We start from the raw sequence: 226,586 nt of genomic DNA, 5'->3' as shown, positions 1-226,586 counted from the left end.
GCGCCAAAACGGTCATTGAGCGCCAGCACCATTTCCAACGCAGCAAGAGAGTTGACACCAACATCACCAAGGTGTGTGTCATCGGTGACCGTCACATTGGCGCGCAAATAAGGTTGGATCACGTCGATGACGTTTTCGATCGAGATAGGGCCATCGGCAGCCATCTGTGGGTCTGGCACTGACTGCGCACTGGTGCGTTCGCGCAAAACTGGACCGTCCTTACCCAATTCGTAAGTCTCCAACTGCCCCGCTTCCGCAGGTGCGCATACAGCATTCAGTTGCTGTGATAGCCGCATTCTAAGCGGCTTACCTGCCGCGGACATCGGGAGCTCTTGGACGTAAACAAGAGTTTGCGGAAGCATGTTGAGCGGCAGCTGCTTCGCTGCCCACGCATTCAATGTTTTGAGATCGACATCGCCGAAGTCGTCCGTCACCGCGAGCGCCACATCTTCGCCCAGCAGACTGTGTGCCCTCGGAAATACCATAAGCGAAGAAGAGGCGTTCATATCTGCCCAATCCGGAAAACGCCGCAATGTGGCTTCGATTTCCAACGGAGATATTGTTTTCCCACCCCTGTTTATGGCTTCCTTGAGCCGCCCTTTTACGCTCAGCCAACCTGAGCCATCCGCGGCGAGCTCCCCAAGATCGCCGGTGCGGAAAAAGCCCCTCTCGGTAAAAGGGTGGTCTTGCGCCTGATCCTCATTTTCGTAACCGTCGATCACGTTCGGCCCACGCACTGTAATCTCACCGATTTCACCAGGTTCAAGAACGGTGTCCGGCGCGCCAGCGGTGGTATCTACGATTTCGACTTCCATATCGGGCAGGACCGGGCCAACGGTGCCCGGTTTCTCAAGTCGGTAACTCGGCGGCGGGGCGGCAATCGGCATTGCCTCGGTCATTCCGTAGGTGGGTAGGACGTGCACGTTGTCACCAAAAAGAGCTGAAAGGTCTTCGGCCATCTCATGGGGCAAATCTGCCCCTGCATTACGGAGCGCACGCAACTTTGGCCATGGTTTGTTTTGTGACAGCTCTGGATGTTCAGACGCATAGGCCAAAACCTGGTTCCACAGCGTTGGGACCATATAAACCCAACTGATGCCATCCGGATCGTCGAGTTCTTCGAAAAAGCGGCGAGGATCAAAGCCAGTCATAAACCGCATCGAGGCACCAGACAAAAGCGGCGCCACTAGATTGCAGGAAATTCCACCGACATGGTGCAGCGGCAAAACGGACAACCCTGTTTCATGCGGCGCAAGATCCAGAGACTGGGCGATCAATGCGCCCGCACGCATGAGTTTTTCCAGGCTGAACGTAACGGTCTTCTGCGCCCCGCTGGTTCCCGAAGTCAACAGCAACAGGACGGGCTCTGACGCCAAGCGCAACGGTGCCGGCGCGCTCAGATCCTCACTTGGTTTGCCACTAGGCACAGGCAAAGCCACACCAGGCTGATTTCCCAGCTCAATGATAAGAAGGTGCGGGATTTGCTTGGCCACGAGTCGCAACTGAGCAGCCTCGTCCGTATCCGCAAGCACTAGAGCCGCCTCAACCTCCATGTTGGCAAGCTGGGTCGCAAGGAACTCCGCTGGCGCATCGGCCCCCAGCGGGACAGCAACATACCGGTTCATCACGGCCAGCAGCGCACCGGCAAGTGTGGTTCCATTCGGAAGCACCAAGGCCACACGCGCACCGGCGGCGACCCCCCAAGGTGTCAGGTCAAACTTGTCCACATAGTCTCTGAGGTCGGTGAAACTGATGTTGTCGCCCTTGGCCCAAAGCCACCGATCAGTATCGGGCAAAAACGCTGACACACCTAGGGGCTGGTCTGGCGCGCCATTCAGAACCGCCTTGGTTCGACCCACCACCGCATCGCCATATGCGGTTTCAGGCGCAACACCATCAGGTTCCTGCCAAAGGCGACGCACCCGATAATTGGCCCATGCCGTGTAGAATGTCCGCGGCTGGAGCATATGCGGGAAGGTGGTGATTTCACCCATCAAGGGGCCACGCCTTGCATCCGCATACCAATCCAACCGCACAAATATTCTCATACGATCTGCAAGGCGTCTGGACTCGACCAAGATGTCATCCAAACATTCCGGACGGCGCGCATCCGCCATTTTCTGATCCATACAAACCAGGGCACGATGCGTCCGCCAACATGTACGCGGATCCCACGCAGGTTCAGCCAATAGCTGGAAGTTCTCATCCAGAAACGCCACCCAAGTGTGACCACCTTGTTTGAAGTGCAACTGGATCCACAAAAGCTCGGACCCGATCATAAAGATTTTGTAGTCCGTTGGAGTATCGAACCCGCAGGCGTCTTCCACCAGTTCCTCGATCAGGAAGGCTGAGAAGTTGAACGGGTAAACCTTGCCCTCGTGGGTACAGCTTCCCTGCGCGGCCATCGCAGACAGTTCGGCAGTCACACGCTGCACATCAAATGGAGAGCCATTTCGCGTTAAATCCAGACCATCACGCACCACGGTTACGCCAAACGAATGGCCCGCACCGACGGGTTTCAGAACGAACCGGCACGGCAGCTCCGGCGCAATACGTGGCAGCGTTTCAGCAAGATCAGCCTTTGGAAGAACGTGCAATAGGTTTGGCAGTGGAACGCCGAGTGACTCAAGATATGAGCGCTCTTTCAACTTATCGAGTTGCGTAAAGGGAAACGGGTTGGCAGCGGTTCCCACAAATCGATTGTCCTGATCCCGCACGAGCCTCAGCTTGTCATCATGAACGTACCATCGCCGTTGCCGCGCGATAAGTTTCTCGTAAATGAACGGCTGGTGCGTTGGTGCATCGGCAACCAAAGCCGCAGCCTTTGCGACTTGCTGCGATGCAAATCTGGCGTTCTCGACGACACGTTCGACAAGCTCGTGAACACTCAGCTGTTCCAGTTCAGAGGGCGTAAGCGCGATAAGGGATCGCAGGCACTGCGTCAGGCAATAATGCGCCGCAATGGCCTGATCACGATCTTCGGAAAAGGCGCTGAGACGCAGCCCCGTTTCCTGAACTGTTTCAGAATACAAGCTTGCGCCATACTTTTCTGAGGGCGGTAGTTCAGCCCGAAGCAAAAGCCCCCAGCGTGGCTTTTGTGCGCGACGCACCGTATGCTCTCTCACATCAAGGGCTGCCATATCCGGGCTCTCAGTCCGTGGGCGACGCACGATATTGATATGTGGAACCCTTTCGATAAGCGCAGGTCCCTTGGGCACCCCGTCCTGCGCATTCAACCAAGATCCCCGTGGAAGATCAGGTATCAATTTTGTTGCTTCGGTGAACGCGTGACGCGTGCTTGCGCAATAGGCCTTCAGCGTGTCCCTAACACCCAGAAACGGTGCGACAGGTACCGAGGTATCAAGGCATCCGACAATGTTTTTGAGCTGCGGAACCTGATGTCGATTGGAAATGACATGGCAAAGCAACGGATGGCGGTCTTGGCTGTGCTCCGCACCCGTGGTCAGTCGCGTGATCAGAGCACTGGAAAGCGCGTGCAGCAAAAGTGGCACTGTGGTTTCCAACCTTTGCGCACAGGCTTCTACTGCATGAGTCTCTGCACCGTGCAGGACGCCAGTTGTCGGCAAGTCTCCAAGCGACAATCCAAGAGAGTTGGACAGCTTCGGCGCTGGCCGTTCGGCGCGAATATCTGCGCCATCTAGCAGATGCTCTAACTTGTCTCGGTTTGCGGCGGCTTTCGGACCACTCTCCAATTCGGCGCGTGCGTTTGCATAGGTGGTAAAGCTGTCATCGCCGCCTGAGTCAGCTTTCAGTCGACCTTCAAGCAGCATCTGCTTGAACTGCTTCTCGAGGCTTTGCATGCTGATCCGGTCTGAGAACACGTGGTGCATGCTTAAGCAGATCCAATGGCGATCCTGCCCTTCGGACGAATGCAAAATCAGTGCGCGTGCCGAGGGCCCATAGGGCGAGACAAGGGTTCCTTCAAAAGCTTCAATTTCGCGTGTGACCGACTGATCAGGAACGGGGGCGGCACGCATTTCAACAGGGATTTGAAACTCGGGCAAAGCAATCTGGCGTGGCGGATCGTTCGGCTGTTCGGGTCGGAGAAGCACCATGCGAAGCGCTTCGTTCCGATCCGCTAATGCCTGGACCATTGCAGGAAGCCAGGTGGCAGGGACAAGCTTCTCAGGGATAGAGAGGCAAAGGCTGATATTTGCCCAGTCCTTCCAGCCCTCTTTTTCCAGCTCAGCCCAGATGGATTGTGTGCCTGTCAACGGCACGGGTCCCTCTTGTGGCGTTGCCATCGGTACTGGATCAGGATCAGCCCTGTCGGAAACGGTCAGTCTCTCCAGCAGGCTTTCGAATGTCGCGTCGCCGAGCAGGAACTCATACTCGATGTCGAATCCTAGCTCCTGAAGCGATTCAAGCAAATTCTCTGCATCAACGGAATCCATGCCCTGCGCGACCAAGGTTTCGGTTTCGCTTGGTGATGCCTGTAAGATCTCCGCCAAAATTTGATGGAGCGTGTCCCGAATTTCTTCAGGCACCACCTTTACATCGGTCATCGCATCATTCCCCAACGATACTACCTCATCAAAGTGAATTTGCCGGGCTCTTACGACTGAATCTGTTGTTTTTTGGCTCTTTCGCAGAAGTTAGGCTGTCAAAGCTCTAAATGGCAACCTACCGATATTCCAAACCTGGCACAGGTGATGCGAAAAAACCGAAGAAGATGAAAAACCCGAAGCAAGATGGCCGCCAATGAAACTTGAATTTCACCATATCAACTTGGTGGCCGACGATGTTGATCGGATGCATGACTTCTACACTGATGTGCTTGGCCTCGCGGACATCCCACAAGAGAATTTCCCACGCACCCAGTCGAATGAAAAGGCTGGCTATAGCGGCAAGATCAGGTTTGCTACGGAAGGCAGCATGCAAATGCATCTTGCCGAACGGGATTTTGGCGGCGCGTTCAAGAATAAGCGTGTCATAAACCCGGTCGAACGCGGGCACATTGCCTTCCGTACAGATGATCTTGATACCTTTCTCAGCATTCTGGATCGGCGCAACATCCCCTACTCAGACTATGGAACCACTTTCGCGAAAGAGTGGCGCCAAGTGTTCTTTCACGATCCCGAAGGCAATGTGATTGAGGTTCATCAACAAGTCTTTGCCAAAGATTAAAAATCGCTTCTGAGCTGAAAACCCATTCCCAGAGACGCGAGATCGGATTCTGGCCACCGAGCTCTTCTGCCAGTGATGTCGTCCTTTTCTGAATAACATCTTCGCTGCGGCAGAAATCATGGTTAGAGCACTGAAACTCAATGATCTTTCTACATCCACCGGAAGGTGCCCAGATCGTGCCTTTATTTTCGTTCTGCCACCGCACAATAATCGGTTTGAGACCAATCCATCGGCTCGAGAAAGGACAGATCTTCTGACTGCGTTAATTGCCTGTAAATTCTATTAATTTGGTGAGTAGTTAGTAAACACACTGTGTCGGAGAGTAGCAAATCAACACCCCCTTTAAGGTTTGCAATCGATTGGAGTTGTATTAATTCTTCTGAGATACTAGTGCTAAATCGTAGGGACCAGTGTGCGCGAACGCCTTTTGCTTTTTGGAATGTTTGGCGGCGGCCTTGCAGTGTTTATCACAGTAATACTGGTTTCGCAGGCTCGTGAACAGCGAGCTGCGGAAGCCACACCCTACTTGGTACCCGGCTCCCCTGCCATGACGATAAACATGGCACAGGAGCTTTATTCCACTTTGACGCCAGCACTCTTGCTTGTGATTTACGATGCGTTCGACAAAAAACAGGAAGACGAAATTTACGACACGCTTGCGCGCGTGACACACGGTGATGCCCTCGAATATCTGTATCTTGAAAGAGTTGGCGCAATGGCCGGTGGCGGCATCGAAGAACAAGACCAAACGATCCACGAAATCAACCTCTTGGATACAAGAGTTGACCGCGTCGAAACTGCGTTACTTATAAGCTCGACCTGGCAGGTGATTGGAACAGTTGGGCACTCAGAGCATCTTCATGTTCGTGGGAACACTTATAGCGCCGACCTTACAATATCGCCTGTCGAGGGCGCATGGCGCATAACAGATTTTGAGTTGTTGGACGTCGATCGTGATACAGCAGGTGAAATCTTTCCTGCATCTGATGAGCACTAATGGTTAGGGTCGAGAACCTTACGTTTGGTTACAGCGCCGATGGGTTCCGGCTGCGGATCCCGGAATTTTCGCTAGCAAATGGTGAGCGTCTGGCGGTTGTCGGTCCAAGTGGCAGCGGTAAGACGACACTGCTGAACCTGATAGCCGGGATCTTGTCGCCGGAAAGTGGAACAATCGAAGTCGCGGGAACGGTGGTGTCAAGACTGTCGGACGCCAAACGCCGCCGTTTTCGGGCAAGCCAGATTGGATTTGTATTTCAGGACTTTGCGCTTCTGGACTACCTTTCTGCTCGACAGAATATCTTCTACCCTTATCGGGTAACGCCCGCACTGACGCTGGACGTAGCAGCAAAAGACAGGGCAGAGAAACTTGCGACCGCTTGCGGGATCGGTGACAAACTTGATCGTCATCCTTCGGCGTTAAGCCAAGGCGAGCAGCAGCGGGTTGCGATCTGCAGAGCGCTGGTAACACAACCCAAGCTGATCTTGTCAGATGAGGCCACTGGCAATCTTGACCCAGAAAGCAAGGGGCGCATTCTTGATCTTCTTTTCGAACAGGCCGCCGAAGCGGGTGCCGCTGTCCTTGCTGTGACCCACGATCACGAGTTGCTGCCACGCTTCGAGCGCGTCCTAGATTTTGCGCAGTTTCGCGAGGGGATACAGGTATGAACGCGCTGTATCTGGCCTTTTCCTACCTTCGCTACAACTGGGCGCGCAGCCTTGTATTGGTTCTTGTGGCCGCGCTCATCATGTTTGTCCCTATTGCGACGCAGACGCTGTTATCAACCAGTGAACGCGCATTGCTTGCGCGCGGCGAAGCAACGCCTCTGCTGCTGGGCAGTCGCGGCTCGCAACTCGACCTGACGATGGCGGCGCTCTATTTCTCGGAAGAACGCCCCGACCCTGTTGCGATGCGTGAGGTGGAAACTGTTTGGGATAGCGGTCTTGGGGTTCCGATCCCGGTACATACAGCATTCTCTTCGGGCGGGTTTCGGATCGTGGGCACCACTCTCGACTATTTCGATTTCCGCAATCTCGATACGGCTTCAGGTCGCGGGCTGTCGGTTTTGGGAGATGCGGTCATCGGATCAGATGTTGCGGAAACCTTAGGCAAGGGTGTTGGCGACACACTTGTCTCTGCGCCTGAAAACCTGTTCGATCTTGACGGTGTCTATCCTCTCGAAATGCCAATTGTCGGGGTTCTTGCGCCGACCAATACACCTGACGACCAAGCGATCTTTGTCGACATAAAAACCGCCTGGGTCATACAAGGTATAGGTCACGGTCATGAAAACGTCGTGACCGCTGATGAAGTCGCAGCAGGATCGTCGGTGCTGGCCAACGCGGCCGTAGTTCAATACCAGCGGATCACCGAAGACAATATTGAGAGCTTTCACTTCCACGGCAGTCAGGACGACTTTCCGGCGTCCGCTGTTATCGTTGTGCCGAATGACACGCGCTCAAGCACAGTCCTAAAAGGTCGTTACCTCGACAGCGAACTTCCGACCCAACTGATCGAGCCCGCAGGCGTTATCCAGGGTCTTGTGGATCGAATTTTTCGCATCAAATCGCTTTTGGATGTGGTCACCGCAATTATCGCCATCGCTGCGGCCGCTGCCGTCGGTCTGGCGGTATTCTTGAGTTACCGCTTGCGTGCCCGTGAAATAGCAACTGCCGTAAAACTGGGCGCGCAAAAAGGTATGGTTCTGCGCCTCTTGGCAGCCGAGACCTTTACACTATTGTTAGTCGCAGGAAGTATTGCTGCTATTGGCGCAACTATTGTTTCGCGCAACGCTGAGGCCTGGGTTGGCTGGCTGCTTGCGCTTGGTACTTAGTGGACAGGAGTTTTCTTGAAACAACTTCGAATTAAGGCTTCGCTTGCTACGCTGATTGCTGCCACGCCCGCGCTGGCACATTACGGAATGATTATTCCGAGCGACCCGATGATCAGCCAGGAAGACGGGCGTAACGTTTCGTTCTCGGTCGGATTTGCCCACCCGTTCGAGTTGGAAGGCTTGTTCCTGGATACACCGGTGTCTTTCAACGTGACGCACAAAGGCAAAACAACCGATTTGCTCGGCACCTTACAAGACGCAACTGTGATGGATGAGCAAGGTTATACCTTTGACTATCGCTTGGAACGCCCCGGAACCTATGTGTTTGCAATGGAGCCGCAGCCCTATTGGGAACCTGCCGAAGACGCCTTCATCATCCACTACACAAAAACCTATGTGACGGCCTATGGCGATGACGAAGGCTGGGACACTGAGCTTGGTTTGAAAACCGAGATCGTGCCGCTTTCCAAACCTTTTGGCCTTTGGGAACACAATGTCTTTCAGGGGATCGTCAAACTGAATGGCGAAGCGGTGCCCTATGCCGAAGTTGAAGTAGAGTTCTTCAATGACGGCGCTGGTGCGACGGTTCCGGATGAGCTGATGATCACACAAACGGTTAAGTCAGACGCAAACGGTGTCTTTACCTACGCACCACCGTCAGATGGCTGGTGGGGTTTTGCGGCCCTTAATACTGCTGATTACACATTGACCGAAGAAGGTTCGGGTGAGGAAAAAGCGGTTGAGCTTGGCGCTGTGATTTGGGTTCACTTCGAAGAGTGGACAGGGCAGTGATCCGGGCGCTCGCTTTTGCAAGTCTGGTGGTCGCCGCTCCCGTCGGAGCAGCAGCACATCAGCTAGTAGTCTTTGCCTCGGTCGATTGCGAAGCGGTAACCATCGAAGCGAAATTCTCCAACGGGCGCGTGACCCAAAAGGGCGATGTGCGCGTCCTTGATGGCGAAAACAATTTGCTGAAAACGCTTCAACTGGAAAGTGACGGAACAGCGTTGGTTCCGCTCGACAGCGTCGATCATTCCGGGGGTTTGTTAATCGAAGTTGATACGGGCCACCATGACAATTACTGGATCGTGACCCCCGAAGACATCGCGCGGAAATGCGGGAGCTGAGTTCGGTGCGGAGTTTGAAGAGGTTTCTCGCGTTTGCGATGATCATGATTTCAGTGAATGCGGCGTTGGCACAAGACCGCCCGCGGGTCATCGTGGTCAATCAAGCGCTGCAATATTTCGCCGAGCGCCTGCTGGATGGTACGGCAGACGTGGCCTTTCCTGTGCCGGAAAACGTTGATCCGTCGTTCTGGCGACCTTCGATAACCGACATCAGCAAGATCCAGTCAGCAGATCTGATCCTCTTGAACGGAGCTGGCTTTGCAACCTGGATCGACCGGGTGTCACTACCTCGATCACGCGTGGTAAACACCACTGCAGCGATCGAAGACCAGTTCATTGTGACCGAGAGCATTACGCACAGTCACGGGAGCGGGGATGAACACTCGCATGAGGGGCTGGCTTCCTACACTTGGCTTGATCCCACGCTGGCCATCGCGCAGGCGGAAGCGATTGCGGCCGCTGTTGTCGCGCGTGATCTTGCTTCTGCAGAAGATGTTGAACCTAGGCTTGCAGAATTACGCTCTGAACTGATGGCAATGGACCAAATGGCTCAAATTGCTTTAGGCGAACTAGATGGCATCGAGATGATTGCGACGCATCCGCGGTATCAATATCTCGCCCGACGCTATTCCTTGCCCGTCACGTCTCTGGAGTGGGAGGCCGGTGCGATGCCAACTGCGGAGGAGTTGGCAGACCTCGAAAATCTTATCGCCGAAACCGGCGCCAAGCTGATGATCTGGGAGGCGACACCCCCAGAAGCAGCCCTTGCCGCAACACAGTCATTGGGATTGCAGAACGTTGTCTTTGCTCCGCTCGCGCGGAACTCTGGTCAGTCAGCATTTGTTACATCGATGGACGCGTCGATCAAGAGCCTTGCTGACGCGGTCGAGACCGTTCAAGGCGACTAGCTCGCAGCCAGAGAAGCCTTAGCATTTCAGGCGTTATTGACTGAGGTTTACATGTCCAATTCTTCTGCCAACGACGCTGTCCATTTCCGCAAAATGTCTTCATTGCGATGGAAATCATGGTGGGAGCATTGAAACTCGATTATCTTTTTGGATTTGTCAGTTGGTGCCCAGATCGTGCCAGCATTTCCATTCTTCCGCCGCACAACAATAGGTTCGACCCCAATCCGAGGTATTTCATATTTGGATGCAGCCCAAAAATAGTTAGCCCTTATGTAGCGCGCGCGAAGTGACTTTGGAACGTTCACGCCCAGCATTCGACAAAAGCGACCAACCGAAAGCACGCCTATCCAGGTGATCCATTTCGAAGTGGTGATCCTTTCATCCAGAGCGGGTGTAAAACCATCGTTCTTGCTGAGCGTTGACAGGAACAATGCCGGGTTTTCGGGTGGGTCAATCAGTACCAAATCGTCTACTTCGTGGCCCATCGCCATCAATTGTCTGGCGACTTCATGTGCGGTGACGGCTCCCATCGAAAACCCACCGATGGAATATGGGCCTTGTGGTTGTTCTTGCATAATGACCGAAAGGAACTCTTCCCCGATGCTTTCGATCCGCTTGTTCAATTCGCTGCCCAGAGCATCCCAATGAAGCGTTATCAACTTTAGATCACGCGGCGTTTGGAGACTTTCGTTCAACAAATCCAGCATTCGCCGGTTCGCATTCAACAAGAAAGTCTTCCGCCCTGCCTGTTGAGACTGCGAAGCGAGGATGGTGCCATTTGTCACCTCTGAGTCCGCCCCATCTGAAAGATCAGATACACGTGCCGCAAGTGCCTTTAGCTGTGGAAAATCAAAAAGGTCTGACGGGATGAGGCTTAGGCCACTGGAGCGCGCCTTTGAAACCACGCTGATCGACAAAAGGCTGTCGCCGCCGAGCTCAAAGAAATCATCGTCATCAAATATCTCTTCTATCCCAAGTATTTCCGACCATATCCCTCGTAGCGTCTCCAGGCTTTCGCAAGGCGCGGTTGCAGGAGGTGCTTTACGATCCGATACAGTGGCCTTCAGCTGAGCACGGTCGGTTTTCCCGTTCGGCAATTTGGGCAACGCATCCCAGATCTCGATGCGATCTGGCACCATATGAGCAGGTAGCGTTTCCCGAGCTTGACTCAGAATTTCTTCCGACGGCCTGTTGCTTTCCACATGCGCGACTATTGAAAGAGGCACATTTAGGTGGCCGGCATTTTTCAACGCCAGAACCAATTTGTTCCGTTCCTTTGGGCTAAGTGATTGAATTTGATCTTCTATTTTCATCTTCCAATCGCCGTTACCATGACCATGGAATTACCCCAATGTGCATCCCGCGTGTCTTCGGGAATTTCCAGATCGTTGATTTTGGACACATGAAACTCGGCAAAGTGCTCCAGCAACGCACGCTGATGAGCACGCGATAGGCTGTCTTCTTCCATTGTGAGATAGGTAAAACGCCCGCCGGAATTCAGGTGTTTTGCCGCGTGTTCAAAGAAATGCGCGGCGAAGGTGACCGACCGCTGCACGCGCTCAACATATTCGTCTTCGGTTAGTGGGTAGGTGTGAAAAAGGATGCCATCGAACAGCGGCAGACTGTCCAGCGTATCCTCCCAAAACCCCTCAACCAACTTAATATCACGCCCGTCATATTGCGAACGCCATGGATGAAAAAAATCCTCGATGACAGCGCCATTGCACTCGATCAAGGTGTGCGATTTGGGTGTATGAGACTGCACAAAGTCTGCTGCCACGCCGCGACCAAAGCCAATTTCCAAAACATCTCCGCTACCTGCCGACACAGAACGTGCCATTTCAGCCATGATCGGAGTTTGCCAATCTTCCATGATATCCTGGGCAGCGATATGAGATTGACTGCGATCATAAATTTTGGCGAACGACCCACCATGCACATAGTTCGAGACCGTACGATCCAATGTGTCCAGTTCTTGAGCCAGTTCCCCTAGTCGAGTTGTCACCAAGCGCGCGCGATGGGCCGGATTTGGGCTGGCAATGAAATTGTCATTGGTCAGCTCAACCGTGATCTGGAAATTCGAAGTGCGGTTTACCCGTTTCATTTACTTAGCCTTTAAGTGCAGTCTTCAAGTATTGCTCAGCCATTCCACGTGGCATGCGCTCCAATGCGCTGCTCAATTCGTCATCGCTGACGGTGCGTGCAGGGCCAACCACAACGGCGGCGTTTCCAACAGATGACAGCGATGCCAGAACATTTTCCACCTCGTGTACTTCTATGCGGTGCCCCCTGATTTTTATCTGATCGTCGCCGCGCCCTAGATACTCGAACCGACCGTCAGGCCCGCACCGCGCCTGATCGCCGGTCCGATAAACACGCATGGTGTCGCCATCAATTTTCAGGTGTTGAAACGCCCTGTCAGTTTCGTCACGTCTTCCAAGATAGCCGCGTGCAAGACTGGGGCCGGCAACGCAAATTTCACCTATTTCATTTGCTTTGACGGGCCTGTCGTTTTCGTCCAGCAACAGCACCTGGGTTCCAGGGATTGGCGTTCCGATCGTCATCGCGCGATCCTCAGCCGGAGTGATCAAATCCGCCAAAGCCCAGACAGTCGTCTCAGTCGGACCATATTCATTGGCCAAGATACAGTCAGGCAGGATTGAGACATGAGAATGGTGCAGCGTCTCTGGCACGGCCTCACCCGCTAGAATAACCGTTCTGAGGCAGGACAGGGTTTTTGCGTCAGCTCCTTCAAGCAAGGCTTTGTAAAGCCCAGGCAGCATGAGCGTATGCGACACTTGTTGTTCGGCAATCAAGTTCGCAAGCCCCGCAATGTCCTGCTCATCACGCTCTTTCGTTACGACCAAAGAACCGCCCGATGTCAGTGCCCAATACAGACCAACGACCGAGCTGTCGAACGCGAAGGGCGAGATCAAGAGAAAGGCCTCAGGGGCAGAAGGATAAAACTGATCGCGCGCCGCCTGACTGAAAGACAGGTTCCCCCGCGAAATACAGACACCTTTGGGCGCCCCTGTTGAGCCTGAGGTATATATCACATACGCGAGATCATCTTCTTCTGTTTCGACGGGTTCAAACCCATCGCTCGACGGAACGTCTTCTATGCAAATCGCGTTTTCGATTTCGGATTCGGTGTCGCTCAACACAGCTTTCGCAGCGCAATCGGAAAGAACGTAGTCAATACGTTGACGGGGATAATTGCGATCGACAGGAACATACGCGGCGCCTGTCAGTAGTGTTCCCAGCATTGCACTGATTATGTCCGGCCCGCGCGGCAAAACAATGGCGACGCAGTCTCCTCGACCGATACCTCTGCTAGACAGGAAGGCTGCGATGTCGGACGCTCGGTCTAGCAAAGCAGCGTAACTGGTTGCCTCACCATCGTAAATCACGGCTGGCAGATCAGGATGCGTGTGTGCCTGATGCAATATTCGGCTGACGATATCCACGGGTTCGCCGCGCAAATCAGGCCCGAAAAACCCAATACGGCGTCTCAGCTCTGCTTGGTGTTGTAGTTCTGCCTTTCTAAAGCTGCGAAACAATTCGTCCACATCATGCTGGGAATAATGCGCGGTGTTGAATAACGCTGACAACGTGCCATCCGCAGGATCATACTCGACGACAAGAGAAAAGTTTGACGGCGTGCGAAAGTGTAAATCATCAATTGCTACGCCATGAACACTCTGAACTTCCGGCAATGCTCGTATCGTCAAAACAACGTCGGTCAATGGCTGACCGGGGGCTAAACCACCCAGTCGAGCGGCCGTTCCAAGCGGCGTAAACTCTCTTTCACGCAACGCGTTTAGGTTTTCCTGAACACGCTCAAACAAATTGTCGGATGTCAGGTCAACTCGCATCGGCAGATTGTTCACAAACATGCCTACGCAGGCTTCTACGCCTGCCATCGGACTACTGCGTCCCGAGACGGCGAGCCCAAAAACGATGTCGTCGCTGTTTAGTAGCCCCCCTAGCGCCCTTGAAAATGCCGCCTGGGCCGCGACCGGCACCGTAACACCCGCGGATTGTGCCGCGGCAGTCAAGCGGGATTGTTCTTCAGAGGTAAGCGTTATCGAGCTCTCGGCGAACCCCGATTTGTCATCAGTCTTTGGGTGCGTTTTAGGCTGATAGCCTGACAGATACTCTTTCCAGAAATCGTCATCATGTGACTTGCCGGCAAGCCACCTTGCGTGATCGGCAAAAACAGGCGCCGGTTCAAGCTCAATCAATTCTCCATTGATACGTTGCGCAATGCTGCGCACAAATTCATCAAGGATAAGTGTAGCGGACCATCCGTCAATGATCAGATGATGGATTGACCATTCAAATCTGGTCTTACCTTCGCTCTGAGGCCACATACGCACCTTCCACAATGGCGCATTTGCCAAATCAGCAGCAGTCGGAGCGTCACCGATCCCAACGTCACCGGGTGCGTCTTCAAGCCATTCAAAATCCACCGACTGTTCCGAAACAACCACCTGAAGTGGTTGCTCTAACCCATCCCACACAAAGGCAGTACGCAATGCCTCATGGCGGTTCATGATTGATTGCCATGCCTCCAGTGCGATTTCCTGGGTTAATGCCCCTGCGAGAACACCAGTAACACGGGCGAAATAATGCGCCTGATGGGGTTCATTAAGAATGTGGACCAGCATACCGGACTGGGTCGGCGTTAAAGGATACGCATCAATCACTTCGGGTTGTGGTGACGGCGTGATCATATCCGCGATTTCCCGATGGCCAGCTCAATCGCTTTTCGGTCCGCAGCAGATATTCCCGCAAATCGTTCTCTCGGTTCAGGATTTTCTGCTAAATGCAGCGGTGTCACCAGTTCCGCAAGCCGCTCAATGGTTTGAGCCCTGAACAAGTCGGCGATCTCAAAATCAAGGTTTTCCTTTCGGGCGCTGCTTAGAATTCGTATCGCCGCCAGTGAGTCACCACCAAGCTCGCTGAAGGCCTGATCCACGAAGATCGGGCGATGATCCAAAACATCTGCCCAAATCTTAGAGAGGTGGGTCTCAATACTTGTCCGTGGTAACACACCTGAGGTCGATCTCTGCAAAGCGTCAGCACCGATCCGAGGAAGATCTTTGCGAGAAATCTTGCCATTTGCCGACATTGGAATTGCGTCGATCTGAAGCGCAAAATCAACATGAACTTGCGCGGGAAGGCTTCGGTTCACGATGTTTTTGACATCTTCGGCCGAAGCGCCGCCCACAAAATGCAACGCAAGGATTTGTCGGCTATTTATGGTTTGCACCGAAGCGACCGCCTGCGAAACATCGGGATGCGTCTGCGCAATATGCTCGATCTCGCCAAGTTCGATACGAACGCCGTTGATCTTTACCTGATCATCCAACCGACCAAGATAAACTAACGCGCCTTCCTTGGACCATGCGCCCGCATCGCCAGTCAGATACCAACGCTGATCATCGCCTTTTAACCCGTCAACAAAACGCTGGTCGGTCAGATCATGTCGTCCCAGGTACCCGGATGCCAGCCGACCACTGATTGCAATCTCACCAACAACTCCAAAAGGTTGATCGCGGCCAGCCTCATTTACCACTGAAACGGCCATTCCCGGCGCAGGCCGCCCCAGCGAAACACTGTATTCCGGTGGATCGTCTGGCTGAAAGTGGTGCATCATAGCCCCAACAACAGCTTCTGTCGGCCCGTATTCGTTTATCAGATTGATCCGTTTCCCCAATTGCTCAAGCGCGCGGTCTGCAAGCTCTCGTGGGAAGGCTTCGCCACTCAATGGCATACATTTGATGCGATCAACCGGCCCGATATCGGCATCCAATACAAGGTTCAGATGAGACGGTGTTGGGCGCGCAAAGTCCACTTTGTCATCTCGAAACACATCCAAGACAGCCAAGTCCGGACCTTCTGCGGGTTCAGCATATGTGACTATCTGACCACCTGTCACGAGCGGCAGGAAGATACTGTTGATTGTCAGATCAAATCCAATCGCAGAGAAAAGAGCATAGCTCCAACCATCTTCCACCGGGTAAGATTGCCGGATGGTTGCGATGTATTCGGCAAGTTCTCGATGTCTTACGACCACCCCTTTCGGGGTGCCAGTCGAGCCAGATGTGTAGATGACATAGGCAGGTGTTTCTGGAAGAACATCGCAGTTTGTTGCGGTCAACGGCATGTCAGAGGCCTGGGTCGTTAAGACTACCCCGTCAAAGTCATTTTGACGTTCCTCTGTAGTTATGATCGCTGCGGCTTGTACATCGGCCAGAATGGCAGAACGTCGTTCTACCGGCATATTATAGTCTACCGGAACAAACGCAGCTCCAGCAAAGAGTGTCGCCAGAATGGCCACTATTGCGTCCGGAGAGCGAGGGAGGTGAACAACAACGCGATCGCCAACACCCACTCCTGATGCCACGAGGCTATGCGCAAGCTGATTTGAGCGATCTATCAGCGCGCCATAATTCAGAAGCTCCTGGTCTGAATGAGACCGAACCGCGGGTAAGTCTCGATCTGTGGCCAGCAGCGGCTCGAGAACCGTAGGTGTTTGAGTACTTGCTGCTGCGGTTGTATTGAAAGCCCGGATGGAGTCACGCTCGGGCTTTGTCAAAATGTCGATCTGTGAAAGCTTTTGGTCCGGCTCTTGCAGCGAAGCATCCAGCATCCGGCGAAAATGCTGAGCCGCCAATTCTCGTTCTACCTCAGAAAACTGTTTTGCGTCGAACACGATGCGAGCTGTAAACTCACCTGTCGCATTCAAGTCTGCGAACTCAATGTTCAGATCTTGAAACGGGTCGGAGCGTTCGACAGGCAAAATCTTCGCTACGCAATCTGCACCTTTGAACTTGGCGGGTACACCTGAAAAAACGTTGAGTACCACGTTTAAGTTCCGAACCAGCGACGGTTTTGTCGTGCCGCTCCCACCCTTTAGAATAAGGCCTCGCGTTGCGTCCAGAACTTTGGCGTGCAAGGTCGTTAACGTGTCTTCTTTGTTCACTTCAACGGAAAGCGGCAGCATTTCCATCACAAGACCAACCACTCGGCGCAGTTCTGGCGTAGTTCGATTATGTTGCGGTACCGAAAGCGCTATTCGCTCGGAGCCGGTGATCCGTGACAGCCATGCAAAGACAACAGTTGTGAGCAGAATTTGCGTGGACATCAGAGAGGTAAGCAACTGAAACGGAGCCTTTGAAACCGCCTGCTCGAAGCTTTTCAACTGGTTCGTATCAAGCTCAAGGAAATGGCTGATCTTTTCATGGCCGCCTTGCCCTCCTTCCTTACCGTAGAGAGACAAAGGCGGATTATCAGCGTTATCAAGGGAAGCTGCAGTTTCGCTTTTGCTTTGAAATAGAGTATTGCAGTCAAGAAAGGCCGGCTGTAAGCTTAACTCCTCGCCATTAAATCGGTCAGCCACACGTTGCATAAACAGTGAAACAGATGCGCCGTCACAAACCATATGATGTTGCACCAAATAAAATATGTGGCGCCCATCCGCTAGCGAAATGAACGCCATTCTGGATGTTCCATTTTCCAGATCAAACGGCACACGTGCGTCGGTCTGCATCCACATCATCGCTGCATCAAGATCGGTTACCCCGATCCTTTGGCATACTGGAGCGCGCGCCGTCGCATGCTGGCGAACGGTGTCGTCGCTCTCTTCGAATGTCAGACGGAAACTGTCACATTCCGCGGCTGTCTCATGAATGGCTGAAACCAACCTGTTGGCGTCCTCAACATCTGAAAACACAGCGTATATCGCTTGGTTCAAATGCCCGGCTTTCGGTGCGGTCTTATGGCCGACCCAGAACAAGTTTTGTGCGTTTGTAAGGTTACGCATCTCTAATCAATCAATCCTTTGAGGTAATTCGCAATAGCGTTTACGGATTGAAAGTTCTCATAGGTCACCTCGACAGCAGGTATCTTGACCTCAAAAGCTTCCTCAAGCGCAGCGATGGCCCTTACGGCTGACATACTGTCAATCGCGCCAGTTTCCAGAACGTCTTCATCATCCTGAAACGCATGTTTGATGCCCGCCGAGACTGTCAGGATTTCACGAATTTTACTGTGCATTGTTGAAGCCTTGATGGTTTTGGAAAATCTCTTCCAGGCCGCGCCTGGAAATTTTTTGAGAAGCGGTTCTTGGCAGCTCGGGCAAGATTTCAATCAGCGACGGTCTCGCGTAGGATGGCAGCACGTCAGACATCGCCCTGTGCAGATCATCGGCACATGTTTCGGACCCCGGTGACAACAAGACCGCCGCGCCAATTGTCAGCGTGTTGTCAGCTGTGCAGAAACTAATCGCCGCAGCCTCAGCCACATCGTCTTGTGCGTTCAAAGCCGCTTCCACCTCGTCAAGCTCAACACGATATCCACGTATTTTCACAAGTCGGTCCGTTCGTCCCAAATAGTACAGAGTTCCGCTTTCGTTTATGCGGACCTGATCACCGGTTCGATAATATGTTTCCTTTACGCCTCCGGGGCCATAGCGCTCGAGGAAAACGATATCCTTACTTTCAGTCTTGCCCCAATACCCCATCATCACGGACGCGGCTTGCACACACAACTCTCCTGTTTCACCCACTGGGACGGAAACATCGTTTTCGTCAATGATCAACGCGCGCGAGTTCCGCCCCATCCGTCCAATCGGGATAGAGGAAATATTATCCGAGTTTTCTCGCGTAATGACTTCAACCGAACACGAATTTGTTTCAGTGGGTCCATACAGGTTGCCATACTGTGCATTCGGCATCGCATCGAGCGCGCTGCGCAAGTGTTTGGCCGCCAAAGGTTCCCCGCCAGTCAACACCCAACGTATCGCAGAAAGATCCGCGTTTTCCGGGGACCCGCGCTCAAGAAAACTGACAAGCAACGAAGGCACGGAACAATAAATGCTGACGCCATGCTTTTCAAACAGTGGTCCCAGTGAGGCAGGCAGCTTGACTTGCCCATCAGCCGCAATGACCACGCTCGCTCCGCAAACCGGACCACCAAAATATTCATTCAACGACATGTCAAAAATCAACGGAGACAACGCGCACATAACGTCGTCGCGACCGATATCAATGCGTTCAAGCAACGTGTCCAAATAACCAAGTGCTGTTCTGTGCGAGTGCATGATACCCTTTGGTTCACCCGTCGAGCCGGACGTAAAAATTATGTAAGCAAGATCAGTATCCACTCGATCTGGCGTAACGTAGCGTTGGGATCCAGCGACCAATTCACTCCAACTGATCGTTTTTTTACAAGTGTCTGCAGCTTCGGTTGGCCCCAAAACCAGACAGTCCACACCGGACTTTTGGATAATCTCTTCCGCTTTTGTGGCAAGGACATCGCTTGTGATGATCGCCGACATATCGGTCGAATTGACAATATGGGCCAACCTCTCCGTTGGCGCGTGCGGGTCGAGCGGAACAAACGTTGTCGCCGCTTTCAGGCTGCCGAAAACCGCAACCGGAACCTCTAAGCTGCGATAAAAGAAAACTCCAATTCTTGCGCCGCGCTCTAGACCCAACGCCCGAAGCTGCGCGGCAAGCGCGTCGGAATGGTCATGCAGTTCGGCGAAAGAAAGTGTTTTGTCTTTGAAGATAAACGCTGGCTTCTCGGGCTGTACAACTGCATGAGCGCCCAGTGTGTCATCAAGAAACGCCATCATATTTGGTCGAGCAGTTCTCAAGGCAACAAATCCGCAATTATATTCCGCTGGATGTCTGAGGTACCCGAGTAAATCAGGCCACCGACCATATCTCTTAGGGCACGTTCAGCTTCATGGCCTTTCAAATAACCAACCCCGCCCGTAATCCGAAGATAGTCTAATGCTGTCTCATAGCACGCCTCAGACAAGTGCAGCTTAGAGATCGAGGATATCATGCTCGCGCTCTGGCCAGCCTCGAGTGCCCGGGCAGCTTCAAGCAAGACAAGACGAGATGTTTCGTAGCGCACGCGCATATCGGCGAGCCGATTTGAAACAGATTGGAACTCGGTGATCGGCTTCCCGAACTGCTCGCGGTTTCTGGCAAATTCCGTGGCTTCCTCGAGTTGTCGCCGCATCGCGCCAACCGAGGATGCAAATATCAACCCGCGCTCCCACTCAAGGGTTCGGCGCAAGATCGCCATTCCAGAGCCGAGGCCGCCCAACATCGACGAATTCATAACCCGAAGTCCATCAAGCTCTACATTTCCCATCGGCAAAGACCGCAGCCCCATTTTCTCAATAGATTTTGAGACCGAAATTCCAGGCTGGTCCGCCCGGGCCAGAAAAGCAGACACCCCCCATGATCCGCGTTCAGGGTGGGTTTTTGCGAAAATCAAAAAACTGTCAGCTACAGGGGCATTTCCTACAAAGCTCTTGATCCCCGAAATTATGAACCCATCACCATCGGCAACAGCTTGGGTTTTCATCGACGCGGCATCTGATCCTGCGTCTGGTTCCGTGATACACACCGAACCCAAAAGCGACCCAGAAATCAAACCCGGCAACAAAGCGTACTTTTGGTCGTCTGTGCCAAACTCCAGGATAGGTTTCTGGAATGCCACTATCTGCCCGGACATACCAAGGCACAGGCCGGTGTCTGGACATGCGTATCCGAGTGCTTCCAATGATTGGGCGAGTGTTTCGGCCGATACAGACTGACCACCAAAACGTTCCGGGTGGTTTTGTCCTAAGATCCCAGATTTCGCAGCTGTCTGCCATTGTTCGCGAAACGCTTGAAGGTTTTCGCCACCCTCATGATCTCGCTCAACAGCGCTGCCACCAAGGTGCTTGCGCGCAAATTCACCTATGTATTGCGGTATCGTGGCGTGCAATGAAGCCGTATCAGGCGCGCGATATTCCATAACCATACTCCAAGCCCAAAACACACACGCGGGCTTTAACCGTTACTGTTCTATTACGATTCTCCGGTGAGTTTGGTTCAAAATTTAATTTACGAGCCGGTTTGTTGCATCTTTCGCCCCAATTACCTGAAGTGCTCTGCCATTCTTCAAATCTGGGTATCAAAACGATATTCTTTTACATAAAGTGATACGGTTTTGTGTTTTCGACGTACAACGTTGCAAGTCAAAGGTGGTGTATCGTGTTAAATCTTCTTAAATCGTACCTGTTTCTGCTGCTATTTTCGTTGCCCGTTTCCGTCGAGGGGCACGAGCTAAACCAGTCGTACGTTTTCTTCGATGTAAAGGACACTAGTCTCTCGGGTCGTTTCGAAGTGACGCTGGAAGATGCAGCACGAACCGTGGATCTGGACGCAGATCAAAACGGCGACATTACCGAAGAAGAATTCCGCGCTCGCGCCGAAGAGGTTTTTCAACAACTTAGCGCGGGGCTAACACTCCAGGTTGGTGACGAACTCCACAAGCCTGTTTTCGCTGATGTCGGCTTTTTGGGTGCGGGTTTTGCAACCTATGGGCAACTCAACTTTGATGTTCCGACGCTTGTTGACGTGCCTGAATCGTTGATGATGAATTTTGTATATCTGTTCGACTATATCGATCCGACACACACAACCTTCGCCGTTATCGAAGCCAATGAACGAACCGGTATAACCCACAACGAGTCATTTACGTCCTTGGTTTTCAAACCAACTGCCGGGTTGCAAGAACTCAGCTTGGTTGGACAAAGCGGCTTCAAGGTATTTTTGGATTTCATCATTTACGGCGTTTGGCACATCTGGACCGGTTATGATCACATAGTGTTTCTCACAGCCTTGCTGCTTCCCGCAGTATTGTCGCTGAGAATGCCTAAGTGGTCTCCGGCCGAGTCGTTCGAGACAGCTTTTTGGCGCGTGTTAAAAAATATTACTTTGTTTACAGTCTCGAACTCACTTACCCTCACAATGGCCGCGCTTGGCATTGTTAGCCTGCCACCCGGCCTTATCGCATTCTTGATCCCACTTTCAATCGCCGTCGTGGCGTTGGACAACATTTATCCTATATTCCAACGCCGAATTTGGGTGGTCGTTCTCGTGTTCGGCCTCGTACATGGTTTTGCGTTTGCAGATATACTCAAGCCCTTGGGCTTTGATCCCCAGCACAAATTTCTGACGCTTTTAGGGTTCAACATAGGGATTGAAATCGGACAGGTAGTGATCGCTGCAATCGTTTTGCCCATCCTCTTCGTGATGCGGCGCTGGAACCTCTATCAGCCTTTGGTTCTCAAGTTCGGTTCAATAATTCTGATTGCTGTGGCGCTGTACTGGGTATCAGAATCTACTCCAGAACTCATCGCAGGCTTTGGACGCATCGCTGAACGGCTGGGTTAAGAAAAACAAGTATCACCATCGAGTGGCAACCAGAGCTTTTAATGTTCGATCCTAACGGGACTCCGACAAATTGTGTCAAAATAACCAGCCTTCGGAGCACCCCGCTTTGGCTAAACTTCGCAGTGTTTAGCTGACCTGCTCCCCTGAAAAGTCCTCGATTTAAGGTTAGCCTGTTCTCCAACTGAGGAGACAGACGATGAAGAGAAGCCGTTTTAGCGAAGAGCAGATCATTGGCATCCTGAAGGAGCACCAGGCCGGGCTGGGTGCGAAGGAGCTCTGCCGCAAACATGGGATCAGCGATGCGACGTTCTACAAGTGGCGGTCGAAGTATGGCGGCATGGAGGTGTCAGATGCGCGGCGTTTGAAGACGCTGGAGTCTGAGAACGCCAAACTGAAGAAGTTGCTGGCCGAGCAGATGATGGACGTGGCGACGCTGAAAGAAATGCTCGGAAAAAACTTCTGAAGCCTGGTTCGAGGAGGAATGCTGTGAACTGGGCGATGAAGACTAAGGGTTACAATCAGCGCCGTGCCTGTTCGCTGGCCGGGATCGATCCGCGCGTGTATCGGCGCAGGTCGAAGCGCCCTGCCGACACGGAACTGCGCACCCGGATGAAGGAACTGGCGTCCGAAAGGCGGCGGTTCGGCTACCGGCGGCCGCACATCCTGCTGAAGCGGGAAGGCTGGGAAGTGAACTGGAAGAAGCTCTACCGGCTCTACCGCGAAGAAGGGTTAACCGTTCGTAAACGGGGCGGACGCAAGCGCGCAGTCGGCGCCAGGACGCCCATGGCGATCCCGCAAGGCCCGAACCAAAGGTGGTCGCTCGACTGAATGTCGGACGCACTGGATGATGGCCGTCGGTTCTGCGTGCTGAACGTCATCGATGACTTCAGCCGGGAATGCTTGGCCGCCGTCGTGGATACATCTATCGGCGGTGCGCGTGTAGCCCGTGAGCTGGATCGGATCGCCCAGCTGCGCGGTTACCCCTGCCTCGTCGTCAGCGACAACGGGACCGAACTGACCAGTAACGCGATGCTCAAGTGGCAAGAGGAGCGCAAAGTCGATTGGCACTACATCGCACCAGGCAAACCCATGCAAAACGGTCTGGTCGAGAGCTTCAACGGCCGGATGCGCGAGGAATGCCTCAACGAACACCTGTTCCCGTCATTGCGCCATGCCTGCCGCACAATTGGGGCATGGCGCGCCGACTACAATCACCACCGCCCACACTCGAGCCTCGACGGGCTCACACCGTGGGAGTATCACCAACGCTCAAGAGAGGACCAAACACTGAACAGAGCTAACTAAGAAACGCGGACTCCAAGGGGAGCAGGTCATAGCTTATGCGCCGTTTCGTTAGCAAATAACTCGCTGAACACCTCTAAGATCTTTCCGAGAACGCATCCCGAGACCTCGGCTAACCTTCGAGAAACCCCCTCAAACTTTTCTGTTTTTCTCCAAATTTTCTTCTGCGAATGATTCGGCCAGACCAACAATCTAAAGGGTGAGCAGATGCTATATTATTCAGAGAAAGCGTTACCGAAATCAGACCGAAAGCTAGCAGAGAGCACCAGGATGTGGCTCGAAATGTTCAACAGTAGCGAATACACCGAATGGGACAGCCCGAGAGAATTCTGCCTTGATCTTAATAACCTTTGCTACGCGTTCGCCGACGCGCGCACCCTACTCGCAAACAAATCTGGTATCGTGCCACTCGAAAACGAACTGATACTCGAATTTGCTCTCGCGAGGCTGAATGTCCTACGAAGATTTCCCTTTCTTCTCAATCCGGAACTTGTGAACCGATCCTTTCTCGAAATGGAGAAACTCTTCAGGCTGACACGCGGGCAAGAAGGCGGAAACGCCGATGTTAGCCAAGGCAACTACATTGACGCGCTGGCCATTACACATTTCTTCCAAAATACTTTGCACAACTTCTACTTGATGCAAACACGCGGGCTAGTGGACTTCAATCGGCTGTTTAGTTATTTGCGCCCAGCTCCGCCGGTATACGCACACTTACCGCCACCCAAGTACATCAATTGAAAGGGGGCGCTGAATGCAACGGTCACGATCCCTATTCAAAGTTTTTTCTTGCTTGCCTAGTGGAAACGCACTTCTTCGCAACCTCGGAGATCGGCAATGAGTTTGCCATTGCTTGCCAAAGAACGAACTGCAGCTAATCTGCTGGACATGACTGCCAAAGAATTCCGCAGCCTAGTTAATGCTGGAGCCCTGCCACCGCCGATGAAGCTGGCTGGAGATATTGAGCGCTGGAACGTTAGAGACTTGCGCGCGATCTTGAACGGAGACGCCGCCAGGCCCCAAGATGACATGGAGGTATAATGCGCCCACCAAAGCCTCGGATTGTAAAACCTCGTCTCGTCTGGAAGTGGAACAGGTCGAAGCAAGCGTGGGAACCATACTACCGCATCACATGGACCGAAGGCGGCAAATCGAGACAGCGAACAATTCTCCTAAAATGGTTGGGTGATCCACAAGAACTGGATGCGCTATATTGGGCCTGTCAATCCGGGTGCCACGAGAAGCAGAAAAGACCGGAGAAGTACACTTGGCAAACACTGGTCGAAACCTGGCGCAAAGACCCACGCATACAATCGAAGCTTAGTGACGGCACGAAACGGTCTTACCGCCGCGCAATGGACGATCTGCTTGAGAATAACTCCGGCAAGGACGTTAGGCGCACTACTAAGCAAGGACTACGGAAAGTACACGATGCGTTGGCAGACACCCCGAGAAAAGCCGACAAGCGTCTCCAGACCGTAAGCTTATTGTGGAACTACGCCGTCAATAAACTTGATTGGCCGCTCGGCTCGAACCCTTCTGTTGGCATCGACCATTTTGGTAAACAGCGCGAGTTCGAACCATGGCCGGATTGGATGGTCAACAAACTAGCCGATGCGCCGACAACCGTTAGAACCGCTGCCGAATTGATCCTTGGCACCGGGCAACGCCCCAACGCAGCTATCAAAATGGAGCGGGATCAATTTCGTGGTGAATGGATGGTCGTTCTGGACGAAAAGTCAGACGAGCTATTGGAGGTGTTTTGCCCTGAGGATCTGCGCGATTACATCGCGACTCTGCCAAGGGCAGGCAAACACGTGCTGGCAAAGAACCTGAGCGAGCCCTTGGGATACAATGCCGTTGAAAAGGCGTTCCGTGCCTGGCGCAAGGATCTAGGCCCAGAGGCTAAGCCTTACGTGCTACACGGATTAAGAAAACTGGCGATCGTCCGGTTGGCCGAAGCAGGTTGTTCAGACGCCCAAATTCAGGCCGTCACCAATCAGAGCGCGGAAATGGTCGCGTACTACCGTAAAAAGGCTGATCGCCGCAGGTTGTCAAAAGCCGCTCACACCCTTCGAATCTGATGCGAGAACAGAACAAGACCAGAACGTGAAAGTGTGAGTAAGCTGTGTGAGTAAAGGTAGTTCTTCAAAAGAAACAACAGCAGGCCGGATTCCCTAACCCACTGTTTTTACTATGGTGCCCAAGGAGAGACTCGAACTCTCACGCCCGTGAAGGCGGGGGATTTTGAATCCCCTGCGTCTACCATTCCGCCACTTGGGCCACTCACAGTGGATTAGCGCCAAGGATCGGGAAGGTCCAGAGGCAAAAAGCGCTCAAATCAAAATCTTGAGCCAACCAATGGTTGACGCCTGCGTGGCCTCGTGATTTGGCTTTCCCGGATTTGAAACGGGATTTGGCGCGGATGCTGAAATCACTTTATGACTGGACCATTCGACTGGCCGACCACCCGCACGCCTTGTGGGCGCTGGCGATTGTGGCCTTTATCGAAAGCTCTTTCTTTCCCATTCCGCCCGATGTCCTGATGATCCCGATGATCCTGGCGCGCCCGTCTCGGGCCTGGCTGATCGCGACTGTGGCACTGGTCGCCTCAGTACTGGGCGGCTTGTTGGGCTATGCAATCGGTGCGTTTTTCTACGACAGCATCGGACAGCCTATTCTTGAAGCGATGGGCAAAGCGGATGCCATGGCCGAGTTCAACACGCGGTTCAACGATTTCGGCTTTTGGGCGGTTCTGACTGCGGGCGTCACGCCTTTCCCGTACAAAGTGATCACGATCATGTCGGGATGGACCGGGATGCCTCTGGGCACGTTCATCGCCACCTCGATCCTGGCGCGCGCCTTGCGGTTTTTCATCGTCGCCGGGCTGCTTTGGAAATACGGTGAACCGATCCGGGATTTCATCGAAAAACGTCTGGGTCTGATGTTCACCCTGTTCATCTTGCTGCTGATCGGCGGGTTTGCGGCGGTGAAACTGCTATGACCGCGCGCAAGACTCTGATCGCACTCGCGACAGCCGGATCAGCGGCGTTGCTGTTGGGAGCATTGGGCTTTCAGTATCTGGGTAGTCTTGCCCCGTGCAAGATGTGCATCTGGCAACGGTTCCCGCATGGTGCAGCGATTCTGATCGGTGTTCTGGCCTTTGCTTTTCCTGGGATCCGCCCCCTGCCCTTGCTGGGCGCACTGGCCGCTGCCACAACCGCCGGGATCGGGATCTTTCACGCTGGTGTTGAAAAGGGCCTGTGGGAAGGCCCCTCCACCTGCACTTCTGGCAGCATCTCGGGACTTTCGCCCGAGGAACTGCTGGATCAGATCATGAATGCGCCCGTCGTCCGCTGCGATGAAATCGCGTGGGAGATGCTGGGCCTGTCGATGGCCGGATGGAACGCGCTTCTGTCCGCCGGGCTGGTCCTGCTGTGGCTTGCCGCCTGGCGGTTGCGCTGAGCCTTATTGCTCGTCCAGTTCCGCATCCCAATAGAGAAAGTCGATCCAGCTGTCGTGCAGATGGTTTGGCGGGAACTTGCGCCCGATATTGCGCAGCGCCTCGGCGTCCGGTTGACGCGGAGGTTTGGTCAGCGACATCCCGGCCTGGCGCAGCGACTTCGACCCTTTGCGCAGGTTACAGGGGCTGCAGGCGGCAACAACGTTTTGCCAACTGGTCACACCACCAGCCGCGCGCGGCACCACATGGTCAAAGGTCAGATTGTCCCGGCTGCCGCAATATTGGCATTTGAATTCGTCACGCAGGAATAAATTAAAGCGCGTGAAGGCCACGCGCTTTCTGGGTTTCACATAGTCCTTCAAAACAACAACCGAGGGTATTCGGATCTCGGTGCTGGGACTGCGGACAACCTCGTCATACTCGGCCACGATATCCACCCTGTCCAGCCAGGCGGCTTTGATGGCCTCTTGCCAGGGCCAGAGCGACAGCGGGTAGTAAGACAAAGGGCGATAATCGGCATTCAGCACCAGCGCCGGATGCTGTTTGAGCATCCCCGGCTCTCTGACAAATTCGGTCCTGAAATCTCCGTCCATCACAGAATCGCTCCTCGCTCTCAGCTGCCCGTTTGTGACGCCAGAGCGGAGAGCACCCGCTCCGGTCTTATGATGACTATATATCGTGTTAAAACTCTGACAAGTCCTGATTTTCCACAATATGTCGCAGACTGGTTAAGCCGAATCGGTAACAGGCTGATGACAGTTATCCACAGGTTGCACGGTGCTGGCTTGCAAGCTATTGCCAAGCACATGTCGTGGTTCATTCGCTTTAACAAACCCTTTGACGTTTTGCCCCAGTTTACCGACCGGGCCAACGCGGATAGCCCGCGCAGAACGTTGTCGGACTATATCGATGTACCGGGTGTCTATCCGGCAGGACGGCTGGATCGCGACAGTGAAGGGCTGATGCTGCTGACAGACAATGGCAGGCTGCAAGCGCAGATTTCGGCCCCCAAACACAAGATGGCCAAAACCTATTGGGTGCAGGTCGAAGGCCTCCCTGATCCGGCGGCACTGAAGGCACTGCGCGACGGGGTCGAGTTGAAGGATGGCGTGACCCGCCCGGCCAAAGTGCGTCAGATCGACGAACCCGACGGGATTTGGCCGCGCACTCCGCCGATCCGAGAACGCAAAACCGTGCCCGACAGCTGGATCGAACTGACCATCCGTGAGGGCAAGAACCGACAGGTGCGTCGTATGACCGCCGCGGTTGGCCTGCCTACCCTGCGCCTGATCCGGTATCGCATTGGCGACTGGACATTGGACGACCTCGCACCCGGGTCGTGGGACAGCCTGCCGATGCCGTCGCTGAACGCGGCCCCCCAGAGCAAACGCGACCGCCGCGCGCGTCGGTGACAATTGCGGGCCTTGTCTGCTAGGCTTGAGCCATGAAAGTGTCACTGGACATACCCACCCCATCGGCGATCTTGGAAGCAGCGCTCTATGCATCGGATCTGGATGCTGCGGAACGATTTTATGGAGAGATTCTGGGACTGGAACAGATCCAGCGGGTCAAGGACCGGCACGTGTTTTACCGTGTCGGCGGATCGGTTTTGTTAGTGTTCAACCCCGCGCAAACCGAACACCCACCACTCAACCCCGACCTGCCTGTGCCGCCACATGGCGCGCGCGGCTCCGGTCACGTCTGTTTGGTGCTGACCCGAGACGAAATCGCCGTCATGCGTAAACATCTTTTGGACTGGAACATCCCTGTTGATGCCGAGTTTGACTGGCCAAATGGCGCGCGATCTTTGTATGTGCGAGACCCTGCAGGAAATTCGGTCGAGTTTGCCGAACCGCATCTGTGGTCGTAGTCTGATCAGCGTAGCGGCTGCTTTTCTCCACCAACCACCCGGTAGATTTCGCTGGAAACAACACCGATTTCGCCAAGCACCCGACCAAACTCTGCCATATGAGGGGTTGCAAAATGCGCCTCAAGCGCGGCCTGATCTTCCCATTCTTCATAGACCCGAAACAGGTTGGCATGGCCCAGAACCTGGCTGAATTCATAGATCAGGCATCCCGGCTCTTTCACCGTTTCCGCAACCATGGTCTGCGCCGCTTGGGTCGCAGTTTCGACGTTGTCGGCAGACACCTCGAAAGTTCCGGTAACGATCAGCATGGGCCTTCCTTTCTCAGGTCAAACCGTTTCGAGATCCTGTTGACCGGCGTGCCATCGCGCAGCTTGACGCCGTATCGCACCGAGTAGTCAACGAACCCCATCTTGTCGTAATAGCTTAACCCAAGAACGTTATCCGCCCGAATGGTCGCGTTCAGAGTGTTGAACCCAAGCGCTCTGGCCCGTGTTGTTGTCTCGGCGAACAACGCCCGACCAGCCCCGCGCAAAACCGGGTTGCGGCGGGTGAAGGTGGCGATATCGGCGCAGTCTTCGGGCAGCGCCTCGTGCACGCCAAGCCATTGAAACCCCGCAACTTCGCCCGTGTCATCCAGCGCCACGTGGCAGCACACCAGATCCGAGCCCTCTAGATAGCTTTGCGCAAACAAGACCTCGGAAAATGGGATCTCAAAGGCAGTGGTACCGCCCGCAGCGATGATATCGTTCAAGATACGACATGCAGCCGACACATCTTCGCGCATCATCGGGCGGACAAGTATCATGGGTCAGAAACTCAACTTGTCGCGCATGAAGGCCAGCGCCACGCTCAGCCCATCGGGCGCGATGCCGTGGCCTGTGCCTTTCATGACATGGGCATAGACCTCTTTGAAATCCGCCGCTTGCAGCGCTTCGGCGGCCTCGGGCAGCGATTGGGGTGGTACAACATCATCCGCATCTCCGTGCACCAGCAGAATGGGCATCCGGCTGACGGTTTCATCCGGCAGCAGGTCCGGCTCCAGCAGCCGACCGGAAAAGGCCACGATGCCCGCCACCGGATCTTCTCGGCGCGGCGCCACATGCAGGCTCATCATCGTGCCCTGGCTGAAACCAAACAGAACCACCTGCTCGGGCAGAACATCTTCGTCTACCATCAGGGCATCGAGGAAAGCGTTGAAATCCTCAACCGCCATTTCCATCCCGCGCCGGGCTTCTTCTTCGGATGACCCATCAATCCAGGGGATCGGGAACCACTGAAATCCGTTGGGCATGCCGGGGATCTGTTCGGGCGCGTCAGGGGCCACAAACAGCGTATCGGGCAGATGTTCGCCCAGCGGATCGGCCAGCCCCAGCAGGTCGGCCCCATTCGCGCCATAGCCATGCACGAACACCACGACCGAGCGCGTGTCGCCCGAAACAGGCTCTTTCCGAAGCGCATTCAAAACCCGAGTCATCTGATCCCTTCTCTTTGCTTTGCCACCCGGTAATAGGCCCACAAAACCCGCGCCGCAACCGAGCGCCAGGGCGACCAGGCCTCTGCCATCTGTCGCAGTTCCTTGTCCGTGGGGCGTTTGGGCAGTTCGTACAGAACTCGCGCAGCCTCTTGCAGGGCTAGATCGCCCGGCGCGATGACATCCGCGCGGCCCAGCGAGAACATGGCATAGATCTCGGCCGTCCAGACACCGATACCCGGCACCTCGGTCAGGATGGCCACAACCTCATCGTCCGGGGCATCGCGTAGCGCTCTATAGTCGATCCGCGCCTCAGCCAGCGCGCGGGCATAGCGGATTTTCTGGCGGCTCAGTCCCGCTGCCCGCAGGTCGCCATCGCTGGCCCACATGATCTTGCGCGGACCGGTCAGCTTGGCATCTTGCAGGCGTTTCCAAATCGCATTGGCCGAGGCCACGCTGACCTGCTGGCTGACAATCGCGCTTAGCAATTGCGCGAACCCGTCAGGCTTGCGGCGCAGAGGCAGCGACCCTGTTTGCTCCATCGCATAGGCCATTCGAGGGCACGCGCTGGCCAGCCAGTCGGCCCCTTCGGTCACGCAGTCCGGCGTTTCGATGATACGGCCAACGGACATGCGCCCCCCTTCAGTCTGGCTGTCCCGCGCACGTTAGGCGCATGTGCCGCAGATGCAACCCGCTTGTGCCGTCGAAGTTTCACCGATACGCATAGGCCCATGACAATGTCGACCGCCACCCCGGACAATTCACTGGCCAAACGCAATGTTGCCGTGCTGGTCGCAGCTCAGGCCATCCTGGGTGCACAGATGCCGATGATGTTCATCGTCGGTGGGCTGGCAGGGCAGTCACTGGCTTCGAATCCCTGTCTGGCGACACTACCCATTTCTTTGATTGTTCTGGGGTCGATGCTGTCGGCCACACCCATTTCGGCGATCATGCAACGCTGGGGCCGACGCGCAGGGTTTCTGATCGGCGCCACGGCTGGCGCATTGGGCGCCTTGATCGGTGCCTATGGCCTGTTTCTGGGCTCGTTTCCTGTGTTTCTGGCCGGCAGCATGCTGACCGGTGTCTATATGAGCGCCCACGGATTCTATCGCTTTGCAGCTGCCGACACGGCGTCGGACGACTTCAAACCCAAGGCGATCTCTTACGTCATGGCAGGTGGCCTTGCCGCCGCGATCATCGGGCCGCAGATCGTCAAACTAACCTCTCAGGCCTATGTGATCCCCTTTCTGGGCACCTATCTGGCGGTCATTGCGCTGAACCTCTTTGGAGCGCTCTTGTTCTTTGCGCTTGATATCCCAACACCCGAACGCCCGGATGAAACCCATCCCAAGGGTCGCAGCCGGTTGGAACTGCTCAGAACCCCCCGCATCGCGGTGGCGGTGATCTGTGGCATGGTCTCTTACGCGCTGATGAACCTTGTGATGACTTCGACCCCTTTGGCCGTGGTCGGCTGTGGCTATACCGAGGGCGATGCCGCCGATATTGTCACCGGCCATGTGCTGGCCATGTTCATTCCCAGCTTTTTCACCGGCCATCTGATCGCGCGCTTCGGCGTTGAAAAGATTGTGGCGATTGGCCTGATGATCCTGGCTGCTGCCGGAGTTGTTGCCTTGCAAGGGGTTGAACTGGGCAATTTCTATCTTGCCCTCTTCCTTTTGGGTATCGGCTGGAACTTTGGCTTTATCGGCGCAACGGCGATGCTGGCTGAAAGCCATACCGAGGCGGAACGCGGCCGGATGCAAGGTCTCAACGACCTGCTGGTCTTTGGTGGTGTCACCTTTGCTTCGGTTGCGTCTGGCGGGCTGATGAACTGTTCGGGGGGTTCGGCAATCGAAGGCTGGACAGCCGTGAACCTGGCGATGATCCCGTTGCTGACGCTGGCAGGTGGCGCGCTGCTTTGGTTGGTTCTGCGCCCCGCCGATCCCGAAACGGCCTGAGGCCTCTACCAACGCCCGGTGCTTGCCACCCGCATCAGGGACAATCTGCGTCTCAACTCACCCTGCGCCAGCTGCCCATTGGCCACGCGTTGAGGCTGCGCCATTGCTTTGCGCAACACCCACCCCGCTTGCCACCCGGCAAAGAGTGCAGGTCGCGATGAAGGCGGCACCTTGGAGCGTTGAGATTGCGCGCGCTCAAGCCGGGTCAAGGCCTTTTCGGCGAGGGCTTGCACACCCTCGGCTGTACCATCCAACAAAGGGATACGCCCCCGGCTTTCCAGTTCCGGGATTGCGCGGAACCAGTTGGCAACGCCCACCGCATAACCAATATCACGCAGGACCTCTTCGTCCGCCGGGCCAAGGGCCTGCGCAGCTGCCACCATCAGGCTGCCAGCGCTGTGATTGATATAGGCGTCAAAATGCGCCTCGTCTTCGAACGGGTCTTTATAGACATCCCAACGTCTTACCGCGACATATTCATCCAGCATAGCAGCCAGATGTGAGGACAGAACAGCCGACAACGGCGTTACCACCTCGTGCCGCCGCACCTCGGGACCTTCGGCAATCTCTTGCAACGCATCCCGCCACCATTGCAAACGCATCTCGGCAATCATCGGCTCTTGCGTGACCCAAGGTGCGCGCGCGACCTCGACATTCAACGCGTAGATCGGAAACAGTACGGCACGCGCCTCAACAGGTGCGGCCATCGCCGCCATGAACCGATCGGGATCCGCGCGATGCACAAGCGCAGCGCAGGCCTTAACGTCTTCGCTGAAACCAGTCGTCATTCCGCCGCCGCCGGTTGCGCCCCGCAATCGCGGACCAGTTTCCACTGGATCGCGTCCAGCAAAGCCTCGAACGAGGCATCAACGATGTTCGCACTCACCCCCACTGTCGACCAACGTCGCCCCTGACCGTCTTCACTGTCGATGATAACGCGCGTGACCGCTTCGGTCCCGCCCTGGGTTATGCGCACTTTGAAATCCACCAGATGCATATCGTCCAGAATCGGGGAATACTGCCCCAAATCCTTGGCCAAGGCGCGCGCCAGCGCGTTCACCGGCCCCCGGTCGCTGCCTGCGTCATCAAGCGATTCACTGACCGAAAGCTTCTTTTCACCGTCCACCTTCACCACAACAACCGCCTCAGAGAGGCTGACCATCTTGTTGTACTTGTTTTTGCGCCGCTCAACCGTGACCTTATATCGCTTTACCTCGAAGAAATCCGGTAGTTGCCCCAGTTCGGCCCGTGCCAACAGCTCGAAACTGGCCTGCGCGGTGTCATACGAATAGCCCTCGGCCTCGCGCATCTTGATCAGATCCAGGATCCGCCCCAAAGCTGGGTCACCCGCTTCGACAGCAAGCCCCGCTTCGGTCAGACGCTTGCGCAGGTTCGATTGCCCGGCCTGGTTCGACATCGGAATGATACGCGCGTTGCCCACCTGCGCGGGATCAATGTGTTCATAGGTCGACGGATCCTTGAGGATCGCGCTGGCATGCAGCCCGGCCTTATGGGCAAAGGCCGATGCCCCCACATAGGCCGATTGCTTGCTGGGCACCCGGTTCAGAATATCATCCAACATGCGGCTGATCCGGGTCAGACCCGCCAGAGCCTCGGCATCCACACCAATCTCAAAGCCCGACGCATAAGGCTCTTTCAACAGCAAGGTCGGGATCAGGGCAGTCAGGTTGGCATTGCCGCAACGCTCCCCCAACCCGTTCAACGTGCCCTGAACCTGCCGAGCGCCCGCGTCCACAGCCGCCAGCGAACAAGCCACCGCGTTTTCAGTGTCGTTATGGGTGTGAATGCCCAAATGATCACCGGGAATGCCTGCTGCAATCACCTCGGACACGATCCGCCCTACCTCGCCCGGCAAAGCGCCGCCATTGGTGTCACACAGCACCACCCAGCGCGCGCCCGCCTCTAACGCGGCACGACAGACCTCAACCGCATAGCCAGGGTTGTCCATATAGCCATCAAAGAAATGCTCGGCATCAAACAGGGCCTCACGCCCCTGCGCCACGATATGCGCAACCGAGGCTCGGACGTTTTCGACATTCTCTTCCAGCGTAATCCCCAGCGCGTGAGAGACATGATAATCATGCGACTTACCCACCAGACAAACCGCCTGTGTGCCTGCATTCATCACGGCGGCCAGAACGTCATCATTCTCAGCCGAACGCCCTGACCGCTTGGTCATGCCAAAGGCCGTCAAACGGGCAGACGTCTTGGGCGCGGCCTCAAAAAACGCACTGTCTGTGGGGTTCGCCCCGGGCCAGCCGCCTTCGATATAGTCCACGCCCAACGCATCCAGCGCCTGTGCGATCTGTACTTTCTCAGCGGTCGAGAACTGCACGCCCTGCGTCTGCTGCCCATCGCGAAGGGTGGTGTCGTAAAGATAAAGCCGTTCTTTGCCCATCACACAGCCTCCAGCTTGGCCGCATCAAACCCAGGACCGGGCACCAGTTCGACACCGTCCTTGCTCATACGCACTTCCAGCCCCGCCGCGAAAAAGGCTGCTTTCAGGCGATCCACTTCCGAGAAATCCTTGTTTTGCATGGCCAAAGCCCGCGCCCCTGCCAAACGATCCGCATGTGCCGTCAGGTCCACCGCATTGATATCAGCCCATTGACCCATCTCGGGTTCCAGCAGACCCAAAACCTGCGCGCTGGCCAGTAAACCCGCCGCATCACCCTCTGATGCCAAACGGTGCAACTCGGTCAGGGCCCCCGCCGTGTTCAGATCATCCGCAAGCGCTTCGATCACCGCAGGGGCCGCGCTGGCGGCGGGTTCGATGCCCGCTGTCAGCGCCCGCCACTTGCGCAGCGTTGCCTCAGCCGCGCGCGCTTTCTCTCGGGTCCAATCCATCGGTTTGCGATAATGGGTCTGCAAAAAGACAAAGCGGATCACTTCGCCCGGAACACCCTGTTCCAACAAGTCATGCACGGTGAAGAAATTGCCCAGCGACTTGGACATCTTCTTACCTTCGACCTGCAACATCTCATTGTGCAGCCAGACCCGCGCAAACTCGCCCTCTGGGTGGGCGCAGCAGCTTTGCGCGATCTCGTTCTCATGATGCGGGAACATCAGGTCATTGCCGCCACCATGGATATCGAAACTCGCTCCCAGCAACTCATAGGCCATGGCCGAGCATTCGATATGCCAGCCCGGACGTCCCCGCCCCCAGGGGCTGTCCCATCCCGGCAAATCATCACTCGATGGCTTCCACAGGACAAAATCCATCGGGTTTCTCTTGTAAGGCGCCACTTCGACCCGCGCCCCGGCGATCATGTCATCCACTGACCGCCCCGAGAGCTTGCCATAGCCTTCCTTCCAACTGTCCACAGCAAACAGCACATGGCCTTCAGCCACATAGGCATGACCCTTGGCAATCAGATCTTCGATCATTTCGACCATCTGGCGAATATATTGCGTCGCCCGCGGCATCGCGTTGGGCTCCAACGCCCCAAGCGCCCCCATGTCGTGCAGATACCAGCCGATGGTCTCATCCGACCTCTCTTGCACCAATTGCTCCAGCGACCCTGCGGCCCCGGCCTCTTTGCGGGTCAGCGCCGTGGCGTTGATCTTGTCATCCACGTCTGTAAAATTGCGCACATAGGTCACGTGATCTGCACCATAGACATGGCGCAGCAAACGGTAGAGTACATCAAACACCACCACCGGGCGCGCATTGCCCAGATGGGCGCGGTCATAGACGGTGGGTCCACAAACATACATCCGCACGTTTTCAGGATCGATCGGAACAAAATCTTCTTTTGTCCGCGTCCGCGTATTGTGCAGTTTGATCGTCGTCATCAGGCCATGCTCCTGGGCTTGCGCGTTGGCGCGGGCTTAGCAATTTGTCTCAGGGATGAAAACGAAAGAAACCGGCCCGCTGGATATATCAGCAGGAAATGCAGCAAATAATGATGCAGGTCATCGGGTTCATGCCGGGACCATAGCAGGTGACATTCTTTGCGCCAAGCCGTTGAAATGGTAAAATGGCCCGTGTTTCTTATTTGTGGTGGCCGTTATGTTGAAAAAATCCGATGCCAAGAACCTGTTTTTTCTAAGTCAAACCAGCAAACGGATCCGGCTGCTGGAACGCAAGATGACGCCCGTGCTGAAGCAGTTGGATTTGATGATCAAGATGTCAGGCCTGCCCGTTTTGGACGCCAGCACCCTGTCACGTGAGGCCACCGCCGCCCTTAAAACCATGGTCGATGTCGACAAAGAACTGCGCAGCATTCTGGCGCTGGCCTCGAAGAATATCAAAATGCTGTCGCGTGCCGAACGAAAGACCGCTGCGGACAATTTCCGAGGGCAAGTACGAACCTTCGAAAAGCGCTATATGGATGCAGCTTTCAAAAAGGCTCAGACGCTTGGGAAAATCTCGAAAAGCAAAGAAACCCATGTCAGTTCCAGCCCCAACAGCCCCTTTGTAGTGATCTTGCGCATTATTCAGATCATCATTTTGATGAACAAATATTACCGCTCTGAAACGAAGAAACTCTGAGATGTCGCGCGCCGCGGTCAACAATATCTGTCAAAAGCTGCCGGGCGCCGAGCTGTCTGATCCCTGGGGCGGCGGCCATGACGCCTGGAAAGTCGGTGGCAAAATGTTCGCCTGTATAGGCGCGGTTCAGGACGGCGTATCGGTCAAGACCCGTGATATCGAAACGGCACAGATGTTGATCGACGCCGGAGTCGGCGTCAAAGCCCCCTATTTCCACCGCAGCTGGATCCGGCTCCCGCTTGATGCAGAACCGACCGAAATGCGCCACCGCTTGCTGAGTTCCTACGATCTGGTACGTGCATCTCTGACCAAAAAATTACAAGCCACGCTACCGCCACGCGACGATTGACATTTCGCGCGCGCTCTGCCCCAAGTTCGGCAACACACTCGTCCTGGAGCAGCCCATGAAATTGTCGCATCACATCACCCATTTGACCGGAGAGAGCGACGGTTGGGATGTATTCTATCGCGCGCGGCGAATGATCCGGGACGGGCACGAGGTCACCGAATTGACCATCGGTGAACATGACATTCGAACAGATCAGTCGATCCTGGCCGCGATGGACGCCTCCGCGCGCGGAGGGCACACCGGATATGCCATGGTCCCTGGCACCGATTCACTGCGTGACACAGTGGCAGCCCGTGTGCAGGCGCGCACCGGCGTATCGACCACGCGCGACAACGTTCTGATCACGCCCGGCGGTCAGGCGGCCCTGTTTGCGGCCCATACAGCTGCGTGTGACCCCGGTGACGTGGGGCTGTTTATGGATCCCTATTACGCCACCTATCCCGGCACGATTCGGGCGGCAGGCGCGCAGGCGCGGGCGATTCAGACCCGAGCCGAAAATTCCTTTCAACCGCGCGCCGAACTGATCGAAGAGCAGGTCGCAGGGGCAGTTTCATTGCTGATCAACTCGCCTAACAACCCGACCGGGGTGGTCTATTCCGCGCAGACGCTGAGCGATATTGCCGGTTTGTGTCAGCGCCGAAATCTCTGGCTGATCTCGGATGAGGTTTACGACACACAGGTCTGGGAAGGTTCGCATATCTCGCCGCGTTCTCTTCCTGGCATGGACCAGCAAACGCTGGTTGTTGGCTCAATGTCCAAGTCTCACGCGATGACAGGATCGCGCTGCGGTTGGATTGTCGGGCCTGAAACCGCAATTGAACATCTGATCAACCTTGCGACCCATACCAACTATGGTGTGCCCGGTTTTATTCAGGACGCGGCAGAGTTTGCCTTGAATGCCGGTACTGCCCTTGAAGACAAAATCTCGGCGCCGTTCATCCGCCGCCGTGCCATTGCCATCGACATCCTGTCGCGCCAGCACGTGATCCATCTGGTTCCGGCGCAAGGGGCCATGTATCTGATGCTGGATATTCGTGCCACCGGTCTGAGCGGTGAGACCTTTGCAAATGCGCTTTTGGACACCCACGCCATCGCCGTCATGCCCGGTGAAAGCTTTGGCAGATCTGCTGCTGGCCACATTCGGGTCGCGATGACGGTTGAGGATGAGAAGTTCTCCGCATCCCTCGGAATTCTATGTGATTTCGCTGCTGGCCTGGCGCAGAAATCCGGAGCGGCCTAGGAGGTCAGAAGCGAAAGGTTGTGCGCAGGTTGAACACGTTGGCGTCAAGTCCTCCGCCCGACTCGGGCAGCCCGTCAAAATCCTGTCGCAACGCCTCACCGCTGATAATGAAACGGTCGCTGATCGGATAGGCAATACCGATTCCATAAACCGCGGCCGTATCGCTATCGCCCGAGGTTTCAGCGCGTGCGGTCCCAACGACCACATATCCCAACGCCGAGCCGAAATCATAACCGCCGCGCAGCTTTAAGCGAGACATGCTGTCCAGGCTTCCCTCAGATTGGCCAAGGTCCAAGTTAAACCGGTTGTACTCAAGCTCGCCGCCCAGAACGATATTGCCGAAATCATAGTCGAAACCGACATGTGGCCCGAAAATACCGGTACTGCCCCCGCTACCTGCGGGCCCATCAACATCCGCATAACCGAAACTGAATCCAGCATAGGCGCCCGTCCAATCCTCGGCCAAAGTCGGACTGGCAAAAGCCGCTATTGCAGAGAACGATATTGCCTGGATCAGTTTCAACAGCTACTCCGAAAACGGAACGAGGTTTGCCCTCTTCACCCCCAACGCGGGGAAAATGGCCTCAATTCCCTTTGATCAACTTATTTCACCAATAACCTAAGGTCAGGTTAACAGATTTCGAAGCTGCAGCGTAAAACTATTCTCACATCCTAGTGTTTGAATTGAGATTGCATCGGATTCGATGCGCCTTTCACACACCCGTTCACCCATACGGAACAAACGTCGCAAACAGAACAGACTGTGTCGCCTCAATCTGCACCAATAAGGCCACTGCCACGAGGTGCCGATGCCGAATGAAAACTGGAAGATTTGCCTGATAAGCCGCACGATTGGTGCGGATCGCGGGCGTGCGGCACGTGGAAGACCATGAGCTGACGAATTTCTTTCCACCAATACATTCGATCTGACTCTGGAATACACCCATGAATGACCAATCCCGCTCAACCACTCGCAGCGGCGGTCGCGCCGCCCGACGCGCTGCGCGTGCCTCGGCCTTGCCCGATCACTTGCGCCCCGTTCGTCCAGGACTGCAAGGCGGCGCGTATCAACCGCTGGCGCAGCGCGACCTTGAGCGTATTCACCAAACCGCGCTCAAAGCGCTGGAAACCATTGGCCTCGCTGATGCACCGCAAAGTGGGATCGACTATTTGACCGATGCGGGCTGCACTTTGGGCGATGACGGTCGCCTGCGCTTTCCGCCCGCGCTGGTCGAAGATACCCTTGCCCGTGCCAATCGCGCCGTTACATTGCACAGCCGGGACGGAAAATCCGACCTCGATCTCAGCGGCACGCGGGTACATTATGGCACCGCCGGTGCTGCGGTGCACATGGTTGATGTCGACGGCCGGGAATACCGCGACTCGACGGTTCAGGATCTGCATGATGCCGCGCGGATTTGCGAGCATTTGGAAAATATCCACTTTGTTCAACGCCCCATGGTCTGTCGCGATATCGAAGACAACCGCGAGATGGATCTGAACACGATCTATGCCTGTTGTTCCGGAACCTACAAACACGTAGGCACGTCGTTCACGGACCCAAGCTATGTCGCGCCGGCGATGGAAATGCTGCACATGATTGCAGGCGGTGAGGACAATTGGCGCGCACGTCCGTTTGTATCGAACACCAACTGTTTTGTGGTGCCTCCGATGAAGTTCGCCACCGAAAGCTGCCTGGTGATGGAGGAATGCATCAAGGCGGGTATGCCCATCCTGCTGTTGTCTGCCGGAATGGCCGGGGCTACCGCGCCGTCAACCATCGCGGGCGCCATTGTTCAGGCCACCGCAGAATGTCTGGCCGGATTGGTTTACGTGAACGCGGTCAAACCCGGCGCGCCTGCGGTCTTTGGCACCTGGCCCTTTGGTCTGGACCTGCGCACAGGCGCGATGTCGGTGGGATCGGGGGAACAAGCGTTGTTGTCAGCGGGCTGCGCTCAGATGCATCGGTTTTATGACCTACCCGGGGGGGCTGCCGCAGGGGCCAGCGATGCCAAGCTGCCAGACATGCAGGCCGGATGGGAGCAGATGTGTTCGAATGTCATGGCCGGGCTGTCGGGACTGAACATGGTCTATGAGGCCGCCGGGATGCATTCGTCGCTACTGGGGTTCTGCCACGAATCGCTGATCCTCAGCGATGATCTGATTGGACAGGCACTGCGCTGCGTGCGCGGCATTGATGTATCTGAGGATACGTTGGCTTTGGATCAGATTGCACAGGTGTGCATGGGTGGGCCCGGCCACTATCTGGGCACGGACGCAACACTCAGCCGTATGCAATCCGATTATGTCTACCCCACTTTGGGAGACCGCACGTCACCCAAGGAATGGGCCGAGTTGGACAAGCCCGATCTGGTCGAGAAGGCCACAGCCCGCAAGCTTGAGATTCTGTCGACACCGTCACCGGCAAGATTCACCCCAGATCTGGATGCCGAATTACGAACCAGGTTCAACATTCATTTGCCGCAGTAACCCGTTGATAACAGGCGGCCCGAGAGGGCTCGGGCCGCCAACACAATCAGCAGGTTAGCCGTTGCTTGGGGGAAGCAAACCAGCCTCTTGTGCGATTGCGACCTCATCCACATCCAGCGCGCCATCGCCGTTTGCGTCCATCAACGCAAAGCTGTCGGCGTCAATATCGGGCAAGATGGCCTGCACTTCTTCGATGGTCAGAACACCATCGCCATTGGTGTCAGCCGAGCTTTGCGCCAGCCCAAGGGTTGGGAGCCCGATCGCGATGGCAGAGATAAGCGTAAGATTTTGCGGTTTCATTGTGGTGCCTCTTGATTGGTTGCTTTGATATGTGAGTCCGGACAGCCGCAAGACATACGGGATCGAGGCATCGCGCCACCCCAACCTGCCGCGTCGCGTGAATTCGCGCCATTCTCTGCTGGATTGTCCGAGTCGCATCTGCAAGCAACCGCTGGGTGAAACGCGATATCCGTGTTTCGGCGAAATTTGCCCGACCACCGCCAGCACATCCGGCGGCCACCTGCCTAAAATGCCAGCGAGGCCTTGAAAGAAAGAAAGGGGGCCGAAGCCCCCTTTGAGTTTCGCCTTCCAGGCTCATATCGTTGACCGCCCGGTGTTTTTTTGCCTGCGGCCTGGACTGCGCATGGGGCGAGCGCACCCGCCCCGTGAAAGAGTGGGAAAGAGCAATATTCCGCCCCACCCTGTTCCCGGCCAACACGGGCATGTCGGCCGAGTGGAACAGGACGCCATGGGTAAGTCTTGGGCTGTGTCCTGTTCCGTATTTCGGCGGGGCCGGAATTCCGAGGGAAATCCTGGCCCCTACGCCCCATTGCCGGGGCGGTCTTTCCTAGCTACACCCGCTTGTCGCGCCGCAGGTGTTGCATTTCATGCAGGTGCCATTGCGCACCAGAGTGTAGTTTCCACATTCGCCGCAAGGATCGCCCTCATAGCCTTGCATCTTGGCTTTGGTACGGGCGTCCATGCTTGTTGCGACAGCGGTTTCAGCCGGGGCCTCAAAGCTGGCGGCGGGTTCGGCCATGCCGGTCACCTCGGCCTGACCTCCGTTGAACACCACAAGGTCTTGCGGCAGGCGTTTGCGCAGATACCCGGTCGAGCTGATTTGTTTCAGCACTTCCAGGGACTTGGACGCAGCGCTGTCGCTGATTTCCGAGACGTTTGACACGCCTTCCTCTTCCCCGCGTCCGATATCGTCGAAAGAGGCGCCTTCGGGTTTGACATGGGCCAGATCGGTGCGATCCAGATAAGACACAGCCAGTTCGCGGAAGATGTAATCGAGGATCGACGTCGCGTTCTTGATCGAGTCGTTGCCCTGCACCATCCCGGCCGGTTCAAACTTGGTGAAGGTAAAGGCGTCGACGAACTCTTCCAGCGGCACGCCATATTGCAGACCGACCGACACGGCGATGGCAAAGTTGTTCATCATCGCCCGGAAGCCCGCGCCTTCCTTGTGCATGTCGATGAAGATCTCGCCCAGCGACCCGTCCGAATATTCGCCGGTCCGCAGGTACACCTTGTGCCCGCCCACGATGGCCTTTTGGGTATAGCCTTTGCGCCGCTCGGGCATTCTTTCCCGATGTGAACGGACCAGTTCCTTGACCACCACCTTCTCGATGACCTTTTCGGCCAGAACGGCGGCCTTTTCAGCGGGTGAGCCGCTTTCCAGCACCTCTGCCGCTTCATCATCATCTTCGACCAGCGCGGCGGCCAGCGGTTGCGACAGTTTCGAGCCATCACGATAAAGCGCGTTGGCCTTCACACCCAGCGACCAGCTGAGCTCATAGGCTTTCTGGCAATCCTCGATGGTCGCGTCATTGGGCATATTGATCGTCTTGCTGATCGCGCCCGAGATGAAGCTTTGCGCCGCAGCCATCATGGTGATGTGGCTGTCCACACCCAGGAAGCGCTTGCCCTTCTTGCCGCAAGGGTTGGCGCAGTCGAAGATGGCGTAGTGCTCTTCCTTCAGATGCGGCGCACCTTCCAGCGTCATGGTCCCGCAGACATGATCGTTGGCTGCGTCGATATCCGCTTTGGTAAAGCCCAGATGGCGCAGCAGGTCGAAGGTCGGGTCATTCAGCTTGGCCGCTGGGATACCCAGAACGCCGGTGCAGAAATCCTCGCCCAAGGTCCACTGGTTAAAGACGAAGCGGATGTCGAAGGCGCTTTCCAGTGCGGCATCCACCTTGGCCAGCTCATTTGGGCCAAAGCCATGACCGGTCAGAGAGGTGTGGTTGATCCCCGGCGCGTTGCCGATGGTGCCGTGACCAACCGCGTAGCCAACGATCTCTTCGATCTGAGCCGAAGAATAGCCCAGCTTTTCCAGCGCCGACGGCACCGAACGGTTGATGATCTTGAAGTATCCGCCGCCTGCCAGCTTCTTGAACTTGACCAGAGCAAAGTCGGGCTCGATCCCGGTGGTGTCGCAATCCATCACCAGACCAATGGTGCCTGTAGGCGCAATCACGGTCGCCTGAGCGTTGCGATAGCCGTGTTTCTCACCCAGGCTCAACGCCTCATCCCACGCCGACATGGCCAGATCGATCAGACGCTTGTCCGGGCAGTTGCCGTGGTCCAAAGGAACTGGTTTCACCGCGAGTTTCTCGTAGCCCTCAGTCACGCCCTGCGCTGCACGACGGTGGTTGCGGATGACGCGCAGCATATGGTCGGCGTTGCGCTCATACCCTTTGAAGGCGCCCAGCTCTCCGGCAATCTCGGCCGAGGTGGCATAGGCCACACCGGTCATGATCGCAGTCAGCGCACCACAGATCGAACGCCCCTCATCCGAGTCGTAGCTATAGCCCATATTCATCAGCAGACCGCCAATATTGGCATAGCCCAGACCGAGGGTTCGAAAATCGTAGGACAGTTTGGCAATTTCCTTGGACGGGAACTGCGCCATGGTCACCGAGATTTCCAGCGTCAGAGTCCACAACCGCGAGGCATGCATGTAGTCTGCTGCCTGGAACTCACCATCCTTGAGGAAGGTCAGCAGATTCATCGAGGCCAGGTTACAGGCCGTGTCATCCAGGAACATATATTCCGAGCACGGGTTCGAGCCGCGAATCTCACCATCTTCCGGGCAGGTGTGCCACTCATTCACGGTGTCGTGGAACTGGATGCCCGGATCGGCACAGGCCCAGGCCGCGTGGCCGACTTTCTCCCACAAATCCCGCGCTTTGACTGTCTTGGCAACCTTGCCATCGGTACGGTTGATCAACTCCCAATCCGCGTCTTTTTCAACGGCTGTCAGGAACGCGTTGGTCACACGGATCGAGTTGTTCGAGTTCTGGCCCGAGACCGAGCTGTAGGCCTCGGAATCCCAGTCGGTGTCATATGTGGGGAATTCGATGCTGTCGTGACCCTGCCGCGCATAGTCCAGCACGCGCTTGATGTAAGTCTCTGGGATCGCGACCTTTTTGGCCTCGCGCACCGCCTTTTTCAGGCTGTCATTCTTGTTGGGATCATAGGCGTCATCTGCCGCGCCGTCCCAAGAGCGGATGGCCTCGAAAATACCGTTCAGCATCTTTTCGTGCATCTTCGATCCGGCAACGATCGAGGCCACCTTCTGTTCTTCGATTACCTTCCATTCGATGAATTGTTCGATGTCGGGGTGATCCGCATCGACAATCACCATCTTCGCTGCTCGACGGGTTGTCCCGCCTGATTTGATTGCGCCGGCCGCGCGATCACCGATTTTGAGAAAGCCCATCAGGCCCGAGGATTTGCCGCCACCCGACAGCGCCTCACCTTCGGCGCGCAGATGGCTGAAGTTTGTCCCGGTGCCCGAGCCGTATTTGAACAGCCGCGCCTCACGCACCCACAGATCCATGATGCCGCCTTCATTCACCAGGTCATCATCGACCGACTGGATAAAGCAGGCATGCGGCTGCGGATGCTCATAGGCGGATTTTGATTTGGTCAGCTTGCCGTTCTTGTAATCGACATAGTGGTGCCCCTGCGCCGGGCCATCGATACCATAGGCCCAATGCAGACCAGTGTTGAACCATTGCGGCGAGTTTGGTGCGGCGCGCTGCGTCGCCAGCATATAGCGCATTTCGTCGAAATAGGCGCGCGCGTCTTCCTCGGTCGAGAAATACCCGCCTTTCCAGCCCCAATACGCCCAGGCGCCGGCCAAACGATCAAACACCTGCTTGGACGAGATTTCACCACCCATTTCCGCGTCGTCGGCGGGTACCGAACGCCACAGGAATTCGGGCACGTCTTTTTCTTTGACCTTCTTCAGCTTGGAGGGAACGCCCGCCTTGCGGAAGTATTTCTGCGCGATGACATCGCTGGCCACTTGCGACCAACTCGACGGCACCTCGATGTCGTCCAGCCGGAAAACAATGGTGCCATCGGGGTTGCGGATTTCCGACGTGGCGGACACGAAATCCAGCTCTGAGTATGCGTCCTGCCCTGCTTTGGTGAATTTTCTCTCAATCTTCATGTCCGCGCCTTATTATTTACAGCCCAACTTCCGGTTCCAGACACCTGATATTGTGGTGCTCGGTGCCGCCCATTACCCACCGGAATCCAGACACAGGGCAATCGGTCGCCGCCAGAGGCAGCGCGCTTCCCGATCCAACGGTTGCACGTATGAATAAAGTGCTTTCCGACCCTCGCCCGTTGCCCACTCTCTGGTTTTCTATACCAGATTTAGTAGCAATCCTTCCGGCTCATACAATTTGGCGTATCTAGCCATATCCAGTCAACGTGCTTTTCCAACTTTTTTGAAATCTTTTTTGTTGACGCCGAAAGCTCTGTCCAACCCATCGGGCGCTTGCCTGATTCCTCCACATCTTTATCCCCAAATCGCGCAGGCAAATGACGCAGTGCTCAAATCGAAATTCTTGTTTTTCCCGGCAAAGTTATTGGAAAATCATCATCCGGCTTCCCATTAACATAGATAACAGAGAATCATCGCAGCAACGGGTTTGCGCATGTGATACTGCCTCTTGTGAGCCGACCAAAAGGAGACGCCAGAACATGTTCAGACACATTCCTGCGCTGCTCGCTGTGTTGGCAATCGTGGCCTGCACACCACAAGATGTGCCAATCGGGTCGCGCAGCGCACAATTTCCAAGCTATCCTGAAAACCTGTTCAGCAGCTTCGAGACTGATTGCGCCGGACCCGGAGAAGACTTTTTCAAAAACGGCCGCAATAGTGCGGAATGTCACGAAGTGCTGCCACCCGAAGCAACCGCGTTTTTGATTCTTCGTTTCGGTGGTTACCCGCAAGACCTGCCAAAAATCGTCACACGACTGGAATCATCCAAGAATTCGGATGGGTACCGCGTTGACGCTGATCTCTACTTCCTGGTCCCGCAACAGAATGGCGATGCGCTGCGAGTCCCGGTTGAAGGTACCGCATTGGATCAGACCTTTTCACAAATCTACCTCGGTTTCGGGGGAGAGCCGGTCTAGCTTGGGCAGTCGGGATCACACAAAACCGCGTAGTTTCCACCATCGCCGAAAACTGCGGGATTGTTTGGGGGTGGTCGAAGCGAGCGCAAACATTGTTGGTATAGGACGCGCAACTCGACAAAGGTCGAAACGAAAGGTCGATGCAAAACAAGGCCTACACCTTTCCGCATTTCGAACGACTGAGCAAAGCGCGCGACACAACCGCTTTTTTCTCTGGCAAGCCGACATTTTGAGGTGTCTTTTATGGAAACAGATCAAAAAATTTGTGCTTGCTGTCGGCTACCAACCCTGAGCGAACGCGGAAATTATGAAATCTGTATGGTGTGCTGGTGGGAAGATAACGGGCAAGATGATCACAACGCAGACGAAGTTCAAGGCGGCCCCAACCAGTTGTACTCACTAAGCGAAGTTCGTGAAAACTATGCCCACCACGGACACATGTATGCAAATGGCGAAGGCATTCCAGAATTAGAAAATCCAACCGAGGCAAGACGGGAACTGTTGGCATACATAGGAACCAAGACGGATCCATGCCAGAAAATTGATCTCGAAAAATTCGAGTTTCTTTTGGACCGGGCAAGCAAACCAACCAACAGGTAGTTTTTGGACCCGATCAATGCATTCGCTGCCGTTTCAAGAAAAAGTGGTCGGGGCGGCAGGATTCGAACCTACGACCCCCTGTACCCAAAACAGGTGCGCTACCAGACTGCGCCACGCCCCGGACCGTGCGCCTTCCTAAACGCGCTGATCTGATTTGAAAAGCCCTAACAGGGCCAAATTGCGGGACCTTGTGAAAAAATTTCGTGCTGCATCTCGGTGCCCGGCACAATCCCATAGCGCGATGACAAACCAGCATTGATTTCCAGCACCGCATAGACCGAATCTCCACCCTCGATCGGGGTCAGATCACCGGGAACCGCGCCTTCATGCACATGTGTCACTGTGCCTTGCCGATCGACAAAGATCATATCCAAGGGGATCAAGGTGTTTTTCATCCAGAACGCAACGCGTTGCGGTGGATCGAACACGAACAGCATACCAGATCTGAGCGGCATTTCTTCGCGGAACATCAGCCCGCGCGATCTTTCTTGCGGCGTCACGGCCAGTTCGATGTCAAAACGGACTTCCGCTGCATCATTTCGCAACGCAACCCGATCTGCGCGGCACTCGGCCGAAGCAACAGAACTTAGCGCCAATGTCATAAAGGCGAGAACCCAGAAGAACCTGATCATGGGGTCCTCATCCGTTCAGAGCGGCCTCCCAAGCCAGCACCTGTGCAGCCATCCGGCCACGCTTGCCGTCGATCACCCGCATGGCAAGCGCCTCACCGGGCTGCAAATCAGCCAGGCCCGAACGGCGCAAGACTTCTATATGCAGGAACACATCTTCACTGCTGCCAAACACATTGGCGAAACCAAAGCCTTTGCCCTTGTCGAACCATTTGACACGCGCGGCCTCAAGCGGAGCGGTTGAAATGGCCGTAGGATCCATCTCGGCAAAATCGGCCAACATCATCATATCGCCACGTTCGGGCGGATCGATGCTCACCACTTCAACGGCCTGCACACCGCGATCCGTGCGATGTGTCATGATCTCGATACCAGCGCCATCCGCAATCGAGCTTTGCCCGAAATTGCGCAGCACATTGACGTGCAACAGAATGTCAGGACCACCTTCGTTGGACACGACAAATCCGTACCCTTTGGCAGGGTCGAACCACTTTACGTGTCCGCGGACGCGGTACATGCTGTTCAGATCTTCTGGCACTGTCTTCTCTTCATGAAAACATTAACGTTTTGGAGTCTTCGGTTCTATGAGATTAACACACAAATTCAAGCCGAAAATCCCTTGTGTTTACAACATCTTGCATTTCACGTGACGTGAAAGTCACGGATTTAGGCGGGTCACCACCCAGCTCTGATCGCCTGAGTCCCGCCTCCACCGGAACCTGTCATGCAGGCGAAACGCCCCATCTGCCCAAAATTCGATCTCTAGCGGCCTTAGTCTATATCCTCCCCAAAACTCTGGCCTGGGTGGGTTTGTCCCGAGCTTTGCAGTGACCTTTGCGACCTCAGCCATCAGCGACGCACGGCTTTCCAGGGGCTGTGACTGGCGCGAGGCCCAAGCCCCCAATCTGCTTTTGAGGGAACGCGACGCATAATATTCATCTGCCTGCGCGCCGTTTTCCTTCGAAATTTCCCCGCGCACCCGAATCTGCCGACGCAGTGATTTCCAGTGCATCACAAAGGCTGCTTTGCCGGCGGAGTCCAATTCTGCGGCTTTAGCGCTTTGATAGTTTGTATAGAAAACAAACCCATCGGACTCGATCTCTTTCAACAATACCATACGGGCATTGGGCAAACCATCATTATCTACGGTCGCCAGGGCAATCGCATTGGGGTCATTTGGCTCGCTTGCTTCGGCCTCGTTCAGCCAGCGCTGCGCAATTTCAAACGGATTAGTCCCAGCAAATATGCCGCTGCGTTCGTCCATTTCCATCCCTCGGAAAGTATTAGGCACGACCCTAGGCCGAGAACCGCCCTACGGCAAGAGCGCACGGCCTTGATGCAGCGCTTTCAATGGCATAAACCAACCGAACGTAACGCGACGACAGGCGGAGATCCGAACATGTCAAATCAGTTGATGGCCGGCAAACGTGGCCTCATCATGGGGCTGGCCAATGACAAGTCAATTGCATGGGGAATCGCCCGCGCCTTGTCCGATGCCGGGGCAGAGCTGGCTTTTTCATACCAAGGGGATGCGCTGAAAAAACGCGTTGATCCGCTGGCCGAGCAATTGGGTAGCGATATCGTCCTGCCATGCGATGTCAGCGACGAGGCCTCGATTGATGCCCTCTTCACCGCACTTCAGGAGAAATTGGGCAAGCTGGATTTCGTTGTCCATGCCATCGGCTTCTCGGACAAGAACGAATTGCGCGGTCGTTACGTCGACACCAGCCGCGCCAATTTCAATCTGACGATGGACGTCTCCGTCTATTCCTTCACCGCGGTGATGCAGCGGGCGGAGAAGATGATGGGCGAAGGCGGCAGCGCCATCACGCTGACCTATTACGGTGCCGAGCAAGTCATGCCCCATTATAATGTGATGGGCGTGGCCAAAGCCGCACTTGAAGCTTCGGTCAAGTATCTGGCCGAGGATCTGGGCAAGGACGGTATCCGCATCAACGCGATCTCGGCAGGTCCGATCAAGACATTGGCCGCCAGCGGTATCGGCGATTTCCGCTACATCATGAAGTGGAACGAGTATAACTCGCCCCTGCGTCGCAACGTGACCATCGACGATGTCGGCAAATCCGCGCTGTATCTGCTGTCAGACCTGTCCAGCGGGGTTACCGGCGAAAACCTGCATGTGGACTCAGGTTATCATATTGTCGGCATGAAAGCCGTCGACGCGCCCGATATCGAAAAGGGATAAGGATCATGAGCGCTAAAGATCGTCTGCCGCACGAAAAAGGCTTTCACATCAGCTGGGATCAGATCCACCGCGATTCCCGTGCTCTGGCATGGCGGCTGGATGGGCAAGGGCCCGATGACGGCAATTGGCGCGCCGTGGTGGCGATCACCCGTGGCGGCATGGCGCCTGCGATGATTGTCAGCCGCGAGTTGGACATTCGCACTGTCGATACAATCAGTGTGCGGTCCTACCATCATCAGGAACAGGGCGAAGCCGAAGTGCTCAAAGCGCCCGATGCCGACCTGATGGGCGACGGAACCGGTATCCTGATCGTGGACGACCTTGTTGACAGCGGCAAAACCCTGGAGCTGGTGCGCGAGATGTACCCCAAGGCCCATTTCGCCACCGTTTACGCCAAACCCAAAGGCCGCCCGATGGTCGACACTTTCATCACCGAGGTCAGTCAGGACACCTGGATATTCTTCCCCTGGGACATGGCCCTGCAATATGTCGAGCCCTATCGCGGCACCGACTGACTTCTTCTGTTCAAAAATACCTCGGAGCGCGAGGCAGAGCCTCGCCCAAAAATATCGGTCCTGCCATGGCTCACACACGCACCAGCGCCACGTTTCCCCCTCCGGTGATGGAGGCGCGCCGCTGGCTTGACGGTGTAACCTTCAGCGACGACACACCATTGATCAATGTCAGCCAGGCCGCTCCGGTGGATCCGCCGCCCTTGGCCCTGCGACAGGCCATGGCCGAGTTTACGCTCTCACAAGACAGCGCCCATCTCTATGGGCCGGTGCTGGGCAACCCGGATCTGCGCGCTGAATTGGCGCAGCAGATCAGCGCTCACTACGCCGCCAAGGTCGAAGCCGATCAGGTGGCCATCACCTCGGGCTGTAACCAGGCGTTTTCCGCGGCGATCTCGGCGCTTACCGATCAGGGGGATGAGGTCATCCTGCCGACCCCGTGGTATTTCAACCATAAAATGTGGCTCGACATGGCGGGCGTGCGCGCGGTCGATCTGCCAACGGGGGACGACCTGTTGCCCGACCCGGAACAGGCCCGTGCACTCATCACCGACAAAACGCGCGCAATTGCGCTGGTGACCCCCAACAACCCCGGCGGCGTTGAATACCCCGCCGAACTGATGCACGCGTTTTATGAACTGGCGCAACAGACTGGTATCCATCTACTGGTCGACGAAACCTATCGCGATTTCGACAGCCGGTCCGGCCCGCCGCACGATCTGTTCCATCAACCGGGCTGGGATCAGACCCTTGTGCATCTCTATTCCTTCTCCAAAGCCTACCGCCTGACCGGGCATCGTGTCGGCGCTCTGGCCACCAGCCCCGCGCTGCTGTCCGAGATCGAGAAATTTCTGGATACCGTCGCCATTTGCCCCGGCCAGTTGGGCCAGTTCGCGGCCCTTTGGGGGATGCAGAACCTGTCACAATGGGTGGCCGGGGAACGGGATGAAATCCTGGATCGCCGCGCCGCCATTGCCGAGGGCATGCCTGCACTCGAAGCCAAAGGATGGAAGCTCTTGGGTCTGGGCGCGTATTTTGCCTATCTCGAACACCCGTTCGACATCGCGTCTGACGATCTGGCGCGCCAGTTGGTGAAGGATGCAGGCATTTTGCTGCTGCCTGGTACAATGTTCATGCCCGACCATGATCCAGCTGGAAAACAACAGTTGCGCGTGGCTTTTGCCAATCTTGACCGCGCCGGTATCACGCAATTGTTTGACCGGTTGCAGGCTCTGACCTTCTAAGCTTGCCCCCCGGCAGTCGGCGTCGTATTCAAAGCCGCACCCACTCGGGTTCAAACCCGCAAACACTGAACATGAGGGCACCATGGCCGCAGGCATGAAAAACCTATCAAAGACATTTGTATGGATCCTCATGGGCCTGCTAATGCTGGGTCTGGCCGGGTTCGGCGCCACCAGCCTGACGGGGACCGTCCGGACCGTGGCGCAGGTCGGCGACGAAAGCATTTCGGTTGATGCCTATGTGCGCGAGCTTCAGAACGAAATCCGTGCGATCGAGGCGCAGACGCGTCAGCCGATGCAGATTTCGCAGGCCTATCAACTGGGTCTGGATCAGCTTGCCCTGTCGCGTCTTGTCGCGCAGGCGGCATTGGACAACGAAGCGGCCCAGCTTGGCGTGTCGGTGGGCGATGAAAACCTGCAAAACGAGATCGTGCAGATCGAAGCGTTTCAAGGCGTGAACGGTACGTTCGACCGTGAAGCCTATCGGTTTCAACTGGAACAGGCCGGGTTGAGCGAATCTGAGTTCGAGGAAGATCTGCGCAAGGATTCTGCGCGCACGCTTGTGCAGGGTGCGGTCACCAGTGGTGTTCAGATGCCCGCAATCTTTACCGAAGCCTTGGCAAATTATGTGCTGGCCCGGCGCAGCTTCACAGTTGCAACTTTGGACGAATCCGCACTGGAGTCTGAGGTCCCTGCCCCCACCGATGCTCAAATCCAGGCGTATTACGATGACAATACTGACCAATTCACCCTGCCCCGCACCAAAAGACTGACCTATGTGGTTCTTTCACCCGACAGCCTGCTGGACTCGATCGAGGTGGATGAAGACGCGATGCGCAATCTCTATGAAGACCGCGCCAGCCAGTACCAACAGCCCGAGCGGCGCCTTGTCGAACGTCTCGTCTTTTCTGACGAGGCCGCGGCAACCGAAGCCTTGGCCCAGTTCGAGGTCGGTGGGGCGACGTTCGAACAATTGGTTCGTGCCCGCGATCTGGAACTGAGCGATGTTGATCTGGGTGATGTGACCCGCGAAGATCTTGGTGACGCTGCAGACGCCGTATTTGGCGCCGAGATCGATGACGTTGTGGGGCCACTGCCTTCTGTCTTTGGCCCAGCCCTGTTTCGCGTGAACGGTGTACTTGCCGAAAGCAATGTCAGCTTTGAAGATGCACAGCCGGAATTGCGCGAAGAACTGGCCGCAGACCGTGCGCGCCGCCAGATCGAGGCGCAAGCCGAAGATCTCAACGACCTGTTGGCCGGGGGCGCGACGCTGGAAGAACTGGCCAGTGAATCCGACTTGGAACTGGGCGCAATCGACTGGACCAGCGAGGGTGGCGAAGGCATAGCCGCCTATAACGAATTCCGGGCAGCGGCGCAGGCCGTGCAAGAGGGTGATTTCCCCGAGATCGATTTCCTTGAGGACGGCTCGATCTTTGCGCTGCGGCTCGAAGAAGAACTGGCACCCCGTCCCGAACCCTTGGACAGCGCGCGCGAGCGCGTGGCTGGTGCCTGGGTTCAGCAGGAAATCGCGAAGGCGCTGCAAGAGCAAGCCAACACCGTGCTGACACAACTGGCCACAGATGGTGACTTTACCGCGACCGGTCTGCCTTTCCGCGTGGAAAATGCGCTGACGCGCACTGCGTTCCTGGATGACGTGCCCGCTGATTTCATGTCTCAGGTCTTTGAGATGGACACCGGTGAACTGCGCGTCATTTCGGGGCCCGGTGCGGCCTATATCGTGCGTCTGGATGAGGAATTGCCCCCGGCAGAAACCGATGAGCAACGCCGTATGCAAGAGGCGCTGGCCGCGCAGATGAATCAGGAGCTGGCCCAGAACATCTTTGAAATCTACGTCCGTGACGCGCAGACACGAGCCCGACCGGTTGTGGATCAGCAAGCGCTGAACGCCGTGCAAGCCGCTTATTGAACGAGACCTGACATGTCCCTGACACCCGAGTACGACAGTTTCGCGCGCGCCTATGAAGCGGGCGAAAACCAAGTCGTGTATACGCGCCTTGCAGCGGATCTGGATACGCCGGTTTCGCTGATGCTCAAGCTGACTGGCGCGCAGAAAGATGCGTTCATGCTGGAATCGGTCACCGGTGGTGAAGTCAGGGGCCGGTATTCGATCATCGGTATGAAACCCGATCTGGTGTGGCGCTGTCACGGCCAAGGCTCGGCCCTGAACCGCTCGGCCCGCTATGATGCCGAGGCCTTTGTTCCGCAGGACGGCAACCCGATGGACAACCTGCGCGCGCTGCTGGCTGAAAGCCGTATTGCACTGCCGGATGACCTGCCGCAAGCGGCGGCCGGGCTGTTCGGGTATCTGGGGTATGACATGGTGCGTCTGGTTGAACATCTACCAGATGTGAACCCCGACCCGTTGGGCCTGCCCGATGCGATCATGTTGCGCCCGTCGGTGATTGCAGTGCTGGACGGTGTCAAAGGCGAGGTGACCGTGGTGTCTCCGGCCTGGGTCAGTGACGGACAGTCGGCAAAGGCAGCTTACGCGCAGGCTGCAGAACGTGTGATGGATGCGGTTCGCGATCTGGAACGCGCGATGCCAAGCGAGACACGCGATCTGGGCGACGCGCTTGAGGCCGGCCCGCCTGTCTCGAACTTTACCAAATCCGGATATATGGAGGCGGTCGAGAAGGCCAAGGAATACATCCGCGCCGGTGACATCTTTCAGGTCGTTCCTGCGCAGCGCTGGACACAGGATTTCCCACAACCGCCTTTTGCGCTCTATCGCTCGTTGCGGCGCACCAACCCGTCGCCCTTCATGTTCTATTTCAACTTCGGCGGCTTTCAGGTCGTGGGGGCCAGCCCCGAGATCCTTGTGCGCGTCTTCGGCAGCGAGGTTACCATCCGCCCCATCGCGGGCACTCGCCCGCGCGGTGCCACGCCGGAAGAGGACAAGGCAAACGAGTTGGATTTGCTGGCGGACAAGAAAGAGCTCGCCGAGCATCTGATGCTTTTGGATCTGGGCCGCAACGATACGGGCCGCGTGTCCAAGATCGGCACCGTGCGCCCGACCGAAGAGTTCATCATCGAGCGCTATAGCCACGTGATGCATATTGTATCGAACGTGGTGGGCGAGCTGGCCGAAGACAAAGACGCGTTGGACGCGTTCTTTGCCGGGATGCCCGCAGGGACCGTCTCGGGCGCACCCAAGGTGCGCGCAATGGAAATCATTGACGAGTTGGAGCCCGAAAAACGGGGCGTCTATGGCGGTGGGGTTGGCTATTTCAGCGCCGGTGGCGATATGGACATGTGCATCGCCTTGCGCACAGCCATCGTGAAAGATCAGAAGCTTTATATCCAGGCCGGTGGCGGCGTTGTTTATGACAGCGACCCCGAAGCGGAGTTCATGGAGACCGTTCACAAATCGAACGCGATCCGTCGGGCAGCTGCGGATGCGGCCCGGTTTACCGGAAACGGGAATTCATAGGCTTATTCCAATCGGGGCTGACCTTTGACAGGCGGCAGAGAGCATTCTGCCGCCTTTGCCCATTACTGGATTTCGTGCAGCATCACGGCGGAGATCGGAGCCATCGCAACCCGGCTGCTGCGATCTTCCAGCCCCCATAGCAAAAGGGCCGAGATCGTTTCGGGGCGCAAACGACCCAGCATCACAACCGCGCCCTCTTGCCCGGCGCGGAAGGCCGCTTGGTCCAGGAACCTCCGCATAACATTTGGATCCTGCCGCGCACCGTCGAAGTCGCGGAAGACAACGCTGGACGGAACGCCATTGCGCGCGGCCAGCTTCTGAACAGTGTTGAGCCCTTTGCCTTGCGTGACCAGGCCACGGCCCGTATCCCCTGCAATCACCGCCACTTGGTCAGCCAGTTTGCGGTTGCCCTGAATACCGGTGTTCACGCCTTCCAGTATGCCCACCGTCTCGGGCAGTTGGTCCAGCCAGACCGAGAACGACACTTCGGCATCCTGCGCGCTGGCGCCAACGGGCAGATCGGCCAGGGCCAGAACTTCAAACCCGGCGGCGCGATAACGCTCCATCTTGGCTGCGGCATCCGGGTCCTCCGGGCTGACAGCAAAGCTGAGCGGATATGGGAAGTCCTGCAACGCCTCGGCCCCAAACGCGCCTTCATCGTCAATCAGGATGATCGACATCAACGGCTTTGCCTCGGGGTTTTCAAACTTGGCGGCATAATCCTGAATCGGCTTGCCCGTTTTCGGATCTGTCACCGCATCCTCAGCCGCAGATGCCTCTTTGTCCTGCGCGGTTTCCCGCTCAGTCAGCGGTACTACACGCTTGCCAACCTGCGTCGGAGCGGGAGCGGTCTGATTTCCCCCGATTTGCGGCAGAGTCGCGATACGAGGTGATTTCTGCTCGGCTGGCTTTTCTTCAGCCTCAACCGGAGTGGCGTTGACCTGAGGCAGATCGGGTGTATCGAACTCGATCAACTGGGGCTTTTGAGCCTGGGGTTCGCTTGGCTGCAGCGGAATGTCTTCCTGACGTGGGATCGCTGCGGGCACTTTTTGGGGTTCGGGTTGAGGTTCTGGTTGCACAATTGCGACCTCAAATTCTTCCTCGTCTTTCGACTCTGGGGCAGTCGCAACGTCTTCCGCGATGTCTTCGACGGGCTGCGACGGGGTCTCGGCAACGACCTCGGGTGCGGGCAGCGGGGCGGCTTCTTCTTCAACCACTGGCTCTGGTGCCGGCGGAGCCGTCGTCACCACTTCGGGTTGCGAATCCTGAGTGGGCGATTGCGGAACAACACCTGGGGCCTGCAGCGCCACCGGAGTCGCCGAGGCCACCACAACGGGCGCAGAATTTCCAACGCCCGGAGTACCTAAGCCCTGATGCGCAGAGTTTGCCTCGGTCACGGGTTGGGTGTCGGCCTCAACCTCCAGCCCGTCCAGATTGACCAAGCTATCAGCTTCTGCCGACGGGCTTTCCGGGCCAACCGGTGGCAGATCAAGAAGATCGGCGCCAGCATCAGCCGCAGCCACGGAGGCGACCTCTTGCACATCGGGAACCACTACCTCTTGCGGTGCCTGCTCGGCCACCTCAGGCTTGCGCGCCAATGGTGATGTCACCGACAGCACCACGCCCAGGATCAGGACAGTCAATGCCCCTATGATCACTCCACCGAAAAAACCGCTCATCGAACTCTCGCCTTTCGCGTTGTTTTCTGCCTCACTCGCCCATGCGCCATCTGCTGCGGCACTTGCCCGCCCGGTGGCCTCAAGGGGAATGTCCTCTTGACGCTGCCGCACAAGCCTGAGCATGTATGTCGCGACATTATACCGTGGCTCGGGCCTGCATCGCCAGCCCGAAATGCCAAAGACAAGATAAGTACCCAAATGCTGCTGCTGATCGACAACTACGATTCGTTTACCTACAACCTGGTTCATTATTTGGGCGAGCTTGGGGCCGAAATGGTCGTGCGCCGCAATGATGCGCTGGATGTGCAAGAAGCAATGGCAATGAACCCTGCCGCCATCCTTCTCAGCCCCGGCCCCTGTGACCCCGATCAGGCGGGTATCTGCCTGGCCCTGACCGAAGCCGCCGCCGAGACGCGGACGCCGCTGATGGGCGTCTGTCTGGGGCATCAGACCATTGGGCAGGCCTTTGGCGGCAAGGTGGTGCGCTGCCACGAGATCGTGCACGGCAAGATGGGCACGATGTCCCATGGTGGCAAAGGCCTTTTTGCCGGCCTGCCATCTCCGTTCGAAGCGACACGCTATCATTCCCTGATCGTGGAACGCGAAACCCTGCCCGAGTGCCTTGAGATCACGGCAGAGCTTGAAGACGGCACGATCATGGGGCTTCAGCACCGCGAACTTCCGATCCATGGCGTTCAGTTCCACCCGGAATCCATCGCTTCAGAGCATGGTCATGCCCTGCTCAAAAACTTCCTGAAAGAGATGAAAGTCCCCGCATGAGCGACGCTCTTAAACCGCTGATCGGCGCTGCGGCTGATCGGCCCCTGACCCGTGCCGAGGCTGAAAAAGCCTTTGAGATCCTGTTCGACGGTGCAGCGACGCCCAGCCAGATTGGCGGGTTGTTGATGGCCATGCGTACCCGGGGTGAAACGGTCGATGAGTATGCCGCAGCCGCCGCCGTGATGCGCGCCAAGTGCAACGCGGTTAAGGCCCCCGCGGGCGCGATGGACATCGTTGGGACGGGTGGCGATGGTAAGGGTACGCTGAACATCTCGACCGCAACGGCCTTTGTCGTGGCGGGCGCAGGTGTCACCGTGGCCAAGCACGGCAACCGCAATCTCAGCTCAAAATCAGGCGCTGCTGACGCGCTGGGACAGATGGGCATCAACGTGATGGTCGGCGCGGAAACCGTTGAGAAAGCGCTGAAAGAGGCCGGGATCGGTTTCATGATGGCGCCGATGCACCACCTGGCCATCGCCCATGTCATGCCCTCCCGGCAGGAGCTTGGGACCCGGACGATTTTTAATATCCTGGGACCGCTGACCAACCCCGCAGGCGTCAAACGCCAGCTCACTGGCGCGTTCAGCCGCGACCTGATCCGCCCCATGGCCGAAACCCTGCGCCTTTTGGGCTCGGATCACGCCTGGCTGGTCCATGGCTCGGACGGTACGGATGAGCTGACAATTACCGGCGTCAGCTGGGTTGCCTCGGTCGAAGATGGCCAGATCAAAGAGGCTGAACTGCATCCCGAAGATGCAGGCCTACCCGTGCATCCGTTCGAGGCCATTCTGGGTGGTACACCCGAAGAAAACGGCAAGGCCTTCCGCGCCTTGCTGGAGGGCGAGCCTTCGGCCTATCGCGACGCGGTGCTGTTGAACTCAGCCGCTGCGCTTGTGGTGGCGGATGCTGCCACGGATCTGCGCGAAGGTGTTGCCAAGGCTGCCGAAAGCATCGACAGCGGCGCCGCCAAAGACAAGATCGCCACCCTGGCCCGTATCACACAGGAAGCCGCATGACCGAGACCGTTCTGGACAGGATCAAAGCCTATAAGCTTGAGGAAGTTGCGGCGGATAAGGCGCAGAAATCGCTTGAGTTTTTGGAATCCGAGGCGCACGAAGCCTCAGAGCCGCGCGGCTTTGCCAAAGCGTTGAACAAGGCCACTCGCACAGGCTATGGCCTGATCGCCGAGGTCAAGAAAGCCAGCCCCTCCAAAGGTCTGATCCGCGCCGATTTTGATCCGCCTTCGCTGGCCCAAGCCTATGAGGCGGGTGGCGCGGCCTGTCTGTCGGTGCTGACTGATACGCCCAGCTTTCAAGGGGCCAAAGAGTTTCTGGTGGCCGCCCGCGAAGCAACCTCTCTGCCCGCGCTGCGCAAGGATTTCATGTATGACCCTTATCAGGTGGTCGAGGCGCGCGCGCTCGGGGCGGATTGCATTCTGATCATCATGGCCTCGGTCAGCGACGCGCAAGCGGCCGAGCTTGAGCAGACCGCGTTTGACTGGGGCATGGATGTTCTGATCGAAGTGCATGACGCCGAAGAACTGGAACGCGCGACCGATCTGAAAAGCCCCTTGTTGGGAATAAACAACCGCAATCTCAAGACTTTCGAGACCACTCTTGATACCACACGGCAATTGTCCAAACTGGTTCCGGTGGACCGGACGATTGTGTGCGAAAGCGGGCTCAGCACGCGCGAGGATCTGGCCGATATCGCTCGCTATGGCGCGCGCTGTTTCCTGATCGGCGAAAGCCTGATGCGGCAGGACGACGTGGAACAAGCAACGCGTGATCTGCTGGCGAACCCTCTGGTTCCCGGGGTGATGTGATGGCACTCAGCCATTTCGACGCGCAAGGTCAGGCCCACATGGTCGATGTCTCGGACAAAGCCGTCACAGACCGCGTAGCCGTTGCGGCGGGTCATATTCGCATGGCGCAGGCCACCTATGAGCTGATCTCCGAAGGGCGAGCGAAAAAGGGCGACGTGCTGGGCGTGGCGCGGCTGGCTGGGATCATGGGTGCCAAGAAAACGCCTGACCTGATCCCATTGTGTCACCCTCTGCCGGTCACCAAAGTGGCTGTGGAACTGACGCTCGACCCGGATCTGCCCGGTGTTCAGATCGAGGCGACCGTCAAAACCTCGGGCCAGACCGGGGTTGAGATGGAGGCGCTGACGGCGGTCTCGACTGCCGCGTTGACCGTCTATGACATGACCAAAGCCGTGGACAAGGCGATGGAGATCGGCGGCATTCGCGTGTTGCTGAAAGATGGCGGCAAATCAGGCCGTTACGAGGCGACATGATCACCGTCAAAGAGGCGCGCGCGCTGCTTTTCGATCTGGTCTCGCAGTTGCCTTCCGAGACTGTGCCGCTGGCGCACTCCGCCGGGCGTGTATTGGCCAAAGACGTGACAGCAACGCGTAATCAACCGCCGTTTGCGGCATCTTCCATGGATGGCTATGCGGTCAACTCGACCGAGGTTGAGCTGCACGCCATGTTTAAGGTTATCGGCGAATCCGCTGCCGGAAACCGTTTCGATGGGTCGGTCAGCGCAGGTCAGGCCGTTCGCATATTTACCGGCGCGCCGATGCCAGATGGCACCGATTTTGTGGTCATTCAGGAAGACATCGACCGGCGGGGCGATCTGATCACCATCTCAGACGATCCGGGGACCAAAACAAATGTGCGGCCTGCGGGCGTGGATTTTACCGCAGGCACGGTGATCTCTGCCCCGCGTCATTTGCGACCCGAAGATGTGGCGCTGATGGCGGCGATGAATATCGCGGACGCACCTGTGACCCGCCGCCCCACGGTAGCGCTGATCTCAACCGGTGATGAATTGGTTATGCCCGGCGAAACCCCGGGCCCTGACCAGATCATCGCGTCAAATACCTTTGGCCTCAAAGCCTTGTTGGAAGGTCTTGGAGCAGAGGTGCGGATGCTGCCCATTGCCCGCGACACGGTGTCATCGCTTGAAATGGCCTTTGAGCTGGCCAAAGGCGCCGATCTTGTTGTGACCATCGGTGGTGCTTCGGTTGGTGATTATGATCTGGTGGCAGATGTCTCGCACAGCCTTGGGATGGAGCGGTCTTTCTACAAAATCCGTATGCGGCCTGGAAAACCCCTGATGGCGGGCCGGATCGGCGATGCGGCCATGGTTGGCCTGCCGGGCAATCCGGTCAGCGCCATGGTCTGCGGCTATCTTTTCTTGGCCCCGATGATCCGCAGGATGCTTGGGGTCGCGCAAACAGTGCCACCGTTCCAGACCGCAAAGCTGGCCGAACCGCTCACGCCAAACGGGCCGCGCGAACATTATATGCGCGCAGTTATTGGCCCGGACGGTATCCGGGCCTGCGCCGATCAGGACAGCTCACTGCTGAGTGTTCTGGCCGAGGCGAATGCCTTGCTGGTCCGCGCGCCCAATGATCCTGCCCGCGCCATTGGCGAAGAGGTCGAATACCTTCCGATCTGACAGAACACCGCTCTATCCGTTGACACAAAACGTGAACATGCGTAGAACAAAAGAAAACGCATAAGCCACGAGGTGCGAGCGATGTTGACCAAGAAACAGTTGGATTTGCTGGAATTCATCCATAAACGCGTGCAAGCGGATGGTGTTCCCCCTAGCTTTGATGAAATGAAGGCGGCTTTGGACCTGAGATCCAAATCCGGCATTCATCGTCTGATCACGGCGCTAGAGGAACGCGGCTTTATCCGCCGTTTGGCGCACCGCGCCCGCGCGATCGAGATCGTGAAGCTGCCCGAAAGCCTGGGCGGAGAGCCCACCGCCGGTTTCAACCCGCGTGTGATCGAAGGCGACCGGCCCTCGGGCCCACGGCCTGCGAATTTTGAACCGGTCACCGTGGACGCGATGGAACTGCCGGTCATGGGCCGCATTGCCGCCGGTGTGCCGATTGAGGCGATCAGCCATGTCTCACACCGCGTCGCGGTTCCGGGCAGCATGGTGTCGGGTCAGGGTGAGCACTACGCGCTGGAAGTGCGCGGCGATTCGATGATCGAGGCGGGTATCAATGACGGTGACGTGGTGGTGATCCGTGAAACCAACGTTGCAGACAATGGCGACATCGTGGTGGCTCTGGTCGAGGATCAGGAAGCCACTCTGAAACGGTTCTTCCGCCGCGGTCAGGCCATCGCGCTTGAGGCTGCAAACCCGGCCTATGAGACGCGCGTTCTGCCGCAGGAAAAGGTCAAGGTTCAAGGGCGGTTGGTCGGCCTGATCCGCAGCTATTGATCCCGTTTGCGGGGCTGCGGTGACCACAGCCGGAACCCCGTGACCGCGCTGGTGGTGGTGATCTTGCCATCTGTGATGGCCAGGCTGCCGGTCTGGCGCAGCATATGGGGATCGATGATCTGGCATGCGCCATCAAGGTGCAGCGCCACCGAGGCGACAACGATTTGATGTCCCAGGCATTCGCTGAACTGCCCGGCGGCACGTTTGCCGGTCAGGTGCACAAGTTCCTTACCGCCCAGTAAATACCTCTGAATACCCGCAGGCTCATGCGGCCAGCGCCCCGCCGCAAGCGGTTGGTCCGCCCCGTCGCCGTCATTTTCAAGCCAGACGGTGGCGATAAAGCCGCTGCCTTTGGCCTTGCTCAAAGCCCTGCCCTCATCCGTCATCACGCCGATCAGCCCGCCGGTATCGGCCACCAGAATCTCGGGCCGGTGCCCCTGCCCCCAGAACGCCATCGCAAACAGCGCAGGCGCAAGACCCAGCCATCGCGCGCGCCCCTGCCACAGGATCACCCACAACAGGCCCAAGGTCAGCACGGGCAGAACCAAGTCAGGTGGGCTGGCAACAAAGCCCTGAGCGCCGTCCAGTCCTGACACGAACTCTGCCACGTCCAAAATCCAGCCCAGGCCAAGGCCCATCACCGCCATCGGAATCCACTCCAGCCCCAAGGGCGCCAGCAAGGCGGCAACCACCGCTGCCGGGACCACAACTGTGCCCATGACCGGAACCGACAAGAGATTGGCCACAAGGCCGTAATGCGACATGGTGTTGAAATGCGCGGCGCCGATGGGCGCCGTCGCCAGGCCCGCAATGCCCGAGGACATCAAGACCCCAAGAACGGGTCGCAACCATTTGGGCCCGGGCAGTTGGTTCTGCCGCCACACACCAAAGATGGCGACCAAGGCGGTGGTGGCCGCAAAAGACATCTGAAATCCGGGGCTAAGCAGCGACTCGGGTCGCAGTATCAAGACGATCAGCGCGGCCACTGCAACTGCGCGCAAGGATATGGCGCGGCGGTCGATCAGTACTGCCCCCAAGAGCACAGTGACCATCACAAAGGCGCGCTCGGTCGCGACGTTGCCACCGGATAACAACAGGTAGATGACCGCAGCAACAAGCGCACCGATCGCGGCCAGCTTGCGCACCGGCCAACGCAAGGCCAGCGTCGGGATAGCCGAAAACCCAATGCGGCAGGAGAGAAAGACAAACCCCGTTAGCAATCCCATATGCAGACCGGAAATCGCCAACAGATGCGCCAGGTTAGAGGCCCGTAATGCCTCAAGACTCTGTTGGCTGATGCCGCTACGATCGCCGGTGGTGACGGCGGCTGCAAAACCGCCCACTTCACCGGGTAAGATCTTGCGAACATGCTGAGAAATCGCGATGCGCCAGGCCGTGATCCTGACGCCGTCCAGCCCGTCCTGCGGGCCGGCAATCGTCAGCACCGGGGACCGGGTATAACCGACCGCTCCCAACCCTTGGAACCAGGCATGGCGACGAAAATCGAACCCTCCGGGTTCGACAGGGCCCTGCGGTGGCGACAGAAGCGCTGTGGTCATGATCCGTTGTCCGGGGGACAGATCAACCGTGTCGCCATGAATGGAAAGCCGGACGCGCGTTGGGCGTTGATCGGCGCTTACATCCCCAAGTCGCACCCGATCCAATGTCACCCGCAGCGCGTCCGACGCAGAGCGGTCCAGCGCCACGACCCGCCCCTCGACCGGGCCGTAGAAACGCCAATCCAGAACCGGCTCTGCAACCATATGGGCCCGCGCCCCGGCCAGCAGAAAACCGCAGCCAACAAGGGTCAGGCCAAACAAGAGCGGTGCCCAGGCCGCAGAGAGGCTGCGTCCCCATACCCAGGCACCGCCGGTCAGGAAGATAACCCAACCGTAATTCTGAGGGCCGGGTTCAAACCGCAGCCCAAAATAGATCCCAATACCAATCGCCAGGCATACTGGCGACCACGGAAACCAATAGCCCCTCTGGTTCAGCAGAGCCGTCTCGATCCCCGTCAGAACACGCATGGTTGCCCCCGTCCTTCGGGCTCGTTAGACAGTCGCCAAACTAAGCCCGCTCCGGTTACCAAAAGGTTAATCCCCACCATGTCCGAACAGGTCGTCACCCGTTTCGCCCCCTCGCCCACTGGCTTTCTGCATATCGGCGGTGCGCGCACTGCGCTGTTCAACTGGCTTTTTGCGCGCGGACGTGGCGGCAAGTTTCTGCTGCGGATCGAGGACACGGATCGTGAACGCTCGACCCCCGAGGCGACAGCCGCGATTCTGCAAGGGATGTCCTGGCTGGGGCTGGACCATGATGGCGATGTGATCAGCCAGTTCGAGGGTGCTGCCCGCCATGCAGAGGTTGCGCATCAGCTTTTGGCAGAAGGCAAAGCGTATAAGTGCTTTTCGACACAGGACGAGATCACCGCGTTCCGTGAACAGGCCCGGGCCGAGGGAAGGTCGACCTTGTTCCGCAGCCCGTGGTGCGACGCTGATCCTTCAACCCACCCGGACGCGCCCTTTGCGATCCGCATCAAGGCACCACAGGATGGCGTGACCGTGATCCGCGATCAGGTGCAAGGCGATGTCAGCATCCGCAATGATCAGTTGGACGACATGATCCTTCTGCGCTCGGACGGCACTCCGGTCTATATGCTGGCCGTGGTTGTCGACGATCACGATATGGGTGTGACCCATGTGATCCGGGGCGATGATCACCTCAACAATGCTGCGCGTCAGATGATGATCTATGAGGCGATGGGCTGGGACGTCCCTGTCTGGGCGCATATCCCGCTGATTCATGGGCCCGATGGCAAGAAACTGTCGAAACGCCATGGCGCTTTGGGGGCGCAGGAATACCAGGCGATGGGGTATCCCGCTGCCGGCATGCGCAACTACCTGGCGCGTCTGGGCTGGAGCCATGGCGACGATGAATTCTTTACCGATGAGCAAGCGCGAGAATGGTTCGATCTGGATGGCATTGGCAAAAGCCCGGCGCGGTTTGATCTGAAGAAACTGGAAAACCTATGCGGTCAGCACATCGCGGTCTCGGACGATGCCGCGCTGCGGCAAGAAGCCGAGGAATACCTGGTCGCGGCCGGTCTTCCGGCGCTGAGCGAGACACAATCTGGTGATCTGGAACGCGCCATGTATTGCCTGAAAGAACGCGCCCGAACTTTCCCGGAACTCCTTGAAAAAGCGCACTTTGCCCTGACGTCACGCCCAATCCAACCCGATGAAAAAGCAGCAAAAGCGCTGGCTTCTGTATCCGATGGTATACTGGATGAATTGACGCCGCAGTTGCAAAGTGTTAGCTGGACGCGGAACGAACTGGAGGAGACCCTGAATTCCTACGCGGAAGCCAAAGGGGTCAAGTTCGGCAAACTGGCGGGTCCGTTGCGCGCGGTTCTGGCCGGACGCGCTGTAACACCTTCGGTCTTCGACATGATGCTGGTGCTGGGACGTGAAGAAACCCTGGCGCGGCTTTCAGATGCAGTGACTTAATCCCGACCTTCACATTCGGGTAACGCAGCTGCGCTAACACCCGGACTGCGCGTCCTTGCGCAGCCGTTGCCCGCAGGCCCGGTTTCGGCGCCGATATGCGAAGAATGAGGAAGGGAAAATATGACCGACAGCAACAAATCAGCCACCCTTACAGTTCATGGCGAAACCTACGAGTTGCCGGTTCACTCGCCCACGGCAGGACCCGACGTAATCGACATTCGCAAGCTGTACGGACAGGCCGGTGTATTCACCTATGATCCGGGTTTCACATCGACTGCCAGCTGTGACAGCACCATCACCTACATCGACGGGGAAAAGGGTGAACTGTTGCACCGCGGGTACCCGATTGATCAGCTGGCTAGCAAATCGCACTTCCTCGAAGTTTGCTATCTGCTGCTCTACGGAGAGCTGCCGACGGCTCCGGTGTTGGAAAAGTTCGAAACAACGATCACACGCCATACGATGCTGCACGAGCAAATGCAGTATTTCTATCGCGGCTTCCGTCGGGATGCGCACCCGATGGCCATCATGGTCGGCGTTGTGGGCGCAATGTCAGCCTTCTACCACGACTCGACCGATATCTCGGACCCGCATCAGCGTGAGGTCGCCTCGCACCGCCTGATCGCCAAGATGCCGACCATCGCGGCCTGGGCCTATAAATACCACACAGGTCAGCCCTTCGTGTATCCGCGCAACGATCTGGACTATGCGTCGAACTTCCTGCGCATGTGTTTCAGCGTTCCGGCCGAAGAGTATGAGGTCAACCCGATCCTCAGCCGCGCGATGGACCGCATCTTTACTCTGCATGCCGATCACGAGCAGAACGCCTCGACCTCGACCGTGCGTCTGGCGTCGTCTTCGGGCGCGAACCCGTTTGCCTGTATCGCTGCCGGTATTGCCTGCCTTTGGGGCCCTGCACATGGTGGTGCGAACCAAGCCTGCCTTGAGATGCTGGAAGAGATCGGGTCGGTGGATCGTATCCCCGAATATATCGCCCGCGCCAAAGACAAGAACGACCCGTTCCGCCTGATGGGCTTTGGCCACAGGGTCTATAAGAACTTCGACCCGCGCGCCAAAGTGATGAAGCAATCGGCCGATGAGGTGCTGGATCTGCTTGGCGTCGAAGACAACCCGAAACTGCAGGTCGCCAAAGAGCTGGAACGCGAGGCTCTGGAAGACTCGTATTTCGCCGAGAAGAAACTGTTCCCGAATGTGGACTTCTATTCCGGTATCATCCTCGAAGCGATGGGTTTCCCGACTTCGATGTTCACACCGATCTTTGCTCTGTCGCGTACGGTTGGCTGGGTCAGCCAGTGGAAAGAGATGATCGCAGATCCTCAGAACAAGATCGGGCGTCCGCGTCAGTTGTACCTGGGCGAGACCGAACGCAACTACGTGGATATCGAAAACCGCTGATCTGTGGTTTCGAACGCCAAGACAAAACCCCGCGTCGCCGCGGGGTTTTTTGCTGGGGTCATGTGTTACCAAAATGAAACCTTGTACTGCGAAGCCATACCATTGGACTGTCAGAACTTTCCCTACAACAAAGGTAGAATTAGGCTGCCTGCTGTCTGAGTGTGGGTAAGTGCCAAGATCATGCGACGTATCGCAGTTTTTCTGTCTTTTCTGATCGCCACCCCGGCCACGGGCCAAACACTTTTGGAAAGAGCCTTCGAGAATCTGCAACGGGAAAACGCAGCCGGTTCTTTGGCGATCCTGGGTCTGGCCGGCATTCCAGATAACTCTGCCAGTACGATATTTTTGGAATCCAATACCGGTGATCGCGATTACGACTTTCGGTCCGCCCAATTGGGCGGTGGCTTTCGCGTTGCCGAAAGGTTTCCGCTCTATCTGGAAGGTTACATCGGATATGCCCGATACGACCCGGTTCTTTTTTTCAGCGGGACCGGCACGACCAACAGCGTACCCTTGAAATGGACCAGTGCTGCCGTGACCGGCGGGATCGGCTATCAATTCGATATCGGCGAGGCGTGGACGGTCACGCCCATGGCTCATATCTCGATCGGGCGCACGCAATCTGACGCTTCGATCGGAGCGCAGGTGATCGCGGACCGCCTCGGCCTGGATCGCGATTATCTGGAAAGCGGCGGGCTCTGGGCTGGTGGCGCGGGTGGATCGATGACGCTTGCCTACGAACGCCCCTTGTCCAACGATCGCGAGTTCGAGGCCAGCCTGCGCTATACCCATATTGAATACCGGCCCATTGGCGATGACGAAGATCTGCTGATCCGGTCCACGGCGGCAAATGCGGTGTTGTGGAGCAGATACCGCTTTCCAACAGGCAAGCGGATGTTCGGGCGCCCGATACGCTGGGTCGGTGATCTGTCACTGTCATACCTGGTCGGAGATCAGTCGCTTGTGCTGGGCACCGATTGGTTGGCCCGGATTGGTGGCGGCATCGAGGTGGATCTTTCGGACACATGGGTGCCGTGGGTGAGCACCACACGGATTATGGTCCGCTATTACGGAAGCGATACGGTCAACGGGTTCAGTGCCGGAATCGGCATCAGTTTCTAAGCATTAGAACAGCGACAACTGGTCCCCCGCCTGTGCCGGTCTTGCGAACAGATCACAGCGCAATGGTGGTGATTTCGTCTTTAACCCCAAGCGTTCGACTGCTGCCTTGAACCGTTGGGCAATCATCTGGGCATAGATCCCTTCTCCGCGCATCCGATGGCCCCAGCGCGGGTCGTAATCCCGCCCTCCATGCATCTCACGCAGGCGCGCCATGACCTTTTCGGCCCGGCCCGGCTCATGTTCGGCCAGCCAATCCTGCCAGAGCTGTGACACCTCACGCGGAAGACGCAGCATGATCCAACTGGCCGCGTCCGCGCCTGCCTGTTGACCGGCCTCCAAAAGGCTTTCCAACTCATGATCGGTTAGTCCGGGAACCACTGGCGACGTCATCACCCGCACCGGAATGCCTGACTGGCTCAGCCGTTCGATCATCCGTAACCGGCGCTTTGGCGACGGCGCCCGAGGCTCCATCCGGCGGCTGAGACCGGCATCAAGCGTGGTCAGAGAGATGCCGACACGCACCAGACCTTGTGCGGCCATTGGGGCCAGAATGTCGATATCTCGTTCGATCAGCGACCCTTTGGTCACGATCCCCAGCGGGTGCTTGAACGCGCTTAAAACCTGCAGGCATTCCCTTGTTATCTCGCGCTTTTTCTCGATGGGCTGATACGGGTCTGTATTGGTTCCAAGCGCCAGCGTCGCCACCTTGTAAGATTTCGCCGACAGCTCGCGCCGCAAGACCTCGGCAGCATTCGGTCGGGCAATTAATCGCGTCTCGAAATCCAACCCGGGCGACAACCCCAGATAGGCATGGCTGGGCCGTGCGAAACAATAGGCGCAGCCATGTTCGCATCCGCGGTACGGGTTGATCGACCGGTCAAAGGGCAGATCCGGAGATCGGTTATAGCTTATCAAGCTGCGCGCAACCTCGTCGCTGACCTCGGTGCGCAATGGCGGCAGGTCTTCCGGCAGGTCCCAATCATCTGAGACTGGCGTGACCGACAGGGGTTCGAACCGACCTGTGGTGTTCGACCCAGCGCCCCGCCCGATCGGTATCGCCGACCCAATATGTTCGCTTTTTGTTCTCATTTCATCTTCTGTTCTACGCGACACCAAAAGGCCTGACAAGCCTTGACCGCGTGCCCCCCCCGCGCGGTGAAAACCCGGCAAAGCCCCGAGCTAAGATGAAATTTCCGCTAGATCATCTTGTAAACTATTCTACTGCAACATCAGCTTAACTGTCATAAAGGTCGGTCTGAGAACGGCCATGGTCGCAATCGACACAGTGTTTCTGCGACGAAATGGCCAAAAACGGAAAATATAGCCACTGTGGGCCGCTTGGCCCCAAAGCTCGGGAATACGCTCCATGTCCGACGAAGAAGATATCGTCCTGTCCGAACTGAACGACGAAGAGCTTGTCGAACAGATGTTCGACGACCTCTATGACGGTCTGAAGGAAGAGATCGAAGAAGGCACCAACATCCTGCTCGAGCGCGGGTGGATGCCTTATGACATCCTGACCAAGGCTCTGGTCGGCGGGATGACCATCGTGGGCCATGATTTCCGGGACGGTATTCTGTTTGTCCCCGAGGTTCTGCTGGCCGCCAACGCGATGAAGGGCGGTATGGCGATCCTCAAGCCGCTTTTGGCCGAAACCGGGGCGCCGCGTGTGGGCAAGATGGTGATTGGCACAGTCAAGGGCGACATCCATGACATCGGCAAGAACCTGGTGTCGATGATGATGGAAGGCGCAGGCTTTGAAGTGGTCGATCTGGGCATCAACAACCCGGTCGAAAACTATCTGGAAGCGCTTGAGACCGAGAAGCCCGACATTCTTGGCATGTCCGCACTGCTGACAACCACAATGCCTTACATGAAGGTCGTGATCGACACGATGGTCGAACAAGGCCTGCGCGATGATTACATCGTTCTGGTGGGTGGTGCGCCCCTGAACGAAGAGTTCGGCAAGGCCATTGGGGCCGATGCCTATTGCCGCGATGCCGCGGTGGCCGTTGAGACTGCGAAGGAATTCGTATCTCGCCGCCACAATCAATTGGCTGGCTAAAACCCCTCACAGTTTCTGCAATGGGCCGTCCGGTTTCGGACGGCTTTTTTTTTGGCCACGAGATGCCTTGCGTCGCCTCGCGCTTAACATCTTTTAAACCGGCCTGCCGTTACACAAGAGCGGAAGCAGCTTTGAGGTTATTGTGCAGACGACATTCACCGTAATTTCGTTGGGTAACCTGTCAGACATTGACACGTTTGAAGGAAACACAACCGCCGAAAACGCCGCCGCGCTGGTGGGGCAAAGCTTTGGCGGCCCGGGGAACGCATTGTTCAACAACGCGGTGACCTGGTCACCGGTTGGCAATCCGAGGGGCGTTTACAACATGAACAACGCCATTTCGAATGATCAGTTCTCAATCGATGGCGGCCCGCCGCAGACCGTTGATGGCACGGCGGTTTATCAGGCAACTCTGACCTATTCCGATGGCTCAACAGATACGTTTTCGGCCGTTATCGTTCAGGACACTACCGGAAACACCTATCTCGCACCCGAACTCTCGGACAATGCGGATCAAGCCGCGCTTGAGGCGAAGCCGATCCAATCCATCTCGCTTGACGGGCTTGCTGGCAACCGGTTCAGCGGGCTGGGTTCTGTGCGTGAAGACTGGGATCTGGTGACCTGCTTTACTACGGGTACACGGATCGAAACCGAAACGGGTATCAGGGCGATCGAAACCATCCGCGTGGGCGACGAGGTTCGGACTTTGGATCATGGGTTTCAACCCGTTCGATGGATTGGGCAGCGCACAGTACGAGCCGAAGGTGCTTTTGCTCCGGTTCTGTTCAAGGCTCACGCCTTGGGAAATACACGCGATCTACGGGTATCGCAGCAACATCGGGTTTTGCTGAACGACTTCAGGGTCGAGCTTTACAGCGGATTTGCCGAAGCGCTGGCTCCGGCCAAACATCTGGTGAATGGCGTTGATATTATGCTGATAGATGGCGGAATGGTCACCTATGTCCACCTGATGTTCGACCAGCATGAATTGATCTGGTCCGAGGGATGTTTGACCGAAAGCTTTCATCCCGGTGCTCAGGGCTGGAACAGTCTGGATCGAAAGGCGCGCTCTGAAATCCTAAGCTTGTTCCCCGAGTTGCAGACGGAAGGGCTTGCCGCCTATGGCCCCACAGCACGGCCTTTGCTGGCCCGGAGCGAAACACAGGCGTCGGTGGGCTAGAAAAAGATGTCGGTGCAGGGCTTGCCTTGGTGCCCCAATCGTCGTTCTGTGGCCCAAGCGCAGCTGAAAGCCCCCCAAAATGCCCAACGACACCCTGCCCGACTCGACTCAACTGACCACCAACACGTTTTCCACCAACACTGGTGGTCGGATCCTGCTGATCGCCTGCGGAGCACTTGCGCGCGAGATCCTTGATCTGAAAAACCGCAACGGCTGGGATCACATCGCGCTGACCTGCCTGCCTGCCATTTTGCACGTGCATCCCGAAAAGATCACGCAAGCGGTTGAAGATGCCATTGCCAAACACCGCGACAGCTATGAACAGGTCTATGTGGTCTATGCAGATTGCGGCACCGGCGGGATGTTGCAGAAGGCTTGCGAAAAGCTGAATGTCGAGATGATCCAGGGGCCACATTGTTATTCCTTCTTCGAAGGCAATGACACCTTCGCGGCCCATGGTGAGGATGAGACCACGGCATTCTACCTGACAGATTTTCTGGCCCGTCAGTTTGACGCCTTTGTCTGGAAACCGTTGGGCCTGGATCGGCATCCCGAACTGCGCGATATGTATTTCGGCAATTACACCAAGCTTGTCTATCAGGCCCAGACAGACGACCCGGAACTGACACGGCGCGCGCAGGACTGCGCACAGCGCATGGGACTGGTGTTCGAGCGTCGCCTGACTGGCTATGGCGATCTGGAAACCACCTTGTCCGACTGGGCCGCCAGGCCGTTGTCCCAGAGTGAGTAATCAGGCGGTTGCCTGTGCAACCTCGCGAATGCGTTCGATCATCGCGCGCAGCCCGTTCGAACGCTGCGCCGACAGGTGATCGTTCAGGCCAAGCCGCGCCAGCTCGGCGGCAGCATCGACACCAGGCACCTCGGCAACCGGCAACCCGTTATAAAGACAACGCAGAACCGCGATAAGCCCGCGCACGATCAAAGCATCACTATCGCCGTCAAACCGGAAAACGCCCCCTTCAACAACGGGATGAAGCCAGACCTGGCTCGCGCAGCCATCCACCTTTGTTGCCGGAACCTTAAGCGCGTCATCCAATGGCTGCATCGCTTTGCCCTGATCGATCACATGGCGATAGCGATCTTCCCAATCGTCCAGAAACTCAAAATCTTCAACGATCTCTTCAAAGGCGGGCGTTGCCATGGTGCGGCTCTTTCTAGCGGTTCGTGTTCACAACTGAGACCTAGGCCCGCCTTTGCCGACTGTCCACCCCTTGCGCGGGTTTTCAAAGCTGTGGAATTAGGCTAATCCGGTGCGGGTGAATTAGTGCTAAATGTTGGGGCCCATGTACAAAAATCTGTCCGCTCTGCTCGTTGCCACGGTTTTGCTTTCAGCCTGTGGAAATTGGGGCAACTCTCGGGCGAACCCCTCGAATTGGTTCGGACGCAGCGACCCTGCCCCGGTCGAGGTCTCGCCTGACGATGCCAACGCCCTGATCCCGCAAGACTCGGACAGTCTCGGATTGTTTTCACGGCCTGAGGCGGAAGATACCACCGTTCCGATTGCGATCATTGATGAGCTTCGCATCGACCCGACCCCACATGGCGCAATCATCTATGCGTCGGGAACCGCGATCCGCCAAGGTGCATTTAACGCCGAGTTGCGGCGCGTGGTCTCGGAAGAGAACACCGCAAACGGTATCATCGAGTATTCTTTCCGCGTAAACTATCCCGACTTCGCAACCCGCCAAGGCAGCGTGCAATCCCGCACGGTGTCGGATGCGGCAAATCTCAGCACGCAGGACTTGCAGGGTATTCGGCTGATCCGAGTGGTCGGGCAACAAAACGCGCTGGAATCACGCAGGCGCTAGCCGCAATCTATAAGCTGACAACCTCGACGGCCGAGCCTTTGGCCGCGAGGGCGATCTTACCTTCGCACAGCTTTAAAGCGTCTTCGCCAAACACTTCGAACCGCCATCCGGTCATCGCGGGCACGTCGCGCTCTCCTGCCGCGATCTGATCCAATTCAGCACTTGAGGCAATCAGCTTGGCCGCAACGCCAGCGCTTTCGGTTTTGGATTTCAGCAAGACGCGCAGCAAATCCGCAAGCGCCGGGTTCACTTTCAGGTTTTCGCGGCTGTTGTCAGGTTTAGGCATTTGATCCGGTGGGCAATCCATACCCCGTTTGACTGCGGCCAGAATACCATCGGCGATCACCCCTTTGCGGGCCTCGCGAAGCAACAGGCGCGACCGCCCCAAATCACCCATGGATTTCGGTTTGGTCGATGCCATCTCGATCAAGGCGTCGTCCTTGAAGACGCGGCTGCGTGGAACGTTGTTTTCCTGCGCGTGGGCCTCTCGGAAATGGGCCAACTCGCGCACCACTGCCAGAAACTTTGCTGAGTTCGTGCGTGTCTTGACCCGGCGCCAAGCATCCTCGGGACGAATATCGTAGGTCGCCGGGTTGGTCAGGATCCGCAACTCTTCCGCCACCCAATGGCTGCGCCGTGACTTGTCCAACTGTGTTGCCAGATGTTCATAGATCTTGCGCAGATGCGTCACGTCGGCCAGTGCATAGATTTTCTGCGCGTCAGTCAGCGGCCTGCGTGACCAGTCGGTAAAGCGCGAGGTCTTGTCGACACCTTCCTTGCAGATCTTACGCACAAGCGTTTCATAGCCAACCTGCTCACCAAACCCACAGACCATGGCCGCGACCTGAGTGTCGAACATCGGTGTGGGAAAGATACCGGCCTCGACCCAGAATATCTCAAGGTCCTGGCGGGCTGCGTGGAACACTTTGACCACCGTGTCGTTCTGAAACAGCTGATACAGCGGGTCTAATGAGATGCCGTCGGCCAGCGGGTCCACAAGAACCGCACTGTCTGGGTCGTCCGAGGGATAGGCCAATTGCACCAAACACAGCTTGGAATAATAGGTCCGTTCACGCAGGAACTCGGTGTCTACGGTAACGTAAGGGTATTGTGCCGCCGTTTCACAGAAATCGGCCAGCTCTTGCGTGGTTGTCAGGGTTTTCATACGCCGTGCTAGTCTTGGTTTTGCTTTAGATAACTGCCCGATTGTCCATCCTCATCCCGAGCGCTGAGGGCGACCATAAGCCGAATATCGGGCGGGTGTAAATCACCCAAGGATCAAGGCAGAAGAACGGGTGTCCTGTCCGCAACGGCAAAGCGGCGCAGCACCGCCGGATAGAGCTTGTGTTCCCAAGTCAAAACACGGGCCGCCAAGCTTTCCGGCGTATCGTCTGGCGCGATCTCAACCCGCGCCTGTCCCAGGATGGGACCGTCGTCCAGCGCCGCTGTGACCTCATGGACGGTGCAGCCATGCTCAGCATCGCCTGCCTCGATCGCCCGGGCATGGGTGTGCAGGCCCTTGTATTTCGGCAGTAGTGAGGGGTGAATGTTCAGCATCCGCCCCTGAAACTGTGAGACGAAATCGCCGGTCAGCACCCGCATGAACCCAGCCAGACAAATGATATCGGGTCGCGCGGCCAGCAGCGGCTTGATCAACTCCGCCTCAAAGGCGGGACGATCACCCTTATAGGGTCGGTGATCCACCGCTGCCGTGGGGATGCCCCTGTCTGCGGCTTTCTTCAGGCCTCCGGCATTGGCGTCATTCGACAGCACCAGACACGGCCGCGCCGGATGATCGCCAACCATGCTGTCGACCAGCGACACCATGTTCGACCCACCACCCGACAGCAGAATGGCGACGCGTTTATGGCTCACAAGAGCTTACCCGCATAGGTCACACCGGGCACATCCGTCACCGCACCAATCCGGGCGACGGTCTCGCCAGCCTCGGTCAGCAACGTGGTCAGGGCATCGGCTTGTTCCGCTTCACAGACGACGATCATCCCGATCCCGCAATTGAAAGTCTTGAGCATCTCGGCTTCGGCAATCCCGCCCACCTGCGCCATCCAGCCAAAGACGGCAGGCAGATCCCAGCTGTCCAGATCGATCTTTGCGCCCAGCACCTCAGGCAAGACCCGCGGCAGGTTCTCGGTCAGTCCACCACCGGTGATATGGGCCAGCGCGTGTACACCCCCGGCCCGGATCGCCGCCAAGGCCGGTTTTACATAAAGCCGCGTAGGCGTCAGCAGCGCGGCCCCCAGAGTGCCATCGCCAAACGGAGATGCGGCATCCCAGCCCAACCCCGAAAGCTCGACCAGTTTGCGCACCAGAGAATACCCGTTCGAATGCACCCCGTTCGAGGCCAGCCCCAGCAGAACGTCCCCCGATGTCACGCCGTCGGGCAATGCGGCCCCACGCTCCATCGCGCCGACCGAGAAACCGGCCAAGTCGAAGTCACCATCGGGATACATGCCCGGCATCTCGGCGGTCTCTCCACCGATCAAAGCGCAGCCGGATTGCGCACAGCCTTCAGCGATCCCTTCGATGATGCGCGCCGCTGTGCCCGTATCCAGTTTGCCGGTGGCAAAATAGTCGAGGAAAAACAGCGGCTCGGCCCCTTGGCAGATCAGATCGTTGACGCACATGGCCACCAGATCGATGCCGACACCGTCGACCACGCCGGTATCGATTGCAATCCGCAGCTTGGTGCCGACACCATCCGTAGCGCCCACAAGAATCGGATCGTCATATCCGGCCGCTTTCAGGTCAAACAGCGCACCAAAGCCTCCCAGGCCGCTCATCACCCCCGGACGGTTGGTGCGTTTGGCCGCAGGCTTGATCCGGTCGACCAGAGCGTTGCCCGCATCAATATCCACACCCGCATCCGCATAGGTGATTCCGTTCTTGCCCGCTGTCATGGCCGACCCCTTGTGACTGTGTTGCGCGCGGGTTAGTCGATTGTGCGCCGTCATGCAACGGTCAGGCTTGACGCGGGGCCTGATCGTGATACCCAAGGCGCTCAGGCGGGCCTGTAGCTCAATTGGTTAGAGCAGAGCGCTCATAACGCTTTGGTTGGGGGTTCGAGTCCCTCCGGGCCTACCACGATCTCACCGCCGGTGACCGAGATTGGGATGACTATGCTCTGCATGCCTTTGATACGTCATCAGTGGTTCTGATCGAAATTTCGGCTGCAGCTGGTGCCGACTTGGCATATAAGGCGCCCAAACCAAAGGTTTTTTCGCCAATGAAACGAGCATTAGGATGCTGATTTCCCACACAAAGAAGTTCATTTTCATCAAGACGACCAAGACTGCCGGTACATCTGTCGAGGTGTTGCTGCAAAAATACTGTGTGCCGCAGGGTTTCAGCTTTCCGCCCGATCCTTTTGACCAGATTGTCACCGACGCCGGTGTCGTTGGCGGTCGCGGTCCCAATCCCGAAACGCGCAATACCTGGTTTGCGCATATGACAGCATCCGAAATCAAGGCACTTGTTTCTCCAGAGATCTGGGATGGCTACACCAAGATCTGCAATATTCGGAACCCTTGGGACAAAACCGTATCCTTCTTTCACTTCAACAACCGCTCTGTTTCGTCCCTGCCGAAAGCCGAGATCATTGCCAAATTCCGGGACTTCATGCGCAATTCGAATCGCAATGGTCGCGATACCCACATCTATTTTATCGATGGTGCGCCGGTTGCCGACGTGTACCTGCGCCATGAAAGACTGACGGATGATTTCAATCAACTTTGCGAGAAACTCGACTTGCAAACCGAAGAATTACCCCGCCTGAAAGGCCAATTCCGCGACAAGGAAAAGCTGCACTATCGTGACTATTACGATGATGAGCTACGCGATATGGTTGCGACGGTTTACGCCAGTGAGATCAAAGCCTTCGGCTGGGAATTCTAGATTCGCACACCGTTACGGCACTTTACCGAGCAATCACAATATCCGCACACAGCCCGCCCAGTTTCTGGCTTGCTCCCAAGCGCAAGGTGCCGCCATGGGCGCGGGCGATGTCGGCCACGATGGCCAACCCCAAACCAACACCGCTGCCTTGGTTCTGGTTGCGTGACGCGTCCAGACGGGTGAATGGTTTCACCGCTTCGGTGCGCTGTTCCAACGGTATGCCCGGTCCGTCATCTTCGACCCGTATACGCATGGACTTGTTGGTCACCATCAGGCTGATCTCGGCCCGATCTCCGTACCGGACCGCATTGCCGATCAGGTTCTCAACCGCCCGTCGCATCGCTGTGGGGCGCAGCATCACGTTGCCCTGCCCTTCGACCGAGACAAGCTCTGCCTTGTGACCCGCCCGCTGGGCGTCATCGATGATCTGGCCCAACCATTCGACCGGATCAACCTCTTGCGGTGCGACCTCCGAGGCCCCGCGCGAAAACTCCAGAAACGCATCCAGAAGCGACTGCATCTCGTCAACGTCTTTCAGCATCGGCTTGGCCTCGTCTTCCGGCAAGAGCGACAGCCCCAGTTTCAACCGCGTCAACGGTGTGCGTAAATCATGGCTGACGCCGGACAGAATCAATGTGCGCTGTTCGATTTGCCGTTCGATCCTCGCGCGCATGTCCAGAAAAGCGTTGCCCGCTGCGCGCACCTCCAGCGCGCCACTGGGCGCATAAGGAACGGTTCTGCCGCGTCCAAAAGCCTGCGCCGCATCCGCCAAACGGGTAATCGGGCGCAGTTGGTTGCGCATGTAGAGAAACGAGATCGAGGTCATTAGAATCCCAAAGGCAACCACCGTCACGATCAACTGATGCGGAGCTACAGGGGACAAGCGACGTCGGTCAAAGCTGAGTTCCAATATCCCCAATGAGGTTTCGAAATACAGATGTGCCTCTCGGCCATTTGGCAATGCCAGCGCAACAAGCTGCGGGTATCGTGCCGTCAAATCCGCATCGACCTGCGGGGCGATAAAGTCGTACCAACGCCTCCGCCCCTGATCGGGCACCTCATTCAGGCCCAGAAAACGGGCGCTCATCTGCAACGCGGCCAGATCGGCCCGCGCTGCGGCGAGCGCTTGCTGCTGGGTTTCGACATCGGCCATCGCATCGAGAACAAGGTCAATCTCACGCGAGGTGCTATCAGTCATCTGCCCGGTCACATCCTCAAGATGTTTCTGCACAAAGGCGATCGAAACCACCAGCAGCACAACCACCACCGGCAGAACCAAAATCAAGGCGGCACGCGCGTAAAGGCTGCGCGGCATATAACGTTTGAGCCATTGCGTCCACATGAGCTAAACCCTAGCGAGCCACCCGGACAAGAGGAAGAGGTGACGATGCAGGCCCCCGATGATTTCAACCCTGTCCCGGGCCAGCCCGAGACGCTGTCGCCGGGGCTGCAAAGGATCCTGGCGCCCAACCCCTCGCCGATGACTTATCGGGGCACCAACACGTATTTGCTGGGTACCGGCGACGTGATTGTCATCGATCCCGGCCCACAGAGCGCGCCGCATTTGCAAGCCATTCTGGATGCGTTACAGCCGCATCAGCGCATCAGCCACATCATTGTCACCCATACCCACCTGGATCATTCTCCTCTGGCCGCCCCGCTTGCGGCCGAGACCGGTGCTCCGATTCTGGCCTTTGGCGCAGCGGGATCCGGGCGCAGCGCGGTGATGACGGAACTGGCTCATAACGGCTTGGTCGGTGGCGGTGAGGGCATCGACCATGCGTTTCGCCCCGATATCGAACTGGACGATGGTGCAAAAATCCAAGGCGACGGGATCACGCTTGAGGTGATTCACACGCCCGGGCATCTGGGCAATCATATTGCACTGGCCTGGGACGATATCTGTTTTACCGCAGATCATGTGATGGGCTGGGCCAGTTCTCTGGTCTCGCCACCAGACGGAGATCTGACCGACTTCATGGCAGCCTGCCACCGGCTGCGCTCCCGGGACTGGGCGTTGTTTCATCCAGGTCACGGAGCACCGATCACTGACCCTGCCGGCCGCTTGGACTGGCTGATTGCCCATCGCCAGGAACGGGAACGCCAGATCCTGACAGCACTGGAGGATGGCCCAGCAGATGTTGGCCAATTGGCGCGGCGCATCTACAACGACACGCCTACGTCGCTTCTACCAGCCGCCGAGCGCAATGTTCTGGCCCATCTTGTTGATCTGACGGGAAAATCCACCGTGGCACCGGTTGGCATTCTGTCTGCGCAAGCGCGGTTCAAACGCCTGAGCTGATGCAAGATTTTTTGCGCGCCATCGCGTTTTATGCTCTGGACGCCGAAAATCCCTGTTGCTATACGCGCTGAAAGTTCCGGCGTAGCTCAGCGGTAGAGCAGTTGACTGTTAATCAATTGGTCGTAGGTTCGATCCCTACCGCCGGAGCCAATTTCCAGTATCATCTGTCACAAGACTCCGTCAAACCTGCGGTCGCATTGCGCCGTTTGCCTGGTGGTGAAAAAAACTGAAATCCCCCTCTGGACGGCGTGAAAACAGGTTGCTATACGGCGCGAACCGTTCCGGCGTAGCTCAGCGGTAGAGCAGTTGACTGTTAATCAATTGGTCGTAGGTTCGATCCCTACCGCCGGAGCCAATTTCCCAAGTTTCACGACCCCAAAAGGGCATCTTTGAAGTCGTCCCGCAGGTTACGTTTGAGGACCTTGCCGGTTGCGTTCAGGGGCAACGCATCCACAAAGACCACTTTGTCGGGCACCTGCCATTTGGCGATCTTGCCGTCAAAAAAGCCGAGCAATTCCTGTTCGGACGGGTCCTCACCGTCGGCCTTCACGGCCACCAGCAAAGGACGCTCATCCCATTTCGGATGGGGCACGCCGACCACAGCAGCGGTGGCCAGTTTCGGGTGCGCAACAGCGATGTTTTCCAACTCGACCGAGCTGATCCATTCTCCCCCCGATTTGATGATGTCCTTCGACCGGTCGCGGATCGTCATATAGCCATCTGGGTCCAGCGTCGCCACATCACCGGTGGCAAACCAGCCGTCCTGCAGCAGATCCTGATCCTGCATCAGGAAATAGCTGTCCAGAACCCAATGCCCGCGCACCATCAGATCGCCTTGGGTTTCGCCATCATGCGGCAGATCATTGCCATCATCATCGACGATTTTCAGCTCAACCCCGAACGGCGGGCGACCCTGGTTTTCCCGCAGTCGGTGCTGCTCGTCCAAAGGCAGGTTGAGATGTTTGGCCAGAGGCGTATTGGCGCTGCCCAATGGGCTCATTTCGCTCATGCCCCAGGCGTGGACGGTATCGACCCCATAGGTCTCTCGGAAGGTTTCGATCATTGATGGCGGGCATGCAGCGCCTCCGATCACAGTGCTTTGCAAGCTTTCGAGTTTCGAGCCCGACTTGGCCGCCGAGGCCAGAAGGCCCTGCCAGATCGTCGGCACCCCCATGGCCAGCGTTACACCATAAGTATCGATCAGGTTGACCAGCGCATCGCCTTGCAGCCCCGGCCCCGGCAGCACCATGCGCGAGCCCGACATGGCGCAGGCATAGGGCGACCCCCAGGCATTGACGTGGAACATCGGCACAACGGGCATGACCACGTCGCGGGCGGAATAACCGATCACATCCTTGGTATTCGATGCGAAACTGTGCAGCACGGTTGATCGATGCGAATAGAGCACGCCCTTGGGGTTCCCGGTCGTGCCCGAGGTGTAACAGAGGCTGGATGCGGTGTTTTCGTCAAAGCTGGGCCATTGGAAATCATCGCTGCCCGTCTCGATTAACTCGTCATAGAACTTGACGTCCTTGACCTGCGCGGTGGCCTCTTCACTGCGCGGCCCCATCAAAACAAAGTGCCGAACCTCGGTCAGATGCTCTTGCAACGCGGCGACAAGCGGCAGGAAGGTTGCGTCAAAGAACAGGACCCGATCCTGAGCGTGGTTGATGATATAGGTCAGTTGTTCGGGGAACAGTCGCGGATTGACGGTGTGGCAGACATAACCTGCCCCCGACACCGCATAGTAGATTTCAAGATGACGACGATTGTTCCAGGCCAGGGTTCCGATCCTGTCCTGTGGTTCCAAGCCCAACGCGCCAAGCGCCGAGGCCAGACGTCGCGCGTTTTGCGCGATCTCGGCCCAGTTGGTTTGCGTCACGGTACCATCGGTTTCGACCGAGATGATCTCGGTGCCTCCGTGATAGCGTTCGGCGTGATCGATCAGTGACGAAATCAGCAAAGGCTGCGTCATCATCTGTCCCAGCATGGACATCCTCCCATAGTCAGCGCCGCCCTGGGGCGGTTGTGCCTTCGCAGCCTGCCAAGGTTTCAATTGTCTGACAATAAAAGAATGCGCCCTGCCCTTAAGGCAAGGCTTAGTCGGTGCTTATTCTTCGCGGTGACGCAGGGCGTAATCGACCAAAGCCGCAGTCGAGCCGTCCTTGCCTTCGGTTCCAACCTCGCCATCGACAACCGGTCCAAGCGAGGTGGCCAACTCCTTGCCCAACTCGACGCCCCATTGATCAAAAGAGTTGATGCCCAACAGCACCCCTTCGACAAAGACACGGTGTTCATAAAGCGCAATGATCTGACCCAGCACAAACGGCGTGAGCTTGGGATAGATCAACGTGGTCGAGGGCCGGTTGCCCGGGAACACACGGTGGCGCGCCTGACGGTCGAGTTCAGCCCCGTCCAGACCTTTGGCCGCCATGAGCGCGCGCGCCTCGTCCAAAGACCGACCGCGCATCAAAGCTTCGGACTGGGCCAGGCAATTGGCCAGCAGCAGCCGGTGATGATGGGCCAGTTCGGGCTCGTGCCCCTCTGCAGCGACCATGAAGTCACATGGGATCACATCGGTGCCTTGGTGGATCAGCTGGTAGAACGCGTGCTGGCCGTTCGTGCCCGGCTCGCCCCAGACCACAGGTCCCGACGGCAGGGTCAACGCTGTGCCGTCCATGGCAACCGATTTGCCGTTCGATTCCATCTCCAGCTGCTGGAAATAGGCCGGAAGGCGCAGCAGACGTTGGTCATAAGGCAGAACCGCGCGGCTGGTATAGCCCAGAACCTGACGATGCCAGATGCCGACCAGCGCCAGCATCACCGGCATGTTCTCGTGCCATTCTGCGGCTTGAAAATGCAGGTCCATCGCCTGCCCGCCGCGCAAGAACCCGTCAAACGCGTTCGAGCCCACCGCGATCATCACAGGCAGGCCCACAGGCCCCCAGACCGAATATCGCCCGCCCACCCAGTCGGCAAAGCCAAATACCCGGTCCGCAGGGATGCCAAAGCTTTCGGTTTTGTCCAACGCACTGGAGACGGCTGCAAATTGCCGGGACGGATCGCCACCACCTTCGGTCATCCACGCCCGCGCGGTGCGCGCGTTGGTCATAGTTTCGATCGTGGTAAAGGTTTTCGAGGCGACGATCACCAAGGTGGTTTTCGGATCCAGCGCGCGCAACGTGTCAGCGATATGCGCCCCGTCCACATTCGAGACGTAATGCACGCGCGGGCCATCATGATAAGGGGCCAATGCATGTGTCGCCATTACCGGGCCCAGATCAGAGCCGCCGATCCCGATGTTGACGACATCGGTGAAATTGCCTCCGACGCCCTGTATCGCTCCGCCACGCACCTCTTCGGCAAAGACGCGCATGCGGTGCAGCGTATCCAGAACCGCAGGCATGACATCCTGTCCGTCCACATGGACCGCACCGCCATCCAGATTGCGCAGCGCGGTGTGCAAGACCGCACGGCCTTCGGTTTCGTTGATCTTTTCGCCACCAAACATCGCCGCCCGCCGCCCGGCCAGATCCGCCGCATCACAAAGCTGGATCAGCGCGTCGCGGACCTCTGCGTCGATCAGCGTCTTGGAATAGTCAAACAGCAGATCCTGAGTCGAGGCCGCAAAACCTGAGGCACGGTCTTTGTCTGCTTTGAACAGATCGAGGATTGATGTTTCAGCGCGCACGGCGGCCAGAGGTTTGAGTGTGTCCAGTTGCATATCGCCTACTCCGCCCAATGGACTGTCATACCGCGTAGCACCGCCGAGATTGGGGCCTCTTCCGGTGGCAGTGTCATCGCGCGTTCCAGCGCCTCGCGTTTAGAGGCACCAAAGATCACCAGATGCTTTGACAAAGCCCCGTCCAGCACGGGCCCGGTCAGGGTGATACGCGGCTCGGGCTGCGCATCGGTGCGGGCCACGGCCAGGGTTGGCGCGTGACTGTCCAGCGCGTCCAGCAATCCGGCCATACCGGGAAACAGCGACGCGGTGTGCATGTCTTCACCCATGCCCAATACCAGGACTGACAGCGGCAGCACGGGCGCCAGCAGGGTCTCAACCTCGGCCAAAGCGGCCTCGGGTTCGCGCCCGGGCACGTAAAGTGGCACATATTGCGCCACTGATGCTCGGTTGGTCAGCAGCCGTTCACGGATCAGCTTTTCGTTCGAACGGGCGTCATCGCTGGGCACGCAACGTTCGTCCGTGGGCAGAACACGCACCCTATCCCATTCCAGGTCAGCCGCGCAGAGACCATCAAAGATCGGCCCCGGCGTGGTGCCCCCCGGCACCGCAAGCGAGATCATGTCATGGTGCAAAAGCGCCGCTTCGATATCGCCGGCCAGCACGTTGGCCACATCAATGGCCAGCATGTCACGGTCGGCATAGTCCTGAAAATTCATGGGTTTATTCCCTGCCAGTGGCGACCATCACGTTTCATCAGCAGCTCGGCGTCGCCGGGACCGGTGCTGCCACTGTCATAGGGTTTGGGCACGTCGCCACGCGCGTGCCAACCTGCGATAATCGGATCTGTCCAGGCCCAGGCGGCCTCAACCTCATCACCGCGCATAAAGAGCGTCTGGTTGCCGCGGATGACATCCATGATCAGACGCTCATAGGCGCCGGGCGGGTTCTGGTTTTCCGGGCCCAATGCCTCGGCAAAGCTCATATCCAGCGGCACGTCGATCAGACGCATACCACCCTGCCCCGGTTCCTTGATCGTCACTTTCAGCGTGATCCCCTCATTGGGTTGCAGACGGATTGAGAGCATATTGGCATGCCGCCCTGCTGCTGCGCCAAAGATCGAATGCGGCGCGTCCTTGAACATCACGTTGATCACTGAAGACCGCGCCACCAATCGCTTGCCCGTGCGCAGATAGAACGGTGTGCCCGCCCATCGCCAATTGCTGACATGCGCCCGCAGCGCAACATAGCTTTCGGTCGTGGATCGCGGGTTGCCCACCACCGCGCGGTACCCTGCGCCATCCTGGCCGCCCTCAAACTGCCCGCGCACGATGTGATGCGGCTCGACCGTATCCAGTGCCCGGATCACCTTGAGCTTTTCGTCGCGCACCGCATCGGGATCGAACTTGGCCGGAGGCTCCATGGCGATCAGACAAAGCAGCTGCATCAGATGGTTCTGCACCATATCCCGCATCGCGCCTGCGCGCTCATAATAGTCCTCGCGCCCGTCGATCCCTACGGTTTCGGCCACCGTGATCTGGATGTGATCGACGTACTGGCTGTTCCAGAGCGGCTCGAACAACATATTGCCAAAGCGCACGGCCATCAGGTTCTGAACGGTTTCTTTGCCCAGATAATGATCAATACGATAAATCTGACTTTCGTGGAAATACCGCGCCAACGTCGCGTTCAAGGCTTGCGCGCTGGCCAGATCATGACCAAAGGGCTTTTCAACTACCACGCGGGTTTGAGCATTCGTCAAACCATGTGCCTTGATCCGCTCGGCCAAGGGACCAAAAAGCGACGGACCAACCGAGAAATAAAAGGCCCGAATGCGATCCGCATGCAGCAAAGACGCGAGGTCGCCCCACCCCTGATCCTGGGTCGCATCTAGCGGAAGGTAACGAACGCGCCGCAAAAACTCTGCAACAGACTGCGCATTGGACCGCGCGGTGGGGTCGTGCTCGTGCAACGCCGCCCGTACGACGTCTCGAAAACCTGCGTCATCCTGCACGCGCCGCGCCACGCCGATGATCTGCGTGCCTTCGGGCCATTGCCCGGCGCAAAAACGGCGGAACAGCGCAGGCAAGATCTTACGCTGGGCCAAATCGCCCGTCGCGCCAAAAATCACCAGGTCGAACGGATCAACGGGGATTACACGAGAAACCATGACTTTCCCTTACCTTGCCCTCTGGTTCATGTCCAATGTTAGCGCAATCATGCTCGGTCTTTTCTCGCGCATCATCCGCCTGCACTGATCGTCATCAAATCTCTGTCAGTTTCCCGCCCTACGGCTTTCCCTGCACATAAGAACAGCCTAGATCGATCGAAGAAATACAGGGAACCGGATGCCGGAATGAAAGACAGCGCCTCTCAGATCGCCAATATTGGCAAGTTCGAAGACAAATTGGTGACAGCTCTGGGAGAGACCCGCGCCTCGGTCAAACTCAGCAACCCGCAGACCTTGTGGTTCAACACCGGAACTCTGTGCAATATCGAATGCGTCAACTGCTATATCGAAAGCAGCCCCACCAATGACGCGCTGGTCTATATCACCGCTGAGGAAGTGCGCGACTATCTCGACCAGATCGAAGAGTGCGGCTGGCCCATCCGTGAGATCGGTTTTACCGGTGGTGAGCCGTTCATGAACCCCGATATGATCGAAATGACCCGCGCCGCGCTGGAGCGCGGATACGAGGTTTTGATTCTCACCAATGCCATGGCCCCGATGATGCGCCGAAAGATGCGCGACGGGCTATTGGATCTGCAGAAAAACCACAACGACAGGCTGACCTTGCGCGTGTCGGTCGATCATTTCCGCCCCGAACTGCATGATGAAGAGCGCGGAAGAGGCGGTTTCGACAAGACCCTGACCGGCATGCAATGGCTGCGCGATCATGGGTTCAACATGGCCATCGCCGGGCGCACGCTTTGGGGCGACACTGACGCGGACAGCCGCCAGGGCTATGCGACGTTCTTTGCCGAACACGGGTTTGACATTGATCCCAATGATCCAGGCCAGACCGTGCTGTTTCCCGAAATGGACGAAAACATCGAAGTGCCCGAAATCACCACCGCCTGCTGGGGCATACTGGACAAATCACCCGACGCCGTCATGTGCGCCAGTGCCCGCATGGTGGTCAAACGCAAAGGGGCGGAGAAGCCTGCTGTTTTGGCCTGTACCTTGCTGCCCTATGCACCCGAGTTTGAAATGGGTCACACACTGGCCGAGGCCGAGGCTGACGTGCATCTGAACCACCCCCACTGCGCCAAGTTTTGCGTCTTGGGCGGGGCCAGCTGTTCTGGCTGATCAGTTCAGCTCTGGTGATTTCCAGAACTTCGTGCCTGTCGCAGCGGCAGACACCCGCCAGCCTTTTTTGCCCAGCACAAAGAAAGAGCGGCCATCTGTGAAATGCACAGCCTCGCCGCTGCGCTCCTCTCCGTACATCGCTCCGGTCTCAGCCGTAGCGTCATAGCCATGCGCAATGAAGCTGTCCAAATCGGCTTGTGTTTCAAACAAGATCACGAACTTGGCTTCAAAGCCGCCGATCCCGACCGCAGCCCCGACGCCCCCGGTGCCCATGTTCATATAGGTGTGTTGGCCGGTTTCTTTCGACACGGCCACCCCGCGCCCATAGCCGCCTGACACCGGAAACACCGTGACCTTTCGTGAATCAAAAACGGCATAGCCTGCGCTGAGGTCATACAGCGCACCTGCCTCGGGGTTTTCCGCAAGCAATTGGTCCAGGATGTCACTCGCCATCCCGTCCAATTTGGCCCGCGTTTCCTCTGGCGTAGCCTCATTCGACAAAAGCTCTGTGGTGGAATCTATCGTGTTGTCCACGGCTGCTGCGCCTTTTTGCACAGTGGTTCCAACGACTTCCGCACCTTGACCAATGGCGTCGACCGTTTTCTCGGCACCTTTCTTGATCTTGTCCAAAACGCCTTCAGCCATGAGGGGGGTGCCAATCAACAACCCGATGAAAGCGAAACTGATTGCTTTGGACATAAGAAAACTCCTCCGGGTTGCGCAGTGTTTTATTAGCCGAGGCCGACGGGGCCGAAAACCCACCTATGAAGAAATGCACCAAAGAACAGAAAAGGCCGAACAAAAGCTTAACGTAACCAAATTCACTGATCACGCCCAAAATCAATGATATGAGTGCCAATGTCTTTGAGTTTTTGTGAGACGTGGCAATGAAATGGTTTTGGACGCTTTGCTTGCTGATCAGCGCCTGCCCGGTATGGGCGCAGGAACGGTTGGCTTTGGTCATCGGGAATAACGATTACGATTCGGTCGTCGATCTTCAAAAGGCCGTCGCAGATGCCGAGGCCGTCTCGTCCAAACTGCAAACCCTGGGGTTTGAAACCATCGAAGGGCTCAACCTGGACCGGCGCGGCATGAACCAGCACATCGCCGATTTCACCGCCCGGCTCGACGCCGGGGATACCGCTTTTGTGTTCTTTGCGGGCCATGGTGTTGAAATCGATGGCGAAAATTACCTGCTGCCCACAGACATTGTAACGCCCTCCACTGGCGAAACCGACTTTGTCAAATCCGAATCCATCGCGCTGTCAAACCTGTTGGACCGCGTGCGCGCGACCGGAGCGCATACCTCGATTGCCATCATTGATGCCTGCCGGGACAACCCGTTTGAAACCCATGCCGGGCGATCCATCGGGCGGACGCGCGGACTGGGTCGGATCAACGCGCCGCAGGGCATGTTTGTGATCTTTTCAGCCGGCGCCGGTCAGATGGCGCTGGACCGGCTCAGCGATGATGAGGCCGAGCCCAATTCCGTCTTCACCCGCGCGCTGTTGCCGCGTCTGTCCGAGCCCGGTTTGGAACTGCGCAGCATGGTCGCCGACTTGCGCCGCGACGTTCGCGATCTTTCGCGAACGGTTCAGCACACTCAAATTCCCGCCTATTATGATGAAATGCTTGGAGAGTTTTACTTCTCTCCCGCCGTCGCACGGGATCAGGCGACCGAAGATTTGCCGGTACAAGTCATGCGCGCCGATCTTGAACTGGCGCGCTCGGTTGGAACGGTTTCAGCGCTGGATACATTTCTTGAGAAATATCAGGCGCAATCTGAAAACTATACCTATGAGGTAGCTCTGCAATTGCGCGACGCCCTGGCGCTCAGCAACCCGCCTGCGCCCGAAGAAGATCCGGCACCGCAACACCCCGTATCAGCGCCGACACCCGCTCCGCTGGTTCCGGATTCGCGTGAGGTGATGCGTGCAACGCAACAGGCGCTGAATGCCATAGGCTGCAATGTGGGCGTGGCCGACGGATTGGCAGGCCCGCGCACCAGACGCGCCTTTGCCGAATATCGCGATGTCAGCGGGTCGACCCTCGGCGCGGATGATCTGGGCACGCGTCATGCGTTGGAAGAGTTGCAAAGCGCCAGCGGGACAATCTGTCAGGTCTCGACCCCCGCGCCCGCACCCACGACCGGGTTTTCGATGGCAGGCACGTGGCAATTCAAAGCCACCTGCGCCCTTGTTCTGAACGTTACCGGTTCGGTGCGTTACACGTCGGCAGGCGGAAACAAATATTTCGGTCAATTGAAAGACTCGCTGGGCCAGACAGCCAATACCGAGATTTTTGTGAACGAACAGCAGATCTCGGGCACCGACTATTTCCCGGCCATTACCGTGAAATGGCGCGGGCGGCTTGCCGCAGATGGCCAGAGCTTTACCGCAAGCGGTTCGACCGGTTGTTCCGTCTATGCCTGGAGGGCCTAATTAACCCGAAACTCACCCACCATATTGCGCCATTCCCCCGGCGCGATCATCTTGCGATGGGTATAGCGCACGGAGTGCAGCGGGCCTTCAATCTCGCGCTTCCAGAAATCTATGAATTCGAACAGTTTGGGGTGATCCGGCGCCAGATCGTAATCCTGCCAGATAAAGGTGTTCAACACGTGGATATAATCCGGCATGCGATAGAAGAATTCCGCCGTCGTCAGCCCATATCCTTTAAGCATCAGTTCTGTTTCGCTTTGCTCCATTCAGACCTCCGATTTTCTTGCAAGGTCTACTCAGAGTAACACCGAAACCCTCTAATACTTGGATAACAATATGTTACCACTAGGTTACCGGGGTTTTTGGCAACACTTTCTTTGCTTGCTTGCACCTTATGTGCCGGGTCTGATAAGGTGCATCCACAAGATATAGATCAAAAACAAGACACGGGCAGCTTACGTGAGCGATACGCCAGAAACACCTGAAAACATGGACGAAAACCCGCCTGAGCGCCCCGCATACGACGGCCCGACGGTGTCCATCGAATCCGAGATGCGCACGTCCTATCTGGACTACGCCATGTCGGTCATCGTCAGTCGCGCGATCCCCGATCTGCGCGATGGATTGAAACCGGTGCACCGGCGCATCCTTTATGCGATGCACGAAACCGGCAATACCCATGACAAGGCCTACCGCAAATCGGCCCGCCCGGTGGGTGATGTGATGGGTAAATACCACCCGCATGGCGACAGCGCGATCTATGATGCGCTGGTGCGGATGGCGCAGGATTTCTCGATGTCACTGCCGCTCTTGGATGGTCAGGGCAACTTTGGTTCGATGGATGGCGATAACCCGGCGGCCATGCGCTATACCGAAGTGCGGATGGACAAGCCCGCCGCCGCCCTGCTGGCCGATATCGAAAAAGAGACGGTCGATTTTCAGGACAACTATGACGGTAAGGATCAGGAACCGACGGTCTTGCCCGCGCGTTTCCCGAACATGCTGGTCAACGGCGCGGGCGGTATCGCCGTGGGTATGGCCACTAACATTCCGCCGCACAATCTGGGCGAAGTGGTGGATGCCACGCTGGCGCTGATCGACGACCCGGATCTGACCTCGGAACAGCTGATCGAATACGTGCCCGGCCCCGATTTCCCGACCGGAGGCGTAATGCTGGGCCGGTCTGGTGCGCGCAAGGCCTATCTTGAGGGGCGCGGCAGCGTCATCATCCGCGCCAAAACCCGCGTGGAAGAGATCCGCAAGGATCGTTACGCGATCATCGTCGATGAGATCCCCTATCAAGTTAACAAGGCCTCGATGATCGAAAAGATCGCCGAAGCCGTGCGCGAGAAGCGCATCGAAGGCGTGAGCCACGTTCAGGACGAATCCGATCGCAACGGTGTGCGCGTGGTGGTCGAACTGAAACGCGATGCCACGCCCGAGGTGGTGCTGAACCAGCTCTATCGCTTTTCGCCGATGCAGACCTCGTTCGGTTGTAACATGCTGGCGCTGAACGGTGGACGGCCCGAACAGCTGACGTTGCGCCGTTTCCTGACCTCGTTCATCGACTTCCGCGAGGATGTCGTCGCCCGCCGCACCGCCTATGACCTGCGCAAAGCACGGGAACGTAGCCATATCCTGTGTGGTTTGGCCGTTGCCGTTTCAAACGTGGATGAGGTGGTTGCCACCATCCGCTCATCGGCGGACGCTGCCGAGGCGCGCGAAAAGCTGATGACCCGCCGCTGGCCTGCCGCCGAGATCGAAGGCTATCTGCGTCTGATCGACGACCCTTTGTCCAAGATGAACGACGATGGCACCTATAACCTGACCGAAGTGCAGGCCCGCGCCATCCTCGATTTGCGCCTGCAACGCCTGACCCAGATCGGGGTCAAAGAGGTCACTGACGAGCTGGAAGAACTGGCCGGCAAGATCAAGGAATACCTGGATATTCTGTCCTCGCGCGAACGCATCATGGGCATCATCGCGGATGAGCTGCGCGACGTGCGTGAACAGTTCGCCGTGCCGCGCCGCACCGAGATCGTCGACTGGTCGGGCGACATGGAAGACGAGGACCTGATCGAGCGTGAGGATATGGTCGTTACCGTCACTTCGGGCGGCTATATCAAACGCACCCCGCTGGCCGATTTCCGCGCGCAGAAACGTGGCGGCAAGGGGCTGTCGGGCATGCAGACCAAGGAAGAGGACGTGGTCACCACCCTCTTTGTGGCCAACACACATACGCAGCTGCTGTTCTTCACCACCGAGGGCATGGTCTACAAGCTCAAGACCTGGCGCCTGCCGCAGTCCAGCCGCACCGGCAAGGGCAAGGCGATCGTCAATATCCTGCCGATTCCAACCGGTGTCTCGATTGCTGCGATCATGCCGGTGGATGTGCCGGATGAGGAATGGGAGAACCTTCAGATCGTCTTTGCCACCAGCGCAGGCGACGTGCGCCGCAACCGGCTATCGGATTTCACCAATGTGCGCCGTAACGGCAAGATCGCGATGAAGCTGCCCGAGGATGTGGAACTGGTGAACGCCCGCATCTGCTCGGAAGATGAAGACGTGATGCTGGTCACAAATTCGGGCCGCGCGATCCGCTTCCGCACCACCGATGTACGAGTCTTCAACTCGCGCGAATCCACCGGTGTGCGTGGCATTAAACTGACCAACGGTGACCGCGTGGTCTCGATGTCTGTTATCCGCCATTTCGAGGCAGACCCGGACGAACGCTCCGCCTACCTCAAGATGCGCCGCGCCGTGGCCGGGATTGCCGATGACGGTGAAAGCGATGAGGATGAAGCCGCACCGGGTTCAATCACGCAGGAGCGCTATGCCGAGATGTCGGCGGCCGAAAACCTGATTCTGACCATCACCTCGGGCGGTGCAGGCAAGCTCAGCTCCAGCCACGATTATCCGGTCCGCGGACGCGGCGGTATGGGTGTGGCGGCGATGGACAAAGCCATGCGCGGCGGCGAGCTTGTGGCATCATTCCCGGTAGAGATGGACGACCAGATCATGCTGGCCACCTCCAAGGGTCAATCGATCCGGGTTCCGGTCGACGGCATCTCGTTCCGCTCCCGCTCGGCTGGTGGGGTGAAAGTGTTCAACACCGGCAAGGGCGAGGAAGTCGTCAGTGTCGCCTGGATCGCCGATCAGGGCGACGAAGACGGCGAAGAGTAATTGGACGCCAAAAAGACCGGGTAAATTGAACTCGGTCTTTTTTGATCTAAGCTCCGATTAGTAAGCGTGCTGGTTTTGCTCAATGGCGCTGAATAAAGTTTCATAGTTGAGTGTTAGATTGATGCGTGTCTCGTTTGAAACACGCACGACGGATTTCTGCCAGACGGTCAATGACAGGTACGGATCCTCATTTTCTGGTTCGAAAGATTGGAGGTCAAATTGACGCGTATTCTGATGGTTTTTTTCATGGTCACCGTCCTGTTTGCCGGGCCATCCTCAGCCCATGAACGATTTGCATTGGTGATCGGAAACGCCGGATACACGAATGTCCCTGCGCTCGATAACCCTGTAAATGATGCGCGACTGATGAGCGACGAGCTTCAAGCGGCCGGATTCTCGGTCACCACACTGACAGATGTGGGTCGCGCAGACATGATGCAGGAGGTAGAGGCTTTTGCCAGCAAGGTGCGTGCGGCGGGGTCCGAAGCGCTGGCAGTGTTTTACTTCGCCGGGCATGGCGTTCGCAGCGATGGCTTTAACTATCTTCTTCCGCTGAACGTGAATATCCAGACTGAAGCCGACATTGCTGGTGAAGCCGTTCCTGCCGAGTGGATTTTGGATCGCATTCACACACCCAAAGCTGTCAGCGTGATGATCCTGGACGCCTGTCGCGACAATCCCTTTGGAAGTCAAGCCGACGTGTTTGGGGATGTAGGCGACGGGCTGGCGCGAATGACGGCCCGTACGAACAACCTGATCGCCTATGCCACGGGTCCCGGCGACGTCGCGTTGGATGGGACAGGATCAAACAGCCCATACACCGCAGCGATTGCGCGCGCCATCAGGACCACTGATCTGGGTTTGGAGCAGATGTTCGAACAAGTCCGCTCGGATGTGGTCAGCGAAACCGAAGGTCTGCAATCGCCTTGGGCGCGGTCGTCGTTGAATATCAGGATCGGGTTGAAGGATCCAAACGCGAGTTAACCGGGCGCAGCTTTGAGCGCGACCCGGGCCTTACGAAAGATAATTGTTGAAAAAGGCGATTGTCCGTTTCCAGGCCAGATTGGCCGCAGTTTCGTCATATCGCGGTGTCGTGTCGTTGTGGAACCCGTGATTGACGTCTGGATAGAAATGAACGCTGAACTTTTTCTGATTGTCCTCCAGCGCCTTTGAATAAGCCGGCCAGCCGGCATTGATCCTTTCATCTAGACCCGCGTAATGGATCATCAAAGGCGCCTCAATCGATGGCACATCTTCGGCTGCAGGTTGGCGCCCGTAGAACGGAACGGAGGCGCCAAGGTCGGGATAAGCCACCGCCAACGCGTTACAGACACCGCCGCCATAGCAGAAACCAACAGCGCCGACTTTGCCGGACGAAAGATCATGGTCCCGCAAAAACTCATATGCGGCAAAGAAATCCGCCATCAGTTTTTCCCGGTCCATCGAGCGTTGCATCTCGCGCCCTTCTTCATCGGTGCCGGGATACCCTCCAAGCGGCGACAAACCATCCGGGCCAAAGGCCAGAAATCCAGCCTTGGCCGTGCGCCGAACCACGTCCTCGATATAGGGGTTGAGCCCCCGGTTTTCATGCACCACCAGCACCGCAGGCAACTTGCCTGTGGCATTTGCAGGCATCGCCATCAAACCGCTGGTTTCAGTGTGCCCATCGGGGCTGTCGAACGCGACCACCATGGTTTCGATATCGGGGTCGTCTGGTGCAACCTGCTGCGCCCATGCGTAATTGGGCTGTAGCTGGTCCAGGATCATGGCTCCGGTGACGCCCGCAGCCGCATATTTCCCGGCGCGCGAGATGAACTCGCGCTTCGACATCGTGCCGTGGACATATCCATCAAAGATCTCAAGTATCCGGGGATCGAAATCACTTGCTTTCTTGCGGGCGTTGCCAGTCATCCTTGCCTCCCAAGCAATGCTATCACTGCACCCACCCTAGCCTGTGATCGGCGATCCGGGAAATCAAAGATCGTAGAGCGCGTTGAATTTCGCCTCCAGATACGCCAACAGCGGGTTCGGCCCCGGCTCTACCCCACTGGCACGTGCGATGATCTCACGCGGTGCAAAAAGGCCGCCATGTTGCTGCACGTTTTCACGCAGCCATTCTGTTGCACTGCTGGTCTCGCCTTGGGCAAGCTGCGCATCCAGATCGGGCACTGCGGCACGTAGGGCCTGATACAGGCATCCAGCATAGACATTGCCCAGCGAATAGGTCGGGAAATAGCCAAACAGGCCCACCGACCAATGCACGTCCTGCAAGCACCCGTTCGAGGGCTTGTCGACCGCATATCCGAAATCAGCCTTGAACCGGTCATTCCACGCAGCTTCCAGATCGCTGACCTGCAGATCGCCGGCCATCAGGGCACGTTCCAGATCAAAGCGCAGCATGATGTGCAGGTTATATTGGACCTCATCCGCCTCGGTTCGGATATAGCCGTTATGCACCCGGTTGACGGTGGCATAAAACGCGTCGGCGTCGGCGATCCCGAAGTCGCCGAAGGCGTCTTTCATCTGCTCAAACAGACACCCGGTAAAGGCGCGCGAGCGGCCCAGCTGGTTTTCGTAAATCCGGCTTTGGCTTTCATGAACCCCCATCGACACGCCGCTGCCCAGCGGTGTCAGAAGATAGGCCTTATCGACGCCTTGCTCGTAAGCGGCATGACCGACCTCGTGAATGGTGGAATAGAAACAGTTGAACGGGTCGGTCTCGCTGGTCCGTGTGGTGATGCGCACATCCAGCCCGCTGCCCGAACTGAACGGGTGCACCGCCTTGTCGACCCGCCCGTTGTTGAGGTCATAGCCAAAGGTGGTGGCCAGTTTCTGCGACAGCCGCATCTGGATCCGTTCATCAAACTGGCCCATCAGCGCAGCAGGTTCCGGCCTGTCCAGCACAGCGGCGCGCAACGCGACCAGACGCGGGCGCATCTGGTCGAAAATGGCAGCAATCTGCGCGCCGGTCGTATAGGGCTCGTAATCCTCGACCATCGCGTCATAGACGTTACCACCCTGCGCCAGCGCTTCGCCTTCCTGACGTTTCAGTGCGACAACCTCTTCCAGCACCGGTAGGAAGGCGGCCACATCCTCATCGGCGCGGGCCTGCGCCCAGGTGCCTTGCGCGGCTGAGGTCACGCGCGCGATAGCCGTTGCCAGATCAGCCGGCACTTTAACGGCACGGTCATAGGCCCGGCGGATGTCACGAAGCTGCGCTTTGCCAACCGCGTCCTGTGGTGCGGCTTGGTCCAGCCATTCGGCCACGCGCGGGTCCGAGCGGCGGGCGTGCAGAACAGCCTCAATCGCGGCCATTTCCTCAGCCCGTTGCGGCGCTGCGCCGCGTGGCATCATGGTTTCCTGATCCCAGCCCAACCGCCCGGCAATCTGGCCCAAAGCCGAGGTTTCCCGCTGAAACGCCATCAGGTCATCAAATGCAGTCATGAAATCAAGCTCCGCGCAGTGAGGTTGCAATGGGATAGGCCGTCAGGAACCGCGCCCGCAGGATCAGCGTCCACACGATAACGGCCATAAACTGGTGGAAAATCGCGATCTGCCAGGGGGCGCCATAGACTACTGTGACAATGCCCACCACAACCTGAAGCGACAGCGCCGCAAAGGCTGCGTTAAAGGCAAATCGGGTCTGTGGATGCGCGCTGGTGCCGCCCCGCCGCCAGACGACAAAGGCAAAGATCAGCAGCAAGTAGCCCACGCAACGGTGGATAAACTGCACCAGCCCCGGGCTTTCAAAGAAGTTCCGCCACAGCGGCTCAAGCATCGTCGCATCGGGCGGCAACAGCTGACCGCCGATCAAAGGCCAATCGGTATAGGACCGCCCAGCGTCGATCCCTGCCACAAGCGCCCCAATGAGTATCTGCAAAAAGGTGAAATGCAGCAATCCGGTCGAAAGCGAGAAGAGCTTTGCCTCTTTTGCCCGCCGGGCCTGCATCAGGTCACGCTCACTGCGGCCCAGTTCAAAGATATACCAGGCAAGGAACCCCAGAATGACAAAGGCCAGACCCAGATGGGTGGCCAGGCGATAACTGGCCACAGCCGTCATGCCTTCGCCCTGCGTGACGCCCGAGGCGACCATCCACCAGCCGACAGCGCCCTGGATGCCGCCCAGAACACCGGGGATCAGCAGCTTGCCCGTCCAGCCGGTTGGAATTTTGCGCAGCGCCAGAAAGCCAAAGAACCCAACAGCCCAGACCAGCCCGATCACACGGCCCAACTGGCGATGCCCCCATTCCCACCAATAGATGAACTTGAAATCGCTCAGCTCCATCCACTGGTTCTGGATGCGCCACTGATCGATCTGTTTGTACTTGTCGAATTCGGCCTGCCAGTCAGCCTCGGACAGTGGCGGGATCGCGCCCGTTACGGGCCGCCATTCGGTGATCGACAGGCCGCTATCGGTCAGACGGGTCAGCCCGCCCACGGCGATCATCACCACCACCAGCGCAAACAGGATCATCAACCAGACGCGGATCGCGCCCCGTGCGTCGCTGCGGCCCCTGTCGATCATGCCAGGCTGCACCGCCTGCTGTTTTTCTGTGTCCGAGACCTCTTCGAAGATGCTGCGCTTACCGCTCATGCTGTCCTCATGTGGTGATTTCGTCGCAAGCTAGGGCCAAGGCGGGCCAAGGTCCAGCCTCAGCCCCGCTCCTTCCAGCGGACCATCTGCCGCATGATCCCGTGCAGCATCTGCACATCCGCGCGTGTCATCCGCATCCGCGACCAGAGATTGCGCAGATTGGTCTTCATACCATCGGCTTTTTCGGGCGGATAAAAGAACCCCGCCGCATCCAACCGGTCCTCATAATGTTCAACCAGCTTTTCAACCTCAATACCCGTCGCCCAATCGCCCTTGCCCAGATCAGTGGCTTCGTGGGTGACCTCACCGGTTTGGCGCATCCACTCGTAAGCGGTCAGCAATACGCATTGCCCCAGGTTCAGCGATGCATAATCCGGGTTTACCGGGACCGAGATGATGGCGTTGGCCTTGGCGATATCCTCGTTCTCGAGCCCCGCCCGCTCGGGCCCGAACAGAACAGCCACGTTTTCACCCGCAGCAACCTTCTGGGCCGCGATCTGCATCGCGCGTTCGGGGCTATAGACCGGCTTGGTCAAGCCACGCTGGCGCGCCGTGGTGGCAAAGACAAAGGTGGTGTCTGACAATGATCCCGCCAGATCGTCAAACAGCTGCGCCTCATCCAGCAACCGTCCGGCACCGCTCGACATCGCCACCGCCTTGGGGTTCGGCCACCCGTCCCGAGGCGCCACGATCCGCATCCGGTCCAACCCGAAATTCCACATCGCCCGCGCTGCAGCCCCGATGTTTTCGCCCATCTGCGGGCGTACAAGCACAAAAGATGGCTGGGAATTCTCGCTGGGCATAGTGTACTCCGAAAAACTCTGCCTGCTCTAATCGCGACGCCGGGCAAGGGCAAGCCACCCCTGCTTCTTCTGTTCCCAAATACCTCCGCCGGAGGCATAAAAGATTGCGTCCCACGTCCAATCCGCTAAACCGCCCGGAAGAAGTCAATGCCGAAGGATGCGCCATGGACAGCCCCGAGCAGCCGCAGATCTATCTGATCACACCGCCCACGATCGAATTGAGCCGCTTTCCCGACCAGTTGGCACGCATTCTGGACGGGGCCGAGATCGCCTGTCTGCGCCTGGCGCTTGCAGGCCATGACGAGGATACCATCGCCCGCGCTGCGGATGCCTGCCGCGAAGTTGCCCACGCACGGGATGTAGCGATTGTGCTGTCAAACCACGTGTTGCTGGCACAACGGCTGGGATTGGACGGGGTGCATCTGGATGACGGGGCCCGCTCGGTCCGTGCCGCCCGCAAAGAGTTGGGAGCAGATGCCATCGTTGGCAGTTTCTGCGGGGCCTCCAGTCATGATGGCATGACCGCCGGTGAAAACGGTGCGGATTACGTGGCTTTTGGCCCGGTGGGTGCCGCATCGCTTGGCGATGGAACCCGGGCCGAAAAGGACTTGTTTCAGTGGTGGTCGGAAATGATCGAAGTGCCGGTTGTGGCCGAAGCGGGCTTGACCCCTGAATTGATCGGCCAGCTTGCGCCCTGCACCGATTTCTTTGGCATCGGCGAGGAAATCTGGTCACAGGATGACCCATTGGCGGCATTGCAACAGCTTATCGCCGCAATGGGTTGATCGTGCGGCCCTTTCCGACTTGCACGGGCCTGAGCGCTGCGGCATGACAAAGCCATGAACACACATAGCGACATATTGTGTATCGGCTCGGTCCTTTGGGACGTGATCGGGCGCTCTGCCAGTGCCATGCGACAGGGATCGGACGTGCCCGGTCGGATCACCCGCCTGCCCGGCGGCGTGGCGATGAACATCGCCATGACCCTGGTGCGCTTTGGCATGACCCCCACATTGCTGACCGCCATTGGCCGTGACCCCGAAGGCGACGAGCTGATCAATGCCTGCACCCGGCTGGGTATGGTGACGGACCACATCTACCGCTCGCCAGATCTGGCCACCGACCGCTATATGGCCGTCGAAGGCGCCAATGGGCTGATCGCCGCCATTGCCGACGCGCATTCTCTGGAAGCTGCTGGCGCCAAGATACTGCATCCGCTGGCGCATGGACCTTTGGGGTCAGAGACCGCGCCCTATACCGGCCCAATTGCCCTGGACGGCAATCTGACGGTCGACCTGCTGGAAGAAATTGCCCAAAGCCCCAACTTTGCCCGGGCCGATCTGCGCGTCGCGCCTGCCTCACCAGGCAAGGCCGAGCGTTTGCTGCCTTTCCTCAAACACGCCCGCGCAACGCTTTATGTGAACCTCGAAGAGGCCGGGCTGCTCTGCCAGCGCGAATTCACCGATTCCGAGTCTGCAGCCAAAGGCCTGCTGGACCGCGGCGCGCTGCGGGTGCTGGTCACCGATGGCGGCAATTCGGCCACCGTAGGCAGCGCCGACAGCATTCTGACCCAAACACCCCCGTCTGTTCTGGTCACCCGCGTGACCGGCGCTGGCGACACTTTCATGGCGGCCCATATCGCCTCGGAATCCACCGGCGCGTCCAATGACGAGGCTCTGTCCCGCGCCCTGCGCGCCGCCGCCACTTACGTTTCGGGAGAAACCCCACTGTGATCGACATCCACTATTCCGCCGAGGTACGCGCCGCCAAAGATGCAGGCCACCCCATCGTTGCGCTGGAAAGCACCATCATCACCCACGGTATGCCCTACCCTCAGAATATCGAGGTCGCGGCACAGGTTGAGCAGGATGTCCGCGATGCGGGTGCAGTCCCTGCAACCATGGCGGTTATCGAAGGGGTCCTGCATGTGGGTTTGGAGCCGGATCAGCTCAGGGCACTGGGACAGGCGCAGGGCGTTGCCAAAATCTCACGCGCAGATATGGCCGCCTGTATCTCGACCGGCGGCACCGGAGCCACCACGGTTGCCGCCACGATGATCGCCGCGCAATATGCCGGGATCGAAGTGTTTGCCACAGGTGGCATTGGCGGGGTGCATCAGGGGGCCGAGACCTCTTTTGATATCTCAGCAGATCTGCACGAACTGGCCCAGACCCCTGTGACTGTGGTCGCTGCCGGTGCCAAAGCCATCCTCGATCTGGCCAAAACGCTTGAGGTTCTGGAAACGCTGGGCGTGCCGGTCATCGCTTACGGACAGGATGCCTTTCCCGCCTTCTGGTCGGCGCAATCCCCCTTTACCGCCCCTTTGCGCATGGACAGTGCTGAGGCCATCGCCAAAGCCCACGCAACCCGCCGCGCCTTGGGTCTGCCCGGTGGTCAACTGGTGGCCAACCCGATACCGAACGATGTGCAGATTCCGGCAGAAGAACTGGCCCCGATCATTGCCGCCGCGCAGGCCGATGCCGACACCCACCGGATCACCGGCAAGGATGTTACGCCCTATCTTCTGCAACGGATATTCGAGCTAACCGAGGGTCGCTCACTGACTGCCAATATCGCGCTGGTTCGCAACAATGCGCGGCTGGCGGCGGGTATTGCCCGGGCACTGAAATCTCGCACCTGACGCAAGCCTATTGTACCAACGCCCCCGATTGACTACCTAAACGACGAAACCCACTCGGAACCGCAATGAACACACCCTTTGACGAAGAGCCCCACCGCCGCCCCGGCCTGTTGTCCCGGTTGCGCGCGTCTTTCCTGACGGGCATCGTCGTCATCGCCCCGGTCTGGTTGACCATCTGGTTGATCTGGTCCGTGGTCGGCTGGATCGACAGCGCGGTATTGCCTTTGGTGCCGCAGCGCTTTCAGCCTGAACAATACGTGGGCATCAACCTGCGCGGTGTGGGCGTTATCATCTTCCTGATCTTCACCGTTCTGGTCGGATGGATCGCCAAAGGCATTCTGGGCCGGTCGCTGATCCATTTCGGTGAAAGCGTGGTCGATCGGATGCCGGTTGTGCGCTCGGTCTATTCGGGGATCAAACAGATCTCCGAGACGGTCTTTGCCCAAACCGAACGCTCGTTTGAAAAAGCATGCCTGATCCAATACCCGCGCCGCGGTATCTGGGCCATCGGCTTTGTCTCGACCACCGCCAAAGGCGAGGTTGCCGAACGCGCCGAAACAGGTGGTGAGTTGCTGAGTGTCTTTGTGCCAACCACCCCCAACCCAACATCCGGGTTCCTGCTGTTCTTCCCGCAGGAGGATGTGATCATGCTGGACATGTCCATCGAGGATGCTGCGAAACTGGTGATCTCGGCCGGGCTGGTTTATCCCAACGACAAAGACCCCTCGCAACCACCTGAATAATCAGCCAAACATCGCAGGCAGATCGACCGTGCTGCGCGTACCCAGATCAGATTTGTGGGCCCGCAGGAATGAGTGCGCCGCCGCCTGCCCGGCCTCTTTCAACCGGTTCAAGACCACCGGATTGGGAAGGATCTTGGTGGTGGCAGACAGATCATTCATCAAAGCATCGTCAGCAATCATGTGAACCAGCACCCGGTTCATCTCACCTGCCTTCAGCTTCCCCTCTTTCAACAACCGCTGCACAAAACTGATCGCCCTCAACTCGCGAAACAGAGACGAATTGAAACTGATCTCATTGATCCGGTTCTGGATCTGCTGTGGCGTCTTGGGCACCTCATCGCGCTCCAGCGGGTTGATATTCACGATCACCACATCGTCCGGCAAATCCCCGTGAAACAGCGGATAGAGCGCCGGGTTGCCCGTATAGCCGCCATCCCAATAGGCCTCGGTCCGGCCCGTCTTGGGATCATGAATTTCCACCGCCTGAAACAGGTTCGGCAAACAGGCCGAGGCGAGAATGGCACTGGTCGAAATCTCATCACCCGAAAACACCCGGATCTTGCCGCTGCGCACGCAGGTGGCGCAGATGAACAGGCCCGGCCCATCCTCAGCACAGATTTCGGCAAAGTTGAACTTGTCGACCACCGGTTCCAACGGGTTGCGATAAAATGGACCATAGGCATAGGGCGACACCAGCCGCGACCAGGCATCTGCCATCATCACCGGAACCGAGTACTCGAGGGTACGGGCAATATGTGCGGGTTCTATCCCCCGCATCCAACCGGCTATGCGCGTGTCCTCAACAGCCCCCATACGCTTCCACAGCCTGTTGAGACTGTCGCGCGCGCCCTGCCGGCCGGCATGCACCATCCCCGATTTAAAGGCCGCGCCATTCAGCGCCCCCGCCGAAGTCCCCGTGATCGCGGCAACCTCGACATCCTCTTCATCCAGCAACCGATCCAGCACACCCCAGGTAAACGCTCCGTGCGCCCCGCCGCCTTGCAATGCCAGATTGATGCGTTTCACGACCCTGCCTTTTCTTCTGTTTGCAAATACCTCGGGGGTGCGGGGGCAGAGCCCCCGCTCATTAGGCTAGCGAAAGCGCTCCTCAAATCTCACAACGCGGTCCAGCCGCCATCCACCGAAATCGTCGTCCCGGTGATCTGCGCCGCCGCGTCAGAGCAAAGAAAAATCGCTGTGCCGCCCAATTGTTCGACGGTGGCAAACTCCTTAGACGGCTGACGTTCCAGAAGGATGTTCTTCACCACATCCTCGCGGCTCATATTGTATTCTTTCATCGTGTCGGGGATTTGCGCCTCGACCAGCGGAGTCAGCACATATCCCGGGCAGATCGCATTGCAGGTGATCGGCTCCTGTGCGGTTTCCAAAGCAACCGTCTTGGTCATGCCCACCACGCCATGTTTGGCCGCCACATAGGCTGCCTTGTAGGGCGATGCGGTCAGCCCATGGGCCGAAGCGATATTGATTACCCGACCCCAGCCTGCGCTCCGCATCATCGGCAACGCGGCGGCCGTGGTGTGAAAGGCCGAGTTCATGTTGATCGCGATGATCGCGTCCCATTTTTCTACCGGGAACTGATCGATGGGCGAGACATGCTGAATGCCCGCGTTGTTGACCAGAATATCGCAAGCGCCTGCCTGCTCGACCAGTGCGCGGCATTCGTCACCTTTGGACATATCCGCCTTGATATAGCGCGCCTTGGTGTCCGTCTCTTTGCTGATCTCTTCGGCCAGCGCATGATCCTCATCGCGATCGGTGAACGAGTTCAAAACCACATTGGCCCCCGCCTTCGCCAATTCGCGTGCGACACCCAAACCGATCCCTGAATTCGATCCGGTGATAATGGCGGTTTTTCCCGAAAGGCTCATGGCCGGTCTCCTCATGTGTCTTTTTCAAAGCCACCTTGCCATGCTGCACCTGCAAAGAAAACGGGGAATATCGGGCTGTCCTGCGCCCGAAATTCAGCCAAAAAAAACGCCCGCACGAAGCGGGCGTTAAGTTATTGAGGCAGGTTTCATACAGGCAAGAAACCTATCGAGCAGTGCATCCTTTATAAGCAATTCTACGCCACCATCCAAGCTAAAAGTTTGAAAATATGAAAAATCATCGCTACGATGAACCCCAATAAAATAAGGCCAGAGCAGGATTGTTTCCAAAATGAGCCCCAATCGACTGAGCTACGTTCGTCCACTTATGGCGGGAATCGCATATGTTTTTTCCGCGATGGTAGCGCAAGCAGAATCAGCCCATGGCATAGCTATGTATGGTGAGCCTGCTTTGCCACCGGATTTTGTGTCACTGCCCTATGTCAACCCGGACGCACCCAAAGGTGGCAAAGTGACCTTCGGCAATACCGGTGGCTATGACAGTCTGAACCCGTTTGTGCAGAAAGGCACGGTGCCCTGGCAGCTCAGATTCTGGACCCATGAGAGCCTGATGGGGCGATCCTGGGACGAACCATTCTCGCTTTACGGGCTTTTAGCCGAATCGATTGAGACGGATGACGACCGAACCTGGGTCGAGTTTACGCTGCGCCCCGAGGCCCGATTCTCGGATGGCAGCCCAGTCACGGTCGAGGATGTGATCTGGTCCTATGAAACGTTGGGCACGCAAGGGCATCTGCGGTATCGCGGTTTGTGGGGCAAGATTGACAGCATCGAACAAACCGGCCCGCGCAGCGTGCGGATCACCTTTAACGAGGCGGACCGCGAACTGGCCCTGCTTGCTGGCATGCGCCCGATCCTGCAAAAGGCACAATGGGACGGGAAAGACTTTGCGGACGCACAGCTGCATGACATCCCCGTCGGCAGCGGCCCATATGTGATCGATGATTACGAGGCCGGGCGCTTTGTGAACTTCAAGCGCAACCCGGACTATTGGGGCGCGGATATCCCCTTCCGGCGTGGCACCATGAACCTCGATGACATGCGCATCGAATTCTATGGTGACGGAACCGTTCTGTTCGAGGCCTTCAAAGCCGGAGAGCTGTCCGCCATCCGCGAGTTCAACGCCGACAAATGGGACACGCAGTTTGGCTTTCCTGCCGTTCAGCGCGGTGATGTGGTCAAGACCGAGATCCCCCATGGCAAACCCTCGGGCATGACCGGTTATGTGATGAACACCCGCAAGCCCAAATTCGCCGATTGGCGCGTGCGCGAGGCGCTGACGCTGGCGTTCAATTTCGAGTTTATCAACGACACGATCACCGGCGGTGCGCAGCCGCGGATCACCTCGTATTTCTCGGGCTCGGATCTGGCGATGCAACCCGGCCCAGCGACCGGGCGCGTGGCCGAGCTGCTGCAAGCCTACGCGGATGATCTGCTGCCAGGCACGCTGGAAGGTTATAGCCCTCCGACTGGCGATGGATCGGCCCGCAACCGCGCCAATATTCGCGCAGCGACCGACCTGCTGGCCAAAGCCGGGTGGACCATTCAGGACGGTGTGTTGCGCAATGAACAGGGCGAGGTCTTTGCGATCACCGTTTTGCTGCCCCAAGGCGACAGCGACAATCAAACCGCCATCGACATCTATTCCCGCGCGCTGGAGCGTCTGGGCATTCAGGTCACGACCGACGTGGTCGATCCCGCGCAATTCACCGAGCGCACGTCCGAACTGGATTTCGACATGACGATTTTCCGACGCGCCTTGTCCTTGTCACCAGGGAATGAGCAGCGGCTTTATTGGGGCAGTGAACTGGCAGACGCGCCGGGCACACGCAACCTGATGGGCGTGGCCTCTCCTGCCGTCGACGGGTTGATCGATGCGATGCTGGCCTCGGAAAGTCGTGAGGATTTTGTCGCCGCCACCCGCGCGCTGGATCGTGTGCTGACCGCTGGTCGCTATGTCATCCCGATCTGGAGCTTTGATGTCGGTCGGATTGCCCATGCCAAAGAGCTGCGCTTTCCCGAGACCTTGCCGATCTATGGCGACGGTCCTGAATATATGCCGCAGGTCTGGTGGTATCAGGATTGACGCAGCCCCTCTATTTCCATAATTCGTGAAATATGGAAATAGAGATTTACGACAAGCTCAGTGTATTGGCGCATCCAAAACGGCTGAACCTGTTTCAGCTCTTGATGCGCCGATATCCCGATGCCGTCCCTGCCGGTGAGATCGCTGAGGTGTTGGCACTCAAGCCCAACACCACGTCGACCTATCTGAACGCGCTGAAAGCGGCGGGGTTGATTGCGCAAACCCGCACGAGCACCTTGCTGCACGATCCGGTCTACCTGTCCTCTGTCCGGGGTGTGTTTGATGGCTTGCTGGCATCACCCTTTGAGTCCATGGACAGTACAGCGCTATCCTCCGAACTCAAGCGTATCGGAGACATCCAATGACCGCGCGCCAGTATTTTGCAGAGTTCCTGGGCACCGCCTTTCTTCTGATCGGCGTGGTTGGGTCGGGCATCATGGCGCAAATCCTGTCCGACGGGAACATCGCATTGGCACTGTTGGCCAACGCGATTGCTACCGGCTGCATGCTCTATGCCATCATCACCACCTTGGGTCCGGTTTCCGGTGCGCATTTCAACCCCTCTGTCACTCTGGCCTTTGCGCTGCGCGGCGAACACCCTTGGAGCGCTGTGGCACCTTATGTCCTTGTTCAGGTTGCGGGCGGCATTATCGGGGTTTGGGCCGCGCATTACATGTTTGACCTTCCCATTCTGCAAAGCTCGCAGACGCTGCACCGCACCGGTTCGCATCAATGGTTTTCAGAAATCATCGCCACTTTGGGGCTGCTGTTTGTGATTTTCGGCGGAATTCGGCACAAGCCCGATACGGTACCAGCGCTTGTGGGGCTCTATATCACTGGCGCCTATTGGTACACGTCCTCCACAAGTTTTGCGAACCCCGCGGTGACCATCGCAAGGGGGTTCACGGATACCTTTGCAGGCATCTATCCAGGCCATATCGTGATGTTTATCGCAATGCAGATAATTGCAGTCTTTATCGGACATTTTGTCTTGAACTGGCTGTTCAAACCCGAGACCCAAAGCTCGGTCTGAAACAGAAGACCCATCACCCCAGCACACCCCGCAGCGCCTCATCCGCTGCGGGGTTTTTGTTCTAACGCCAAGATTTTTACCTGCGACATTTTGTCATGTCCGCAGCTTCATCGAACTGTCACTAACCTGTTTCCGGGGGCAGAGCAGTCCAAGGCCACGAAAAGTGATGGGAAAGCTCGATGGTGATGAATTGGACCGATTTGACGCAGGATTGGGATGCGTCTTTCGCGCGCGCAAAGCGCAGGTTCCCGAATCTATGTGACAAGGACATGGCGCGCGCGCCGAAAGACCGCAGCAAGTTCGAGGCCTATCTGGCCGAGCGTCACCAGTTGACGATCACCGAAGCCCACGAAGAGCTTGAGGATTTTCTATATACCGAAGCGCTGAACCGTGAGGCCGGTTTAAGTTAAAGACGTCACCCACAATATTGTCGCATCCTCGTCACTGACCGAAACGACGTTATGGCCCATGCTGCCATCGTAATAAGCGCTGTCGCCGCGGCGCATTTCGACCGGTTCATAGAACTCGGTGTAAAGCCGCACGATCCCTGTGAGCACATACAGAAACTCTTCGCCGTCATGGCGCACCCAGCCGTCAAACTCCTCCATCGACCGGGCCCGAACCCGCGCGCGATAGGGTAGCATCTGCTTTTTGGTCAGCGCCTCACCCAGAAGCTCGTGCTCATAAGTTGCAGTGGCGTGCGCCGTCCCCTCGCCCTGTTTGGTCACGGTCATCCGGCCCACGACCTGATCGCGCTGAGGCGGGGTGAAAAGCTGTGGCACCGAAATCTCAAGCCCTGTGGCCAGTTTCTTGAGCGCATCATAGGTCGGCGACATCTGACCGTTTTCGATCTTGCTGAGCGTCGAACGTGCCAGCCCGGCTTGTGACGCGGCCTGCTCAAGCGTCCAGTTCCGCGCCTTGCGCAACTCGCGCACGCGCGCGCCCAGGTCCAGCGGTTCAACATGCGAATCCTCGCCATTGTCGCGGGCAAGACGGATCAGAGATTTTGGGTCACGTTGTGTCATGGGGTTCTCTATAGGACCGGTGGCCCCTGCTTGCAACGCGGCTGCCATCACGCTAGCCAAACCCTATGCTATCGGTATTCGATCATGGCCCTGCAGATCCCTGCCCTGCACCGTTCAATTTGGCGGCGCATGTCTTGCGTCGGTCCGATCAGAATGCAGGCAAAACCGCCCTGTCCGTCTTGGGGCCCGCAGCGTCCGAGGATTGGAGCTATGCGCAGCTAAAAGCCGCCATCCTGGGCACTGGAACAGGGTTGATGCGCGCCGGTCTGAACCCAGGTGATATCGTGCTGATGCGGCTGGGAAATACGGTGGATTTTCCAATCGCCTATCTGGGGGCCATTGCAGTCGGGATTGTGCCGGTGCCAACCTCGTCGCAACTGACCGAGGCCGAATCGGCCCAGATGATCAGTGATCTTGCGCCAGCGGCCATCCTGCGCGATCCGGTGGTGGCCTGCGCACCGCATCCGAATGAAATCTGCGTCCCAGCGTTGCAGGCCATGCGTGATCTGCCCCCGGCGGCTTTCGATTTGGGTGACCCGGATCGGATGGCATATGTGGTCTATACCTCTGGTACTTCGGGAAAACCCCGTGCGGTGGCCCATGCCCATCGGGCCATCTGGGCGCGGCAGATGATGGTCGACGGGTGGTACGCCCTGCGCCCTGAGGACCGGCTGTGCCATGCGGGTGCGTTCAACTGGACCTACACGCTGGGCACCGGATTGATGGACCCCTGGACCATCGGCGCCACCGCCCTGATCCCCGCACCGGGCACAGAGATCACCACCCTGCCAGACCTGCTGCGCGCGCATCGCGCCACGATCTTTGCCGCCGCGCCGGGTGTTTATCGCAAGATGTTGCAGCGGAGTGATTTCCCTGACCTGCCGGAACTGCGGCATGGGCTCAGCGCTGGTGAAAAGCTGGCGCATAGCCTGCGCGCGGCGTGGCACGACACCACCGGCACCGCGATTTATGAAGCCTATGGCATGTCGGAATGTTCCACCTTCATCTCGTCCAGCCCCGCGCACCCTGCGCGCGGTGACGCCCTTGGCCAACCGCAACCCGGGCGACGCATCGCCATTCTAGGCGAAGATGGACCAGTGCCACAGGGCCAGGAAGGGACAATTGCCATCCACCGCGACGATCCGGGTCTGATGCTGACCTATCTGAACGCCCCGGACGAGGCCGAGGCGCGCCTTATGGGTGACTGGTTTCTGACCGGCGATCAGGGCGCCATGGCTATCGACGGTCAAATCACCTATCTGGGCCGCGACGATGACATGATGAACGCGGGCGGCTATCGCGTCTCACCTGTTGAGGTCGAAAGCGCGCTGTCTCAGCATCCAGGCATCACTCAGGTCGGCGCAGCGGCGGTCGAGGTCAGACCGGACACATTTGTGATAGCAGCCTTCTATACCGGCCCCGAAGAACTGGACGCGGATGCGTTGGACACCTATGTGTCGCAAAAGCTTGCGCGGTACAAACAGCCGCGCGCCTATGTTCATCTGCCGGCCCTGCCCACTGGTGGCAACGGCAAACTCCTGCGCCGCGCATTGCCGGCCTATTTCAAGGCGACGCCCAAATGACCCAGACTGTGAAACTCGACATCATGTCCGACCCGATCTGCCCGTGGTGCTATATCGGCAAGACACATCTGGACAAGGCGCTGGCCGAAATCCCGAACCATCCCTTTGTGATCGAGTGGCATCCGTTCCAATTGAACCCGGACATGCCACAAGGAGGTATGGATCGTCGGGAGTATCTGGAACGCAAGTTTGGCGGCAAAGACGGTGCGGTGCGCGCCTATGCGCCGGTTGTAGAGCATGCCGAGAAAGCCGGTCTGACAATTGACTTCGAAGGGATGAAGCGCACGCCGAACACTCTGGATGCGCACCGATTGATCCATTGGGCGGGGATCGAAGGCAAGCAAACGGCGGTGATCGATGCGCTGTTCAAAGCCTATTTCGTCGATGCGCGCGACATTGGCGATCACGAGGTTCTGGCCGATATCGCCGATAGCATCGGGATGGACGCGGCTGTGGTGTTGAAACTGCTCAGCTCGGACGCGGATCGCGAGGATATCAGCAACCGCGACAGCCATTCCCGGCAGATGGGCATCAGCTCGGTCCCGACCTTCATCGTGGCCAACCAGCATGCCGTTCCCGGCGCACAACCTCCTGAGCTTTGGGCAAAAGTCATCACTGAGCTTATGTCTCAGCTCGAGGCGTCTCCGACAGAATAGCACAGGCCTCTGTGCGCCCATGACCCTATCCCAAGAGGCGCCATCGTGATAGCGCGGTTGGGAAGGAGTTTCCAATGACCGACCGCGTTAACCGTGGTGAATTTATCGCCCTGATCGCGATGATGTTCGCGACGATTGCATTCTCAATCGACTCGATGCTGCCAGCCTTGCCCGAAATCGGTGCTGAACTCAGCCCCGGTGATCCGAACAAGGCGCAGCTGATATTGACGTCGTTTGTGTTGGGCATGGGGATAGGTACGTTCTTCACCGGCCCAATCTCGGACGCGGTTGGGCGGAAACCTGTGATCTATGGCGGCGCGGCGCTTTATATTCTGGCCTCTGCTGTGGCCTGGGCCAGCACCTCACTGGAAGTGCTGCTGGCCGCTCGGATCGTGCAAGGCCTTGGGGCTGCCGGGCCACGCGTGGTGGCCATGGCCGTGATCCGGGATCTTTTTTCAGGCCGCGAAATGGCACGGATCGTGTCCATCGCCATGATGATCTTTACCCTTGTTCCCGCCATCGCCCCCATGATGGGTGCGGGCGTGATCGCTTTGTTCGGATGGCAGGGCATTTTTGTTTCGTTCATCCTGTTTGCGGCGATCATCGTGTTGTGGATGGCCTGGCGCTTGCCGGAATCCCTGGCGCCGGAAAACCGCCGCCCGTTCCGCCTGCCGCTGATGATCAGCGCAGTGCATGAGATGTTTGCCCATCCGACCGTGCGTTTGTCGATCCTGGTGCAGGCGTTGTGCATGGGATTGCTGTTCACCATGTTGACCATGGTTCAACCGATCTTTGACGTGGTTTATGACCGGGCGGAGAGCTTTCCGTTCTGGTTCGGCTTCGTCGCGCTTATGTCAGGCTCTGCCAGCCTGCTGAATGCTGTTGTTGTGGTGCGCTTTGGTATGCGCCGTATCGTAACATGGGCACTTGCTGTTCAGATCATCATCACCACAATTGTGATCCTGCTCAATCGCGCGAACCTGTCGTTGGACGCCTCGTTTGCCGTCTTTGTCGTCTGGCAAACCACCGTCTTCTTCATGGCGGGAGTGACAATGGGCAACCTCAACACCATCGCCATGGAGCCGATGGGCCATATCGCAGGCATGGCGGCCTCGGTCATCGGGTCCATCGCGACCGTACTGGCCGCCGCAATTGCAGCGTTTGTTGGCCAGCTCTTCGACGGTTCGATTGCCCCCCTGACGATCGGCATCCTGACCATGTGCGCGCTGGGTTTTGGCTTGATGCTGCATATGGGCCGGATCGAAAACCGCCTGCTGGCCTAGATCAGGTGAATCACGCTATCCTGCCCCTGCAATCAGTGGGGGGAGGATGCGATGAGCTACGATTATGACTTGGGCACCCATAGCTGCCTTGTAACAACGTCATCACATGAGGCGCAGCTGTGGTTCGATCGCGGACTGGTCTGGACCTATGGCTATAACCATGACGAGGCCGTGGCCTGTTTCCAAAAAGCCGTCGAAGCTGATCCGAATTGCGCCATGGCCCATTGGGGTGTCGCCTATGCGGCTGGCCCCAACTATAACCTGCCGTGGGAATTGCGTGACGAAAACGGACAGACCAATTCCCTGGCCATTGCCTATGACGCAACGCAAAACGCGATGGCACTGTTGGACGGGTGCACACCAGTTGAAAAAGCACTGATCCGTGCCCTGACCGCTCGTTATCCGCAGCGCGAACCAGAGCCTGACATGCACCGTTGGGACTATGATTTCGCAGATGCCATGCGCGCGGCCTTTGCCGAACAACCAAATCATCTGGATTTGCGCACGATCTATGTCGAGGCGCTGATGAACCTGACCCCCTGGCAAATGTGGGACCTCAAGACCGGGCAACCCGCTGAAGGTGCTGCGACGCTTGAGGCGCAGCAGGTTCTGGAAGACGCCATGGCCGAAGATCCCATGGCGATGTCCCATCCCGGCCTCTTGCATCTTTATGTGCATTTGATGGAGATGTCGCCCACGCCCGAAAAAGCGCTGAAGGCCGGAGATATCCTGCGGACCTTGGTGCCCGATGCCGGGCATCTTGTGCATATGCCGACCCATATCGACGTGCTGTGCGGCCACTATCAGAACGTCGCGTTCTGGAACGCCAAAGCCTCAGAGGCCGACTTGAAGTATTACCACCGCGAAGGCGCGTTCAACATCTATACGGGCTATCGCCAGCACAATTATCATTTCGCCATCTATGGCGCCATGTTTCTGGGTCAGATCGAACCGGCTTTGCAGGCCAACCAAGGCATGTGGGAGACCACACCCGAAGACATGTTGCGCGTCGAAAGCCCGCCCATGGCCGACTATTTCGAAAGCTACATGTCCATGGGGCCTCATATTCTGGTGCGCTTTGGTCGATGGGAAGAGGCCAAGGCGCTGGAACTGCCCTCCGATCCTGACCTCTATCGAACCTTGACCGCAACGACCCACTATGCGCGGGGTGTTGCCTTGGCTGCGACCGGCGATGTGACAGCAGCCGAGGCCGAGGAACAGTTGTTCCTGGCCGCCAAGGCCCGGGTGCCGGAAACGCGCCGGCTGCACAATAACCGCGTCATCGATCTGCTTGAAATCGCGACGGAAATGCTGCGCGGTGAGATCGAGTATCGCAAAGGCAACTACGATGCGGCCTTTGCCCATCTGCGCCGTTCAGTCGAGCTGGACGACACGTTACCCTATGATGAACCTTGGGGCTGGATGCAGCCGACACGCCATGCTTTGGGGGCCTTGCTGTTTGAACAGGGCCATCTGGACGAGGCCGAAGCTGTTTATCGTGAGGATCTGGGCCTTGGTGGTACGCTGAGCCGCGCGTCGATCCACCCGGATAATGTCTGGAGCCTCAAGGGCCTTTACGATTGCTTGAAGGCACGCGGGGAAGAGATTGAAATCAAACAGATCAAACAGCGTCTGGATCTGGCTCTGGCCCGCGCCGACCGGGCGGTGGGTGCCTCGTGCTTCTGCGCTCAAGCTGCGATGAGGGCTGCTGAATGAAGCCACTGATCTGGCTGCTGGCCATGTTGATCTGCACCCCGGCCCTGGCCCAGCGTCAAAGCTTCCCCCCCGTGGACGAAGCAGCGAATGACCCCGATTTGGCCGCCTTTCGCGACAGTTTGCGTGCCCTGGTTGATGCGCGCGATGTGGACGGCATCGTGGCTGCAGCCTGCCCGGACATCTATCTGAGCCACAGCACTTTGGGTGGCCCCGACGAATTGCGGGAAAACCTGACAGCCTCCTCGCAGCTGGAACGCGACGCCTTTTGGGCAGCCTTGCAAGATACCCTGTCGCAGCCCGGCTATTTCGACGATCAGGGTGAGTTCTGGATGCCGCATCCCTGGCAGATCACCCTGCCCGCTGCGCTGGATCCGTTCACCGCCTATTTCGTCACCGGTGAGAATGTCTCACTCCGGGCTGGCCCATCGCGCGACGATACGCGCCTGGCGGCGATCAGCCACGAGGTTGTGATCGTGCCAAACTACACCCCGGGTGCCGAATACCAACAGGTTGTGCTGACCGATGGCGGCAATGGTTTCATGCACAGCGATTTCCTGTGGTCCATGGTCGGCTACCGCGCCGCCTTTGTAAAATCCGCTAGCGGGGAATGGCAGTTGTGCACCTTCGTGACCGGGGATTAGTTTTGCAAGATTCTCAAAAGCCGCACAAATTGTTCAACTTTATTTGTCAGAAGGAGCATTCTTATGAACACCACCGAATTCAACCCATCCGTTTGCAGCGAACTAGGGAATTATGTTTACCGTTTGATTGACCCCAGAAACGGTGAGACGTTTTACGTAGGGCAAGGGACGGGTAACCGAGTTTTCAATCATCTACGCGCTGCCCTGCCATATCAAAAGGACGAAGATGCCGTTAGCACGAAAATTTCACGTATTCATGAAATTCACCGCAGCGGCCTTGACGTACAGCACATCATACACCGGCATGCGATCCCCGCATGTGCCGTTGACGAAGTAGAAGCCGCACTGATTGATGCCTATCCCGGCCTTTCCAACGCCCAGCGTGGACATCGCAGCACTGACCATGGACCGATGCATGTAAATCAGATCGTTGATAAATACGATTTACCTGTCATTGATTGGGAGCCGGCTCACAAACTGATCTTGTTGAACATAAACAACTGGCAAGGGTCTGGCCGAGAGGACATGTATCACCAGGTGAGATTTGCCTGGCGTGTAAAAAAAGCCAACGCAGAAGCTGCCGATTTTGTTTTAGCGGTCATGCGTGGAGTTGTAGTGGGAGCTTTCACGGCTTCACGGTGGTTGCCTGCCGTCAAAGGAAATTTCCCAAAACACAACCCAGAGTATCCCGATCGCTATGGATTTGAAGGTGCACCGGCGACACCTGATATCTGGGATCTTTATTGTGGGGAACGCGGGAAACGCATAGCAACAGAACAACTCAAACATGGCCAAAACCCGATAAAATACTGGGGTCTTTAGCCTTTTGCCTTCTTCTTCTCGGCCATCAGCTTTTCCGCAAGATCGCGGGCGATGGCAAAAGCGCCCTTGATCTTGTCGCTGTCTTTCTTCCAGTCACGGCGCACAACGATCTTGTTGTCCTTGACCTTGGCAAGCCCGCGCTGGTTCTGGATGAAGTCGACCAATCCCTGCGGTGAGGCGTATTTGTCATTGTGGAACTGGATCGTCGCACCCTTGGGCCCGCCATCCAGCTTGGCAATCCCGGCCCGCTTGCACATCGCCTTGATGCGCACGACCAGCATCAGGGTGTTGACCTCTTTCGGCAGGGTACCGAACCGGTCTATCAACTCAGCTGCAAAACCCTCTAGCTCGACCTTGGTCGATAGCGAGGACAGGCGGCGATAAAGGCCCAGACGCACGTCCAGATCGGGCACGTAATCTTCGGGGATCAGTACCGGCACACCCAGGTTGATCTGCGGGGCCCATTGGTCGTCAGCATCCGACAGGCCTTCCATCTCACCAGCTTTGATCTTGGCAATCGCCTCTTCCAGCATCGACTGGTAAAGCTCATAGCCCACGTCGCGCATCTGGCCCGATTGTTCCTCGCCCAACAGGTTGCCCGCACCGCGTATGTCCAGATCCTGCGAAGCCAGCGTGAACCCTGCCCCAAGCGTATCGAGTGAGCCCAGAACGCGCAGGCGTTTCTCGGCTGTCGCGGTCAGACGCGCGCGCGGCTTGGTGGTCAGATAGGCATAGGCGCGCGTTTTCGAGCGCCCCACCCGGCCCCGGATCTGATAGAGCTGCGCCAGCCCGAGCATATCGGCCCGGTGCACCACCATCGTGTTGGCCGTCGGGATATCCAGCCCGCTTTCCACAATCGTGGTGGCCAGCAGCACGTCATATTTGCCGTCATAAAAGGCGTTCATCCGGTCGTCGAGTTCCCCCGCCGCCATCTGCCCATGGGCGACCACATAGGTCAGTTCAGGCAGTTGTTCTTTCAGGAATTCCTCGATCTCAGGCAGGTCCGAGATACGCGGGACCACATAGAAACTCTGCCCGCCGCGATAGTGCTCACGCAGCAGCGCTTCGCGGATGGTGACTGCATCGAACTCGCTGACATAGGTGCGGATCGCCAGCCGGTCGATGGGTGGCGTGCCGATGATCGACAGGTCGCGCACCCCGGTCAGGGACAGTTGCAGCGTACGCGGGATCGGCGTGGCGGTCAGGGTCAGCACGTGGATATCGCTGCGCAGCTGTTTCAGGCGTTCTTTGTGGCCAACGCCGAAATGCTGTTCCTCGTCGATGATCAGCAGGCCCAGATTGTTGAACCGGATGCCCTTGGCCAAGAGCGCGTGGGTGCCGACCACAATATCCACCGTACCGCGGGCCAACCCGTCGCGGGTTTGCTGCGCCTCTTTGGCAGAGACAAAGCGCGAAAGCTGCCGGACCTCCAGTGGAAAGCCCCGGAACCGGTCCTTGAAACTGGCCGCGTGCTGGCGCGCCAAAAGCGTTGTCGGCGCGATCACCGCCACTTGCACGCCGGACATGGCCGCAACAAAGGCCGCGCGCATGGCGACTTCGGTCTTACCAAAGCCAACATCACCGCAGATCAAACGATCCATCGGCGCGCCGGATTGCATGTCTTCCATCACGTCCGAGATCGCGCGCAGCTGATCAACGGTTTCCTGATAGGGGAACCGCGCGCTGAACTCCTCCCACGCGTGCGGTGGCGGGTCCATGACCGGCGCTTTGCGCAAGGCACGCTCGGCTGCGATGCGGATGAGCCGATCCGCCATCTCACGGATGCGCTCTTTCAGCTTGGCCTTCTTCGCCTGCCACGCGCCGCCACCCAGCCTGTCCAGCAGACCTTCGTCATGGCCGTATTTCGAGAGCAGTTCAATGTTTTCGACCGGCAGATACAGCTTGGCCTTTTCCGCATATTCCAGCAGCAAGCATTCATGCGCCGCACCCGCAGCGGTCACGACCTCCATACCCAGATAACGCCCGATCCCATGATCCACATGCACCACCAGATCGCCGGGGGACAGCGATTGCGCCTCGGTCAGGAAATTCTCGGCCTTGCGGCGTTTCTTGGGCTGGCGGATCAGGCGGTCGCCCAAAACGTCCTGTTCGGCGATCACTGTGATGTCTGGCGCCTCAAAACCGTGTTCCAGAGCCAACACCGCCAGATGTAGCCCCCGCTTGCCGATGCGGGTGCCGTCGGCGACGGGGATGGCCTCGGCCAGCCCTTCGTCTTCGATCAACCCGCTGAGCCGTTCGCGCGCACCTTCGGAATAAGACGCGATCAGAACCGGGCCTTGTGTCAGCTTGTCACTGATATGGCTGGCCAAAGCTCCAAACAGGCTGACGTTTTCTTGCTGTCGTTCGGGCGCAAAGTTCCGCCCAATCCGACCACCTGCGTCAATGACCCCGGGCCCCGAGGACTGCGGCAGAGGGCTGAACTGCATCACGCGGCGGTTACTTGTCGCGTCCAGCCATGCGGCATCGTCCAGATAGAGCAGCGCAGGCGGTGTCGGCTTGTACACCGTGTCCATACGCGAACGGTTTTCCAACGCAAGACGCCGCGTTTCGTATTGATCGGCAATCGTGTCCCACCGCGCCAGCCGCGCCGGGGTGACCTGATCATCCACCGTGATCGTGGCATCGGGCAGATAGTCGAACAGCGTTTCCAGCTTTTCGTGGAAAAACGGCAGCCAATGCTCGATTCCTTGATGTTTGCGCCCTGCGCTGACCGCCTCATAAAGCGGATCATCGGTGCCCGCCGCGCCAAACTCGATGCGATAGTTTTGCCGGAACCGAGTGATCGCGGCCTCATCCAGAATAACCTCAGAGACCGGCGCCAGTTCCACCACCTCCAGCTTTTCAGTGGTGCGCTGCGACACCGGATCAAAGCGGCGCGCGCCGTCCAGAACGTCACCAAACAGATCCAGCCGCACCGGGCCGGATTCACCCGGAGGGAAGATGTCGATGATGCCGCCGCGGATAGCGTAATCGCCGGGCTCCATCACGGTGGGGCTTTGAGTAAAGCCCATGCGCACCAGAAACTTGCGCAGCGCGTCCTCGTTCACCCGTTGGTCAACCCGCGCGGTAAAGGCAGCCTCGCGCAACACCTCGCGCGCAGGCACGCGTTGGGTGGCAGCATTCAGTGTGGTCAACAGCACGAATTGCGACGGCATTTGATGCACCAAAGCCGCCAGCGTCGCCACACGCGCCGCTGCGATTTCGGCATTGGGCGAGACCCGGTCATAGGGCAGACAATCCCAGCCTGGGAACACAAAAACCGGCAGGTCGGGCGCGAAAAAGGCCAGCGCGGCGCGCATCGCCTCCATCCGCTTGTCATCGCGTGAGATATGGCAGACCGGCCCGCCCGAGCGAGCGATTTCCTTCAGGACAAGCTGCGCGTCATACCCCTCGGGGGCGCCGCCAACCGTCACGTGGTTCGGAGCCTGCATCGCTGTGTCCCTTTTCCTAATCCGTCAGCCCAGAACGCCGATCGAAAGGTTCTGATACATGCCCCACAAAGCGGTGATCAAGATCGAAATCATCCCGATGACCTGCGTAATTATCCGGCAGCGAGTCAGAAATTTGGAAACAATCTGAAGATTTATATCGTTTTGTTTCAGCTTCCGCGCTGTCCACAGGTTCACCAGCCCCACGAAACTCATCGGAAACAGCAACAAAAACACGGCCTGGGCAAATTCCAGATCATAGTAGAACCCAGCTGTCGCCAACCCGGTCAGGAAAAAGCAGGCGATGGCAATGATCGCCAGCCCCGAGACCTCTGAAATATAAAGCAGCCGGTTTCTGTTGATCCGCACGATGTCCAGCAAATCCTGTTCGGACTGCCCACCGACCCGTCTGGCGCGCACGACAAGGTCATATGGAACGCCCATCGCCCAATGGCTTGCGGTCGACCACAGGACCGCCAGCGAAATCCAGTACCACAGGTTCGAAAAACTGCGCATATCGATCAGTTCGAAGATCGAAGAGAAAAAATCCAAGCGCCAACCCTTTATTCATTTACCTTTAGACGTGCTATTGCTCGGCGCGTCTATTGGCACTCTTGAGACTACCGGGAATTCATGCCACCCAATGTCGGATTGTTCAAGGAGCGCGCGCCATGAAACCTACCATTGCCCCCTTCCCGAAAACCCGGTTTCGCCGCGCCCGGCAGTCGGCGGCTATCCGTGGTCTTGTACGTGAAAACACTCTGACACCGGATGATCTGATCTGGCCCGTCTTCGTACGCGATGGTGAGGGCATAGAAGAGCCCGTGCCCTCGATGCCCGGCGTGATGCGGCGTTCGGTTGATCTGATTGCCGAGGTTGCGGTTGAGGCGCAGGCGCTTGGTATCCCCGCGATTTGCCTTTTTCCCTATACCGACGCGTCGCTGAAGACCGAAGACTGTGCCGAAGCCTGGAACCCTGACAACCTGTCGAACCGCGCCATTCGCGCCATCAAACAGGCCGCGCCCGATATCGCGGTGATGACCGACGTGGCGCTGGACCCCTACAATATCAACGGCCATGACGGCTATGTGGTCGAGGGCGAGATCGTCAATGACCAGACCGTCGAAGCTCTGGTCAAGATGACGCTGGCCCAGGCCGAGGCGGGTGCGGATATCATCGGGCCCTCGGACATGATGGATGGCCGGATCGGTGCGATGCGCGACGCGTTGGAATCCGCAGGGCATCAGAATGTAATGATCCTCAGCTATGCCGCGAAATATGCCAGCGCCTTTTACGGCCCGTTCCGCGATGCGGTGGGTGCATCCGGGGCTCTGACCGGTGACAAGAACACCTATCAGATGGATCCGGCAAACTCGGATGAGGCCCTGCGCCTGATCGAGCGGGATCTCACCGAGGGTGCCGATATGGTCATGATCAAACCCGGGCTGCCCTATCTGGACATCTGCCGGCGGGTCAAAGACAGCTTTGGCGCGCCCACCTATGCCTATCAGGTCTCTGGCGAATACGCGATGATCCAGGCTGCGGCCCAGAATGGCTGGATCGACGGCCAGAAGGTGATGCTGGAAAGCCTGATGGCGTTCAAACGCGCGGGCTGTGACGGGGTATTGACCTATTTCGCCCCAGAGGTCGCGAAACTCCTTCAGAGGTAAAACCCACCTCTGTCGCGACTTTTCGCCGATCATAAGGGCCCTAATCGCAGCTTTCCCGTGACAGGGCGGCGCAATCGGCGTATTCTTGCACATAAGATCGGGTGAACCCGACTATCAGGCACATTTACAGAGACATAGAAAACATGAGCAGTTCCAATTCCCCCCGACTGAGCCGTCGCGGCTTTGCCTTTGGCATGGCTGGCATGACCCTCACCGCAGCCTGCGGCAATGGGGTCGGCAACACCAACGCCGCCCAGATCGATGCCCGCGTCGATGCCACGCTGACGGAAATGTACGACAAATATCCAAACACGATCGAGATCGCCAACAAGGCCAACGGTATGCTGGTGATGCCGCTGATATCCGAGGCGGGCTTTATCTTTGGCGGTGGTTTCGGCCAGGGTGCCCTGCGCATCAATGGCGCAACCGTCGACTATTACTCGGCCGTCAAAGGAAGCGCGGGTCTTCAGATCGGTGCACAGCAATACGCCCATGTATTGTTCTTCATGACCGAAGACGCGCTGAACGATTTCCGCCGCTCCAGCGGTTGGACTGCAGGCGCAGACATTGGTTATGTGGTGGATTCCACCGGCAGCACCCTGTCGACCAACACCACAACACTGCTGTCACCGGTTTTGGCCGCAATCTTCGGTCAGGCGGGTCTGCTGTTTGGCGCTACCGTTGAGGGTACGAAATACACCCGGATCATCCCCTGATCCGAACAAACGCAAGTGACCGCCCCCCCTGCGCAGGCGGGGCGTGTACAGCGACGCTACGGTATTGAGCTTGCAGCAGCCAATCCACTTTCGATTCCTCAATGAGACCTGTAGAACTGGCCCGGACAACGGGTCTGTAATGGTGCTTTGATGGTTCACATTTTTCGCTGGTTGATACGGATTGCAACAGGGGTAATCCTGCTGGCGCTGGCGGCCATCGGGCTGGTCTATTTCCTGGCCAGCCAATCCCTTCCCGATTACGATCAAAGCCTTGAGGTCTCAGGCCTTTCCGCCCCGGTCGAGATCGTGCGCGACACTGCAAATGTGCCGCATGTTCTGGGCCAAACCGACCCGGATGTGTTCTTTGGGCTGGGCTATGCCCATGCGCAGGATCGCCTGTGGCAGATGACGGTGTTGCGCCGGACGACACAAGGTCGTTTGTCCGAAGTCTTTGGCGCACGAACGGTCGGCATTGACAAGCTTTTGCGCCGCTTCGATCTCTATGGCCTGGCCCATCGTTCGGTCGAGGTGCAGGACGACTATACCAAAGCAGCCCTTCGGGCCTATGCCGCAGGTGTGAATGCGCGTCTGGATGAAATCAATGAGATGGCGCTGGGACGTGGTGCGCCCGAGATGTTCCTGTTCAACGCGCCTGTCTCACCCTGGCAACCCGGTGACAGCCTCGCGATTATCAAGCTAATGGGGCTCCAGCTTTCAGGCCATCTGCAAGATGAGGTGCTGCGCGCACGCGCCTCGTTGATGCTGAACGACCCGGCGCGGCTTGCTGACATCCTGCCCGATGTACCGGGTCAGAGCATTGCCGCGCTGCCCGAATATGCCGCGCTGTTCCCAACCCTGCCCCGCTTTGCCGAAAGCCAGCCGACCCCGCGCCATCCTTTGTCTCCTGTTCCGGAACAGGGCCTGGCTGGTGCGTCAAATGCCTGGTCAGCAGCACCTGCGCGATCAGCCAGCGGTGGCACGCTGTTGGCCAATGACCCGCATCTGGGTTTCACCGCGCCCGGCATCTGGTATCTGGCGCGGCTCGAGCTGGAAAAAGGTGGTGTGATCGGCGCGTCCATCCCCGGAGTGCCAGCGATCATGACGGGCCGCAGCGACCGGCTGGGATGGGGGCTGACCTCATCCTATCTGGATGACCAAGACCTCCATATCGAAAAGCTGAACCCTGAAAATCCCGAAGAATACCTGACGCCCGAAGGCTACAAGCGGTTCCAAACCCGTCCGTCAATCATCGACATCAAGGATGAGGCTCCGATCACCTTGACCTTGCGATGGACGGAAAACGGCCCAGTGCTGCCGGGTACGGATTACGATCTGGAAACCATCACGCCACCGGGTCATGTGGCGTCGCTGTCCTGGACGGCGCTCAGCGCGCGGGATACCTCAATGACCGCATCGATGGCGCTGATGAATGCCGATACGGTGCGCGAAGCCATCGAGATTGCCGAAGGATTCATCGCGCCCTCGCAAAACCTATCGCTGGTCGACAGGAACATGATCGGCATGAAGCTGATCGGCGCCATGCCCAAGCGAGATCTGAACAATCAAAGCCGTGGCCGCATCCCCACGCCGGGCTGGCTGACCCGCAATCGCTGGGACGGGCGGCTGCCTTATGCAGACAACCCAGAATTTGTGGCCCCAATTGGAGGCATTCTGGGCAACACCAACAACAAGATCATCGACCGGCCCTTCCCCAACCATGTCTCTTATGAATGGGGCGACACGCAACGCATCTATCGCTGGGAACGCCTGATGCAATCGCGCGAGGTGCACACGCGCGACAGCTTTATCGAGGCGCAGCTGGACACCGTCAGCTTTACCGCGCGCTCTTTGTTGCCGCTGATCGGCGCGGATCTGTGGTTCACCGGTGAATCCGCCCCCGAAGGCACGATTGAACGTCAACGACAAACAGCCCTGAACCTTCTGGCGGACTGGAACGGCGAGATGAACGAGCATCTGCCCGAACCGCTGATCTATGCCGCCTGGGTCCGGGCCTTGCAGAACCGCCTAATCGCGGATGAGCTGGGTCCGCTGGCGGCCGAGTTCAAACATGTTGAACCGTTGTTCATCGAACGCGTTTATCGCGACATCGACGGCGCGTCGGTCTGGTGCGACGTCCTTCAAAGCGCTCCGGTCGAGACCTGTACCGACATGGCCCGTCTGGCGCTGGATGATGCGTTGATCTGGATCACCGAACGCTATGGTGGCGCGCTTGAGGCCCTGCGCTGGGGCGATGCGCATCAGGCCACCCATGATCACCCGGTTCTGGGTGAGGTTCCAGTTCTGCGCTATTTCGTCAATATCCGCCAATCGACCAGTGGCGGTGATAACACCCTGCTGCGCGGCCGTACCTCGGGCGAAGGGCCGGATCCGTTCCAGAACGTGCATGGCGCTGGCTATCGTGGGGTCTATGACTTTGCCGATCCTGACAGTTCGGTCTTTATCACCGCAACCGGGCAATCGGGCCACTTCTTGTCGCGCTATTATGACGATCAGGCGCAGCTGTGGCGCCGGGGTGAATATATTCCCATGTCACTGGACATTGATCTGGCCCGTGCGGCGGCTGTTGGCGTGACCCATCTGACCCCTCGCCGCTGACCACGCCCGGTTTTTCGCCGATCCGCCTGGCTTTGACTGCGCGCGGTGGACGGGTGCAGGGTGGCAAGCTAGCATCCAAACGGTAAGGAACGGCAAATGGGGGAATAGCCATGGGCAGCGTGACAGACCGGCTGAACAATCTGGCGCGGGATTATGCCATCGCATGGAGCTCGGGCGACCCGGACGCGGTTGCGGCTTTCTTTGCCGAAGACGGTCAAATCATCATCAACCGGGGCGACGTGCTGAAAGGCCGCGCGGCCATAGTCGAAATGGCCCTTGGTTTCTATGCCGAGTTCCCCGATCTAGAAGTCCGATGCGACATGATGCGATGGGCCGGTAACCACGCCATCTTTGTCTGGACGTTGGAGGGCCATCACGCCCAGACCGGCAATCACGTGGTTACGCGCGGCTGGGAAGAATGGGACCTGACCGAGGATGGCAAGGTGCAATCCTCATTGGGCTGGTTCGACGCGGAAGACTATCAGCGGCAGATTGACGGTGGTTGAAGTTAATCGATCTCACAACCCTGTTCATACTGTGCGATACCGGTGAATTCTGGTAGCCAGCTTTCGCGTCGTGTCGCCCAAAGCTCATAGCTAGGTGAAAATTGATCGGGTGCATCCATCGACCCTAAGTGCAACTCAATCTCTTCTCCACTGCGCGCGAAAACAGAAGATCCGCAACGGGGGCAAAAATGACGCCCTTCGTAGCTATGTGTTTTACCAAAGATTTCCACGTCCTTTTCGGAGAAGACTGCTGCCGCATAAAAGACTGCACCGTGATGCTTGCGACATACTAGACAATGGCAGAGGCCAACCCGAGCCGGACGGCCGCGTGCCGAAAACCGAACGTCACCACAAAGGCATCCGCCAGTTATCTTGTCCATGACGACCCCTCCCTAGAGTTTCGCAAATTGCGCGGCTTGTTTGTCCGTCCAAAGGACGTTCAGAACAAAGCCGTCCTCGGTCTGCTCTTCGGCGCGGACCACGTCTTGGCGAAACAGCCAGGCGCGCTTGTCGCCTTCCGAGAATGCAAGGGTCAGTGTCGCCTCATGCCGCACGCCTTGCAGCTTGATTGCGATCTCGGCCAGCAGCGGGTCAATCCCCTCGCCGGTCACCGCAGAAATCGCAAAGATCGCCGTGTCGCGGTCGGCGCGGGCCAGTGTCGCGTCGCGTTCTTCGGCCTCAAGCAGATCAATCTTGTTCCAAACCTCCAGCCGAGGACGGTCTTCGTCGACGCCCAGCGAGGTCAGGATGGTTTCGACGTCCTGCGCCTGCGCTTCGGTTTCTTCGTGGCTGATGTCGCGCACATGCACGACCAGATCGGCCCCCAGAACCTCTTCCAGCGTGGCGCGGAAGGCAGCGACCAGTTCGGTCGGCAGGTTCGAGATAAAGCCCACTGTGTCTGACAGGATAACCTCGGGGCCATCGGGCAGCACAACGCGCCGCATGGTCGGGTCAAGCGTGGCGAATAACATGTCCTTGGCCATCACCTCGGCCCCGGTCAACCGGTTGAACAGCGTGGATTTTCCAGCGTTTGTATAGCCCACAAGCGCCACAATCGGATAGGGTACCTTGGCGCGCGCCGCGCGGTGCAGCGTGCGGGTCTTGACCACCTTTTGCAATTGTCGCCGCAAACGCACCAATTGTTCGTCAATCGCACGGCGGTCAGCCTCGATCTGGGTTTCGCCGGGACCGCCCACAAATCCCAAGCCCCCACGCTGACGTTCAAGGTGGGTCCAGGCCCGCACCAGCCGCGTGCGCTGATAGCTGAGCGCTGCCATCTCGACCTGCAATACCCCTTCGCGGGTTCGTGCGCGGTCGCTGAAGATCTCGAGGATCAGACCGGTGCGGTCCAGGATCTTGACCTTCCATGCTTTTTCAAGATTACGCTGCTGAACCGGAGTCACCGGACCGTCGATCAGGACCAGTTCGATATCGTTGTCGTGAAACCGCTCTCCCAGCTCTTCGATCTTACCGCTGCCAAACAGCAGGCCCGCCTGAGCACGCGGAAGGCGCACGATCTCGGAACCGACCACGTCCAGATCGGGCAAAGCGGCTGCCAGTGCAACCGCCTCTTCCAGCGCCGGTTCGGAGACACGGCGCTGTTCATCTGATTTGATTTCGGGATGCAGCACCCAGGCCCGGGTGCGCGTCCTGTCATGATCCATCAAGAGGCGTCTTCGCCCTCATACAGGCTGATCGGCTGTGACGGCATGATGGTCGATATCGCGTGTTTATACACCAGCTGCGACTGTCCGTCGCGCCGAAGCAGCACGCAGAAATTGTCGAACCAGGTGATCACACCTTGCAATTTCACACCGTTGATCAGGAAAATCGTGACCGGAACCTTAGCTTTCCGTACATTGTTCAGGAAGGCATCCTGAAGATTCTGTCTGTCCGAAGCCATATTTTTATTATCTCGCCATTGTTCTTGCTACGCGCTGCGGGCCAACGCGCTCCCTTCGGCAGAGTATGGAGCGGTGCGCGCAGATATTCCAGATGAAAAATCAGGCGTTAGCCCAATGGCCTGATGTCTTGTCAATCACGCCACAACGCCGGTGTGATCAATGCAATGATTGCCAGCGTCTCGAGCCGACCGATGACCATCGCGGCGCAGAGCGTCAATTTGGCCCAAGGGGACAGGTCGATCAGCCGGATCGGGACATCTGTGGCCAGCTCGATCAACGGCCCCGTTGTGCTGAGCGCTGCAACGCTGAGAACCATAGCCTGCTCGAACCCAACCCCAGCAGCGGCCAGCAAAAGGTCAAACACCGCCAGCGAAAGTGCAAACATCATCAGGAAGATCCAGGCGATAAAGGCTCCATCGCTCTGGATACGGCGATTGCCGCCGCCTTCACCGCTGATCGAAGACGGAAAGATCAGCCGATCAATCTCGCGCTTGCCATTCAGATAGAGCGCATAGACCCGCAGCAGCTTGACCCCTCCGGCCGTGGTCGCCACACCACCGCCAATCAGAGCTAGCCCCAGCAGGATCAGGCCGGGTGTACCAAGACCTGACAATTGTTGTGCATCATTCCAGTTGGCGCTTTCGAACCCGGCAGTGGTGAGGAAGGCCAGAACGGTAAACAACATACCCCAGATCACCTGAACCGCCTGACCGAAAGTCATCTGCAATCCCAGCTCGGCGACGCCGGCGGCAACACGGAAAAACAGCAGACAAGCCACCGCCAAGACAATCGCCAGACCGATGCGAAACTCGGGGTCTTTGTCCAGCCGGCCATACCCGGTGGTTGCGGTGTCGGCTGAAAAGGTCAGCCGCGACAAAGCAAACAGAAGGAACAGGAACAGGATCATCTCGCCGGTTGTACCTGCTGTCGACCCTTCCAAACCGCCGACCGGCGATATGCCCGAGGTCGCCATGACCGACATCGCATGGCACACAGCGGTCAGGCCTTGTTCGCCGGCGATCAAAAGCAGAATGCAAATCACCGCAGTCAGCCCTGCATAAACCGGCGCAAGGGTACGCGTGACCCGCAACAAACGACCACGCGGATCAACCTTTTCGCTCTGCGCCACACCCGAGACCGGGCGACCAGGCTGCCCCCGCGCCGTCACCTCAAAGCCCCCTAAAGACAGTGGCGCCAGAATCGCCGCCGCTGCGATCCACATCAGCAGACCACCCATCCACCCCACAAGGGCCCGCCAAAGATGCAAAGGTGCCGTCAGCCGTTCGGGATCGGGAAACAGATCGGCGCCGGTGGTTGTGACCGCGCTGATCATATCGAAATAGGCGTTCAGATAGCTGGTATTGCCCAAAGCTTCGAATAAAGGCAGCGCCAGAAACAGGGGCAGAACAGTGAATGAGGCCAGCAAAACTGCCAATTGCCCCAATGTCCCGTGTTTTGGCACTCGGTTCAGAACCGCCAGGGCAATCAGCGACACGGCAAAGAGCCCAATCAGACTGGAATAGAAAAACGCACGCGAGGTCTCGTGATCGTCCAGCACAAGCGCATAGATCGCAGGGATCCACATCGACAGCGACGCCGCCCCCCAGATCAAAAGCAGCAGCGGCAGACGCCGCAATACTCCGATCTGTTGTGCGCGCGCCCTTGCCATCAGAAAAAGTCGATCGAGACCTGCATAAGCCGCTCAACCTCGGGCACATCCTTGGCCATGGCAAAAATGGCCACCACGTCCTTCTCCTCGATCCGCAGACTGCCGGTTGGGCGCAATACCTCGTCACCCTTGCGCACAGCACCCACCAAAACACCTTCGGGGAAATCGATATCGCGCAATTTCTGACCGGCCATGGGCGAGGTCGACATGACCTCGGCCTCGATGACTTCGGCCTCGGCATCGCCAATGGAATAGACCTGCCGTACACGGCCGTGGCGGATATGGCGCAGGATCGAACTGACGGTGGTGGCGCGCGGATTGATATAGGCATCAATTCCCAGCGGCCCCATCAAGGCCACCATGCTTGGGTCATTGATCAGAGCGATGGCCAAGGCACTGCCCGCTTCTTTCGCGCGCACGGCGGCCAGCATGTTCGTGCGGTCGTCATCGGTAACAGCCAGCATTGCGTCGGCGCGCTCGATGCCTGCCTCGCTCAGCAATGCGGCATCCAACCCGTCGCCATGCAGCACGATTGTCCGCTCCAGCGCTTCAGCCGCCGCTTCTGCACATTGACGATCCCGTTCGATGATCTTGGCCCGCACCCGGCTTTCGCGCTCTTCCAGCGTGCGCGCGACCTCCAGCCCCACGTTTCCGCCACCGACGATAACCACGCGGTCCTGTTGTTTCTGCGTCTTCCCGAACACCTCCATCGTGCGGTCGACATCCTTGACGCTGGTGAACACATAGCATTCATCACCCACAAACAGTTGATCTTCGGATTCCGGGGCAAACAAGGACCCCTCGCGCCGCACCCCAACCACAATCGAACTGAGGGTCGAGAACAGGTCGGTCAGTTGTCGCAGGGGTGTGTTGACGATGGGGCAGTCTTCATCGACGCGAATACCAAGCAATTGCGCCTTGCCGTCCATGAAAAGTTCGGTGTCAAAGGCCGCAGGTGCAGACAGGCGGCGCATGGCCGCTGCGGCCACTTCGCGTTCGGGGCTGATCACTACGTCAATCGGCAGGTGATCGCGACGGAACAAGTCTGAATGGATCGCCTGCAAATAGGATTTCGAGCGCAAGCGCGCAATCTTCCGCTGGATCGAAAAAATCGAATGCGCCATCTGGCAGGTGACCATGTTGACCTCATCCGAATGGGTCGCGGCAATGATCATATCGGCGTCGCGCGCGCCTGCCCGCTCCAGCACATCAGGATAGCTGGCAAAGCCAGCAATCCCCTGCACATCCAGCGTTTCGGTGGCTCGGCGCACAAGGTCGGGATTGTTGTCGACAACTGTCACATCATTAAGTTCACCCGACAAATGCCGTGCAATCTGCCAGCCTACCTGTCCGGCGCCGCAAATGATGACCTTCATGTATCTGGCCCTTCTGCCTGAAAGCTTTGAATGACAGATGCCCCCAAAGCGGTCAATTGAATTGTCATATCCCGCAGGCTGAGGCAAGATAAGCATATGAAAACACAGCTGGCCTTGTTGATCCCAATCCTGACGCTCATGTCCTGCGGACCCATGTCGCTCTATTATCGCGAAGGTGAAAGCGTATCGCGGCTTCAGGCCGAAACGACCGCGTGTCAAGTTGCGGCCCTCAAGGACGCGCCAGTAGCTAACCAGATCCGGCAGACTCCACCGACCTATTGGCCGGGGCGGACCTATTGCGACGGCAATGGTCGCTGTCACCGCACCGCAGGCTGGTGGGAGCCGGGACGCATCTATACCGTCGATGTCAACAAAGGCCTGCGCAACACGGTCGAGGCGCAGTGCATGGCCGAAAAAGGCTTTCGTCCGGTCAGTTTGCCACCCTGCAAGTCCGGGGTAAAATCAAGCGTGCCACCTGGCCGAACAACAACCCTGCCACCGCTCAGCCCGCAATCGTGTTTTGTCAAATTCGATGACGGGTCGTTTCAGATCATCACACCGGGTCAGTCAGGCTGATTGCGCGGCGACGCGCCAAAAACCCATGCGCGGTAATTGCCAGACCATAAGACAGGATGATCGCCAGCACCATCGCGGGCTCTCCGCCCACGCCCAGAACCGCCAGCAGGATCGGAGTGCCCAGCAGGTTGCCCGCATTGCCCATCTGCGCCAGAGCCCCATAGCTGGCCGCCTGATCTGCAGCAACTGAGTTCAATTCAGGCACGGCAGCAAAACTGCCCCCCTGCACCAGGCCCAGCACAGCGAACAAGGCGACGCAGATCACCGCCAGCGGCGCACCCATAAGGGATGCAACCAGAACGGCGATGGCCAGCGAGAACCCCAGCATCGTCACCGCCACACATGAGATCACCGACGATAAAGCCGGAACCAGCGCGAAGGAAAAGGCGATGCCAGCCAAAGGCATCAGCCCCGCAACAATTGTACCCTGCCCCTCAGGCAGACGCGAGGGCAAAATGGCCAGCAAGGACACGAAGGTCAGCGTGTAAAAGAACCATCCCACCGCCGGGGCCGAGATAAAGGGTGAGCGATAGATGTTCAGATGAACCCGGGCAATCGCGGTCACGCCAAAGCCAGAGCCCTCATGCGGCCCAAGATCAACCTTAATCCGGCACGCGAGGATCAATACCGCGGTCGAGACCATCAGCGCCGCATGGGTCATGAAATAAGCGGGCAGTCCGAATTGTGAGACAAAGGGCAAGCCAATCCAGGCGTTCAGGGCAAAGGCCACACCGAAAAACGCGCTCCACAAGACCATTGCGACGTTGCGCGCCCGTCCGGTGGTGATCTGAGCGATCAAGGTTGGCGCGGCGACCACGATGGCGAGATGCGAAACGCCCTCGACCACACGGCTGGCCATCATCGCAGCAAAGCCCGGCAGGCTGGCCTGAAACGCAGAAATCGCACCACCCAGAACCAGACCAAAGATCAGCAGACGCGTTGGCCCGACCCGGCCCGCGATGGCGCCGGACAAGGCCCCCAGTACCGCGCCGATCAAGCTGATGATCGACAAGAGCCACCCGGTGTGATCGGGGTACAGCAACGCTACGTCGGCAAAAGGGACGGCGATCTTGGCGAATTGCGTGGCCGCGCCCAATCCTGCCATCCAGAGCAAAAGAACTTTGAAAATCTGTACCATGGCCCGGTTCTAGCCGGGTCTGGCACGTGCTGAAACGCATAAATTATGCGTGGCCGGGGCTTACCAACCGAACCGGCGTTCCATCTGACAGATACAAACGTTCCCACAGGATCTGACCGGCACTGATGCGGATACAGTCATGCACGGCCTCGGAGGTCTGGAACGCTTTGGGCTTGGGCATCTGAAGGTCCCACCAGCCTTCCTCTTCCAGCTCGGCTTCGGCCTTTTGGATCTCTTCTGTGGCAAATTGCCAAAGTGGTACGCCCAGCAAGGCGCTTTGGCTGGTCTTCCAATCGCGCGCACGCCCCGGCGAATACGCCAGACACCTGTGGCTGGCCTCTTCTACGAGATGCAGACATTGCGACGAATGCATCACCAGACGCTTCAACGCGGTATCCTCCATCTGCGTGCCGCCGCAGGCGCGAAAGACGGCGCGTTGCGCTGCGGCCGAAGGGGTCAGAGAGCCACTTTCCCAACGTGACACCGTTGTTTGGTTGACCCCCATCGCCTGCGCCAATGCCGATTGCTTCAACCCGACCGACCGCCGCACCCGCTTCAGGCGTTTGCCAAAGGCGGGATAGCCCGGCAGATCACTCTGCCGGTTCAGGTTCATCGATCTGGGCCACTCGTGCGCCGGATTTGTTCGAAGTCACAACGCCCAGCGATTTCAACTTGCGGTGCAACGCGCTGCGCTCCATGCCAACAAAGCTGGCGGTGCGGCTGATATTGCCACCAAATCGATTGATCTGGGTCAGCAGATACTCGCGCTCGAACGCCTCGCGGGCTTCGCGCAGCGGCAAGGTCGCCAGAGCCCCCGACAGAACGACGCGACCGGATTCGTCGGATTTTTCTTCTTCGCTCGGCAGCTCGCGCGCTTCGATCGGATCAGTGCCATCCCCCAGGATCAGCACCCGCTCGATCAGGTTCTTGAGCTGTCGCACATTGCCCGGCCAGGTCATGGTCTGCAACAAGGCGACGGCCTCATCCGACAATTCCCGCACCGGCAGGCCCTGAGTCTCGTTGCACATTTCGATGAAATGCTGCGCCAGAACCGGAATATCCTCGCGCCGTTCTTCCAGCGAAGGCACGGCAATCGGCACAACGTTCAGACGGTGATAAAGTTCCTCGCGGAACCGCTCGGCTGCGATCTCTGCCTCAAGATCGCGATTGGTCGATGAAATCACCCGCAGATCGACGCGCACTTTGTCACTGCCGCCGACCCGCTGGAATTGCTGATCCACCAGCACCCGCAGAATCTTGGACTGCGTGCCCAATGGCATATCGGCCACCTCATCGAAATAGATGACCCCGCCATGCGCCTCTTCCAACAGGCCCGATTCCACACCGCGCTCGGCCGACTCGCGCCCGAACAGCACCTCTTCGACCCGCTCAGGCTCGATCCCGGCGCAGTTGACGGTCACAAATGGTGCGTTAGCGCGGTTGGAATGAGCGTGGATATACCGCGCGGCAATCTCTTTGCCGGACCCGGCTGGCCCGCTCAGCATCACCCGACCGTTCGATTTGGTCACCTTGTCCAGATGCCCCAGCATGCCTCGGAAGGCCGCCGATTTGCCGATCATGTCCGAGCTGCTGACCTCTTTGCGCTTGAGCGAGGCATTCTCGCGACGCAGGCGCGAGGTTTCCATGGCGCGGCGGATCACCACCATCAGCTGGTCGATGTTAAAGGGCTTTTCGATAAAGTCGTAAGCGCCCTGTTTGATCGCAGCGACCGCGATCTCGATATTGCCGTGGCCCGAGATAATGACCACCGGTACATCCGGGTTGTCCCGTTTCACCGCCTTGAGAATGTCGATCCCGTCCATCCGGCTGTCTTTCAGCCAGATATCAAGGATCAACAGCCCCGGAGGCTCGGCATTGATGGCCGCCATGCAGTCATCGGAATTCCCTGCGAGCCGCGTCGAAAAGCCTTCGTCCTCAAGAATATCGGACACCAGCTCGCGGATGTCGCGTTCGTCGTCTACGATCAGAATATCGCTCATCTTTGGCCTGCTTTCACTATGTTGGTTTTAATCGCCTGTTTTGATGGCGCAGAGATTGGGGCATCGTTGACCCCCGGCAGTCGGATCACAGCCATTGCGCCAAAATGGTCCTGTCCGTCAAAGACGGGCGCATCTTCCAAGCTCAGCGCTCCGCCATGTTCTTCGATGATTTTCTTGACGATCGGCAAGCCAAGGCCCGTGCCCTCGTCCCGCGTCGTCACATAGGGTTCAAACAGCCGCGCTCGATCTTCGGGCAGGCCGATGCCGTTATCGGCAATGGTGATCTGGGTGCCCGCGTCGTCACTGGACACAACCACCTTTATCTGCGGCGCCAGATTTTCGGGCGCACCTTTTTGTTTCAGGGTTTCAATCGCTTCACCCGCGTTCTTGATCAGGTTCGTCAGCGCCTGGCTCAGCATGGTGGCATCAATATCGCCCATGATCGGCTGATCCGGCAGATCGGCTGTGATCTCCACTTCGGGCTGACCGGCCTGCTGCAGCAACACGGCCTCACGCACCATATCCACCACATCCGCCTCATGGCGATCCGGCTCGGGCATCCGGGCGAATTTCGAGAACTCATCGACAATGCGCCGCAAATCATTCGTCTGCCGCACGATCACATCGGTCATCGACACCATCGTATCGCAGTCATCCTCTTCCAGTTTGGGAGAGAATTTGCGTTTGATCCGCTCCGCGCTCAGCTGAATGGGCGTCAGAGGGTTCTTGATCTCGTGCGCAATGCGGCGGGCAACATCGCCCCAGGCCGCCATACGCTGGGCGCTGACCAGATCGGTGACGTCGTCAAAGGCCACCACATAGCCCTCCAAGCCACCATCCTCGCCACGCCGGGTCGCCATCCGCACCAGCAGGTTTTCCAACCGTCCCTTGCGGGTGACCTTGATCTCTTCCTGTACGGCCTCCTGCCCGCTTTCCTTGAGACTTTCGAACAGAGGCATGAATTCGGGCACAGCGATACCAATCGCCAGATGTTCTTCGCCCCGCGACCAGTCCAGCAAGCGTTGGGCTGAGCGGTTCACGAAGGTGACATACCCGTCCGAATCTACCCCCACAACGCCTGATGTGACCGAGCTGAGCACGGAATCGAACAAACGACGGCGGCGTTCGATCTGACGGGTGTTTTCCAGCAGCGTGTCACGCTGTCCTTTGAGCTGGCGGGTCATCTGGTTGAAGTACCGCCCCAGCATCGCGATCTCGTCATCGCTTTTCTCTTCGATCACCTGGACGCTCAAATCCCCTGCCCCGACGCGCTGCGCCGCAGTCGTCAACCGCCCGACCGGGCGCGACAGGCGTTCGGCAAACCACATCCCCAAAGACATGGCCGCCAGGATCAGAATGACCGCAAATCCCAGATAGAGCAGGCCAAATTGAAACAGAACCCGCCCACGGTCGCTTTCAAGCTGGCTGTAGAACTGGGCCGTTTCCTTGGTTTCATCCAACAGCGTGAGCAACTCGCCATCGACTTCGCGACTGACATAAAGATAACGATCCGTGTAGGCCCTGAGCGGCACGAGGGCCCGAAACTCGCTATTGGCCCAATCGGCGATGATCGCGACGCGCGCATCCTGCGCTTCGATCATCTGTTCGGGCGTCGGCTGTTCATAGTCGAACAGGTAGGATCTGTCGCCGCGTGCGCGGATCTCCCCGCTGCCGTCGATCACATAAGCCTCGCGCAGGCCACGTTGGATCTGGCCTTGCCCTTGCGCCAATACCTCGCGTAGTTCGGCATCCGAGATATAGAAATCCAGCGACCGAGCGTTGTCGAGAAACCGCGCCAGGACCACCGCATCCTGAGTCAGGCCCTGCCGGTGTTCTTGTTCATAGGCTTCGGCGGCGCTGAGCGAGGATCCAACCACCCCGCGCACCCGATCCGAAAACCAGCCTTCAAGCCCGATATTCACCGTTAGCCCGGCAAAAATCGCCACGGTCACCGTGGGGACCAGCGCCAGCAGCGTAAACGCGCCGATCAAGCGCAAATGCAGCCGCGAGCCGGCGGATTTTGCACGGCGTGCCGCAATCAGACTGCCAAGCTGGCCCAGCACCAGAGCGGCCACAACCAGCACGTAAACCAGATCGGCAAGAAGAATCAGACGCAGGGTCGGCGCCGCAGCACCCAGATCAAAGGGACCAATAACCAGATAGGTTGCAAACGCCAGAACGGGGCCCAGCATAACCAAGCCCAAGGTGCTGAAATTGCGCAGTTTCCGGGACTTTCGCCACCGGTTAATCGCTGGAATAGGCCCGCTCTGTGCCCGCGTTGCCACCGTCTGCCCTCATCCTGATGTGCCGCTTGCGCGGCTAACCGCCATATCTCGTGGTCTTTCCCAGCTTTGAACCTGGACGCCACAGTTTGTGTGGCGATATTACATCAGTTTGCGACGGCGTGTCACCTGAATATCGAGGTCAGTTATCTTTTTCCGCAGCGTATTCCTGTTGATTCCCAATAAATCGGCACATTTCGCCTGATTTCCGCCGGTTGCGTCCAAGGCAATCTCGATCAAAGGCGCCTCGACCTCGCGCAGAATGCGCTGATACAGACCCGGAGGTGGCAAGATATTGCCGTGCAGGTCGAAATATCGGCGCAAATGGCGCGCGACCGAGGTCGACAGTTTTTCGCGCTCGCCATCCCCCAAAACCGGTTCGGCCTCGGGCTGGCTACCCAGAACCAGCTCGACCTCGGCCTTGGAAATCTCTTTCGCCCGGCTGGTCAGGCTCAGCCTGCGGATCGCGTTTTCCAACTGCCGCACATTGCCGGGCCAGGAATAGCGGCGCACCAGCTCTACCGCTTCGGGGCTGAGCCAACGTTTGATACCTGTCTCGCGCTCTTCCCGCGTGAGGAAATGTTCAGCCAGCAAGGTGATATCATCTACCCGCTCACGCAGCGCTGGCACGTGAATAGTTGCTCCGCACAGGCGATAATATAGATCCTGCCGCAGACGCCCGGTCTCCATCGCTTCGGTCAGATCACCCTGGCTGGTGGCCATGAACCGTGGCACATGATCACCAGGAGTATCCATCATGCGCACGATGCGCGCCTGAATCTCGTCTTCGATATCGGTGATCTCGTCGATCAGCAGAGTGCCCCCACGCACGCGTGCCATCACCCGTGCCGGGCCTTCCAGATCACTCAGGTCAGCTGCCGTGGCCGTTACAAACGGCAGGGTCCTACGATCCGAAAAATCGTGAATAGCACGTGCAATCAGAGACTTACCTGACCCACTTTCACCAGAAATCATCACCGGCAAATCGGTGTTCATCACCCGCGCGACAAGCCGATAAAGTGCCTGCATCAGCGGTGTGCGTCCAACCAGAGGTAACTCATCGGGACGGTCTTCTGCTGCCTCCTGTGCGTCGGGAATGTTGCGTTGCTTCTGCTCAAGCGCGCGCGCGGTGCGCTTCATCAGGTCCGGCAGATCAAAGGGTTTCGGCAAATAGTCATAGGCATCCGCTTCAGCGGCCTGAATCGCCGTCATGATCGTGTTCTGCGCCGAGATGACAATCACCGGCAAACCGGGCCGGTCCTGCGCAATCTTGGGCAGCATCTCAAGCCCGTTGCCATCGGGCATGACTACATCCGAGATCACGACGTCCCCCTTGCCCTCTGCCACCCAGCGCATCAGCGTTGTCAGCGACGAGGTTGCGTGCACCTTGCACCCGGCGCGGGTCAGAGCCTGTGTCAAAACCGTACGAATGGTTCGGTCGTCGTCGGCAACCAGAATAGTGCCATCCATCAGCTGCTCTCCTTTTTGCTTTCTTTGGGCGCCCGCCGCAGGGACAGGCGAAATACGGTGCGTCCGGGGACCGAGTCAGCCGATATCCAGCCGTCATGGTCCGAGACGATTTTGCTAACCAGCGCCAGACCAAGCCCGGTGCCGTTTTCCTTGCCCGACACGAACGGGTCAAAAATATCGCTACGAATTTTCTCGGGCAGGCCAGGGCCATCATCGATAATCTCGATTTGCAAGGGCAGCGAATGGCCCGACCCGTCACTGCGACGCAGGCGGAACGAGTGTTCGAAATAGGTGCGCAGGCGAATGGTTCCGCCCTTGGGGTCAGCAGCTTCCGAGGCGTTCTTGAGAAGGTTCAGAACCACTTGCAGGAACTGATCCGGGTCACCATAGGCCAGAGGCAAGGACGGATCATAATCCTCGATAATGGTCATGTGGGCACCAAAGCCCAGCAGCGCCGACCTGCGCGCACGGTCCAGCACGTCATGGATATTGACCGGCTTGAAATCAGGCACGGACAGGTTCCCGAACTGCTCGACCTGCTCCAACAGCTTCACGATCCTGCGGGTTTCAGCCACGATAAGATCAGTAAGTTCAAGATCTTCCGCCGGTATATTCATGCTCAGCAGTTGCGCCGCGCCGGTGATCCCGGCCAGCGGGTTCTTGATTTCATGCGCCAGCATCTCGGCCATGCCAATGGCCGATTGCGCGGCCGATTTCACCGTATTGCCTCGCGTCATGCGCCCGGCCAGCTCGCGTGGCGAGATGGTCATGATCATCGAGCCCTCATGCCCGACCAGCGGCGCGATCTGAAGCGCGCATTGCAGAGGTGCCCGGTTGCCGGACCCAACATCAACATCATTGACAAAGAGCGGCGTGCTTTGTGCACGGGCGCGCAGGAACGCCTCTTCCAAGGGCGCGTCAACGGCGATCATGTCCCAGACCGGCGTGCCGATCACCGCCTTGCGCGACGCGTTCAGAAACCCTTCGCCCGAAGAATTCACGTCAGCAATCCGGTCTTCGGGGTCAATGATAAAGGCCGGAACGGGCAGCGAGGCCCATATGCTTTTGTCCGAGTTCATGCCGCCACCTGCTCAACCGGAGTTAAAGCATCTGCAAGCAGGCGCATGACTTCTTCGGGATCTCGCGACGTCAGAACCGCACGACGCAGCTGCGGCGGCGTTCCGGCCTCATCCATGTACCATCCCAGATGTTTGCGGGCGACGCGCAGGCCCAGATCCCGGCCATAGAAGCTCAACATCGCCTGATAATGCGCACGCACCATGTCAATCAGATCGTCACCTTCGGGAACCTCGGGTGCGGTCTGTCCAAAAAGATCGTGGCACACCTGCGCCAACAGCCAGGGCTTGCCCTGCGCACCGCGCCCGATCATCACGCCATCTGCACCGGATTGGTCTAACGCGCCGCGCGCGGCGGCGCTGTCCACGATATCACCGTTGGCAATGACAGGGATCGAAACTGCCTCAGACACCGCCCGGATGGCCCGCCAGTCGGCATGGCCCTTGTAAAACTGACAGCGCGTGCGCCCGTGAATGGTGACCATCTGAACCCCAGCATCCTGCGCCCGGCGCGCGACCACGGGCGCGTTCAGCAATGCGTCATCCCAACCCAGCCGGGTTTTCAACGTCACAGGCACGTCCACGGCGGCAACCACAGCCTCAATCAGCGTCAGCGCGTGATCTGGGGTCTTCAACAAGGCTGAACCGGAATAGCCATTGGTCACCTTCTTGGCGGGGCAGCCCATATTGATATCGATTACCCGCGCGCCGCGATCTGCCACTTGTCGCGCAGCTTCGGCCATCCAATGCGCCTCGCGCCCGGCCAGTTGCACAGCGGTGTTTTCCACATCCGCCGACAGTTCGGCCCGCTCCCGGACACCGGGCTTGGCCTGCACCATCTCTTGACTGGCGACCATTTCGCTCACCACCAACCCCGCACCAAAGCGCATCACCAGATCGCGAAACGGGCGATCGGTGATTCCGGCCATGGGGGCCAGCAAAACAGGTGGTGACACGTCTTTGTCAGCGAGGCGCAGTGTCAATGTGCTTAATCCTTAGGCAATTACCGCTTTGATACCGGGTCTTGAGGGGGTGAACAATGAATCGCAAGGCAATAAGCCTGCAAAATCATCACCTGCCTAATTTTTAATCACTCGATCAGAGGTGATTGCCACTGCATTCACCGCCCCCTAAACAAAGCCCAAGACAGGAGCCGATTTGACCATGACCACAGCCGCCATCATCGTCGCCGCAGGACGCGGAATACGCGCCGGTGGCGGTGTTCCAAAGCAGTGGCGCAGCCTGGCCGGGCGACGCGTCGCGGACTGGACGCTGGACCGGTTACGCGGGGCGGTTGATCACGTTGTTCTGGTCCTGTCAGAAGACGACCGGGCACCCTGGGACGAGTTCCGCAAAAGCGACCTGATCCTGGCGCCTGGGGGCGCGGATCGCGCGGGCTCGGTAAGCAATGGATTGCAGGCTTTGACAGGTCTGGGTGTGGAAAAGGTGCTGATCCACGATGTAGCGCGCCCATGCGTGTCTGCGCGCATCATAAAGGACGTGGTCGAGGCCCTGAACACCCACCAAGCTGCAGCGCCGGGCCTTGCAGTAACCGACGCGTTGTGGGTGGGATCAGAGGACACCGTCAAAGGGGTGCAGGATCGCAGCAGCCTGTTTGCCGCGCAGACCCCGCAAGGGTTTCACTATGACGCCATTGTCGCCGCCCATGCGGCACATTCCGGCGGGGCCGCAGATGATGTCGAAGTCGCCCGCGCCGCAGGGCTGGATGTGCATATCGTGCCGGGCGATGCGGATAATCTGAAAATCACCCGACCCGAGGATTTTGCCCGGGCGGAACGGATATTGGGAACGGAAATGGATGTAAGGCTGGGCAACGGATATGACGTGCACCGCTTTGGCGACGGAGATCACGTGATCCTGTGTGGTGTCAAAATACCCCACAGTCGCGGGTTGCAGGGGCATTCGGATGCGGATGTCGGGATGCACGCGGTCACCGATGCGATCTATGGCGCACTGGCGCAGGGCGATATCGGCCAGCATTTTCCGCCCTCTGACCCGCAATGGAAAGGCGCGGCCAGCGAGATCTTTCTGCGCCACGCCGTCGCGCTGGCCAGTGACATGGGCTATGCCATCTCGAACGTCGATTGCACCTTGGTTTGCGAATTTCCCAAAATCGGCCCCCATGCCCAGGCCATGCGGGAAGAAATGTCGAAAATCATGGGCTTGCGGACAGATCAGGTTTCGGTCAAAGCCACCACGTCCGAGCGTTTGGGCTTTACCGGTCGCAGCGAAGGCATCGCTGCCTTGGCCACGGCCTGTCTGGTGGAATCATGACCCTTGCGCGCCTGATTGGCACGGTGGGCGGTGTCGGCTATCTGCGTCCTGCCCCGGGCACCTGGGGCTCGGTTGCGGCGCTGCCTTTGGCCTGGCTGTTGCATGTGATCGGCGGCTTCCCCTTGCTTGTGCTGGCCACACTTGCGGTTTTCGCTGCCGGGCTTTGGGCCACGGGTGTAATGACGGCAGGGCAAGACGATCACGACCCATCCGAGATTGTCGTCGACGAGGTTGCAGGACAGTTCATCGCGATCTGGGCAATCTCCTACCCCAGCTGGGCGCATGGGATCGAGATCACCGCACTCTGGCCCGGTTGGCTGGCCGGATTTCTGCTGTTCCGCCTGTTCGACATCACCAAACCCGGCCCCGTCGGCTGGGCCGACCGCAGGGGCGACCCGATGGGCGTGATGCTGGATGATGTCATCGCCGGCTTCTTTGCCGCGATTGGCGTCATGGCTTTGGCCGGCATCGCGCATGGGGTATTGGGCCTGTGAACGTATCCAAGCTTCTTGATCTGGCCAAAGCGCGCGGTGTCATGATCGCAACTGCCGAAAGCTGCACCGGCGGCATGGTAGCGGCGGCGCTGACGGATATTCCCGGAAGCTCAGCGGTCGTGGATCGTGGCTTTGTGACCTACACCAACGATGCAAAGGAACAGATGTTGGGTGTACGGGCGCAGACTTTGAACACTTACGGCGCTGTTTCAGAGCAGGTTGCGCATGAAATGGCTGAAGGCGCCCTGCAGCACTCAAACGCGCAGTTGGCGGTGTCGATCACCGGAATCGCGGGCCCCGGCGGCTCTGACTACAAGCCCGAGGGCCGCGTTTGCTTTGGTCTGGCCTTCAAAGGCCATGTCACACAGACGGAAACGGTGGAGTTTGGCGCGCTCGGACGCGACAAAGTACGCCAATCCGCGCGCGATCACGCGTTGACGCTGCTGCGCGACGCGCTTTTGCCAACCGACGATACCTGAGCTTGCTCGAACAATCAGGCTCGACTCTGGCCCGAAGGTCAGGCTATCAGCCCGCAACATTCCCTTAGCCCAGAGGTTTGCGCCATGATCCCCAGTTCTTTCCCCGATAGCACCGAAATCGCCCGCCTGACTGCGCGGATGCTGCTGGAGATCAAGGCCGTTCATTTCAATGCGCGCGAGCCGTTCACGCTGTCTTCTGGTCTGCCCAGCCCGACCTATATCGACTGCCGCAAGCTGATCTCATACCCGCGCATCCGTTCGACCCTGATGGATTTCCTGACGGTCACCGTGATGCGGGATGCGGGGTTTGAGGCGTTTGACAACATCGCAGGGGGCGAGACGGCGGGCATCCCCTTCGCCGCCATGGTGGCCGAGCGTATGGCGCTGCCGATGACCTATGTGCGCAAGAAACCCAAAGGCTACGGCCGCAATGCCCGTATCGAAGGCACGATGGGCGAAGGCGATCGGGTGCTGCTGGTCGAGGACCTGACCACCGATGGTGGATCAAAACTGTCTTTTGTCGACGCGATCCGCGAAACAGGGGCCACCTGCGGGCACACGGCGGTGGTTTTCTATTATGGTATTTTCCCAGAGACTGAAAAGACTCTGGGCGATCACGGCATAACCCTGCATTCGCTGTGCACCTGGTGGGATGTTCTGGCCGAGGCCAAAGCGCAAAAGGTCTTTGACGCAGAGACCCTTAGCGGGGTCGAGGCATTTCTGAACGACCCACGTGGCTGGCAAGAGGCTAATAAATCCAGTTAAATCTGTTGTGGATGGATTGGGGATAAGCCCACAAGAATCGGAACTTCGCCTACGATATCTGGTGACTTTCGCTTCAATTCCTACATAATAAGCCAAGCGCATTCAGATATCCAAACTGTCCGGAAAGTTATCCCAAGGCTTTACCCCAACTTAGCCACAGGTATTTCCAGATAGCTTGTGGTGGTGTTTCGCGTGTAGAACCGGCGCACGGGCAGCGGGGACAAGATGAACGAGATAAGCAGTATCGAGCAGGCAGCGGCACAGATTCAGAACGCCGAAACAATGCCGCATTCGATCGAGGCCGAGCAGCAGCTTTTGGGCGCGATCCTGACCAACAACGATCTTTATGATCGTGTGGCATCGATCATCGGGGCCGAGCATTTCTATGACCCGGTCCATGCCCGCATCTATGAGGTGGCAGCCAATCGCATCGCCAAGAATGCGCTGGCTTCCCCCGTAACGCTGAAGTCATTCATGGCCGAAGATGAGGGCCTGAAAGAACTGGGTGGCCCCGCCTATCTGGTCAAGCTGGCCGGGGCCTCGATCAGCGCCTTTGCGGTGCATGATTATGCCCAGATGATCTATGACCTGGCCATCCGGCGCGAGCTGATCCGGTTGGGTCGCGACATCTCGGACAAGGCGGCGCGGGTCGATGTCAGCAGCGAACCAAAAGAACAAATCGTCGAGGCCGAGCAACAGCTCTATCAGCTTTCCGAGCAGGGCCAGACCGAACAAGGATTTCAATCCTTCCTCAAGGCGGTCACAGAAGCCGTCAACGTCACCAACGAGGCCTACCAGCGTGGTGGCGGCATGGCGGGGATTTCCACCGGTCTGGCCGATCTCGATAAACAACTGGGCGGGCTGCACCCGTCCGATCTGATCATTCTGGCGGGGCGGCCCTCGATGGGTAAAACCTCGCTGGCGACCAACGTCGCCTTTAATGTGGCCAAGGCCTATAAGCGCGGTTTGAAGCCGGACGGATCCGAGGGCGCGATTGATGGCGGCGTCGTCGGGTTCTTTTCACTTGAAATGAGCGCCGAGCAGCTTGCGGGCCGGGTTCTGGCCGAAGCCTCGGAAATTTCCAGCCACAAGATCCGTCAAGGCGACATGACCGAGGCCGAATTTCGCCGTTTCGTGGACGCGGCCAAGGAATTGGAAGCCTGCCCCCTCTTCATCGATGACACCCCCGCCCTCCCGATCTCTCAGCTTGCCGCGCGTGCGCGGCGGCTGAAGAGAACCCACGGGCTTGATCTGCTGGTCATCGACTATCTGCAACTGTGCCGCGGCATGTCCGACAACCGCGTGAATGAGATTGCCGAAATCTCGATGGGGATGAAAGCCATCGCCAAAGAGTTGAATATCCCGGTGATCGCTTTGTCTCAGCTCAGCCGTCAGGTCGAAAACCGCGACGACAAGCGCCCGCAATTGTCAGACCTGCGGGAATCGGGCTCGATCGAGCAGGATGCCGACGTGGTGATGTTCGTGTTCCGCGAAGAATACTACAAGGAACGGGAAAAGCCGGGCGATCACGAGTTGGAAAAGATGGAAGAGTGGAAGCAGGCCATGGAGCGTCTGCACGGCAAGGCCGAGGTTATCGTCGGCAAGCAACGCCATGGCCCCATCGGCACGGTCGAGCTGTCGTTCGAAGCGCAATTCACGCGGTTCGGCAATCTGGTCAAGCCTTGGCAGCAAAGCGGTGAGATCGAGGGGTACTGACCCCCTTGTCGTTGCGGGAAAACGGTTCGACCTGGCGGTGGTGGTCAACTCACCAAAGGTTGGGATTGTTCAATGCCGCAACACACCGGGATTGGCCCTGCAAAGGGGCCAACGCCTCGTCTGTCAGCGATTGTCCCAACCACCCATGCGGATAGCTGAGCGGTAAAGGCGGTTGCGCAACCTCTGACGTAATGGGCAGAAAGCCGGATTTGCCATAATACGCCGGGTCGCCATAGGTCAGAACCACATCGACTTTCTGTAAACGCATTTGATCCAATCCGAATCCGATCAGCCTCTGCCCAATGCCTTCCCTTTGCCGCTCGCTGTGAACGGCCACAGGGGACAAGATGAATACCATGCGTGTATCTTCGGCAAACCGCATCCGAGACCAGCAGAGGCAGCCGACCAGCGCATGCTCGTCGTGAGCGGTGCACACCAGCACGTCCTCAGCTGGGGTTGTCGCCAGCAGATCAGTTACGAATTCGCCGATCAACGCGCCTTCGCCGGGCCCCTCTGACGCCGAAAAAACCGACGCGAAAAACGCGACGATCTCGGCCTGGTGATCTTTGTGGCCGGTAGAAAATTCCATTTGTTCTTCCGTTTCCGATTACGATGCCAGACTGCATTCAACTTAGCGCTGAAAAGCGCGAAACGATGCACTCTGGTGTAAGAGATCTAACGGTCATTTGAGCACAATCACAAGAACCTCGACCCTGATCTGCGCATGGGGCGTTTGTAAAAATGTGTTGATATGGCTGGAACTTGCCGGTTCCCTGGGCTTTCTGATGCCGAAAACAATCTTTCCCTCTTGACCTTGGTCGATGCAATGTCATGAACGTTGCCATGAGTACAGCACGCCTTTCCATCAACCTTCTTGCGCTGGCCAGTAACTGGCGCGCGCTCAGCTCTTTGTCGTCCGCCGAAACCGGCGCCGTGGTCAAAGCCGACGCCTATGGGCTGGGTGCAGAACCCGTCGCATTGGCCCTGGCCGAAGAAGGGGTTCGCAGCTTTTTTGTTGCTGCCGCCGAAGAAGGCGTTCCGATCCGCAAAGTCCTGGGCTCCGAGCCGCGCATCTTTGTCTTTTCTGGGCATATGGACGGCGATACCGACCTTCTACGCGACCATGATCTGATCCCGCTGCTGAACGCGCCACAACAGGTGCAACGTCACTTCGACGCCCTGCCCGACCATCCGTTTGGCATTCAGCTGGACACCGGTATGAACCGTCTGGGGCTGGAGCCGTCGGACTGGTCGGCATTGCGCAGCGCCGTGCTGGCGCGCAACCCGGCCTTGGTCATGTCGCATCTGGCCTGCGCGGACGAACCAGACCACCCGATGAACCGACAACAGTTGCAAAGTTTCAAAGACATGACCGGTGGGATCTCGGCACCCCGGTCTTTGGCGGCGACCGGTGGTATCCTCCTGGGGCCGGAATATCATTTCGACCTCTGCCGCCCGGGCGTTGGCCTTTATGGCGGCCTGCCCTTTGCCGCGGCAAAGCCGGTGGTCACCATCGACCTGCCGGTCATTCAGGTGCGTCACGTCGATGTGGGCGAGACTGTGGGATACGGCAATGCCTGGACCGCACGCCGCCCGTCGCGTATCGCGACTGTTGCGGCGGGGTATGCGGACGGTTTGCATCGAGCCATCGGTGGCGGCATCGACGCCTTTGTGGGCGATCAGCCCTGCCCGGTCGTCGGGCGCATTTCCATGGATCTGATCACGATTGACGTCACGGACCTGCCCCAGGACCCCGAACGCCTGCGTATCCTGAACGGGCACCAAACCGTTGACGATCTGGCCGAAGCCGCAGGCACCATCGGGTATGAAATCCTCACCTCGCTCGGCAGCCGCTATTCGCGGGGCTATGTCGAATGAACCCATTGTCACCGCTTGGCGGGCTTGGTCGAGCCATTCTGAACCTGTTTGCGGTCTTTGGCCGCGTGGCGCTGTTCGCGCTGGATGCGGTGTCGCATATCGTGCGCCCGCCCTTTTATCCGCGTGAATTTGCCCTGGCGCTGCTGAATATCGGCTGGTTGTCCCTGCCCGTGGTGGGCCTGACTGCGATTTTCACCGGCGGAGCGCTGGCCTTGCAGATCTATGCTGGTGGCGCGCGCTTCAATGCCGAGGCTGTGGTGCCGCAGATCGTGGCCATCGGCATGGTGCGAGAGCTTGGGCCGGTTCTGGTCGGCCTTATGATCGCGGCACGTGTGACGTCATCCATCGCTGCCGAAATCGCCACGATGAAAGTGACCGAGCAGATTGACGCTCTGGTCACGCTCTCCACGCATCCGATGAAATACCTCACCGCCCCGCGCGTGCTGGCGGCGTTGATCACCGTGCCCGCCCTGGTCGGGGTCGGAGATATCATCGGTATTGCGGGCGGGTACACGGTTGCCACGCAAAATCTGGGCTTCAATCCCGCCGCGTATCTGAAAAACACGGTCGACTTTCTGGAAGCCCGAGACATCGTCTCATCCCTGGTCAAAGGTGCCGCCTTCGGCGTAATCGCGGCGATCATGGGCTGCTATTACGGTATGAACTCGGGCCGCGGCGCGCAGGGTGTGGGCCGGGCCACCAAAGGCTCGGTCGAGGCCGCCGCAGTTTTGATCCTGGCTGCCAACTTCGTTCTCACGGGGGTATTCTTCTCGCTATGATCCGGATGGAGAACGTTCACAAAGCCTTTGGCGAAAACCATGTGCTGCAAGGCATGAATCTTGAGATCCCCAAGGGCACGTCGATGGTTATCATCGGCGGATCGGGCACGGGAAAATCTGTGGCGCTGAAATGTATTCTGGGCCTGATCAAACCCGACAGCGGGATGATCTATGTGGATGGCAAGGATGCCACCAAAGGCGACCGTGATGCGTTTCTGGCTCGGTTCGGAATGCTGTTTCAAGGTGCGGCCCTCTTCGACTCGCTGCCCATTTGGCAAAACGTGGCCTTCCGCCTGCTGCGCGGGCCGTTGAAGCGTCCGGCGGATTATGCCCGTGAAATTGCCATCGACAAACTGCGCCGTGTGGGTCTGAAGGCCAACGTGGCCGACCGCTTTCCCGCCGAGCTGTCGGGCGGCATGCAAAAACGCGTGGGCCTGGCCCGCGCCATCGCCGCCGAGCCCGAGATCATCTTTTTCGACGAACCCACGACCGGTCTCGACCCGATCATGTCGGGCGTCATCAACGACCTGATCCGCGAGATCGTGACCGAGATGGGCGCCACCGCCATGACCATCACCCACGACATGAGCTCGGTCCGCGCGATTGCCGACAACGTAGCGATGCTGCACGGAGGCGTGATCCAATGGACCGGCCCTGTCGAGCAAATGGACGCCTCGGGTGATCCCTATGTCGAACAGTTTATCAGCGGGAGTGCGGAAGGGCCGATTGAGGCGGTGCGGTAGTGAGCGATTTGCAACTCATCCTTTTTTCGATACCCGGAGTTTACTTTAACGCGGTTTTGCTGACTTGGTTTGTTGAGACTTTCCGCAAAAACGGGCTGGTTTTCGCCCCAGCACGCGGATTTAAACTAATGACACCGGTATTCAAAGCATTCTTGTTCGGTGTGGTTCCCGGCGCAGTCATTACCAACTACCTCGCGTTTTATACAGAAAAACCCCATGTATACGTAAGCGTTCCTATGGTGATCGGGATAGTAGTATCTGGTATAGTGCTACATCGCGACCTGATCTCCCATTCCGAGAATTTGCCAAAGACCAACGCTGTCATTGCGGGTATTGGGCTGGCGCTAGCAGTGTTTTGGGGTTTTATTGCATTCATATCCCATTAGATTTGTGCAAAATGCCTCTCCGCCTCGCCACCCTCTCGCTCCTGATCCTCTACCCCATCGCGTGGTTCGCCCCGCTGATGCGTGCCGGCCTCCTCCCCATTTTCGGCCTCAGCGAAATCAGCGTCATCACCGGATTGCAATCGCTGTGGAAATCCGACGTGTTTCTGGCGTTGGTGGTCACCGTGTTTGCCCTCTTCGCACCATACCTGAAAACCATCGGCACCGCGCTGATACAATGGAACCTGCTGGACGCCCGCGTGCAGCCTGCGCTGACCCTGCTGGGCAAGCTTGCCATGGCCGATATCTTCCTCATCGCGCTTTACATCACGCTGGCCAAGGGCATTGCCTATGCCACCATCGAAACCGCATGGGGGCTTTATCTGTTTACCGCCTGTATCCTGGCATCGATTGTGCTGGGATATCTGACCGAGAACACAGTCCGTTCACGAAATCCTCAGAGCTAGTTGATTGCAAACGCCCTTTCGCAGTCTCACATCAATACCACAAGGCGCAAAACTATTGGCTTAACGGGGCTGTTGCGGATGTTCCTGCGCACTTGATTTCTGGTCCGCCTGCACCCGATGAGTATCGGTTGACGAAGGGGATTGACGATCATGGCTACGCTTCACAGCATCACATTGCACCTGCAGAACGCCTTCATGCGCGCCACCTTCGCACTTATCATTGCTTTGGCCGCCGGGGGTGTGATTGCCACCGGCCTGTCGGCTGCGGGCGTGTTGCCCTGGCTGTCGCTGCAGGCCGGGTTCGGGCCTACCGGGGTTGTTGACGCCGGGCTTCATGTTCAGGTCGGTCTGACCGCATTGGCGCTTATGCTGGCCTTCTACCTGCCCTCTAGTGCCCGAATGATGGCGCTGGAAAACACCCACCGTAGATTTGCGATGAACATGCAGGACGTCACGCAGGCCTATCATCTGGCCCATGCCGCCGACCGGTCGGGTTTGTTCCAGACGTCGTCCGAATTTGATGCGGTGAAAGAGCGGCTCAGCTTTCTGCGCGAACATCCCGATCTGCAATCGTTGGAACCCGAAATCCTGGAGCTTGCCGCGCAGATGAGCCAGGTCAGTCAGGAACTTGCCGACACCTATGGCGATGACAAGGTCAACCGCGCTCGCAGCTTCCTACAACAACGCCAGCAAGAGGTCGAGCAGTTCCAGCAGCGGATCGAAGACGCGCAAACAATCCAGCATGAGCTGCGCCAATGGACCCGCCACATCGAGATCGAGGAATCGATCGCCAAATCGCAGCTGGCTCGCTTGCGGGATGAACTGTTCGATCTGCTGCCCGAATTGTCGACCCATCTGCAATCCTCCCCCGAACTGGCGCATCCCAGCAATGCCAGCATCTATCCCATGACCCCCCCTCGAGCAGCCGAGTAGGCGCGACAGCGCCCGCTGCGGGTGACGGCCCAAAGGGCCCGAACCCGCAGCGCGCCCCCGGCGGTGAGGAAAGCCCGCAAGGGCTTGAAGAACCGCCCAAGCTGATGCACCAAGGGCGCCATGGCCAAGACACCTTCTTTCACCTGCTCCGCCTGTGGTGCCGCACATTCCCGATGGTCCGGCCGCTGCGACAGCTGCGGCGAATGGAACACCATCGTTCAGGAAACACCCCTCTCTGCCGGACCCGCCAAGAAATCGCTGGGGGGTAAACGCGGGCAGTCCATCCCGCTTTCCGACTTGTCCACCGAAGAGACACCCCCACCCCGCACCCTCAGCGGTGTGGACGAGCTTGACCGGGTGTTGGGCGGCGGACTTGTGCCTGCCTCGGCCCTTCTGGTCGGCGGCGATCCGGGGATCGGGAAATCCACGCTCTTGCTGCAGGCCGCCGCCCGGTTTGCCCGGGCGGGTGTGAAAACCGTCTATGTTTCGGGCGAAGAAGCCAGTGCTCAGGTCCGGATGCGCGCCCGGCGTTTGGGATTAGAGGACGCACCGGTTCAATTGGCCGCTGAAACCAATCTGCGCGATATTCTGACCACACTTGAGGCGGAAAAACCCGGCCTCGCTATTATCGATTCCATTCAGACCATGTGGGCCGACAATGTGGACAGCGCGCCGGGCTCTGTGTCACAAGTCCGGGCCGCGGCGCATGAATTGACGACGTTTGCAAAACGGCACGGTGTGTCGGTCATCATGGTGGGCCATGTCACCAAAGAAGGCCAGATCGCAGGCCCCCGCGTGGTCGAGCATATGGTCGACACCGTGCTCTATTTCGAAGGCGAACGCGGCCACCAGTTCCGTATCCTGCGCGCGGTCAAGAACCGCTTTGGCCCGGCAGATGAGATCGGTGTGTTTGAGATGACCGGCAAAGGTCTGGCGCAAGTGACCAACCCATCGGCCCTGTTCCTGTCCGAGCGCGGCACGCCCAGCCCCGGATCAGCCGTCTTTGCGGGGATCGAAGGCACCCGGCCTGTGCTGGTTGAATTGCAGGCGCTTGTCGCCCCCTCCCCGCATTCGCAGCCCCGCCGCACCGTTGTGGGCTGGGACAGCGGACGTCTGGCAATGATCCTCGCCGTGCTCGAAGCGCGTTGCGGCATCCCCTTTGCGGGGCTCGATGTGTATCTAAACGTGGCTGGCGGGCTGAAGGTCAGTGAACCTGCAGCTGATCTGGCCGTGGCCGCCGCACTGCTCAGCGCCCGAGAAGACACCGCCCTGCCCGCAGATACGGTGGTTTTCGGAGAAATCTCGCTGTCAGGGGCACTTAGACCGGCCCCGCAGACCGAAAATAGGTTGAAAGAAGCACAGAAACTTGGTTTCACAGCGGCAATTGCTCCGGCGGGTGGCAAAACCGGCACTGTGGCAGGTCTGACACTCACCCGACCCTCTGATTTGGTTGGGTTTGTTGGCGAAACCTTCGGAGCAGGTTAAAGTCGCGCCTTGAGGGGCAGAAATCGAGCAGGCGAGGGCCATGGAAGACTTTACAATTGTTGACGGGGTTGTTGCCCTGATCATCGTCGTTTCAGGCCTTCTGGCCTATTCACGCGGTCTCATACGCGAAGTGCTGGCAATTGCAGGCTGGGCAGCGGCCGCCGTCTTGGCCTTTATCTTTGCGCCGCAGGTCGTTCCGCTGATCAAAGAAATCCCCGTGGTCGGAGAGTTCTTGCGCGACAGTTGCGAATTGTCGGTGATCACAGGTTTTGCTGCCGTATTCGCGCTGGCGCTCATTGTCGTCAGCGTCTTTACCCCGCTGTTTTCATCGCTGGTTCAACGGTCTGCCGTTGGCGGTTTGGATCAGGCGCTTGGCTTCTTCTTCGGCGTCGCGCGCGGCATCCTGCTGGTTGCAATTGCGTTCTTTGTCTATGACAGCGTGGCAACGAGCCAAACTTTCCCGATGGTGGATGACAGCCGCTCGGCCCAAGTGTTCGAGCAGTTCAGCGGCCAGATTGAGGAACAAAACCCGGAGGCTGCTCTGGGCTGGATTACCTCGCAATATGAATCGCTGGTTGGTCACTGCGCCGCACAAGCCGGAAGCGAGCCTGCGACAACGCCGACCGAAACCGAAGCGCAGAACTAAGCCGTTCAGACGAGACGTAACAAAGCCCGGTCTTGGCCGGGCTTTTTTGCACCGGCACCAGGATTTTTTAGACGAACCCTTCACCACCGCAGACGGTGCAGCGAATATTCTTGAGGCCGAAACAGCCGTCGCATCGACTGTATTGCGGTTTGCCGTAGATATCTCGCCCCTTGATAACCTGTCCTGCGCCCTTGCAAATCTCGCAGGGCGCACGACCGGAGCCGCGACAGCGATGACATCTGCGTTTGATCGGTTCTTCTTTCTTTTGATTTCTCTTGTGCTGCCACATGTAACCTCACCAACTCTGAACCAAAGGCTGCGTTACCCTTTGGGTGATATGACAGCACATGGCAGATAAGTTGTCACCTTGTTGCGGCAATTTCGGGCTTTGCTGCCTGCATCAATCCACAAATGTGATCCTTTGATGACAGCAGCGCAATTAGGCATTATGTGAGGGCCAACCGACATGGAATCGGAGCTGCCCGCCTTGCCCATCCTCTTTCGTTCAGTGCGCTGTGCCGTGATCAATCCGGACCCGCACCGTCAGAGTATTCTACGCCCCGACCAGGTGCAGCAGGCGAACAGCTCGATCCATCCAAGCCATCACACCGCCACAGCGTCATAAAGATTGGAGCCCCGTCAATGTGTGGGATTTTGGGAATCGCAAGCCGGACACATGATGTGTTTGCCGAGATTTATGACGGGTTGCTGATGCTGCAACACCGCGGCCAGGATGCTTCGGGCATTGTCACCTATAACGGTGAATTCTTCCGCGAAAAAAAGGCCAACGGTCTGGTCAAGGATGTCTTTAACGCTCAGGACGCAGAGACGCTGATGGGCCGTGTCGGGATTGGTCATGTGCGCTATCCCACCGCCGGGTCCCTCAGCGCCGCCGAGGCCCAGCCTTTCTTTGTGAATGCACCCTATGGGATCTATCTGGTCCATAACGGCAACATCACCAATACCGAAGAGCAGCGCGAGAAGGTCACTGCCAAATACAGCCGCCATCTGCGCACCACGTCGGATTCCGAAGTGTTGCTGAACGTTCTGGCCGACAAGGTGGCGGATGCGATCAAGGTGAATGGCAATGCCGATCCGATCCGCAACATCTTTGCCGGTGTAAAAATGACCATGGAACGCATTCAAGGCGCCTATTCCGTGATCTGTCTGGTCGCAGGAGTCGGCATGCTGGCCTTCCGCGACCCTTACGGCATTCGCCCTCTGTCGGTGGCCAAACGCGAAATCCCGGGTCAAGGCGACGATTTCGCCTTTGCCTCGGAAGATGTGGCTTTTGGGATCAACGGGTTTGAAAAACTGCGCGACCTGCGCGCCGGCGAGGCGATCCTGATCGATCTTGACGGCAATATGCACGAGTTCCAGGCGGTCGAAGGCAAGTTGACGCCGTGTATCTTCGAGTATGTCTATCTGGCCCGGCCCGACTCGTTGCTGGATGGCGTGTCTGTTTACAAAACGCAGATGCGCATGGGGCAGACGCTGGCCAAGCAAATCCAGGATTCAGGTCTTCAGATCGACCGGATCATCCCCGTCCCCGACAGCGCCCGCCCAGTGGCGCTTGAGGCGGCGAAGATCACCGGTATTCCCTATCGCGAAGGTCTGGTGAAAAACCGCTATGTCGGGCGGACCTTCATCATGCCCGGTCAGGCCGAGCGCCAGAAATCGGTGCGGCGCAAACTGAACGCTGTTCCTTTGGAATTTGAGGGGCACAATGTTCTGCTGATCGACGATTCGATTGTGCGCGGCAACACCATCAAGAAAATCGTCCAGATGTGTCGCGAGGCCGGTGCCAAGAAAGTTTACATCGCCAGCGCTTCGCCGCCGGTGAAATATCCCAATGTCTACGGTATCGACATGCCCACCCGGGCCGAGCTGATCGCCAATGGAAAAGACATCGAGGAAATCCGCCAGGAACTGGGTGCCGACGCGCTGTTTTATCAAAACCTGGACGATCTGATCTGGGCCGCCAAGGAAGGCAACCCCGAGATCGAAGCTTTTGACTGCTCCTGCTTTGACGGCAACTACATCACCGGGGTCGAAGAAGATTATCTAAGCACGTTGGAAAAAAGCAGCCGTTCGGATCGCAAGAAACATGACATGGAGGTCGTAGGCGATTCCTGGAACGGTGCCAAACTCGCCTCGGGCTAACCGTAATCTCTTTTGTGAACAAAGACCTGAGCGGGTTTTGGCAACGCCATTCTGTCGCAGTTGTGGATGACTTTTCATTCCCGAATTTCTTTGTTAGACGACCCGCTGCAAACCACTCATGCAAAGGGGTCAGGAATACTTTCTGACCGTAAGACATGCCCAACATTTCCGTTGAAAACGCGGCCACACAGCGGGGCGCGCTCAAGAAGAATGCAACTGCGCTGCTGGGGATTTTTGGCCCTGCCACCAAGATGCGTGCGCTTGTGCGCCTGTCGTCGGGCCGCGTGCGCGAAGTCACACCGGGCAGCCGCGTCGGATCTGGCAAGGTCATCGCCATCGATGCCGAGGGTATTTTGCTGCAGCATGGTGGCGAGACGCGACGAATGGTCATCCCGGGCGCGTGATCCGGGCTTGACGCCCCTCGCGTCGCAGGTCAAACCCCGCCCATGACCGATCAGACCAAAATCGCGCTGGTAACCGGCGCTTCGCGTGGGCTGGGGGCTGCTTTGGCCGAAGCCCTCGCGCCCGACTATCACATCGTGGCCGTTGCCCGAACCACGGGCGGGTTGGAAGAGCTGGACGACCGGATCCAGGCCAAGGGCGGTTCAGCCACATTGGCGCCGATGGACATCACCGATCCCAATGCGATGGCCACCCTGTGCCGAGGCATTCACGACCGCTGGGGCAAGGTGGATTTGTGGCTGCACACGGCGGTGCATACATCTGCCCTGACGCCTGCGCATTTCGTGGATCCCAAGGAATGGGCCAAGGCGCTGAACACCAATGCCACCGCGACCTCGGTGCTGATCCCCTATGTGACGCCCTTGCTGGGCACGGATGGCCATGCGGTGTTCTTTGACGATCCCAAAGCCGGTCAGAAATTCTATGGCATCTATGGTGCCACCAAGGCCGCGCAGATGGCTCTGGCCCGCAGCTGGCAGGCAGAGACCGAACGTACAGGACCGCGGGTTTCGATTGTCGAGCCCGCGCCTATGCCCACAGCCGTGCGTGCCCGGTTCCATCCCGGCGAGGATCGTGATGCGCTGACCCGCCCGGCGGATGAAGCAGCTCGGATCTTAGCATTGCTTTAGAAATGGCCCTGTGGGCCATGCCTCCGGCGGAGGTATTTTTGAACAGAAGAAGGATTGGGTCAGGCGATATGAACGCCTTGGCGCCCGGCCAGATCGACAAAGAACTGCCAGGCGACGCGGCCTGAGCGTGCACCCCGTGTGGCCTGCCATTCGATGGCTTCGGCACGAAGGGTGTCGGCGTTAGCGGTGACTCCGTAAGCAGCGCAATAGCGGTCGATCATGGCCAGGTATTCATCCTGATCGCAAGGATGGAAGCCCAGCCAGAGGCCGAAGCGATCTGACAGAGAGACCTTTTCCTCAACCGCCTCGGACGGGTTGATGGCGCTGGAGCGTTCGTTTTCGATCATGTCCCGTGGCATCAGGTGGCGTCGGTTGGAGGTGGCGTAGAAGACCACATTTTCGGGCCGCCCCTCGATACCGCCATCCAGCACAGCCTTGAGCGATTTGTAGTGCTGGTCATCATGGCTAAACGATAGGTCATCGCAGAACAGGATGAACCGATGGGGTGCTGCGCGCAGGTGGTTCAGAAGGCGCGCGACCGAACCCATATCCTCGCGCTGCAGCTCAACCAGTTTCAGATCAGAATACTCGGGTTGCAGAGTGCCGTGGACGGCTTTGACCAGGCTGGATTTGCCCATCCCACGCGCGCCCCAGAGCAGCGCGTTGTTGGCCTTGAAACCATCTGCAAAGCGGCGCGTGTTGTCCAGCAACGTATCGCGCGAACGGTTGATCCCCACCAAAAGATCCAGATCGACCCGGCTGACCTTTTCGACAGGCTCCAGCCGATCCGGTTCAACATGCCAGACAAAAGCCGGGGCTGCCGCGAAATCCGGCGCTGCCAGCGGGGCCGGAGCCATCCGCTCCAAGGCGTCGGCAATACGGTTCAGGGCCTGATCGTCCATCTGTCTCTCCGCTCTGGTCTGGGCCGGTTCAAACCACGTTCCCTGCCCCGCAACAAGAGCCCGCATCAAAAAAGGCGCGCCTTGGACGGGCGCGCCTGTTTCTCATTGCAGAACAGGTTACTTCTGTTCGTCGTATTCTTCGGCAAGGTCTGCGTCAGCTTCGGCCTCTTCATCGTCGTAATAGCCGTCGGCGCGCAGTTTCTCTTCCCGCTTTTTCTCGACCCGGGCCACGAGGAAGATGGAAATCTCATAGAGCCCATAGACCACTGTGAAAAGGATCACTTGGGTGATGACGTCCGGGGGGGTCACCAAAGCGGCCAGAACCAGAATACCAATCATCGCGTACTTGCGCACCGAGCCCAGCCCTTCGGCGCTGACCAATCCAGCCTTGCCCATCAGCGTCAGCAACACCGGCAATTGGAAACACAGGCCAAAAGCGATGATGAACTTCAAAGTGATGTCGAGCGATTCGTTCACCTTGCCGAAGAACGTCACCCGCACGCCGTCTGCGGTTTCCGGCACGACAACGATTTCCTCGGGGATTTCACCGGCATCCGGTGAAAGGAGATTGGCGAAGATCGAGCTGACATCTGCAAATCCCAAAAAGAACTGCATCGCCAGCGGCGTCACGACGAATTGCGCAAAGGCCGCACCCAGCAGGAACATAAAGGGGGAAGCGATCAGAAAAGGCAGAAAAGCCCCTTTCTCGGACCGATAAAGCCCAGGCGCCACAAAACGCCACAGCTGGTACGAGATTACGGGAAAGGCCAGCGCAAAGCCAAAAACCATCGAGATGCGGAACAGTGTGAACAGATACTCCTGCGGCGAGGTATATTGCAGCGTCGGTGACGGATCACCCAACTCGCGCAGCGTCGCCTCGATGGGCCTCAGCAGAAACTGCAAAATCGGCTCGGCCACAGCAAAAGCCAGCACGATGCCGATCACAAAGGCGATCACCGCCCGGATCAGACGCGTGCGCAGCTCGGCCAGATGCTCGATCAAAGGGGCCGAGGAATCTTCGATCTCGTCGGTCTTGCTCATGTTTCGCTTTCAGTCTTCAAAGCGGCTTCTGCCGCCTCAGCCTTGGCCACGGCATCTGCCGCCTCTTTGGCTTTGCGTTCCGCGGTGGCGCGGGCGGAGGTGGCCTGGATCTTCTTGGCCTGTTCAGCGCGTTCCGCTGCCAGCTTTCCGGTCTCGCTGTCGGGATCAAACTTGGTCGGGTCGATGCTTTTGGCAACATCCCGTGCCGCTTCGTTAACGCTGTCCATCGCTGTACTGACAGGGTTGGTGGCCGCGTTCAGACCCTTTTTGATCTCATTGACCCCGGCCTGATCTGCGGCCTCGTTCATGGCGCTGCTGAACTCGCGCGCCATACCGCGTGCCTTGCCGACAAAACGGCCCACATTGCGGAACAGCACAGGCAGATCCTTGGGCCCGACAACGATCAGGGCCACGACACCAATGACCAGAAGCTCGGTCCAGCCCAGATCAAACATCTAAGGTTACGCCTTGTCTTTGTCGGTCTCGGGTGTGACGTCTTTGGCCAGCTCAGAGGCATCCTGCTCCAGCTCGTCAGCACCTTCTTTGACGCCTTTTTTGAAAGAGGTGATGCCTTTGCCCACTTCGCCCATCAGCGAACTGATCTTGCCGCGACCAAACAGCACCAACACCACAACTGCGATCAGCAGCAGACCGGGAAGGCCGATATTGTTGAGCATGTTTCTTCTCCTGTTTTTCGGCGCATTGGCGCCCAATCGTCGATTTCGGATTGGTTTTTACGCCGATGTCGGGCGTGGCAAAAGTCAAGCTTGCCGAATTCTCGGTCAAATTTGGGCTGTTTGAAAAGAATCCGGGGGCTCGCTTTTTACAACTGACAGGTTTATGTCAGTTGTAACACTGTAGGTCGGGCCTATCGAAACCTGGTCAACGGAGAATGAAATGACCCATGTTGCAGAAATCGTCACCTTCACCCTCGCCAATGGCACCACACCGGAAGAGTTCGTGAAGCTCAGCCAATCGACCGAGGCCTTTGTCCGCGCCGCGCCCGGCTTTACCCATCGCCAGCTGAGCCAGGGAGAGGACGGCCGCTGGACGGATTATGTGATCTGGGCGGATATGAAGGCCGCGAAAGACGCCGCCGCGCAGTTCCCTCAGCAGGATTTTGCCCCGGCCCTGATGGCGGCTATTGATCCCGAGACCATGCAGATGCGGCATGAGAATGTGCTATGGAACATGACTGCCTAAAGGCGGTCCGGCAGGCGTGTCATGCGCCGCACTGACCGCCTGTTTGATATCATCCAGATCCTGCGCGACGGGAAATTGCACCGCGCGCAGGATATTGCGGATCGGCTTGAGGTGTCGGTCCGCACGATCTATCGCGATATGGGTACGCTGGTGGCCTCGGGCGTGCCGGTCGAGGGCGAGCGCGGCGTGGGCTATATGGTTCGCGAGCAGATCACCCTGCCCCCGCTGAACCTGACCCCGGCCGAACTAGAGGCGCTGAACCTTGGCATGGCAATCGTCGCCGAGGCCGCCGACCCCGAGCTCAAGGCTGCCGCCGAAACGCTGGCCGACAAGATCGATGCGGTGCTGCCCACTCAGGTTGTGGCCGAGGCCGACGCGTGGAAGTTTGCGGTCTACCCATTTGCAGACGCGGCGCGCGGGCTGGCCCATATGGCCCCGATCCGCGCCGCCATCAAATCGCGCCAGAAGCTGCAACTGCGCTATCGCCGGATCGACGGGGTTTTGACCAACCGCAGGATCCGCCCGTTGCATATGGAATATTGGGGCCGGGTCTGGACCCTGACAGCCTGGTGCGAGTTGCGCGACGGCTTCCGCGTCTTTCGTGTGGATCTGATCGAAACCGTGCAGCCCCTGCCCGAAATCTTTGCGGACGAGCCCGGAAAGCGATTGGCCGATTACGACCCAACCGCCTGACAGGCTTCATCTTTTCCAAAACACGCCCACCGGAGGCCTGGTCCGGTCAGGGCCGTTTACCTCAGTTCAGGAAAGGCTCGGGATCCACCGATTCAAAGCCCTCACGCACCTCGAAATGCACATAGGCGTTATCACCATCCCGCAAGGCGGCAATGGTTTCGCCACGGCGCACACGGTCGCCTTTTTCAACCTTGATATCGGCGACATTCGCATAGACGGTCAGCAGATCGTCATTGTGTTTGACCACGATGATCGGCACTTGATCCGCATCTGCCGTGATGGCGGCCACGGTTCCGGCCTCAGCCGCCTTGACCGGGGTTCCGGGCGCGGCGGCGATGTCGATACCTTCATTCGTACCCTTGTCATAGGTGCGGATGATCCGCCCGGTGACCGGGAAGCCAAGCGCCGCTGTGCTGGCATTGGTCGGTGCTTCGGCGGTGACATCAGGCGCTTCGGTCGCCGGGGCCACGTCATTTTCAGGCAGCGGCTGTGTCGCACTTGGCGGGGTCGGTGTTGGCGACCCTTCGCCGGGTTGGGTCACATTGGTCGCGACGGGTGCCGCAGCTGCGCTGGCTGCAGACGCAGTTTGCGGTGCGGGTTGGTTTTTCACCGGGATCAACAGAAATTGACCTTCGCGCACAACGAAATCCGGCCCCAATCCGTTCCACTCCGCAAGCGATTCAACAGGCACTTCATACAGTCGCGAAATGGTAAACGCGGTTTCCCCGCGCTTGACCTTGTGGCGAATGGGCTCAGGACCGGACACCACTGGCGCAGGTGCCGCATTCTGCGGTGCTGGTTGCAGAGCCGTTGTCTGAACACCGCCGCTTGATCCGGTTGCGGGCGCTTCATCGATGGCAGAACCCGCTATCGTCGCGATATCCACATTGCCGTTGCTCGCCCCGACGCTGCGTGGCAACGCAATAACTTCGCCTTCGCGCAGCTTGTCATCGGCCTGAAGTCCATTGAACCCGGCCAGTTCCGCGACCGGCAGGCCCACACGCGTCGCGAGATCGGTCACTGTGTCACCGCGCTGCGCGACGGCCACCTGATAATTGGGATAGGTGATCACACCGCGCGCATCTGGCGCTGGCCGGTTGGTCGTGGCACCAAGCGCCGCATCTGCGGTCGAAAACCCGCCGACATTACCGCGAAGGTCATAATCGAAGGGCCCTTCGCACCCGGCCAGAACCACAAGGGCAATGGCTGCCACAGAAGACCGGCACATGGCTGATTTGGAAACTGCTCTCATTTATTTGTCCTCAACACCTGCCCCTGTTTTCCGGGGTTCCGGCGCAAACGCGGATTAAACCTTTAGGCCCCGTCCTTGCCCAAACCTTCCAGCAAAGGCACAAAGCGAACGGGTAACAATTCATCATAGTCCAGACCGGTTTCGGTGCGCGTGACCCGGATCAGGGTCTGCACCGCATCCGACTGTCCTACGGGTAGCACCATGATACCGCCGATTTTAAGCTGCGCCAAGAGCGGTCCGGGCGGATCTTCTGCCGCAGCCGTCACAATAATCCGATCAAAGGGCGCTTGCTCCGGCAATCCGAAGGATCCATCGGTCAGCATGGCGGTGACATTGGTCAGGCCCAGATCCTTGAACAGCTGTCCGGTCTCTGCCACCAGACGCTTGTGCCGCTCAACCGTATAGACCCGGCGCGCCAGTTTCGACAGGATGGCGGCCTGGTAGCCCGAGCCGGTTCCGATCTCCAAAACCGTATCACGCGGCCCCACTTGCAAGGCCTGCGTCATCAGCCCCACAACCGAGGGCTGGCTGATCGTCTGCCCGCAGGCTATCGGCAGCGGCGTATCCTCATAGGCACGTTCGGCGAACAGGCCTTTGACGAATGCCCCGCGATCTATCTGCTCCATCGCCTCAAGTACACGCGCATCCCGCACCCCACGCGACCGCAGCGCAAACAGGAATTGCATCTTGGTTTCAGGGGTCAAACCAGTCATTCGATGGCCTTCAATGCCTCAAGCGTGTCATAGGCGGTCAGATCAGCCCGCATTGGGGTGACCGAGATATAGCCTTCCAGGTTGACCGCCGCATCGGTGCCGGGCGCGGTTGGGTTATGCTGATAACCGCCTTTGATCCACAAGAACTTGCGCCCCGAGGGCGAGCTGTGGGGTTCAACCGAGAAATGCGTATCGCGGCGGAACCCTTGTGGCGCCACTTTGGTGCCCAAAACCTCGACGGCGGGCACTGGTGGAAAATTAACGTTGTAGAACAGGCGGTAATCGCGGTCTTCAACCGGCGTCGCCTCCAGAATACGGCGCACCAAATCGGCGCCATACCGCGCCGCCGCTTCAAACGGGTCCTCGAGACCAAGGTTGCGCGGGCCGAAATACTGCGACAAGGCAATCGCGGGCAGACCCTGCAAAGCGGCCTCCAGCGCACCGCCGATTGTACCGGAATAGAGCGTGTTCTCGGCCGAGTTATTGCCCCGGTTCACCCCGGACAGCACCAGATCGGGCGGTACGTCCTTTAGGACCTCATGCAGCCCTGCCAACACGCAATCAGCGGGTGAGCCCTCGGTCGCAAAGCGCCGCTCGCCCAGCTGCGTCATCATCATCGGGCGGGTATAGCTGATGCAATGGCCAACACCCGATTGCTCGAACGCAGGCGCGACCACCCAGACCTCACCATCAGGGCCCGCCAGATCTGCCGCGATGGCTTCTAGCACCTCAAGCCCTGGCGCGTTTATCCCATCGTCATTTGTCAGAAGAATTCGCATGCATCCGCCTTACACCCAGATTTTGACCTTGATAGACGGGGCTTGGCGATGCGGCAAGCAAGCGACAGGTGCAAAATGCGGCTTTCCCGCACCACTTGCTTGCAAATTGGTGCCCAAAGGCCTCAGAGCGGAAAAACGAAGCACCGGTCGCGGCGGATGGTCAGCCACATAACCCGACCGGGCGCCGGAACAAACACATTCGGAACCGTCGCTTTCAAAAGCGAGCCGTCATAGTCCATGCGGAACTCGATCAGGCTTTCGCTGCCCAGAAACCGGGCGCGTTCAACCACGCCACGGGCTGCTACACCGTCTGAGGGCGTCGGTGACGGACCTTTGCCGTTGCGGTCGAAATCCAGTCGCACATGCTGGGGCCGGAAAACGATCTCGACATCTGTGTTGTCAGGCACGCCGGGGGCCAGAAACTGCCCAAAGGGCGTATTGGCCAAAGCCCCATTCACTCGCGCCTGCAACACGTTGATATCGCTAAAGAAGGCCACCGCAGGTTTATCTGCGGGACGGGTATAGACGTTATAGGGCGCGCCCTGTTGCACGATCTTGCCCCGGCGCATCAGGGCAATCTCATCGGCCATGCGCATCGCCTCTTCTGGTTCATGGGTGACCAGCAGAACGGCGGCGTCTTCCTCTTTCAGAATGGCCAGCGTCTCATCCCGGATGCCGTCGCGCAAGCGATTGTCGAGCCCCGAGAACGGCTCATCCATCAGCATGATCCGAGGGCGCGGTGCAAGCGCGCGGGCCAGTGCCACGCGTTGCTGTTCGCCCCCTGACAGCTGATGCGGAAAGCCGTCGATAAAGCGCATCAGATCCACCTTGGACAGCAATTCCTCGACCCGGGCGCGTTTCTGCTCTTTCGGGGCTTTCAGCCCGAACGCCACATTGTCGGCCACGCTCAGATGCGGGAACAGAGCAAAATCCTGAAACATCAACCCGATCTCGCGCCGTTCGGGTGGTACGCGGAAGATGGTGTCGCAGATCAGTTTGCCATCCACATAGATCTCACCAGCGCTTTGCATCTCGACGCCAGCGATCATCCGCAGGGTCGTCGATTTGCCGCAACCCGACGGGCCCAGCAGACAGGTCACCTGCCCCGCCTGCACCTGGAACGAGATGTTGTCGACCACCGTGCGCCCGTCGAACCGGGCGACAAGATTGCGAACTTCAAGACGCGGAGGCGTTGTCGTGCCAGTCACCGGTGGATCCCACTTGCCTTACCCGATCAATTCCATCGGGCTTAGGCGGGGATAGCAACCCCGCCCGTCCGACGCAAGGCGTCAGCAGCACCCGGCTGAGGCGTCTTCGCCCTGCACAACAAAGGGGCTATCGCCCCCGCAGCCTTCGAAAATCCCGTAATGGGTCGAATAATCACCGATGAAATCGAAATGGCGGGCGAAACGGGTGTTTTTCAACATCATCCAGGTATTGCCACAGACCGGAAAGACCTTGCCTGTCTTGATCAAATGGTGATCGTCCAAGGCAAACTGATGCGGTGCGTGGGGTACCGTGCCTTTGTAGATCACCGCCTGACCGTAATCCTCACAAGCAGGCTCCAGCGCAGGCAGTTTGAACAGGCGGTATGTGGCCGAAATAAAGCTGAGCGGAGCAACACGTTCTTCCAGAACCGGGTTTTCAATGGTCAGCGGGCGATGGGTCACGCGGCGCGGATCCCCAAAGCCTGCATCACGTGACATCGTCAGAAAATCGTTCCAATACAACGCCCCAGACAGGCATTCGCCATACAAAACCTCATCCTCAGCCATCGCCTTGGGCACGCGGCGGTCGGCATAAACGTCCGAGAAATACATCTCGCCACCCTCTTTCAACAGACGATGCGCACCGCGCAAAACCGCAGCCTTATCGGTCGCCAGATTGATCACACAGTTCGAGACGATGATATCAAAGCTCCCGGGTTCCAGATCCAGTTCATCCAGCTTTTCGATGAAGCCGTGGTGAAACTCCACATTGCTGGCAGAGTGACCAAAAGCTTGGGCGTGATAGTCCTGATGAGCGCGCGCCACGTCGAGTTGCTCGGGCGTCATGTCGATACCGACAACCCGGCCCGTTTCACCCACCATCGCGGACAGAGCGTAGACGTCGCGCCCCGCGCCACAGCCCAGATCCAGGATCGACATCCCCTCAAGATCCAGCGGTGCGATCAAGCCGCAGCCATAGTAGCGCGTCAGCACATCATCATGAATTTGCGACAGAATCTTTCTAACATGGTCCGGCATATCATCCGGAGTACAGCAGGCATTGGTCTGAAGATCATCGCTGCCCTTCAGCACCTCACCATAGTAATTCTGCACAACCTCATGCTTCATCCGAGCGTTCCTTTTGCCTGTGTTTGCGCTGAGCTAGTGCAACCACCCCGGTGGCGCAATCAGGCAGGCACAGTTCTGACGAAAGCGTGAGAGCTAGGTTCGGTGATCAGCCCAACAAATCGAAGTCGATCCCGGCCCGGACCCGGCCGTTCACCTGAACCTCAAGCCTGTGCGGCCCCGGCACCAAAGTGAACGTGGTCGCGTTTCCCTTAAGCTTGTGGCGCTTGCTGATCGTAAGCGCATCTGAGCCGATTTTTGCTTGCTTCAGCTTGTGCACTTTAGGTGAGATTTTGCCGCCAGGCCTCTGGAAATGAATGATATAATCGACCAAGACAGGTTGCCCCCTTTGGCCCCCAATCTCAACCGCAAAGCTAAGCTCGGCACCGATACGTGCTTCGCCATCCAGAGTGATCTGAACGTCCAGTTCGGCTTCGGGATCGTAGCCAAGCATCTTCATGGCCTCGGGGTGTCCGGCCTTCACCAGCCCGCGCAACGCATGGGATGTCATCCAAGCCAATTCCTTGCTGTCTTGCGCGCCAGATCGACCCCACCCCTGCAACCGGTCCAGCACAAGATCGGGTGCTTTTTTGGTGATGTCATTCAGGTGGTTGGCCACAGATCGCGTTACATAACGCGTTGGGTCGCTGTGCAACTGATCCAGCAACGGAAGCGGATCGCTCAGATCCAGATCCACACCCAACCCCCAGGGCAGTTTGGGCCGGGTTCCTTCGCTGACCAACCGCCGCACGTGATAGCTGGAATGGTCGCACCAGTCCTGCATCCGCTGCATGACAATATCAGTATGGCGGTTCAGAAAGGGTCGGATCGCCCACTCCATCGAAAACCGTTGTGTGAGTTCCTCCAGCACATCCAGCGCCAGATCGGGATGCTCCATCCCCGTGGCCACGATCCATTCGCCCAATGGCGCAAAGATAAAGTCACCGAAATCGTCATCCGTTTTAGTCGGATCAAGCGGTGGGGGCAGCGCCCGCAACAGCAGGTCCGACACCTGCGGCAAGTCTCCGGGCCGGGCCGCTTGCAGGCATTCGGCAATCCACGTGATGCGTTCTTTCAGCTCCAGCTCCGGCAACCGTGCCATCACTGCAGATTCGAACGCAGCAGCGTCGAATTCTGCATCAGCCTCAGCGAATAAACCCGCAAGATAGCGGGTTTTTTCCGCGTTGAACAACTGATCTTTCAGTGAAAAGCCTTGCGCCATGTCTACATCGTCAAGTTGGTGGCACCGCCATCCAGCAAGATATTCTGCCCGACAATAAAGCCCGCATGTTGAGAACACAGGAAGGCGCAGGCTGCGCCAAACTCCTGTCGCGTGCCATAGCGGCGTGCGGGAATGGTGGCCGCACGTTCGGCACGCGCCTCATCCATGGTGATGCCTTTTTGCGTCGAAACCCCACCGTCCAGCGCATCCGCCCGATCGGTGGCGTGAATGCCCGGCAGAAGGTTATTGATCGTCACCCCATGTGGCGCAACCTGCCGCGATGTGCCTGCGACATACCCGGTAAGCCCAGTGCGCGCCGCGTTCGAAAGGCCCAGAACACCAATGGGCGCCCGCACGGATTGAGAGGTGATGTTGACCACGCGGCCCCAGCCCTTGTCCATCATCCCCGGCAGCAAAGCTTTCATGAAAGCAATCGGTGTCAGCATATTGGCGTCCAGCGCCTTGATGAAATCGTCACGATCCCAGTCCGACCACAGGCCCGGAGGTGGGCCACCCGCGTTTGTGACAAGGATATCAACACCCTGCGCCGCGTCGATCACCTGCGACTGACCCTCGGAAGCGGTTACATCACAGGCCACGGTCTTTACGTCGACACCATATTCCGAACGTAAGCGCGTTGCCTCGGCCTCCAGTGCCTCGGCCCCGCGCGCGTTCATCACCAAATCCACGCCAGCGGCGGCTAAGGCCTCGGCGCAACCCAAGCCCAACCCTTTGCTGCTCGCACAGACCAGCGCGCGCTTGCCTCGAATTCCCAGATCCATGAAGGTCCTCCCTATCCGTCGTCCCAGACGTGTCTAGCACCGGCCAGACAGGGAAGACCAGAAACGGATGATCGGTCAGTAGAAAAACTCTTCCCGGACAATCTTGCCGTCAGCGACGTGGTAAATCGCAACTTCGCGCATATCGAAGCTTTCTCCGCTGTCTTTCATCTTGCCCTGCACTTCGAAAATCACGGCAAACCGATCCTCTCCATGCAGAAAAGGCCCCGCTATGTCGCCGCCTGTCACCTCGGTGGAACTCTCCCACCAATCATGTTTTCCTTTGATGGCGTCCAGCCCATGTGCTTCGCGACCCATGCCTTGCTGGTCCGCCGCCTCTACTGACACTGCATCGGCAGCATAGAGCTTATCCAAATTCGCCTTGGCACGGTTTTCACGACATCCGGCAACCAGTTCCTCTGCAATCTCTTTCAAATTCATCGGTTTTCTCCATTATTTGTTCACTATATGTTCTAACTCTCACATTCGACCGATTCGATCCAGCCCCTATGTCTTGCCTCGGCAGGATTCCCCCCCTATACGCGCGTTTATGCTTGATACCTCGAACCAACCTTCTCTGCCGCCCGAGATCGCCCGGCGCCGGACCTTTGCCATCATCTCGCACCCGGATGCGGGCAAGACGACATTGACGGAAAAGTTCCTGCTGTATGGGGGTGCGATTCAGATGGCCGGTCAGGTGCGCGCCAAGGGTGAGGCGCGGCGCACGCGGTCGGATTTCATGCAGATGGAAAAGGATCGCGGGATCTCGGTCTCGGCCTCGGCCATGTCCTTTGATTACGGGAATTTCCGGTTCAATCTGGTGGACACCCCCGGCCACAGCGATTTCTCGGAAGATACCTATCGCACGCTGACCGCGGTGGACGCGGCAGTGATGGTGATTGATGGTGCGAAGGGTGTGGAAAGCCAGACGCAGAAACTGTTCGAGGTTTGCCGCCTGCGCGATTTGCCGATCCTGACCTTCTGTAACAAGATGGACCGCGAAAGCCGCGATACGTTCGAGATCATCGACGAAATTCAGGAAATGCTGGCCATCGACGTGACCCCCGCCGCCTGGCCTATCGGCGTCGGGCGCGATTTCATCGGCTGCTATGACATGCTGCGCGACCGGCTGGAGCTGATGGACCGCGCTGACCGCAACAAGGTGGCCGAAAGCATCGAAATCAACGGGCTGGACGATCCGAAACTGGCCGAACATGTACCCGAACATCTGCTGGAGAAGTTGCTGGAAGAGGTCGAAATGGCGCGCGAGTTGCTGCCCAAGCTCGATCCGCAAGCCGTGTTAGAGGGGCATATGACCCCGATCTGGTTCGGCTCGGCCATCAATTCCTTTGGTGTAAAAGAGCTGATGGAGGGCATTGGCGCTTACGGACCGCAGCCACAAGTGCAGTCGGCCGAACCGCGTCAGATTGCACCCGATGAGAAGAAAGTGGCCGGGTTCGTCTTCAAAGTTCAGGCCAATATGGACCCAAAACACCGTGACCGTGTGGCCTTTGTGCGCATGGCAAGTGGCCATTTCAAACGCGGCATGAAACTGACACATGTGCGGTCCAAGAAACCGATGGCAATCTCGAACCCGGTGCTGTTTCTGGCCTCCGACCGGGAACTGGCAGATGAGGCCTGGGCTGGTGACATCATCGGCATCCCGAACCACGGGCAATTGCGCATTGGCGATACGCTGACCGAGGGTGAGGCGCTGCGCGTGACCGGCATCCCCTCTTTCGCACCCGAGCTGTTGCAAGGGGTGCGGGCGGGCGATCCGCTCAAGGCCAAACACTTGGAAAAGGCGCTGATGCAATTTGCCGAGGAAGGCGCCGCAAAGGTGTTCAAACCCTCCATCGGGTCGGGCTTTATCGTGGGCGTCGTCGGAGCGCTGCAATTCGAGGTATTGGCCAGCCGGATTGAGATGGAATACGGCCTGCCTGTGCGGTTCGAGGCGTCTCAGTTCACCTCGGCCCGCTGGGTCAGCGGCGACAAGACTGAGGTCGAAGAATTCGTCAACGCCAACAAGCAGCATATCGCCCATGATCACGACGGCGACATCGTCTATCTGACACGGCTGCAATGGGACATCGACCGGGTCGAGCGCGACTATCCGGCTCTGACCCTGACAGCCACCAAAGAGATGATGACCTAACGCCATGCGCGCGCAGGGGCGTCCGAGCTGGGGCATTGTCGCGACGACCCGCGCGCCCCTGCCCGACATCCTGCGCTTTGCTGCCTATCATCTGGATTTGGGCGCGGATCGGGTGCATCTGCTGTTGGACGAGCCCAATCGTCTTGCCGTTCGCATTCTGCGGCAAAACCCCAAGATCGATATCCGGGTCTGCTCGGATGGCTATTGGCAGCGGCGCAAAATTGACCGCCCCGACAAGCATCAGGTGCGCCAGTCCAAAAATGCCGATTTCATATACCGTCAGACCGATGTGGATTGGTTGGCGCATATCGACGTCGATGAATTTTTGTGGCCCAAAACCCCAATCCCTGATCTTCTGCACGACATCCCAGACGACATCCCTGCTGTCCGTATCCGCCCTATTGAGGCTTTGGCGGGTGACGACGACATGTACAAAGCCTTTATCTCCGAAGGACCACGGCGCGCCGCTTTGGTTGAGGCGCTATATCCGAACTATGGCCCTTTTCTGGTGTCAGGGTTCCTGAGCCACACACAAGGCAAGCTATTTGTTCGCACCGGCTTGCCCGAGATCAGCGACCGTATCCATACCGTTTTTCAGTACAAGCAGCTTCTGCCCTGCAATACCGAACTGCCTCAGATCGATCTGTGCCACCGGCATGCCCCAAGCTGGGATCACTGGATGTCGCATTACCGGTATCGGTTGCAACATGGGTCATACAAACCCGGGCTGAAACGCAATACGGCACGTGCGCTTGGCGGGTTGAACAAACATGAATTGCTCAGCTGGATCGAGGCCGAACAGGGCCAACCGGGGCTGCGGGCCTTCTATGATGAGATGAGTGCAGCAAACCCAGACGTGCGTGCGCGGTTGGAAAAACACGGCCTGATCCTGCACCGCCCCCTTGCGCTTGATCAAAAAGTCTTGAAACATTTCCCTGGAACCCGCTGAATTGTTGCGCAAAAACCCGAAAGATCCTTCACCTTTGCCTTGGCTTCACGCTCTTGATTTGACCCTGCCGCACGATTTTGTTATGCCCCGCCAAAGCCGAAATGCGCATGACGCGCATGGCCATCCGGGCCCGGCAGTTTTCAGACGCGCGGGCCAGGTCAAGTGTCCGCATTAACCGGACATACATGACAAAGTTTAACGAACTGAACCTGAACCCGAAGGTCCTCAAAGCCATTGAGGAAGCCGGATACGAAACCCCCACGCCTATCCAGGAAGGTGCGATACCGCCCGCTCTGGAAGGGCGCGACGTTCTGGGCATTGCGCAGACAGGGACAGGCAAAACCGCCAGTTTCACCCTGCCGATGATCACCTTGCTGGCGCGTGGCCGTGCCCGGGCGCGGATGCCGCGCTCGCTGGTCCTGTGCCCGACGCGGGAACTGGCGGCGCAGGTGGCCGAAAACTTCGACACCTATACCAAGCACCTGAAACTGACCAAAGCGCTGCTGATCGGCGGGGTCAGCTTTAAAGAGCAAGAGGCGCTGATTGATCGCGGCGTCGATGTTCTGATTGCCACCCCAGGTCGCCTGCTGGACCACTTTGAGCGCGGCAAACTGCTGCTGACCGGTGTTCAGATCATGGTGGTGGATGAGGCCGACCGGATGTTGGATATGGGCTTTATCCCCGATATCGAACGTATCTTCTCGCTGACACCCTTCACCCGCCAGACCCTGTTCTTCTCGGCCACCATGGCGTCCGAGATCGAGCGGATCACTGACACCTTCCTGTCGGCCCCTGCCCGGATTGAAGTCGCGCGTCAGGCCACCGCGTCCGAGACGATTGAACAGGGCGTTGTCATGTTCAAAGGCGGTCGCCGCGACCGCGAGGCCAGCGCCAAACGCAAGGTTCTGAGGGCGCTGATTGATGCAGAAGGTGAAAAATGCACCAACGCGATCATCTTCTGCAACCGCAAGACCGATGTGGATATCTGCGCGAAATCGCTGAAGAAATATGGCTATAACGCCGCTGCCATCCACGGCGATCTGGACCAGTCGCAGCGGATGAAAACGCTGGACGGCTTCCGTGATGGATCACTGCGCCTGTTGGTCGCCTCGGATGTGGCTGCACGCGGACTGGATATTCCCTCCGTCAGCCATGTGTTCAACTTCGACGTCCCGGGACATGCCGAAGACTATGTGCACCGGATTGGCCGCACCGGTCGTGCCGGACGTGAAGGCAAGGCGGTGACCATTTGTTCGGGTCGTGATGAAAAAGCCTTGGACGCGATTGAAAAGCTGATCCAAAAGGAAATCCCGCGCCTCGATAACCCGGTCAAGGACGAGCCCAAACCCGAGAACGCCAAGCCCGAAAAGCAGGCCGACGCCAAAAAGCCCGAGCGCAAGAAAAGCGACGGCAAGAAGGGCGAAAGCAAAAAGGGACGTGGCCGGCGGGACGACTCTGGCCCGGCTGTGGTTGGGATGGGAGATCACCTGCCCAGCTTCATAGCGCTCAGCTTTGATGAGCGTCGCGCCAGCTAGATCGCCAGCACCAGCGCCAGGATCGAAATCCCCAAAAGTGTCATCCCGGCAATCTCGCGCCGTGTGATCGTCTCGCGGAAAAACAGGATCGAGGCCAGCAGGCTAAGGATCAGTTCAACCTGTCCCAGCGCTTTGACATAGGCAGCATTTTGCAGGGTGAAAGCGAAGAACCAGCAAAATGATCCGCCCAGGCTGGTCAGCCCGACAAAGACGCCGGTGTTCCGGGTCTCCCAAACCGCGCGCAACTCGGCCCGGTCGCGCCACAGCAGCCACAGCGCCATGCTGATGAACTGAAAGCTGACCACAGCCGCCAGAGTAACAAGGGCGCGAAACCAGGCGTCAAAATCGCCCAACTGCAAAGACGCCCCGCGATAGCTGACCGAGGACACTGCAAACAGCACCCCCGACCCCAGACCCAGCTTTGAGGCACGATTGGTCAGGTGCTGCCACCACGCGCCCTGACCCTCAGGGGGTTTGGACAGCAGCAAAACCGCTGCCAGCCCCAGAAGGATCGCCACCAAAGCGCCTGAAGACACCTGATCGCCCAGCACCAGAAAGCCGACAATGGCGGTCTGAATGACCTCGGTCTTTTTGAAGGTGATGCCGACGGCAAAATTGCGCTGTTTGAACAGGGCCACAACACAAATCGTGGCAAGGATTTGCGACGTCCCACCCGCCACAGCAAACAGCCAAAACCCCGCGCTTAGCACCGGCAGGGACAGACCGCTGATTTGCAGAGCCAGAACCAGCGCCACAAGCGCCAGCGGCAGAGAATAGGCAAAGCGCGCGAAGGTGGCCCCTGCTGCGGTCAGTCGCGTCGTGCTCAGCGACTTTTGCAGCATGAAGCGCACGGTCTGAAAACCGGCGGCTGCAAGTGTGATGGGAACCCATAAACTCATGGGCTCCCTTGTGTCGGGAATTTATTGCTTTGGCCAGAGCGGATGCGGCACCGGGTCTTTGGCCTTCAGCAGGTATTTGCGAAACACGTCGCCGTAAGACCGGTAGACATAGGCCTCATTGCAGGCCAGATACCTGTCTTTGCCCTGCGCGTAGAGGGCAGGCAATTGGTACCACGGCGCCCGTGGGTTCATGTGATGAACAACGTGCAGATTGTTGTTGAGAAACAGAAAAGCCAGCGGCCCCCTGTCTTCGATGATCACCGTTCGGGCACGAGATTTTTCGTGCGCACGATGTTCCAGAAACGTGCGGATCTTGACCAGTCCGAGGCCAATATAGGCTGACAGAACAAAGCCCCAGACCGGCATCTGTGAAAGCGAAACGATCCAAAGAACAGCGACGACCCCCGGCAAATGTAGCGCCCAGGCCAGCAGGATCGCTCGGTCGCCACGTCTGATCCCGCGTAATTCGTCGCGTAGAAACAGCACCTGCCCGATGGCGGGACCAATCAACATGCGCCCCAAAAGCGTGTTGTTGATCCCGCAAATCATCTGCACCGCTCGCGGCAACCCGACCCAGATCTTTGGATCCATATAGTTGGATTCGGGATCATCATAGGGATCGGTCAGCGTTGCGTCCTGATGATGCGCCAGATGCAGATCGCGAAAGCGGCCATAGGGAATGAACAGCGTCAAGGGCAGTGCCATGAGCGCCTCGTTGAGCCAGGTCTGCTGAAACGGGTGCCCGTGTAACGCCTCATGCGTCAGCGATGAATGCAGCGCGGCCACAAATGCCATTACCGGTATCGCCAACCAAAGCGGCAGCAGGAAGATGGTGATCAACCATGACGCATAGCAGCCCAGGATCAGTGCAAATGTGCCCCATTCGGGCCCTGCGCGCTCAGGCATGTCTGCCCCATGCAATACCGGCCCAAATCCGTTCATAGGTCACGTACATCGCCAAGCCAATGACGGTGTTCGCCACGGCCAATGTCCCACCCAATGCCAACGACCCGGTAGTGACCAACCCGACACCCGACATGACAATCAGGCCCATCGCATTCCACAGCATTGCTTTCACGACTGATCTGCGTCGTGTTTCCATTCCGTCACCCTAGTTTTTGTTATGTCTTCACAGCTACGTGATCAGCCAACGGGTGGAAATTCTGAATACAATTAACAAAATTCATCAAATGTGATATTTGTCATCGCATGCTGGATAAACTGGACAAACGAGACCGCGCTGCCCAATTTCGTCTGCGCTTGGCCCAGGCGATGGATGAGCGTCAGATCAGCCAAAGCGCGCTGGCGCGTGATATCGGCGTGGACCGTTCGACCGTGTCGCAGCTTTTGACCGACGCGGGCGCGCGCTTGCCCAATGCTCATGTGGTCGGCAGTTGCGCCTCGGCCTTGGGTGTGTCGGCGGATTGGCTGCTGAGCCTTTCAGACCGACCCGAAAGCGCGGCTGAGCTGCTGGCCAGCTCCCTGACCATGACCGAGGCCCCCCGCGCATTGGTGGATGAACGTATTTTCGAGTGGCACAAGATGGCTGCCGGCTACAAAATTCGCTATGTCCCGGCGACCCTGCCCGACATGCTCAAGACGCGCGCGGTGTTGGAATGGGAATACGCGCCGCACCTGGGTCGCACAGCCGATCAGGCGATCGGAGCATCCGAGGATCGGTTGAAGTGGATGAGAGAGGCGCAATCCGACTACGAAATCGCCATGCCGTTATTCGAAATCCGCAGCTGTGCCCTTGGAACGGGGTATTACGAAACGCTACCGCACCAAGCCCGGCTGGAGCAAATCGACCACCTGCTTGCCCTGTGCGATCAACTCTATCCGCGTCTGCGGATCTACCTGTTTGACGCCAAGCGGCTTTATTCCGCGCCGTTCACGCTGTTTGGTCCGCAACTTTGCGTCTTTTATGCCGGCAGCCACTATATGGCCTTTCGCGACCGGGACAGGATCGAGCTGTTTACCCGACATTTCGACCACTTGGTGCGTGAGGCAAGCCTGACCGCCCGAGAGTTTCCTGCGCATCTGCAAGAGCTGCGGTCTCAAAGTGTCGCCTGAAACGTGCGGTGGGTGCCTTTTTGCGCTATACTCGATGTGCGCGAACCACTGACACGTCACTTCACCTTGGAAGGAGGATGGCAATGGACGCTCTCAGAACCGCAGAATACGCCCGGGCCCTTTTTGCAGCACATGGTGACAAGGCCGAAGCAGAAGCTGCCCAAAAAGAACGCGAAAGTCACGACGCTGGAGACACTGATCAGGCGCAGAACTGGCAAGCTGTACGGCGCGCAATTCGGCAGATCCGCGGACCAAATCAAGGATAACTAAAGCTTTGGGTCCGGATTCACCGTGAACCCGTCAACTGCAATCACCTGGCCCGAAACCAGCCGTGCTGCATCCGAGGCCAGAAAAACCGCCATATTTGCGATGTCATGCGCTTCGACAAAGCGCCCCATCGCAGTGCCAGAGGCATAGCCGCGATAGACTTGATCCCGGGTCATCCCTTTTGCCGCTGCTTCACGGGTCAGCACGCCCTCCATCCGTGGGCCTTCGACAGCACCGGGGCAGATCGCGTTGACGCGGATGCCATGCGGTCCAAGCTCCATCGCCAATGTCTTCATCAATCCGATCACCGCCCATTTCGCAGCGGCATAGGGCGCGCGAAAGGGATAGCCATGCTGCCCTGCGGTTGATGAGGTCAATATGATGCTGCCAGACCCGGCGACTTTCATCAGCGGCGTCGCGTGCTTCGCGGCCAGAAATGCTCCGTCCAGATTGACCGACACACAGGTGCGCCACGCGTTCAGATCGATATCTTCAATCGCGTCAGTTGGCCCTGCGATCCCGGCATTGGCGCACAGCACGTCCAGCCCGCCCGCTGCTCTGATCGCATCGAACAGGGTGCGCATCTGGGTTTCGTCACTGACATCGGCATGGTGCGCGTACCAATGACCGGGAACCGCCGCAAGTGCCGCAGGATCGATGTCGCTGACCCAGACGTCATAGCCCGCGCGATCAAAGGCCTCTGCCATGGCCCGGCCAACACCCGAAGCCCCAGCCGTCACCAAAACACGCCCGGTCATGCAGGTTTCCGAATGGCCGCCCCTGCCCCTTCAGGGTAAGGCAGACCGGCCTGAGCCTTGGCGATCCTCGTCAACGCCAACTCAATCTCGGGCGAAGGCGGGCTTGGGCGACGGGTTTTAAGACTGACATGCAGCATGAAACTCTCGGCCGTCGCCAATAGGGTTTCCCCGTGGCACATGCTGTGAAAAACGTGCAGTTTTTTGCCCTGCCCCAGCAGCATCTGCGTTCTTATGTCGATCCGGTCCCCGGCATGTGCCTCTTGCACATAACGGAGATGGTTTTCGGCGGTGAAATAGCTGCCGCCCGACCGGATATAGTCGCTATCGCAGCCAACCACCTCCATGAATCGGTCGCTCGCCGCAGAGAAGGCCTCCAGGTATTTCGCCTCGTTCATATGGCCGTTGTAATCCGCCCAATCCAAAGGAACCGCCCGCGACAGCGTCAGGATCGGCTGGCTCAGATCCGCCTGGTCCAGCGTCGGCAAAGCGCCCGGTTTCAGCGTCGCATCATGCTGGTTCAGCACCGCGCCCGCGCCCCAGTTCTGCGCCTTGAGCGCGCGCATCATCCCGACCAGATTGTTGTCGCGGATGCGTTCAAGTTCGCGGATCGAGTGCATCCCCGATTGTGCGTCCGACTGATCGGCGATCAAGTCAACCAGCTCATCGGTAAACTCGGGCACATCCATCAGCTTGGTCCACGGCCACTTTAGCGCCGGGCCGAATTGAGCCATGAAATGCCGCATCCCGGCTTCGCCCCCGGCCACGCGATAGGTCTCAAACAGCCCCATCTGAGCCCAGCGGATGCCGAACCCCATACGGATCGCCTCGTCAATCTCTTCGGTGGTGGCGATGCCGTCCTTGACCAACCACAAAGCCTCTCGCCAGACGGCCTCAAGAAAGCGGTCGGCGATATGCGCGTCGATCTCTTTCTTCACATGCAGCGGGAAGAAGCCAAGTGATTTCAGCAGCTCCTGCGCGCGCGCAATGATCTCGGGCGGGTTTTGCTCGGTTGGCACCAGTTCGATCAGCGGCAACAGGTAGACCGGGTTGAACGGGTGCGTCACCACGATCTGCGCGGGCCGCAGCGCGCCCTCCTGCAATTCCGATGGCTTGAAGCCACTGGTCGATGACCCGATGATCGCGGCTGGATCACACGCCTCCTGCAACGCTGTGTAAACCTTCAGCTTCAGGTCCAGCCGCTCCGGCACGCTTTCTTGAATCCAGGTGGCACCTTGCACTGCTTCGGCCATATCTTTGTGGAAACTCAGCGCACCCTCAGGCGGCAACGGCACATCGCTCAACCCGGGCAGAGACCGCCGGGCATTGGCCAGAACCTCACCAATCTTGCGCTCCGCCTCGGGGTCTGGGTCAAACACCCGCACATCCCAACCATTGAGCAAAAACCGAGCAGCCCACCCGCCGCCGATTACACCACCGCCGATGATCGCTGCTGTTTTCATGTGATATCCTCAAACTTTCCATGCTCGGTACGCAAAGCGGACCGGGCCGCGCCCGACCCTCTCCCCGGGAGGGCGCATTCGCACCCACCCAGGGTCGGTCGCGGCCCTTATGTTTCGCTTACTTCGCCACCGGCGCGCGTTTCACCAGCCCCAGCTTTTCCCGCACCTCCTGCGGCCCGATCACCCGCGCGCCCATATTCTCGATGATGGTCCCGGCGCGTTCGACCAATTGCCAGTTCTCGGCCAGCACGCCCTTGTCCAGCCACAGATTATCCTCCAGCCCGACGCGCACATTACCCCCCGCCAGCACTGCTGCGGCCACATAGGCCATCTGGCTTCGACCCAGCGAAAACGCACTGAATGTCCAGTCATCGGGAACGTTGTTCACCATCGCCATAAATGTGTTCAGATCATCCGGCGCGCCCCAGGGCACCCCCATGCACAGCTGCACCAAAGCCGGGCTATCCAAAACGCCGTCCTTCACCAATTGCTTGGCGTACCACAGATGGCCGGTATCAAAGGCCTCGATCTCGGGCTTCACACCCAGATCCGTCATCATCCGCCCCATCGCCTGTAACATGCCCGGTGTGTTGGTCATCACGTAATCGGCTTCGGCAAAGTTCATCGTGCCGCAATCCAGCGTGCAGATCTCGGGCAGACACTCGGCCACATGCTCTACCCGCGCCGCTGCCCCGATCATGTCGGTGCCATCCTCACGCAACGGCAGCGGAGCTTCGGTCGGGCCAAACACCATATCTCCGCCCATCCCGGCGGTTAGGTTCAGCACCACATCAACCTCGGCCTCGCGAATCCGGTCCGTCACCTCGCGGTACAGATCCAACCGGCGGCTCGGCGCGCCACTTTCAGGGTCGCGCACATGGCAATGCACCACCGCCGCACCCGCCTTTGCCGCGGCAATTGCGCTTTGGGCAATCTGCGCCGGTGAGCGTGGCACGTGTGGGCTGCGATCCTGTGTTCCGCCCGAGCCGGTGACGGCGCAGGTGATAAAGACCTCACGGTTCATTTCCAGTGGCATGGCGTTTTCCCCAGCTTATACCCGGTTTTGCCTTGGGTTTTCCCCAGGCTTTTCCCCGGCAATCGATTTGCACTTGAATGCGAGTCTGGCGCAGCCTTGGGGAAACACTTGCCAGAATGCGAATCAGACTTGATGAAATCCGCAAAAAACATCCTCCAGCCCGAACATCGCGCCCTGAAAACGGCGGTTTTGGTGCTGGATGACTGCAACACGCTCAGCTTTGCCTCGGCCGTCGATCCGATGCGCGCGGCCAATAGGCTGGCGGATCGCCCGGCGTTTGACTGGGACTACGTGACCGCCACGGGCGCTCCGGCGACGCTGACCAGCGCGCTGACGGTGCCGGGCATCCCGCTGGCACGGCTGCAAAGCTGCGATTTGATGGTGGTGGTGGCCGGGTTTCAACTGGCCCGCCACGCCACGCCCAGCCTGCTGGCGGGCCTGCGCCGCATCGCAGGCACAGGCGCCACATTGGCCGGTATCGACGGCGGCCCCTGGCTGCTGGCCGAGGCGGGTCTGCTGAACGGCCACGCGGCCACAACCCATTGGGAAGACCTCGACAATTTCGCCGCCCGCTTCCCCGAGGTTGACGTGCGCCCCGACCGTTTCACCGTGTCCGACCAGCGCCTGACCTCGGGCGGTGCGATCCCGGCGGTTGAGATGATGCTTCACATCATCGCCGCTCGCCACGGCGCAGGGTTCGCTGCCCGCGTCTCGGGCCTGTTCCTCTATGATGGCGCGCCCGCACCCACCAAACCGCAAAGCCGCACCGGAGCCCCGCATCGCCACACGGCCCTGACCGCCAAAGCCAACGCGTTGATGGAAGCCTCGCTCGACGAGCCCCTGCCTCTGGCCGAAATCGCCGAGACCCTGGGCACCAGCCCGCGCACCCTGCAACAACAGTTCCGCCTGCGCCTGAACACCACACCGCAAGATCATTACCTGCACCTGCGCCTGGCCGAAGCCCGCCGTCTGGTCACCGATACCGACACCCCGCTGATGGAGGTGGCGCTGGCCACCGGCTTTGCCTCACAATCCAGCTTCGCCCGCGCCTTCCGCACCGCCCACGGCCTCTCGGCCCGAGACCTCAGACAAGAATGCGCCACGCCAACCCCGCACTGACCGGGTCAGGCCTCATCGGGCCCTAAATATCCCGAAGGCGAATTGGCCCAACGGACCAAGTGGAGGCAGCGCCCCTTTCGCCTTGAGTTTGCGTGTCGAAGCATCCCCAAAACCTAGGAAGCGGCACCGAACGGGCAACCAACCGCGCCAATTTGATTACCTTCGCTACGCGGTTACGGATAGCTAGAATGCGGACTTTTCTGCCGTATGGCTGTCGAGCACGAAGGTCTACTCCCACGAGATTCCCGGACTTTCAAGATCGGGATATTCAGAAAGCAAGACCGAAGTTTGTAGTGAGCTGCATGCGGTTCAAGGAAACCCAACCCGGCACGCCAGAAGATAAGGAACCTAACGCCGAAGGTATAGTCAAAAGACAGTGCCGGTTCTGTGTCTTAAGATAGCTTTTATGCAAAAGAGAATCACCATTAAGTCAGCAAATCTGAAACGGCTGAGCGCTGCCTCATTGGCGGTCTTTCTCATCTCTTCCCAAAATGTGCACGCTCAAGCCGCTGGTGCGGAAGAATTGGCCAAACAACTGTCGAACCCGGTCGCCGACCTTATCAGTGTGCCGTTTCAATTGAACTACGACGAAAACATCGGCGTGGACGACAGCGGCTCAAGATGGACACTCAACATCCAGCCTGTCGTCCCGATCAGTCTCGGCGGCAACTGGAACTTGATTTCGCGCACGATCTTGCCGGTTATTTCTACGGAGGGCATACTTCCTGGGTCGAGCAGTGAAACGGGTTTAGGGGACACGGTTCAGAGCTTTTTCTTTTCGCCGAAGCAGCCGACATCCGGAGGATGGATTTGGGGCGCCGGACCGGTCTTGCTACTACCGACATCGACGGATGACACTCTGGGTGCAGGTGAGTGGGGGGCGGGTGCGACAGGCGTCGCCCTGCGCCAGCAAGGCCCGTGGACCTATGGCGGACTGGCCAACCATGTATGGGACATTGGCGGCGACATGGATATCAGTCAGACTTTCGTTCAGCCCTTTCTTTCCTACACGACGCCTACAGCGTGGTCGTTCACGATCAATAGCGAGTCCACCTATGACTGGGAGAGCGAGCAATGGTCCGTCCCGGTGAATGTGATTGCGTCCAAGGTTACGCAAATCGGCGGGCAGCTGGTGAGTGTTGGGGGCGGGCTCCGCTACTGGGCCGAAAGTTCGGATGGCGGGCCGGAAGGCTGGGGCGTGCGGCTGCAACTGACATTTTTGTTTCCAAAATAATCGCTTCCAAAAATCGGAATCCTGACGATCAGCGTCGCGACCCCGTCTATCAGCCCAGTTAAATCGAATAAGAAATTTACTCTACACGCACTCGGCATGAAGAAGTGAATAGTCAAAGGGCCGCTTCGCCGCGGATTTCTGCCGTTCATTCAATCCGCAGCAAATTTCACATTGGGCTCATCGATTGATTTCGCCGCGCCACGGCCCAATGGCCGGAAATGGCCCAAAGGCGCGGAATTGACGCGGTTGGGGCCTGTTTCCCTTAGCTCAACACGCCTCAGAACGGCATCGGGAAGGCCTTATGGGCCGCATCTATGTCGTTCATCACCTCTTGTGACAGCTCAAGGTCCAGACCGTTCAGGATATGCGCAAGCTGTGCCTCTGTGGTGGCCCCAAAGATGACCGAGCCCATGAACGGGCGGGTGCGGCACCAGGCCAGGGCCATGTGCACCGGATCCAGACCGTGCCGGTTGGCCACGTCGAGATAGGCGGCAACCGCCTCCAGCACACGGTCCGAGTTGCGCCCGCCCATGCCGGGCACCAGTGACATGCGCGAGCCGTCGGGTACGGCGCCGCCTTGGTACTTGCCCGACAGGAACCCCGCCGCCAGAGGTGAGAAGGCCAGAAGGCCTACATCTTCATAAACGCACAGCTCGGCCAGATCCGTATCGAACAGGCGGCACATCAGCGAATACTCGTTCTGGATCGAGGCCACGCGCGGTGTGCCCGTCTCCTCTGACAGGCGCAGCCATTGCGCTGTGCCCCAGGCGCTTTCGTTTGACAGGCCGAAGGCACGGATATTGCCCTTGTCCACCTGCGCTTGCAGCGCTTCAAGGCAGGCTTGCATATCCGCAATTACCGCCGCGCGATCCCCGCCTGATGGATCATAGCGCCAGTTCTGCCGAAACATGTAACTGCCGCGATTGGGCCAGTGGAATTGATAGAGATCGATGCAATCGGTCTTCAGACGGCGCAAAGAGCCTTCGACCGCCTCAGCAATCGTTTCGTCCGAGATCGGCGCACCATCGCGGACATGCATGAAGCCTTCGCCCGAATGTTTGGTGGCCAGCACATAATCACCGCGCCGTGCCGCATTGGCCGCGTTCCAGTTTCCCAGGATCTCTTCGGTCAGCCCCACCGTCTCTTTTGACACAGGGTTCACCGGATACATCTCGGCCGCGTCAACGAAATTGATGCCAGCATCCAGCGCCATATCCATCTGACGATGAGCTTCAGTCTGGGATGTCTGCGTGCCAAAGGTCATGGTGCCAAGGCACATATCCGACACCGAAATTCCGGTGCGCCCCAAAGGTTTCATTTGCATCTGAAATTCTCCTGCATATCTGCGCGGGCTGCGTTCAGGCCTCGGCCTTCTTTTCCCAGCGCCCTGATTCCTCTGACCAATATTGCGCCGAGCATCCCGCGTCGGTCAGCGCCTTCCACTGTCCGCGTGCGTGCTGCACCGCGCGCTCATCTGTACCGTCAAACAGGATGCAGACGCGCTCCAGCGCCGAGACCTCATCGGCCTCGACCGGCGCGCCATCCACTGCCATCACACAGACCGCGCCGTTAGCAGATTGCGTTTCGGTGGTCAGCAAGATCGGCTGCTCTGCATCATGCGGCCCACCGGCGCGACCATGGGGCAGAAAACCGTCCTCTGCCCCCAGCCACAGCTTTTCGTCCAGCCAGTCCATTCGCGCGGGATCGGTGCCACGTACCGCGATCCGCCACCCGGCCTGCCGCGCCTTGTCCAGCAACACCGGCAAAGTGCGCTCCAGCGGCTGCTGGGTCAGGTGATAGAAATAGACGGCGCCCATGGTGTCTTACTCGAAATTGTCCTGCACAAACCGGCTGAGCGCACGTACGCCCCAACCGGTCGCCCCTTTGGGGGCGTAGGATGTCTCAGCCGCGACCGAGGCAACACCGGCGATGTCCAGATGGATCCAGGGCGTATCCTCTTTTACAAAGCGTTGCAGGAACTGCGCCGCGGTGATCGAGCCTGCGGGACGACCGCCCACGTTTTTCATATCCGCGATACGCGACTTCAGCTGTTCGTCATATTTCGCACCCAAGGGCATCCGCCACGCGCCTTCGTCTTCGGCTTTGGCGGCCTTGAGGAAGGCCTCGCAAAACGTGTCGTTGTTCGAGAAGACGCCCGCGTTTTCATGGCCGAGGCCGATGATGATCGCGCCCGTCAGAGTGGCAAGATCGATCATGCCGACCGGGCTGAAACGTTCCTGCGCGTACCACATCACGTCACACAGAACCAAGCGGCCCTCGGCATCGGTATTGATGATCTCGACCGTGTCACCTTTCATCGAGGTCACAACGTCGCCCGGACGGGTCGCATTGCCCGAGGGCATGTTCTCAACCAGGCCCACCAGCCCCACCACATTTGCCTTGGCCTTGCGCTTGGCCAGCGCGCGCATGGCACCGGCCACAACACCGGCACCGCCCATGTCCATAGTCATGTCTTCCATGCCGCCCGCCGGTTTCAGCGAGATCCCGCCAGTGTCGAACACCACGCCTTTGCCGACCAAAGCCAATGGGGCGTCACCCTTTGCGCCACCGTTCCACTGCATCACCACGACCTTGGACGGGCTGACCGAACCCTGCCCCACGCTCAACAAGGTACGCATGCCCAGTTCAGCCAGTTGATCTTCTTCCAGAACCTCAACCTCAAGGCCAAGCGCTTTCATCTCGGCCAGGCGGTCAGCGAATTCGGTGGTGGTCAGAACGTTGGCAGGCTCATTGGTCAGATCACGTGTCATCCGCACGCCATCGGCGACGGCATAAAGCGGTGCAAAGGCGGCCTCGGCTTCATCGGATTTGTTGTGGCAGATGGTGACAGCACCCAGAGGATCAGCTTGCTTGGTCCTGTGCGCGTCGAAATCATAGCTACGCAAAACAACGCCAAGTGCCAATTCTTCGACCCGGTTCTGACTATCCGCTGACACCAGAACCGGTTTCCCACCTGCAAGCTTGGCCAGCTTGGCCCCGATCTTGCGGGCTTTGATGGGCTCTGGACGCCGCGACAGAACAAGCAGTTGCAATGCCTCGGCTGCCAGCCCGCTGGGCCATGCCATTGTGACCACCTGCCCGGTTTTCACTTTCTCAAACGCCTCGCTTTCCAGCAGCCGGGCCACGGCCCCTCGGGTCAGGCGATTGGCCCGGCGCGCCGCTGGCCCCATTTTCCCGTCTTCGGTCACGATGACAGCCACATGCCCTTCGGCTTTGGCGATCAGGTCCAGATCAACGGGTTGAAAAGTCACGGCGGTCAAAAGGCTCATGAGGTGCTCCTGAGAATTGAATTGCCTAAGACCTAGCTCGCGCGATCACAGTTGACCAGATAGCAGTTTTCCCCGATCAGCATTTGCAGTAAGGTCGCCGGAAAACAAATCGGCAGGTTCGGGGGACATTCTCAGTGCAAGTTTGGGGCAGGCATAAGGCCTTATGCGTGACGCATTTGCCGTCGCAGCCGCCTGAGTGTCGTCTGGCGATATGGATCACGAGGGCCTATTCGTGATCCTCGACCGCTACTTCGCACGCCGCTTTTTGCAAAGCTTCCTGATCATCGGTGCAATATTCCTGACTCTGATCATACTGATCGACCTGATCGAACAAGTCCGTCGTTTCGACGATGCGGATCTGACGTTTGGTCAATTGATCCAGCTAACGTTGTTGAATACCCCCGCAGCGATCAGTGAGATGCTGCCGTTGCTGATGATCCTGTCGACAATAGCCTTGTTTGTTGGCCTTGCACGCAGTTCGGAACTTGTGGTTACGCGCGCAATCGGCAGATCCGGGATTCGGGCTTTGCTTGCACCCGTTTTTCTGGCTCTGGTTATCGGTGGATTGGCGGTGGTCCTGCTGAACCCGATCGCGGCTGCGACTTCGGAAGAGTTTCAACGCCTGTCCGAAAGCTATCGCAGCGATTCGCGTTCGACCTTGTCTATCAGTCGCGAGGGCTTGTGGCTGCGCCAGGGTTCGGCAAACGGCCAATCCGTGATCCATGCGCGGGCCGTAACAAACGAAGAAATGCTGGTACTGCGCAATGTGACCATCACCACCTTCTCGGGCGATGGCACACCGGTAGAACAAATTGTCGCGGATCGTGCGCAGTTGGAGCCGGGGCAATGGGTGCTCAAACGCGCGAAAACCTGGTCATTGGTTGACGACGAGGTAAACCCGGAAGCTACGGCAACCTCATATAAAACGCTCGACATTCCGACCACCCTGACACGTGAGCGAATACTCGACAGGTTGGGCCAGAAAAAGTCTGTATCCATCTACGACCTGCCTCAGCTGATCGAGGATCTGCGCGAGGCCGGGTTTTCGACCAAGCAATACGAGGTCTGGCTGCAAACTCAGCTGGCGCGGCCTTTATTCCTTGTTTCCATGGTCCTGATCGGTGCTGCGTTCACGATGCGCCATGTGCGCTTTGGGGGAACCGGAATCGCTGTACTAACCGCAGTTCTCTTAGGATTTGCCATTTATTTCATTCGCAACTTTGCGCAGATCCTAGGCGAGAACGGGCAACTCCCTATTTTTGTCGCCGCCTGGGCGCCTCCGTTTGCGGCCATACTTCTGTCGATGGGTCTATTGCTTCACGCGGAGGACGGTTGATGCCGCGTTTGCTGCCATGGCTTTTGTCGACCGCGTTGGTGCTGAGCACTTCGATGGTGTCTGTTGCGCAGCCTGTTCAAGACGCTGGAGAAGAGTCTGCAACTGAACAACAAGACGCTCCAGCGCTGCTTGTGGCTGACCAGATCTTTATCACGCCGGACCGAAAGCTTGTTGCAGAGGGGAACGTCGAGGCGTTTCAAGGCGATGTAAAGCTGACAGCCGAGCGCGTGGTCTATGACCGCAGTACGGGTGAGCTTCAACTGGAAGGCCCTATTCGCATTGACCAAGCCGGTCAGTCGACCCTGCTGGCCGACAGCGCCGAATTGGACAATGGTTTGCGCAACGGTTTGTTGACCGGTGCCCGGATGGTGTTTGACCAACAGGTCCAGATTGCGTCGGTGCAAGCCACCCGGGCTGCAGGGCGTTATACGCAGTTCAGCAAAGTGGCTGCCACATCCTGCCGGGTTTGCGATGACGGCAAACCACCGCTGTGGCAGATCCGTGCGCGCAAGGTCACCCATGATCAGCTTGAACGCCAGCTGTATTTCGAGGGTGCTCAGTTTCGCATTCTGGATGTACCCGTCTTCTACTTCCCCGTCCTGCGCCTGCCCGATCCGACCCTGGACCGCGCCACCGGGTTTCTGGTGCCGTCAATCCGCACAACCTCGCAGTTGGGCACGGGTGTTCAGGTCCCCTATTTCATCAAGCTCGGGGATCACAAGGATCTGACTCTGTCGCCATACATCTCATCCAGCACCCGAACGCTGGGTTTCCGCTATCGGCAAAGGTTCAAACGGGGTCGTATCGAGTTCAACGGCGCCCTCACCCGCGATGATCTGCTGCCTGACGAAAATCGCGGCTATCTGTTTGGACGGGGACGTTTCAACCTGAACAATGATTTCAGACTGTCCTTCGACATCCAGACCACGTCAGACAACGCTTATCTTGCCGATTACGGGCTTCCGGATTTCGACCGTCTGCGCAGTGAAGTTGCTCTTGAGCGGATCAAGCGAGACACAGCTTTCAAAACCGGTGTGATCTATTTCGAAACCCTCCGGGATTCAGAAAGCCAAAGTGAGATTCCTTCGTTGGTCTTCGACCTGAACTATCGCAAACGCTTTTTCCCGCGCATGCTGGGGGGCGAGGTCGAACTTGCGTTCCTGACCCATGCTCATGAGCGCACAAGTGATCTGGACGTCACCGGTCGCGACGTCGCACGCGCCACGCTGGATGCTGAATGGCTGCGGTCTTGGACCTATGCCACCGGTTTGCGGGCCGAAGCCCGGGTTGGGGCCTCTGTCGACACGTTTGACATCCGCAATGACAGCCAGTTCCCCGATCAGATCACACGCGCGACCCCCCGCGCCGCGTTCACGCTGCGTTATCCGATGGTTCGCCGCGAACAGTCGGGCGCGTCACAAGTGCTTGAACCCATTGCGCAGATCGGCTGGGCGCATGTGTCGGATACAGATGTTCCAAACGAAGAAAGCACGTTCCAGGAGTTTGATCAGGGCAACCTTTTGTCGCTGTCACGTTTTCCAGCCGAAGATCAGCGCGAAGATGCAGCTACTGCCGCTATTGGCTTGAACTGGTCGCGATATGCGCCGGGCGGCTGGCACGCGCTGGCCACAATTGGTCAGGTCTTTCGGACACAGGCCAATCCCGAATTCACTCTGACATCAGGCCTGCAAGGGACGTCATCTGATCTGCTGCTTGCCGGTCAGTTGAACAATGGCAACGGCCTGACGTTCTCGGCGCGTGGCCTCTTGGACGGAGATTTCAGCTTCAGCAAAGCTGAGTTCCGTACAGCATGGAATAACGGCGACGCTGGTCTGGCTGGCAGCTATGTCTGGCTCGAACCTGATCCCGTCGAAACCGGTGGTGATGAAATATCAGAAATCTTGGTCTCAGGCCGCTACAACGTGAACCAAAGTTGGACCACGACCGCATCTGCCCGATACGATTTCAGTGAATCCGAACCGATCCGCGTCGGTCTGGGCGTCACCTATAGAAACGAGTGCGTTCAAGTAGACTTGACCGCCAGACGTCGTTTCACCTCAAACTCGACTATTGAGCCTTCGACCGAATTCGGGTTTACCGTAGCCCTGACTGGGTATTCCGTTGACGGTGGTGGCAGGAAGTTCAAAAAGGCATGCAGTTGATCTTAGGTACCAACAAGTTTCCTGGCGCGTTTCTGCGCCGCTTTGCTCTGCCCGTGCTGGCATCTGTTTCGCTGACATTGGGGACTCTGCCGTCTGCTGCCCAAAGCCTGTTCTCACCGGCAATAAAAGTGAACCAGGATATCGTCACCTGGTACGAACTGGAACAGCGACAGCTGTTTCTTGAACTCTTGGGCATACCTGAAAGCACTGAAGCTGACGTAAGACGCGCGTTGATCGATGATCGGATCCGCAAACAGGTATTGCGCAATGCCGGCATTCAGGCGAGCCCCGAAGCCGTCCAGAGTGGCATTGACGAATTCGCCGCGCGCGGCGGGTTGGAGCCCGAACAATTCCTGCAATTGCTAAGCGATGCGGGCGTTGACCAGGAAACGGTCCGGGATTTTATCGAAGACCAGGTTGCGTGGAACGATTTTGTGGCCGCGCGTTTCCTGTCCCAATCCCGTCCCACCGAGGATGAGATCAACCGCGCCCTGGGCCAAGGTGGAAGCGGTGGCCTGCAGGTTCTTCTGTCTGAGATCATTATCCCAGTGAACCAGCAGAACCTGGCACAAGTTGATGCTTTGGCGCAGGAAATTTCCGCGCTGTCAGGGCAAGAGGCCTTTTCGTCTGCTGCCGCGCAGTATTCCGCCTCTCAGACCCGGTCCAATGGCGGTCGTCTGGACTGGTTGCCGATCAGCAACCTTCCTCCGACGCTTCAGCCTTTGATCATCAGCCTGCGGCCCGGCGAGATTACCACGCCCCTGTCCCTGCCCAACGCCATAGCCCTGTTTCAAATGCGCGGTCTTCGCGAGGTTGCGGCATCTGCACCCAGTTATTCCAGTATCGATTACGCTGTCTACTATATCCCCGGCGGCCGTAGCTCTGCGGCGCTTTCCGCTGCGGCCCAGCTCAGGGAAGAGATTGACACTTGTGACGACCTATATGGTGTTGCCAAGGATCAACCCAGTGAGGTTCTTGAACGCGTTACCGCCGCGCCCGGTGAGATCCCGAGCGATGTTGCGCTTGAATTGGCCAAGCTCGACCCGAATGAGGTTTCAACGGCGCTCACGCGCAATAACGGTCAAACGCTGATGTTTCTGATGCTGTGTAACCGAACCCGCGATTTGGGAGAGGACACTTCAAGAGCAGATGTTGCCAATGCTCTGACGCAACAGCGCCTGTCGGCCTTTGCTGACAGCTTGCTGTCCCAGCTGCGCGCCGAGGCCGTGATCATCGAAGAATGACCGCCCCAATCGCCCTTAGCTGCGGAGAGCCTGCGGGCATTGGTCCCGAAATCGCCGCCAAAGCCTGGGATGCTCTGCGTGACCGCTGCCCCTTTGTCTATCTAGGCGATGCTTCGCATCTGCCAGCGGGCACGCCAGCGGAACAGATCACCGATCTTGCCCAAGCAAACACCATCAGCGCCCATGCGCTGCCCGTCTGGCAGATCGACTTCCCCGCGCCCAACACCCTCGGACAACCCGATCCGCGCAATGCGGCATCCGTGATCGCGGCGATCGAACAAGGTGTGGCCCTGACCCAAAGCGGTGCGGCCTCGGCCCTGTGTACAGCGCCAATCCACAAAAAGGCCCTGATCGATGGTGCCGGGTTTGCCTATCCCGGCCATACCGAGTTTCTCGCCGCACTTGCCGGATGCGATCGAGTGGTCATGATGTTGGCCTGCGATGCGCTGCGCGTGGTCCCCACCACAATTCATATCGCCTTGTCCGACGTGCCCAAGGCGCTGACCCCGGATCTGCTGCGCGACACGCTCGAGATCACCGCACGCGGCCTCCGGCGGCAGTTTGGCATAAAGCATCCGCGCCTTGCGGTCGCCGGGCTAAACCCCCATGCAGGCGAAGGTGGCAAAATGGGTCAGGAAGAGCTGGGCTGGATTGCACCCTTGCTGGCTGACGTCCACATTGAAAATGCCACCGTCACCGGCCCTCATCCCGCAGACACCATGTTCCACGCCGCTGCGCGAAGCCGCTATGACGCGGCGATTGCCATGTATCACGACCAAGCCCTGATCCCGATCAAAACGCTGGATTTCGACCGAGGCGTGAACATCACCCTGGGCCTGCCCTTCATCCGCACCTCGCCAGATCATGGGACCGCACTGGATATCGCGGGTCAGGGCATCGCCAATCCCACAAGCCTGATCGAAGCGCTTAAGCGCGCGCAACATATGGCACTAAGCTCTTGAACCTTAGTGTGGCTGAAAATATCCCCGCTGGAGGCCTAAAGTTTCCTGGCATAGTCCAACGGGAACGCGTCACGGGAACCCGATCATGAGCGCAATCGACACCCTGCCCCCTCTGCGTGAGGTCATCGCGACCCATCAGCTTTCCGCGCGCAAATCGCTGGGCCAGAACTTTCTACTGGATCTAAACCTGACCGCCAAGATCGCCCGTCAAGCGGGGGATTTGACCCAATGCGACGTGCTGGAAATCGGCCCCGGCCCGGGCGGGTTGACCCGTGGGCTTTTGTCCGAAGGTGCGCGCAAAGTGGTGGCTGTGGAAAAGGACACCCGCTGCATCGCCGCGCTGAACGAGATTGCCGCCGCCTATCCGGGCCGACTTGAGGTGATCAACGGGGACGCATTGGAGATCGACCCGATGGCGCATCTCACGCCACCCATTCGCGTCGCCGCCAACCTGCCATACAACGTTGGCACGGAATTGCTGGTGCGTTGGCTCACGCCACCCGCTTGGCCACCCTTCTGGCAAAGCCTGACCTTGATGTTCCAACGCGAAGTGGCAGACCGCATCGTGGCGCAGCCCGGCAGCAAAGCCTACGGCCGCCTCGCCTTACTGGCGCAATGGCGGGCTGACGCACGCATCGCAATGTCACTGCCGCCCGGAGCCTTTACTCCACCCCCAAAAGTGTCCAGCGCGGTTGTACATCTGACTGCCCTGCCCACGCCACGCTATCCGGCTGACGCCGCTACATTGTCGCGAGTTGTCGCTGCTGCTTTCAATCAGCGCCGCAAGATGCTGCGCGCTTCGCTCAAGGGCCTCGCCCCGGATATCGAAGACCGTCTGCGCACGGCAGGTATCCAACCGACCGACCGTGCCGAACAGATCCCGCTTGAGGCATTCTGTGCGTTAGCCCGAGAACTCAAAAAAGACTGAAGGCAAGAAAAAAGCCCCGGGCCTGACCCTCGGGGCTTTGCTTTCAGGACTATACCTTATTCCGCTGCTTCTGGCGCATCACCGGGATCGGTTGGTGCAGGCTCTTCCGCTGGCGCGGCTTTGGGCTTGCGCGCGCGCGGTTTGCGGGCAGGCTTTTCCTTTTTCTCAGGCACCGCTGTTTCGGCACCTTTGCTTTCGGGTGTTTCCACCAACCCGCTTTCCGGAGCGGCCTCGGCTGCGGCAAAATCCATCACTTCGGGCTGCGGTGTCTCAGCAGGGTCGGCCTGACGGGCGGCAGCTTCGCGCTCCTGACGTTCTGCGCGCTCGCGGTCACGCTCGGCCTGACGCTCGCGGTTCTGGCGCTCCTGCTCTTCGCGGCGCGCTTCCATCTCGCGTTGTGCCTCGCTGAGCAGACGCAGGTAATGCTCGGCGTGTTGCTGGAAATTCTCAGCCGCCACGCGATCGTTCGCCAGTTGAGCATCGCGCGCCAACTGATTGTATTTATCAATAATTTGCTGCGGCGTGCCACGCACTTTGCCTTCGGGGCCCGAGCTGTCGAAAACCCGGTTTACAACGTTACCACCAGAGGGACGATTGCGGTTATTCTTGGCCCGCGAGCGGGATTTGGAAGATCTCATCTACTTTACATCAGCCTTGTCATTCGCTGTCGATCCACCCGTTCTTTACGCTGCTCAAAGGCATGTGCCGTAACGAATGATCGACTTTTGGGCTTGGCGTCAGGGGTGAGCTGGAACAGCATCAACCTCGCCGACTGTTATTGAGTAAGCATGTCCAGCGCGCGCAGACAAGGGGTTTGTCGGTTTTTTCGCAGCTTTTTTACATAAAGCGGCACAATTTGGCCCTTGCCTACCCTATTTTTCTGGCAATTTTGCGCCGACAACCCGATCGCGCCCGTCCAGATCAGGAATGACGCGAATATCGGCCAGCCCTGACGCATCAAACAAGGAAGACACGGCGCGCGCCTGAGTTGGCCCGATCTCGACCAGCAGCCGGCCGCCTTTGGTCAGATAATCCGGCGCTGCAGCCGCAATCTGGCGATAGGCCTCCAGCCCGTCGCTTTCATCGGTCAGGGCGAGGCGCGGTTCGTGATCGCGCACCTCGGGTGCAAGGTCATCCATCTCATCCTGCGCAATGTAGGGTGGGTTCGAAACGATCAGGTCAAATTGCCCCTCAACGCTTTCGAACCAGTTCGATTGCAGGATCTCGGCCCGGTTTTGCACATTGTGCTGCACGGCATTGGCGCTGGCCTGCAAGCAGGCGGCTTCGCTCAGATCCACGCCGACACCCGTGGCGCTGGCGCGTTCTGCCAGCAGCGTGATGAGTATACAGCCCGAGCCGACGCCCAGATCCAATACATGATCGAAGGGTTCGCTCAGCGCCGCTTCGATCAGCGCTTCGGTTTCCGGGCGCGGGTCCAGGACATCGCCGCTGACACGGAACCTGCGGCCATAGAACTCACGTTCGCCCAAAAGATGCGAAACCGGCACACGAATGGCGCGCAGCGAAATCAACTGGTCATAGCGTTCGGCGATATCCGGCGCCAGTTCTTCTGGCGCAATCAGAGTCACGCGGCTGGCCTCAACTTTGGCCGCATGGGCCAACAGCAAGCGGGCATCGCGCGCCGGGTCAGGCACGCCTGCAGCCCGCAGCCGCGCGGTGGCAGCCACCATGGCCTGCGCTGCTGTCAAAGCAGCGATCATAACGCCATCTCAGCCAGCAGCCGCGCCTGATCATCGGCAGTCAGCGCGTCGATCACCTCATCCAGATCGCCCTGCATCACCTGGTCCAGCTTATAAAGCGTCAGGTTTATGCGGTGATCGGTCATGCGGCCCTGCGGGAAGTTATAGGTCCGGATCCGCTCGGACCGGTCACCCGAGCCCACCTGACTGGCCCGATCTGCCGAACGTTCGCTGTCAATCCGTTGGCGTTCCAGATCATAAAGCCGGGTTTTCAGCACCTGCATGGCAATCTCGCGGTTGCGGTGCTGAGATTTCTCAGAGCTGGTCACCACGATCCCACTGGGCAGGTGCGTGATCCGTACCGCCGAGTCGGTGGTGTTGACATGCTGCCCTCCCGCGCCCGAACTGCGCATCGTGTCGATGCGGATGTCATTGGCGTCAATCTGGATGTCCACATCCTCGGCCTCGGGCAGAACGGCCACGGTGGCTGCAGAGGTATGGATGCGCCCACCACTTTCGGTTTCTGGTACACGTTGCACCCGGTGCACGCCGGATTCGTATTTCATCCGGGCAAAGACATTGTCCCCCTTGATATGGGCGACCACCTCTTTGATGCCCCCCAGATCCGAGGCCTGTTCTTCGATGATCTCGAACTGCCAGCCCCGCGCCTCAGCATAGCGCTGATACATGCGCAGCAGATCACCGGCAAACAAGGCGGCCTCGTCCCCACCGGTGCCGGGGCGAATCTCAAGCATCGCGGGGCGCGCGTCAGCTTCATCGCGGGGCAACAGGGCCAGTTGCAACGCATGCTCGGCCTCTGGGATCTGGGCCTGCAGCTGAGGGATCTCTTCCTCGGCCAGTTCCTTCATATCCGGATCGGCCAGCATCGCCTGCGCCTCAGTCAGATCCGACACCAGCTGACGCCATTGGCTGATCTGGTCAACCACCGGCTTGAGGTCGGAATATTCCTTGGCCAAAACCGCAATATCTGCGCCCGAGGCCCCATCGGCCATGGCCGCCTCGAGGTATTGAAACCGCTGTGTGATCTGTTCAAGTCGTTCTTCGGGGATCATCACGGGGGTGTGTCCCATCCGGGGGCTTTGGTCAAGGGCCACATCATGCTAAGCTTGCTGCTATGAAACGAATAATCCTTGCGCTTCTTCTGAGTTCCAGCCCGGCCTTGGCCGACTATATCGGCCCGGATGGCAAGACCCGCGACTGCTATTGCACCGACACATCAGGCACCCGCATCGAATTGGGGGAATTGATCTGCCTGCAGGTCGATGGCCGCATGTTCACCGCCCAATGTCAGATGTCCCTGAACGTGCCCATGTGGCGCGAGGTGCAAGAGGGGTGTTTGTCGTCAGGGCTGCAACAAAGCAAGCCAGCGCTCGACCCGGTCTCGGTTGACGCCGAAATCCCTGCGGCCAAATCGTAGGCGGGCATAGATCCGTAGCGTATCACCATCCTGCTGAACCGTGGTGTAATCGGGAAAGCCGAAGAGTTTGGTGCGGGTGATATAGGTCACCATCCCCTGCTCCACGCTGCCCGCCAAAACCGTTGTGCGTGGTGTGGCCTGCGCGATCCGGTCCAGTTGGGCCAGCCCCTCCGGGCCGGTTTCAGACACACGTAGAACGCCTTTGGGCAAGTCCCGATCGGCCTGGGCCTGCGGTGGAACATGCCAACGCGCGGGATCGGATGGGGCCAGCCGGACAAAGCCCAATACCACGATCACGGCAGCTATGAATATGGCAAGCAACATGGTCCTCATCTCGCGCAAACCCTTTTGGGGCACAGCCTAGTCGTATCGCGTCGCCGGGCAAGACAAGGCGCAGGCTATCGTGACGTCACGCCGGGCAGGATGCACAAAAGTTCAAACAAGAGATTGGCCGCCGTCAGCGCCGTATTGCCCAAGGGATCATAGGGCGGCGAAACCTCGACCAGATCACAGCCCACAAGGTTTATGCCCTTGAGCGCATGGATCAATTGCAATGCCTGCGGCGTGGTCAGGCCCGCAATCTCGGGCGTACCGGTGCCGGGGGCATATGCCGGGTCCAGACTGTCGATGTCATAGGTGACGTAAACCGGGTGATCACCCACGGTTTTGCGAATGCGCGCACCGATCTCGGTCAGGTTCTGTTGCCACAGCTCCCACGCAGGGAATTGCTGGAACCCCCAGCCCTGCGCCTCGGTAAAGTCGCTGGCGGCATAGCCAGAGCCGCGAATGCCGATCTGAAAGGTCTTGTCGGGCACGATCAGCCCTTCCTCATAGGCGCGGCGGAACACGGTGCCATGGGTTTCACGCTCGCCAAACATCTCATCGTTCACATCGGCATGAGCATCCACATGGACCAGAGCCACGGGTCCGTATTTCCCTGCAATCGCCCGCAGGATCGGCAGGGTGATCGAGTGATCGCCGCCCATTGCCACCGGGATCACATTCTGCGCCAGAATGCCGTCATAGCTGTTCTTGATGATCTTCAGACTGTCCGCCAGCGAGAAGGTATTGATCGCCAGATCGCCGATATCCGCGATTTGCAGGCTGTCGAAAGGGGCCGCGAAAGTTGCCATGTTATAGGGCCGGATCATCGCGCTTTCGGCGCGGATTTGCTTGGGCCCGAACCGTGTGCCCGACCGCCACGAGGTGCCGATATCCATCGGTATCCCCAGCACCGCCACATCCAACCCGTCCAAAGCCTGCGCCTGCGGCAAGCGCATGAAAGTATTCGGCCCCGAAAACCGCGCCAGCTCATTGCCGCTGAGAGGTTGATTAAACTCTGTCATATCCTGCGCCTCTTCCACCCGGGCCTGTTACTAAACAAATACTTATCAGAGCTATGGCTAACCAAAGGTTAAGGGCGCACAAGCTTGTCCCAGCCCAACAGGCAGATAATCTGCGTCGCCACATGTGCCCCTGCAATCGCTGTTGCGCCCGATGTGTCGTAGGGTGGCGAAACCTCAACCACGTCGCCGCCTTTGATATTGATCCCGGCAATGTCGCGCAGGATGATTTGCGCCTGGATCGAACTGAGCCCACCCCAAACCGGTGTGCCGGTGCCGGGGGCAAAGGCCGGGTCCAGCCCGTCGATGTCAAAGCTCAGATAAACCGGGCTATCGCCCAGGATGCCTTTGATCTTTTGCGCCACCACCGCCGGGCCGGATTCGTAAACCTTGCGCGCATCGATAATGTTGACGCCCAGCGTGTCTTCGTTGGTGGTGCGAATCCCCACCTGAACCGAGCGCTTCGGGTCCACGATCCCCGACTTCACCGCCTTGTAGAACATCGTCCCGTGATCCACGCGGCTCATATCGTCATCGGCCCAGGTATCGGTATGGGCGTCAAACTGCAGCAGCGACATCGGCCCGTATTTCTCGGCATAGGCTTTCAGGATCGGAAAGCTGATATAGTGATCCCCACCAAGCGCGACAGACGCCACATCGGCGGCCAGGATGGCGCGGATATGGTCGGTCAACGTGTCTGGAAAGGCCGGGATATTGGCGTAATCATAGGCCACATCGCCATAGTCCACGATGGCAAGCTCGCTGAGCGCGTCAAACGGCCAACCATAGGGCGCATCGGGGGATTGCAGGGCGCTGGCCTCTCGGATCGCACGTGGCCCCAGCCGGGTACCGGGTCGGTTCGTGACCGCCTGATCAAAGGGCACGCCGGTTACGGCAATATCTACGCCGTTCAAATTTTTGGTATAAAGACGCCGCAGGAACGAGGTCGCGCCGCCAAAGGTGTTTTCATACGACAGACCTTTGAGGTCGGGATTGGTGAAGGCTTCGTCCACCTGGTTCTTTGCGTCTTCCAATGCCATGCCCGATCCCCTCAGCTCAGTGGCTGCGCGCGCTCAACAATGCGCGCAAAGAACGAGGCCCCCACCGGTGCGACCTCATCATTGAAATTGTACTTTGGGTGGTGCAGCCCGGCGCCATCACCCTGCCCCAAAAACAGATACGCACCGGGGCGCTCTTGCAGCATGTAGGAGAAATCCTCGGCCCCCATTTCACGGCCAGTATTGCCGGTGACGCGGTCCTTGCCTGAAATCTCGCGGGCGACCTCGGCTGCGAAGTCGGCTTTCTCGGCGTCGTTGATCGTGGCCGGGTAGTTGACGTCATAATCCAGACGCGCTTCCACCCCGTAAGCTTTGGCCTGGCCTTCGACGATCTCGGCCATGCGCCGCATGACCATCTTTTGCACCGATGGGTCAAAGCTGCGCACGGTGCCGTTGATATAGGCGGTATCCGGGATCACATTGTTGACCGTGCCGGTGTGGATCTGTGTCACCGAGACCACCAGATCATCCAGCGCGTAATGGTTGCGGCTGACAATGGTCTGGATCGCCTGTGCAATGCCGCAAGCCGCCATCACCGGATCGCAGGTCTCGTGCGGCATGGCACCGTGACCGCCCTTGCCCTGAATATGAATGTCAAACGTATCCACCGCCGCCATGATCGGTCCGGGCGTTGTATAGAATGACCCTTCGACAAAGCCCGGCGCATTGTGCAGCGCATAGACCTGAGAAATATCGCACCGGTCCATGATGCCTTCTTCGACCATGACACCGGCTCCGCCGCCGTCTTCCTCGGCAGGTTGAAAGATCAGGGCCACCCGACCCCGGAAATTCCGGGTCTCGGCCAAATAGCGTGCGGCCCCCAGCAACATCGTGGTATGCCCGTCGTGACCACAGGCGTGCATCTTACCGGGATTGGTCGAGGCGTAGTCGACGCCGGTTTCCTCGGTGATCGGCAGCGCATCCATATCGGCGCGCAGCCCAATGGTTGGCCCCTTGCCCTGCCCGTTGATGATTGCGACCAGACCCGTCTGAGCAATACCCTCGTGCAGCTCATCCACGCCGAATTCGCGCAACCTTTCGGCCACAAAAGCCGCAGTCTGATGGCAATCAAAGGCCAGCTCGGGAACCGTATGCAAATGCCGCCGCCATGCGGTCATATCGGCTGAGAAATCGGCAATTCGGTTGACGACGGGCATCTGGGGTGGACTCCTGATCCAAGCTGCGGAATGGATGCATCTGACACGGGAATGAAAGGCGGCGCAATGGCGGAAAACTCTCTGATCCACGACAGCGATGCAGGTATCGAACGTCTGCTGGAAATCATGCGCCGCCTGCGCGATCCACAGACCGGATGCCCCTGGGATATCGAACAGGATTTCGCCAGTATCGCGCCCTATACGATTGAAGAGGCCTACGAGGTCGCCGATGCCATCGAACGCGAGGCCTATGATGAGCTGAAGGGCGAATTGGGCGATCTGCTGTTCCAATCGGTCTTTCACGCTCAGATGGCCGAAGAGGCCGGGCATTTCACCTTTCAGGATGTGGTGCGCACCATGTCAGACAAGATGGTGGCCCGGCACCCGCATGTCTTCGGCGAGGAATCCCGCGATAAATCCGCCGAACAACAGGTACAGGATTGGGAAACGATCAAGGCCGCCGAACGCGCAGGCAAGGCACAGAAAGGCGCTTTGGACGGGGTTGCCGCCAACCTGCCCGCCCTTCTGCGGGCGCATAAGCTGCAAAAACGTGCAGCCCGCGTGGGGTTTGACTGGCCCGATGCCAGCCATGTGCTGGCCAAGATCACCGAAGAAGCCGCCGAGTTGGAAGAGGCACGCGACCAGATGGATGCGGACGCGTTGGAGGATGAGTTCGGTGATCTTCTGTTCGTCATCGTCAATCTGGGCCGTCATCTGGGCATCGAACCCGAAGCTGCACTACGCCGCACCAACGCCAAATTCGCCCGCCGGTTTGGACAGGTCGAGGCCCGGCTGGCCGAACGGGGCCGAACCCCATCTGAAAGCACACTTGAAGAAATGGACGCACTGTGGGACGCGGTCAAAACCGAAGAACACCGGGCCAATGGCAAACTCTCGCCTGCAACGCCCACTCCTGCGCGCAGCGAGGCGTAAAACAACTGGACAAGATCGGCGGCACTTGCGAGTGTCCGCGCTCTGACAGCCCGGAGGCAAGCCATGGCAGCGCGCAAGATCATCATCGACACCGACCCCGGACAGGACGACGCGGTGGCCATTCTGCTGGCGTTGGCAAGCCCCGATGAGATCGAGGTGCTGGGGCTGACCGCTGTCGCAGGCAATGTCCCTTTGGAGCTGACCGCCAAGAACGCCCGCATCGTCTGCGAGCTGGCCGGTCGCCCCGATATCCCGGTCTATGCTGGCTGCGACCGCCCGATGAACCGCGAACTGGTCACGGCAGAACACGTGCACGGCAAAACCGGGCTGGATGGCCCTGTGCTGCCTGACCCTGAAATGCCACTGACAGATGGGCACGGGGTGGATTTCATCATCGACACCCTGCGCGCGCAGCCGCCCGGCACGGTTACGCTTTGCCCGCTGGGACCGCTGACCAACATCGCCACCGCGTTTGAAAAAGCCCCCGACATTGTCGAGCGCGTACAGCAGATCGTGCTGATGGGTGGCGCTTATTTTGAGGTTGGAAACATCACTCCGGCAGCGGAATTCAACATTTACGTTGATCCACAAGCGGCTGATATCGTGTTCAAATCGGGCGCAGACATTGTGGTGATGCCACTGGATGTGACCCATGACGCGCTGGTCACGCCACATCGCAACGATGCATTCCGCGCGCTGGATTCGAAGGTCGGTCATGCGGTGGCTGAAATGACCGATTTCTTCGAACGCTTCGATAAAGAGAAATACGGCTCGGACGGTGCACCGCTGCATGATCCTTGTGTCACCGCCTACCTGATCCAGCCCGAGTTGTTCTCGGGTCGTTTCGTCAATGTGCAGATCGAAACCACGTCTCCCCTCACTATGGGCATGACGGTGGCCGATTGGTGGGGCGTGACCGACCATGCACCCAATGCGCTGTTTATCAGTGATGTTGACGCCGATGGATTTTTCAAATTGCTCACCGAACGACTGGCCCGGTTATGAGCGCCGCCCTGCGGTTGGCCCGCCCCGAGGATCTTGATCGCCTGATGACCCTTGTGTCGGCCTTTCATGCCGAGGAAGGTATTGATCAGGACGCTGACACGCGCCGCGCGGCGCTGTCCCCTTTGCTGGACGGCATTCCGCATGGCTGCATCTATCTGATCGGTCCGTCGCGCGCGCCGTTGGGCTATCTCATCCTGACCTTTGGCTGGTCGGTCGAGTTTGGCGGCATGGACGGGTTCATCGACGAGATTTACATCCGCCCTGCTGTCCGCGGTCGCGGGATCGCGACCGAAGTTTTACTTGAATTGCCCAAGGCGCTGGCAGGTGCGGGTCTGACCGCCCTGCATCTTGAGGTCGATCGGACCAATGAAAGCGCCAACAAGCTGTATCTGCGGACCGGCTTCAAACCCCGGGATCGCTATATGCTGATGAGCAAGGCGCTTTAGTGTGTCGGGATGCCCATATTCACGCCGGGCATTTCCATATCCATCACCGGATCCGAGGCCGAAGCGGCGATCCCCGTGATCGGATAGGTGCTGGGCCCGGAACAGGCCGCGATAAGCATGACGGAAGAAACTGAGCAAATCAGAAGGAATTTGGATACAGACATCGTGATCTCCTTTCTGCACTGCAGTCAGGTTAGGTCACGTCGATTGATCGTGTTTAGGAACTAGTTCACACAAAACTGAAAAATTGTCGGAATTTTCGAACCAATTGGATTCGCCGGACATCCCGAACACTGTTAATTCGTTGAAAACTATACCTGTTCCGATCTCAAATACATCTCGATAAAAGTAGGGCGAGCTGACGAAAAATTGGAGTTGTCCGAATTTCTATCGCGCTTTTTGAAACCCAGAGGCAAATATTACCGCTCCGATGCAACCAGAGGTTATCCCGCATTCAAAAGGATTCGTTGGGACCCAACGGCTTTGCATTGACCGATCAGCACCAGCCGAAAATCGTGATGTACCCAACACAAACGCCGGACCGCTTCAAGCTGGTCCGGCGTTTAAGGTGTAATAGCTTTGATGGAACGCGATCCCCGAGCCAAGCTTGAGGATCACCGTATCAACTAAAGGCTCAGGTGCGCAGGATCGAACGTCCGGCGTATTCGGCAACCTCGCCCAGCGATTCCTCGATGCGGATCAGCTGGTTGTATTTCGCCAACCGGTCCGACCGCGCCAGCGAGCCGGTTTTGATCTGACCGCAATTGGTGGCGACCGCCAGATCGGCAATGGTCGCATCCTCGGTCTCGCCCGAGCGATGCGACATGACGTTGGTGTAACCCGCGCGGTGGGCCATATCGACGGCGCGCAGAGTTTCTGTCAGCGAACCGATCTGGTTCACTTTGACCAGCATCGAGTTGGCAGAGCCGCGCTTGATACCCTCGGCCAGACGTGCCGGGTTGGTCACAAAAAGATCGTCACCCACCAGCTGTACCTTATCGCCGATGGAGTCGGTCAGCGCTTTCCAGCCGTCCCAGTCATCCTCGGACATACCGTCTTCGATCGAGATGATCGGATAGTCGTTCACCAGCGCAGCCAGATAGGCGGCGTTTTCCTCGGAAGTCAGGGTTTTGCCTTCGCCCGACAGGACGTATTTGCCGTCCTTGTAATATTCGGTCGCAGCGCAATCCAGCGCCAGGTGGATTTCATCACCCGGCTTGTACCCGGCCTTTTCGATGGATTTCAGAATGAAATCCAATGCTTCACGGGTCGAGGCGATGTTGGGAGCAAACCCGCCTTCGTCGCCGACGCCGGTGGCCAGACCCGCTGCCGAAAGCTCTTTCTTCAGCGTGTGGAACACCTCGGATCCCATGCGCACCGCCTCGCGGATATTGCTGGCCGAGACGGGCATGATCATAAATTCCTGAATGTCGATCGGGTTGTCGGCGTGCTCGCCCCCGTTTATGATGTTCATCATCGGCACCGGCAGGATGCGCGCTGAGGTACCCCCGACATAGCGGTATAAGGGCTGCGTGGTGAAATCCGCCGCCGCTTTGGCCGTGGCCAGCGAGACCCCCAGAATGGCGTTCGCACCCAGACGGCCTTTGTTGTCGGTCCCGTCCAGATCGATCATCGCCTGGTCAATTGCCACCTGCTCGGTCGCGTCAAAGCCAACCAGTTCTTCGGCAATTTCACCGTTAACGGCGGCAACTGCTTCCAGAACGCCCTTGCCCATATACCGGGTCTTGTCACCGTCGCGCTTTTCAACCGCCTCATAGGCACCGGTTGAGGCGCCCGAGGGCACGGCCGCGCGGCCCATGGTGCCGTCTTCCAGAATGACGTCGACCTCGACGGTCGGGTTGCCCCGGCTGTCCAGAATTTCTCGTGCATGGATGTCGATAATGGTGCTCATCAGGTCTGTCCCTATGGCTGCAGTCGGTTGCACGCGTCATAGCAGCAACCGGCGGAAAGTAAACCGGTCACGTTATCGCTAACAGGCATATTTTCCTGCCTTTAGGGCTAACACCCGGGGAATTGCATCAAACGGGTCAGGCGATGGCCAGCTGTCTGGCCAAACGGCGTTCGCGGACAAAGGTGTAAAGACCTGAGGCGATAATCAGGCTGGCCCCTGCCAGGGTCAGCGCATCCGGGCGCTCGTTGAACATCAGCATCCCCGCGATCATCGAGAACACAAGCCGCGTATAGCGGAACGGCATCATTGCAGACGCCTCGCCCACCCGCATGGCCGCAACGATACCGTAATAGCCCAACATGCTGGATAGGAACGCAGCCAGATAGGGAAAGACATGCGCCGATTGCAGCGGCGCAACCGGTTGATCTGCCCAGACCATCAGCACCGCACCGGCCAGGGTCGCGCTCAGATAGGCCTGCATCGCCACGACGGTTGAGGGCACTCTTGTATCCAGCCGCCGTGTGATCAGATCCCGCGCTGCGATCAAGACAACGGAAAGGATCACCAGAAGCGTCTCGGGCTGGAATCCCTCCAACCCCGGGCGGATGATCATCAACACGCCGACGAAGCCAACACCGATTGCGCTCCAGCGCCGCCAGCCCACAGTTTCGCCCAGAAACAATGCAGCCCCCATGGTGATGACCAGAGGCAACGCCTGAAACACGGCTGCCACCGTCGACAGGTCAATCGAAGACAGAGCGGTCACAAAAGCAACCGCGGCAACGCCTTCGGTCGACGCTCTGATCAAAGGCACCGCCTTCCACGCCGCCGGTTCAAAGATTCGTTTGCGCGAGGCTGCGGTCAAAAGCGCGAAAGCCACCCCACACACGACGCCGAGCACAACCAGGATCTGCCCGGTCGGCACGCTGACCGACAGGTGTTTGATAAACATATCCTCGATTGCAAAAGCTGCCATCGATCCGACAAGCAGCAAGATGCCGTTTACATTGTTCATGAGCCGTTTCCGTGGCGCGCGGTCAAAGCCGCGTCAGACATCTAACCACAACCGCAATATGAGCGCGGTCGCAAGCTTTATCCCGCCGCGAAATATGAATTAACGTGGCGCTGCCAATCGCGTTTGGTGATCGTCAGTCCTGATCCAGTGGCACGCCGTAAAGCTCCAGCCTGTGGCCCTTGAGGCGATACCCCAGCTTGGCGGCGATTTTTTCCTGAAGCGCCTCGATCTCGGGGTCGACGAACTCGATGACCTGCCCCGATTGCATGTCGATCAGGTGGTCGTGGTGGTCCCGCTCGGCGTCTTCGTACCGGGCACGGCCATCGCCGAATTCCAGCCGTTCCAGAATGCCGGCCTCTTCAAACAGCTTCACCGTGCGATAGACCGTAGCTATGGAAATCCCCTCATCCACAGCCGAAGCGCGGGTATAAAGTTCCTCGACATCCGGGTGATCTGCGCTTTGTTCCAGCACGTGGGCGATGGTGCGGCGCTGACCCGTCATACGCAGACCTTTGGCTTCGCAGCGGGCGATGATCGTATCGGACATGGTGACTCTCGGAACTGTTCGGGTATCTGTCTTAATACGTCTGTGCGCACTGCGCCACAGCGGAAATGCGCCTTAAGCAGCGCGGTGAAGGTCGACCCAGACCGGCAGGTGGTCCGACGCGATATGCGCGGGCCGCGCAGTCTGAACACCATGCGCGGCAGCTTGCAGGCCCGAGCCCAGCGCAATCCGGTCCAACGCGCCCAGCGGCCGGGCCGCTGGGAAGCTGGGAACCGGAGGCAGGAAGCTCATATCGGGAGCCAGATGATCCAGAACCGGTTGGCGGGACCATTCGTTGAAATCTCCGGCCCAGACAGTTGGCATCTGAGACAGGCCTGCATCGCAATGGCGCAGATGGGTAATCTGCTGTCGGCGCGAGGCGGGCAACAAGCCCAAATGCATTCCCATCACACGCAGCGGTCCTATGGGCGTGTCAAACTCGACCCGTACAGCCCCGCGGGGTTCAAGCCCGGGCAAGTCGTGATGACCAGTCTGTCGTACGTTCATCCCGTCGCCCCGCCAGATCACCGCATTTCCGTGCCAGCCCAGACTGCCCGCGCCTCCCAGGTCGACGATCTGCCAGCCTGCCTCGTCCAGCATGAAATGCGGTAAGGCGGCGGGGCGCGGCGGCAGACGTTTGTCGGCCTCTTGCAGCACAACGATATCGGCCTTCATACTGTCGATCACCTGCAGCGTCCGCTGCGGTTGGCGGCGAAAATCCATGCCAAGGCATTTCTGGATATTGTAGCTGGCCAGCCTGACAGTCTTTTCGCGTTTCATCATGTCTCAGATCATCCAAACCCAGCCAAGCATGTCAGGCCCACGCACCATTACAACTCGATTTTTTGCCACAGGCGCGCTATGCAATCACGCAGAACCTGAAGTTTAATTTGAAACACGGATTTTCCTATCCTAGGACTGTAGTCCACGAAAACGCGACTGGTATGATCGTCGATACGGCTGACCCGACCCGAAGAGGACCCCGAAATTGGACGTAGATTCCAAATTCGCAACCATGATCATCGCAGATATCGCTGGCAGCACTCCATTGTACAATGCGGTAGGTGATGATGAGGCGCAGCGCCTGATCCAGCTTAAGATCGACCATCTGCGGCGCGTGCTGCTGTCTTTCGGAGGTGTGCCCGTTGGCCAGAAAGGCGACGATGTCCTAAGCTTTTTCGACGACCCAAACGCCGCGCTCAAAGCCGCCCTAAAACTGGTTGAGCCGGATGAGGAAACGGTTCTGCAAGTGCATGTAGGGATGCATTCAGGCCCCATCGTCATCGGCGAGCGCGGCATCTATGGCGAGGCGGTCAACGTCACCGCGCGCTTTGCCACGGCGGCCAACCCCGGCGAGGCTTGTGTCAGCGAGGCCGCCGCCAAGCTTTTGCACCCGGAACACCGGTCCATGCTCAAGCCCCTTGGGCGGCTCAGCCTGAAAGGCGTGGCCGAGCCCCTGCCCGCATTCTCGCTTGTCGACCCCACTTCGGACATGATTTTCCAGACCCGTCTGCCCACAAATTTTGGACGGTCCGAGACCAACTGGAAGCCCCATGCGGGTCTGACCCTGCATCTGCGCTATAAAGACAGTGTCTGGTGGTGTGGTGACAATGGTGAGCTGACCATCGGCCGCGCGCCCGATTGCGATGTCGTGCTGCAGCAACCCTGGGTGTCACGGATGCATGCGGTGCTGAGCATGAAGGCGGGCAAACTGATCCTGACCGACCGCAGCACCTCGGGCACCTATGTAAAATCCGAAGCGGGCCGCGAAATCAGGCTGAAACGTGAATCTGTCATGCTGGCTGATAGCGGCGTGATTTCCCCGACCATGCCGATAGACGAGTCTGAGGCCTGCCTGAGCTTTGAGATCCGCGGCCGGTCTCAGGTGCCGCAGAACGTGGCCTGAACCACCTCAGTCGCGCTGGGTGGACGGTGCAGATCCTCGTTTTCCGGCTGGTCCAGATAAGGTTGCGCCAAAACCGTATTCAGCCGGTCAAATAGCGTATAATCCCCCTGCACCGCCGCCGAGATCATCTGTTCGATGCGGTGATTGCGCGGGATAAAGGCCGGGTTGGCCGCTGTCATCGTCGCAACGGGATCAGCCTCGCGCGTCAGACGCGCCTGCCAGCCTTCGGCCCAGTTGTCAAAGGCTTCGGGATTGGTGAATTGATCGCGGGCCGCATCCCCAGCCAAAGCCCGGAAGGTGTTGGTGAAATCCGCCTGTTCCTCGGCCATGCGTTTCAGCAGGTCCGAGATAAGCGTCTGATCCCCTTCCTCGGATGTGGTCAACCCGATCTTGGCCCGAAACCGCGCAAGCCATTCCGCTTGCAACAGGTCGGGCATGGCGTGAACGATCTCGGTCGCTTCTTCTACGGCGGCTTCCTTGTCGTCATATTGCTGGATCAGCGCTGTGGCCAGCTGCGCCAGGTTCCACACGGCAATGTCGGGCTGGTTGGAATAGGCGTAGCGCCCAAACTGATCGATTGAGCTGAAAACTGTATTGGGGTGATACTGATCCATGAAGGCGCAAGGCCCATAGTCTATTGTCTCTCCCGCGATCGAGCTGTTGTCGGTGTTCATGACACCGTGAATGAAGCCCACGCTCATCCAGGCCGCGATCAGGCGCGCCTGTGCGTCGCGCACATGGCGCAGCAGGCCCATGGGGCCATCAGCCTGCGGATAGTGACGGTCGATAGCGTATTGGGTCAGTTTGCGCAGATCGTCCAACTGCCCGCGCGCGGCAAAAACCTGAAAGGTGCCCACGCGCAAATGGCTGCGCGCCACGCGAGTCAACACTGCACCGGGCATCGGTCCTTCACGCAGCACGACCTCTCCGGTTTCGACCGCTGCCAGCGCGCGCGTGGTCGGTACGCCCAGCGCATGCATCGCCTCGGACACCACATATTCGCGCAACACCGGCCCCAGCCATGCACGCCCGTCACCATTGCGGGAAAACGGCGTGCGGCCCGATCCTTTGAGCTGAATATCCCGCCGCTCTCCGTCAGTGCCCAAGGTTTCGCCCAGCAACACCGCACGACCATCGCCCAATTGTGGGTTGTAATGCCCAAACTGATGCCCGGAATAGAGCTGAGACAAAGGCTCGGCACCCTCGGGCATGGCGTTACCGGCAAAGGTCTCGGCCATGTCCTGCACGTCACCCGGCGTGATCCCCAACAGGCGTGCAAGATCTGCGTTGAACGCAACCAGGCGCGGGGCTCGCACGGGTTCGGGTTTTTGCCGAGCGTAAAAGCTGTTGGGCAGCTGTGCATAGCTGTTGTCGAAGGGGATCGTCAGTGTCATGAGCCAAACATATGGTCCGCTTTGCCGATTGCCATAGAAGATTGCGCAACCCTGTGCATAATCAGCAGCAAAGGGACGGAACCTATATGAACGCGCAAGAGATCATCGACCAGTTGAACCTGCAACGCCATCCCGAAGGTGGATGGTATGCCGAGACATGGCGCGCCGATAATGCAGGCCGCGCAACGGGCACTTGCATCTATTTCCTGTTGCAACAGGACGAGCGCAGCCATTGGCACCGGGTCGATGCCGACGAGATCTGGCTTTACCACGCAGGCGCGCCTCTGGTCCTGTCGATCAGTGCGACAGATCAAGGGCCTGCGACGGATCATGTGCTGACGCCGGACTTGTCTCAGGGACGCCCGCAAGTGGTTGTCCCGAAACATCACTGGCAAGCCGCACGCAGCACGGGCGCTTATACTTTGGTCAGTTGCACCGTGTCGCCGGGATTCGAGTTTCAGGGGTTTGAACTGGCGGCACCAGAGTTTGACATCCCGCGTGGCTGAACGACCGCTGCGCTCCGGACAAACCTGCCGTACATACAGGAGGGATCTTATGCCCAGCGCATTGTGCCAATTGTTGGATATCGAAAAACCGATCCTGTCGGCCCCGATGGGCGGCGCCGCCGGTCCTGACCTTGTGGCCTCGGTCTGCAATGCCGGTGGCTATGGCGTAATCCCATTATGGGGCAAGCCGGTGGATCAGGTGGTGGAGGGAATTGCCGCCGTCCGCGCGCTGACAGATCGGAACTTTGCAGTCAATCTGAACCTCTCGTTTCCCTATCAAGACCAGCTTGAGGCCTGCATCGACGCTAAGATCCACGCTGTATCCCTGTTCTGGGGGATGGAGCCGTCGGCCTTTGCGACAGCCAAAGCAGCCGGACTTGTGGTTCTGGCCAGCGTGGGCAGTGTCGCCGAAGCCAAGGCGGCTGAGGAGGCAGGCGCCGATGTGATCGTTGCCCAAGGCTGGGAGGCCGGTGGCCATGTCTGGGGGCAGGTTTCGACCCTTGCGCTGATCCCGGCAGTGGCCGATGCGGTCAAGCTACCAGTGGTCGCTGCCGGAGGGATCGCCGATGGTCGCGGGATGGCAGCCGCGCTTTTGCTGGGCGCTGAAGGCGTTTGGGTTGGTACGCGTTTTCTGGGCAGCACCGAGGCAACGATTCACGACACCTATCGCCAGAGCATCCTTGAGGCCTCTGAAACAGAGACGGAATGGTATTATGACCTTTATGACGTGGACTGGCCCGCCGCGCCGCATCGTGCGTTGAAGAACTCGACCTCGGAACATTGGCACACAACCGGGTCTGCAAGCCCGGGCAACCGTCCGGGTGAGCAACAGGTGATCGGACATCGCCCGGATGGCAGGCCGGTGGTGCGCTATCAAAGCTATACGCCTCTGCCAGGTACAGACGGAGATGTTGAGGCGATGTCGATGTGGTCCGGTCAGGGTGTCGCGCTTGTCCGGCAGATCATGCCTGCCGCTGAGATCGTTGAAGAGCTTTACCTGGATGCCAAGGACCATCTGCAAAACCGGCAAGCGATACTCTGAGCGCTAGATCTGGAACGGGGGAAATCCAAATGCTGAAGTTTGACGCGGAAACCACCAAAATTCTGGACATGGCCTATCAGGGCGCTGATGTGATCAAGCGCCGCCGGGCGTCTTTTGATGCGCTTGCGCCATGCCCGGGCGAGACCATCCTGGATATCGGCTGTGGCAACGGGCTGCTGACCGCAGAACTGGCCCGCGCGGTGGGGCCCGAGGGCAAGGTTCTGGGCGTCGATCAAAGCGCCGACATGTTGGCAGCGGCCAAGCAACGCTGCGCCGAGTTCCAGAATGTCGAGTTTCATGTCGGATTGGCCGACGCGTTGCCGCTGGCGGATGGCGTGGCCGACAAAGCCGTTTCCGTGCAGGTGTTCGAATATCTCGAGAACATGGAGCCCGCCCTGTCAGAGGCCTTGCGCTGCCTTAAGCCCAACGGCCGTCTGGTGATCAGCGATCTGCACTTCGACAGCCTTGTCTGGTTCAGCCAAAACGTCGAGCGTATGAACCGGATGCTGGCGTCTTGGGATGCCCATTTTGCGGCGGGTGACGTCCCTGCCCGACTGCCGGGATTGCTCAGAAAGCTGAGGCAAACGGTTGAGGGCGTCGAGACGGTTACGCTCACCGATCACGTGCTGAAACCGGATGGGCTGGCGGTGATGATGATGCATCTGATGCGACGCTTTGCGATCGACAATCAGCATATGCCCGTCGCCGAAGCGGACGCGTGGTTTGACGAGCAACACCAGTTGGCGCGGGAGGGTCGGTTCTTTTTCTCGATCACGCAATTTGTCACGATAGCGCGCAAATCTGGCTGATTTCAAAGCCGTGTGCGTTGCAATAGCGTGCCATAGCCCGGTACCGGATCAGCGATCCCCACCAATTGCAACGCCTGAAACACCATCGCCTGGTTCGAGGTGATGACAGGTTTGCCCACCGCCTGTTCCAGCCTGTCAATCACCTCGACACTGCGCATATCGGTACAGGACAGCACCAAGGCTTCGGCCTCGGGGCTGTCGGCGGCGCGACCCAGGTCAAACACCGCGTCCGGGCCCATCGCGCCCTGCCCGTAATTGTCGAGCGCCTCGCGCACTTCCGAGCGTGCCACGGTCTGAATGCCCGTCTGTTCCAGAAACCCGATGGCCATATCGTTAATTTGCGCCACATAGGGCGACGCAAACCCGATACGCTTCGCCCCCAGCGTCTGCACCGCATGCACCAAAGCCCCTGCCGCCGTCACGGTTGCCGCGCCGCTTTGGGCCTTGATCTGTTGGGCAAGGTTTCGATCGAACTCCGCCCCATGGGTCAGCGTGGCTGATGTGCAGCCATAAAGGATCACATCGGGGCGCACCCCTTGAAGCAGGTGCAGCGGTTCGTCCAGATCTGCCGCACCCAGCCCGTGCATCTGGTCGGCATCCGGGATTTCATCCTGATCATAGCCGCCCATGCGCGCAAAATGCAGAGACACGCCATCCGGGCGCAGCAGCAGCATGTCGGGTTCAAGATTGGTGTTGGTGAAGGGCACAAGAATGCCAAACCGGGCGCGCCCGCGCGATTGCGTCATGATCCCTGCTCCTGACTCAGATGTTCCAGAATAGCTGCGGCTTGATCAAGCTGCGCTTCAGCGGCGATGGTCGCACGCAGGCAGTGCCCCAGACCGACACCGCCTTGCGGACGAAGAAACACGCCTTCCTCGCGCAATGCGGCATCCGCGCGTTGCGCCGCGTCCTTGCTGGCAAACCGGATGAGCGTGAAATTGGTAAAGCTTTCAGGCACATCAAACCCGGACCTTTGCAACCGGGCGCGAAACCCGTCGCGCGCGCGTCTGGTCAAGGCGCAGGTTTCCATCATATAGCGCTGATCTCTTACAGCCGCAGCAGCACCAGCCTGACTTGCGGCAGGGATGTTGTTGGGATTCATGACTTTGCGCATCTGCGCGGCAATGGCAGGCGGGAACAGCCCCCAGCCCACGCGCATCGCCGCAAGCCCATAGGCTTTGGACAGGCTGCGCAGGATCACAGTGTCGCCGCGCGCAACAAGATCAAACATGGGCTCAGCCAGATGGTCTGCGAACTCGCCATAGGCCTCATCGATCACCAACAGCACCGACGCGGGGACCCCGTTGCGCAACCGGATCAAGTCGGATCGCGAAATATGCGTGCCCGTGGGATTGCCCGGGTTGGCCAGAAACAGCAGGCGTGTGTCGGGCCGGATGGCGTCGATCAGAGCATCCACGCAGACATGCCCGTCCCTCTCAGGCGCAGTGTCGAACCGCGCCCGCACCATCTGTGCAGCCGTCCGAAAAAACGGGTACGCATGGGCCGGAGCCAGAACCGCTGCCTGCGGACCGGCGAAACAGCGTGCCAGACAGGCAATCAGGTCCATCGACCCCGCCCCGCAAACGATGCCACCGGCCTCCAAACCATAGGTTTCAGCGAGCGCCACGCGCAGCTCGCCCCAATCGGGATCGGGGTAAAAGTGGCCTTGTCCAATAACCATTGCCACAGCCTTGATCGCCTCCGGGCTGGGCGGGCGCAGGCTTTCGTTTTGTGAAAGTGAAATCAGAGGCTTCCCCGCCGGTGCCTTGAGCTGCGCCAAGGTATAGGGTGACATATCGGCGATATGAGGCACGGGCTGGATCATGGTTCTACCCCATATGTCTTTTGCGCCGCCTCGGGGCTGATCAGATCCTCTTGCAGATCGCGCAGAACCTCGGCCCGATCGCGGATTTTGGGATCGCCAAACCCACCCCCGCCGGGCGTTTCAAAGACCAGAGTGTCTCCTGCGGGGATGCGAACCTCACCTTTGCCGGGCAAATCCTTGCCTTGCAGACGGATGCGCCCGGCGGCCCCGGGCTGGCCGCCAAAGCGGCCCTGCGCCGGGTTCTTTACGCGCTCGACCGACAGAAAAAGCATCAGTTCTTCTTGCTTGGCCGCGCGCAATTCGATCCGTTGCCCCAAGCCGCCGCGCCTCTGCCCCGGCCCGCCGCTGTCTGTCCGCAGCTCTCGCCGCGTGATCAATACAGGGGCAACCGCTTCGGTGGTTTCAACCTGACTGCCCCAGACGCCCGACGGAAACGCTGTGGCCGAAAGCCCGTCCAATCCGGGCCGCGCACCGGTTCCACCGCTGAACACCAGCTCTAACGCAAATTGCGTATCGCCGCGCGAGACAGCTTCGGGCGCGTGGCGCAAGGGCAGATCATACATGCAGGACGCGCCTTCGGCGGGCACCGCGCCCGGCAAAGCTTGGGACAGGCAGCCATACACCAGATCGGGTGTCATCTGCCCCAATGTATGACGCATGGCCACAGGCGCAGGCGGTTGCGCGTTCAAAATACAATCCTTTGGCCCAGAGACAACAAACGGCGCCAAAGATCCTGCGTTATTGGGAATATCCGGCCCGATGATGCAGCGCAGCGCAAAAACCGAATAGGCAGTTGCATAGTTCAGCGGCACGTTAATGCCCTTGTTCGACAGGCCCGATGTGCCGGTAAAGTCCAACGCGACCTGATCACCTGATATCGTCAACGCTGCGTGCAGGTCGATGGGCCGGTCGTATCCATCCACCACCAACTGGCTGCGCCAGGTGCCCTTTGGCAGTTCGGCAATGGCCGCCAAAGTGCCGCGATAGGAGGTGTCGATAATGAAATCGGCCAGCGTATCCAGGTGATCGATCCCAAATTCGGTCATCATATCCGCCAGACGGCGCGCGCCCGTTTCGCAGCAGGCGATCAGCGCATAGATGTCACCTTCATTGGCGATGGGTTCACGCGAATTGGCCTTAACGATCTCGATCAGCAACGTATTGAGCGTACCGCCCTCCACCAGCTTACACGGGGGGATCAGCAAACCTTCGTCATAGATATCCTGCCCTTCCGGCCCCATCCCCAGACCACCCAGATCCACCAGATGCGAGGTGCAGGCGGTGAAGCCTATGACGCGGGTTTTGTAAAACACCGGCATCATCAGCAAAAAGTCATTCAGATGCCCCGAAGCGATCCAGGGATCGTTGGTCAGGTAGATGTCGCCAGGATTCATCTCTTGCACCGAAAAGCGGTTGCGCAGCGCCTTAACTGCTTCTGCCATCGTGTTGATATGCCCCGGCGTTCCGGTGACGGCCTGCGCCAGCATTCGCCCCTGCACGTCAAAGATCCCGGCAGAAATATCCCCGCATTCGCGCACGATGGGGCTGAAGGCGGCGCGGATCAGCGCCTGACCCTGTTCTTCGACAACGGCCAAAAGACGGTTCCACATAACCTGAAGCGCTGTATTCGTCTGGGTCATTGCTCGTCCTTTCTGTCGCGGGTCAACCAGATGTTGCGGCCTCCATCGATCTGCGCCGTGAAATCTGTGCTGACAAAGGTGGTTGTCTGCGGCTCGACGATCAGAGCCGGACCTTCCAGCCAATCTCCGGGCCTCAGCGCGCTGCGGTCGTAAAGGTCGGCCTGACGCCATGAGCCACTGACCTCGCACAGAATGTGCCTGTGCCCGACAGGTAAGGCCCGCTGCGACGTCTCGGGCTTTACTTGCGGGCTCAACACCTCGGCTTTGGTAGACACATCCAGTGCCCAATTCAGGATCTCAATCTGCATCCCCGGCACCGCGCGGCTGAACTGACGGCTGTATTCCGCCTCAAACGCCTGACGCAAAGCGGAAATGTCATCCGACCGCAGCGCCCGATCCGGCAGAGGGATTTCGATCTCATGCCCCTGCCCGTGATAGCGCATAAAGGCCTGGCGTCGGCAAAGCAGGCGACCCTCCGGAGCCCCGGCGCGGACAACGGCTTGCGCCTCATCGATCATCGCGTCGAAGAATTGGTTCAAGTCGTCCAAATCCAAATGATCGAGCTTTGCATAGCGCGACCGGATGATCTGAAACGAGACCGGCGCCAGCAGGAACCCGACAGCCGAGCCCACGCCCGGATCATTGGGGATGACGATGCGATCGACCTGAGACCGGCGCGCCACGCGGGTTGCGTGCAGCGGCCCGTTGCCGCCAAAGGCGATCATGACGCGGCGGCCTAAATCCTTGCCGGACTCGACCGCATGCATACGCCCGGCGGCGGCCATGTTTTCATCCACTATGGTGCTGACCCCATGGGCTGCGTCAGCGGCAGACAGGCCCAAGGGCTTACCAACACCGAAAGTCAGCGCCTGTTCGGCGGCGTCTGTTTCGATGGTCAGGCGTCCTTCGGCAAAGCGATCAGGGTCGATCAAACCTTGCGCTATGTCGGCATCCGTCACCGTTGGCGCCGTACCGCCTTTGGCAAAAGCCGCAGGTCCGGGATCAGAGCCGGCGCTTTCGGGGCCAATCTGCAACCGCCCCAGCCGATCCACATGGGCGATGGATCCGCCACCCGCACCAATCTCGATCATTTCGATCACCGGAATGCGTACCGGCATGCCCGAACCTTTGATGAACCGCGCAGCCCGCGCGATCTCGAACTTGCGGGCGGTTTGGGGGCGAAACTCATCGATCAGGCACAGCTTGGCCGTGGTGCCGCCCATGTCAAAAGACAGAACCTCTGACGCCTCGATCTGGGCGGCAATGCGCGCGGCCAGAATGGCACCGCCCGCTGGGCCAGATTCCACCAACCGGATCGGCAACCGGGCGGCAGTTTCCATCGTCGTCATACCACCGCCAGCGGTCATCATTAGGATCGGGCAGCGCAATCCTTCTGCTTGAAATCGCGATTGGAAATCATGCAGATAACGCGCCATCTGCGGTTGGATATAGGCGTTTGCAACCGTTGTGCAGAGCCGGTCAAACTCACGCGCTTCGGGGCTGACCTCATGACTGAGCGAGATCACCATGTCTGGCAGAGCGGCGCGCAAGAGCTCTTTCAACTGCAATTCATGGTCGGGATTGGCGTAAGCATGCAGCAGGCAGATCGCAACGGCCTGCGCATCACAGGCCTGCAACGCCTGCACCAGCCGCCCCACATCCGCGTGGCCCAGCGGTTCAAGCTCCTGCCCCTGCGCATTCATCCGCCCGCCGATGGTGAAGGCCCGAGACCGTGGCACCAACAGGTTCGGCTTGACCAGATTGATGTCATATTGGCTGTACCGGCGCTCGTACCCGATCTCAAGGATATCGCGGAACCCAGCGGTCGTGATCGTAGCCACCCGCGCCCCGCGTCGTTCGATCAGCGCATTGGTGGCCAAAGTTGTCCCGTGAATGAACCCGGTGATCCCGGCCCAGTTTGCCCTGGCCTGCGTCATCACGCGACGCACGCCGTCCAATGCCCCCAGGCTTGGGTGGTCCGGTGTTGTTGGCGTTTTGGTGGCGCGGATTTTGCCGGTTCCGTCCACCAAAACCGTGTCGGTGAAGGTGCCGCCGATATCGACGGCCAGGCGCAATCCAGTCAGCTCGTGCATCATGTGAACTCGGTCAAGTGAAGATCGAAAAGCCACCGCACCCCAGCGGGCGCGGCCGGTCATCCCTGGAAGTATTCAGGTGACCAGGTCGCATCCGGTTGCCCGGCGTCCCAGATTTTCCGCAGATGCAAGCACGAGTCGCACACCATCTTTGATCATTGCGCTGGTAGGAATGCTGGCGAAGGAACAGGATTTCTGTCAATAGAAATCTCAACCTCACAAGATCAAAGATACCGTCACCTACTGCAAAACCTATTTTTTACAGGCAACTGACTGGCATAATTAAAGTCGGGCCACTGCTATACAAACGGTGTTCTCTTGACCCGGATCGCCACATATCTAACCTGCGGCCATGGATCACCGTGCGCTCATCGCTTCGCTTTCCGCCCAGACCAAAGCCGCGCTGCAACAACGCTCGAACGCTGCTGGGCTGAAACAGCTTGCGCTGCACTTTGCGCTGATCGCTGCATGTGCAGCCGCAATCGCCGCAAAAACTCCACTTTGGCCGCTTCTGATCCTGCCCCAGGGCGTTCTCTTGGTCTTTCTGTTCACGCTCAGCCATGAGTGTACGCACAAAACCCCGTTTCGCAGCGGCTGGTTGAACGAGGGCGTCGGCCATCTGGTCTCAATCCCCATCGCACTGCCTTTCACTTGGTTTCGGTACTACCACCTGGCCCATCACAGATGGACCAATGACCCCGAAAAAGACCCCGAACTTGGTGGCAAGCCCCGGCCCGACAACTGGCCAAGTTTTTTGATCTATCTGAGCGGTTGGCCCTACTGGAGCGGCATGGCAAAGACGTTGGTTTTGAACGCCTTAGGTCGGATCGACGCGCCCTACCTGCCGCCCCGCCAACACCGCGCCATGCGCATGGAGGCGCGCCTACTTTTGGTGCTTTACGCGGCAGCGGGCCTCAGCCTGTTTTTCTCGCCCCTGCTGTTCTGGATCTGGATCCTGCCGGTTCTGGTCGGGCAACCTGCGCTCAGGCTCTACTTGTTGGCTGAGCACGGCCTCTGCCCGCCTGTCGCCAATATGCTCGAGAACTCACGCACAACCTTTACCAACCGGATCATCCGGTTCCTGGCCTGGAACATGCCCTACCACGCCGAGCACCATGCCTTTCCAAACGTCCCTTTTCATCACCTTCCGGCCTTGCACCGACAGGCCGGACCGCATCTGAAATCTACCTCAGAGGGATACTCGGCGTTTACGGCAGAGTATCTTCGAACAATGGAACCGTGAAAAAGCCTGTAAAAGCCGGGCAACCACCTGAAACTGCTTGGCCGAGTGTAATTCGTTTCACTGAACCACACACTGAAACAGCCCTATGACCCCAAAGCATACACCCAATTGCATTTGAAGGACGTGAAAATGAAAACCGAAGAAGCTGAAAAAATCGTAAAAGGGCTCAGAAACAAAAAGGCAAAAACGAAGGCAATCAAAGATGAAATCGTCGGAACCAAGGCGACGAAATTGGACAAAAAGCTGACAGAGAGCCTGGGAGGCGTATTAGGCGCGGATTTGTCGGGGGTGCGGATTCACACGGGTGGCAATGCTGCTGATCTGTGTAAGTCTCTGAGCGCAAAAGCCTTTACAAATGGAAAAGACATCTATTTTGCAAAAAGTTCGGACGCCAAGAACAATAAGCTGATTGCGCATGAGCTGACCCATGTGGTTCAGCAGGCGAATGGTCGAATGCCGAAGCCGATGAAGGGAAAGGTACTGGTGTCCAAGTGATCGGCAGAGCTGTGGGTCAGGTTCATTCTTCGACGACCAGACAGCGCAGATCACGCTAGCCGAGTGCTGCTTACGACACCTCCGCCCACCAACGCGCTCACCCCCGTTGTTCCGGGGCATGAGGTTGGCAAGCCCCGCGCCACTCGGACCGCGAGATAGGCGAAGGCTTGGGCTTCGAGCATGTCTCCGTTCAGGCCCACGGTTTCGACCGGCTCGACCGGGCAGTCCAGTGAGACGCGCAGCATTTCCATCAGCACCGGGTTGTGACGTCCGCCGCCGGTGACCAACACGCGGGTTGGGGGTTTGGGGCAATGTGCCATGCCTTGTGCCACGCCCGCCGCACACATCGCGGTCAGAGTGGCCACCGCGTCAGCATCGGACAGTTCGCTCACCAACCCGACCATGCGGGCAAAGTCGTTTCGGTCCAGTGATTTGGGTGGCATGCGGGCAAAGAAGGGCTCAGCCAGAAACCGTTCGAGCGCACCAGTTTCCACCGCCCCACCTCGCGCGATTTTGCCGTCGCGATCCATGGGTTGCCCCAATCGGGCCTGCACCAGATCATCAATGGGCGCGTTTGCGGGGCCGGTATCAAAGGCCAGAAGCGCACCGAGGGCTTCGGGGCCGTCAAAGCTTGGGTCGATATAGGTCAGGTTCCCGACGCCGCCCAGATTGAGGAAACACAAAGGCCGGGTCGCGCCGATCCACTTGGCACAGGCAAAGTGAAAGAACGGCGCCAGCGGTGCGCCCTCGCCCCCCATCGCCACGTCGTCGCTGCGGAAATCCCAGACAATCGGCACACCCAGCGCCTGGGCCAGCCCGTCGCCATCGCCCACTTGCAACGTCCCGCGCCCGCGCGGCTCATGCGCCAGGGTCTGGCCGTGAAAGCCGATCAGATCGATCTGATCGAACTCGGACAAGGCCTCGGCATGGGCAAAGGTCACCAACTCGGCGGCGGCGTCCACATCGGGACCGTGCCATTGACCCAGAGCTTTACGCAATACGGCGCGTTCGGCGTCGGAATAGGGCCTGTAGCCTGTGTCGCCAAAACCATGGATCTGGTGCCCATCGGTTTGCAGGACAGCCGCATCCACACCATCCAAAGACGTTCCCGACATCGCCCCCAAGGCCGCGACCACACCTGTTTTGCTGATGACCCGGCTCACGCTGCCCTCGCTCTTGCTGCCCCGTTATCCGGGTGTCTTGCACAATGTTTCGCGTCAAGCGACATCCAAGGCAAGCAACATCGCATGCGCGCTGTGTTTTTCTTGCCGAAACTGCCTTTTCCTTGCACCGTCCGCCCCCTATACAGTGCCGCGCAACATATACCCAAAGGGCACGACATGACCTACCACCCCAAATCGGATTTCATCGCCACGATGATCGAGCGCGGCTTTCTGGCCGATTGCACCGATTATCAGGGCCTTGACGACGCGCTGATCTCGGGGGTGCAAACGGCTTATATCGGCTATGACGCCACGGCGCAGTCCCTGCATGTGGGGCACCTGATGAACATCATGGTGCTGCGCTGGTTGCAAAAGACCGGGCACAAGCCGATCACCCTGATGGGTGGCGGCACGACCAAGGTGGGTGATCCGTCGTTTCGCTCGGATGAACGCCCGTTGCTGGGCCCCGAACAGATCGACGCCAATATCGCGGGCATGAAGCAGGTGTTTTCGAAGTACCTGTCCTATGACGACAGCGATACCGGCGCGCTGATGCTGAACAACGCCGAATGGCTGGACAGTCTGAACTATCTCGACTTCCTGCGCGATATCGGGCGGCATTTCTCGGTCAACCGGATGTTATCGTTCGAGTCGGTGAAATCGCGGCTGGATCGGGAACAATCGCTGAGCTTTCTTGAGTTCAACTACATGATCCTGCAGGCCTATGACTTCCTGGAACTGAACCGCCGCTATGGCTGCGTGTTGCAGATGGGTGGCTCGGACCAGTGGGGCAATATCGTCAACGGGATCGACCTGACGCGCCGGGTGCTGGATCATGAGATCTATGGCCTGACCACCCCGCTGCTGACCACCAGCGATGGCCGCAAGATGGGCAAATCGCAGGGCGGTGCGGTCTGGCTGAATGGCGATATGCTAAGCCCCTACGAGTTTTGGCAGTTCTGGCGCAACACCACTGACGCGGATGTGGGCCGGTTCCTGAAGATCTTCACGGAACTGCCGGTCGACGAATGCGACCGGCTTGCCGCCCTGCAAGGGTCCGAGATCAACGAGGCCAAGATCCGTCTGGCCAATGAGGTGACAACGCTGCTGCACGGGGCTGAGGCCGCGTCCACCGCCGAGGCGACTGCACGTGAGGTGTTCGAAAAAGGCGGTGTCGGGGATGATCTGCCGACACTGACACTGACCGAAGCCGATACTCCGATCTCCATCGTGCAGCTGATCGTCAAATCGGGCCTCGCGAAATCGGGCAAAGAGGCCAAGCGCCTGATCGCCGAAAACGGAGCCAAGCTGGACGACGCACCGCTGACCGATGCCGGGCTGATGATCGATGCGGGCGCCCTGTCCTCTCCGATCAAACTGAGCGCAGGCAAGAAGCGGCACGCGCTGGTTCAGATGGGTTAAGGCTCCTTGCGGCTCGGGCGCATCACATCGCGCCCGGGCGTCCTTCGCCGAAAAATTCTGGCCGGGTTCACTTCTGTGCTAAGCTGTCTTTCAGTTTAGCACTTTGAAGTATCGACCATGGCTATTCCCAACAAATTCACCTCATCCCGCCGCAGCGATGTTGTCTTCGAAGGCGAGAAATTCTCGACCGGTGCCGATGAGGTTACCTGTATCCTGACAACCGACAGTCTGAAGCTGAAAGGCAGTTCCCCTGCATCGGGCCATTGCGCAATTGTCGAGCGGTTCAACGCGCGCTGGGACGTGAAGGATCTGATTGATCTGGGGGCGGTGCAAAAGGCACTGTCCAACAAAAGCACATTGCAGAAACTGGCCAGAGCCAATTCGGTGGAAAAGATACTGGAGCTGCTTGCCCTTTCGGAAATCCACATGATGGCCGACTATTCCGAGTTGCAGGCACAAACCTATATCAAAGGCCACATCCTCAGCGAAAAATTGGGCGGTCCGGGGACGAATGCAAACCTGACGCCGATGTCGGCCAGTTCGAATTCGACCTACTACAGTGGTTTTGAATCCAAGCTGATCAAAAAGCTGCAGGAAATCCGAAAGGAAGAAAAAGCATCCGGCTATCGCGCGCGGGTCAGGTTTCACGCCAAGTGCAAAGGGTCCATGAAACCCTGGTGGGGTGGCGCGTCGAAAGAGACTGTGCGAATGCTGAGCAAGCTGCCAAGGACCCTTGAGGCCAGTTGGCGGCTGGACAGTTTCTTTCCTGACGGCAAGCCCAATGAGCGGTTGGCCAAATCCAAGCTTCCGGCAGACGCGTCAAAGAAGATGCCAAAGACCTTGGCCACCAAGGCCGAAAGCTACACGTTGGCTTTGTAACGCCCTGCTGGGGGCTAGCCCACGGTTTCGGCCAAAGACAAATCCGCGCTGCAACGGGTCAAACGGCCACCAGAGCAGGTGGCCGTAAGATATTGAAGGTTATGCGTTTAGGGGGTCAGGTCCGGCCTTTGCCACCGCCCTTACCGCCACCGTTTCCTTCGCCGCCGCCGCCGTTGCCAGCGCCGCCACCTTGGCCGTTATTGCCTCCGCCATTGCCGGTTCCAGGCCCGGATCCGCCGGTGTTTCCGCCGCCATTGCCCGGGTTGCCGTTGTTCCCGTTGCCATTACCGGGGCCTTCACCGGTGCCGCCTTTGCCACCGCCCTTGCCAGGCTTATCGCCGCCTTTGCCGCCACCTTTGCCGGGTTTGTCTCCGCCCTTGCCGGGCTTATCGCCCCCTTTACCGGGCTTGCCGTCGCCACCACCGGGCTTACCCCCGCCGTTGCCGGGTTTACCACCTCCGTCACCGGGGTTTTCGCCGCCATCACCGGGACCACCGCCGTCGCCTGGGTTATCACCGCCACCACCGGGGTTTTCGCCACCATCGCCGGGACTACCGCCATCACCAGGATTGCCGCCACCATTACCTGGTGTTTCACCACCGCTGCCGCCGGAGTTGCCGGTGCCACCACCAGCACCGCCTCCTGCACCACCTGGGGTGTCACCTGCATCCGCAAACGCCTCGCCCCCGCTTAACGGGTCAGAGTTTCGGTCCTCGCCAAACAGATTGCCCAAGACACTTGCGGTCGGCAGGTCAGTCAGCAAAGAGGCCAACCCGGGGCACTGCGCAGATGTCACGCTCAGCGTCGTTTCAAAATCCGCTCGGCGTTGCAGGCGCTCAAGAAAGCTAGGTGTGACCTGAGCGCAGTCACACAGCGCAGCATAGTCACCAGCGTTGGCCAGATCCCGTGCGGTGCGCCAGTTGCACGCCTCGGTTGACGCAGCCGCGTCGCTTACGATGAAAACTCCGACAAATGGTGCCGCGACCAGTGCACCAAGGAGTTTCTGTTTACCTTTTACCATGTTCGGTACCTCCTGACAGCTAAACACGCGTTTGCTGTGATTTCTTCGAACACGACTTGGCGACTGGCCGTGAATTCCGGGTGAAGCCCGCCTGAAGATCTCTTTAGAAACCCAAACCGTTTCGGTCGGCCGCAAATGTGTAGACAAACCAGGGTGGCACCGGTTATTGAACAATTGTTCATATCACAGGGAGGAGACCGACATGCAGCTGTCCACAACCAAAGCTTTGGTGACCGGCGGAGCGTCGGGGCTGGGCGAAGCCACAGCGCGTTTTTTCGCCTCTCAAGGCGCGCAGGTCACCATTCTGGACCGGGACGCCGAGCGTGGCCCAACGGTCGCCAGCGATATCGGAGGGCATTTTGCACAGACGGATGTCACCGATGAAAACTCGGTCAGCTCTGCCATTGCCCAAGCGGTCGACGCCATGGGCGGTGTGAACGTTGCGGTGAACTGCGCCGGGATTGCCTATGGTATCAAAACTGTGGGCCGCGATGGCCCACACCCGCTGGACGCGTTCCAGCGTACCATAGACATCAATCTGGTCGGCACGTTCAACGTCGCGCGTCTGGCCGCAGCCGAGATCGCCAAGGCCGATCCCGAGGCAGATGGCGCGCGCGGCGTGATCATCAACACCGCCTCAATCGCCGCTTTTGACGGCCAGAAAGGCCAAGCGGCTTATGCGGCCTCAAAAGGCGGAGTCGTTGGCATGACCCTGCCCATGGCCCGCGATCTGGCCTCGACCGGTATCCGCGTCATGACAATCGCACCCGGCATCTTCATGACCCCGATGTTGGCAGGCCTGCCTGAAGAGGTACAGCAACAACTGGCCGCCGATGTGCCCAACCCTGCCCGACTGGGTGATCCAAAGGAATACGCCCGCCTGGCCGGTTTTATCGTCGAAATGGGTTACCTTAACGGAGAGGTCATCCGCATCGACGGCGCCCTGCGGATGCGGTAACGCTTGCCCATGACCGAGCGTGAGAAAATGGAAGCGGGCGATTGGTATTGTTGCCTTGATCCCGAGCTGAACGCACTGCGCGAAAACGCGCGGCGGGCTTTGCATGCGCATAATACGAGCCACCCGGACAGTCGCGGTGCCATGTCATCCGAGCTTCGAAACTTGTTGGGCGATGCAGGTCAGGATCACCGGATTGAGGTTCCGTTTCACTGCGTTTACGGCTTCAACATACATCTTGGGAACCGGGTGTATTTCAACACCGGCTGCGTCATCCTGGATACGGCGCGCGTTCAGATCGGTGATGACTGTATGTTTGGCCCCCAAGTGCAGATCTATTGCGCGCAACATGCCAAAGACCCGGCAGAGCGCGCACGTGGTCTGGAATATGCCCGCCCGGTTCGTATCGGAAAAAACGTCTGGGTTGGCGGCGGGGCGATCATCCTTCCCGGCGTTACTATTGGTGATAACGCCATTATTGGTGCAGGCGCCGTGGTCACAAAGCCGGTGGCAGCGAACGAAACTGTTGTCGGGAACCCTGCCCGTCCGATTGCGCAAGGGATTTAGATCAGACCCCTTCGGCCTTTTCTTCCAACAGCAGCCATTCTTCCTCGGCGGCTGAGAGCTTTTGCTGACGCTCCACCAACGCCTCGGTTGCCTTTTGAAACTTGACCGGTTCGCGGGTGAAAAGCTCGGGGTCGGCCATCAGCTCTTCCAGCTTGGCTATCTCGGCCTCAAGCCGGGCGATCTCGGCGGGCAGTTTGTCCAAGCGATGTTTTTCCGAAAAAGACAGGCCCGGTTTCGGCTTGGCCTCGGCCTTAGGCTTTGGTTTGGCGGCTTTGGGCTTGTCTTCCTTCTTGGGGGCAAGCTCGCCGCGTTGGGCCAGATAATCCGACCATCCGCCCGCATAGGCGGTGGCGCGTCCGTCGCCTTCCATCGCAACAGTGGTGGTGGCGACCCGGTCCAGAAAATCACGGTCGTGGCTGACCAGTAGCACCGTGCCGTCATAGTCATCCAGAAGCTCTTGCAGCAGGTCGAGCGTTTCCACATCCAGATCGTTGGTCGGTTCGTCCAACACCAGAAGATTCGAGCTTTTGGCCATCAGCTTGGCCAGAAGCAACCGCGCCTTTTCTCCGCCGGACAGGGATTTGACCGCCGCGCGGGCCTGCCGTTCGTCGAACAAAAACTCCTTGAGGTAGCCCACCACATGTTTGGGCTGGCCGCCCACCATCACTTGATCGGCCTTGCCTGAAACCCGCATTTCGGGGTCGCCTGTCAGGCTGTCCCAGAGGCTCATCTCGGGGTCCAGCTGCGCGCGGGTCTGGTCGAACATGGCGACCTCTAGGTTGGTGCCCAGCGTCACCGTACCTTCATCCGGCTGTTCCTGCCCCAGCAACATCTTCAGCAGCGTTGTCTTGCCCACACCGTTGGGGCCAACAAAGGCCACGCGGTCGCCGCGCTGCACCAGCAGATCGAAATTGCGCAGGATAGCTGTGTCGCCAAAGCTTTTGGTCAGCCCTTTCGCCTCAATCACCTTACGGCCGGATTTCGGCCCAGCCTCCAGCGTCATGGCGGCCGAGCCCTGGCGTTTGATCTGCGCGGCCTTTTCGGCCCGCAAGGCCTGCAAGGCGCGCACCCGGCCCTGATTGCGTTTGCGTCGGGCGCTGATGCCTTCCACAGCCCATTTCGCCTCGGACTTGATCAGCCGGTTCAGCTTGTGGCGCTGCTGGTCTTCTTCCTCCCAGATCTTGTCGCGCCAGGCCTCGAACGCATCAAACCCCTGCTCTTGCCGTCGCACCATGCCGCGATCGATCCACAGCGTCGCGCGGGTCAAAGCGCGCAGAAAGGCACGGTCATGCGAGATCAAGACAAAGGCCGCGCGGGCTGCCCCCAACTCACGCTCAAGCCAGGCAATCGCCTCGATATCCAAGTGGTTGGTCGGCTCGTCCAGCAACATCAGATCGGGCGCTTCGGCCATCAGCTTGGCCAGCGCCGCGCGCCGCCGTTCACCGCCCGAGGCCGTCTCAACCGCGCGCGAGGGATCGAACTTGAGCCCCTCGCCCGCGCGTTCAACCTTGTAGAGTTCACCCGGCTCCAACCCGCTTGCCGCATAATCCCCCAGCGTGGCAAACCCCGCCATGGTGGGATCTTGCTCCATATAGCCCACAGATTTCCCCGGAGGCACAGTAATGTCGCCCTGATCCGCCTCGACCAGGCCTGCCATCACTTTCATCAGGGTGGATTTGCCCGACCCGTTCCGTCCCACAAGCGCGACACGATCACCAGGCTGAACCACCAGATCAAGCTCGGAAAACACCGGATCACCCCCAAAGGTCAGGGAAATGCCGGACATCTGCAACAAAGGAATTCTCGCCATGCCCGCCAGCTAAACCGGTGGGCAGAAGGCGTCAACGCCCCTGTTTCACCTTTTCAGAAATACTCAAATTAACCGACCACCATCCGCAGCAAACGTTTGCGAGTTGCGGGGATCGCGCCGATTTCCAACCCGGTGAAGACGTGCAGCGTGTTCAAGTGCCGATCCACCACCGCATGATCGCTGACCCATCCGCCCATCATCAGATAGGTGCGCAGCAAGGGCGGCATCCGCTGCATCGCCTTTTTGGCATCGGGCTTGCGCCGCAGACGGGTCGCAAAGCGGAACACATCGGGCGCCTTGATCCGGGGCAGCCAGCGCTTTGGCGCCAGGTGTCGGTGTTTCAGCATCGCAAAGGCATCCAGATACTGCGCGGTTTCCGTCCCGGCAAAAGAGGAACAGCCAAACAGCATCTCGATCCCGTTTTGATCCACATAGTCGGTCATTGCCCCCCAGGCGACCCGCAGAATATCCGGGTCAGTTTTGCCGGGATGCACGCAAAAGCGACCCATCTCGACCATGCGCCCCTCAAAGCTGTGCAAGGCCGATAGATCATAGAACTGTGCTGAATAGCTGGCGCCGATCTCGGCCCCGTTTTGCATGGTCAACAGGCGGAAACAGCACACCAGTTGATCCTCGGCACGGCGATCTTCGATCAGGACATGTGCGCAAAGATCGTCAAACCGGTCTTGATCAAGCTGCGCCGTATCAAAGGCACGGGTTCTAAGCCTGCAGGCCGCATCCAGATCCGCGGTCGTCTCTGCCAGACGCGCTCGGTACCGTCCTTTGTTCAGCAACACTGCTCTGGCCATGGCGGCACGTTCCACATTTATCGACTAAGACTTCATCTGCTCCGTAGCACAGAGCATATGACTTTCCGGTGACGGAAACAGCAGATTTGAACTCTTATTGGTTAATGCCCGGGATATTGGCCGGGTTGAAGTTACCGATATTGCCCAGCAATTGACGCAGGAAGCCTTTGTCCTCCACGTTCGAATCCGTCACGCGACGCTCAAGCACGATGACATAGCCATCCTCAAGCCCGAACCGCTCGATATTGCTGACCACACCGCGCTGATCAAAACTGACGGCAACCAACTCGCGCGAGACGACTTTGGGCCGACGCGCGCCCGACTTGCGAACACGGGAGGCCACGTAATAGAACCCGGAATCCCGCAAAACGCCCGAGGAACTAGGCGCGCCGACGGTCTCCAATACGGTTTCGCGGGTGTCGACCCCGACTTTGATTTGCGCCAAATCTTCGGGGGGTGGCACATAGCCGTGATTCTTGAAGACGGGGGAACATGCAACAACGGCCAAGAGCGCGCCGAATGCCAGCGATTTGAACGCCAGGTTCTTGTTGTTCGACACGTTGATCATCTTCACCCTCTTGCCTTGGCACCGTGCGGCTTCTATCCGATTACAGAAACCGGTGCTTTGGTTCAACACAGGAAAGGGTCACGAATGGCCGATCATACAGCTCTGCGCGTCGCGGACCTGCCGCAAAACGTGCCGACGGCGTTCGAACTGCGCCCCAGCGGCGATGCGTTGGACGTTCTCAAAGACGATCTTGGGCTGCTGGGTTTGCGCAAGGTTTCCTTCATCGGCCAAATCGAATCCCAGGGCAAACGCGACTGGAAGCTGACCGGCAAGCTAGGCGCCACTGTCATTCAGCCCTGCGTCGTCACGCTTGACCCCGTGACAACGCGGATCGAAACCTCGGTACGTCGGATTTATTTGGCCGAATGGTCCGATCCGGACGAGCCGGAATTCGAAATGCCCGAAGATGACGAGACCGAAGCTCTTGCGGCCGAGATCGACCCCGCATTGGTGCTGGCCGAGGCCTTGTCGCTGGCCTTACCGCAATATCCGCGCAAACCCGACGCGCAGTTGCAACACAGCAATTACACCGAGCCGGGCAAAGAAGCGATGACAGATGATGATGCCAAACCCTTTGCCGGGTTGGCGGAACTGCGCGATGCGCTGAAAAAAGACGAGTGACAGGGCCATGTTTTCCTGTCATAGCAAGCCGTCAGAAAAATCGCTTGAACATGTCGAGAATCGCAGTATTTTCGCGCGCTCATCCGAATTTGGGTTGGACATTGCGAGGCTTGCGGCCTAAACGCGCGTCACACCACGAGAAAACGAAGAATGTAACCCGGGTCAGCAGCGAATCTGCGGCCCCCAGTCAGACAAAGGTTGAGACCATGGCCGTCCAACAGAACAAAGTTTCCAAGTCGCGTCGCAACAACCGCCGCGCACACGACGCTCTGGTTGCTGCAAACCCGAACGAATGCCCGAACTGTGGCGAGCTGAAACGCCCCCACCACGTTTGCGCATCTTGCGGCCATTATGACGATCGTGAAGTTGTCGCACAGGCCGACGAAATCGATCTGGATGAAGACGCGGCATAAACCTGATCGAACGCAGGCGAACGCATGACGGATCAGCCCACGCCAAGCGACCGGATCATCATCTCGGTTGACGCCATGGGCGGAGATTCAGGCCCCGCCGTAGTGGTTGCGGGTATTGCCAAGTCTGCGGACAAGAATCCCAAGATCGGGTTCATCCTGCACGGTCAGGAGTCCGAGTTGAGAAAACTGGTTGCCAAACGGCGCGTCCTTGAGGGGCGCGTCGTTTTTCGTGATTGCCCTGATGTGGTCACGATGGAGGACCGACCCAGCCAGGTGGTGCGCAACGGCAAGCAGACCTCGATGTGGTCCGCGCTGGAATCGGTGCGCGCAGGTGAAGCGCATGGTGCAGTGTCTTGCGGCAATACCGGCGCATTGATGGCATTGTCGATGATCCGGCTTCGCAAACTGCCGGGGGTGAACCGCCCCGCCATCGCGATTCTGTGGCCCTCGCGCAACCCTCAGGGGTTCAACGTGATGCTCGATGTGGGCGCCGATGTGCGCGCCGACGCAAAGGATCTGCTTCAATATGCTCTGATGGGCGCCTCTTACGCGCGCAATGGGATGGCGCTGAACCGCCCTCGGATCGGTCTGTTGAATGTCGGCACCGAAGAACACAAAGGCCGCGCCGAGCTGAAAGAAGCCCACGCGCTGATCGCCGATTTTGCGGAACAGGCAAACTTCGATTTTGTCGGTTTTGTCGAAGGCAGCGACATCCCCGGCGATACGGCGGATGTCATTGTCACCGATGGGTTTACCGGCAATGTGGCCATCAAAACAGGTGAGGGTACAGCCAGCTTGATTGGCGACCTTCTGCGTCAGGCGTTCAAGTTTTCTCCGCTGTCGCGACTGGCCTCGGTTCTGGCGATCACCTCGCTAAACCGACTGAAAAAGCGTATCGACCCACGCCGCGTGAATGGGGGCGTGTTTCTGGGGCTGAACGGCACGGTCATCAAATCCCACGGCGGTGCCGACGCCACCGGTGTGTCCGCTGCGGTAAAGCTGGCCTTTACCCTGGCCGAATCAGGCTTTTCGGAAAAGTTGGCGGCACGGGTTGCATCTACAGCCGCCCTTGCACAAGATGCCGCGCAAGCTGCGCCGCAGCAATCGCAATAAGAATAAAAGGGCAGTACCCAAAGCATGGCAAGCCGTTCAGTTGTTGTAGGTGTCGGGCATTATCTACCCAAACGCGTCGTCCCAAATGCAGAGTTCGAAAAGACGCTGGATACGACGGATGAATGGATCCGGACCCGCTCGGGTATTGAACGCCGCCATTTTGCTGCCGAAGACGAAACGACCTCTGATCTGGCCACCAACGCCGCCGAAGCGGCTCTGGCAGATGCCAATCTGACCGCAGACGAGATCGACGCGATCATTCTCGCCACGTCAACCGCTGACCTGACGTTCCCCTCAGCTGCAACAATGGTTCAGGCACGGCTGGGCATGACCCGCGGGTTTGCCTTTGACGTGCAGGCGGTTTGCGCGGGATTCGTTTTTGCCTTGGCCAATGCCAATGCTCTGATCCTGTCTGGGCAGGCCAAACGCGTGCTGGTGATCGGGGCCGAGACGTTTTCGCGGATTATGGACTGGTCGGACCGGTCGACCTGCGTTTTGTTCGGCGATGGTGCTGGCGCCCTGATACTGGAACAGCAGGAAGGCACCGGAACCTCGGACGATCGCGGCATTCTGTCAACCGACCTGAACTCGGACGGGCGCTACCGCGAACTGCTTTACGTCGACGGCGGCGTATCGACCAATACAACCGGTCATTTGCGGATGCAGGGCAACCAAGTCTTCCGCCATGCCGTTGAAAAACTTGCGAAAACTGCGGAAACTGCGTTAGAGCGCGCTGGTTTGAACAACGCGGATGTCGATTGGGTTGTGCCCCATCAAGCCAATATTCGCATCATCCAGGGCACCGCCCGCAAGCTGGATCTGCCGATGGATCGAGTGGTCGTCACCGTGCAGGATCACGGCAATACCTCGGCCGCATCGATCCCATTGGCGATGTCAGTGGGCAAGCAGCGCGGTCAGATCAAACCCGGTGATCTGATCGTGACCGAAGCTATTGGCGGTGGTCTGGCCTGGGGCGCTGTTGCGCTGCGGTGGTAACCGGCACAATCCAGCTTACACAGACAGCCGCAATTCATTGATATTGACAGCGAAATTGCCGCCGCCCTATGCTCGGTCATCAACAGGGGATTAGGCATGAGCGACAAAACACTCACTCGTATGGATCTAAGCGAGGCTGTCTTTCGTGAGGTGGGCCTTTCACGCAATGAAAGCGCACAGCTTGTGGAAAGCGTCCTGAACCATATGTCAGATGCGCTGGTTCGTGGGGAACAGGTGAAGATCTCGTCCTTTGGCACGTTCAGCGTTCGGGACAAGACCGCTCGTATCGGCCGCAATCCCAAAACCGGTGAAGAGGTGCCAATCCAGCCCCGCCGCGTTCTGACCTTCCGCCCGTCGCATCTGATGAAAGATCGCGTCGCTGCCGGGAACCGCAAGTAAAACCCGAGGCATCCAAGCATGAGCAAGTCCCCCGACGCGTTCCGCACGATCAGCGAAGTTGCGGATTGGCTCGGGGTTCAGGCCCATGTTCTGCGCTTCTGGGAAAGCAAATTTACCCAGGTCAAACCGGTGAAACGTGCGGGTGGCAGACGATATTACCGCCCCAATGACATGCGCCTGCTGGGCGGTATCAAGAAACTGCTGCACGAGGACGGGATCACCATCAAGGGGGCTCAGCGTATACTGCGCGAACAGGGTGTGGCCCATGTTGCAGCTCTGTCGCCACCGCTTGATGATGGCTCTGAGGGACCAGCAGAGGAGATTGAGGCCAAGGTGGTTCCCATGCCCACGCCACAACCTGTTGCCCCCGTTGAACAATTTAAGATGGACCTGGCCCCCGACGCTGAGCCCGCCCCAGCCCCATTGGCAGAGCCTGCCGCGTCTTCAGAGCCACCGGTTCAATCCCAACAGCCTACATCGCCAGAACCGGCTAAGCCGTCTGTCGACCCCGATATCATGCCCAGCACCGAGATTGACGAAGCGCCCCTGATGGGCGGCATCGCGTCTCAGGCCTGGAATGTGCAAGAGTTTGACCCTCAGCTTTTGCGCAATATCGCCCCGATTGCCAAAGACCTGCGGGCCTGGCTCGACCGGGTCGAAACCCGAATTGCGGGATAAGCAAAAAGGCGATGATTTCCTCTTGCCCCTGTCGGGAAAGTCTTTATGAACACTCCAACGTCGGGCTATGGCGCAGCCTGGTAGCGCGTCCGTCTGGGGGACGGAAGGTCGCAGGTTCGAGTCCTGCTAGCCCGACCAAATCACACCGACGTATATGGCACATTCGCCAGATCCCGCTCTGGCACCAGGGGGGATCGAAATGACAGGTGTTTGCCCGAACCAGCAGATCGAAGCGATGATCGCGCGGGGCGAGATTTCAGCCAGCCCGGACGTACTGCCAGCCCAGGTGCAACCCGCCAGCCTGGATTTGCGCCTTGGAACAGTAGCTTACCGGGTGCGCGCGTCCTTTCTGGCTGGTGAAAACCGCACCGTCGCCGACCGCCTGCAAGAATTCGAGATGCACCAGATCGATATCACGGACGGTGCTGTTCTGGAAAAAGGCTGCGTTTATCTGGTGCCGTTGATGGAATCGCTGGCCCTGCCGCAAGACATGACCGCTGTGGCCAATGCCAAAAGCTCGACCGGGCGGCTGGACCTGCTGACGCGGACAATCACCGATGGCGGCACCGAATTTGACCGCGTTCCCGCAGGCTATACCGGCCCGCTTTATGCCGAGATCTGCCCCCGCTCCTTCTCGGTTCTGGTGCGCCCCGGCATGCGCCTGAACCAGATCCGATTCCGTCAGGGTCAGGCGGTTCTGAGTGACGCAGAGTTGACCGCCCTGCACAATGCCTCACCGCTGGTCGATGGCCCCGCCGTCATTCAAGACGGGCTGGGGTTCTCGGTTGATCTGCAATTGCCCGACACAGATCTGGTCGGCTATCGCGCCAAGCCCCATACCGGGGTGATCGATCTGGACCGGATCGGAGAATACGACCCGCAGGATTATTGGGAAGAGGTGCGCACCAAAGAGGGGCGAATCATCCTCGACCCCGGCGCATTCTACATACTGGTCAGCCGCGAAGCGGTTCATATCCCGCCGCTTTATGCCGCTGAAATGGCCCCTTATCTGGCCATGGTCGGCGAATTCCGCGTGCATTATGCCGGGTTCTTTGATCCCGGCTTTGGTCACGCAGCCGCCGGGGGCGCCGGATCGCGCGGCGTGCTGGAAGTGCGCTGCCATGAGGCACCCTTTGTGCTGGAGCACGGCCAGGTTGTCGGGCGGCTGGTCTATGAGAAAATGGCCGAGATGCCAACGCAGCTTTATGGTGCTGGCATCGCGTCTAATTATCAGGGACAGGGGTTGAAACTGTCCAAGCATTTCAAACCGGCAAACTAGAACTTCATGAACCGACGCATCTGTCGGCTCATGCGCTGCGCCTGTTTCATATTCTGTTTGGTCCGCTGGCTTTTCTGCTGCATCTCGCGTTCAACCTCGGGGCTGGCCGGC

At 58.4% G+C, this 226,586-nt stretch carries 218 protein-coding genes, 6 tRNA genes and 1 pseudogene (2 of these 225 only partly in view); 121 read left to right on the top strand and 104 right to left on the bottom strand.

The window, feature by feature from the left end:
• A protein-coding gene (locus tag GOV38_RS01940; RefSeq protein ID WP_171207427.1) for an AMP-binding protein crosses the window boundary here: on the bottom strand, positions 1-4,526 show its 5' portion. The gene continues 1,786 nt to the left of window position 1, outside the view; the window shows 4,526 of its 6,312 coding nt (coding positions 1-4,526); the start codon lies at positions 4,524-4,526; the stop codon falls past the left edge of the window.
• Positions 4,527-4,722: 196 nt separating this feature from the next.
• On the opposite strand from GOV38_RS01940, the gene GOV38_RS01935 reads away from it, so the two are divergent.
• The 7 genes from GOV38_RS01935 to GOV38_RS01905 all read left to right on the top strand — a co-directional run bounded on the left by GOV38_RS01935 (position 4,723) and on the right by GOV38_RS01905 (position 10,011).
• Positions 4,723-5,148, top strand: coding sequence for a VOC family protein (locus tag GOV38_RS01935; RefSeq protein ID WP_171132921.1), 426 nt, complete (start codon positions 4,723-4,725; stop codon positions 5,146-5,148).
• A 412-nt stretch (positions 5,149-5,560) separates the two neighbouring features.
• A complete protein-coding gene (locus tag GOV38_RS01930) occupies positions 5,561-6,145 on the top strand; it encodes a hypothetical protein (RefSeq protein WP_171099196.1) in 585 nt (194 codons plus the stop codon).
• Positions 6,145-6,813 carry an ABC transporter ATP-binding protein gene (locus GOV38_RS01925; RefSeq protein ID WP_171207426.1) on the top strand — a complete coding sequence of 223 codons (669 nt, stop codon included), beginning with the start codon at positions 6,145-6,147 and terminating at the stop codon, positions 6,811-6,813. The genes GOV38_RS01930 and GOV38_RS01925 overlap by 1 nt, the downstream gene beginning before the upstream one ends.
• Positions 6,810-7,979, top strand: coding sequence for an ABC transporter permease (locus GOV38_RS01920; RefSeq protein ID WP_171099199.1), 1,170 nt, complete (start codon positions 6,810-6,812; stop codon positions 7,977-7,979). Before GOV38_RS01925 ends, GOV38_RS01920 begins: the two co-directional genes overlap by 4 nt.
• A 15-nt stretch (positions 7,980-7,994) precedes the next feature.
• Positions 7,995-8,771: a DUF4198 domain-containing protein gene (locus GOV38_RS01915; RefSeq protein ID WP_171207425.1), complete on the top strand. Its 777-nt coding sequence runs from the start codon at positions 7,995-7,997 to the stop codon at positions 8,769-8,771.
• The gene (locus tag GOV38_RS01910) at positions 8,768-9,103 is read left to right on the top strand and encodes a hypothetical protein (RefSeq protein WP_171132924.1); all 336 of its coding nucleotides are present in this window, start codon (positions 8,768-8,770) and stop codon (positions 9,101-9,103) included. The genes GOV38_RS01915 and GOV38_RS01910 overlap by 4 nt, the downstream gene beginning before the upstream one ends.
• A gap of 14 nt (positions 9,104-9,117) precedes the next feature.
• Positions 9,118-10,011, top strand: a complete 894-nt coding sequence (locus GOV38_RS01905) for a metal ABC transporter solute-binding protein, Zn/Mn family (RefSeq protein WP_171207424.1) — start codon at positions 9,118-9,120, stop codon at positions 10,009-10,011.
• Between the two features lie 47 nt (positions 10,012-10,058).
• On the opposite strand, the gene GOV38_RS01900 is transcribed toward GOV38_RS01905, so the two are convergent.
• From GOV38_RS01900 to GOV38_RS01870, 7 genes are read right to left on the bottom strand one after another with little or no spacing between them, the layout of a single operon-like run.
• A complete protein-coding gene (locus GOV38_RS01900) occupies positions 10,059-11,324 on the bottom strand; it encodes a thioesterase domain-containing protein (protein WP_171207423.1) in 1,266 nt (421 codons plus the stop codon).
• Positions 11,321-12,115, bottom strand: a complete 795-nt coding sequence (locus GOV38_RS01895) for a class I SAM-dependent methyltransferase (protein ID WP_171099209.1) — start codon at positions 12,113-12,115, stop codon at positions 11,321-11,323. The genes GOV38_RS01900 and GOV38_RS01895 overlap by 4 nt, the downstream gene beginning before the upstream one ends.
• A gap of 4 nt (positions 12,116-12,119) precedes the next feature.
• The gene (locus GOV38_RS01890) at positions 12,120-14,747 is read right to left on the bottom strand and encodes an amino acid adenylation domain-containing protein (RefSeq protein ID WP_171207422.1); all 2,628 of its coding nucleotides are present in this window, start codon (positions 14,745-14,747) and stop codon (positions 12,120-12,122) included.
• A complete protein-coding gene (locus GOV38_RS01885; protein WP_171207421.1) occupies positions 14,744-17,842 on the bottom strand; it encodes a non-ribosomal peptide synthetase in 3,099 nt (1,032 codons plus the stop codon). Before GOV38_RS01885 ends, GOV38_RS01890 begins: the two co-directional genes overlap by 4 nt.
• Positions 17,843-17,844: 2 nt before the next feature.
• A complete protein-coding gene (locus GOV38_RS01880; protein ID WP_171099216.1) occupies positions 17,845-18,075 on the bottom strand; it encodes an acyl carrier protein in 231 nt (76 codons plus the stop codon).
• On the bottom strand, positions 18,065-19,657 hold the full coding sequence (locus GOV38_RS01875; RefSeq protein WP_171207420.1) for an amino acid adenylation domain-containing protein: 1,593 nt from the start codon (positions 19,655-19,657) through the stop codon (positions 18,065-18,067). Before GOV38_RS01875 ends, GOV38_RS01880 begins: the two co-directional genes overlap by 11 nt.
• 17 nt (positions 19,658-19,674) lie before the next feature.
• Positions 19,675-20,838 (bottom strand): acyl-CoA dehydrogenase family protein, encoded by a 1,164-nt coding sequence (locus tag GOV38_RS01870; protein WP_171099219.1) that lies wholly within the window; start codon positions 20,836-20,838, stop codon positions 19,675-19,677.
• A gap of 239 nt (positions 20,839-21,077) precedes the next feature.
• On the opposite strand from GOV38_RS01870, the gene GOV38_RS01865 reads away from it, so the two are divergent.
• The 5 genes and pseudogenes from GOV38_RS01865 (at position 21,078) to GOV38_RS01845 (ending at position 25,648) form a co-directional block, all read left to right on the top strand.
• Positions 21,078-22,262 carry a HupE/UreJ family protein gene (locus tag GOV38_RS01865; protein ID WP_171099222.1) on the top strand — a complete coding sequence of 395 codons (1,185 nt, stop codon included), beginning with the start codon at positions 21,078-21,080 and terminating at the stop codon, positions 22,260-22,262.
• Between the two features lie 196 nt (positions 22,263-22,458).
• Positions 22,459-23,567, top strand: a pseudogene (locus GOV38_RS01860) (IS3 family transposase).
• Between the two features lie 279 nt (positions 23,568-23,846).
• A complete protein-coding gene (locus GOV38_RS01855) occupies positions 23,847-24,305 on the top strand; it encodes a hypothetical protein (RefSeq protein WP_171207419.1) in 459 nt (152 codons plus the stop codon).
• A gap of 96 nt (positions 24,306-24,401) precedes the next feature.
• On the top strand, positions 24,402-24,605 hold the full coding sequence (locus tag GOV38_RS01850) for a hypothetical protein (protein WP_171099283.1): 204 nt from the start codon (positions 24,402-24,404) through the stop codon (positions 24,603-24,605).
• A gap of 314 nt (positions 24,606-24,919) precedes the next feature.
• Positions 24,920-25,648 carry a tyrosine-type recombinase/integrase gene (locus GOV38_RS01845; protein WP_217352060.1) on the top strand — a complete coding sequence of 243 codons (729 nt, stop codon included), beginning with the start codon at positions 24,920-24,922 and terminating at the stop codon, positions 25,646-25,648.
• Between the two features lie 113 nt (positions 25,649-25,761).
• Here GOV38_RS01845 and GOV38_RS01840 read toward each other — a convergent pair.
• Positions 25,762-25,847: transfer RNA gene (locus GOV38_RS01840), tRNA-Leu, on the bottom strand.
• A gap of 142 nt (positions 25,848-25,989) precedes the next feature.
• On the opposite strand from GOV38_RS01840, the gene GOV38_RS01835 reads away from it, so the two are divergent.
• Positions 25,990-26,568, top strand: coding sequence for a YqaA family protein (locus tag GOV38_RS01835; RefSeq protein WP_171099288.1), 579 nt, complete (start codon positions 25,990-25,992; stop codon positions 26,566-26,568).
• Complete coding sequence (locus tag GOV38_RS01830) at positions 26,565-27,029, top strand: disulfide bond formation protein B (protein ID WP_171207417.1); 465 nt, start codon at positions 26,565-26,567, stop codon at positions 27,027-27,029. Before GOV38_RS01835 ends, GOV38_RS01830 begins: the two co-directional genes overlap by 4 nt.
• A gap of 3 nt (positions 27,030-27,032) precedes the next feature.
• Here GOV38_RS01830 and GOV38_RS01825 read toward each other — a convergent pair whose 3' ends face one another.
• On the bottom strand, positions 27,033-27,620 hold the full coding sequence (locus GOV38_RS01825; protein WP_171099292.1) for an HNH endonuclease: 588 nt from the start codon (positions 27,618-27,620) through the stop codon (positions 27,033-27,035).
• A 213-nt stretch (positions 27,621-27,833) separates the two neighbouring features.
• Here GOV38_RS01825 and GOV38_RS01820 point away from each other — a divergent pair, with 213 nt between their 5' ends.
• Positions 27,834-28,439 (top strand): rRNA large subunit pseudouridine synthase E, encoded by a 606-nt coding sequence (locus GOV38_RS01820; protein WP_171212973.1) that lies wholly within the window; start codon positions 27,834-27,836, stop codon positions 28,437-28,439.
• A gap of 32 nt (positions 28,440-28,471) precedes the next feature.
• Positions 28,472-28,897: a VOC family protein gene (locus GOV38_RS01815; protein WP_171207416.1), complete on the top strand. Its 426-nt coding sequence runs from the start codon at positions 28,472-28,474 to the stop codon at positions 28,895-28,897.
• Positions 28,898-28,902: 5 nt separating this feature from the next.
• Here the strand turns inward: GOV38_RS01815 and GOV38_RS01810 are convergent, their stop codons facing one another.
• Genes GOV38_RS01810 through GOV38_RS01795 form a run of 4 tightly spaced genes read right to left on the bottom strand, consistent with a single transcriptional unit; the run spans position 28,903 to position 31,000 of the window.
• Positions 28,903-29,205: a putative quinol monooxygenase gene (locus tag GOV38_RS01810; RefSeq protein ID WP_171207415.1), complete on the bottom strand. Its 303-nt coding sequence runs from the start codon at positions 29,203-29,205 to the stop codon at positions 28,903-28,905.
• Positions 29,199-29,702, bottom strand: a complete 504-nt coding sequence (locus GOV38_RS01805; protein ID WP_171129632.1) for a GNAT family N-acetyltransferase — start codon at positions 29,700-29,702, stop codon at positions 29,199-29,201. Before GOV38_RS01805 ends, GOV38_RS01810 begins: the two co-directional genes overlap by 7 nt.
• A 3-nt stretch (positions 29,703-29,705) precedes the next feature.
• On the bottom strand, positions 29,706-30,371 hold the full coding sequence (locus GOV38_RS01800; protein WP_171099299.1) for an alpha/beta hydrolase: 666 nt from the start codon (positions 30,369-30,371) through the stop codon (positions 29,706-29,708).
• Positions 30,368-31,000: a DNA-3-methyladenine glycosylase gene (locus GOV38_RS01795; protein WP_171207414.1), complete on the bottom strand. Its 633-nt coding sequence runs from the start codon at positions 30,998-31,000 to the stop codon at positions 30,368-30,370. The genes GOV38_RS01800 and GOV38_RS01795 overlap by 4 nt, the downstream gene beginning before the upstream one ends.
• Before the next feature lie 99 nt (positions 31,001-31,099).
• On the opposite strand from GOV38_RS01795, the gene GOV38_RS01790 reads away from it, so the two are divergent.
• A complete protein-coding gene (locus tag GOV38_RS01790; RefSeq protein WP_171207413.1) occupies positions 31,100-32,326 on the top strand; it encodes an MFS transporter in 1,227 nt (408 codons plus the stop codon).
• A gap of 5 nt (positions 32,327-32,331) precedes the next feature.
• Here the strand turns inward: GOV38_RS01790 and GOV38_RS01785 are convergent, their stop codons facing one another.
• The 3 genes from GOV38_RS01785 to cysS are packed head-to-tail and all read right to left on the bottom strand — an operon-like array spanning position 32,332 to position 36,142.
• Positions 32,332-33,114, bottom strand: coding sequence for a squalene/phytoene synthase family protein (locus GOV38_RS01785; RefSeq protein ID WP_171207412.1), 783 nt, complete (start codon positions 33,112-33,114; stop codon positions 32,332-32,334).
• A complete protein-coding gene (cimA, locus tag GOV38_RS01780) occupies positions 33,111-34,745 on the bottom strand; it encodes a citramalate synthase (protein ID WP_171207411.1) in 1,635 nt (544 codons plus the stop codon). Before cimA ends, GOV38_RS01785 begins: the two co-directional genes overlap by 4 nt.
• The gene (gene cysS, locus GOV38_RS01775) at positions 34,745-36,142 is read right to left on the bottom strand and encodes a cysteine--tRNA ligase (protein ID WP_171207410.1); all 1,398 of its coding nucleotides are present in this window, start codon (positions 36,140-36,142) and stop codon (positions 34,745-34,747) included. The genes cimA and cysS overlap by 1 nt, the downstream gene beginning before the upstream one ends.
• Before the next feature lie 217 nt (positions 36,143-36,359).
• Between cysS and GOV38_RS01770 the strand changes: the two genes are divergently transcribed.
• Genes GOV38_RS01770 through GOV38_RS01760 form a run of 3 tightly spaced genes read left to right on the top strand, consistent with a single transcriptional unit; the run spans position 36,360 to position 38,431 of the window.
• The gene (locus GOV38_RS01770) at positions 36,360-36,842 is read left to right on the top strand and encodes a hypothetical protein (RefSeq protein WP_171099311.1); all 483 of its coding nucleotides are present in this window, start codon (positions 36,360-36,362) and stop codon (positions 36,840-36,842) included.
• A gap of 1 nt (position 36,843) precedes the next feature.
• The gene (locus GOV38_RS01765; protein WP_171099313.1) at positions 36,844-37,191 is read left to right on the top strand and encodes an MmcQ/YjbR family DNA-binding protein; all 348 of its coding nucleotides are present in this window, start codon (positions 36,844-36,846) and stop codon (positions 37,189-37,191) included.
• A 55-nt stretch (positions 37,192-37,246) separates the two neighbouring features.
• Positions 37,247-38,431 (top strand): pyridoxal phosphate-dependent aminotransferase, encoded by a 1,185-nt coding sequence (locus GOV38_RS01760; RefSeq protein ID WP_171207409.1) that lies wholly within the window; start codon positions 37,247-37,249, stop codon positions 38,429-38,431.
• 4 nt (positions 38,432-38,435) lie between these two features.
• On the opposite strand, the gene GOV38_RS01755 is transcribed toward GOV38_RS01760, so the two are convergent.
• Entirely contained in the window at positions 38,436-38,954 is a 519-nt protein-coding gene (locus GOV38_RS01755) for an outer membrane protein (protein WP_171207408.1), read from the bottom strand.
• A gap of 422 nt (positions 38,955-39,376) precedes the next feature.
• On the opposite strand from GOV38_RS01755, the gene GOV38_RS01750 reads away from it, so the two are divergent.
• Entirely contained in the window at positions 39,377-40,921 is a 1,545-nt protein-coding gene (locus GOV38_RS01750; RefSeq protein WP_171207407.1) for a trimethylamine methyltransferase family protein, read from the top strand.
• 54 nt (positions 40,922-40,975) lie between these two features.
• On the opposite strand, the gene GOV38_RS01745 is transcribed toward GOV38_RS01750, so the two are convergent.
• Complete coding sequence (locus GOV38_RS01745; protein WP_171207406.1) at positions 40,976-41,221, bottom strand: hypothetical protein; 246 nt, start codon at positions 41,219-41,221, stop codon at positions 40,976-40,978.
• Between the two features lie 547 nt (positions 41,222-41,768).
• Positions 41,769-45,386, bottom strand: coding sequence for a vitamin B12-dependent ribonucleotide reductase (locus GOV38_RS01740; protein ID WP_171207405.1), 3,618 nt, complete (start codon positions 45,384-45,386; stop codon positions 41,769-41,771).
• 539 nt (positions 45,387-45,925) lie between these two features.
• On the opposite strand from GOV38_RS01740, the gene GOV38_RS01735 reads away from it, so the two are divergent.
• The gene (locus GOV38_RS01735; RefSeq protein ID WP_171129656.1) at positions 45,926-46,363 is read left to right on the top strand and encodes a hypothetical protein; all 438 of its coding nucleotides are present in this window, start codon (positions 45,926-45,928) and stop codon (positions 46,361-46,363) included.
• Between the two features lie 243 nt (positions 46,364-46,606).
• On the top strand, positions 46,607-46,963 hold the full coding sequence (locus GOV38_RS01730; RefSeq protein WP_171207404.1) for a CPCC family cysteine-rich protein: 357 nt from the start codon (positions 46,607-46,609) through the stop codon (positions 46,961-46,963).
• Positions 46,964-47,007: 44 nt separating this feature from the next.
• Here the strand turns inward: GOV38_RS01730 and GOV38_RS01725 are convergent.
• The 4 genes from GOV38_RS01725 to pdxH all read right to left on the bottom strand — a co-directional run bounded on the left by GOV38_RS01725 (position 47,008) and on the right by pdxH (position 48,856).
• A tRNA-Pro gene (locus GOV38_RS01725) sits at positions 47,008-47,084 on the bottom strand.
• A gap of 43 nt (positions 47,085-47,127) precedes the next feature.
• Positions 47,128-47,595 carry a DUF192 domain-containing protein gene (locus tag GOV38_RS01720; RefSeq protein ID WP_171207403.1) on the bottom strand — a complete coding sequence of 156 codons (468 nt, stop codon included), beginning with the start codon at positions 47,593-47,595 and terminating at the stop codon, positions 47,128-47,130.
• 7 nt (positions 47,596-47,602) lie between these two features.
• Positions 47,603-48,130, bottom strand: a complete 528-nt coding sequence (locus GOV38_RS01715; RefSeq protein WP_171129658.1) for a cold shock domain-containing protein — start codon at positions 48,128-48,130, stop codon at positions 47,603-47,605.
• 120 nt (positions 48,131-48,250) lie between these two features.
• A complete protein-coding gene (gene pdxH / locus GOV38_RS01710) occupies positions 48,251-48,856 on the bottom strand; it encodes a pyridoxamine 5'-phosphate oxidase (RefSeq protein ID WP_171207402.1) in 606 nt (201 codons plus the stop codon).
• A gap of 135 nt (positions 48,857-48,991) precedes the next feature.
• Between pdxH and fabI the strand changes: the two genes are divergently transcribed.
• The 5 genes from fabI (at position 48,992) to trpE (ending at position 55,002) form a co-directional block, all read left to right on the top strand.
• On the top strand, positions 48,992-49,798 hold the full coding sequence (fabI, locus tag GOV38_RS01705) for an enoyl-ACP reductase FabI (RefSeq protein ID WP_171207401.1): 807 nt from the start codon (positions 48,992-48,994) through the stop codon (positions 49,796-49,798).
• Positions 49,799-49,803: 5 nt separating this feature from the next.
• Positions 49,804-50,313, top strand: a complete 510-nt coding sequence (gene gpt, locus GOV38_RS01700; protein ID WP_171099338.1) for a xanthine phosphoribosyltransferase — start codon at positions 49,804-49,806, stop codon at positions 50,311-50,313.
• Positions 50,314-50,378: 65 nt separating this feature from the next.
• Positions 50,379-51,554 carry an aminotransferase gene (locus GOV38_RS01695; RefSeq protein WP_171207400.1) on the top strand — a complete coding sequence of 392 codons (1,176 nt, stop codon included), beginning with the start codon at positions 50,379-50,381 and terminating at the stop codon, positions 51,552-51,554.
• Positions 51,555-51,636: 82 nt separating this feature from the next.
• Positions 51,637-53,478 (top strand): peptidyl-prolyl cis-trans isomerase, encoded by a 1,842-nt coding sequence (locus tag GOV38_RS01690; protein WP_171207399.1) that lies wholly within the window; start codon positions 51,637-51,639, stop codon positions 53,476-53,478.
• A 12-nt stretch (positions 53,479-53,490) separates the two neighbouring features.
• On the top strand, positions 53,491-55,002 hold the full coding sequence (gene trpE / locus GOV38_RS01685; protein ID WP_171207398.1) for an anthranilate synthase component I: 1,512 nt from the start codon (positions 53,491-53,493) through the stop codon (positions 55,000-55,002).
• Between the two features lie 62 nt (positions 55,003-55,064).
• On the opposite strand, the gene GOV38_RS01680 is transcribed toward trpE, so the two are convergent.
• Positions 55,065-56,681, bottom strand: a complete 1,617-nt coding sequence (locus GOV38_RS01680; protein WP_171207924.1) for a divergent polysaccharide deacetylase family protein — start codon at positions 56,679-56,681, stop codon at positions 55,065-55,067.
• 198 nt (positions 56,682-56,879) lie between these two features.
• On the opposite strand from GOV38_RS01680, the gene GOV38_RS01675 reads away from it, so the two are divergent.
• The 6 genes from GOV38_RS01675 to lexA all read left to right on the top strand — a co-directional run bounded on the left by GOV38_RS01675 (position 56,880) and on the right by lexA (position 61,708).
• A complete protein-coding gene (locus tag GOV38_RS01675; RefSeq protein ID WP_171099347.1) occupies positions 56,880-57,461 on the top strand; it encodes an aminodeoxychorismate/anthranilate synthase component II in 582 nt (193 codons plus the stop codon).
• A complete protein-coding gene (trpD, locus tag GOV38_RS01670) occupies positions 57,458-58,477 on the top strand; it encodes an anthranilate phosphoribosyltransferase (RefSeq protein WP_171207397.1) in 1,020 nt (339 codons plus the stop codon). Before GOV38_RS01675 ends, trpD begins: the two co-directional genes overlap by 4 nt.
• A complete protein-coding gene (trpC, locus tag GOV38_RS01665) occupies positions 58,474-59,286 on the top strand; it encodes an indole-3-glycerol phosphate synthase TrpC (RefSeq protein WP_171207396.1) in 813 nt (270 codons plus the stop codon). The genes trpD and trpC overlap by 4 nt, the downstream gene beginning before the upstream one ends.
• Positions 59,286-59,759 (top strand): cyclic pyranopterin monophosphate synthase MoaC, encoded by a 474-nt coding sequence (gene moaC / locus GOV38_RS01660; protein WP_171207395.1) that lies wholly within the window; start codon positions 59,286-59,288, stop codon positions 59,757-59,759. Before trpC ends, moaC begins: the two co-directional genes overlap by 1 nt.
• Complete coding sequence (gene glp / locus GOV38_RS01655) at positions 59,756-60,928, top strand: gephyrin-like molybdotransferase Glp (RefSeq protein ID WP_171207394.1); 1,173 nt, start codon at positions 59,756-59,758, stop codon at positions 60,926-60,928. The genes moaC and glp overlap by 4 nt, the downstream gene beginning before the upstream one ends.
• 81 nt (positions 60,929-61,009) lie before the next feature.
• Positions 61,010-61,708 carry a transcriptional repressor LexA gene (gene lexA, locus GOV38_RS01650; RefSeq protein WP_171099354.1) on the top strand — a complete coding sequence of 233 codons (699 nt, stop codon included), beginning with the start codon at positions 61,010-61,012 and terminating at the stop codon, positions 61,706-61,708.
• Here lexA and GOV38_RS01645 read toward each other — a convergent pair.
• Positions 61,702-63,735 carry a ComEC/Rec2 family competence protein gene (locus GOV38_RS01645; protein ID WP_171207393.1) on the bottom strand — a complete coding sequence of 678 codons (2,034 nt, stop codon included), beginning with the start codon at positions 63,733-63,735 and terminating at the stop codon, positions 61,702-61,704. The genes lexA and GOV38_RS01645 overlap by 7 nt on opposite strands.
• Before the next feature lie 78 nt (positions 63,736-63,813).
• Here GOV38_RS01645 and gltX point away from each other — a divergent pair, with 78 nt between their 5' ends.
• The 3 genes from gltX to GOV38_RS01630 all read left to right on the top strand — a co-directional run bounded on the left by gltX (position 63,814) and on the right by GOV38_RS01630 (position 67,752).
• Positions 63,814-65,214, top strand: a complete 1,401-nt coding sequence (gene gltX / locus GOV38_RS01640; protein WP_171207392.1) for a glutamate--tRNA ligase — start codon at positions 63,814-63,816, stop codon at positions 65,212-65,214.
• A gap of 120 nt (positions 65,215-65,334) precedes the next feature.
• Positions 65,335-66,630, top strand: a complete 1,296-nt coding sequence (gene gltA, locus GOV38_RS01635) for a citrate synthase (RefSeq protein WP_171207391.1) — start codon at positions 65,335-65,337, stop codon at positions 66,628-66,630.
• 180 nt (positions 66,631-66,810) lie between these two features.
• Positions 66,811-67,752 carry an autotransporter domain-containing protein gene (locus tag GOV38_RS01630; protein ID WP_171207390.1) on the top strand — a complete coding sequence of 314 codons (942 nt, stop codon included), beginning with the start codon at positions 66,811-66,813 and terminating at the stop codon, positions 67,750-67,752.
• A gap of 3 nt (positions 67,753-67,755) precedes the next feature.
• Here the strand turns inward: GOV38_RS01630 and GOV38_RS01625 are convergent, their stop codons facing one another.
• Positions 67,756-68,841: a PA0069 family radical SAM protein gene (locus GOV38_RS01625; RefSeq protein WP_171207389.1), complete on the bottom strand. Its 1,086-nt coding sequence runs from the start codon at positions 68,839-68,841 to the stop codon at positions 67,756-67,758.
• A gap of 277 nt (positions 68,842-69,118) precedes the next feature.
• Between GOV38_RS01625 and GOV38_RS01620 the strand changes: the two genes are divergently transcribed.
• The 3 genes from GOV38_RS01620 to GOV38_RS01610 all read left to right on the top strand — a co-directional run bounded on the left by GOV38_RS01620 (position 69,119) and on the right by GOV38_RS01610 (position 71,748).
• Entirely contained in the window at positions 69,119-69,817 is a 699-nt protein-coding gene (locus GOV38_RS01620) for a B12-binding domain-containing protein (protein ID WP_171099365.1), read from the top strand.
• A 142-nt stretch (positions 69,818-69,959) separates the two neighbouring features.
• Positions 69,960-70,997 (top strand): Hint domain-containing protein, encoded by a 1,038-nt coding sequence (locus GOV38_RS01615; RefSeq protein ID WP_171207388.1) that lies wholly within the window; start codon positions 69,960-69,962, stop codon positions 70,995-70,997.
• 79 nt (positions 70,998-71,076) lie between these two features.
• Positions 71,077-71,748, top strand: a complete 672-nt coding sequence (locus tag GOV38_RS01610; RefSeq protein ID WP_171207387.1) for a DUF1638 domain-containing protein — start codon at positions 71,077-71,079, stop codon at positions 71,746-71,748.
• Here the strand turns inward: GOV38_RS01610 and GOV38_RS01605 are convergent, their stop codons facing one another.
• Positions 71,749-72,159 (bottom strand): SufE family protein, encoded by a 411-nt coding sequence (locus tag GOV38_RS01605; protein ID WP_171099369.1) that lies wholly within the window; start codon positions 72,157-72,159, stop codon positions 71,749-71,751.
• 142 nt (positions 72,160-72,301) lie between these two features.
• Between GOV38_RS01605 and GOV38_RS01600 the strand changes: the two genes are divergently transcribed.
• Complete coding sequence (locus tag GOV38_RS01600; protein ID WP_171207386.1) at positions 72,302-72,826, top strand: hypothetical protein; 525 nt, start codon at positions 72,302-72,304, stop codon at positions 72,824-72,826.
• Between the two features lie 7 nt (positions 72,827-72,833).
• Here the strand turns inward: GOV38_RS01600 and rnd are convergent, their stop codons facing one another.
• From rnd to purM, 3 genes are all read right to left on the bottom strand, one after another.
• Positions 72,834-73,991 (bottom strand): ribonuclease D, encoded by a 1,158-nt coding sequence (rnd, locus tag GOV38_RS01595; RefSeq protein ID WP_171207385.1) that lies wholly within the window; start codon positions 73,989-73,991, stop codon positions 72,834-72,836.
• A 113-nt stretch (positions 73,992-74,104) separates the two neighbouring features.
• Entirely contained in the window at positions 74,105-74,701 is a 597-nt protein-coding gene (purN, locus tag GOV38_RS01590; protein ID WP_171207384.1) for a phosphoribosylglycinamide formyltransferase, read from the bottom strand.
• On the bottom strand, positions 74,698-75,744 hold the full coding sequence (gene purM, locus GOV38_RS01585) for a phosphoribosylformylglycinamidine cyclo-ligase (RefSeq protein ID WP_171207383.1): 1,047 nt from the start codon (positions 75,742-75,744) through the stop codon (positions 74,698-74,700). The genes purN and purM overlap by 4 nt, the downstream gene beginning before the upstream one ends.
• Before the next feature lie 107 nt (positions 75,745-75,851).
• On the opposite strand from purM, the gene GOV38_RS01580 reads away from it, so the two are divergent.
• Positions 75,852-75,928, top strand: a tRNA-Ile gene (locus GOV38_RS01580).
• A gap of 159 nt (positions 75,929-76,087) precedes the next feature.
• On the top strand, positions 76,088-76,738 hold the full coding sequence (locus GOV38_RS01575; RefSeq protein WP_171207382.1) for a sulfotransferase family 2 domain-containing protein: 651 nt from the start codon (positions 76,088-76,090) through the stop codon (positions 76,736-76,738).
• Between the two features lie 22 nt (positions 76,739-76,760).
• Here GOV38_RS01575 and GOV38_RS01570 read toward each other — a convergent pair whose 3' ends face one another.
• Positions 76,761-78,080: an ATP-binding protein gene (locus GOV38_RS01570; RefSeq protein WP_171207381.1), complete on the bottom strand. Its 1,320-nt coding sequence runs from the start codon at positions 78,078-78,080 to the stop codon at positions 76,761-76,763.
• A 45-nt stretch (positions 78,081-78,125) separates the two neighbouring features.
• Between GOV38_RS01570 and GOV38_RS01565 the strand changes: the two genes are divergently transcribed.
• The 3 genes from GOV38_RS01565 (at position 78,126) to GOV38_RS01555 (ending at position 79,395) form a co-directional block, all read left to right on the top strand.
• A complete protein-coding gene (locus tag GOV38_RS01565) occupies positions 78,126-79,040 on the top strand; it encodes an MBL fold metallo-hydrolase (protein ID WP_171207380.1) in 915 nt (304 codons plus the stop codon).
• Between the two features lie 75 nt (positions 79,041-79,115).
• Positions 79,116-79,190, top strand: a tRNA-Asn gene (locus GOV38_RS01560).
• Positions 79,191-79,320: 130 nt separating this feature from the next.
• Positions 79,321-79,395: transfer RNA gene (locus GOV38_RS01555), tRNA-Asn, on the top strand.
• Positions 79,396-79,407: 12 nt separating this feature from the next.
• Here the strand turns inward: GOV38_RS01555 and GOV38_RS01550 are convergent.
• The 4 genes from GOV38_RS01550 to zwf all read right to left on the bottom strand — a co-directional run bounded on the left by GOV38_RS01550 (position 79,408) and on the right by zwf (position 84,892).
• Positions 79,408-81,030: a long-chain-fatty-acid--CoA ligase gene (locus GOV38_RS01550; RefSeq protein WP_171207379.1), complete on the bottom strand. Its 1,623-nt coding sequence runs from the start codon at positions 81,028-81,030 to the stop codon at positions 79,408-79,410.
• Between the two features lie 120 nt (positions 81,031-81,150).
• Entirely contained in the window at positions 81,151-82,764 is a 1,614-nt protein-coding gene (gene pgi / locus GOV38_RS01545; protein ID WP_171207378.1) for a glucose-6-phosphate isomerase, read from the bottom strand.
• A gap of 5 nt (positions 82,765-82,769) precedes the next feature.
• Entirely contained in the window at positions 82,770-83,441 is a 672-nt protein-coding gene (gene pgl / locus GOV38_RS01540) for a 6-phosphogluconolactonase (RefSeq protein ID WP_171207377.1), read from the bottom strand.
• On the bottom strand, positions 83,438-84,892 hold the full coding sequence (gene zwf / locus GOV38_RS01535) for a glucose-6-phosphate dehydrogenase (protein WP_171136448.1): 1,455 nt from the start codon (positions 84,890-84,892) through the stop codon (positions 83,438-83,440). The genes pgl and zwf overlap by 4 nt, the downstream gene beginning before the upstream one ends.
• A 186-nt stretch (positions 84,893-85,078) precedes the next feature.
• Here zwf and GOV38_RS01530 point away from each other — a divergent pair, with 186 nt between their 5' ends.
• Complete coding sequence (locus GOV38_RS01530; protein WP_171207376.1) at positions 85,079-86,032, top strand: radical SAM protein; 954 nt, start codon at positions 85,079-85,081, stop codon at positions 86,030-86,032.
• Here the strand turns inward: GOV38_RS01530 and GOV38_RS01525 are convergent, their stop codons facing one another.
• The gene (locus GOV38_RS01525; RefSeq protein WP_171207375.1) at positions 86,033-86,731 is read right to left on the bottom strand and encodes a hypothetical protein; all 699 of its coding nucleotides are present in this window, start codon (positions 86,729-86,731) and stop codon (positions 86,033-86,035) included.
• Positions 86,732-86,919: 188 nt separating this feature from the next.
• On the opposite strand from GOV38_RS01525, the gene GOV38_RS01520 reads away from it, so the two are divergent.
• On the top strand, positions 86,920-88,473 hold the full coding sequence (locus tag GOV38_RS01520; protein WP_171207374.1) for a caspase family protein: 1,554 nt from the start codon (positions 86,920-86,922) through the stop codon (positions 88,471-88,473).
• On the opposite strand, the gene GOV38_RS01515 is transcribed toward GOV38_RS01520, so the two are convergent.
• A complete protein-coding gene (locus GOV38_RS01515) occupies positions 88,470-88,739 on the bottom strand; it encodes an usg protein (RefSeq protein WP_171207373.1) in 270 nt (89 codons plus the stop codon). The two genes, GOV38_RS01520 and GOV38_RS01515, sit on opposite strands and share 4 nt — an antisense overlap.
• A gap of 193 nt (positions 88,740-88,932) precedes the next feature.
• Here GOV38_RS01515 and gyrA point away from each other — a divergent pair, with 193 nt between their 5' ends.
• Positions 88,933-91,656: a DNA gyrase subunit A gene (gene gyrA / locus GOV38_RS01510; protein ID WP_171207372.1), complete on the top strand. Its 2,724-nt coding sequence runs from the start codon at positions 88,933-88,935 to the stop codon at positions 91,654-91,656.
• Between the two features lie 219 nt (positions 91,657-91,875).
• Entirely contained in the window at positions 91,876-92,640 is a 765-nt protein-coding gene (locus GOV38_RS01505; protein ID WP_171207371.1) for a caspase family protein, read from the top strand.
• 30 nt (positions 92,641-92,670) lie between these two features.
• On the opposite strand, the gene yghX is transcribed toward GOV38_RS01505, so the two are convergent.
• The 4 genes from yghX to GOV38_RS01485 form a co-directional block, all read right to left on the bottom strand.
• Entirely contained in the window at positions 92,671-93,567 is an 897-nt protein-coding gene (gene yghX / locus GOV38_RS01500; protein WP_171099392.1) for a YghX family hydrolase, read from the bottom strand.
• A gap of 63 nt (positions 93,568-93,630) precedes the next feature.
• Positions 93,631-95,100 carry a carboxypeptidase M32 gene (locus tag GOV38_RS01495; protein ID WP_171207370.1) on the bottom strand — a complete coding sequence of 490 codons (1,470 nt, stop codon included), beginning with the start codon at positions 95,098-95,100 and terminating at the stop codon, positions 93,631-93,633.
• Positions 95,101-95,104: 4 nt separating this feature from the next.
• Positions 95,105-96,250: a heme A synthase gene (gene ctaA / locus GOV38_RS01490; RefSeq protein WP_171207369.1), complete on the bottom strand. Its 1,146-nt coding sequence runs from the start codon at positions 96,248-96,250 to the stop codon at positions 95,105-95,107.
• Positions 96,251-96,309: 59 nt separating this feature from the next.
• Entirely contained in the window at positions 96,310-97,053 is a 744-nt protein-coding gene (locus GOV38_RS01485) for an RNA methyltransferase (protein WP_171099395.1), read from the bottom strand.
• A gap of 164 nt (positions 97,054-97,217) precedes the next feature.
• On the opposite strand from GOV38_RS01485, the gene GOV38_RS01480 reads away from it, so the two are divergent.
• The 4 genes from GOV38_RS01480 to GOV38_RS01465 all read left to right on the top strand — a co-directional run bounded on the left by GOV38_RS01480 (position 97,218) and on the right by GOV38_RS01465 (position 100,437).
• Positions 97,218-97,838, top strand: a complete 621-nt coding sequence (locus GOV38_RS01480) for a thiamine phosphate synthase (RefSeq protein ID WP_171207923.1) — start codon at positions 97,218-97,220, stop codon at positions 97,836-97,838.
• 54 nt (positions 97,839-97,892) lie between these two features.
• Positions 97,893-98,786 carry a PfkB family carbohydrate kinase gene (locus tag GOV38_RS01475; protein WP_171099398.1) on the top strand — a complete coding sequence of 298 codons (894 nt, stop codon included), beginning with the start codon at positions 97,893-97,895 and terminating at the stop codon, positions 98,784-98,786.
• The gene (locus tag GOV38_RS01470) at positions 98,783-99,694 is read left to right on the top strand and encodes a pseudouridine-5'-phosphate glycosidase (protein WP_171207368.1); all 912 of its coding nucleotides are present in this window, start codon (positions 98,783-98,785) and stop codon (positions 99,692-99,694) included. The genes GOV38_RS01475 and GOV38_RS01470 overlap by 4 nt, the downstream gene beginning before the upstream one ends.
• A 65-nt stretch (positions 99,695-99,759) precedes the next feature.
• On the top strand, positions 99,760-100,437 hold the full coding sequence (locus GOV38_RS01465) for a DUF502 domain-containing protein (RefSeq protein WP_171129736.1): 678 nt from the start codon (positions 99,760-99,762) through the stop codon (positions 100,435-100,437).
• Here GOV38_RS01465 and GOV38_RS01460 read toward each other — a convergent pair whose 3' ends face one another.
• Both GOV38_RS01460 and GOV38_RS01455 read right to left on the bottom strand, forming a co-directional pair.
• The gene (locus tag GOV38_RS01460; RefSeq protein ID WP_171207367.1) at positions 100,438-101,463 is read right to left on the bottom strand and encodes a patatin-like phospholipase family protein; all 1,026 of its coding nucleotides are present in this window, start codon (positions 101,461-101,463) and stop codon (positions 100,438-100,440) included. It lies immediately after the preceding gene.
• Between the two features lie 89 nt (positions 101,464-101,552).
• Positions 101,553-102,326, bottom strand: coding sequence for a 3-hydroxybutyrate dehydrogenase (locus tag GOV38_RS01455; RefSeq protein ID WP_171099402.1), 774 nt, complete (start codon positions 102,324-102,326; stop codon positions 101,553-101,555).
• Positions 102,327-102,615: 289 nt separating this feature from the next.
• On the opposite strand from GOV38_RS01455, the gene GOV38_RS01450 reads away from it, so the two are divergent.
• The 4 genes from GOV38_RS01450 to GOV38_RS01435 all read left to right on the top strand — a co-directional run bounded on the left by GOV38_RS01450 (position 102,616) and on the right by GOV38_RS01435 (position 105,873).
• Complete coding sequence (locus GOV38_RS01450) at positions 102,616-104,430, top strand: extracellular solute-binding protein (RefSeq protein ID WP_171207366.1); 1,815 nt, start codon at positions 102,616-102,618, stop codon at positions 104,428-104,430.
• A gap of 32 nt (positions 104,431-104,462) precedes the next feature.
• Positions 104,463-104,795, top strand: coding sequence for a helix-turn-helix transcriptional regulator (locus tag GOV38_RS01445; RefSeq protein WP_171207365.1), 333 nt, complete (start codon positions 104,463-104,465; stop codon positions 104,793-104,795).
• Positions 104,792-105,463: an MIP/aquaporin family protein gene (locus tag GOV38_RS01440; protein WP_171207364.1), complete on the top strand. Its 672-nt coding sequence runs from the start codon at positions 104,792-104,794 to the stop codon at positions 105,461-105,463. Before GOV38_RS01445 ends, GOV38_RS01440 begins: the two co-directional genes overlap by 4 nt.
• A gap of 179 nt (positions 105,464-105,642) precedes the next feature.
• Positions 105,643-105,873 (top strand): hypothetical protein, encoded by a 231-nt coding sequence (locus GOV38_RS01435; protein ID WP_174838429.1) that lies wholly within the window; start codon positions 105,643-105,645, stop codon positions 105,871-105,873.
• On the opposite strand, the gene GOV38_RS01430 is transcribed toward GOV38_RS01435, so the two are convergent.
• Positions 105,865-106,488 carry a helix-turn-helix domain-containing protein gene (locus GOV38_RS01430; protein ID WP_171099406.1) on the bottom strand — a complete coding sequence of 208 codons (624 nt, stop codon included), beginning with the start codon at positions 106,486-106,488 and terminating at the stop codon, positions 105,865-105,867. The two genes, GOV38_RS01435 and GOV38_RS01430, sit on opposite strands and share 9 nt — an antisense overlap.
• 65 nt (positions 106,489-106,553) lie before the next feature.
• Here GOV38_RS01430 and GOV38_RS01425 point away from each other — a divergent pair, with 65 nt between their 5' ends.
• The 6 genes from GOV38_RS01425 (at position 106,554) to GOV38_RS01400 (ending at position 113,189) form a co-directional block, all read left to right on the top strand.
• Positions 106,554-108,071, top strand: a complete 1,518-nt coding sequence (locus tag GOV38_RS01425; protein WP_171207363.1) for a class I adenylate-forming enzyme family protein — start codon at positions 106,554-106,556, stop codon at positions 108,069-108,071.
• Complete coding sequence (locus tag GOV38_RS01420; protein ID WP_171207362.1) at positions 108,068-108,727, top strand: DsbA family oxidoreductase; 660 nt, start codon at positions 108,068-108,070, stop codon at positions 108,725-108,727. Before GOV38_RS01425 ends, GOV38_RS01420 begins: the two co-directional genes overlap by 4 nt.
• 74 nt (positions 108,728-108,801) lie before the next feature.
• Positions 108,802-110,010 carry a multidrug effflux MFS transporter gene (locus GOV38_RS01415; protein ID WP_171207361.1) on the top strand — a complete coding sequence of 403 codons (1,209 nt, stop codon included), beginning with the start codon at positions 108,802-108,804 and terminating at the stop codon, positions 110,008-110,010.
• A gap of 51 nt (positions 110,011-110,061) precedes the next feature.
• On the top strand, positions 110,062-111,726 hold the full coding sequence (locus GOV38_RS01410; protein WP_171207360.1) for a hypothetical protein: 1,665 nt from the start codon (positions 110,062-110,064) through the stop codon (positions 111,724-111,726).
• Complete coding sequence (locus tag GOV38_RS01405) at positions 111,723-112,367, top strand: SH3 domain-containing protein (protein ID WP_171207359.1); 645 nt, start codon at positions 111,723-111,725, stop codon at positions 112,365-112,367. Before GOV38_RS01410 ends, GOV38_RS01405 begins: the two co-directional genes overlap by 4 nt.
• A gap of 63 nt (positions 112,368-112,430) precedes the next feature.
• On the top strand, positions 112,431-113,189 hold the full coding sequence (locus tag GOV38_RS01400; protein WP_171207358.1) for a hypothetical protein: 759 nt from the start codon (positions 112,431-112,433) through the stop codon (positions 113,187-113,189).
• Here GOV38_RS01400 and mfd read toward each other — a convergent pair.
• Entirely contained in the window at positions 113,186-116,641 is a 3,456-nt protein-coding gene (gene mfd, locus GOV38_RS01395; protein WP_171207357.1) for a transcription-repair coupling factor, read from the bottom strand. The genes GOV38_RS01400 and mfd overlap by 4 nt on opposite strands.
• Before the next feature lie 24 nt (positions 116,642-116,665).
• Positions 116,666-117,190: a component of SufBCD complex gene (locus GOV38_RS01390; protein WP_171099416.1), complete on the bottom strand. Its 525-nt coding sequence runs from the start codon at positions 117,188-117,190 to the stop codon at positions 116,666-116,668.
• 119 nt (positions 117,191-117,309) lie between these two features.
• Here GOV38_RS01390 and hemB point away from each other — a divergent pair, with 119 nt between their 5' ends.
• The 4 genes from hemB to GOV38_RS01370 all read left to right on the top strand — a co-directional run bounded on the left by hemB (position 117,310) and on the right by GOV38_RS01370 (position 122,146).
• Positions 117,310-118,308: a porphobilinogen synthase gene (gene hemB, locus GOV38_RS01385; protein WP_171207356.1), complete on the top strand. Its 999-nt coding sequence runs from the start codon at positions 117,310-117,312 to the stop codon at positions 118,306-118,308.
• Between the two features lie 143 nt (positions 118,309-118,451).
• Positions 118,452-119,024 (top strand): YSC84-related protein, encoded by a 573-nt coding sequence (locus GOV38_RS01380; protein ID WP_171207355.1) that lies wholly within the window; start codon positions 118,452-118,454, stop codon positions 119,022-119,024.
• Positions 119,025-119,174: 150 nt separating this feature from the next.
• Positions 119,175-121,640 (top strand): penicillin acylase family protein, encoded by a 2,466-nt coding sequence (locus GOV38_RS01375; protein WP_171207354.1) that lies wholly within the window; start codon positions 119,175-119,177, stop codon positions 121,638-121,640.
• Between the two features lie 110 nt (positions 121,641-121,750).
• Entirely contained in the window at positions 121,751-122,146 is a 396-nt protein-coding gene (locus tag GOV38_RS01370) for an ester cyclase (protein WP_171207353.1), read from the top strand.
• Between the two features lie 2 nt (positions 122,147-122,148).
• Here GOV38_RS01370 and GOV38_RS01365 read toward each other — a convergent pair whose 3' ends face one another.
• The 5 genes from GOV38_RS01365 to trkA all read right to left on the bottom strand — a co-directional run bounded on the left by GOV38_RS01365 (position 122,149) and on the right by trkA (position 127,095).
• Positions 122,149-122,526, bottom strand: coding sequence for a GFA family protein (locus GOV38_RS01365; protein ID WP_171207352.1), 378 nt, complete (start codon positions 122,524-122,526; stop codon positions 122,149-122,151).
• A gap of 12 nt (positions 122,527-122,538) precedes the next feature.
• Positions 122,539-123,810 (bottom strand): GTPase HflX, encoded by a 1,272-nt coding sequence (hflX, locus tag GOV38_RS01360; protein WP_171207351.1) that lies wholly within the window; start codon positions 123,808-123,810, stop codon positions 122,539-122,541.
• Positions 123,810-124,049 carry an RNA chaperone Hfq gene (gene hfq, locus GOV38_RS01355; protein WP_010440340.1) on the bottom strand — a complete coding sequence of 80 codons (240 nt, stop codon included), beginning with the start codon at positions 124,047-124,049 and terminating at the stop codon, positions 123,810-123,812. Before hfq ends, hflX begins: the two co-directional genes overlap by 1 nt.
• A 131-nt stretch (positions 124,050-124,180) precedes the next feature.
• Complete coding sequence (locus GOV38_RS01350; RefSeq protein WP_171207350.1) at positions 124,181-125,719, bottom strand: potassium transporter TrkG; 1,539 nt, start codon at positions 125,717-125,719, stop codon at positions 124,181-124,183.
• Positions 125,719-127,095, bottom strand: a complete 1,377-nt coding sequence (gene trkA, locus GOV38_RS01345) for a Trk system potassium transporter TrkA (RefSeq protein ID WP_171099430.1) — start codon at positions 127,093-127,095, stop codon at positions 125,719-125,721. The genes GOV38_RS01350 and trkA overlap by 1 nt, the downstream gene beginning before the upstream one ends.
• Positions 127,096-127,191: 96 nt before the next feature.
• On the opposite strand from trkA, the gene GOV38_RS01340 reads away from it, so the two are divergent.
• Positions 127,192-127,671 (top strand): hypothetical protein, encoded by a 480-nt coding sequence (locus GOV38_RS01340; RefSeq protein WP_171129774.1) that lies wholly within the window; start codon positions 127,192-127,194, stop codon positions 127,669-127,671.
• On the opposite strand, the gene GOV38_RS01335 is transcribed toward GOV38_RS01340, so the two are convergent.
• The 7 genes from GOV38_RS01335 to dusB form a co-directional block, all read right to left on the bottom strand.
• Positions 127,649-128,809, bottom strand: a complete 1,161-nt coding sequence (locus GOV38_RS01335; protein ID WP_171207349.1) for an MFS transporter — start codon at positions 128,807-128,809, stop codon at positions 127,649-127,651. The two genes, GOV38_RS01340 and GOV38_RS01335, sit on opposite strands and share 23 nt — an antisense overlap.
• Before the next feature lie 43 nt (positions 128,810-128,852).
• Complete coding sequence (locus tag GOV38_RS01330; RefSeq protein WP_171207348.1) at positions 128,853-129,422, bottom strand: helix-turn-helix domain-containing protein; 570 nt, start codon at positions 129,420-129,422, stop codon at positions 128,853-128,855.
• A complete protein-coding gene (locus GOV38_RS01325) occupies positions 129,400-130,809 on the bottom strand; it encodes a sigma-54 dependent transcriptional regulator (protein ID WP_171099434.1) in 1,410 nt (469 codons plus the stop codon). The genes GOV38_RS01330 and GOV38_RS01325 overlap by 23 nt, the downstream gene beginning before the upstream one ends.
• Positions 130,806-133,001 carry a PAS domain-containing sensor histidine kinase gene (locus GOV38_RS01320; RefSeq protein ID WP_254430424.1) on the bottom strand — a complete coding sequence of 732 codons (2,196 nt, stop codon included), beginning with the start codon at positions 132,999-133,001 and terminating at the stop codon, positions 130,806-130,808. The genes GOV38_RS01325 and GOV38_RS01320 overlap by 4 nt, the downstream gene beginning before the upstream one ends.
• 192 nt (positions 133,002-133,193) lie before the next feature.
• Positions 133,194-134,561: a response regulator gene (locus tag GOV38_RS01315; RefSeq protein ID WP_171129783.1), complete on the bottom strand. Its 1,368-nt coding sequence runs from the start codon at positions 134,559-134,561 to the stop codon at positions 133,194-133,196.
• Positions 134,561-135,640 (bottom strand): nitrogen regulation protein NR(II), encoded by a 1,080-nt coding sequence (locus GOV38_RS01310; protein WP_171099438.1) that lies wholly within the window; start codon positions 135,638-135,640, stop codon positions 134,561-134,563. Before GOV38_RS01310 ends, GOV38_RS01315 begins: the two co-directional genes overlap by 1 nt.
• Positions 135,637-136,620 (bottom strand): tRNA dihydrouridine synthase DusB, encoded by a 984-nt coding sequence (dusB, locus tag GOV38_RS01305; RefSeq protein ID WP_171207346.1) that lies wholly within the window; start codon positions 136,618-136,620, stop codon positions 135,637-135,639. Before dusB ends, GOV38_RS01310 begins: the two co-directional genes overlap by 4 nt.
• Positions 136,621-136,801: 181 nt before the next feature.
• On the opposite strand from dusB, the gene GOV38_RS01300 reads away from it, so the two are divergent.
• The 5 genes from GOV38_RS01300 to GOV38_RS01280 all read left to right on the top strand — a co-directional run bounded on the left by GOV38_RS01300 (position 136,802) and on the right by GOV38_RS01280 (position 141,386).
• Positions 136,802-137,932, top strand: a complete 1,131-nt coding sequence (locus tag GOV38_RS01300; RefSeq protein ID WP_171207345.1) for a bifunctional 2-C-methyl-D-erythritol 4-phosphate cytidylyltransferase/2-C-methyl-D-erythritol 2,4-cyclodiphosphate synthase — start codon at positions 136,802-136,804, stop codon at positions 137,930-137,932.
• Positions 137,929-138,426 (top strand): phosphatidylglycerophosphatase A, encoded by a 498-nt coding sequence (locus GOV38_RS01295; RefSeq protein ID WP_171207344.1) that lies wholly within the window; start codon positions 137,929-137,931, stop codon positions 138,424-138,426. Before GOV38_RS01300 ends, GOV38_RS01295 begins: the two co-directional genes overlap by 4 nt.
• Positions 138,423-138,905 (top strand): CinA family protein, encoded by a 483-nt coding sequence (locus GOV38_RS01290; protein WP_171207343.1) that lies wholly within the window; start codon positions 138,423-138,425, stop codon positions 138,903-138,905. The genes GOV38_RS01295 and GOV38_RS01290 overlap by 4 nt, the downstream gene beginning before the upstream one ends.
• 84 nt (positions 138,906-138,989) lie before the next feature.
• The gene (locus GOV38_RS01285; protein WP_171207342.1) at positions 138,990-139,670 is read left to right on the top strand and encodes an orotate phosphoribosyltransferase; all 681 of its coding nucleotides are present in this window, start codon (positions 138,990-138,992) and stop codon (positions 139,668-139,670) included.
• 225 nt (positions 139,671-139,895) lie between these two features.
• Positions 139,896-141,386, top strand: coding sequence for a replicative DNA helicase (locus GOV38_RS01280; protein ID WP_171099448.1), 1,491 nt, complete (start codon positions 139,896-139,898; stop codon positions 141,384-141,386).
• Between the two features lie 49 nt (positions 141,387-141,435).
• On the opposite strand, the gene GOV38_RS01275 is transcribed toward GOV38_RS01280, so the two are convergent.
• Positions 141,436-141,975: a GNAT family N-acetyltransferase gene (locus GOV38_RS01275; RefSeq protein ID WP_171207341.1), complete on the bottom strand. Its 540-nt coding sequence runs from the start codon at positions 141,973-141,975 to the stop codon at positions 141,436-141,438.
• 254 nt (positions 141,976-142,229) lie between these two features.
• Between GOV38_RS01275 and alr the strand changes: the two genes are divergently transcribed.
• The 11 genes from alr (at position 142,230) to GOV38_RS01220 (ending at position 151,954) form a co-directional block, all read left to right on the top strand.
• Positions 142,230-143,264: an alanine racemase gene (gene alr, locus GOV38_RS01270; protein WP_171207340.1), complete on the top strand. Its 1,035-nt coding sequence runs from the start codon at positions 142,230-142,232 to the stop codon at positions 143,262-143,264.
• Positions 143,261-144,043 carry an ABC transporter permease gene (locus tag GOV38_RS01265; RefSeq protein ID WP_171129800.1) on the top strand — a complete coding sequence of 261 codons (783 nt, stop codon included), beginning with the start codon at positions 143,261-143,263 and terminating at the stop codon, positions 144,041-144,043. Before alr ends, GOV38_RS01265 begins: the two co-directional genes overlap by 4 nt.
• Positions 144,040-144,786 (top strand): ABC transporter ATP-binding protein, encoded by a 747-nt coding sequence (locus tag GOV38_RS01260; RefSeq protein ID WP_171207339.1) that lies wholly within the window; start codon positions 144,040-144,042, stop codon positions 144,784-144,786. Before GOV38_RS01265 ends, GOV38_RS01260 begins: the two co-directional genes overlap by 4 nt.
• Entirely contained in the window at positions 144,786-145,172 is a 387-nt protein-coding gene (locus tag GOV38_RS01255; protein ID WP_171207338.1) for a hypothetical protein, read from the top strand. Before GOV38_RS01260 ends, GOV38_RS01255 begins: the two co-directional genes overlap by 1 nt.
• Before the next feature lie 11 nt (positions 145,173-145,183).
• On the top strand, positions 145,184-145,636 hold the full coding sequence (locus GOV38_RS01250) for a paraquat-inducible protein A (protein WP_171207337.1): 453 nt from the start codon (positions 145,184-145,186) through the stop codon (positions 145,634-145,636).
• A 150-nt stretch (positions 145,637-145,786) separates the two neighbouring features.
• On the top strand, positions 145,787-146,569 hold the full coding sequence (locus GOV38_RS01245) for a DNA repair protein (protein ID WP_171207336.1): 783 nt from the start codon (positions 145,787-145,789) through the stop codon (positions 146,567-146,569).
• A gap of 120 nt (positions 146,570-146,689) precedes the next feature.
• Positions 146,690-148,054, top strand: a complete 1,365-nt coding sequence (gene radA / locus GOV38_RS01240; protein ID WP_171099458.1) for a DNA repair protein RadA — start codon at positions 146,690-146,692, stop codon at positions 148,052-148,054.
• 40 nt (positions 148,055-148,094) lie between these two features.
• The gene (locus GOV38_RS01235) at positions 148,095-148,700 is read left to right on the top strand and encodes a CvpA family protein (RefSeq protein WP_171099459.1); all 606 of its coding nucleotides are present in this window, start codon (positions 148,095-148,097) and stop codon (positions 148,698-148,700) included.
• 642 nt (positions 148,701-149,342) lie between these two features.
• Positions 149,343-150,863, top strand: a complete 1,521-nt coding sequence (gene purF / locus GOV38_RS01230; RefSeq protein ID WP_171129810.1) for an amidophosphoribosyltransferase — start codon at positions 149,343-149,345, stop codon at positions 150,861-150,863.
• A 155-nt stretch (positions 150,864-151,018) separates the two neighbouring features.
• Positions 151,019-151,267, top strand: coding sequence for a hypothetical protein (locus GOV38_RS01225; RefSeq protein WP_171099465.1), 249 nt, complete (start codon positions 151,019-151,021; stop codon positions 151,265-151,267).
• A 42-nt stretch (positions 151,268-151,309) separates the two neighbouring features.
• A complete protein-coding gene (locus tag GOV38_RS01220) occupies positions 151,310-151,954 on the top strand; it encodes an SDR family oxidoreductase (RefSeq protein ID WP_171099467.1) in 645 nt (214 codons plus the stop codon).
• A gap of 59 nt (positions 151,955-152,013) precedes the next feature.
• On the opposite strand, the gene GOV38_RS01215 is transcribed toward GOV38_RS01220, so the two are convergent.
• The 4 genes from GOV38_RS01215 to GOV38_RS01200 all read right to left on the bottom strand — a co-directional run bounded on the left by GOV38_RS01215 (position 152,014) and on the right by GOV38_RS01200 (position 154,574).
• Positions 152,014-152,856: an ATP-binding protein gene (locus tag GOV38_RS01215; RefSeq protein WP_171207335.1), complete on the bottom strand. Its 843-nt coding sequence runs from the start codon at positions 152,854-152,856 to the stop codon at positions 152,014-152,016.
• 117 nt (positions 152,857-152,973) lie between these two features.
• Positions 152,974-153,897: a twin-arginine translocase subunit TatC gene (locus tag GOV38_RS01210; RefSeq protein WP_171129815.1), complete on the bottom strand. Its 924-nt coding sequence runs from the start codon at positions 153,895-153,897 to the stop codon at positions 152,974-152,976.
• Complete coding sequence (gene tatB / locus GOV38_RS01205) at positions 153,894-154,352, bottom strand: Sec-independent protein translocase protein TatB (protein WP_171207334.1); 459 nt, start codon at positions 154,350-154,352, stop codon at positions 153,894-153,896. The genes GOV38_RS01210 and tatB overlap by 4 nt, the downstream gene beginning before the upstream one ends.
• 6 nt (positions 154,353-154,358) lie before the next feature.
• Positions 154,359-154,574 carry a twin-arginine translocase TatA/TatE family subunit gene (locus GOV38_RS01200; protein ID WP_039531114.1) on the bottom strand — a complete coding sequence of 72 codons (216 nt, stop codon included), beginning with the start codon at positions 154,572-154,574 and terminating at the stop codon, positions 154,359-154,361.
• 220 nt (positions 154,575-154,794) lie between these two features.
• Between GOV38_RS01200 and GOV38_RS01195 the strand changes: the two genes are divergently transcribed.
• Together GOV38_RS01195 and GOV38_RS01190 are read left to right on the top strand one after the other, a co-directional pair.
• Positions 154,795-155,100 (top strand): hypothetical protein, encoded by a 306-nt coding sequence (locus GOV38_RS01195; protein WP_171207333.1) that lies wholly within the window; start codon positions 154,795-154,797, stop codon positions 155,098-155,100.
• 21 nt (positions 155,101-155,121) lie between these two features.
• Positions 155,122-155,793 carry a YafY family protein gene (locus tag GOV38_RS01190; RefSeq protein WP_171207332.1) on the top strand — a complete coding sequence of 224 codons (672 nt, stop codon included), beginning with the start codon at positions 155,122-155,124 and terminating at the stop codon, positions 155,791-155,793.
• Positions 155,794-155,854: 61 nt separating this feature from the next.
• Here GOV38_RS01190 and GOV38_RS01185 read toward each other — a convergent pair whose 3' ends face one another.
• The 8 genes from GOV38_RS01185 to GOV38_RS01150 all read right to left on the bottom strand — a co-directional run bounded on the left by GOV38_RS01185 (position 155,855) and on the right by GOV38_RS01150 (position 163,312).
• Positions 155,855-157,045: a peptidoglycan DD-metalloendopeptidase family protein gene (locus GOV38_RS01185; RefSeq protein ID WP_171207331.1), complete on the bottom strand. Its 1,191-nt coding sequence runs from the start codon at positions 157,043-157,045 to the stop codon at positions 155,855-155,857.
• Positions 157,046-157,107: 62 nt separating this feature from the next.
• Positions 157,108-157,758 carry a protein-L-isoaspartate(D-aspartate) O-methyltransferase gene (locus GOV38_RS01180; protein WP_171207330.1) on the bottom strand — a complete coding sequence of 217 codons (651 nt, stop codon included), beginning with the start codon at positions 157,756-157,758 and terminating at the stop codon, positions 157,108-157,110.
• Positions 157,755-158,537, bottom strand: a complete 783-nt coding sequence (gene surE, locus GOV38_RS01175) for a 5'/3'-nucleotidase SurE (protein WP_171207329.1) — start codon at positions 158,535-158,537, stop codon at positions 157,755-157,757. Before surE ends, GOV38_RS01180 begins: the two co-directional genes overlap by 4 nt.
• Positions 158,538-158,659: 122 nt before the next feature.
• Complete coding sequence (locus tag GOV38_RS01170) at positions 158,660-159,745, bottom strand: ABC transporter ATP-binding protein (protein ID WP_171207328.1); 1,086 nt, start codon at positions 159,743-159,745, stop codon at positions 158,660-158,662.
• Between the two features lie 81 nt (positions 159,746-159,826).
• Positions 159,827-160,873 (bottom strand): methyltransferase domain-containing protein, encoded by a 1,047-nt coding sequence (locus GOV38_RS01165; protein ID WP_171207327.1) that lies wholly within the window; start codon positions 160,871-160,873, stop codon positions 159,827-159,829.
• 106 nt (positions 160,874-160,979) lie between these two features.
• Positions 160,980-162,092: a hypothetical protein gene (locus GOV38_RS01160; protein ID WP_171207326.1), complete on the bottom strand. Its 1,113-nt coding sequence runs from the start codon at positions 162,090-162,092 to the stop codon at positions 160,980-160,982.
• A 2-nt stretch (positions 162,093-162,094) separates the two neighbouring features.
• A complete protein-coding gene (locus GOV38_RS01155; RefSeq protein WP_171099483.1) occupies positions 162,095-162,874 on the bottom strand; it encodes an SDR family oxidoreductase in 780 nt (259 codons plus the stop codon).
• Positions 162,875-162,949: 75 nt separating this feature from the next.
• Positions 162,950-163,312 (bottom strand): SnoaL-like domain-containing protein, encoded by a 363-nt coding sequence (locus tag GOV38_RS01150; RefSeq protein WP_171099485.1) that lies wholly within the window; start codon positions 163,310-163,312, stop codon positions 162,950-162,952.
• Between the two features lie 109 nt (positions 163,313-163,421).
• Here GOV38_RS01150 and GOV38_RS01145 point away from each other — a divergent pair, with 109 nt between their 5' ends.
• The 3 genes from GOV38_RS01145 (at position 163,422) to GOV38_RS01135 (ending at position 167,510) form a co-directional block, all read left to right on the top strand.
• Complete coding sequence (locus GOV38_RS01145; RefSeq protein WP_171207325.1) at positions 163,422-165,026, top strand: peptide chain release factor 3; 1,605 nt, start codon at positions 163,422-163,424, stop codon at positions 165,024-165,026.
• A 4-nt stretch (positions 165,027-165,030) separates the two neighbouring features.
• A complete protein-coding gene (locus tag GOV38_RS01140) occupies positions 165,031-165,975 on the top strand; it encodes a glycosyltransferase family 2 protein (RefSeq protein WP_171207324.1) in 945 nt (314 codons plus the stop codon).
• Between the two features lie 185 nt (positions 165,976-166,160).
• Positions 166,161-167,510, top strand: a complete 1,350-nt coding sequence (locus GOV38_RS01135; RefSeq protein WP_171207323.1) for a DEAD/DEAH box helicase — start codon at positions 166,161-166,163, stop codon at positions 167,508-167,510.
• On the opposite strand, the gene GOV38_RS01130 is transcribed toward GOV38_RS01135, so the two are convergent.
• The 3 genes from GOV38_RS01130 to GOV38_RS01120 are packed head-to-tail and all read right to left on the bottom strand — an operon-like array spanning position 167,507 to position 169,511.
• On the bottom strand, positions 167,507-168,409 hold the full coding sequence (locus GOV38_RS01130) for an EamA/RhaT family transporter (protein ID WP_171207322.1): 903 nt from the start codon (positions 168,407-168,409) through the stop codon (positions 167,507-167,509). The genes GOV38_RS01135 and GOV38_RS01130 overlap by 4 nt on opposite strands.
• A gap of 21 nt (positions 168,410-168,430) precedes the next feature.
• Positions 168,431-169,315: a fatty acid desaturase gene (locus GOV38_RS01125; protein ID WP_171207321.1), complete on the bottom strand. Its 885-nt coding sequence runs from the start codon at positions 169,313-169,315 to the stop codon at positions 168,431-168,433.
• Entirely contained in the window at positions 169,308-169,511 is a 204-nt protein-coding gene (locus GOV38_RS01120; RefSeq protein ID WP_171099495.1) for a DUF2061 domain-containing protein, read from the bottom strand. Before GOV38_RS01120 ends, GOV38_RS01125 begins: the two co-directional genes overlap by 8 nt.
• A gap of 107 nt (positions 169,512-169,618) precedes the next feature.
• On the opposite strand from GOV38_RS01120, the gene GOV38_RS01115 reads away from it, so the two are divergent.
• Both GOV38_RS01115 and GOV38_RS01110 read left to right on the top strand, forming a co-directional pair.
• Positions 169,619-170,482 (top strand): helix-turn-helix domain-containing protein, encoded by an 864-nt coding sequence (locus tag GOV38_RS01115; protein WP_171207320.1) that lies wholly within the window; start codon positions 169,619-169,621, stop codon positions 170,480-170,482.
• Between the two features lie 83 nt (positions 170,483-170,565).
• Positions 170,566-170,748: a hypothetical protein gene (locus GOV38_RS01110; protein ID WP_171099500.1), complete on the top strand. Its 183-nt coding sequence runs from the start codon at positions 170,566-170,568 to the stop codon at positions 170,746-170,748.
• Here the strand turns inward: GOV38_RS01110 and GOV38_RS01105 are convergent, their stop codons facing one another.
• From GOV38_RS01105 to GOV38_RS01095, 3 genes are all read right to left on the bottom strand, one after another.
• Positions 170,749-171,507 carry an SDR family oxidoreductase gene (locus GOV38_RS01105; protein ID WP_171207319.1) on the bottom strand — a complete coding sequence of 253 codons (759 nt, stop codon included), beginning with the start codon at positions 171,505-171,507 and terminating at the stop codon, positions 170,749-170,751.
• Complete coding sequence (locus tag GOV38_RS01100) at positions 171,504-172,967, bottom strand: carnitine 3-dehydrogenase (protein WP_171207318.1); 1,464 nt, start codon at positions 172,965-172,967, stop codon at positions 171,504-171,506. Before GOV38_RS01100 ends, GOV38_RS01105 begins: the two co-directional genes overlap by 4 nt.
• A gap of 118 nt (positions 172,968-173,085) precedes the next feature.
• Entirely contained in the window at positions 173,086-174,003 is a 918-nt protein-coding gene (locus tag GOV38_RS01095; RefSeq protein WP_171207317.1) for a 3-keto-5-aminohexanoate cleavage protein, read from the bottom strand.
• 132 nt (positions 174,004-174,135) lie between these two features.
• On the opposite strand from GOV38_RS01095, the gene GOV38_RS01090 reads away from it, so the two are divergent.
• Both GOV38_RS01090 and GOV38_RS22240 read left to right on the top strand, forming a co-directional pair.
• Positions 174,136-175,122, top strand: coding sequence for a GlxA family transcriptional regulator (locus GOV38_RS01090; RefSeq protein ID WP_171207316.1), 987 nt, complete (start codon positions 174,136-174,138; stop codon positions 175,120-175,122).
• A 406-nt stretch (positions 175,123-175,528) separates the two neighbouring features.
• Positions 175,529-176,356 (top strand): transporter, encoded by an 828-nt coding sequence (locus tag GOV38_RS22240; RefSeq protein ID WP_171207315.1) that lies wholly within the window; start codon positions 175,529-175,531, stop codon positions 176,354-176,356.
• Positions 176,357-176,633: 277 nt separating this feature from the next.
• Here the strand turns inward: GOV38_RS22240 and GOV38_RS01080 are convergent, their stop codons facing one another.
• The 3 genes from GOV38_RS01080 to GOV38_RS01070 are packed head-to-tail and all read right to left on the bottom strand — an operon-like array spanning position 176,634 to position 179,646.
• Positions 176,634-177,680 carry an aldo/keto reductase gene (locus GOV38_RS01080; protein ID WP_171207314.1) on the bottom strand — a complete coding sequence of 349 codons (1,047 nt, stop codon included), beginning with the start codon at positions 177,678-177,680 and terminating at the stop codon, positions 176,634-176,636.
• A gap of 34 nt (positions 177,681-177,714) precedes the next feature.
• Entirely contained in the window at positions 177,715-178,173 is a 459-nt protein-coding gene (locus GOV38_RS01075) for a DNA polymerase III subunit chi (RefSeq protein ID WP_171207313.1), read from the bottom strand.
• A 6-nt stretch (positions 178,174-178,179) separates the two neighbouring features.
• Positions 178,180-179,646, bottom strand: coding sequence for a leucyl aminopeptidase (locus GOV38_RS01070; protein WP_171207312.1), 1,467 nt, complete (start codon positions 179,644-179,646; stop codon positions 178,180-178,182).
• Positions 179,647-179,878: 232 nt separating this feature from the next.
• On the opposite strand from GOV38_RS01070, the gene lptG reads away from it, so the two are divergent.
• The 5 genes from lptG to rsmA all read left to right on the top strand — a co-directional run bounded on the left by lptG (position 179,879) and on the right by rsmA (position 186,278).
• A complete protein-coding gene (gene lptG, locus GOV38_RS01065) occupies positions 179,879-180,982 on the top strand; it encodes an LPS export ABC transporter permease LptG (RefSeq protein ID WP_171130484.1) in 1,104 nt (367 codons plus the stop codon).
• Positions 180,982-183,144: an LPS-assembly protein LptD gene (locus tag GOV38_RS01060; protein ID WP_171207311.1), complete on the top strand. Its 2,163-nt coding sequence runs from the start codon at positions 180,982-180,984 to the stop codon at positions 183,142-183,144. Before lptG ends, GOV38_RS01060 begins: the two co-directional genes overlap by 1 nt.
• Positions 183,135-184,388 carry a peptidylprolyl isomerase gene (locus GOV38_RS01055; protein ID WP_171207310.1) on the top strand — a complete coding sequence of 418 codons (1,254 nt, stop codon included), beginning with the start codon at positions 183,135-183,137 and terminating at the stop codon, positions 184,386-184,388. Before GOV38_RS01060 ends, GOV38_RS01055 begins: the two co-directional genes overlap by 10 nt.
• The gene (pdxA, locus tag GOV38_RS01050; RefSeq protein ID WP_171207309.1) at positions 184,385-185,350 is read left to right on the top strand and encodes a 4-hydroxythreonine-4-phosphate dehydrogenase PdxA; all 966 of its coding nucleotides are present in this window, start codon (positions 184,385-184,387) and stop codon (positions 185,348-185,350) included. Before GOV38_RS01055 ends, pdxA begins: the two co-directional genes overlap by 4 nt.
• A gap of 85 nt (positions 185,351-185,435) precedes the next feature.
• Complete coding sequence (rsmA, locus tag GOV38_RS01045) at positions 185,436-186,278, top strand: 16S rRNA (adenine(1518)-N(6)/adenine(1519)-N(6))-dimethyltransferase RsmA (protein ID WP_171207308.1); 843 nt, start codon at positions 185,436-185,438, stop codon at positions 186,276-186,278.
• Between the two features lie 56 nt (positions 186,279-186,334).
• Here the strand turns inward: rsmA and GOV38_RS01040 are convergent, their stop codons facing one another.
• From GOV38_RS01040 to prfA, 3 genes are all read right to left on the bottom strand, one after another.
• Positions 186,335-186,916, bottom strand: a complete 582-nt coding sequence (locus GOV38_RS01040; protein WP_171207307.1) for a DUF4167 domain-containing protein — start codon at positions 186,914-186,916, stop codon at positions 186,335-186,337.
• 234 nt (positions 186,917-187,150) lie between these two features.
• A complete protein-coding gene (gene prmC, locus GOV38_RS01035; RefSeq protein WP_171207306.1) occupies positions 187,151-187,999 on the bottom strand; it encodes a peptide chain release factor N(5)-glutamine methyltransferase in 849 nt (282 codons plus the stop codon).
• Complete coding sequence (gene prfA, locus GOV38_RS01030; protein ID WP_171207922.1) at positions 187,996-189,051, bottom strand: peptide chain release factor 1; 1,056 nt, start codon at positions 189,049-189,051, stop codon at positions 187,996-187,998. The genes prmC and prfA overlap by 4 nt, the downstream gene beginning before the upstream one ends.
• 62 nt (positions 189,052-189,113) lie before the next feature.
• On the opposite strand from prfA, the gene GOV38_RS01025 reads away from it, so the two are divergent.
• A complete protein-coding gene (locus GOV38_RS01025; RefSeq protein WP_171099524.1) occupies positions 189,114-189,416 on the top strand; it encodes a hypothetical protein in 303 nt (100 codons plus the stop codon).
• Here the strand turns inward: GOV38_RS01025 and GOV38_RS01020 are convergent.
• From GOV38_RS01020 to GOV38_RS01005, 4 genes are all read right to left on the bottom strand, one after another.
• Positions 189,342-189,740, bottom strand: coding sequence for a DUF1499 domain-containing protein (locus tag GOV38_RS01020; RefSeq protein WP_371808490.1), 399 nt, complete (start codon positions 189,738-189,740; stop codon positions 189,342-189,344). The two genes, GOV38_RS01025 and GOV38_RS01020, sit on opposite strands and share 75 nt — an antisense overlap.
• Positions 189,741-189,814: 74 nt before the next feature.
• The gene (gene speB, locus GOV38_RS01015) at positions 189,815-190,762 is read right to left on the bottom strand and encodes an agmatinase (RefSeq protein WP_171207304.1); all 948 of its coding nucleotides are present in this window, start codon (positions 190,760-190,762) and stop codon (positions 189,815-189,817) included.
• Between the two features lie 68 nt (positions 190,763-190,830).
• Entirely contained in the window at positions 190,831-191,799 is a 969-nt protein-coding gene (gene speB, locus GOV38_RS01010; RefSeq protein WP_171207303.1) for an agmatinase, read from the bottom strand.
• An 11-nt stretch (positions 191,800-191,810) separates the two neighbouring features.
• Complete coding sequence (locus tag GOV38_RS01005) at positions 191,811-192,974, bottom strand: M20 aminoacylase family protein (RefSeq protein ID WP_171212964.1); 1,164 nt, start codon at positions 192,972-192,974, stop codon at positions 191,811-191,813.
• A 66-nt stretch (positions 192,975-193,040) separates the two neighbouring features.
• Here GOV38_RS01005 and mazG point away from each other — a divergent pair, with 66 nt between their 5' ends.
• The 3 genes from mazG (at position 193,041) to GOV38_RS00990 (ending at position 195,358) form a co-directional block, all read left to right on the top strand.
• Positions 193,041-193,907 carry a nucleoside triphosphate pyrophosphohydrolase gene (mazG, locus tag GOV38_RS01000; RefSeq protein WP_171207301.1) on the top strand — a complete coding sequence of 289 codons (867 nt, stop codon included), beginning with the start codon at positions 193,041-193,043 and terminating at the stop codon, positions 193,905-193,907.
• 63 nt (positions 193,908-193,970) lie between these two features.
• Complete coding sequence (locus GOV38_RS00995) at positions 193,971-194,912, top strand: nucleoside hydrolase (protein ID WP_171207300.1); 942 nt, start codon at positions 193,971-193,973, stop codon at positions 194,910-194,912.
• A complete protein-coding gene (locus GOV38_RS00990) occupies positions 194,909-195,358 on the top strand; it encodes an N-acetyltransferase (RefSeq protein WP_171099535.1) in 450 nt (149 codons plus the stop codon). The genes GOV38_RS00995 and GOV38_RS00990 overlap by 4 nt, the downstream gene beginning before the upstream one ends.
• On the opposite strand, the gene GOV38_RS00985 is transcribed toward GOV38_RS00990, so the two are convergent.
• The 5 genes from GOV38_RS00985 to GOV38_RS00965 form a co-directional block, all read right to left on the bottom strand.
• Complete coding sequence (locus GOV38_RS00985; protein WP_171099537.1) at positions 195,355-195,522, bottom strand: hypothetical protein; 168 nt, start codon at positions 195,520-195,522, stop codon at positions 195,355-195,357. The two genes, GOV38_RS00990 and GOV38_RS00985, sit on opposite strands and share 4 nt — an antisense overlap.
• A gap of 470 nt (positions 195,523-195,992) precedes the next feature.
• Entirely contained in the window at positions 195,993-197,270 is a 1,278-nt protein-coding gene (gene eno / locus GOV38_RS00980; protein ID WP_171207299.1) for a phosphopyruvate hydratase, read from the bottom strand.
• A gap of 136 nt (positions 197,271-197,406) precedes the next feature.
• Positions 197,407-198,285, bottom strand: a complete 879-nt coding sequence (locus tag GOV38_RS00975; protein WP_171207298.1) for a DMT family transporter — start codon at positions 198,283-198,285, stop codon at positions 197,407-197,409.
• A 133-nt stretch (positions 198,286-198,418) separates the two neighbouring features.
• Positions 198,419-198,832 (bottom strand): Fur family transcriptional regulator, encoded by a 414-nt coding sequence (locus tag GOV38_RS00970; protein WP_171099543.1) that lies wholly within the window; start codon positions 198,830-198,832, stop codon positions 198,419-198,421.
• A 72-nt stretch (positions 198,833-198,904) separates the two neighbouring features.
• Positions 198,905-199,612 carry an endonuclease/exonuclease/phosphatase family protein gene (locus GOV38_RS00965; RefSeq protein WP_254430423.1) on the bottom strand — a complete coding sequence of 236 codons (708 nt, stop codon included), beginning with the start codon at positions 199,610-199,612 and terminating at the stop codon, positions 198,905-198,907.
• A 205-nt stretch (positions 199,613-199,817) separates the two neighbouring features.
• Here GOV38_RS00965 and GOV38_RS00960 point away from each other — a divergent pair, with 205 nt between their 5' ends.
• Complete coding sequence (locus tag GOV38_RS00960; protein WP_171207297.1) at positions 199,818-200,735, top strand: adenylate/guanylate cyclase domain-containing protein; 918 nt, start codon at positions 199,818-199,820, stop codon at positions 200,733-200,735.
• Here the strand turns inward: GOV38_RS00960 and GOV38_RS00955 are convergent.
• Positions 200,711-202,129: a YdiU family protein gene (locus GOV38_RS00955; protein ID WP_171207296.1), complete on the bottom strand. Its 1,419-nt coding sequence runs from the start codon at positions 202,127-202,129 to the stop codon at positions 200,711-200,713. The genes GOV38_RS00960 and GOV38_RS00955 overlap by 25 nt on opposite strands.
• A gap of 86 nt (positions 202,130-202,215) precedes the next feature.
• On the opposite strand from GOV38_RS00955, the gene GOV38_RS00950 reads away from it, so the two are divergent.
• The 3 genes from GOV38_RS00950 to GOV38_RS00940 are packed head-to-tail and all read left to right on the top strand — an operon-like array spanning position 202,216 to position 204,486.
• Positions 202,216-202,635: a cupin domain-containing protein gene (locus GOV38_RS00950; protein WP_171207920.1), complete on the top strand. Its 420-nt coding sequence runs from the start codon at positions 202,216-202,218 to the stop codon at positions 202,633-202,635.
• Positions 202,636-202,684: 49 nt separating this feature from the next.
• A complete protein-coding gene (locus tag GOV38_RS00945) occupies positions 202,685-203,677 on the top strand; it encodes a nitronate monooxygenase family protein (protein WP_171207295.1) in 993 nt (330 codons plus the stop codon).
• Positions 203,678-203,706: 29 nt separating this feature from the next.
• Complete coding sequence (locus GOV38_RS00940; protein ID WP_171207294.1) at positions 203,707-204,486, top strand: methyltransferase domain-containing protein; 780 nt, start codon at positions 203,707-203,709, stop codon at positions 204,484-204,486.
• Between the two features lie 2 nt (positions 204,487-204,488).
• On the opposite strand, the gene GOV38_RS00935 is transcribed toward GOV38_RS00940, so the two are convergent.
• From GOV38_RS00935 to GOV38_RS00920, 4 genes are read right to left on the bottom strand one after another with little or no spacing between them, the layout of a single operon-like run.
• Entirely contained in the window at positions 204,489-205,232 is a 744-nt protein-coding gene (locus GOV38_RS00935; RefSeq protein WP_171207293.1) for an aspartate/glutamate racemase family protein, read from the bottom strand.
• Positions 205,229-206,311, bottom strand: a complete 1,083-nt coding sequence (locus GOV38_RS00930) for a histidinol-phosphate transaminase (RefSeq protein ID WP_171207292.1) — start codon at positions 206,309-206,311, stop codon at positions 205,229-205,231. The genes GOV38_RS00935 and GOV38_RS00930 overlap by 4 nt, the downstream gene beginning before the upstream one ends.
• Positions 206,308-207,951: a hydantoinase B/oxoprolinase family protein gene (locus GOV38_RS00925; protein ID WP_171207291.1), complete on the bottom strand. Its 1,644-nt coding sequence runs from the start codon at positions 207,949-207,951 to the stop codon at positions 206,308-206,310. Before GOV38_RS00925 ends, GOV38_RS00930 begins: the two co-directional genes overlap by 4 nt.
• Positions 207,948-210,047 (bottom strand): hydantoinase/oxoprolinase family protein, encoded by a 2,100-nt coding sequence (locus GOV38_RS00920; protein ID WP_254430422.1) that lies wholly within the window; start codon positions 210,045-210,047, stop codon positions 207,948-207,950. The genes GOV38_RS00925 and GOV38_RS00920 overlap by 4 nt, the downstream gene beginning before the upstream one ends.
• 349 nt (positions 210,048-210,396) lie before the next feature.
• On the opposite strand from GOV38_RS00920, the gene GOV38_RS00915 reads away from it, so the two are divergent.
• Together GOV38_RS00915 and GOV38_RS00910 are read left to right on the top strand one after the other, a co-directional pair.
• On the top strand, positions 210,397-211,287 hold the full coding sequence (locus tag GOV38_RS00915) for a fatty acid desaturase (protein ID WP_171207290.1): 891 nt from the start codon (positions 210,397-210,399) through the stop codon (positions 211,285-211,287).
• Between the two features lie 129 nt (positions 211,288-211,416).
• Positions 211,417-211,782 carry a DUF4157 domain-containing protein gene (locus tag GOV38_RS00910; RefSeq protein WP_171207289.1) on the top strand — a complete coding sequence of 122 codons (366 nt, stop codon included), beginning with the start codon at positions 211,417-211,419 and terminating at the stop codon, positions 211,780-211,782.
• Between the two features lie 50 nt (positions 211,783-211,832).
• Here GOV38_RS00910 and GOV38_RS00905 read toward each other — a convergent pair whose 3' ends face one another.
• A complete protein-coding gene (locus GOV38_RS00905) occupies positions 211,833-212,945 on the bottom strand; it encodes an anhydro-N-acetylmuramic acid kinase (protein ID WP_171207288.1) in 1,113 nt (370 codons plus the stop codon).
• Positions 212,946-213,122: 177 nt separating this feature from the next.
• Between GOV38_RS00905 and tyrS the strand changes: the two genes are divergently transcribed.
• Positions 213,123-214,367, top strand: a complete 1,245-nt coding sequence (tyrS, locus tag GOV38_RS00900) for a tyrosine--tRNA ligase (RefSeq protein ID WP_171207287.1) — start codon at positions 213,123-213,125, stop codon at positions 214,365-214,367.
• 117 nt (positions 214,368-214,484) lie between these two features.
• Entirely contained in the window at positions 214,485-215,246 is a 762-nt protein-coding gene (locus GOV38_RS00895) for a DNA/RNA non-specific endonuclease (protein WP_171099589.1), read from the top strand.
• Positions 215,247-215,361: 115 nt separating this feature from the next.
• Here the strand turns inward: GOV38_RS00895 and GOV38_RS00890 are convergent, their stop codons facing one another.
• Positions 215,362-216,267 (bottom strand): hypothetical protein, encoded by a 906-nt coding sequence (locus tag GOV38_RS00890; protein ID WP_171207286.1) that lies wholly within the window; start codon positions 216,265-216,267, stop codon positions 215,362-215,364.
• Between the two features lie 202 nt (positions 216,268-216,469).
• On the opposite strand from GOV38_RS00890, the gene GOV38_RS00885 reads away from it, so the two are divergent.
• Both GOV38_RS00885 and GOV38_RS00880 read left to right on the top strand, forming a co-directional pair.
• Positions 216,470-217,225 (top strand): 3-hydroxyacyl-CoA dehydrogenase, encoded by a 756-nt coding sequence (locus tag GOV38_RS00885; protein WP_171207285.1) that lies wholly within the window; start codon positions 216,470-216,472, stop codon positions 217,223-217,225.
• A gap of 9 nt (positions 217,226-217,234) precedes the next feature.
• Positions 217,235-217,789 (top strand): sugar O-acetyltransferase, encoded by a 555-nt coding sequence (locus GOV38_RS00880; protein WP_217352059.1) that lies wholly within the window; start codon positions 217,235-217,237, stop codon positions 217,787-217,789.
• A gap of 1 nt (position 217,790) precedes the next feature.
• Here the strand turns inward: GOV38_RS00880 and GOV38_RS00875 are convergent, their stop codons facing one another.
• The 3 genes from GOV38_RS00875 to GOV38_RS00865 all read right to left on the bottom strand — a co-directional run bounded on the left by GOV38_RS00875 (position 217,791) and on the right by GOV38_RS00865 (position 220,976).
• Entirely contained in the window at positions 217,791-219,599 is a 1,809-nt protein-coding gene (locus GOV38_RS00875; RefSeq protein ID WP_254430421.1) for an ABC-F family ATP-binding cassette domain-containing protein, read from the bottom strand.
• 68 nt (positions 219,600-219,667) lie between these two features.
• A complete protein-coding gene (locus GOV38_RS00870; protein WP_171207283.1) occupies positions 219,668-220,408 on the bottom strand; it encodes a GNAT family N-acetyltransferase in 741 nt (246 codons plus the stop codon).
• 94 nt (positions 220,409-220,502) lie between these two features.
• Positions 220,503-220,976, bottom strand: coding sequence for an outer membrane protein assembly factor BamE (locus GOV38_RS00865; RefSeq protein ID WP_171099599.1), 474 nt, complete (start codon positions 220,974-220,976; stop codon positions 220,503-220,505).
• Between the two features lie 84 nt (positions 220,977-221,060).
• Here GOV38_RS00865 and GOV38_RS00860 point away from each other — a divergent pair, with 84 nt between their 5' ends.
• From GOV38_RS00860 to GOV38_RS00825, 8 genes are all read left to right on the top strand, one after another.
• Positions 221,061-221,597, top strand: coding sequence for a DUF177 domain-containing protein (locus GOV38_RS00860; RefSeq protein ID WP_171129949.1), 537 nt, complete (start codon positions 221,061-221,063; stop codon positions 221,595-221,597).
• A 206-nt stretch (positions 221,598-221,803) separates the two neighbouring features.
• On the top strand, positions 221,804-222,010 hold the full coding sequence (rpmF, locus tag GOV38_RS00855; protein WP_008756996.1) for a 50S ribosomal protein L32: 207 nt from the start codon (positions 221,804-221,806) through the stop codon (positions 222,008-222,010).
• A gap of 24 nt (positions 222,011-222,034) precedes the next feature.
• Positions 222,035-223,123, top strand: coding sequence for a phosphate acyltransferase PlsX (plsX, locus tag GOV38_RS00850; protein WP_171207282.1), 1,089 nt, complete (start codon positions 222,035-222,037; stop codon positions 223,121-223,123).
• Between the two features lie 24 nt (positions 223,124-223,147).
• Positions 223,148-224,119 (top strand): beta-ketoacyl-ACP synthase III, encoded by a 972-nt coding sequence (locus tag GOV38_RS00845; protein ID WP_171099605.1) that lies wholly within the window; start codon positions 223,148-223,150, stop codon positions 224,117-224,119.
• Between the two features lie 96 nt (positions 224,120-224,215).
• Positions 224,216-224,518, top strand: a complete 303-nt coding sequence (gene ihfA / locus GOV38_RS00840) for an integration host factor subunit alpha (protein ID WP_037316145.1) — start codon at positions 224,216-224,218, stop codon at positions 224,516-224,518.
• A gap of 18 nt (positions 224,519-224,536) precedes the next feature.
• Positions 224,537-225,196, top strand: coding sequence for a MerR family transcriptional regulator (locus GOV38_RS00835; RefSeq protein ID WP_171207281.1), 660 nt, complete (start codon positions 224,537-224,539; stop codon positions 225,194-225,196).
• 61 nt (positions 225,197-225,257) lie between these two features.
• Positions 225,258-225,334 (top strand) — tRNA-Pro (locus tag GOV38_RS00830).
• A gap of 61 nt (positions 225,335-225,395) precedes the next feature.
• Positions 225,396-226,475: a 2'-deoxycytidine 5'-triphosphate deaminase gene (locus GOV38_RS00825; RefSeq protein ID WP_171099608.1), complete on the top strand. Its 1,080-nt coding sequence runs from the start codon at positions 225,396-225,398 to the stop codon at positions 226,473-226,475.
• Here GOV38_RS00825 and GOV38_RS00820 read toward each other — a convergent pair.
• Positions 226,472-226,586 carry the final stretch of a hypothetical protein gene (locus GOV38_RS00820; RefSeq protein ID WP_171099610.1) on the bottom strand. Its footprint extends 125 nt past the window's final position, so 115 of the gene's 240 nt are visible here — the last part of the coding sequence; its start codon lies beyond the right edge, outside the window; the stop codon is at positions 226,472-226,474. The two genes, GOV38_RS00825 and GOV38_RS00820, sit on opposite strands and share 4 nt — an antisense overlap.

It is taken from the genome of Ruegeria sp. HKCCA5839, assembly GCF_013035585.1.
Taxonomy (GTDB): Bacteria; Pseudomonadota; Alphaproteobacteria; order Rhodobacterales; family Rhodobacteraceae; genus Ruegeria.
The sequence above is the reverse complement of the archived record's forward strand: the minus strand, read 5'-3'. Positions and strand labels throughout refer to the sequence as shown.

What these genes read in the sequence shown, in the direction of transcription:
- radA (WP_171099458.1), top strand. Translation starts at nt 146,690, where the DNA reads ATGGCCAAGACACCTTCTTTCACCTGCTCCGCCTGTGGTGCCGCACAT.
- GOV38_RS01880 (WP_171099216.1), bottom strand. Translation starts at nt 18,075, where the DNA reads ATGCACAGTAAAATTCGTGAAATCCTGACAGTCTCGGCGGGCATCAAA.
- hemB (WP_171207356.1), top strand. Translation starts at nt 117,310, where the DNA reads ATGAAACCTACCATTGCCCCCTTCCCGAAAACCCGGTTTCGCCGCGCC.
- GOV38_RS00875 (WP_254430421.1), bottom strand. Translation starts at nt 219,599, where the DNA reads ATGGCGAGAATTCCTTTGTTGCAGATGTCCGGCATTTCCCTGACCTTT.
- surE (WP_171207329.1), bottom strand. Translation starts at nt 158,537, where the DNA reads ATGCGAATTCTTCTGACAAATGACGATGGGATAAACGCGCCAGGGCTT.
- GOV38_RS01210 (WP_171129815.1), bottom strand. Translation starts at nt 153,897, where the DNA reads ATGAGCAAGACCGACGAGATCGAAGATTCCTCGGCCCCTTTGATCGAG.
- GOV38_RS00845 (WP_171099605.1), top strand. Translation starts at nt 223,148, where the DNA reads ATGGCAAGCCGTTCAGTTGTTGTAGGTGTCGGGCATTATCTACCCAAA.
- GOV38_RS01090 (WP_171207316.1), top strand. Translation starts at nt 174,136, where the DNA reads ATGAAATCCGCAAAAAACATCCTCCAGCCCGAACATCGCGCCCTGAAA.
- GOV38_RS01335 (WP_171207349.1), bottom strand. Translation starts at nt 128,809, where the DNA reads ATGGTACAGATTTTCAAAGTTCTTTTGCTCTGGATGGCAGGATTGGGC.
- pdxH (WP_171207402.1), bottom strand. Translation starts at nt 48,856, where the DNA reads ATGGACGAACGCAGCGGCATATTTGCTGGGACTAATCCGTTTGAAATT.
- GOV38_RS00925 (WP_171207291.1), bottom strand. Translation starts at nt 207,951, where the DNA reads ATGACCCAGACGAATACAGCGCTTCAGGTTATGTGGAACCGTCTTTTG.
- gltX (WP_171207392.1), top strand. Translation starts at nt 63,814, where the DNA reads ATGTCCGAACAGGTCGTCACCCGTTTCGCCCCCTCGCCCACTGGCTTT.
- GOV38_RS01935 (WP_171132921.1), top strand. Translation starts at nt 4,723, where the DNA reads ATGAAACTTGAATTTCACCATATCAACTTGGTGGCCGACGATGTTGAT.
- GOV38_RS01795 (WP_171207414.1), bottom strand. Translation starts at nt 31,000, where the DNA reads ATGTCCGTTGGCCGTATCATCGAAACGCCGGACTGCGTGACCGAAGGG.
- speB (WP_171207303.1), bottom strand. Translation starts at nt 191,799, where the DNA reads ATGGCATTGGAAGACGCAAAGAACCAGGTGGACGAAGCCTTCACCAAT.
- rnd (WP_171207385.1), bottom strand. Translation starts at nt 73,991, where the DNA reads ATGAAAACCCTGACAACCACGCAAGAGCTGGCCGATTTCTGTGAAACG.
- plsX (WP_171207282.1), top strand. Translation starts at nt 222,035, where the DNA reads ATGACGGATCAGCCCACGCCAAGCGACCGGATCATCATCTCGGTTGAC.
- prmC (WP_171207306.1), bottom strand. Translation starts at nt 187,999, where the DNA reads ATGATCGCTGCTTTGACAGCAGCGCAGGCCATGGTGGCTGCCACCGCG.
- GOV38_RS01160 (WP_171207326.1), bottom strand. Translation starts at nt 162,092, where the DNA reads ATGGCGCAAGGCTTTTCACTGAAAGATCAGTTGTTCAACGCGGAAAAA.
- GOV38_RS01925 (WP_171207426.1), top strand. Translation starts at nt 6,145, where the DNA reads ATGGTTAGGGTCGAGAACCTTACGTTTGGTTACAGCGCCGATGGGTTC.
- GOV38_RS01450 (WP_171207366.1), top strand. Translation starts at nt 102,616, where the DNA reads ATGAGCCCCAATCGACTGAGCTACGTTCGTCCACTTATGGCGGGAATC.
- tatB (WP_171207334.1), bottom strand. Translation starts at nt 154,352, where the DNA reads ATGTTTGATCTGGGCTGGACCGAGCTTCTGGTCATTGGTGTCGTGGCC.
- GOV38_RS01125 (WP_171207321.1), bottom strand. Translation starts at nt 169,315, where the DNA reads ATGCCTGAGCGCGCAGGGCCCGAATGGGGCACATTTGCACTGATCCTG.
- GOV38_RS00950 (WP_171207920.1), top strand. Translation starts at nt 202,216, where the DNA reads ATGAACGCGCAAGAGATCATCGACCAGTTGAACCTGCAACGCCATCCC.
- GOV38_RS01815 (WP_171207416.1), top strand. Translation starts at nt 28,472, where the DNA reads ATGAAAGTGTCACTGGACATACCCACCCCATCGGCGATCTTGGAAGCA.
- GOV38_RS01790 (WP_171207413.1), top strand. Translation starts at nt 31,100, where the DNA reads ATGACAATGTCGACCGCCACCCCGGACAATTCACTGGCCAAACGCAAT.
- GOV38_RS01130 (WP_171207322.1), bottom strand. Translation starts at nt 168,409, where the DNA reads ATGAGTTTATGGGTTCCCATCACACTTGCAGCCGCCGGTTTTCAGACC.
- GOV38_RS00910 (WP_171207289.1), top strand. Translation starts at nt 211,417, where the DNA reads ATGAAAACCGAAGAAGCTGAAAAAATCGTAAAAGGGCTCAGAAACAAA.
- GOV38_RS01185 (WP_171207331.1), bottom strand. Translation starts at nt 157,045, where the DNA reads ATGAGAGCAGTTTCCAAATCAGCCATGTGCCGGTCTTCTGTGGCAGCC.
- GOV38_RS01525 (WP_171207375.1), bottom strand. Translation starts at nt 86,731, where the DNA reads ATGTCCAAAGCAATCAGTTTCGCTTTCATCGGGTTGTTGATTGGCACC.
- GOV38_RS01080 (WP_171207314.1), bottom strand. Translation starts at nt 177,680, where the DNA reads ATGCAAATGAAACCTTTGGGGCGCACCGGAATTTCGGTGTCGGATATG.
- GOV38_RS01730 (WP_171207404.1), top strand. Translation starts at nt 46,607, where the DNA reads ATGGAAACAGATCAAAAAATTTGTGCTTGCTGTCGGCTACCAACCCTG.
- prfA (WP_171207922.1), bottom strand. Translation starts at nt 189,051, where the DNA reads ATGATCCCCGAAGAACGACTTGAACAGATCACACAGCGGTTTCAATAC.
- GOV38_RS01105 (WP_171207319.1), bottom strand. Translation starts at nt 171,507, where the DNA reads ATGACCGGGCGTGTTTTGGTGACGGCTGGGGCTTCGGGTGTTGGCCGG.
- GOV38_RS01245 (WP_171207336.1), top strand. Translation starts at nt 145,787, where the DNA reads ATGGCTACGCTTCACAGCATCACATTGCACCTGCAGAACGCCTTCATG.
- purF (WP_171129810.1), top strand. Translation starts at nt 149,343, where the DNA reads ATGTGTGGGATTTTGGGAATCGCAAGCCGGACACATGATGTGTTTGCC.
- GOV38_RS01235 (WP_171099459.1), top strand. Translation starts at nt 148,095, where the DNA reads ATGGAAGACTTTACAATTGTTGACGGGGTTGTTGCCCTGATCATCGTC.
- zwf (WP_171136448.1), bottom strand. Translation starts at nt 84,892, where the DNA reads ATGGTTTCTCGTGTAATCCCCGTTGATCCGTTCGACCTGGTGATTTTT.
- GOV38_RS00975 (WP_171207298.1), bottom strand. Translation starts at nt 198,285, where the DNA reads ATGAACAATGTAAACGGCATCTTGCTGCTTGTCGGATCGATGGCAGCT.
- GOV38_RS01380 (WP_171207355.1), top strand. Translation starts at nt 118,452, where the DNA reads ATGAGCAGTTCCAATTCCCCCCGACTGAGCCGTCGCGGCTTTGCCTTT.
- GOV38_RS01805 (WP_171129632.1), bottom strand. Translation starts at nt 29,702, where the DNA reads ATGATACTTGTCCGCCCGATGATGCGCGAAGATGTGTCGGCTGCATGT.
- GOV38_RS01350 (WP_171207350.1), bottom strand. Translation starts at nt 125,719, where the DNA reads ATGGCAAGGGCGCGCGCACAACAGATCGGAGTATTGCGGCGTCTGCCG.
- GOV38_RS01260 (WP_171207339.1), top strand. Translation starts at nt 144,040, where the DNA reads ATGATCCGGATGGAGAACGTTCACAAAGCCTTTGGCGAAAACCATGTG.
- GOV38_RS01750 (WP_171207407.1), top strand. Translation starts at nt 39,377, where the DNA reads ATGAATGACCAATCCCGCTCAACCACTCGCAGCGGCGGTCGCGCCGCC.
- GOV38_RS01285 (WP_171207342.1), top strand. Translation starts at nt 138,990, where the DNA reads ATGATCCCCAGTTCTTTCCCCGATAGCACCGAAATCGCCCGCCTGACT.
- GOV38_RS01250 (WP_171207337.1), top strand. Translation starts at nt 145,184, where the DNA reads ATGCCTCTCCGCCTCGCCACCCTCTCGCTCCTGATCCTCTACCCCATC.
- GOV38_RS00985 (WP_171099537.1), bottom strand. Translation starts at nt 195,522, where the DNA reads ATGTCTGTATCCAAATTCCTTCTGATTTGCTCAGTTTCTTCCGTCATG.
- GOV38_RS01225 (WP_171099465.1), top strand. Translation starts at nt 151,019, where the DNA reads ATGCCCAACATTTCCGTTGAAAACGCGGCCACACAGCGGGGCGCGCTC.
- GOV38_RS01785 (WP_171207412.1), bottom strand. Translation starts at nt 33,114, where the DNA reads ATGACGACTGGTTTCAGCGAAGACGTTAAGGCCTGCGCTGCGCTTGTG.
- GOV38_RS01765 (WP_171099313.1), top strand. Translation starts at nt 36,844, where the DNA reads ATGTCGCGCGCCGCGGTCAACAATATCTGTCAAAAGCTGCCGGGCGCC.
- GOV38_RS01565 (WP_171207380.1), top strand. Translation starts at nt 78,126, where the DNA reads ATGCAGGCCCCCGATGATTTCAACCCTGTCCCGGGCCAGCCCGAGACG.
- GOV38_RS00945 (WP_171207295.1), top strand. Translation starts at nt 202,685, where the DNA reads ATGCCCAGCGCATTGTGCCAATTGTTGGATATCGAAAAACCGATCCTG.
- GOV38_RS01060 (WP_171207311.1), top strand. Translation starts at nt 180,982, where the DNA reads ATGCCGCGTTTGCTGCCATGGCTTTTGTCGACCGCGTTGGTGCTGAGC.
- GOV38_RS01410 (WP_171207360.1), top strand. Translation starts at nt 110,062, where the DNA reads ATGAGCTACGATTATGACTTGGGCACCCATAGCTGCCTTGTAACAACG.
- trpC (WP_171207396.1), top strand. Translation starts at nt 58,474, where the DNA reads ATGACCGAGACCGTTCTGGACAGGATCAAAGCCTATAAGCTTGAGGAA.
- GOV38_RS00935 (WP_171207293.1), bottom strand. Translation starts at nt 205,232, where the DNA reads ATGACGCAATCGCGCGGGCGCGCCCGGTTTGGCATTCTTGTGCCCTTC.
- alr (WP_171207340.1), top strand. Translation starts at nt 142,230, where the DNA reads ATGAGTACAGCACGCCTTTCCATCAACCTTCTTGCGCTGGCCAGTAAC.
- gpt (WP_171099338.1), top strand. Translation starts at nt 49,804, where the DNA reads ATGAGCGCTAAAGATCGTCTGCCGCACGAAAAAGGCTTTCACATCAGC.
- GOV38_RS01135 (WP_171207323.1), top strand. Translation starts at nt 166,161, where the DNA reads ATGACAAAGTTTAACGAACTGAACCTGAACCCGAAGGTCCTCAAAGCC.
- GOV38_RS01520 (WP_171207374.1), top strand. Translation starts at nt 86,920, where the DNA reads ATGAAATGGTTTTGGACGCTTTGCTTGCTGATCAGCGCCTGCCCGGTA.
- GOV38_RS00860 (WP_171129949.1), top strand. Translation starts at nt 221,061, where the DNA reads ATGGCCGATCATACAGCTCTGCGCGTCGCGGACCTGCCGCAAAACGTG.
- GOV38_RS01025 (WP_171099524.1), top strand. Translation starts at nt 189,114, where the DNA reads ATGAAACGAATAATCCTTGCGCTTCTTCTGAGTTCCAGCCCGGCCTTG.
- GOV38_RS01040 (WP_171207307.1), bottom strand. Translation starts at nt 186,916, where the DNA reads ATGAGATCTTCCAAATCCCGCTCGCGGGCCAAGAATAACCGCAATCGT.
- GOV38_RS01400 (WP_171207358.1), top strand. Translation starts at nt 112,431, where the DNA reads ATGAACACCACCGAATTCAACCCATCCGTTTGCAGCGAACTAGGGAAT.
- GOV38_RS01325 (WP_171099434.1), bottom strand. Translation starts at nt 130,809, where the DNA reads ATGAGCGATATTCTGATCGTAGACGACGAACGCGACATCCGCGAGCTG.
- ctaA (WP_171207369.1), bottom strand. Translation starts at nt 96,250, where the DNA reads ATGAGCGGTAAGCGCAGCATCTTCGAAGAGGTCTCGGACACAGAAAAA.
- GOV38_RS01890 (WP_171207422.1), bottom strand. Translation starts at nt 14,747, where the DNA reads ATGATCACGCCGTCACCACAACCCGAAGTGATTGATGCGTATCCTTTA.
- pdxA (WP_171207309.1), top strand. Translation starts at nt 184,385, where the DNA reads ATGACCGCCCCAATCGCCCTTAGCTGCGGAGAGCCTGCGGGCATTGGT.
- GOV38_RS01315 (WP_171129783.1), bottom strand. Translation starts at nt 134,561, where the DNA reads ATGGATGGCACTATTCTGGTTGCCGACGACGACCGAACCATTCGTACG.
- GOV38_RS00895 (WP_171099589.1), top strand. Translation starts at nt 214,485, where the DNA reads ATGGCTATTCCCAACAAATTCACCTCATCCCGCCGCAGCGATGTTGTC.
- GOV38_RS01920 (WP_171099199.1), top strand. Translation starts at nt 6,810, where the DNA reads ATGAACGCGCTGTATCTGGCCTTTTCCTACCTTCGCTACAACTGGGCG.
- GOV38_RS01495 (WP_171207370.1), bottom strand. Translation starts at nt 95,100, where the DNA reads ATGACTGCATTTGATGACCTGATGGCGTTTCAGCGGGAAACCTCGGCT.
- GOV38_RS01475 (WP_171099398.1), top strand. Translation starts at nt 97,893, where the DNA reads ATGAACACACATAGCGACATATTGTGTATCGGCTCGGTCCTTTGGGAC.
- GOV38_RS01140 (WP_171207324.1), top strand. Translation starts at nt 165,031, where the DNA reads ATGCGCGCGCAGGGGCGTCCGAGCTGGGGCATTGTCGCGACGACCCGC.
- GOV38_RS00955 (WP_171207296.1), bottom strand. Translation starts at nt 202,129, where the DNA reads ATGACACTGACGATCCCCTTCGACAACAGCTATGCACAGCTGCCCAAC.
- trpE (WP_171207398.1), top strand. Translation starts at nt 53,491, where the DNA reads ATGTCCCTGACACCCGAGTACGACAGTTTCGCGCGCGCCTATGAAGCG.
- mfd (WP_171207357.1), bottom strand. Translation starts at nt 116,641, where the DNA reads ATGCAGGCTCCGAACCACGTGACGGTTGGCGGCGCCCCCGAGGGGTAT.
- GOV38_RS01620 (WP_171099365.1), top strand. Translation starts at nt 69,119, where the DNA reads ATGTCCGACGAAGAAGATATCGTCCTGTCCGAACTGAACGACGAAGAG.
- GOV38_RS00995 (WP_171207300.1), top strand. Translation starts at nt 193,971, where the DNA reads ATGGCAGCGCGCAAGATCATCATCGACACCGACCCCGGACAGGACGAC.
- trkA (WP_171099430.1), bottom strand. Translation starts at nt 127,095, where the DNA reads ATGAAGGTCATCATTTGCGGCGCCGGACAGGTAGGCTGGCAGATTGCA.
- GOV38_RS01855 (WP_171207419.1), top strand. Translation starts at nt 23,847, where the DNA reads ATGTTCAACAGTAGCGAATACACCGAATGGGACAGCCCGAGAGAATTC.
- GOV38_RS01515 (WP_171207373.1), bottom strand. Translation starts at nt 88,739, where the DNA reads ATGGAGCAAAGCGAAACAGAACTGATGCTTAAAGGATATGGGCTGACG.
- mazG (WP_171207301.1), top strand. Translation starts at nt 193,041, where the DNA reads ATGGCGGAAAACTCTCTGATCCACGACAGCGATGCAGGTATCGAACGT.
- GOV38_RS01605 (WP_171099369.1), bottom strand. Translation starts at nt 72,159, where the DNA reads ATGGCAACGCCCGCCTTTGAAGAGATCGTTGAAGATTTTGAGTTTCTG.
- GOV38_RS01420 (WP_171207362.1), top strand. Translation starts at nt 108,068, where the DNA reads ATGACCCAGACTGTGAAACTCGACATCATGTCCGACCCGATCTGCCCG.
- GOV38_RS00915 (WP_171207290.1), top strand. Translation starts at nt 210,397, where the DNA reads ATGGATCACCGTGCGCTCATCGCTTCGCTTTCCGCCCAGACCAAAGCC.
- purM (WP_171207383.1), bottom strand. Translation starts at nt 75,744, where the DNA reads ATGACAGCGGGCAAGAACGGAATCACCTATGCGGATGCGGGTGTGGAT.
- GOV38_RS01720 (WP_171207403.1), bottom strand. Translation starts at nt 47,595, where the DNA reads ATGATCAGGTTCTTCTGGGTTCTCGCCTTTATGACATTGGCGCTAAGT.
- GOV38_RS01820 (WP_171212973.1), top strand. Translation starts at nt 27,834, where the DNA reads ATGTCGTGGTTCATTCGCTTTAACAAACCCTTTGACGTTTTGCCCCAG.
- GOV38_RS01830 (WP_171207417.1), top strand. Translation starts at nt 26,565, where the DNA reads ATGACCGCGCGCAAGACTCTGATCGCACTCGCGACAGCCGGATCAGCG.
- GOV38_RS01330 (WP_171207348.1), bottom strand. Translation starts at nt 129,422, where the DNA reads ATGAACCTGAACCGGCAGAGTGATCTGCCGGGCTATCCCGCCTTTGGC.
- GOV38_RS01265 (WP_171129800.1), top strand. Translation starts at nt 143,261, where the DNA reads ATGAACCCATTGTCACCGCTTGGCGGGCTTGGTCGAGCCATTCTGAAC.
- GOV38_RS00835 (WP_171207281.1), top strand. Translation starts at nt 224,537, where the DNA reads ATGAGCAAGTCCCCCGACGCGTTCCGCACGATCAGCGAAGTTGCGGAT.
- gltA (WP_171207391.1), top strand. Translation starts at nt 65,335, where the DNA reads ATGACCGACAGCAACAAATCAGCCACCCTTACAGTTCATGGCGAAACC.
- GOV38_RS01375 (WP_171207354.1), top strand. Translation starts at nt 119,175, where the DNA reads ATGGTTCACATTTTTCGCTGGTTGATACGGATTGCAACAGGGGTAATC.
- GOV38_RS01425 (WP_171207363.1), top strand. Translation starts at nt 106,554, where the DNA reads ATGCTATCGGTATTCGATCATGGCCCTGCAGATCCCTGCCCTGCACCG.
- yghX (WP_171099392.1), bottom strand. Translation starts at nt 93,567, where the DNA reads ATGACTGGCAACGCCCGCAAGAAAGCAAGTGATTTCGATCCCCGGATA.
- GOV38_RS01300 (WP_171207345.1), top strand. Translation starts at nt 136,802, where the DNA reads ATGACCACAGCCGCCATCATCGTCGCCGCAGGACGCGGAATACGCGCC.
- GOV38_RS01810 (WP_171207415.1), bottom strand. Translation starts at nt 29,205, where the DNA reads ATGCTGATCGTTACCGGAACTTTCGAGGTGTCTGCCGACAACGTCGAA.
- GOV38_RS01570 (WP_171207381.1), bottom strand. Translation starts at nt 78,080, where the DNA reads ATGTGGACGCAATGGCTCAAACGTTATATGCCGCGCAGCCTTTACGCG.
- GOV38_RS01885 (WP_171207421.1), bottom strand. Translation starts at nt 17,842, where the DNA reads ATGCGTAACCTTACAAACGCACAAAACTTGTTCTGGGTCGGCCATAAG.
- speB (WP_171207304.1), bottom strand. Translation starts at nt 190,762, where the DNA reads ATGACAGAGTTTAATCAACCTCTCAGCGGCAATGAGCTGGCGCGGTTT.
- GOV38_RS01480 (WP_171207923.1), top strand. Translation starts at nt 97,218, where the DNA reads ATGGACAGCCCCGAGCAGCCGCAGATCTATCTGATCACACCGCCCACG.
- GOV38_RS01695 (WP_171207400.1), top strand. Translation starts at nt 50,379, where the DNA reads ATGGCTCACACACGCACCAGCGCCACGTTTCCCCCTCCGGTGATGGAG.
- GOV38_RS01180 (WP_171207330.1), bottom strand. Translation starts at nt 157,758, where the DNA reads ATGACTGGTTTGACCCCTGAAACCAAGATGCAATTCCTGTTTGCGCTG.
- GOV38_RS00970 (WP_171099543.1), bottom strand. Translation starts at nt 198,832, where the DNA reads ATGTCCGATACGATCATCGCCCGCTGCGAAGCCAAAGGTCTGCGTATG.
- GOV38_RS01435 (WP_174838429.1), top strand. Translation starts at nt 105,643, where the DNA reads ATGGTGATGAATTGGACCGATTTGACGCAGGATTGGGATGCGTCTTTC.
- GOV38_RS00990 (WP_171099535.1), top strand. Translation starts at nt 194,909, where the DNA reads ATGAGCGCCGCCCTGCGGTTGGCCCGCCCCGAGGATCTTGATCGCCTG.
- GOV38_RS01680 (WP_171207924.1), bottom strand. Translation starts at nt 56,681, where the DNA reads ATGAGCGGTTTTTTCGGTGGAGTGATCATAGGGGCATTGACTGTCCTG.
- GOV38_RS01075 (WP_171207313.1), bottom strand. Translation starts at nt 178,173, where the DNA reads ATGGGCGCCGTCTATTTCTATCACCTGACCCAGCAGCCGCTGGAGCGC.
- GOV38_RS01465 (WP_171129736.1), top strand. Translation starts at nt 99,760, where the DNA reads ATGAACACACCCTTTGACGAAGAGCCCCACCGCCGCCCCGGCCTGTTG.
- GOV38_RS01850 (WP_171099283.1), top strand. Translation starts at nt 24,402, where the DNA reads ATGAGTTTGCCATTGCTTGCCAAAGAACGAACTGCAGCTAATCTGCTG.
- GOV38_RS01550 (WP_171207379.1), bottom strand. Translation starts at nt 81,030, where the DNA reads ATGCTGGGACAGATGATGACGCAGCCTTTGCTGATTTCGTCACTGATC.
- GOV38_RS01745 (WP_171207406.1), bottom strand. Translation starts at nt 41,221, where the DNA reads ATGAAACCGCAAAATCTTACGCTTATCTCTGCCATCGCGATCGGGCTC.
- GOV38_RS01405 (WP_171207359.1), top strand. Translation starts at nt 111,723, where the DNA reads ATGAAGCCACTGATCTGGCTGCTGGCCATGTTGATCTGCACCCCGGCC.
- GOV38_RS01485 (WP_171099395.1), bottom strand. Translation starts at nt 97,053, where the DNA reads ATGCCCAGCGAGAATTCCCAGCCATCTTTTGTGCTTGTACGCCCGCAG.
- GOV38_RS00885 (WP_171207285.1), top strand. Translation starts at nt 216,470, where the DNA reads ATGCAGCTGTCCACAACCAAAGCTTTGGTGACCGGCGGAGCGTCGGGG.
- GOV38_RS00890 (WP_171207286.1), bottom strand. Translation starts at nt 216,267, where the DNA reads ATGGTAAAAGGTAAACAGAAACTCCTTGGTGCACTGGTCGCGGCACCA.
- GOV38_RS01430 (WP_171099406.1), bottom strand. Translation starts at nt 106,488, where the DNA reads ATGACACAACGTGACCCAAAATCTCTGATCCGTCTTGCCCGCGACAAT.
- GOV38_RS01365 (WP_171207352.1), bottom strand. Translation starts at nt 122,526, where the DNA reads ATGGACAAGATAACTGGCGGATGCCTTTGTGGTGACGTTCGGTTTTCG.
- GOV38_RS01895 (WP_171099209.1), bottom strand. Translation starts at nt 12,115, where the DNA reads ATGAAACGGGTAAACCGCACTTCGAATTTCCAGATCACGGTTGAGCTG.
- GOV38_RS01055 (WP_171207310.1), top strand. Translation starts at nt 183,135, where the DNA reads ATGCAGTTGATCTTAGGTACCAACAAGTTTCCTGGCGCGTTTCTGCGC.
- rsmA (WP_171207308.1), top strand. Translation starts at nt 185,436, where the DNA reads ATGAGCGCAATCGACACCCTGCCCCCTCTGCGTGAGGTCATCGCGACC.
- GOV38_RS01690 (WP_171207399.1), top strand. Translation starts at nt 51,637, where the DNA reads ATGGCCGCAGGCATGAAAAACCTATCAAAGACATTTGTATGGATCCTC.
- cysS (WP_171207410.1), bottom strand. Translation starts at nt 36,142, where the DNA reads ATGACGACGATCAAACTGCACAATACGCGGACGCGGACAAAAGAAGAT.
- GOV38_RS01195 (WP_171207333.1), top strand. Translation starts at nt 154,795, where the DNA reads ATGACCCATGTTGCAGAAATCGTCACCTTCACCCTCGCCAATGGCACC.
- GOV38_RS01120 (WP_171099495.1), bottom strand. Translation starts at nt 169,511, where the DNA reads ATGGAAACACGACGCAGATCAGTCGTGAAAGCAATGCTGTGGAATGCG.
- GOV38_RS01155 (WP_171099483.1), bottom strand. Translation starts at nt 162,874, where the DNA reads ATGGATCTGGGAATTCGAGGCAAGCGCGCGCTGGTCTGTGCGAGCAGC.
- GOV38_RS01115 (WP_171207320.1), top strand. Translation starts at nt 169,619, where the DNA reads ATGCTGGATAAACTGGACAAACGAGACCGCGCTGCCCAATTTCGTCTG.
- GOV38_RS22240 (WP_171207315.1), top strand. Translation starts at nt 175,529, where the DNA reads ATGCAAAAGAGAATCACCATTAAGTCAGCAAATCTGAAACGGCTGAGC.
- GOV38_RS01440 (WP_171207364.1), top strand. Translation starts at nt 104,792, where the DNA reads ATGACCGCGCGCCAGTATTTTGCAGAGTTCCTGGGCACCGCCTTTCTT.
- moaC (WP_171207395.1), top strand. Translation starts at nt 59,286, where the DNA reads ATGGCACTCAGCCATTTCGACGCGCAAGGTCAGGCCCACATGGTCGAT.
- GOV38_RS01445 (WP_171207365.1), top strand. Translation starts at nt 104,463, where the DNA reads ATGGAAATAGAGATTTACGACAAGCTCAGTGTATTGGCGCATCCAAAA.
- GOV38_RS01370 (WP_171207353.1), top strand. Translation starts at nt 121,751, where the DNA reads ATGGGCAGCGTGACAGACCGGCTGAACAATCTGGCGCGGGATTATGCC.
- GOV38_RS01340 (WP_171129774.1), top strand. Translation starts at nt 127,192, where the DNA reads ATGAAAACACAGCTGGCCTTGTTGATCCCAATCCTGACGCTCATGTCC.
- GOV38_RS01900 (WP_171207423.1), bottom strand. Translation starts at nt 11,324, where the DNA reads ATGAAAATAGAAGATCAAATTCAATCACTTAGCCCAAAGGAACGGAAC.
- GOV38_RS01275 (WP_171207341.1), bottom strand. Translation starts at nt 141,975, where the DNA reads ATGGAATTTTCTACCGGCCACAAAGATCACCAGGCCGAGATCGTCGCG.
- GOV38_RS01005 (WP_171212964.1), bottom strand. Translation starts at nt 192,974, where the DNA reads ATGCCCGTCGTCAACCGAATTGCCGATTTCTCAGCCGATATGACCGCA.
- glp (WP_171207394.1), top strand. Translation starts at nt 59,756, where the DNA reads ATGATCACCGTCAAAGAGGCGCGCGCGCTGCTTTTCGATCTGGTCTCG.
- GOV38_RS01280 (WP_171099448.1), top strand. Translation starts at nt 139,896, where the DNA reads ATGAACGAGATAAGCAGTATCGAGCAGGCAGCGGCACAGATTCAGAAC.
- GOV38_RS01415 (WP_171207361.1), top strand. Translation starts at nt 108,802, where the DNA reads ATGACCGACCGCGTTAACCGTGGTGAATTTATCGCCCTGATCGCGATG.
- GOV38_RS01150 (WP_171099485.1), bottom strand. Translation starts at nt 163,312, where the DNA reads ATGAATTTGAAAGAGATTGCAGAGGAACTGGTTGCCGGATGTCGTGAA.
- GOV38_RS01110 (WP_171099500.1), top strand. Translation starts at nt 170,566, where the DNA reads ATGGACGCTCTCAGAACCGCAGAATACGCCCGGGCCCTTTTTGCAGCA.
- GOV38_RS01610 (WP_171207387.1), top strand. Translation starts at nt 71,077, where the DNA reads ATGCCCAACGACACCCTGCCCGACTCGACTCAACTGACCACCAACACG.
- lexA (WP_171099354.1), top strand. Translation starts at nt 61,010, where the DNA reads ATGTTGACCAAGAAACAGTTGGATTTGCTGGAATTCATCCATAAACGC.
- GOV38_RS01735 (WP_171129656.1), top strand. Translation starts at nt 45,926, where the DNA reads ATGTTCAGACACATTCCTGCGCTGCTCGCTGTGTTGGCAATCGTGGCC.
- tyrS (WP_171207287.1), top strand. Translation starts at nt 213,123, where the DNA reads ATGACCTACCACCCCAAATCGGATTTCATCGCCACGATGATCGAGCGC.
- GOV38_RS00880 (WP_217352059.1), top strand. Translation starts at nt 217,235, where the DNA reads ATGACCGAGCGTGAGAAAATGGAAGCGGGCGATTGGTATTGTTGCCTT.
- GOV38_RS01145 (WP_171207325.1), top strand. Translation starts at nt 163,422, where the DNA reads ATGCTTGATACCTCGAACCAACCTTCTCTGCCGCCCGAGATCGCCCGG.
- GOV38_RS01575 (WP_171207382.1), top strand. Translation starts at nt 76,088, where the DNA reads ATGCTGATTTCCCACACAAAGAAGTTCATTTTCATCAAGACGACCAAG.
- GOV38_RS00965 (WP_254430423.1), bottom strand. Translation starts at nt 199,612, where the DNA reads ATGATGAAACGCGAAAAGACTGTCAGGCTGGCCAGCTACAATATCCAG.
- GOV38_RS01215 (WP_171207335.1), bottom strand. Translation starts at nt 152,856, where the DNA reads ATGGACGATCAGGCCCTGAACCGTATTGCCGACGCCTTGGAGCGGATG.
- GOV38_RS01740 (WP_171207405.1), bottom strand. Translation starts at nt 45,386, where the DNA reads ATGAAGATTGAGAGAAAATTCACCAAAGCAGGGCAGGACGCATACTCA.
- GOV38_RS01870 (WP_171099219.1), bottom strand. Translation starts at nt 20,838, where the DNA reads ATGGAATATCGCGCGCCTGATACGGCTTCATTGCACGCCACGATACCG.
- fabI (WP_171207401.1), top strand. Translation starts at nt 48,992, where the DNA reads ATGTCAAATCAGTTGATGGCCGGCAAACGTGGCCTCATCATGGGGCTG.
- ihfA (WP_037316145.1), top strand. Translation starts at nt 224,216, where the DNA reads ATGAGCGACAAAACACTCACTCGTATGGATCTAAGCGAGGCTGTCTTT.
- GOV38_RS01675 (WP_171099347.1), top strand. Translation starts at nt 56,880, where the DNA reads ATGCTGCTGCTGATCGACAACTACGATTCGTTTACCTACAACCTGGTT.
- GOV38_RS01100 (WP_171207318.1), bottom strand. Translation starts at nt 172,967, where the DNA reads ATGAAAACAGCAGCGATCATCGGCGGTGGTGTAATCGGCGGCGGGTGG.
- GOV38_RS01070 (WP_171207312.1), bottom strand. Translation starts at nt 179,646, where the DNA reads ATGAGCCTTTTGACCGCCGTGACTTTTCAACCCGTTGATCTGGACCTG.
- GOV38_RS01295 (WP_171207344.1), top strand. Translation starts at nt 137,929, where the DNA reads ATGACCCTTGCGCGCCTGATTGGCACGGTGGGCGGTGTCGGCTATCTG.
- eno (WP_171207299.1), bottom strand. Translation starts at nt 197,270, where the DNA reads ATGAGCACCATTATCGACATCCATGCACGAGAAATTCTGGACAGCCGG.
- GOV38_RS01835 (WP_171099288.1), top strand. Translation starts at nt 25,990, where the DNA reads ATGCTGAAATCACTTTATGACTGGACCATTCGACTGGCCGACCACCCG.
- GOV38_RS01165 (WP_171207327.1), bottom strand. Translation starts at nt 160,873, where the DNA reads ATGAAGCATGAGGTTGTGCAGAATTACTATGGTGAGGTGCTGAAGGGC.
- GOV38_RS01095 (WP_171207317.1), bottom strand. Translation starts at nt 174,003, where the DNA reads ATGCCACTGGAAATGAACCGTGAGGTCTTTATCACCTGCGCCGTCACC.
- GOV38_RS01800 (WP_171099299.1), bottom strand. Translation starts at nt 30,371, where the DNA reads ATGACTCGGGTTTTGAATGCGCTTCGGAAAGAGCCTGTTTCGGGCGAC.
- GOV38_RS01770 (WP_171099311.1), top strand. Translation starts at nt 36,360, where the DNA reads ATGTTGAAAAAATCCGATGCCAAGAACCTGTTTTTTCTAAGTCAAACC.
- GOV38_RS01630 (WP_171207390.1), top strand. Translation starts at nt 66,811, where the DNA reads ATGCGACGTATCGCAGTTTTTCTGTCTTTTCTGATCGCCACCCCGGCC.
- GOV38_RS00825 (WP_171099608.1), top strand. Translation starts at nt 225,396, where the DNA reads ATGACAGGTGTTTGCCCGAACCAGCAGATCGAAGCGATGATCGCGCGG.
- GOV38_RS01530 (WP_171207376.1), top strand. Translation starts at nt 85,079, where the DNA reads ATGAAAGACAGCGCCTCTCAGATCGCCAATATTGGCAAGTTCGAAGAC.
- pgi (WP_171207378.1), bottom strand. Translation starts at nt 82,764, where the DNA reads ATGCAACTGGACACACTCAAACCTCTGGCCGCCGTGCGCGCTGAAACA.
- GOV38_RS01200 (WP_039531114.1), bottom strand. Translation starts at nt 154,574, where the DNA reads ATGCTCAACAATATCGGCCTTCCCGGTCTGCTGCTGATCGCAGTTGTG.
- GOV38_RS01310 (WP_171099438.1), bottom strand. Translation starts at nt 135,640, where the DNA reads ATGAACTCGGACAAAAGCATATGGGCCTCGCTGCCCGTTCCGGCCTTT.
- GOV38_RS00940 (WP_171207294.1), top strand. Translation starts at nt 203,707, where the DNA reads ATGCTGAAGTTTGACGCGGAAACCACCAAAATTCTGGACATGGCCTAT.
- GOV38_RS01625 (WP_171207389.1), bottom strand. Translation starts at nt 68,841, where the DNA reads ATGAGAACAAAAAGCGAACATATTGGGTCGGCGATACCGATCGGGCGG.
- GOV38_RS00870 (WP_171207283.1), bottom strand. Translation starts at nt 220,408, where the DNA reads ATGGCCAGAGCAGTGTTGCTGAACAAAGGACGGTACCGAGCGCGTCTG.
- GOV38_RS00920 (WP_254430422.1), bottom strand. Translation starts at nt 210,047, where the DNA reads ATGATGCACGAGCTGACTGGATTGCGCCTGGCCGTCGATATCGGCGGC.
- GOV38_RS01600 (WP_171207386.1), top strand. Translation starts at nt 72,302, where the DNA reads ATGTACAAAAATCTGTCCGCTCTGCTCGTTGCCACGGTTTTGCTTTCA.
- GOV38_RS01875 (WP_171207420.1), bottom strand. Translation starts at nt 19,657, where the DNA reads ATGATGGCGTTTCTTGATGACACACTGGGCGCTCATGCAGTTGTACAG.
- GOV38_RS01845 (WP_217352060.1), top strand. Translation starts at nt 24,920, where the DNA reads ATGGACGATCTGCTTGAGAATAACTCCGGCAAGGACGTTAGGCGCACT.
- GOV38_RS00865 (WP_171099599.1), bottom strand. Translation starts at nt 220,976, where the DNA reads ATGATCAACGTGTCGAACAACAAGAACCTGGCGTTCAAATCGCTGGCA.
- GOV38_RS00930 (WP_171207292.1), bottom strand. Translation starts at nt 206,311, where the DNA reads ATGATCCAGCCCGTGCCTCATATCGCCGATATGTCACCCTATACCTTG.
- GOV38_RS01760 (WP_171207409.1), top strand. Translation starts at nt 37,247, where the DNA reads ATGAAATTGTCGCATCACATCACCCATTTGACCGGAGAGAGCGACGGT.
- cimA (WP_171207411.1), bottom strand. Translation starts at nt 34,745, where the DNA reads ATGGGCAAAGAACGGCTTTATCTTTACGACACCACCCTTCGCGATGGG.
- GOV38_RS01020 (WP_371808490.1), bottom strand. Translation starts at nt 189,740, where the DNA reads ATGTTGCTTGCCATATTCATAGCTGCCGTGATCGTGGTATTGGGCTTT.
- GOV38_RS01825 (WP_171099292.1), bottom strand. Translation starts at nt 27,620, where the DNA reads ATGGACGGAGATTTCAGGACCGAATTTGTCAGAGAGCCGGGGATGCTC.
- hflX (WP_171207351.1), bottom strand. Translation starts at nt 123,810, where the DNA reads ATGGATCATGACAGGACGCGCACCCGGGCCTGGGTGCTGCATCCCGAA.
- GOV38_RS01455 (WP_171099402.1), bottom strand. Translation starts at nt 102,326, where the DNA reads ATGAGCCTTTCGGGAAAAACCGCCATTATCACCGGATCGAATTCAGGG.
- GOV38_RS01645 (WP_171207393.1), bottom strand. Translation starts at nt 63,735, where the DNA reads ATGCGTGTTCTGACGGGGATCGAGACGGCTCTGCTGAACCAGAGGGGC.
- rpmF (WP_008756996.1), top strand. Translation starts at nt 221,804, where the DNA reads ATGGCCGTCCAACAGAACAAAGTTTCCAAGTCGCGTCGCAACAACCGC.
- GOV38_RS01320 (WP_254430424.1), bottom strand. Translation starts at nt 133,001, where the DNA reads ATGCTGGGCCCCGTTCTGGCGTTTGCAACCTATCTGGTTATTGGTCCC.
- pgl (WP_171207377.1), bottom strand. Translation starts at nt 83,441, where the DNA reads ATGAATTTTCAGGACTATGCCGACCGTGACATGCTGGCCATTGATGTG.
- hfq (WP_010440340.1), bottom strand. Translation starts at nt 124,049, where the DNA reads ATGGCTTCGGACAGACAGAATCTTCAGGATGCCTTCCTGAACAATGTA.
- trpD (WP_171207397.1), top strand. Translation starts at nt 57,458, where the DNA reads ATGAGCGACGCTCTTAAACCGCTGATCGGCGCTGCGGCTGATCGGCCC.
- GOV38_RS01190 (WP_171207332.1), top strand. Translation starts at nt 155,122, where the DNA reads ATGCGCCGCACTGACCGCCTGTTTGATATCATCCAGATCCTGCGCGAC.
- GOV38_RS01220 (WP_171099467.1), top strand. Translation starts at nt 151,310, where the DNA reads ATGACCGATCAGACCAAAATCGCGCTGGTAACCGGCGCTTCGCGTGGG.